This is a genomic window from Rubricella aquisinus (assembly GCF_014199445.1).
Taxonomy (GTDB): Bacteria; Pseudomonadota; Alphaproteobacteria; order Rhodobacterales; family Rhodobacteraceae; genus Rubricella; species Rubricella aquisinus.
Window position 1 is genome coordinate 1 of the sequence record NZ_JACIJS010000003.1, and the last position, 226,329, is coordinate 226,329.

The 226,329-nt window shown below is 62.7% G+C and carries 224 protein-coding genes, 1 tRNA gene and 3 pseudogenes (1 of these 228 only partly in view); 145 read left to right on the forward strand and 83 right to left on the reverse strand.

All coding sequences use genetic code 11. The features are described from left to right. Window positions 1–270: 270 nt before the first annotated feature. Window positions 271–1,308 carry a DUF2235 domain-containing protein gene (locus tag FHS89_RS04905; protein WP_184009151.1) on the forward strand — a complete coding sequence of 346 codons (1,038 nt, stop codon included), beginning with the start codon at window positions 271–273 and terminating at the stop codon, window positions 1,306–1,308. 75 nt (window positions 1,309–1,383) lie between these two features. Here the strand turns inward: FHS89_RS04905 and FHS89_RS04910 are convergent, their stop codons facing one another. Continuing rightward, complete coding sequence (locus FHS89_RS04910; RefSeq protein WP_184009153.1) at window positions 1,384–1,971, reverse strand: cobalamin biosynthesis protein CobQ; 588 nt, start codon at window positions 1,969–1,971, stop codon at window positions 1,384–1,386. A 3-nt stretch (window positions 1,972–1,974) separates the two neighbouring features. Beyond that, window positions 1,975–2,571 (reverse strand): cob(I)yrinic acid a,c-diamide adenosyltransferase, encoded by a 597-nt coding sequence (gene cobO, locus FHS89_RS04915; protein WP_184009155.1) that lies wholly within the window; start codon window positions 2,569–2,571, stop codon window positions 1,975–1,977. Window positions 2,572–2,642: 71 nt separating this feature from the next. Between cobO and FHS89_RS04920 the strand changes: the two genes are divergently transcribed. Together FHS89_RS04920 and FHS89_RS04925 are read left to right on the forward strand one after the other, a co-directional pair. Further along, window positions 2,643–4,085 (forward strand): cobyric acid synthase, encoded by a 1,443-nt coding sequence (locus FHS89_RS04920; protein ID WP_184009157.1) that lies wholly within the window; start codon window positions 2,643–2,645, stop codon window positions 4,083–4,085. A gap of 25 nt (window positions 4,086–4,110) precedes the next feature. Then, entirely contained in the window at window positions 4,111–4,347 is a 237-nt protein-coding gene (locus FHS89_RS04925) for a WGR domain-containing protein (protein WP_184009159.1), read from the forward strand. A gap of 132 nt (window positions 4,348–4,479) precedes the next feature. Here the strand turns inward: FHS89_RS04925 and cbiB are convergent, their stop codons facing one another. After that, window positions 4,480–5,382: an adenosylcobinamide-phosphate synthase CbiB gene (gene cbiB / locus FHS89_RS04930; protein ID WP_184009161.1), complete on the reverse strand. Its 903-nt coding sequence runs from the start codon at window positions 5,380–5,382 to the stop codon at window positions 4,480–4,482. Further along, window positions 5,373–6,350 carry a threonine-phosphate decarboxylase gene (locus tag FHS89_RS04935; RefSeq protein WP_184009163.1) on the reverse strand — a complete coding sequence of 326 codons (978 nt, stop codon included), beginning with the start codon at window positions 6,348–6,350 and terminating at the stop codon, window positions 5,373–5,375. The genes cbiB and FHS89_RS04935 overlap by 10 nt, the downstream gene beginning before the upstream one ends. A 236-nt stretch (window positions 6,351–6,586) precedes the next feature. Here FHS89_RS04935 and FHS89_RS04940 point away from each other — a divergent pair, with 236 nt between their 5' ends. Beyond that, window positions 6,587–6,922, forward strand: coding sequence for a response regulator (locus tag FHS89_RS04940; RefSeq protein ID WP_184009165.1), 336 nt, complete (start codon window positions 6,587–6,589; stop codon window positions 6,920–6,922). Here FHS89_RS04940 and FHS89_RS04945 read toward each other — a convergent pair. Next, window positions 6,913–7,893 carry a glutathione S-transferase family protein gene (locus FHS89_RS04945; protein WP_184009167.1) on the reverse strand — a complete coding sequence of 327 codons (981 nt, stop codon included), beginning with the start codon at window positions 7,891–7,893 and terminating at the stop codon, window positions 6,913–6,915. The genes FHS89_RS04940 and FHS89_RS04945 overlap by 10 nt on opposite strands. Window positions 7,894–8,069: 176 nt before the next feature. On the opposite strand from FHS89_RS04945, the gene FHS89_RS04950 reads away from it, so the two are divergent. Next, on the forward strand, window positions 8,070–8,414 hold the full coding sequence (locus tag FHS89_RS04950) for a hypothetical protein (protein WP_184009169.1): 345 nt from the start codon (window positions 8,070–8,072) through the stop codon (window positions 8,412–8,414). On the opposite strand, the gene FHS89_RS04955 is transcribed toward FHS89_RS04950, so the two are convergent. Continuing rightward, on the reverse strand, window positions 8,411–9,208 hold the full coding sequence (locus FHS89_RS04955; RefSeq protein ID WP_184009171.1) for a DUF2189 domain-containing protein: 798 nt from the start codon (window positions 9,206–9,208) through the stop codon (window positions 8,411–8,413). The two genes, FHS89_RS04950 and FHS89_RS04955, sit on opposite strands and share 4 nt — an antisense overlap. 231 nt (window positions 9,209–9,439) lie before the next feature. Between FHS89_RS04955 and dgcN the strand changes: the two genes are divergently transcribed. From dgcN to FHS89_RS04985, 6 genes are all read left to right on the forward strand, one after another. Next, a complete protein-coding gene (dgcN, locus tag FHS89_RS04960) occupies window positions 9,440–10,441 on the forward strand; it encodes an N-acetyltransferase DgcN (protein ID WP_184009173.1) in 1,002 nt (333 codons plus the stop codon). Beyond that, window positions 10,438–11,418, forward strand: a complete 981-nt coding sequence (gene dgcA / locus FHS89_RS04965) for an N-acetyl-D-Glu racemase DgcA (RefSeq protein ID WP_184009175.1) — start codon at window positions 10,438–10,440, stop codon at window positions 11,416–11,418. Before dgcN ends, dgcA begins: the two co-directional genes overlap by 4 nt. 13 nt (window positions 11,419–11,431) lie before the next feature. Next, on the forward strand, window positions 11,432–12,289 hold the full coding sequence (locus tag FHS89_RS04970) for a D-amino-acid transaminase (protein WP_184009177.1): 858 nt from the start codon (window positions 11,432–11,434) through the stop codon (window positions 12,287–12,289). A gap of 264 nt (window positions 12,290–12,553) precedes the next feature. After that, on the forward strand, window positions 12,554–13,018 hold the full coding sequence (locus tag FHS89_RS04975; protein WP_184009179.1) for an RNA polymerase sigma factor: 465 nt from the start codon (window positions 12,554–12,556) through the stop codon (window positions 13,016–13,018). Then, the gene (locus FHS89_RS04980; RefSeq protein WP_184009181.1) at window positions 13,015–13,755 is read left to right on the forward strand and encodes an anti-sigma factor family protein; all 741 of its coding nucleotides are present in this window, start codon (window positions 13,015–13,017) and stop codon (window positions 13,753–13,755) included. Before FHS89_RS04975 ends, FHS89_RS04980 begins: the two co-directional genes overlap by 4 nt. Before the next feature lie 114 nt (window positions 13,756–13,869). After that, window positions 13,870–14,304: a COG4315 family predicted lipoprotein gene (locus FHS89_RS04985; protein ID WP_184009183.1), complete on the forward strand. Its 435-nt coding sequence runs from the start codon at window positions 13,870–13,872 to the stop codon at window positions 14,302–14,304. A 77-nt stretch (window positions 14,305–14,381) separates the two neighbouring features. On the opposite strand, the gene FHS89_RS04990 is transcribed toward FHS89_RS04985, so the two are convergent. Both FHS89_RS04990 and FHS89_RS04995 read right to left on the reverse strand, forming a co-directional pair. After that, window positions 14,382–14,678, reverse strand: coding sequence for a DUF1244 domain-containing protein (locus tag FHS89_RS04990; protein ID WP_184009185.1), 297 nt, complete (start codon window positions 14,676–14,678; stop codon window positions 14,382–14,384). 11 nt (window positions 14,679–14,689) lie between these two features. After that, window positions 14,690–15,496, reverse strand: a complete 807-nt coding sequence (locus FHS89_RS04995) for an N-formylglutamate amidohydrolase (RefSeq protein ID WP_184009845.1) — start codon at window positions 15,494–15,496, stop codon at window positions 14,690–14,692. A 167-nt stretch (window positions 15,497–15,663) separates the two neighbouring features. Here FHS89_RS04995 and pyk point away from each other — a divergent pair, with 167 nt between their 5' ends. From pyk to FHS89_RS05045, 10 genes are all read left to right on the forward strand, one after another. Next, entirely contained in the window at window positions 15,664–17,109 is a 1,446-nt protein-coding gene (pyk, locus tag FHS89_RS05000) for a pyruvate kinase (RefSeq protein WP_184009187.1), read from the forward strand. A 13-nt stretch (window positions 17,110–17,122) separates the two neighbouring features. After that, entirely contained in the window at window positions 17,123–17,350 is a 228-nt protein-coding gene (locus tag FHS89_RS05005; RefSeq protein ID WP_184009189.1) for a hypothetical protein, read from the forward strand. A 131-nt stretch (window positions 17,351–17,481) separates the two neighbouring features. Beyond that, on the forward strand, window positions 17,482–17,682 hold the full coding sequence (rpmI, locus tag FHS89_RS05010) for a 50S ribosomal protein L35 (RefSeq protein ID WP_184009191.1): 201 nt from the start codon (window positions 17,482–17,484) through the stop codon (window positions 17,680–17,682). Window positions 17,683–17,695: 13 nt separating this feature from the next. Beyond that, window positions 17,696–18,058, forward strand: a complete 363-nt coding sequence (gene rplT, locus FHS89_RS05015) for a 50S ribosomal protein L20 (RefSeq protein ID WP_184009193.1) — start codon at window positions 17,696–17,698, stop codon at window positions 18,056–18,058. Window positions 18,059–18,378: 320 nt separating this feature from the next. Continuing rightward, entirely contained in the window at window positions 18,379–19,455 is a 1,077-nt protein-coding gene (gene pheS, locus FHS89_RS05020) for a phenylalanine--tRNA ligase subunit alpha (protein ID WP_184009847.1), read from the forward strand. Continuing rightward, a complete protein-coding gene (locus FHS89_RS05025; protein ID WP_184009195.1) occupies window positions 19,455–19,736 on the forward strand; it encodes a YrhK family protein in 282 nt (93 codons plus the stop codon). The genes pheS and FHS89_RS05025 overlap by 1 nt, the downstream gene beginning before the upstream one ends. A 224-nt stretch (window positions 19,737–19,960) precedes the next feature. Continuing rightward, complete coding sequence (locus FHS89_RS05030; RefSeq protein ID WP_184009197.1) at window positions 19,961–20,170, forward strand: phenylalanyl-tRNA synthetase subunit beta; 210 nt, start codon at window positions 19,961–19,963, stop codon at window positions 20,168–20,170. A gap of 82 nt (window positions 20,171–20,252) precedes the next feature. Further along, window positions 20,253–22,652: a phenylalanine--tRNA ligase subunit beta gene (gene pheT, locus FHS89_RS05035; RefSeq protein WP_184009199.1), complete on the forward strand. Its 2,400-nt coding sequence runs from the start codon at window positions 20,253–20,255 to the stop codon at window positions 22,650–22,652. Window positions 22,653–22,707: 55 nt separating this feature from the next. Continuing rightward, window positions 22,708–23,163, forward strand: coding sequence for a YtoQ family protein (locus FHS89_RS05040; protein ID WP_184009201.1), 456 nt, complete (start codon window positions 22,708–22,710; stop codon window positions 23,161–23,163). A 66-nt stretch (window positions 23,164–23,229) separates the two neighbouring features. Beyond that, on the forward strand, window positions 23,230–24,834 hold the full coding sequence (locus FHS89_RS05045) for a GMC family oxidoreductase (protein ID WP_184009203.1): 1,605 nt from the start codon (window positions 23,230–23,232) through the stop codon (window positions 24,832–24,834). An 18-nt stretch (window positions 24,835–24,852) separates the two neighbouring features. Here FHS89_RS05045 and FHS89_RS05050 read toward each other — a convergent pair whose 3' ends face one another. Then, entirely contained in the window at window positions 24,853–25,551 is a 699-nt protein-coding gene (locus FHS89_RS05050; RefSeq protein ID WP_184009205.1) for a glutathione S-transferase N-terminal domain-containing protein, read from the reverse strand. Between the two features lie 190 nt (window positions 25,552–25,741). Here FHS89_RS05050 and mscL point away from each other — a divergent pair, with 190 nt between their 5' ends. Beyond that, window positions 25,742–26,173 carry a large conductance mechanosensitive channel protein MscL gene (mscL, locus tag FHS89_RS05055; RefSeq protein ID WP_184009207.1) on the forward strand — a complete coding sequence of 144 codons (432 nt, stop codon included), beginning with the start codon at window positions 25,742–25,744 and terminating at the stop codon, window positions 26,171–26,173. Here the strand turns inward: mscL and FHS89_RS05060 are convergent. Together FHS89_RS05060 and FHS89_RS05065 are read right to left on the reverse strand one after the other, a co-directional pair. Continuing rightward, window positions 26,170–26,493: an AzlD domain-containing protein gene (locus FHS89_RS05060; RefSeq protein ID WP_184009209.1), complete on the reverse strand. Its 324-nt coding sequence runs from the start codon at window positions 26,491–26,493 to the stop codon at window positions 26,170–26,172. The genes mscL and FHS89_RS05060 overlap by 4 nt on opposite strands. Beyond that, window positions 26,490–27,215 carry an AzlC family ABC transporter permease gene (locus FHS89_RS05065; protein WP_221229279.1) on the reverse strand — a complete coding sequence of 242 codons (726 nt, stop codon included), beginning with the start codon at window positions 27,213–27,215 and terminating at the stop codon, window positions 26,490–26,492. Before FHS89_RS05065 ends, FHS89_RS05060 begins: the two co-directional genes overlap by 4 nt. 80 nt (window positions 27,216–27,295) lie before the next feature. On the opposite strand from FHS89_RS05065, the gene FHS89_RS05070 reads away from it, so the two are divergent. From FHS89_RS05070 to FHS89_RS05080, 3 genes are read left to right on the forward strand one after another with little or no spacing between them, the layout of a single operon-like run. Further along, complete coding sequence (locus FHS89_RS05070; protein WP_184009212.1) at window positions 27,296–27,973, forward strand: esterase/lipase family protein; 678 nt, start codon at window positions 27,296–27,298, stop codon at window positions 27,971–27,973. After that, complete coding sequence (gene mobA, locus FHS89_RS05075) at window positions 27,970–28,566, forward strand: molybdenum cofactor guanylyltransferase MobA (RefSeq protein WP_184009213.1); 597 nt, start codon at window positions 27,970–27,972, stop codon at window positions 28,564–28,566. The genes FHS89_RS05070 and mobA overlap by 4 nt, the downstream gene beginning before the upstream one ends. Next, window positions 28,563–29,753, forward strand: a complete 1,191-nt coding sequence (locus FHS89_RS05080) for an MFS transporter (protein WP_184009215.1) — start codon at window positions 28,563–28,565, stop codon at window positions 29,751–29,753. The genes mobA and FHS89_RS05080 overlap by 4 nt, the downstream gene beginning before the upstream one ends. Here the strand turns inward: FHS89_RS05080 and FHS89_RS05085 are convergent. Beyond that, window positions 29,734–30,729 (reverse strand): hypothetical protein, encoded by a 996-nt coding sequence (locus tag FHS89_RS05085; protein WP_184009217.1) that lies wholly within the window; start codon window positions 30,727–30,729, stop codon window positions 29,734–29,736. The genes FHS89_RS05080 and FHS89_RS05085 overlap by 20 nt on opposite strands. A 24-nt stretch (window positions 30,730–30,753) precedes the next feature. Continuing rightward, window positions 30,754–31,224 carry a transcription elongation factor GreA gene (gene greA, locus FHS89_RS05090; RefSeq protein WP_184009219.1) on the reverse strand — a complete coding sequence of 157 codons (471 nt, stop codon included), beginning with the start codon at window positions 31,222–31,224 and terminating at the stop codon, window positions 30,754–30,756. A gap of 485 nt (window positions 31,225–31,709) precedes the next feature. Here greA and FHS89_RS05095 point away from each other — a divergent pair, with 485 nt between their 5' ends. The 15 genes from FHS89_RS05095 to FHS89_RS05165 all read left to right on the forward strand — a co-directional run bounded on the left by FHS89_RS05095 (window position 31,710) and on the right by FHS89_RS05165 (window position 45,618). Then, the gene (locus tag FHS89_RS05095) at window positions 31,710–32,456 is read left to right on the forward strand and encodes a trypsin-like serine peptidase (protein WP_184009221.1); all 747 of its coding nucleotides are present in this window, start codon (window positions 31,710–31,712) and stop codon (window positions 32,454–32,456) included. Between the two features lie 139 nt (window positions 32,457–32,595). Beyond that, window positions 32,596–33,048, forward strand: a complete 453-nt coding sequence (locus FHS89_RS05100) for an Hsp20 family protein (protein WP_184009223.1) — start codon at window positions 32,596–32,598, stop codon at window positions 33,046–33,048. 83 nt (window positions 33,049–33,131) lie between these two features. Further along, entirely contained in the window at window positions 33,132–34,007 is an 876-nt protein-coding gene (locus FHS89_RS05105; RefSeq protein ID WP_184009224.1) for a serine hydrolase domain-containing protein, read from the forward strand. Between the two features lie 199 nt (window positions 34,008–34,206). Further along, on the forward strand, window positions 34,207–36,177 hold the full coding sequence (locus FHS89_RS05110; protein WP_184009226.1) for an AMP-binding protein: 1,971 nt from the start codon (window positions 34,207–34,209) through the stop codon (window positions 36,175–36,177). A 136-nt stretch (window positions 36,178–36,313) separates the two neighbouring features. After that, the gene (locus tag FHS89_RS05115; RefSeq protein ID WP_184009228.1) at window positions 36,314–36,568 is read left to right on the forward strand and encodes a hypothetical protein; all 255 of its coding nucleotides are present in this window, start codon (window positions 36,314–36,316) and stop codon (window positions 36,566–36,568) included. A gap of 34 nt (window positions 36,569–36,602) precedes the next feature. Further along, window positions 36,603–37,424 carry an ABC transporter ATP-binding protein gene (locus tag FHS89_RS05120; protein WP_184009230.1) on the forward strand — a complete coding sequence of 274 codons (822 nt, stop codon included), beginning with the start codon at window positions 36,603–36,605 and terminating at the stop codon, window positions 37,422–37,424. A 152-nt stretch (window positions 37,425–37,576) separates the two neighbouring features. Continuing rightward, entirely contained in the window at window positions 37,577–38,581 is a 1,005-nt protein-coding gene (locus FHS89_RS05125) for a branched-chain amino acid ABC transporter permease (RefSeq protein WP_184009232.1), read from the forward strand. Window positions 38,582–38,584: 3 nt separating this feature from the next. Next, window positions 38,585–39,661 (forward strand): branched-chain amino acid ABC transporter permease, encoded by a 1,077-nt coding sequence (locus tag FHS89_RS05130; protein WP_184009234.1) that lies wholly within the window; start codon window positions 38,585–38,587, stop codon window positions 39,659–39,661. A 75-nt stretch (window positions 39,662–39,736) separates the two neighbouring features. After that, window positions 39,737–41,020, forward strand: coding sequence for an ABC transporter substrate-binding protein (locus FHS89_RS05135; protein WP_184009236.1), 1,284 nt, complete (start codon window positions 39,737–39,739; stop codon window positions 41,018–41,020). Window positions 41,021–41,089: 69 nt separating this feature from the next. Further along, window positions 41,090–41,905: an ABC transporter ATP-binding protein gene (locus FHS89_RS05140; RefSeq protein WP_184009238.1), complete on the forward strand. Its 816-nt coding sequence runs from the start codon at window positions 41,090–41,092 to the stop codon at window positions 41,903–41,905. A gap of 6 nt (window positions 41,906–41,911) precedes the next feature. Beyond that, a complete protein-coding gene (locus tag FHS89_RS05145; protein WP_184009240.1) occupies window positions 41,912–42,208 on the forward strand; it encodes a DUF6958 family protein in 297 nt (98 codons plus the stop codon). Next, complete coding sequence (locus FHS89_RS05150) at window positions 42,205–43,422, forward strand: phenylacetate--CoA ligase family protein (RefSeq protein ID WP_184009242.1); 1,218 nt, start codon at window positions 42,205–42,207, stop codon at window positions 43,420–43,422. The genes FHS89_RS05145 and FHS89_RS05150 overlap by 4 nt, the downstream gene beginning before the upstream one ends. Next, window positions 43,415–43,876, forward strand: coding sequence for a pyridoxamine 5'-phosphate oxidase family protein (locus FHS89_RS05155; protein WP_184009244.1), 462 nt, complete (start codon window positions 43,415–43,417; stop codon window positions 43,874–43,876). The genes FHS89_RS05150 and FHS89_RS05155 overlap by 8 nt, the downstream gene beginning before the upstream one ends. Then, window positions 43,857–44,387, forward strand: coding sequence for a GNAT family N-acetyltransferase (locus FHS89_RS05160; protein WP_184009246.1), 531 nt, complete (start codon window positions 43,857–43,859; stop codon window positions 44,385–44,387). Before FHS89_RS05155 ends, FHS89_RS05160 begins: the two co-directional genes overlap by 20 nt. Before the next feature lie 37 nt (window positions 44,388–44,424). Beyond that, entirely contained in the window at window positions 44,425–45,618 is a 1,194-nt protein-coding gene (locus tag FHS89_RS05165; RefSeq protein ID WP_184009247.1) for a multidrug effflux MFS transporter, read from the forward strand. Here FHS89_RS05165 and FHS89_RS05170 read toward each other — a convergent pair. The 3 genes from FHS89_RS05170 to FHS89_RS05180 form a co-directional block, all read right to left on the reverse strand. Further along, complete coding sequence (locus tag FHS89_RS05170) at window positions 45,615–45,956, reverse strand: cupin domain-containing protein (RefSeq protein ID WP_343051342.1); 342 nt, start codon at window positions 45,954–45,956, stop codon at window positions 45,615–45,617. The two genes, FHS89_RS05165 and FHS89_RS05170, sit on opposite strands and share 4 nt — an antisense overlap. Then, window positions 45,953–46,471 carry an SRPBCC family protein gene (locus tag FHS89_RS05175; protein WP_184009249.1) on the reverse strand — a complete coding sequence of 173 codons (519 nt, stop codon included), beginning with the start codon at window positions 46,469–46,471 and terminating at the stop codon, window positions 45,953–45,955. Before FHS89_RS05175 ends, FHS89_RS05170 begins: the two co-directional genes overlap by 4 nt. A gap of 231 nt (window positions 46,472–46,702) precedes the next feature. Continuing rightward, window positions 46,703–48,103 (reverse strand): helix-turn-helix domain-containing protein, encoded by a 1,401-nt coding sequence (locus tag FHS89_RS05180; RefSeq protein ID WP_184009251.1) that lies wholly within the window; start codon window positions 48,101–48,103, stop codon window positions 46,703–46,705. A gap of 128 nt (window positions 48,104–48,231) precedes the next feature. On the opposite strand from FHS89_RS05180, the gene FHS89_RS05185 reads away from it, so the two are divergent. The 7 genes from FHS89_RS05185 (at window position 48,232) to FHS89_RS05215 (ending at window position 54,118) form a co-directional block, all read left to right on the forward strand. Beyond that, a complete protein-coding gene (locus tag FHS89_RS05185; RefSeq protein WP_184009253.1) occupies window positions 48,232–49,764 on the forward strand; it encodes an acyl-CoA carboxylase subunit beta in 1,533 nt (510 codons plus the stop codon). A gap of 4 nt (window positions 49,765–49,768) precedes the next feature. Further along, window positions 49,769–50,134 carry a hypothetical protein gene (locus FHS89_RS05190; protein ID WP_184009254.1) on the forward strand — a complete coding sequence of 122 codons (366 nt, stop codon included), beginning with the start codon at window positions 49,769–49,771 and terminating at the stop codon, window positions 50,132–50,134. Between the two features lie 80 nt (window positions 50,135–50,214). Beyond that, window positions 50,215–50,436 carry a hypothetical protein gene (locus FHS89_RS05195; RefSeq protein ID WP_184009256.1) on the forward strand — a complete coding sequence of 74 codons (222 nt, stop codon included), beginning with the start codon at window positions 50,215–50,217 and terminating at the stop codon, window positions 50,434–50,436. 25 nt (window positions 50,437–50,461) lie between these two features. Further along, window positions 50,462–50,812 (forward strand): hypothetical protein, encoded by a 351-nt coding sequence (locus FHS89_RS05200; protein ID WP_184009258.1) that lies wholly within the window; start codon window positions 50,462–50,464, stop codon window positions 50,810–50,812. Window positions 50,813–50,905: 93 nt separating this feature from the next. After that, a complete protein-coding gene (locus tag FHS89_RS05205) occupies window positions 50,906–51,115 on the forward strand; it encodes a hypothetical protein (RefSeq protein WP_184009260.1) in 210 nt (69 codons plus the stop codon). Between the two features lie 90 nt (window positions 51,116–51,205). Beyond that, window positions 51,206–53,200 (forward strand): acetyl-CoA carboxylase biotin carboxylase subunit, encoded by a 1,995-nt coding sequence (locus FHS89_RS05210; protein ID WP_184009262.1) that lies wholly within the window; start codon window positions 51,206–51,208, stop codon window positions 53,198–53,200. A gap of 39 nt (window positions 53,201–53,239) precedes the next feature. After that, complete coding sequence (locus FHS89_RS05215) at window positions 53,240–54,118, forward strand: aldo/keto reductase (RefSeq protein WP_184009264.1); 879 nt, start codon at window positions 53,240–53,242, stop codon at window positions 54,116–54,118. 1 nt (window position 54,119) lies between these two features. Here the strand turns inward: FHS89_RS05215 and FHS89_RS05220 are convergent, their stop codons facing one another. Then, window positions 54,120–54,503: a DUF4174 domain-containing protein gene (locus tag FHS89_RS05220; RefSeq protein ID WP_184009267.1), complete on the reverse strand. Its 384-nt coding sequence runs from the start codon at window positions 54,501–54,503 to the stop codon at window positions 54,120–54,122. Window positions 54,504–54,611: 108 nt separating this feature from the next. Between FHS89_RS05220 and scpA the strand changes: the two genes are divergently transcribed. The 3 genes from scpA (at window position 54,612) to FHS89_RS05235 (ending at window position 61,581) form a co-directional block, all read left to right on the forward strand. Next, window positions 54,612–56,744 carry a methylmalonyl-CoA mutase gene (gene scpA / locus FHS89_RS05225; RefSeq protein ID WP_184009269.1) on the forward strand — a complete coding sequence of 711 codons (2,133 nt, stop codon included), beginning with the start codon at window positions 54,612–54,614 and terminating at the stop codon, window positions 56,742–56,744. 302 nt (window positions 56,745–57,046) lie between these two features. Further along, the gene (locus FHS89_RS05230; RefSeq protein WP_184009271.1) at window positions 57,047–59,335 is read left to right on the forward strand and encodes an NADP-dependent malic enzyme; all 2,289 of its coding nucleotides are present in this window, start codon (window positions 57,047–57,049) and stop codon (window positions 59,333–59,335) included. A gap of 353 nt (window positions 59,336–59,688) precedes the next feature. Beyond that, the gene (locus FHS89_RS05235; RefSeq protein WP_184009273.1) at window positions 59,689–61,581 is read left to right on the forward strand and encodes a propionyl-CoA synthetase; all 1,893 of its coding nucleotides are present in this window, start codon (window positions 59,689–59,691) and stop codon (window positions 61,579–61,581) included. Window positions 61,582–61,643: 62 nt separating this feature from the next. On the opposite strand, the gene FHS89_RS05240 is transcribed toward FHS89_RS05235, so the two are convergent. Then, window positions 61,644–62,000: a VOC family protein gene (locus FHS89_RS05240; protein WP_184009276.1), complete on the reverse strand. Its 357-nt coding sequence runs from the start codon at window positions 61,998–62,000 to the stop codon at window positions 61,644–61,646. Between the two features lie 112 nt (window positions 62,001–62,112). On the opposite strand from FHS89_RS05240, the gene FHS89_RS05245 reads away from it, so the two are divergent. From FHS89_RS05245 to FHS89_RS05260, 4 genes are all read left to right on the forward strand, one after another. Continuing rightward, complete coding sequence (locus tag FHS89_RS05245; protein WP_184009278.1) at window positions 62,113–62,853, forward strand: helix-turn-helix transcriptional regulator; 741 nt, start codon at window positions 62,113–62,115, stop codon at window positions 62,851–62,853. 87 nt (window positions 62,854–62,940) lie between these two features. After that, the gene (locus tag FHS89_RS05250) at window positions 62,941–63,735 is read left to right on the forward strand and encodes a response regulator (RefSeq protein ID WP_184009280.1); all 795 of its coding nucleotides are present in this window, start codon (window positions 62,941–62,943) and stop codon (window positions 63,733–63,735) included. Beyond that, entirely contained in the window at window positions 63,732–65,129 is a 1,398-nt protein-coding gene (locus tag FHS89_RS05255) for a sigma-54-dependent transcriptional regulator (RefSeq protein WP_184009282.1), read from the forward strand. Before FHS89_RS05250 ends, FHS89_RS05255 begins: the two co-directional genes overlap by 4 nt. 194 nt (window positions 65,130–65,323) lie before the next feature. After that, window positions 65,324–66,316 carry a BMP family lipoprotein gene (locus FHS89_RS05260; protein ID WP_184009284.1) on the forward strand — a complete coding sequence of 331 codons (993 nt, stop codon included), beginning with the start codon at window positions 65,324–65,326 and terminating at the stop codon, window positions 66,314–66,316. 57 nt (window positions 66,317–66,373) lie between these two features. Here the strand turns inward: FHS89_RS05260 and FHS89_RS05265 are convergent, their stop codons facing one another. After that, window positions 66,374–66,916, reverse strand: coding sequence for a TetR/AcrR family transcriptional regulator (locus FHS89_RS05265; RefSeq protein ID WP_184009286.1), 543 nt, complete (start codon window positions 66,914–66,916; stop codon window positions 66,374–66,376). A gap of 114 nt (window positions 66,917–67,030) precedes the next feature. On the opposite strand from FHS89_RS05265, the gene FHS89_RS05270 reads away from it, so the two are divergent. From FHS89_RS05270 to FHS89_RS05335, 14 genes are all read left to right on the forward strand, one after another. Continuing rightward, entirely contained in the window at window positions 67,031–67,804 is a 774-nt protein-coding gene (locus tag FHS89_RS05270; protein ID WP_184009288.1) for an SDR family NAD(P)-dependent oxidoreductase, read from the forward strand. A 106-nt stretch (window positions 67,805–67,910) separates the two neighbouring features. After that, entirely contained in the window at window positions 67,911–68,903 is a 993-nt protein-coding gene (locus FHS89_RS05275) for a BMP family lipoprotein (protein ID WP_184009289.1), read from the forward strand. Window positions 68,904–68,954: 51 nt separating this feature from the next. After that, window positions 68,955–69,377 carry a VOC family protein gene (locus FHS89_RS05280; RefSeq protein ID WP_184009291.1) on the forward strand — a complete coding sequence of 141 codons (423 nt, stop codon included), beginning with the start codon at window positions 68,955–68,957 and terminating at the stop codon, window positions 69,375–69,377. Beyond that, window positions 69,374–70,888 (forward strand): ABC transporter ATP-binding protein, encoded by a 1,515-nt coding sequence (locus FHS89_RS05285; protein WP_184009293.1) that lies wholly within the window; start codon window positions 69,374–69,376, stop codon window positions 70,886–70,888. The genes FHS89_RS05280 and FHS89_RS05285 overlap by 4 nt, the downstream gene beginning before the upstream one ends. After that, window positions 70,885–71,973 carry an ABC transporter permease gene (locus FHS89_RS05290; protein ID WP_184009295.1) on the forward strand — a complete coding sequence of 363 codons (1,089 nt, stop codon included), beginning with the start codon at window positions 70,885–70,887 and terminating at the stop codon, window positions 71,971–71,973. Before FHS89_RS05285 ends, FHS89_RS05290 begins: the two co-directional genes overlap by 4 nt. Continuing rightward, a complete protein-coding gene (locus tag FHS89_RS05295; protein WP_184009297.1) occupies window positions 71,973–72,938 on the forward strand; it encodes an ABC transporter permease in 966 nt (321 codons plus the stop codon). The genes FHS89_RS05290 and FHS89_RS05295 overlap by 1 nt, the downstream gene beginning before the upstream one ends. Continuing rightward, complete coding sequence (locus FHS89_RS05300; RefSeq protein WP_184009299.1) at window positions 72,938–73,324, forward strand: cytidine deaminase; 387 nt, start codon at window positions 72,938–72,940, stop codon at window positions 73,322–73,324. Before FHS89_RS05295 ends, FHS89_RS05300 begins: the two co-directional genes overlap by 1 nt. Beyond that, entirely contained in the window at window positions 73,321–74,112 is a 792-nt protein-coding gene (locus FHS89_RS05305; protein ID WP_184009301.1) for a purine-nucleoside phosphorylase, read from the forward strand. Before FHS89_RS05300 ends, FHS89_RS05305 begins: the two co-directional genes overlap by 4 nt. Then, complete coding sequence (gene deoC, locus FHS89_RS05310; RefSeq protein ID WP_184009304.1) at window positions 74,113–74,871, forward strand: deoxyribose-phosphate aldolase; 759 nt, start codon at window positions 74,113–74,115, stop codon at window positions 74,869–74,871. Beyond that, window positions 74,871–76,178 carry a thymidine phosphorylase gene (gene deoA / locus FHS89_RS05315; protein ID WP_184009306.1) on the forward strand — a complete coding sequence of 436 codons (1,308 nt, stop codon included), beginning with the start codon at window positions 74,871–74,873 and terminating at the stop codon, window positions 76,176–76,178. The genes deoC and deoA overlap by 1 nt, the downstream gene beginning before the upstream one ends. Then, on the forward strand, window positions 76,178–77,368 hold the full coding sequence (locus tag FHS89_RS05320; RefSeq protein ID WP_184009308.1) for a phosphopentomutase: 1,191 nt from the start codon (window positions 76,178–76,180) through the stop codon (window positions 77,366–77,368). The genes deoA and FHS89_RS05320 overlap by 1 nt, the downstream gene beginning before the upstream one ends. Further along, window positions 77,365–78,348 (forward strand): adenosine deaminase, encoded by a 984-nt coding sequence (gene add / locus FHS89_RS05325; protein WP_184009310.1) that lies wholly within the window; start codon window positions 77,365–77,367, stop codon window positions 78,346–78,348. Before FHS89_RS05320 ends, add begins: the two co-directional genes overlap by 4 nt. Further along, a complete protein-coding gene (upp, locus tag FHS89_RS05330) occupies window positions 78,345–78,980 on the forward strand; it encodes a uracil phosphoribosyltransferase (protein ID WP_184009312.1) in 636 nt (211 codons plus the stop codon). The genes add and upp overlap by 4 nt, the downstream gene beginning before the upstream one ends. Window positions 78,981–79,074: 94 nt before the next feature. Then, entirely contained in the window at window positions 79,075–80,406 is a 1,332-nt protein-coding gene (locus FHS89_RS05335) for an 8-oxoguanine deaminase (RefSeq protein ID WP_184009314.1), read from the forward strand. Between the two features lie 641 nt (window positions 80,407–81,047). On the opposite strand, the gene guaD is transcribed toward FHS89_RS05335, so the two are convergent. Further along, window positions 81,048–82,346 (reverse strand): guanine deaminase, encoded by a 1,299-nt coding sequence (guaD, locus tag FHS89_RS05340; RefSeq protein WP_425502778.1) that lies wholly within the window; start codon window positions 82,344–82,346, stop codon window positions 81,048–81,050. Window positions 82,347–82,398: 52 nt separating this feature from the next. Between guaD and FHS89_RS05345 the strand changes: the two genes are divergently transcribed. Next, the gene (locus tag FHS89_RS05345) at window positions 82,399–83,625 is read left to right on the forward strand and encodes a TCR/Tet family MFS transporter (protein WP_184009317.1); all 1,227 of its coding nucleotides are present in this window, start codon (window positions 82,399–82,401) and stop codon (window positions 83,623–83,625) included. Here FHS89_RS05345 and FHS89_RS05350 read toward each other — a convergent pair. From FHS89_RS05350 to FHS89_RS05400, 11 genes are all read right to left on the reverse strand, one after another. Continuing rightward, window positions 83,595–84,035, reverse strand: coding sequence for an NUDIX domain-containing protein (locus FHS89_RS05350; RefSeq protein ID WP_184009319.1), 441 nt, complete (start codon window positions 84,033–84,035; stop codon window positions 83,595–83,597). The two genes, FHS89_RS05345 and FHS89_RS05350, sit on opposite strands and share 31 nt — an antisense overlap. 117 nt (window positions 84,036–84,152) lie before the next feature. Further along, complete coding sequence (locus tag FHS89_RS05355; RefSeq protein ID WP_184009321.1) at window positions 84,153–85,235, reverse strand: BMP family ABC transporter substrate-binding protein; 1,083 nt, start codon at window positions 85,233–85,235, stop codon at window positions 84,153–84,155. A 61-nt stretch (window positions 85,236–85,296) separates the two neighbouring features. Next, entirely contained in the window at window positions 85,297–86,229 is a 933-nt protein-coding gene (locus FHS89_RS05360; RefSeq protein ID WP_184009324.1) for an ABC transporter permease, read from the reverse strand. Beyond that, entirely contained in the window at window positions 86,220–86,501 is a 282-nt protein-coding gene (locus FHS89_RS05365; protein ID WP_184009326.1) for a hypothetical protein, read from the reverse strand. The genes FHS89_RS05360 and FHS89_RS05365 overlap by 10 nt, the downstream gene beginning before the upstream one ends. Then, the gene (locus FHS89_RS05370) at window positions 86,498–87,565 is read right to left on the reverse strand and encodes an ABC transporter permease (RefSeq protein ID WP_184009328.1); all 1,068 of its coding nucleotides are present in this window, start codon (window positions 87,563–87,565) and stop codon (window positions 86,498–86,500) included. The genes FHS89_RS05365 and FHS89_RS05370 overlap by 4 nt, the downstream gene beginning before the upstream one ends. Continuing rightward, on the reverse strand, window positions 87,552–89,072 hold the full coding sequence (locus FHS89_RS05375) for an ABC transporter ATP-binding protein (protein WP_184009330.1): 1,521 nt from the start codon (window positions 89,070–89,072) through the stop codon (window positions 87,552–87,554). The genes FHS89_RS05370 and FHS89_RS05375 overlap by 14 nt, the downstream gene beginning before the upstream one ends. Further along, a complete protein-coding gene (xdhC, locus tag FHS89_RS05380; RefSeq protein WP_184009333.1) occupies window positions 89,069–90,061 on the reverse strand; it encodes a xanthine dehydrogenase accessory protein XdhC in 993 nt (330 codons plus the stop codon). The genes FHS89_RS05375 and xdhC overlap by 4 nt, the downstream gene beginning before the upstream one ends. Continuing rightward, window positions 90,058–92,349 (reverse strand): xanthine dehydrogenase molybdopterin binding subunit, encoded by a 2,292-nt coding sequence (xdhB, locus tag FHS89_RS05385; protein WP_184009335.1) that lies wholly within the window; start codon window positions 92,347–92,349, stop codon window positions 90,058–90,060. Before xdhB ends, xdhC begins: the two co-directional genes overlap by 4 nt. Next, window positions 92,346–93,752, reverse strand: coding sequence for a xanthine dehydrogenase small subunit (gene xdhA, locus FHS89_RS05390; protein WP_184009337.1), 1,407 nt, complete (start codon window positions 93,750–93,752; stop codon window positions 92,346–92,348). The genes xdhB and xdhA overlap by 4 nt, the downstream gene beginning before the upstream one ends. After that, window positions 93,752–94,114: a hydroxyisourate hydrolase gene (gene uraH, locus FHS89_RS05395; protein ID WP_184009339.1), complete on the reverse strand. Its 363-nt coding sequence runs from the start codon at window positions 94,112–94,114 to the stop codon at window positions 93,752–93,754. The genes xdhA and uraH overlap by 1 nt, the downstream gene beginning before the upstream one ends. 120 nt (window positions 94,115–94,234) lie before the next feature. Next, on the reverse strand, window positions 94,235–95,014 hold the full coding sequence (locus FHS89_RS05400) for a hypothetical protein (protein WP_184009341.1): 780 nt from the start codon (window positions 95,012–95,014) through the stop codon (window positions 94,235–94,237). 195 nt (window positions 95,015–95,209) lie between these two features. On the opposite strand from FHS89_RS05400, the gene dnaE reads away from it, so the two are divergent. Continuing rightward, window positions 95,210–98,650: a DNA polymerase III subunit alpha gene (dnaE, locus tag FHS89_RS05405; protein ID WP_184009343.1), complete on the forward strand. Its 3,441-nt coding sequence runs from the start codon at window positions 95,210–95,212 to the stop codon at window positions 98,648–98,650. A 72-nt stretch (window positions 98,651–98,722) separates the two neighbouring features. Here dnaE and FHS89_RS05410 read toward each other — a convergent pair whose 3' ends face one another. The 4 genes and pseudogenes from FHS89_RS05410 to FHS89_RS05425 all read right to left on the reverse strand — a co-directional run. Further along, window positions 98,723–99,274, reverse strand: a complete 552-nt coding sequence (locus tag FHS89_RS05410; protein WP_184009345.1) for a pyridoxamine 5'-phosphate oxidase family protein — start codon at window positions 99,272–99,274, stop codon at window positions 98,723–98,725. Next, the gene (locus FHS89_RS05415; RefSeq protein WP_184009347.1) at window positions 99,267–100,310 is read right to left on the reverse strand and encodes a lipocalin-like domain-containing protein; all 1,044 of its coding nucleotides are present in this window, start codon (window positions 100,308–100,310) and stop codon (window positions 99,267–99,269) included. Before FHS89_RS05415 ends, FHS89_RS05410 begins: the two co-directional genes overlap by 8 nt. Further along, a complete protein-coding gene (locus FHS89_RS05420) occupies window positions 100,300–102,711 on the reverse strand; it encodes an ABC transporter permease (RefSeq protein WP_221229295.1) in 2,412 nt (803 codons plus the stop codon). The genes FHS89_RS05415 and FHS89_RS05420 overlap by 11 nt, the downstream gene beginning before the upstream one ends. Then, window positions 102,711–103,277, reverse strand: a pseudogene (locus FHS89_RS05425) (ABC transporter ATP-binding protein); the annotation flags it as partial. The gene FHS89_RS05420 and the pseudogene FHS89_RS05425, both read right to left, overlap by 1 nt. A 222-nt stretch (window positions 103,278–103,499) precedes the next feature. On the opposite strand from FHS89_RS05425, the gene FHS89_RS05430 reads away from it, so the two are divergent. Beyond that, complete coding sequence (locus FHS89_RS05430) at window positions 103,500–104,594, forward strand: Gfo/Idh/MocA family protein (RefSeq protein WP_184009353.1); 1,095 nt, start codon at window positions 103,500–103,502, stop codon at window positions 104,592–104,594. A gap of 96 nt (window positions 104,595–104,690) precedes the next feature. Continuing rightward, window positions 104,691–106,421 carry an alpha/beta fold hydrolase gene (locus tag FHS89_RS05435; protein ID WP_184009355.1) on the forward strand — a complete coding sequence of 577 codons (1,731 nt, stop codon included), beginning with the start codon at window positions 104,691–104,693 and terminating at the stop codon, window positions 106,419–106,421. Window positions 106,422–106,580: 159 nt separating this feature from the next. Here FHS89_RS05435 and FHS89_RS05440 read toward each other — a convergent pair whose 3' ends face one another. Genes FHS89_RS05440 through FHS89_RS05450 form a run of 3 tightly spaced genes read right to left on the reverse strand, consistent with a single transcriptional unit; the run spans window position 106,581 to window position 109,306 of the window. Beyond that, window positions 106,581–107,231, reverse strand: a complete 651-nt coding sequence (locus FHS89_RS05440) for a GntR family transcriptional regulator (RefSeq protein ID WP_184009357.1) — start codon at window positions 107,229–107,231, stop codon at window positions 106,581–106,583. Continuing rightward, complete coding sequence (locus FHS89_RS05445; RefSeq protein ID WP_184009359.1) at window positions 107,232–108,239, reverse strand: Gfo/Idh/MocA family oxidoreductase; 1,008 nt, start codon at window positions 108,237–108,239, stop codon at window positions 107,232–107,234. It lies immediately after the preceding gene. Next, a complete protein-coding gene (locus FHS89_RS05450; RefSeq protein WP_184009361.1) occupies window positions 108,236–109,306 on the reverse strand; it encodes an isocitrate/isopropylmalate dehydrogenase family protein in 1,071 nt (356 codons plus the stop codon). Before FHS89_RS05450 ends, FHS89_RS05445 begins: the two co-directional genes overlap by 4 nt. Window positions 109,307–109,381: 75 nt before the next feature. On the opposite strand from FHS89_RS05450, the gene FHS89_RS05455 reads away from it, so the two are divergent. After that, window positions 109,382–109,681 (forward strand): putative quinol monooxygenase, encoded by a 300-nt coding sequence (locus FHS89_RS05455; RefSeq protein WP_184009363.1) that lies wholly within the window; start codon window positions 109,382–109,384, stop codon window positions 109,679–109,681. After that, entirely contained in the window at window positions 109,674–110,459 is a 786-nt protein-coding gene (locus tag FHS89_RS05460) for an N-acyl homoserine lactonase family protein (RefSeq protein ID WP_184009365.1), read from the forward strand. The genes FHS89_RS05455 and FHS89_RS05460 overlap by 8 nt, the downstream gene beginning before the upstream one ends. On the opposite strand, the gene FHS89_RS05465 is transcribed toward FHS89_RS05460, so the two are convergent. From FHS89_RS05465 to FHS89_RS05505, 9 genes are all read right to left on the reverse strand, one after another. Then, window positions 110,456–111,289 carry a hypothetical protein gene (locus FHS89_RS05465; protein ID WP_184009367.1) on the reverse strand — a complete coding sequence of 278 codons (834 nt, stop codon included), beginning with the start codon at window positions 111,287–111,289 and terminating at the stop codon, window positions 110,456–110,458. The genes FHS89_RS05460 and FHS89_RS05465 overlap by 4 nt on opposite strands. Next, on the reverse strand, window positions 111,286–112,833 hold the full coding sequence (locus FHS89_RS05470; RefSeq protein ID WP_184009369.1) for an ankyrin repeat domain-containing protein: 1,548 nt from the start codon (window positions 112,831–112,833) through the stop codon (window positions 111,286–111,288). The genes FHS89_RS05465 and FHS89_RS05470 overlap by 4 nt, the downstream gene beginning before the upstream one ends. Then, window positions 112,830–113,981 (reverse strand): hypothetical protein, encoded by a 1,152-nt coding sequence (locus FHS89_RS05475; RefSeq protein WP_184009371.1) that lies wholly within the window; start codon window positions 113,979–113,981, stop codon window positions 112,830–112,832. The genes FHS89_RS05470 and FHS89_RS05475 overlap by 4 nt, the downstream gene beginning before the upstream one ends. Window positions 113,982–113,991: 10 nt before the next feature. Continuing rightward, window positions 113,992–114,519 (reverse strand): hypothetical protein, encoded by a 528-nt coding sequence (locus FHS89_RS05480; protein WP_184009373.1) that lies wholly within the window; start codon window positions 114,517–114,519, stop codon window positions 113,992–113,994. Between the two features lie 678 nt (window positions 114,520–115,197). After that, a complete protein-coding gene (locus FHS89_RS05485; protein ID WP_184009375.1) occupies window positions 115,198–116,466 on the reverse strand; it encodes a hypothetical protein in 1,269 nt (422 codons plus the stop codon). Between the two features lie 164 nt (window positions 116,467–116,630). Beyond that, a complete protein-coding gene (locus tag FHS89_RS05490) occupies window positions 116,631–118,079 on the reverse strand; it encodes a TRAP transporter large permease (protein ID WP_184009377.1) in 1,449 nt (482 codons plus the stop codon). 3 nt (window positions 118,080–118,082) lie between these two features. Then, window positions 118,083–118,892, reverse strand: a complete 810-nt coding sequence (locus tag FHS89_RS05495) for a TRAP transporter small permease subunit (protein ID WP_184009379.1) — start codon at window positions 118,890–118,892, stop codon at window positions 118,083–118,085. Window positions 118,893–118,995: 103 nt separating this feature from the next. After that, a complete protein-coding gene (locus FHS89_RS05500; protein ID WP_184009854.1) occupies window positions 118,996–120,036 on the reverse strand; it encodes a TRAP transporter substrate-binding protein in 1,041 nt (346 codons plus the stop codon). Window positions 120,037–120,330: 294 nt separating this feature from the next. Further along, complete coding sequence (locus tag FHS89_RS05505; RefSeq protein WP_184009381.1) at window positions 120,331–120,777, reverse strand: Lrp/AsnC family transcriptional regulator; 447 nt, start codon at window positions 120,775–120,777, stop codon at window positions 120,331–120,333. 129 nt (window positions 120,778–120,906) lie between these two features. Here FHS89_RS05505 and putA point away from each other — a divergent pair, with 129 nt between their 5' ends. Beyond that, the gene (gene putA, locus FHS89_RS05510; protein WP_184009383.1) at window positions 120,907–124,335 is read left to right on the forward strand and encodes a bifunctional proline dehydrogenase/L-glutamate gamma-semialdehyde dehydrogenase PutA; all 3,429 of its coding nucleotides are present in this window, start codon (window positions 120,907–120,909) and stop codon (window positions 124,333–124,335) included. Between the two features lie 87 nt (window positions 124,336–124,422). Here the strand turns inward: putA and FHS89_RS05515 are convergent, their stop codons facing one another. Further along, on the reverse strand, window positions 124,423–125,004 hold the full coding sequence (locus FHS89_RS05515; protein WP_184009385.1) for a DUF1285 domain-containing protein: 582 nt from the start codon (window positions 125,002–125,004) through the stop codon (window positions 124,423–124,425). An 82-nt stretch (window positions 125,005–125,086) separates the two neighbouring features. On the opposite strand from FHS89_RS05515, the gene FHS89_RS05520 reads away from it, so the two are divergent. Genes FHS89_RS05520 through FHS89_RS05535 form a run of 4 tightly spaced genes read left to right on the forward strand, consistent with a single transcriptional unit; the run spans window position 125,087 to window position 131,863 of the window. Further along, complete coding sequence (locus FHS89_RS05520) at window positions 125,087–126,094, forward strand: AAA family ATPase (RefSeq protein WP_184009387.1); 1,008 nt, start codon at window positions 125,087–125,089, stop codon at window positions 126,092–126,094. Further along, entirely contained in the window at window positions 126,094–127,005 is a 912-nt protein-coding gene (locus FHS89_RS05525) for a DUF58 domain-containing protein (RefSeq protein WP_246413610.1), read from the forward strand. The genes FHS89_RS05520 and FHS89_RS05525 overlap by 1 nt, the downstream gene beginning before the upstream one ends. Continuing rightward, window positions 127,005–129,776 (forward strand): DUF4159 domain-containing protein, encoded by a 2,772-nt coding sequence (locus FHS89_RS05530; protein ID WP_184009389.1) that lies wholly within the window; start codon window positions 127,005–127,007, stop codon window positions 129,774–129,776. The genes FHS89_RS05525 and FHS89_RS05530 overlap by 1 nt, the downstream gene beginning before the upstream one ends. Then, entirely contained in the window at window positions 129,773–131,863 is a 2,091-nt protein-coding gene (locus FHS89_RS05535; RefSeq protein WP_184009392.1) for a hypothetical protein, read from the forward strand. Before FHS89_RS05530 ends, FHS89_RS05535 begins: the two co-directional genes overlap by 4 nt. 354 nt (window positions 131,864–132,217) lie before the next feature. On the opposite strand, the gene aroC is transcribed toward FHS89_RS05535, so the two are convergent. Continuing rightward, the gene (aroC, locus tag FHS89_RS05540; RefSeq protein ID WP_184009394.1) at window positions 132,218–133,315 is read right to left on the reverse strand and encodes a chorismate synthase; all 1,098 of its coding nucleotides are present in this window, start codon (window positions 133,313–133,315) and stop codon (window positions 132,218–132,220) included. 135 nt (window positions 133,316–133,450) lie between these two features. Here aroC and FHS89_RS05545 point away from each other — a divergent pair, with 135 nt between their 5' ends. From FHS89_RS05545 to hisG, 4 genes are all read left to right on the forward strand, one after another. Next, window positions 133,451–133,924 carry a flavin reductase family protein gene (locus FHS89_RS05545; protein ID WP_184009399.1) on the forward strand — a complete coding sequence of 158 codons (474 nt, stop codon included), beginning with the start codon at window positions 133,451–133,453 and terminating at the stop codon, window positions 133,922–133,924. Window positions 133,925–134,079: 155 nt separating this feature from the next. Beyond that, window positions 134,080–135,582, forward strand: a complete 1,503-nt coding sequence (gene hisS, locus FHS89_RS05550) for a histidine--tRNA ligase (protein WP_184009400.1) — start codon at window positions 134,080–134,082, stop codon at window positions 135,580–135,582. Beyond that, entirely contained in the window at window positions 135,579–136,721 is a 1,143-nt protein-coding gene (locus FHS89_RS05555; RefSeq protein ID WP_425502775.1) for an ATP phosphoribosyltransferase regulatory subunit, read from the forward strand. Before hisS ends, FHS89_RS05555 begins: the two co-directional genes overlap by 4 nt. Further along, entirely contained in the window at window positions 136,718–137,431 is a 714-nt protein-coding gene (gene hisG, locus FHS89_RS05560) for an ATP phosphoribosyltransferase (protein WP_184009402.1), read from the forward strand. Before FHS89_RS05555 ends, hisG begins: the two co-directional genes overlap by 4 nt. Here hisG and FHS89_RS05565 read toward each other — a convergent pair. Both FHS89_RS05565 and FHS89_RS05570 read right to left on the reverse strand, forming a co-directional pair. Next, the gene (locus FHS89_RS05565) at window positions 137,428–138,045 is read right to left on the reverse strand and encodes a hypothetical protein (RefSeq protein WP_184009404.1); all 618 of its coding nucleotides are present in this window, start codon (window positions 138,043–138,045) and stop codon (window positions 137,428–137,430) included. The genes hisG and FHS89_RS05565 overlap by 4 nt on opposite strands. An 11-nt stretch (window positions 138,046–138,056) precedes the next feature. Beyond that, window positions 138,057–138,503, reverse strand: coding sequence for a DUF1489 family protein (locus tag FHS89_RS05570; protein ID WP_184009406.1), 447 nt, complete (start codon window positions 138,501–138,503; stop codon window positions 138,057–138,059). A 254-nt stretch (window positions 138,504–138,757) separates the two neighbouring features. Here FHS89_RS05570 and FHS89_RS05575 point away from each other — a divergent pair, with 254 nt between their 5' ends. Together FHS89_RS05575 and FHS89_RS05580 are read left to right on the forward strand one after the other, a co-directional pair. After that, the gene (locus FHS89_RS05575) at window positions 138,758–141,016 is read left to right on the forward strand and encodes an adenosylcobalamin-dependent ribonucleoside-diphosphate reductase (RefSeq protein ID WP_184009408.1); all 2,259 of its coding nucleotides are present in this window, start codon (window positions 138,758–138,760) and stop codon (window positions 141,014–141,016) included. A gap of 101 nt (window positions 141,017–141,117) precedes the next feature. Next, window positions 141,118–142,488 (forward strand): DUF3179 domain-containing (seleno)protein, encoded by a 1,371-nt coding sequence (locus tag FHS89_RS05580; protein WP_184009410.1) that lies wholly within the window; start codon window positions 141,118–141,120, stop codon window positions 142,486–142,488. Between the two features lie 9 nt (window positions 142,489–142,497). Here the strand turns inward: FHS89_RS05580 and FHS89_RS05585 are convergent, their stop codons facing one another. Continuing rightward, window positions 142,498–143,730, reverse strand: coding sequence for a urate hydroxylase PuuD (locus FHS89_RS05585; protein WP_184009412.1), 1,233 nt, complete (start codon window positions 143,728–143,730; stop codon window positions 142,498–142,500). A 164-nt stretch (window positions 143,731–143,894) separates the two neighbouring features. On the opposite strand from FHS89_RS05585, the gene puuE reads away from it, so the two are divergent. Beyond that, window positions 143,895–145,307, forward strand: coding sequence for an allantoinase PuuE (gene puuE / locus FHS89_RS05590; RefSeq protein ID WP_343051344.1), 1,413 nt, complete (start codon window positions 143,895–143,897; stop codon window positions 145,305–145,307). Then, window positions 145,304–145,789, forward strand: a complete 486-nt coding sequence (locus FHS89_RS05595; protein WP_184009414.1) for an ureidoglycolate lyase — start codon at window positions 145,304–145,306, stop codon at window positions 145,787–145,789. Before puuE ends, FHS89_RS05595 begins: the two co-directional genes overlap by 4 nt. Before the next feature lie 42 nt (window positions 145,790–145,831). Here FHS89_RS05595 and FHS89_RS05600 read toward each other — a convergent pair whose 3' ends face one another. Both FHS89_RS05600 and ygfZ read right to left on the reverse strand, forming a co-directional pair. Next, a complete protein-coding gene (locus tag FHS89_RS05600; protein ID WP_184009416.1) occupies window positions 145,832–146,650 on the reverse strand; it encodes a bifunctional allantoicase/(S)-ureidoglycine aminohydrolase in 819 nt (272 codons plus the stop codon). A 63-nt stretch (window positions 146,651–146,713) separates the two neighbouring features. Then, on the reverse strand, window positions 146,714–147,478 hold the full coding sequence (gene ygfZ, locus FHS89_RS05605) for a CAF17-like 4Fe-4S cluster assembly/insertion protein YgfZ (RefSeq protein WP_184009418.1): 765 nt from the start codon (window positions 147,476–147,478) through the stop codon (window positions 146,714–146,716). Window positions 147,479–147,561: 83 nt separating this feature from the next. Between ygfZ and FHS89_RS05610 the strand changes: the two genes are divergently transcribed. The 3 genes and pseudogenes from FHS89_RS05610 to FHS89_RS05620 all read left to right on the forward strand — a co-directional run. After that, complete coding sequence (locus tag FHS89_RS05610) at window positions 147,562–148,029, forward strand: hypothetical protein (RefSeq protein WP_184009420.1); 468 nt, start codon at window positions 147,562–147,564, stop codon at window positions 148,027–148,029. 93 nt (window positions 148,030–148,122) lie between these two features. Beyond that, a complete protein-coding gene (locus FHS89_RS05615; RefSeq protein ID WP_184009422.1) occupies window positions 148,123–149,070 on the forward strand; it encodes an NADPH:quinone oxidoreductase family protein in 948 nt (315 codons plus the stop codon). A 372-nt stretch (window positions 149,071–149,442) separates the two neighbouring features. Continuing rightward, window positions 149,443–149,724: pseudogene (locus FHS89_RS05620) on the forward strand (transposase); the annotation flags it as partial. 412 nt (window positions 149,725–150,136) lie between these two features. Here FHS89_RS05620 and FHS89_RS05630 read toward each other — a convergent pair. The 4 genes from FHS89_RS05630 to FHS89_RS05645 all read right to left on the reverse strand — a co-directional run bounded on the left by FHS89_RS05630 (window position 150,137) and on the right by FHS89_RS05645 (window position 154,161). Further along, window positions 150,137–152,392 carry a xanthine dehydrogenase family protein molybdopterin-binding subunit gene (locus FHS89_RS05630; RefSeq protein WP_184009427.1) on the reverse strand — a complete coding sequence of 752 codons (2,256 nt, stop codon included), beginning with the start codon at window positions 152,390–152,392 and terminating at the stop codon, window positions 150,137–150,139. A 2-nt stretch (window positions 152,393–152,394) separates the two neighbouring features. Further along, the gene (locus FHS89_RS05635; protein WP_184009429.1) at window positions 152,395–152,859 is read right to left on the reverse strand and encodes a (2Fe-2S)-binding protein; all 465 of its coding nucleotides are present in this window, start codon (window positions 152,857–152,859) and stop codon (window positions 152,395–152,397) included. A gap of 90 nt (window positions 152,860–152,949) precedes the next feature. Further along, the gene (locus FHS89_RS05640; RefSeq protein WP_246413611.1) at window positions 152,950–153,291 is read right to left on the reverse strand and encodes an anthrone oxygenase family protein; all 342 of its coding nucleotides are present in this window, start codon (window positions 153,289–153,291) and stop codon (window positions 152,950–152,952) included. A 156-nt stretch (window positions 153,292–153,447) separates the two neighbouring features. Then, window positions 153,448–154,161, reverse strand: coding sequence for an NAD(P)-dependent oxidoreductase (locus tag FHS89_RS05645; RefSeq protein ID WP_246413612.1), 714 nt, complete (start codon window positions 154,159–154,161; stop codon window positions 153,448–153,450). A gap of 1 nt (window position 154,162) precedes the next feature. Here FHS89_RS05645 and FHS89_RS05650 point away from each other — a divergent pair, with 1 nt between their 5' ends. Next, a complete protein-coding gene (locus tag FHS89_RS05650; RefSeq protein WP_184009431.1) occupies window positions 154,163–154,762 on the forward strand; it encodes a TetR/AcrR family transcriptional regulator in 600 nt (199 codons plus the stop codon). Here FHS89_RS05650 and FHS89_RS05655 read toward each other — a convergent pair. Both FHS89_RS05655 and FHS89_RS05660 read right to left on the reverse strand, forming a co-directional pair. After that, on the reverse strand, window positions 154,759–155,475 hold the full coding sequence (locus FHS89_RS05655; protein WP_425502776.1) for a response regulator: 717 nt from the start codon (window positions 155,473–155,475) through the stop codon (window positions 154,759–154,761). The two genes, FHS89_RS05650 and FHS89_RS05655, sit on opposite strands and share 4 nt — an antisense overlap. Beyond that, a complete protein-coding gene (locus FHS89_RS05660; protein ID WP_184009433.1) occupies window positions 155,465–155,989 on the reverse strand; it encodes a MarR family winged helix-turn-helix transcriptional regulator in 525 nt (174 codons plus the stop codon). The genes FHS89_RS05655 and FHS89_RS05660 overlap by 11 nt, the downstream gene beginning before the upstream one ends. Before the next feature lie 187 nt (window positions 155,990–156,176). Between FHS89_RS05660 and FHS89_RS05665 the strand changes: the two genes are divergently transcribed. The 8 genes from FHS89_RS05665 to FHS89_RS05700 all read left to right on the forward strand — a co-directional run bounded on the left by FHS89_RS05665 (window position 156,177) and on the right by FHS89_RS05700 (window position 162,288). Further along, the gene (locus FHS89_RS05665; protein WP_184009436.1) at window positions 156,177–157,043 is read left to right on the forward strand and encodes a branched-chain amino acid aminotransferase; all 867 of its coding nucleotides are present in this window, start codon (window positions 156,177–156,179) and stop codon (window positions 157,041–157,043) included. 70 nt (window positions 157,044–157,113) lie between these two features. Then, on the forward strand, window positions 157,114–157,797 hold the full coding sequence (locus FHS89_RS05670; RefSeq protein WP_184009438.1) for a GNAT family N-acetyltransferase: 684 nt from the start codon (window positions 157,114–157,116) through the stop codon (window positions 157,795–157,797). A 118-nt stretch (window positions 157,798–157,915) separates the two neighbouring features. Beyond that, entirely contained in the window at window positions 157,916–158,314 is a 399-nt protein-coding gene (rsfS, locus tag FHS89_RS05675) for a ribosome silencing factor (RefSeq protein ID WP_184009440.1), read from the forward strand. 3 nt (window positions 158,315–158,317) lie between these two features. Next, on the forward strand, window positions 158,318–158,785 hold the full coding sequence (rlmH, locus tag FHS89_RS05680) for a 23S rRNA (pseudouridine(1915)-N(3))-methyltransferase RlmH (RefSeq protein WP_184009443.1): 468 nt from the start codon (window positions 158,318–158,320) through the stop codon (window positions 158,783–158,785). Between the two features lie 45 nt (window positions 158,786–158,830). After that, a complete protein-coding gene (locus FHS89_RS05685) occupies window positions 158,831–159,754 on the forward strand; it encodes a fatty acid desaturase (RefSeq protein WP_184009445.1) in 924 nt (307 codons plus the stop codon). After that, on the forward strand, window positions 159,751–160,533 hold the full coding sequence (locus FHS89_RS05690) for a PhnD/SsuA/transferrin family substrate-binding protein (protein ID WP_184009447.1): 783 nt from the start codon (window positions 159,751–159,753) through the stop codon (window positions 160,531–160,533). The genes FHS89_RS05685 and FHS89_RS05690 overlap by 4 nt, the downstream gene beginning before the upstream one ends. Before the next feature lie 79 nt (window positions 160,534–160,612). Further along, window positions 160,613–161,530 carry a sulfite exporter TauE/SafE family protein gene (locus FHS89_RS05695; RefSeq protein WP_184009449.1) on the forward strand — a complete coding sequence of 306 codons (918 nt, stop codon included), beginning with the start codon at window positions 160,613–160,615 and terminating at the stop codon, window positions 161,528–161,530. Then, window positions 161,530–162,288 (forward strand): TIGR02186 family protein, encoded by a 759-nt coding sequence (locus tag FHS89_RS05700; protein WP_184009451.1) that lies wholly within the window; start codon window positions 161,530–161,532, stop codon window positions 162,286–162,288. The genes FHS89_RS05695 and FHS89_RS05700 overlap by 1 nt, the downstream gene beginning before the upstream one ends. Here FHS89_RS05700 and FHS89_RS05705 read toward each other — a convergent pair. Next, window positions 162,285–163,064, reverse strand: a complete 780-nt coding sequence (locus FHS89_RS05705; RefSeq protein ID WP_184009453.1) for an ion transporter — start codon at window positions 163,062–163,064, stop codon at window positions 162,285–162,287. The two genes, FHS89_RS05700 and FHS89_RS05705, sit on opposite strands and share 4 nt — an antisense overlap. 149 nt (window positions 163,065–163,213) lie before the next feature. Here FHS89_RS05705 and FHS89_RS05710 point away from each other — a divergent pair, with 149 nt between their 5' ends. The 6 genes from FHS89_RS05710 (at window position 163,214) to FHS89_RS05735 (ending at window position 170,329) form a co-directional block, all read left to right on the forward strand. After that, window positions 163,214–164,023: a hydroxypyruvate isomerase family protein gene (locus FHS89_RS05710; protein WP_184009455.1), complete on the forward strand. Its 810-nt coding sequence runs from the start codon at window positions 163,214–163,216 to the stop codon at window positions 164,021–164,023. A gap of 96 nt (window positions 164,024–164,119) precedes the next feature. After that, a complete protein-coding gene (locus tag FHS89_RS05715) occupies window positions 164,120–165,370 on the forward strand; it encodes a sarcosine oxidase subunit beta family protein (protein ID WP_184009457.1) in 1,251 nt (416 codons plus the stop codon). 10 nt (window positions 165,371–165,380) lie between these two features. Further along, on the forward strand, window positions 165,381–165,635 hold the full coding sequence (locus tag FHS89_RS05720; RefSeq protein WP_184009459.1) for a sarcosine oxidase subunit delta: 255 nt from the start codon (window positions 165,381–165,383) through the stop codon (window positions 165,633–165,635). After that, window positions 165,632–168,553 (forward strand): sarcosine oxidase subunit alpha family protein, encoded by a 2,922-nt coding sequence (locus FHS89_RS05725; RefSeq protein WP_184009461.1) that lies wholly within the window; start codon window positions 165,632–165,634, stop codon window positions 168,551–168,553. Before FHS89_RS05720 ends, FHS89_RS05725 begins: the two co-directional genes overlap by 4 nt. Beyond that, on the forward strand, window positions 168,546–169,094 hold the full coding sequence (locus FHS89_RS05730; protein ID WP_184009463.1) for a sarcosine oxidase subunit gamma: 549 nt from the start codon (window positions 168,546–168,548) through the stop codon (window positions 169,092–169,094). Before FHS89_RS05725 ends, FHS89_RS05730 begins: the two co-directional genes overlap by 8 nt. Further along, window positions 169,091–170,329, forward strand: coding sequence for a glycerate kinase type-2 family protein (locus FHS89_RS05735; RefSeq protein WP_184009465.1), 1,239 nt, complete (start codon window positions 169,091–169,093; stop codon window positions 170,327–170,329). The genes FHS89_RS05730 and FHS89_RS05735 overlap by 4 nt, the downstream gene beginning before the upstream one ends. 8 nt (window positions 170,330–170,337) lie before the next feature. Here FHS89_RS05735 and FHS89_RS05740 read toward each other — a convergent pair. Continuing rightward, window positions 170,338–170,414: transfer RNA gene (locus FHS89_RS05740), tRNA-His, on the reverse strand. 110 nt (window positions 170,415–170,524) lie between these two features. Here FHS89_RS05740 and FHS89_RS16185 point away from each other — a divergent pair. Continuing rightward, complete coding sequence (locus FHS89_RS16185) at window positions 170,525–170,758, forward strand: DUF6324 family protein (protein ID WP_221229299.1); 234 nt, start codon at window positions 170,525–170,527, stop codon at window positions 170,756–170,758. A gap of 102 nt (window positions 170,759–170,860) precedes the next feature. On the opposite strand, the pseudogene FHS89_RS05745 reads toward FHS89_RS16185, so the two are convergent. Then, window positions 170,861–171,262, reverse strand: a pseudogene (locus FHS89_RS05745) (MmcB family DNA repair protein); the annotation flags it as partial. Continuing rightward, window positions 171,235–173,499: a glycosyltransferase gene (locus FHS89_RS05750; RefSeq protein WP_184009467.1), complete on the reverse strand. Its 2,265-nt coding sequence runs from the start codon at window positions 173,497–173,499 to the stop codon at window positions 171,235–171,237. The gene FHS89_RS05750 and the pseudogene FHS89_RS05745, both read right to left, overlap by 28 nt. Window positions 173,500–173,868: 369 nt before the next feature. Between FHS89_RS05750 and FHS89_RS05755 the strand changes: the two genes are divergently transcribed. Then, on the forward strand, window positions 173,869–174,360 hold the full coding sequence (locus tag FHS89_RS05755; protein ID WP_184009469.1) for a P-loop nucleotide/nucleoside kinase family protein: 492 nt from the start codon (window positions 173,869–173,871) through the stop codon (window positions 174,358–174,360). 89 nt (window positions 174,361–174,449) lie between these two features. Beyond that, window positions 174,450–175,529 (forward strand): serine hydrolase domain-containing protein, encoded by a 1,080-nt coding sequence (locus tag FHS89_RS05760; RefSeq protein WP_184009471.1) that lies wholly within the window; start codon window positions 174,450–174,452, stop codon window positions 175,527–175,529. Here the strand turns inward: FHS89_RS05760 and FHS89_RS05765 are convergent. Both FHS89_RS05765 and FHS89_RS05770 read right to left on the reverse strand, forming a co-directional pair. Next, complete coding sequence (locus FHS89_RS05765) at window positions 175,526–175,744, reverse strand: helix-turn-helix domain-containing protein (protein ID WP_184009473.1); 219 nt, start codon at window positions 175,742–175,744, stop codon at window positions 175,526–175,528. The genes FHS89_RS05760 and FHS89_RS05765 overlap by 4 nt on opposite strands. 1 nt (window position 175,745) lies before the next feature. Continuing rightward, window positions 175,746–176,282, reverse strand: a complete 537-nt coding sequence (locus FHS89_RS05770; RefSeq protein ID WP_184009475.1) for a hypothetical protein — start codon at window positions 176,280–176,282, stop codon at window positions 175,746–175,748. A gap of 72 nt (window positions 176,283–176,354) precedes the next feature. Between FHS89_RS05770 and FHS89_RS05775 the strand changes: the two genes are divergently transcribed. The 11 genes from FHS89_RS05775 (at window position 176,355) to FHS89_RS05825 (ending at window position 186,037) form a co-directional block, all read left to right on the forward strand. Continuing rightward, window positions 176,355–176,939 (forward strand): hypothetical protein, encoded by a 585-nt coding sequence (locus FHS89_RS05775; protein WP_184009477.1) that lies wholly within the window; start codon window positions 176,355–176,357, stop codon window positions 176,937–176,939. A 124-nt stretch (window positions 176,940–177,063) separates the two neighbouring features. Further along, window positions 177,064–177,585 (forward strand): SRPBCC family protein, encoded by a 522-nt coding sequence (locus FHS89_RS05780; protein WP_184009480.1) that lies wholly within the window; start codon window positions 177,064–177,066, stop codon window positions 177,583–177,585. A gap of 17 nt (window positions 177,586–177,602) precedes the next feature. Beyond that, window positions 177,603–177,956, forward strand: coding sequence for a YciI family protein (locus FHS89_RS05785; protein ID WP_184009482.1), 354 nt, complete (start codon window positions 177,603–177,605; stop codon window positions 177,954–177,956). Window positions 177,957–177,959: 3 nt separating this feature from the next. Beyond that, window positions 177,960–179,189, forward strand: coding sequence for a DUF6596 domain-containing protein (locus FHS89_RS05790; protein WP_221229283.1), 1,230 nt, complete (start codon window positions 177,960–177,962; stop codon window positions 179,187–179,189). Between the two features lie 28 nt (window positions 179,190–179,217). Further along, window positions 179,218–179,613: a DUF6326 family protein gene (locus FHS89_RS05795; RefSeq protein WP_184009484.1), complete on the forward strand. Its 396-nt coding sequence runs from the start codon at window positions 179,218–179,220 to the stop codon at window positions 179,611–179,613. A gap of 81 nt (window positions 179,614–179,694) precedes the next feature. After that, window positions 179,695–180,996, forward strand: coding sequence for a serine hydroxymethyltransferase (locus FHS89_RS05800; protein ID WP_184009486.1), 1,302 nt, complete (start codon window positions 179,695–179,697; stop codon window positions 180,994–180,996). Between the two features lie 11 nt (window positions 180,997–181,007). Then, entirely contained in the window at window positions 181,008–181,562 is a 555-nt protein-coding gene (locus FHS89_RS05805) for a 5-formyltetrahydrofolate cyclo-ligase (protein ID WP_184009488.1), read from the forward strand. Window positions 181,563–181,593: 31 nt separating this feature from the next. Beyond that, complete coding sequence (locus FHS89_RS05810) at window positions 181,594–182,403, forward strand: TIGR00282 family metallophosphoesterase (protein WP_184009490.1); 810 nt, start codon at window positions 181,594–181,596, stop codon at window positions 182,401–182,403. Beyond that, window positions 182,400–183,305 (forward strand): DMT family transporter, encoded by a 906-nt coding sequence (locus FHS89_RS05815; RefSeq protein WP_184009492.1) that lies wholly within the window; start codon window positions 182,400–182,402, stop codon window positions 183,303–183,305. The genes FHS89_RS05810 and FHS89_RS05815 overlap by 4 nt, the downstream gene beginning before the upstream one ends. A 93-nt stretch (window positions 183,306–183,398) precedes the next feature. Beyond that, window positions 183,399–185,138 (forward strand): SLC13 family permease, encoded by a 1,740-nt coding sequence (locus tag FHS89_RS05820; RefSeq protein WP_246413615.1) that lies wholly within the window; start codon window positions 183,399–183,401, stop codon window positions 185,136–185,138. 158 nt (window positions 185,139–185,296) lie between these two features. After that, entirely contained in the window at window positions 185,297–186,037 is a 741-nt protein-coding gene (locus FHS89_RS05825) for a YebC/PmpR family DNA-binding transcriptional regulator (protein WP_184009494.1), read from the forward strand. Here FHS89_RS05825 and FHS89_RS05830 read toward each other — a convergent pair. Continuing rightward, window positions 186,034–187,416 carry an MATE family efflux transporter gene (locus tag FHS89_RS05830; RefSeq protein ID WP_184009496.1) on the reverse strand — a complete coding sequence of 461 codons (1,383 nt, stop codon included), beginning with the start codon at window positions 187,414–187,416 and terminating at the stop codon, window positions 186,034–186,036. The two genes, FHS89_RS05825 and FHS89_RS05830, sit on opposite strands and share 4 nt — an antisense overlap. 208 nt (window positions 187,417–187,624) lie before the next feature. Continuing rightward, window positions 187,625–188,584 (reverse strand): polyprenyl synthetase family protein, encoded by a 960-nt coding sequence (locus FHS89_RS05835; RefSeq protein WP_246413639.1) that lies wholly within the window; start codon window positions 188,582–188,584, stop codon window positions 187,625–187,627. 73 nt (window positions 188,585–188,657) lie between these two features. Between FHS89_RS05835 and FHS89_RS05840 the strand changes: the two genes are divergently transcribed. From FHS89_RS05840 to FHS89_RS05850, 3 genes are all read left to right on the forward strand, one after another. Next, on the forward strand, window positions 188,658–188,876 hold the full coding sequence (locus FHS89_RS05840) for a putative signal transducing protein (protein WP_184009500.1): 219 nt from the start codon (window positions 188,658–188,660) through the stop codon (window positions 188,874–188,876). After that, window positions 188,873–189,637 (forward strand): tRNA1(Val) (adenine(37)-N6)-methyltransferase, encoded by a 765-nt coding sequence (locus tag FHS89_RS05845; protein ID WP_184009502.1) that lies wholly within the window; start codon window positions 188,873–188,875, stop codon window positions 189,635–189,637. The genes FHS89_RS05840 and FHS89_RS05845 overlap by 4 nt, the downstream gene beginning before the upstream one ends. A 103-nt stretch (window positions 189,638–189,740) precedes the next feature. Then, window positions 189,741–189,917, forward strand: coding sequence for a YdcH family protein (locus tag FHS89_RS05850; RefSeq protein WP_184009504.1), 177 nt, complete (start codon window positions 189,741–189,743; stop codon window positions 189,915–189,917). Here FHS89_RS05850 and yddG read toward each other — a convergent pair. Genes yddG through FHS89_RS05865 form a run of 3 tightly spaced genes read right to left on the reverse strand, consistent with a single transcriptional unit; the run spans window position 189,914 to window position 192,481 of the window. Beyond that, window positions 189,914–190,765, reverse strand: a complete 852-nt coding sequence (yddG, locus tag FHS89_RS05855; protein WP_184009506.1) for an aromatic amino acid exporter YddG — start codon at window positions 190,763–190,765, stop codon at window positions 189,914–189,916. The genes FHS89_RS05850 and yddG overlap by 4 nt on opposite strands. Then, window positions 190,762–191,490, reverse strand: coding sequence for a type 1 glutamine amidotransferase (locus FHS89_RS05860; protein WP_184009508.1), 729 nt, complete (start codon window positions 191,488–191,490; stop codon window positions 190,762–190,764). The genes yddG and FHS89_RS05860 overlap by 4 nt, the downstream gene beginning before the upstream one ends. 55 nt (window positions 191,491–191,545) lie before the next feature. Next, entirely contained in the window at window positions 191,546–192,481 is a 936-nt protein-coding gene (locus FHS89_RS05865; protein WP_184009510.1) for a transcriptional regulator GcvA, read from the reverse strand. Between the two features lie 121 nt (window positions 192,482–192,602). Between FHS89_RS05865 and FHS89_RS05870 the strand changes: the two genes are divergently transcribed. Together FHS89_RS05870 and FHS89_RS16345 are read left to right on the forward strand one after the other, a co-directional pair. Further along, window positions 192,603–192,755, forward strand: a complete 153-nt coding sequence (locus FHS89_RS05870; RefSeq protein ID WP_184009512.1) for a hypothetical protein — start codon at window positions 192,603–192,605, stop codon at window positions 192,753–192,755. A gap of 57 nt (window positions 192,756–192,812) precedes the next feature. Then, complete coding sequence (locus FHS89_RS16345) at window positions 192,813–192,941, forward strand: hypothetical protein (protein ID WP_281376658.1); 129 nt, start codon at window positions 192,813–192,815, stop codon at window positions 192,939–192,941. Between the two features lie 110 nt (window positions 192,942–193,051). Here FHS89_RS16345 and phbB read toward each other — a convergent pair whose 3' ends face one another. The 5 genes from phbB to FHS89_RS05895 form a co-directional block, all read right to left on the reverse strand. Then, the gene (phbB, locus tag FHS89_RS05875; RefSeq protein ID WP_184009514.1) at window positions 193,052–193,774 is read right to left on the reverse strand and encodes an acetoacetyl-CoA reductase; all 723 of its coding nucleotides are present in this window, start codon (window positions 193,772–193,774) and stop codon (window positions 193,052–193,054) included. 20 nt (window positions 193,775–193,794) lie between these two features. Next, window positions 193,795–194,190 (reverse strand): hypothetical protein, encoded by a 396-nt coding sequence (locus FHS89_RS05880; protein WP_184009516.1) that lies wholly within the window; start codon window positions 194,188–194,190, stop codon window positions 193,795–193,797. Beyond that, complete coding sequence (locus tag FHS89_RS05885) at window positions 194,190–195,365, reverse strand: acetyl-CoA C-acetyltransferase (protein WP_184009518.1); 1,176 nt, start codon at window positions 195,363–195,365, stop codon at window positions 194,190–194,192. The genes FHS89_RS05880 and FHS89_RS05885 overlap by 1 nt, the downstream gene beginning before the upstream one ends. A gap of 117 nt (window positions 195,366–195,482) precedes the next feature. Further along, window positions 195,483–196,724 (reverse strand): alpha/beta fold hydrolase, encoded by a 1,242-nt coding sequence (locus FHS89_RS05890; protein WP_184009520.1) that lies wholly within the window; start codon window positions 196,722–196,724, stop codon window positions 195,483–195,485. Next, entirely contained in the window at window positions 196,717–196,863 is a 147-nt protein-coding gene (locus FHS89_RS05895; protein ID WP_184009522.1) for a hypothetical protein, read from the reverse strand. The genes FHS89_RS05890 and FHS89_RS05895 overlap by 8 nt, the downstream gene beginning before the upstream one ends. A 110-nt stretch (window positions 196,864–196,973) precedes the next feature. Here FHS89_RS05895 and phaR point away from each other — a divergent pair, with 110 nt between their 5' ends. After that, window positions 196,974–197,576, forward strand: a complete 603-nt coding sequence (gene phaR, locus FHS89_RS05900; protein ID WP_184009524.1) for a polyhydroxyalkanoate synthesis repressor PhaR — start codon at window positions 196,974–196,976, stop codon at window positions 197,574–197,576. Here phaR and FHS89_RS05905 read toward each other — a convergent pair whose 3' ends face one another. After that, window positions 197,577–198,341 (reverse strand): EAL domain-containing protein, encoded by a 765-nt coding sequence (locus FHS89_RS05905; protein ID WP_184009526.1) that lies wholly within the window; start codon window positions 198,339–198,341, stop codon window positions 197,577–197,579. 104 nt (window positions 198,342–198,445) lie between these two features. On the opposite strand from FHS89_RS05905, the gene FHS89_RS05910 reads away from it, so the two are divergent. The 3 genes from FHS89_RS05910 to FHS89_RS05920 are packed head-to-tail and all read left to right on the forward strand — an operon-like array spanning window position 198,446 to window position 201,275. Next, window positions 198,446–199,018, forward strand: a complete 573-nt coding sequence (locus FHS89_RS05910; protein WP_184009528.1) for a DNA-3-methyladenine glycosylase I — start codon at window positions 198,446–198,448, stop codon at window positions 199,016–199,018. Window positions 199,019–199,058: 40 nt separating this feature from the next. After that, window positions 199,059–199,703 (forward strand): DUF3047 domain-containing protein, encoded by a 645-nt coding sequence (locus FHS89_RS05915; RefSeq protein ID WP_184009530.1) that lies wholly within the window; start codon window positions 199,059–199,061, stop codon window positions 199,701–199,703. Window positions 199,704–199,745: 42 nt separating this feature from the next. Next, a complete protein-coding gene (locus FHS89_RS05920; protein ID WP_184009532.1) occupies window positions 199,746–201,275 on the forward strand; it encodes an AAA family ATPase in 1,530 nt (509 codons plus the stop codon). A 73-nt stretch (window positions 201,276–201,348) separates the two neighbouring features. On the opposite strand, the gene FHS89_RS05925 is transcribed toward FHS89_RS05920, so the two are convergent. Further along, window positions 201,349–202,050 (reverse strand): DUF599 domain-containing protein, encoded by a 702-nt coding sequence (locus FHS89_RS05925; RefSeq protein ID WP_246413617.1) that lies wholly within the window; start codon window positions 202,048–202,050, stop codon window positions 201,349–201,351. 83 nt (window positions 202,051–202,133) lie between these two features. On the opposite strand from FHS89_RS05925, the gene FHS89_RS05930 reads away from it, so the two are divergent. The 5 genes from FHS89_RS05930 to FHS89_RS05950 all read left to right on the forward strand — a co-directional run bounded on the left by FHS89_RS05930 (window position 202,134) and on the right by FHS89_RS05950 (window position 208,827). After that, window positions 202,134–203,579, forward strand: coding sequence for an FAD-linked oxidase C-terminal domain-containing protein (locus tag FHS89_RS05930; protein ID WP_184009534.1), 1,446 nt, complete (start codon window positions 202,134–202,136; stop codon window positions 203,577–203,579). A 31-nt stretch (window positions 203,580–203,610) separates the two neighbouring features. After that, entirely contained in the window at window positions 203,611–204,753 is a 1,143-nt protein-coding gene (gene glcE / locus FHS89_RS05935) for a glycolate oxidase subunit GlcE (protein ID WP_184009873.1), read from the forward strand. A gap of 11 nt (window positions 204,754–204,764) precedes the next feature. After that, a complete protein-coding gene (gene glcF / locus FHS89_RS05940; RefSeq protein WP_184009536.1) occupies window positions 204,765–206,069 on the forward strand; it encodes a glycolate oxidase subunit GlcF in 1,305 nt (434 codons plus the stop codon). Window positions 206,070–206,223: 154 nt separating this feature from the next. Further along, entirely contained in the window at window positions 206,224–207,933 is a 1,710-nt protein-coding gene (locus FHS89_RS05945) for an AMP-binding protein (protein WP_184009538.1), read from the forward strand. Between the two features lie 12 nt (window positions 207,934–207,945). Then, a complete protein-coding gene (locus tag FHS89_RS05950; RefSeq protein ID WP_184009540.1) occupies window positions 207,946–208,827 on the forward strand; it encodes a bile acid:sodium symporter family protein in 882 nt (293 codons plus the stop codon). Between the two features lie 182 nt (window positions 208,828–209,009). On the opposite strand, the gene FHS89_RS05955 is transcribed toward FHS89_RS05950, so the two are convergent. After that, entirely contained in the window at window positions 209,010–210,323 is a 1,314-nt protein-coding gene (locus tag FHS89_RS05955) for a glutamine synthetase family protein (RefSeq protein WP_221229300.1), read from the reverse strand. Window positions 210,324–210,528: 205 nt separating this feature from the next. Between FHS89_RS05955 and FHS89_RS05960 the strand changes: the two genes are divergently transcribed. The 9 genes from FHS89_RS05960 (at window position 210,529) to FHS89_RS06000 (ending at window position 218,697) form a co-directional block, all read left to right on the forward strand. Next, window positions 210,529–211,602: a polyamine ABC transporter substrate-binding protein gene (locus FHS89_RS05960; RefSeq protein ID WP_246413619.1), complete on the forward strand. Its 1,074-nt coding sequence runs from the start codon at window positions 210,529–210,531 to the stop codon at window positions 211,600–211,602. A gap of 3 nt (window positions 211,603–211,605) precedes the next feature. After that, entirely contained in the window at window positions 211,606–212,694 is a 1,089-nt protein-coding gene (locus FHS89_RS05965) for a polyamine ABC transporter ATP-binding protein (RefSeq protein WP_184009544.1), read from the forward strand. A 322-nt stretch (window positions 212,695–213,016) separates the two neighbouring features. Then, window positions 213,017–213,910 (forward strand): ABC transporter permease subunit, encoded by an 894-nt coding sequence (locus FHS89_RS05970; protein WP_246413621.1) that lies wholly within the window; start codon window positions 213,017–213,019, stop codon window positions 213,908–213,910. Beyond that, entirely contained in the window at window positions 213,910–214,737 is an 828-nt protein-coding gene (locus FHS89_RS05975) for an ABC transporter permease subunit (protein ID WP_184009545.1), read from the forward strand. The genes FHS89_RS05970 and FHS89_RS05975 overlap by 1 nt, the downstream gene beginning before the upstream one ends. Continuing rightward, window positions 214,734–215,138 carry a GNAT family N-acetyltransferase gene (locus tag FHS89_RS05980; RefSeq protein WP_184009546.1) on the forward strand — a complete coding sequence of 135 codons (405 nt, stop codon included), beginning with the start codon at window positions 214,734–214,736 and terminating at the stop codon, window positions 215,136–215,138. Before FHS89_RS05975 ends, FHS89_RS05980 begins: the two co-directional genes overlap by 4 nt. An 88-nt stretch (window positions 215,139–215,226) precedes the next feature. Continuing rightward, a complete protein-coding gene (gene sseA, locus FHS89_RS05985) occupies window positions 215,227–216,078 on the forward strand; it encodes a 3-mercaptopyruvate sulfurtransferase (RefSeq protein ID WP_184009547.1) in 852 nt (283 codons plus the stop codon). After that, window positions 216,075–216,578 carry a GNAT family N-acetyltransferase gene (locus FHS89_RS05990; RefSeq protein ID WP_184009548.1) on the forward strand — a complete coding sequence of 168 codons (504 nt, stop codon included), beginning with the start codon at window positions 216,075–216,077 and terminating at the stop codon, window positions 216,576–216,578. Before sseA ends, FHS89_RS05990 begins: the two co-directional genes overlap by 4 nt. 14 nt (window positions 216,579–216,592) lie before the next feature. After that, on the forward strand, window positions 216,593–217,780 hold the full coding sequence (locus FHS89_RS05995) for an amino acid aminotransferase (RefSeq protein WP_184009550.1): 1,188 nt from the start codon (window positions 216,593–216,595) through the stop codon (window positions 217,778–217,780). Beyond that, window positions 217,777–218,697 carry an ornithine cyclodeaminase family protein gene (locus tag FHS89_RS06000; RefSeq protein WP_184009552.1) on the forward strand — a complete coding sequence of 307 codons (921 nt, stop codon included), beginning with the start codon at window positions 217,777–217,779 and terminating at the stop codon, window positions 218,695–218,697. Before FHS89_RS05995 ends, FHS89_RS06000 begins: the two co-directional genes overlap by 4 nt. Here FHS89_RS06000 and FHS89_RS06005 read toward each other — a convergent pair. The 4 genes from FHS89_RS06005 to FHS89_RS06020 all read right to left on the reverse strand — a co-directional run bounded on the left by FHS89_RS06005 (window position 218,630) and on the right by FHS89_RS06020 (window position 223,445). Then, complete coding sequence (locus FHS89_RS06005) at window positions 218,630–221,347, reverse strand: ATP-binding protein (protein ID WP_184009554.1); 2,718 nt, start codon at window positions 221,345–221,347, stop codon at window positions 218,630–218,632. The genes FHS89_RS06000 and FHS89_RS06005 overlap by 68 nt on opposite strands. Continuing rightward, the gene (locus FHS89_RS06010; protein ID WP_184009887.1) at window positions 221,347–221,631 is read right to left on the reverse strand and encodes a hypothetical protein; all 285 of its coding nucleotides are present in this window, start codon (window positions 221,629–221,631) and stop codon (window positions 221,347–221,349) included. Before FHS89_RS06010 ends, FHS89_RS06005 begins: the two co-directional genes overlap by 1 nt. Further along, window positions 221,621–221,995, reverse strand: coding sequence for a response regulator transcription factor (locus FHS89_RS06015; RefSeq protein ID WP_343051353.1), 375 nt, complete (start codon window positions 221,993–221,995; stop codon window positions 221,621–221,623). Before FHS89_RS06015 ends, FHS89_RS06010 begins: the two co-directional genes overlap by 11 nt. Before the next feature lie 118 nt (window positions 221,996–222,113). Then, window positions 222,114–223,445: an XRE family transcriptional regulator gene (locus FHS89_RS06020; protein ID WP_184009558.1), complete on the reverse strand. Its 1,332-nt coding sequence runs from the start codon at window positions 223,443–223,445 to the stop codon at window positions 222,114–222,116. Window positions 223,446–223,669: 224 nt separating this feature from the next. Here FHS89_RS06020 and FHS89_RS06025 point away from each other — a divergent pair, with 224 nt between their 5' ends. The 3 genes from FHS89_RS06025 to FHS89_RS06035 all read left to right on the forward strand — a co-directional run. Then, entirely contained in the window at window positions 223,670–225,025 is a 1,356-nt protein-coding gene (locus tag FHS89_RS06025) for a substrate-binding protein (RefSeq protein ID WP_184009560.1), read from the forward strand. Between the two features lie 113 nt (window positions 225,026–225,138). After that, on the forward strand, window positions 225,139–226,173 hold the full coding sequence (locus FHS89_RS06030; protein ID WP_184009561.1) for a branched-chain amino acid ABC transporter permease: 1,035 nt from the start codon (window positions 225,139–225,141) through the stop codon (window positions 226,171–226,173). A gap of 5 nt (window positions 226,174–226,178) precedes the next feature. Further along, on the forward strand, window positions 226,179–226,329 hold the beginning of the coding sequence (locus tag FHS89_RS06035; protein WP_184009562.1) for a branched-chain amino acid ABC transporter permease. 1,031 nt of this gene lie beyond the right edge of the window; only the first 151 of its 1,182 coding nucleotides appear in the window; it begins with the start codon at window positions 226,179–226,181; its stop codon lies off the right edge, out of view.

Consider the following 226,329-nt stretch of genomic DNA (forward strand, 5'->3'; position numbering starts at 1 on the left):
GGGAATGTCACGAATGACCTGGTACTTCAGTACCTCGCGACGCACAGCCCAGATGCTACCGACGTAAGTCGGTAGTGGTTCACTTTCTTCAAATATGCCCCGCCGGAGGCATAATTCTCTTTCCGGTGCGTCAGCACCGGCTCGGCCCAACGGGAGGCGACATATCTTTGATATGGCGGCGACGGGCGGGAGCGCGCTTTGTTCACGGGAGTGTCGCTTGCACCTTGCACGGCACTTGCGCATCTTGTGACCACCTGTCCCGGAGCCCCAATGCCTGATCGCCCCTCTCGCACCCATATCTTCCTGATCGACGGCACGTTCAGCCGTCTGGACGAAGGGCGGGAGACCAATGTTGGCCTCACCTATCGGCTGTTGGAGGAAGTCGGGCCCGTGATGGAGCAGACCGTGGGGTATCATCCCGGTGTACAGGGGCGGGGTTTGCGCAAATGGATTGATGCGGCAGCGGGGATTGGCATCAATGACGCGATGATCGCGGCCTATGCCACGCTTGCCTCGCGCTACAGGCCGGGGGACCGTATCGTGCTCATGGGGTTCAGCCGGGGGGCTTATGCCGTGCGTTCGGTCGGTGGCTGGATCGGGCGGCTCGGTCTGCTAAAGGCGCAACATGCGACGGAGCGCCGCGTCCGGCGCGCCTTTCGGCATTATGAGGGCGTCAGGCTCAGTGCTGCGGGCCGCGCCTTTGCCGATAAGTTCTGTCATCAGGATGTCTGCATCGAGATGATCGGCGTTTGGGATACTGTCGCAGCACTTGGGCTGCCGTACCCCGTGATCAACCGTCTCGCGCCCATGGCCACGGAGTTTCACGACCACATGATCGGGCGCAATGTGCGGCATGCGTTTCAGGCACTCGCGATTGATGAGACACGAGTGGCCTATGAGCCGGTATGTTGGGATCCGTCCGCCGATTGGCCGGGGGTGATGGAACAGGTCTGGTTTCCCGGGGCCCATGCCGATGTCGGCGGCCATGATACGCGCGGTGCCCGCGGCCTGAGCAACATCCCCCTTGTCTGGATGCTAGAGCGTCTATCGGCCTGCGGTGTGACCCTGCCCGACGATTGGCGCAGCCGGTTTCCCGAGGATGCCACGGCCCCGGCTGTTGGCAACATAAGGGGGCATGGCTGGGTGTTTTTCTTTCGCACGCCGCGCCTCGTGCGCCAGACCGCGCGGGAGCATATCCACGACGCCGTGTTCACCCGCATGCGGTTTCTGCGGCGCTACCGCCCCAAGGCGGAGGTCAGCGGCGAAGGGCGCGGGTCGCATTTGCGGCCAGAGCGCCCCGCCCCGTAAGGTATCCTTCTGGCAATTGGGTCAACGCCTCCGGCGGGAGGTATTTATGGAAAAAAGAAACGGGGCGGGGCCACCCTAGAACATGAACGCCCAGACAAGGCCCGGCAGGACCTGCGTGGCAAGGCCGAGTGTGATCAGTATCTTGGCCAACACCCCTGAAAAGCGCCGCCACAGGAGCGCGAGCAAGGCAACACAGATCGCGATCTCCGCAAGGGCTGCGATGCCACCATAGTGATCGGGATCCCAATAACTGACTGGGGAGATAAACACCCAGTCACTCACCGGCCAGAAATGCATCCGCGCGTCATCATTGTGCAGCGTGAAGTCAAACAGCAGATGCAACAGGCCCGATCCCGCAAAGGCGATCAGCGGCAGGTGCCGCACGGTGAGCGCCACGCCCAACAAAAAGCTCCAGACGACGAAGGAATTGTCGACAGCAAAGACCGCCTGCATCGGTGGCCAGAAATAGACCTCGCCAAAGAAAAACGCCGGTGTCAGGCCAAGGACGCCAACGCCCCACAGAAAGGCGAAATAGAGGGAAAAGTCAGGCAGTAAGCCGCCCAGCAACGCCGCGCCGTTGACCGCGCGCGCGCCATCCCCCGGCTCCTTTTCCGCCCGCGCGAAGGCGGCCGCCGCAAAAATGAGGTGCGCGGGCGTGTTCACGTCCTAGAAATCCACGCCGCGGCGGGCTTTGATCCCGGCCTGAAAGGGGTGTTTGATCTCCCCCATCTCAGAGACCAGATCGGCAGCATCCATCACCATTTGCGGCGCATCCCGGCCCGTGAGGATCACGGAGGTGCGCGGATGGCGCGCCAGACAGCCCTCAGTCACCGCTTCGGGGGTGAGGTATTCATAGCGCAGCGCGATGTTGATCTCATCGAGCACGATCAGGTCATACTCCCCGCTCTCCATCATCGCGCAGCCTTTGGCAAAGGCCGCTTCGGCGGCGGCAATGTCACGCTCGCGGTCCTGCGTGTCCCAGGTGAAGCCCTCTCCCATCGTGTGCCACGTCACCTCATCGGGGAAGCGGTTGAAGAATTGCCGCTCACCCGTGATCCATTTGCCCTTGATGAACTGAACCACGCCGACCCGCTGTTTCCAGCCAAGCGCGCGGGCGATCACGCCGAACGCGCTGGAGGATTTGCCCTTACCATTGCCAGTATGGACGAGCATCAGCCCCCGTTCGGCATCGGTTTTTTCGGCCATCTTGGCGCGGTGCTCTGCCTGCACCTGTTTCATCTTCTCGTTGTGTTCGGTGCTCATGCGCGCGTCCTCTTGTGTCTGCCTGCCAGATCGGGCCAGTGTCGCGGCTGACCATGACGGGAGGCGCGCCAATGGGCAAGGCGATCATGTTGCAGGGGACCGGCTCGAATGTGGGCAAGTCGCTTTTGGTGGCGGGGTTGTGCCGTGCGGCGGCGCGGCGCGGGCTGGTGGTGCGCCCGTTCAAGCCGCAAAACATGTCCAACAATGCCGCTGTGACACCAGAGGGCGGCGAAATAGGCCGGGCGCAAGCCACGCAGGCGCTGGCCTGCGGCGTCCCCCCGCATACCGATATGAACCCGGTTCTGCTGAAGCCTGAAACGGAGACAGGCGCGCAGGTCATCGTGCAGGGCCAGCGCCTGACGCGGGCGGAGGCTGCCGATTATGCAGGCTTGAAGCCGCGCCTGATGGGGGCCGTGCTGGAAAGTTTCGCGCAGCTCAAATCCACCTCGGATCTGGTGATCGTGGAGGGCGCGGGCAGCCCGGCGGAGACGAACCTGCGCCCGCGCGATATCGCCAATATGGGCTTTGCCACGGCAGCAGACGTGCCAGTGGTGCTGGCCGGGGATATCGACCGGGGCGGGGTGATCGCGCAGCTTGTGGGCACCCATGCGGTGCTGGATGACAGGGATCGCGCGATGATCGTGGCCACTGTGATCAACCGATTTCGGGGGGATGTGCGGCTGTTTGACGATGGGGTGCGCGATATCGTGGCGCGCACCGGCTGGCCCTGCCTTGGCGTGGTGCCATGGTTCGCGGATGCGTGGAAACTGCCCGCCGAGGACGCGGTGGAGGTCACCGGGGCCGGCACTGGCCCCTGCAAGATTGCCGTGCCCGTTCTGAGCCGGATCGCCAATTTCGACGATCTTGATCCCTTGAAACTCGAACCGGGAGTGGAGGTGGTGATGATCCCGCCCGGTCAGCCCCTGCCGGGGGATGCCGATCTGGTGATCCTTGCTGGGACGAAATCGACGATTGGGGAGTTAGGGTTCGTGCGCGCGCAAGGCTGGCATATTGATCTGGCCGCCCATATCCGGCGCGGCGGGCATGTGCTGGGGATTTGCGGGGGGTATCAGATGCTCGGGCAGCGCGTGGCTGATCCGGGGGGTGTCGATGGTGCCATCGCGCAAGTTGCGGGATTGGGCGCGCTCGATGTTGAGACGGTCATGGCACCGCAAAAACGGCTGGGCCTGACGGCGGCGCGCGATGTGCTGACCGGGACCGATGTGACGGGCTATGAAATCCATATGGGGGAGACAGATGGCCCGGATCGCGCGCGGCCCTTCCTGTCACTCGACGGGCGGGGCGAGGGCGCGGTGTCGGCCACGGGCCGTGTGATGGGCACCTATCTGCACGGGGTCTTTGGGTCGGATGCGTTTCGCGCGGCGTTCCTTGCGCGCATTGGTGCGACGGGCGGGGCGTCCTATGGGCCAGTGATTGACCAGACGCTTATTGAACTGGCTGAGCATTTGGAGGCGCATCTGGATGTGGAGGGGCTGCTCGCGCTTGCCCGTTGATTCGGGCCTTGGTAGTATTCCGGCCATGACGCAATGCCTTCTCACCCGCCATTCGCGCAATCGCCGCCTGCGCCCGAGTTTTTATCGGGTGGAGATCGCGCATAACCTGTTTGGCGAATATTCCGTGATCCGCGAATGGGGGCGGATCGGGGGGCGCAGTCTAGAAAAAGTCGATCTGTTCGAAGGGCTGGTGGAGGCGAGCCGCTGGGCCGACCGCGTGCGCCGCAAAAGACTGCGCGCAGGGTACGCCCGGATCGAATAGGCGCTCCCGCACGTCACCCTCTCATTGACATGAGAGGTCTCCCTTTGGGCCGGACGCCGCGCGTGCCGCGCGGCGATGCCTCCGGCGGGAGGTATTTTCGGAAAAAAGAAATTGATCAGGGTTTGCTGCACCCTAGGTCACGACCACCAGGGCGAAGGCGGCAATCAAGAAGAGCGCCCAAGCGCGCCATAAGATATCACATGCCTTGGAGATGTCGTTTGTCTCGGCCATGCGGCCGTCCGGGTTGAGCCAAGGATCCGCACTGGGCCCATCGGCATAAAGGCGCGGGCCAGACAGGGCGATGCCAAGTGCGCTTGCCATCGCCGCCTCCGGCCAGCCTGCATTGGGGGAGCGATGTTTGCCCGCGTCGCGCCACATGATCCGCCAACTGCGCGCCTGGCCCGAGGCAGCAGCGATCATGAGCCCCGTCAGCCGCGCCGGGATCAGGTTAAGCACATCATCAAGCCGCGCGGCTGCCCAGCCAAACGCGCCAAACCGCTCCCCCCGGTGGCCGATCATGCTGTCAGCCGTGTTCACCAGCTTGTAGATCAGGATGCCCGGCAGACCGGCCACCGCAAACCAGAACGCAGGGGCGATCACCCCGTCGGAGAGGTTTTCGGCCCCGCTTTCAATCGCGGCGCGCGCGATTCCCGGCTCGTCCAGCACGCTGGTATCGCGCCCCACGATCATGGACACGGCGACGCGTCCGTCCTCCACCGACCGGGCCAATCCATCCGCCACCGCGCGCACATGGGCGACCAGTGCGTTTTGGGCGATCAGGATCGCCGCGATCAGCGTTGACCAGATCGCCCCGCCCGGCAGTGCCGCGATCAGAAGGCCAAGCACCGCCATCGCACCCACAAGCACACCGATCAGCACAGCCCCTTTTGCCCGGCGCCGATGGCCGCTGTTAAGCCGCCGCTCCCCCCCGCCAATCAGGCGCCCCATCAGGACCGCAGGATGCGGCAATCGGGACCAGAGCCATTTCGGCTCCCCAAACATCGCATCAAGAAGGAGCGCCGCGATCAGGGACATGCTGCGAGTGCCGTCTCAAGCTGTTGCCACCGTGCATCCCCGTCCGGCAGCCCCAGTCGGAGCCAGCCGGGGGCATAGCTGAACACACGGGACCAGACGTGATGCCGGGCAAGCTGCGCCTGCCAGGCCGCGGCCTCCTCCACCTCATAGAGCCGAAAGAGCGTCGTCCCCCCGACCAGCCGCGCGCCCCGCGACAGAACAAGCCCATCAAGCCGCTCCGCATCGCGGGCAAGGCGCAGCCGCGTTTGCGCGGCCCAGTCGGTATCGCGGAGCGCAAGGCTGCCAAGCTCCGCCGCCATGCCGCTCACCGGCCATGGCCCCAGCCGGTCCGCGAGCGCGGGCGCGCCCGTGTCGGACAGGACCGCAAAACCGAGCCGCACCCCCGCAAGCCCATAAAACTTGCCAAAGCTGCGCAGCACGATCATGCCCGGCTCTGATGCGAGGGGCATGAGGCTCGACGGGACCACATCCGCAAAACTCTCATCAATGATGGTCAAATGCCGCCCGCGCGGTGGATCGGCCCAAAGATGCCCATCGGGATTGTTGGGATGGACAATGACGGTCACGTCGGCCTGATCGGGGGCATCCACCTGTCGCCAGCCATGGGCGGCGAAAGCGGCGGCGTGTTCGTTATAGGTCGGGCCGGGGATGTAAACGGTGCCGGGCGGCAACAGGCTCGGGATCACACCGATCAGCGCTGAGACGCCCCCTGCGGGCAGCACGGTTGCCCCTTTGGGCGCATGATAGGTGGCGGCTGCGGCGGCGCACAGATCGCGCATCGCCTGAGCGGGGGGAAGCACTGTCCACGCCGCAGGAGAGAGCGGGCCGACCGGATAGGGGCGCGGATTGATCCCGGTGGAAAGATCAAGCCAGTCCGACGCCGCGCCGCCATATTTCAGCCGGGCTTGCGCGTAATCCCCGCCATGTTCGCGGGGCGTGGTGGCTGGGGATGTGGGCAGTGACGGCATGGATTTTCACCCGATGGAAAAAGACATAAATATCTGAAAAGCATAAATTTTTCCGAATTTATGCAGCTCTTACTGCCCCTGTTTGCGACGAATTTGCGCCATTTCCAAGCGCGTTGTTAATCTTTCTTAAATACTTTTGGTGTGTCCTGCCGGGTAAGGAACAGGATGAGATGATGACGGTACTCCTCGTAACGGGGGATTCTATGCCCCACTTGGCATGGAAATCTGCCCTTAACATGGCTGGAATTGAGTGCACCGTCGTCACGGATGGGCATGATGCCAGCCGGTTTTGCCTGACCCATGCATTGGATGCCGTGGTGATCGACCTTGATCTGCCGGGCGGCGGGGTGCTGGCGCTCATTGACCTGATCGTGTTGCGCAATCCCGATATCCCGATCATCCCCATCAACAATGGGGAGGTGTTTTCGGATGGCTGTCTGTTTGAGGTGATTGCCAATGCGCGGTTCATGATAACGCCGGACACGTCCGGTACGGATCTTGCGCATTGTTTGCTGCATTGCATGGCGCGCCCCACCGCCGGGCAGGACGCACCGCGCCTGAATTACGCCTGATCGCGGCCGTGCGGGGCGGTCCAGTCCAGCACGGGATTGATCGGGATGATCCGGTGCGGGTTAATCGACTCGTGGCTTTTGTGATAGTGCCGCACGAAATGATCGAACACGACCGTGTCCGCCACGCCGGGCCATTGGTACAATTCCCGCGTATAGGCCCAAAGGTTGGGATAATCGACGATCCGCTTGCGATTGCATTTGAAATGCAGGTGATACACCAGATCGAACCGGAACAGGGTCGGGACAAGCCGCCAATCGGCCTCCGTCACGCGATCCCCGGTGAGGTAACGGCGGGTCGATAACCGCTTCTCCAGCCAGTCGAGCGTGTCGAACACATCCGCAACGGCCTCGTCATAGGCGGCTTGCGTCGTGGCAAAGCCGGAGCGGTACACACCATTGTTGAGCCCCGGATAGATGCGGTCATTGACCGCTTCAATCTCGTCACGCAACTCCTCGGGCCAGAAATCCTGCGTGTCGCCCGTGATCCCGTCAAAGGCGGAGTTGAACATGCGAATAATCTCGGAGCTTTCGTTGCTCACGATGGTGTGGCGTTTCTTGTCCCACAGGATCGGCACGGTCACGCGGCCCGACATATCGGGCATCGCCTCAAGGTAGATGTCCCGCGCGAAGGCCTTGCCCATCAACGTGTCGCCGGTCGCCCCCGGAAAGCTGTCATCGAACGTCCAGCCATCATCGAACATGTCGGGATGCACGACAGAGATGCTGATATGCTCCTCCAGCCCCTTGAGGGCGCGAAAAATCAGCGTGCGATGCGCCCACGGGCAGGCATAGGACACATAAAGGTGGTAACGCCCACTTTCCGCCGCAAAGCCACCCTCACCCGACGGGCCGGGGCTGCCATCCGCCGTGATCCAGTTGCGAAACGCCGCCGCGCTGCGCTCAAACTTTCCTCCGGATTTTTTGGTGTCTATCCATCCGGTATGCCATTTCCCGTCGATCAACTGACCCATCGTTTCCGCCTCCTGAACTGCTCAGGCTCATGTAGACCTGTGATGGATCACGGCCAACCGCGCAAAAACACCCAATTTGTTCGCGAAGTGGAAACGATTTGATAAGGCCCCCGTGCGAAATTGATGGAAATGTCACACAGGCGGCATAGGTTTGGTCAAAACAGCGGGGAAACATTATGGATTCGCATCTTCCGGATGAGGTGCTTTTGGGCATGGCGCGCGCGGCGCGGCGTGGCGGCTCGGGTCAGCGGCTTTCAGTGCATATGGGCGATGTGGTGGTGCGGATCATCAGCCTTGATGAACACGGGTTCACGGTGCCGGAGGGCAGCCCTAACCTGCGCGGCGCGGTCAGCCTCTATGACGGGCCACGGCACATGGCCGATTGCCTCGTGATGCGGATCAAGGGGGAGGGCGATCTGCCCCATTACGAATATAAACGCCGGACAGAGGCGACCGCCGACGCCCCCACCGATTATGTGCGCAGCGCCGATGCGCCTGCCGGGCTGCTCACCCAGTCCTAATCCAGCACGACGCGGCGATAGAGGTGCCAGCTTGCATGGCCCAACAGCGGTAAGGCCACGATCAGCCCGGCAAAGGCCGGCAGGGACGCGGCCGCAAGGATCACGCCAATGAGCGCGCCCCATGTCAGCATCACAACCGGGCTTTTCAAGACAGCCTGAAAGGACGTGACGATTGCGGTGATGAAATCCGCGTCCCGGTCCAAGAGAAACGGAAACGCCAGCACCGAAATCGCGAACGCGACAAAGGCGAAAAACGCGCCGAACCCGTGCCCAACCAGCAGAAAACTCCAGCCCGTTGTGGTGAACAGCTTGGTCGTCATGACCTCCCAGAACGGCGCAGGGTTAAAGCCGAAATGGGCGTAATAGATCACCAATCCCACGCGGCTCCAGACCGCGAGCCAGAACATCAGGATAAACCCGTGATAGATGATCTGCCGCCGCGCGGTGCCTGACACCATCGCCGGGATATCCGCCCAGCCAAAGCCCTCTCCCCGCTCCATCCGGCGGGAGATTTCGTAAAGGATCGTGGCGACAAAAGGTCCGATCAGCGCGAATCCCGCGACCAGCGGAAAGGTCAGCCCGCGATATTCCCGCAAATCAATCACCCACATCAGCAGCCAACCGCCCAGCATGTAGAGCGCGCCGATGCTCATCCCGATCGCCGGCGCGCGGCGGAAATCGGCCCAGCCATCGCGCAGCGCGCCGCGCAGATCGCCAAAGCGCGCCGCGCGCAATTCTGGCACCCCATCCGCCGGGCGCCATGGCCCTGAATGATCCGAATGTGTCTGCTCCATCCCCGATCCTTTCACCGATGTTTGCCGTGCAAATCACTCTAGCGGGTTTGGCCTGCAACGCTAGGGTTTTGCGCAGAGGTTTCGTTGCGTCGAAAGGTATTCCGGCATGCGGTCCAAAAGGCGCATTTTCTTGCGGAATATTGAAAGCTCCTCCGAAAGAATCGGAAGATTTTTCAGGAAGAATCGCGCAATCTTCCCGAAATATCCCGTCCAAGGAATGGAGCGTCGAAAATGATTTCTGCCCCCTATCTGCTGTTTTTGGGTGATGCACCCGATGGTCTTGCCGCGAAGGTCGCGCAAGGTATCCGTGACTGGAACCCGGACGTGGCGCTGGGGCAGTTCCGCATGGAGGGATGCAAGGCGGATATGCGCCTGCCCGATATGACGCTGGATGAGGCCATCGCCGCCGGGTGCAAAACGCTGGTGATTGGCGTCGCGAACCGGGGCGGCATGATCTCCCCTGCGTGGATTGCGGTGTTGAAAGAGGCGCTGGCCAAGGGGCTCGATATCGCGTCGGGCCTGCACAACCTGTTGCGGGACGAGCCGGAACTGGTCGCAGCGGCAAAGGAGCATGGCCGCACGTTGCATGACGTGCGCATCCCATCGGTGAAATACCCCATCGCCTCCGGTGTGCGCCGGACGGGCAAGCGTTGCCTTGCCGTTGGCACCGATTGTTCGGTGGGCAAGATGTATACGTCCCTCGCCATGGAGCGTGAGATGGTGAAGCGTGGGATGAAAGCGACCTTCCGCGCCACCGGGCAGACCGGCATCCTGATCACCGGAAACGGCGTGCCGCTTGATGCGGTGATTGCGGATTTCATGGCCGGATCGGTCGAATGGCTGACGCCCGACAATGACGCGGATCACTGGGATCTGATCGAAGGGCAGGGCAGCCTGTTTCATGCCAGCTATTCCGGCGTGACCATGGCGCTTGTGCATGGCGGACAGCCCGATGCGCTGATCCTGTCCCATGAGCCGACCCGCAGCCATATGCGCGGCCTGCCCGATTATAAACTGCCCCGGTTGGAAGACTTGCGCGATGTGGCGCTGACGCTGGCGCGTGTCGTCAATCCGGCCTGTGAGGTCGTCGGCATTTCCATCAACACGGCAAACCTGCATGAGGAAGCCGCGCTGGAATACCTTGAAGCAACGGAAAAGCGAATGGGCCTGCCCACGGTCGATCCGTTCCGGCAGGGCGCGGGTCGTTTGGTGGACGCGCTGGACGCGCTATGAGCCTGACCGCAACGGCAGAGGCGTTCCGCCTGGCGGAGGTGTTCACCATCTCCCGCGGCAGCCGGACGGAGGCAAAGGTGCTGACCGTCACGCTCACCCGTGACGGGATCACCGGGCGCGGCGAATGCGTGCCCTATGCCCGCTACGGCGAAAGCATGGACAGCGTAGCGGATCAGGTCACAAGCGTCGCAGACGCGGTGATGGGCGGCGCGTCCCGGCACGACCTTTTGACCCTGTTGCCCGCCGGGGCCGCGCGCAATGCCGTTGACGCCGCGATGTGGGATTGGGAGGCGAAGGACGCCGCAAAGCCGGTATGGGAGCTTGCGGGCCTGCCCGCCCCCGCGCCCGTCACGTCGGCCTTTACCCTGTCGCTTGGGACGCCCGAAAGCATGGAGGCCGCCGCGACCCGCGCTGCCGCCCGCCCGCTTTTGAAGATCAAACTCGGCGGCGGGCCCGAGGATATCGCCCGGATCGAGGCCGTGCGCCGGGGCGCGCCAAACGCGGAGATTATCGTGGATGCGAATGAGGGGTGGAGCGTTGAGGAATACACCGCCCTTGCCCCCATCTTCCTCAACCTTGGGGTCACGATGGTCGAGCAACCCTTTCCGGCGGGGGATGACGCGGCATTGGCCGGGCTGGACCGCCCCTTGCCCGTTTGCGCCGATGAAAGCTGCCATGACCGCGCGAGCCTTCCGGGCCTTAAGGGCAAATACGATATGGTCAATATCAAGCTCGACAAAACCGGTGGTCTGACGGAGGCACTCGCGCTGCGCGATGCCGCGCGGGCCGAAGGGTTCACCGTCATGGTCGGCTGCATGGTTGGCACGAGCCTTGCCATGGCGCCGGCGGTGCTGGTCGCGCAAGGCGCGGAACTCGTCGATCTGGATGGCCCGCTTCTGCTGGCGGAGGATCGCACGCCACCACTGGAATTCAATGGATCCGTGCTGACACCGCCCGTGCCAGCACTTTGGGGATAAGAGGGAGAAGGCGATGAGCCGCATTGTCTATGTGAATGGTGAGTATGTGCCGGAGGAAGAGGCGAAAATCTCCGTCTTTGACCGAGGGTTTCTGTTTGCCGATGGCGTCTATGAAGTCACCAGCGTGCTTGAGGGCCGGTTGGTCGATTTCGCGGGCCATATCACGCGCCTGCGCCGCTCCCTGTCTGAGCTTGAGATGGCCTCCCCCTGCACCGATGAGGCGCTTGAGGCGATCCATCGCGAATTGATCGCGCGCAACAACCTGACCGAAGGGGTGATCTACCTTCAGGTCACGCGCGGGGCGGCGGATCGCGATTTCGCCTATCCGGCTGAGGGCACACAGCCAAGCCTTGTGCTGTTTACGCAAGACAAGACCCTGATCGACACCAAAGCCGCGCGGGACGGGATCAAGGTTGCCTCCGTGCCGGATATCCGCTGGGGACGGCGGGACATCAAGACGGTGCAGCTTCTGGCCCCGTCCATGTGCAAGATGGCGGCAAAGGCGCAGGGCGCGGATGACGCGTGGATGGTCGAAGACGGCTTCGTGACTGAAGGCACGTCGAACAACGCCTATATCGTGACCGGCGACGGCACGCTGGTGACGCGCAACCTGTCAAACGCGATCCTGCACGGGATCACGCGGGCGGCCGTGCTGCGCATGGCGCGTGAGGCCCAGATCAAGGTCGAAGAACGCCCCTTCACGATTGACGAGGCGAAAGCGGCGCGGGAGGCGTTCGTGACCGCCGCGTCCAGCTTCGTCAATCCGGTGGTGGAGATTGATGGCGTGTCCTTGGGCGACGGAACGCCCGGCCCCATCGCGCGCCGTTTGCGCGAAATCTATATCGAGGAAAGCCTTAAGACCGCGACCTGATGCGGGGGCGCTCCCGCACGTCGCCTGCGGCTCCCTTTGGGCCGGGCCGCCGCGCGTGCCGCGCGGCGGTACGCTCCGCGCGGGAGGTTTCTGCGGAAAAACGCAGCCAATCGGCGCATGTCGGCACAATGGAATGCTTGATCTGAGCAGGAATGAACGGCAGGGTTGCAGAACGCAACGTAGGGGCGACCAACTGCAGATTTGGGGACAGGCGATTTGAGCAAGCGCGCGGAAGATGAGGTCAGACGAGGCTTGCCCCCGCTGATGCCGCGCGTGTGGCGCTATGCGCTTGTCCTGACGCGGCGGCGCGACACGGCGGATGATCTGTCGCAGAATACCGCGCTCAGGGCCTTGGACCGGGCGGCGCAATATACGCCCGGAACGCGGCTTGACGCGTGGGTGTTTACCATCGCGGGCTCTATCTGGCGCAATGACCTGCGTGCGGCGGCTGTGCGGCGCGGGCAGGGGGTCGTTCCGGTCGAGGATGTGGACCTTGCCGATGGCCGCCCGGATGCGGAGACGAATATTCTGGCGCGCGAAGTGTTATCCTTGGTAACTGAGTTGCCCGATGCACAACGTGATGCCGTTTTTCTGGTTTATGTCGAAGGGTATTCCTATCTGGAAGCTGCAAGCATCCTAGATATCCCCGTGGGGACAGTGATGAGCAGACTTGCGGCGGGCCGCCGTAAGATCAACGAAGCAGTAAAAGGAAAGGAGGCCGAAGGATGACGACGTTTACCGACGAACAGCTGACGGCCTTCCTTGATGGGGAATTGCCCGCCGATGTCGCGGCAGAGATCGCCGAGGCGTTGGAGCGCGATGAGGTGCTTGCCGCGCGTCTGGCGGATCTGGAGGTTGACTTTGCGCCGATCCGGGCCGCGTTTGATGCGCTGACGCCCGCGTCGGTGCCGATGCCAGCCCCGCAGGCCGCCAATGATCCCGCGCCGCCGCGTCGTTGGCTCGGTATGACGGTGGCCGCTGGTCTGGCGCTGATGGTCGGTTTCGGCGCGGGCTTTACCGTGCCGCGTGCGCCCGAGCCCGTGGCCCCGCCGGGCTGGCTCGCGATTGTGGCAAGCTATCAGGCGCTTTATTCGGCCGAAACGATTGCCGCGGTTCAGCCCGATGCCGCGACGCAAGCCGCAGAGGTGGCCCGTGTCGCACAAACGCTTGGTGCCCCTCTGACGTCGGAGAATGTGACGTCGGATCTGTTGCGCTATGCCCGTGGGCAAGTGCTGGACCTCAATGGTCAGCCGCTGGCGCAACTGATGTATCAGGCTGCCGATGGCACGCCCGTGGCGCTGTGCGTGATTGCGACCGCGGCAGAGGATGCGCCCGTGTCCTCCCGCCAGATCGGAGGGCTGAACGCAGCCGTGTGGCGCGAGGGCGGCTTTGCTTACCTGGTGATCGGGGACACCGACGCGGGAACCATCGCGACCGCCGCAGAAGGCTTCGCCGCCGCGATTTGAGGCAAAAATCGCCTCTTTTTGCTGTGAGAGTGAATAATATCCGACATGGCGTGTTCTTGGGACTGAGCGGGGCAGAGAGCGCCCCAGCCAGAAACCCGAGAAAGGATACGACCCATGAAAGCCCTGACCCTGACCGCCGCTGCCGCCGTGATTGCCCTGACCGCTTGCTCCGGCGCCTATGCCGCGTCCGAGTGGAAAAAGATGGACACCGCTGCGGGCGAAGTGTTTGCCGATGACAATGGCATGACCCTCTACACCTTCCGCAATGACACGCCGGGCGTGTCCAACTGCTACGATTCCTGCGCCGATGCGTGGCCGCCGTTCATCGCGGATGCAGGTGCCACCGATAAGGGCGCATGGACGCTCGTCACCCGCACCGATGGCAGCCAGCAATGGGCGCTGGGTGGGATGCCGCTCTACTTCTGGGCCGGTGATGCAGCACCCGGCGATGTGACCGGCGATGGCGTTGGCGGTGTCTGGGATGCGGCGCGCCCGGCGGATAAGGCCAAGGCCCCCGCCACGACCGCAGGGACCGGCTACACCTACTGAGTTTGCGCTCTTAATCCCCACCCCCCTCGCAAGGGCGCAGGCGGGCCGAAGGATCATCCTTCGGCCCGTGTTTTATGTCAGTGGTCGGGTTTGGACGTGTCGAACGCGGCTTTTTGCGCGGCGCTTGCCTCTGTCTGATAGGTATCGCGCCATTCCGCGTAGGGCATGCCGTAGACGATTTCGCGCGCGTCCTCTTTGCCCATGTCGATGCCACGCGCGGCGGCGGCTTCCTGATACCAGCGGCTCAGGCAATTGCGGCAGAACCCGGTTAGGTTCATCATGTCGATATTCTGCACATCCGTGCGGGCGCGCAGATGATCCCGCAGGGCGCGGAACGCGGCGGCTTCTAACTCCAGTTGGGTTTGATCGTCCATCGGGCAGTCTCCTATTTATGCGCTTCGATCTCATCGGTGAACAGACGCGCGGTTTCCGGGTGGCACAGGATGTCGCTCAGATGCAGGGCGAGCCGGTCGGCCCATGCTTTTTGCCCGGCCGCGTCCTCAATCAGGTCGTTGCGGATTTCCACGAGTGTGTTGGGCAAGCCACGGCTCAGCGCGTGGGTGTCGAGCGTGTCGCCCCCGAACACGCCCGCATAGGGTTCGTTTTCACCGACCGAAAGATCGCCCTCCGCGCGCAGGCGGTGCATCAGCGGTTGCGCGATCCGGCCATCGACCTCGTCCCACAGGATGCCGATATGCCATGGGCGCGGCGGGCGGTCCTTGAATTGTGGTGTGAAGGAATGGACCGACACGATCACCGGCACCTGACCTGTGGCCGTGACGGCGGCAATCTCATCCTCGATCGCCTGATGATAGGGTGCGTAGTATGCCGCCTTGCGCCGAGCGACCTCTTCGGCACGGGCATGGCGATTGGCCGGAATGATCGACCCATCATAGATGCGCCGCACCAGCGTTGGATCATCCGCCGCACGGTTGGGATCAATCACCAGCCGCGACCAGCGCGCGGCAATCAGCGTCGCACCCAACCGGGCGGCCAACACCCGTGCGACCCCAAGCGCGCCCACGTCATAGGCGATGTGCCGCGCCATATCCTCAGGTGGAAGGCCAAGATCGCCACCGCCGATTTCCGGCGGCACCGCGTTGCTGGCGTGATCGCAAATGACGATGACACGGCTTCCGGCAGCACCGGGCGTGTATAAAACGGCGGGGTGGGATGTGCTTAGGTCTTTCACACCGCAGGATGTACGCTCTTGCACGCGCGCGGACAACTCCCCGCAAGCGGACCTTGTTCAAAAAGACAAAAAATGTCCCGCTTTTCGCGCGACAACCGCAAGGGACGCGGTTACAACGCCCCCATCCAAACCGGTTTCAATCTAGAATTAACGAATGGGAAGCCTGCATGAAACGTGATCGCAGGGTCAAAATCGTCGCGACGCTGGGGCCAGCCTCCAACGACCGCGCAATGATCAAAGCACTTTTTGAAGCGGGCGCCGATGTGTTCCGCCTCAACATGAGCCATGGAAGCCACGAGGAAATCGCGGAGCGTCACCGCATGATCCGCGATGTGGAGCATGAGATGCAGCGCCCTGCTGCCATCCTCGCCGATCTTCAGGGCCCGAAAATCCGCTGCGGCGTGTTTGCCGATGGTCCGGTGATGCTGGAGGACGGGCAGGAGTTCCGCTTCGATCTTGATGACGTGCCGGGTGATGCGACCCGCGTGCAACTCCCCCATCCGGAGATTTTCAAGGCATTGGAGCCGGGCGCGACCCTGCTGGTCAATGACGGGAAAATCCGCGCCAAGGTCATCACCAATGATGACAGCCACGCGATGTGCGAAATCGTCGTGGGTGGTGAAATTTCCAATCGCAAGGGCGTCAATGTGCCTGATGTGGTGCTGCCCGTCGCAGCGCTCAGCGAGAAGGACAAGAAAGACCTCGAATTCGTGTGTGAATTGGGTGTCGACTGGTTGGCGCTGTCCTTCGTGCAGCGCGCCTCCGATGTGGAGGAAGCGCGCGCGCTCGCCAAAGGGCGCGCGGCGTTGGTGGCCAAGATTGAAAAGCCCGCTGCGGTCGATGCCTTTTCCGAAATTCTGGAAGCCGCTGACGGCATCATGGTCGCCCGCGGCGATCTGGGCGTTGAATTGCCCGTGCAGGCCGTGCCGCCCATCCAAAAGCGCCTCATCCGGGGCTGCCGCGCGGTGGGCAAGCCGGTGATCGTCGCGACACAGATGCTCGAGTCGATGATCACAGCGCCGGTGCCGACCCGCGCGGAAGTGTCCGACGTGGCGCAGGCCATCTATGAAGGGGCCGATGCGGTGATGCTGTCAGCGGAGTCAGCCGCAGGCGACTACCCGGTCGAGGCCGTGACGACGATGAATGACATCGCGATCGAGATCGAGCAGGACAAACATTACCGCCAGATCATCGAAGCCTCCCGCACGCAGGCCGGAAATGGCATCAGCGACGCGATCACGGTTGCCGCGCGCGAAGTGGCCGAAACGATTGACGTGCAGGCCATCTGTACCTTCACCCAAAGCGGTACCACCGCGATGCTGGCCGCGCGCGAACGCCCGCGCGTGCCGATCATCGCGCTCACGCCCATCACCAACACCGCGCGGCGGCTGATGCTCGTCTGGGGTTTGCATTGTGTGGTGATCCCGTCTGTGGACCGGTTCAAATTTGCCGTGGTCAGTGCCGCGCGCGCGGCCAAGGCCGAAGGCTTCGCCACGGATGAAGACCGGATCATCGTGACCGCCGGTGTGCCGTTCAACCAACCCGGCTCGACCAACATCTTGCGGGTTGCCCCCTGCCGGGAGAAGGATATCTTCGAGGGCGAACGGGCATAAAGGCCACCCATCCATGTCGGACGGCACATTTTCATTGCTGGGCGTGTTCGGGATACTCTGTATCCTGAGCATCCTGCGCGTGGGCATGGCTGTCATCGCGGACAGGCATCTGCTGCGGGCAAGTGGATGGATGTGGGTCACTTTCAGCGTCGGGCTTTATGCCGAGCTTACCTCGCCCATCGGTGCCGATTTTCAGGCGGTGATGCGCGGTCTCATTCATTTCGCCGCGATGATCCTTTAGCGGGGTGCAAACCCCCCTTGCATTTCCGGGCGCTCCGCTGTAGCTGAGCGTCTCTATTCGCCGGGGCGGCCGGTCGGTAAGGGCTACCGAGTCGCTTCGTTTGTTCACGTCTCTTTAGAGAGGAGCACGAAATGCCCAAGATGAAGACAAAATCGAGCGCGAAAAAGCGCTTCAAGGTGACCGCCACCGGTAAGGTGATGGCAGGTCAGGCCGGTAAGCGGCACGGGATGATCAAGCGGACGAAGAAATTCATCCGCGATGCACGGGGCACGACCACGCTGTCCGCACCCGATGCAAAGATCGTCAAATCCTACATGCCCTACGATCGTTAAGGAGGTCTGAACCATGTCTCGAGTAAAAGGCGGCGCCTCCAGCCACGCGCGTCATCGTAAGGTCATCAAGGCGGCCAAAGGGTATTACGGCGCACGGAAGTCCAACTTCCGCACCGCGACCCAGGCCGTTGACAAGGCACAGCAGTATGCAACCCGTGACCGGAAGGCGCGCAAGCGGTCCTTCCGCGCGCTCTGGATCCAGCGGATCAACGCGGGCGTGCGGGCATATGATGCCGACATGACCTATTCCCGTCTGATCAACGGCCTGACCGTTGCGGGCATCGAAGTGGACCGTAAGGTGCTCTCCGACCTCGCGATCCACGAGCCGGAGGCGTTCAACGCCATCGTCGATCAGGCGAAAGCCGCGCTGGCCTGAGCCACCCGCAGCAAACGTTTCAGAAAGGCCCGGAGCGATGCTCCGGGCCTTTTTCTTTTGTCGGACGTAGCCTGTCCAGCGGACGCCCGAGGTGGCCGCCAGACCCTTTGTGCTTTTCGGTTTATGGTACAGGATACTCCGACGATCCGGCAGAGCGCCACCGTTGAGAAGCGGCCGCCTGAGGGGCGGGCGTCCGCTGGACAGGCGCCTTCGGCTTGATTCCTGTCCAATACGAGTGGTCGCCCCCACCAACCCTTGCAAATCGCCCCCCGTATAGTATCCCTCCCTCCCAAACGGATGATGAGGGCAAGACCATGGATCTGAGCGATCTGCGCGCAAGCTGGCTGGAGCGTATCGGCGGGGCATCGGATGAGGCCACGCTGGAGGAGGTGCGCGTCGCGGCCCTCGGCAAAAAGGGCGAAGTCAGCCTGAAAATGCGCGAGTTGGGCAAGATGACCCCGGAGGAGCGGCAAACGGCTGGCCCCGCGCTTAACGCGCTGAAGGACGAGTTGAACGCGGCGCTTGGCGCGCGCAAGGCGTCACTGGCTGATGCCGCCCTTGAGGAACGGCTGAAATCCGAATGGCTCGACATGAGCCTCAGCCCCCGGCCCGTGCGCGCAGGCACCATCCACCCGATCAGCCAAGTGACGGAGGAGGTCACCGCGATCTTCGCCGATATGGGCTTTGCCGTCGCAGAAGGGCCGCAGATCGAGACGGATTGGTACAATTTCGACGCGCTCAACATCCCCGGCCACCACCCCGCGCGGGCAGAGATGGACACGTTCTATATGTCCCGCAAGGAGGGCGACAATCGCCCGCCCCATGTGCTGCGCACCCACACCAGTCCCGTGCAGATCCGCTCCCTTGAGGCCAGCGGCGCGCCGACGCGCATCATCTGCCCCGGTCGTGTGTACCGCGCAGATTACGACCAGACCCACACCCCGATGTTCCATCAGATCGAAGGGCTGGCGATTGACAGCGATATCTCCATGGCGAACCTCAAATGGGTGCTGGAGGAATTCTTCACCGCCTATTTCGGGACCAAGGTGAACACCCGCTTCCGCGCCTCCCACTTCCCGTTCACCGAACCTTCGGCTGAGGTCGATATTCAGTGCTCATGGGTCGATGGTCAGGTTCGTGTGGGCGAGGGCGATGGCTGGCTCGAAGTGCTCGGCTCCGGCATGGTGCACCCGAATGTGCTGCGCGCGGCGGGCGTGGACCCGGATGAATGGCAAGGTTTTGCCTTCGGTATGGGGATCGACCGCATTGCGATGCTGAAATACGGCATCCCCGATCTGCGCGCGTTCTTTGATTCTGACCTACGCTGGCTGCGCAATTACGGGTTTGCCAGCCTCGATATGCCGACGGTGCATGGCGGGATGAGCGGCGCGGCCTGATGCGCCTTTTCCGGCGCGACCATCACGCCTTGGGGCCGGAGGCTGTCCGGCTGCATGCGGCGTTTGAGATCGCGCTGACCGTCTGCGATTTTCTGGCGGCGGTGCTGTTCGTGATCGGATCGGTGATGTTCCTCTCTGGTGATTGGGAGCGGGCAGGGACGTATCTTTTCATCATCGGATCGCTCCTGTTTGCCGTCAGTCCCGCGTTGAAAGTCTGGCGGGAGGTCAAACTGGCGCGGATGGGCGATCTGGAAACACTGGCAAAGCGGGACGAGCGGTAACAGGACCGGACTCAAGCCGAAGGCGCCGGTCCAGCGACCGCCCGAGGGGGCCGCGCCGACGCCGCCGCGATACACTTTATCCCACCATCACCCGAGACCGTTTCACACCTGACGCGCGTTGCAAAAGCGGCCGCCTGTGCGGCGGGCGGCCGCTGGACCGGCGCCTTCGGCTTGAGTCCGGTCCATTTCCGCTAAGTCTAAAGGACACAACCGGGAACCCGACGATGCCCCTCAAAGGACGCAAACAAACCCTATTCTGGACCTGCCTTGCCGCATTGGTGATCGGGGCGCATATCGCCATGCTCAACTCCGATACGATGCCGCGTGATGTGGCGTGGCGCCTGCTGACCGTGAACGCCTCCATCTGGGCGGTGATCCTGATCCCGGCGCTGTTTTTGTCATGGCGGGTGCGCAGGACGCGGGGCGATAAGTAGTCGGGTACGGATCGCCCTTCCGCCCCGCGCCTTCCTCCTGTATGCAAGCGCGCAAATGCTGCTGAATGACGGATGCTGACCGATGAAATTCTCCCTTTCCTGGCTCAAGGATCATCTTGAGACCGATGCGACGCTTGATGAGATTTTGTATGCGCTCACCGACCTCGGGCTTGAGGTAGAGGGCGTGGAGGATCCGGCGGATCGGCTTGGCACTTTCCGTATCGGCTATGTCCAATCAGCCGAACAGCACCCGGATGCGGATCGGTTGCGCGTGTGCATGGTGGAGACAGCCACGGGCGTGCAGCAGATCATCTGCGGTGCGCCGAACGCGCGCGCGGGCATCAAGGTCGTCGTCGCCCAGCCCGGTGATTATATCCCCGGCCTCGATATCACGATCAGCGTGGGCAAAATCCGGGGGGTGGAGAGCCACGGCATGATGGCCTCCGAGAAGGAGCTGGAAATCTCCGACGAGCATAATGGCATCATCGAATTGCCCGAAGATGCGCAGGTCGGCCAGCGCTATATCGACTATGCGGGCCTCAATGACCCGGTGATTGAGATTGGCATCACGCCGAACCGCCCCGATGCGTTGGGTGTCGCAGGGATCGCACGAGATTTGGCCGCGCGCGGGCTTGGCACGGTCAAGACCCCGGCGACAGAGCCGGTGGCGGGCACCTTCCCCAGCCCGATTGGCGTGACGCTGGCCGATGAGGTCGCTGATAAAGCCTGCCCGCTTTTCGTGGGTCGCTACATTCGCGGTGTCAAAAACGGCCCGTCCCCGAAATGGATGCAGGACCGGCTGCGCGCGATTGGCCTGCGGCCCATCTCCGCGCTGGTGGACATCACCAACTACGTCACCTTCGACCGCGCGCGCCCCTTGCATGTGTTCGACGCCGATAAGGTGACGGGCAACATCCATGTGCGGTTCGCCAAAGACGGGGAAAGCATCCTCGCGCTCGATGGCAAGGACTACGCGCTGAAAGACGGCATGACCGTGGTCGCGGATGACGCCGGGCCAGAGGGCATTGGCGGCATCATGGGTGGCGAGGTGTCCGGCTGTACCGAGGAGACGGTCAACGTGTTCGTTGAGGCCGCGTATTTCGATCCGGTCCGCACCGCCTATACGGGCCGCGCGCTCAAGATCAATTCGGATGCGCGCTACCGGTTCGATCGGGGCGTCGATCCGGCCTTCACGCCTGAGGGCATGGAAATCGCGACGCGCCTGATCATGGACCTGTGCGGCGGGGAGCCGTCTGAGGTTGTGATCGCGGGAGCCGTGCCGGACACGACGCGCAGCTACACGCTTGATCCTGCGCGGGTCATTTCGCTCGTAGGAATGGACATTCCCGAGGCGGAGCAGCGCCGTAGCCTTGAGGCGCTCGGCTTCCGGCTGGAGGGGAATGAGGCGTTCGTGCCCCCGTGGCGCCCCGATGTGCAAGGCCCCGCCGATCTGGTCGAAGAGGTGGCGCGCATCGCCTCCCTCACCAAGCTGGAAGGCAAGCCGCTGCCCCGCGTGCCGGGTGTGGCAAAACCGATCCTGACCCCGATGCAGAAACGCACCCGCACCCTGCGCCGCACGATTGCGGCCCTGGGGATGAATGAATGCGTGACCTATTCCTTCATCGACGGACCGCAGGCCGCGCTGTTTGGGGGCGGTGAGGATGCAATGGCGCTGGAAAATCCGATCAGCAGCGATATGAGCCATATGCGCCCTGACCTTTTGCCGGGCCTGTTGGCGGCGGCGGCGCGCAATCAGGCGCGCGGCTTTGCCGATCTGGGCCTTTTTGAGGTGGGTCCGGTATTCGCCGGGGCCGAACCGGGGGAGGAAGTGATCCACGCCACTGGCTTGCGCACGGGTGCCACCGCGCCGCGCAACACCCACGGCACGCGCCGCCCAGTCGATGCCTATGACGCGAAGGCTGACGCGGAAGCGGCCCTTGCGGCCATTGGCGCGCCGGTCGAGCGGCTGATGGTGATGCGCACAGCACCCGGCTGGTTCCATCCGGGGCGGTCAGGCGTGTTATCGCTCGGGCCGAAAAACCCGCTTGCCGCCTTTGGCGAGTTGCACCCCAAAGTGTTGGCTCAGATAGATGTGAAAGGCCCGGCTGTCGGCTTTACCCTGTTTGTCGAGAACGTGCCCTTCCCGAAATCGAAAGGGGCCGCGCGCCCGGCGCTTGATACCTCTGATCTGCAGGCGGTGGAGCGCGATTTCGCCTTTGTCGTCGATGCGAACCTTGAGGTGGATAAGCTCGTCAAAGCGGCCAAAGGCGCGGAAAAGAAGCTGATCGAGGATGTCAGCGTCTTTGACGTGTTCGGCGGGGCCAAGGCCGAGGCGCAGATGGGGGCGGGCAAAAAATCCGTCGCGATCGCCGTCCGCTTGCAGCCGCGCGATGCCACGCTAACTGATAAGGAGATCGAAGCGGTCAGCGCCAAGGTGATCGCCTCGGTCGAGAAAGCAACTGGCGGAGCCTTGCGCGGATAATGCGGAAGCCTCCGGCGGGAGGTATTTTGGGAAAAAAGAAACGGGAGGGATCGCGATGACTTGGAGCGTATATCTGGCAGGTGAGATTCACACAGATTGGCGCGAGGATATCGCGACCGGGGCCAAGGCCGCGAACCTGCCTGTGACCTTTACCGGCCCAGTGACCGACCATGACGCCTCCGACGATTGCGGTGTGGCGATCATGGGCGCGGAGGATCAGAAATTCTGGCACGACCATAAGGGCGCAAAGCTCAACGCGATCCGCACGCGCAAGATGCTTGAGGACGCGGATATCGTCGTCGTGCGGTTTGGCGAGAAATACAAGCAATGGAACGCGGCATTTGACGCGGGTCAGGCCTATGCGCTCGGTAAATCGCTCATTGTGATGCATCAGGATGAGCATCAGCACCCGTTGAAAGAGGTCGATGCCGCAGCACTTGCCGTGGTCAAGACGCCGCAACAGGTGGTCGAGATTCTGACCTATGTGATCAACGGCACGCTGCCCGACTGACGCGACGTTTCCCCTCGACAGGCGCGCGCGCCCGCGTAACCTTTTCCCAAAACGGGGGAGGGTGCGATGGAATTTGACTATGTGATTGTAGGGGGCGGCTCCGCCGGGTCGGTGATGGCAGCCCGCTTGAGCGAAGATCCGAACACCACCGTATGTTTGCTGGAGGCCGGCGGGCAGGGCGACAGCCTGTTGGTGCGCTCGCCCATGGCGCTTCTGGCGATGCTGCCCGGTTGGGGCAAGATCAACAATTGGGCCTTTCACACGGTTCCGCAAAAGGAGCTGAAGAACCGGCGGCTCTATCATCCGCGCGGGCGCGCCTTGGGCGGATCATCCGCGATCAACGCGATGCTCTATGTCCGGGGGCATCCGTCCGATTATGACGATTGGGCGGCACAAGGGGCGACCGGCTGGGGCTGGGACGATGTGCTGCCCTATTTCCTGAAATCTGAGCGAAACCGGGTGCATGAAGGTGATCTCCATGGGCAGGACGGCCCGTTGCATGTGTCAGATCAGCAGGATCCGCGCCCGATTGCCGAGGCGTTTATCGCGGCGGCAGAAGAATGCCAGATCCCGCGCAACCCCGATTTCAACGGCCCCCGGCAAGAGGGTGCGGGCTATTACCAAGTCACGCAATTCAGCGGTGACGGGCGCAACGGGGAGCGGTGTTCGGCGGCAGCGGCCTATCTGCACCCGAACCTGACCCGCCCCAATCTGGAGGTGCTGACACAGGCGCGCGGATTGCGCGTGATCCAGTCGGAGGGCCGGGCCACGGGTGTGCTGGCGCGGCTGCCCGGCGGCAATCGCATCATCACCGCGCGGCGGGAGGTGATCCTGTGCGGCGGAGCGTTCCATTCCCCGCAACTATTGATGCTATCGGGCATTGGGCCGGGGGCCGCGTTGCAAGCGCAGGGTATCACCGTGCAGCATGATCTGCCGGACGTGGGGCAGAACCTTCAGGATCATCTGGATTTCATCCTCGCCTATCATGCCAACACGACAGACCTGTTGGGTATCGGCTTTCAGGGGGCGAAAGACCTGATCCGCCACGCGCTGGAATGGCGCAAAACCGGGCGTGGGATGGTGGCCACGCCGGGGGCGGAGGCGGGCGCGTTTCTGACTGTCGGGCAGGGCGACCGGCCCGATGTGCAGCTCCATTTCGTGCCTGCAATCGTGGAGAACCACGCGCGGCGGCTGCATCTTGGCTATGGTTATTCCTGTCACGCTTGTGTGCTGCGCCCCAAATCCCGGGGGGAGGTGACGCTCAACAGCGCCGATCCGATGGACGCGCCCCGCATTGATCCGCGCTATCTCAGCCACCCGGATGACGCGCAGGATTTACTGGATGCGGCCATCGCGATGCGCCAGATCATGCGCGCGCCCGCGATGGTCAAATACCAAACACGGGAGATTTTCACCGATGGGGTGCCGGATGAGGAATTGTTGTCCCATATCCGGGAGCGCGCGGGCACGATCTATCACCCCGTGGGCACCTGCCGGATGGGCACGGATGAGGGAGCGGTGACCGATCCGAAAGGTCGGGTCCGGGGCGTGGCCGGGTTGCGCGTGGTGGACGCGTCGCTGATGCCAACGCTGATCGGCGGCAACACAAATGCGCCCGTCATCATGATGGCGGAGAAGATCGCCGCCGGAATGCGGTCCGCCCCGAACTGATCCGGGGCGGAGGCCGAGTTACCCGTTGCGGTCGGGAATGTTCAGCGCCGCCTGAGACGCCGGACGCGCGAGATGGGTTTCGAGATAGCGGGTCACGTTCTTGTAGTCCGCCATGCCGAGCACCTCTTCGCCGCCATAGAAATCCACAACCTTGAGCCACGGCCAGATCGCCATATCCGCGATGGTGTATTCGCCCGCCGCGACAAAATCCTTGCCCTCAAGATGCTTGTCCAGCACGCCCAAAAAGCGCTTTGCCTCATCGGTGTAGCGGTTAACGGCATAGGGGTCCTTCACCTTGTCCGCCGCGAATTTGTAGAAATGCCCGAATTGACCGAGCATCGGGCCAAGCCCGCCCATTTGCCACATCAGCCAGTTGAGCGTTTCGGCCCGCGCGGTGCCGGAGGCAGGCAGAAATTTGCCATATTTCTCAGCCAGATAGATCAAGATCGACGCGCTTTCAAACAGCTCGACCGAGCTGTCACCGGTCGGATCGATCAGCGCGGGGATCTTGTTGTTGGGGTTGATGGCAAGAAAACCGGGATTGAACTGGTCATCGCGCATGATGGAGATCGTGTGCGCCTCATAGTCCACGCCCAATTCCTCAAGCAGCGCAGACACCTTGATCCCATTGGGGGTCGGGAAGGAATAAAGCTGGAGGATTTCAGGATTCTTTGCGGGGCGGAAATCGTTGATCGGGTGTGTGGCGACGCTGGCCATGGCGCATACTCCTTTGTTGCTGGACGGGTACATATGGGGCAATTGCGCGAACGCTAGTCCTCAAACGGGAAACAGTGCGTAATACATCGCGCGCCAGTGGAATATGGGTTTCAGATACAGATTTTTGTTTGTCGATCCGGCAAACCATGGCAAAGCAACGTCACTTACAGAAATTCATGGGGGAGCAACCATGTTGGAAGAATTCAAGAAGTTTGCGCTGAAGGGCAATGTCATGGACATGGCCGTCGGCATCATCATCGGGGCGGCGTTCACAACGATCGTCAAAAGCCTCGTGACGGACATCATCACACCAATCATCGGCTATATCAGCGGCGGGGTGGATTTCACCAACGTCTTTACTGTGCTGGGTGAGGGCGATTTTGCGACCCTCGCTGCCGCACAAGAGGCCGGAGCCGCGACGATCAACTGGGGGATTTTCCTTAACGCGGTGTTTGCGTTCCTGATCGTTGCATGGGTTCTGTTCCTTGTCGTGCGCACCATGAACAAGGCGAAAGAAGCGATGGAAAAGAAAGAGGAGCCCGCGCCGGAGGCCCCGAAAGGCCCGACGCAGGAGGAGCTTTTGTCCGATATCCGTGACCTTCTGAAAGCCCAGCAGGGTTAAGTCAGCCACAAAAGGATATAAAGTGCTGCCATCCCCCCAAGGATGGAGCCAAGCATATTGCGTGTCGCCGCCCCGATCAGAAGGGTGGCGGCCGCAGCCCCCAGCCGGGCAATGTCCGGCTCACCACCCGTCGCACTTGGCCAAAGCACCAAGGGGGCGACCAAGCCGGGCATCACCGCCACGGGCACATAGCGTAACAGGCGCAGCACCCATTCGGGGAATGTCTGTCCTCCCGCCAATCCAAGAAACGAAAACCGGATCAGGAACGTGCCGATCCCCATCAGGATGATGACGGTCCAGATCGTCTCATAGGTGCTCATGCTGCGGCTCCTTTCCGGCGGTCCATCCACAGTTCAGTCATCGCGCCCGCGCCCATCGCAAACACCGCCGCGATCAGCAGACCCATGGAATAGGGCACCCAAATCAGCGCGAGCGTCCCCGCCACGCTGACGAACGCCGCCACCAGATGCGGCAGGGAGCGCAGCATGGGCGCGACCATCGACAGGAACGTGATCGGCACCGCGAAATCGAGCGCAAATTCGGGCGGGATCGCCTCCCCCACCACAGCCCCCACATAGGTGCCCGCATACCAAAGCGGGGCCACCGGGATCATCAGCCCCGCGAAATAGGCCAGCTTACGCGCCAGCGGCTCTTGCGGCTGTTTGTCAAAGCGGATTTGCGACATGGCATAGCTTTGATCGACCAGAAAATACGCGACGACCGCGCGCTGCCACAGCTTTGCCTTGCCCAGATGGGGGGCGATGGACGCGGAATAGAGCACCATCCGCAGGTTCACCGCGAGGGCCGTAAACACCACGATCAGCGTCGGAGCCTGCTCTTCCATCAGGGCGAGCGCGGTGAACTGCGCCGCCCCCGCAATGACCAAAACTGTCATCGACATCGTCTCAACGAGGGACAGACCGGCCTCCGTCGCGGCCACACCAAAAAGAAGCGCGAAGGGCACCACGATCAGGATAAAAGGCAGGGCATCAACCATCCCCTCGACAAGCGCCGAACGCTCCTTTTTCACTGGTGTGGACATCGCCCTCTCCTTCGGTCAGTAATCAGAAGGGAGAGGCTATACCCCCGACCTGCGGGGATGCCAATGATGGATCGTTGTTCATGTCATCACCGGAAATCATACCTGCTGAAGTGCTGCCCGTTGGGCTTGTCCATGGACTTGGCCGCGGGACAGGTTCCATGACCTTGCTGTCGATGCGCCTGCAACGCGCTGGTTTTGCGGTGTTTTTGGCTGAATACCCGTCGCGGTCCGCCACATTGGATGAAGCGCGGGAGGTCGTGGCGCGGCAAGTGGACCGTGCCGTCGGCACCAGGGGGCGCTGCGCGCTGATCGGGCATTCGCTGGGCGGCGTGATCGCGGCGCAGTTGAAGGCGGGCAGTCATCAGGGCCGCATCGGGCGGTTGGTGCAGATGGGCTCCCCGAACCTTGGCTCGCCGCTGGCGGATGTGGCGCGGCAGGTGCCGGGCGTAGCGGATGTGTTTGGCCCTGTCCTCCACACCATCGCGGAGGCCGATATCGACCGTTTGCCCCTGTCCGAACAGGACCGGCTGGAAATCGGCTGCATTGCGGGCACTGGTGGCTGGCGTGCGGTGACGCAGGCTTACGGGCTGGAGGGGGAGAATGACGGTAAGGTCAGCGTCGAATCCGCGCTGGGCGTGCCCCATGGCGATGATATCCTCGTGGATGCCAGCCATTCGACCCTGACCCTCAGCGCCGAAGTGGCCGAACAGGCCATCCATTTCCTGCGCCATGGCATATTCGACAAGAGCGCTGAATGACCCTACCCGCCGTGATCCTCGCCGGTGGCCGTGGCACCCGGATGGGCGGCGTGGACAAGGCGCTGTTGCCGCTGGGGGACGGGGTGGTGCTGGATCATCTGATGACCCGATTGCGCCCGCAGGTCGGGCGGATCGCGATCAACGCAAACGGGGATGCCGCGCGGTTTGACAGGTTTGACCTGCCGGTGCTGCCGGATGATCTGGAGGATGCTGGTCCCCTTGCCGGGGTCTGTGCCGCGATGCGCTGGGCCGCCGGGGCGGGGGCCGATTACGTCGTGACGGTGGCGGGCGACACGCCGTTTATCCCCACGCATATGGTCACCGCCCTGCGGCTGGGCCGGGAAAGCACGGATGCACCCATCGCGATTTGTGAGGCGTTCAGCAGCACGGGGCGGCGCCTCCATCCCACATGCGCGCTCTGGTCCACGGCACTTGCGGATCAACTGGCGGACGCATTGGCGCAAGGCACCCGGAAACTGGGCCTCTGGGCGGAGGAGGCGGGCGCGCTGCGCGTGGCCTTTCACCTTGATCCCGACCCGTTTTTTAACATCAACACCGAAGCGGACCTTTTGCGCGCGCGGGCCTTCCTGTGACGCGGCCCGCCGTCCTGTCCTCCGAAGGATTGCGCACCGGCGCGATGTACGCGCTGATTTTCGCAGCACTTGGCGCGCATCTGCCGTTCTGGCCCCTATGGCTTGAGGATTGGGGCCTGACCGCGACGGAGATCGGCTCGTTCACCGCCGCAGGCGTGGTGGTGCGCATTCTGGCGGGCATCGCTATTCCCGCGCTCGCGGACAGGCTGGATGCCCGGCGGATGGTGATGGCGGGCGTCGCGGCACTGGGCGCTGTCGTCTTTACGGCGCATCTGTGGATCGACGACAAGGCGATCCTGTTTCTGGCGACACTGGCGACTGGGCTGGTGTATCCCGGCATGATCCCGCTGAGCGACGCGCTTGGCTCTGCTGCCGCGCGGGAGTACCGCTTTGCCTATGCGCAGGCGCGCGCCTTTGGCTCTTTGGCGTTTCTGATCGCGAATATCGCGGTGGGCTGGCTGATCGGGCAATATGGTGTCGGCGTCGCCCTGTGGTGGATCGTGATCTGCCTTGCCCTGTCGGTATGGATGTCGATGATCCATCCCGGCGGCGGGCAGGGGGCGGAGCTGTCCCGCCCGCGCCTCACGGATATCGGAAAGCTTGCCACGGCCCCGGTGTTTGTCCTGTTTCTTTGTGCCATCGGTTTTGCCCAAGGCTCCCATGCGGTGTTTTATGCGTTCGGATCGGTGCATTGGGCGGGGCTTGGCCTCAATGAGGGGGAGATCGGGGCGCTTTGGGCCTTCTCCGTCGCGGTGGAAGTGGTGTTGATGTTCACCGTGGGCGCGGCCATCGTCGCACGGATCGGCGCGGTGCCTGCGATTGCGTTTTCGGGCGCGGTGGGTGTGCTGCGCTGGACATGGATGATGTTTGATCCCACGGGGGCGGAATTGTGGTTCCTGCAATTCCTGCATTCCGGCACCTTTGCCATTGGGCATCTCGGTGCGATTGCCTTTGTCGCGGCTGCGGTGGAGGAGCGGCTTTCCGCCTCTGCCCAAGGGCTGTTTGGCGCGGCGTTTGGTGGATTGCTGTCGGCGGTGGCCATGGGGCTGGCGTCAGTGTTCTACGCATCCCATGGCGGGGCGACATATGGGATTGCGGCGGTGATGTCCGGGCTTGGGCTGATCTTCGCGCTGATGCTGCATCACCGCTGGCAGGGCGGTTTGATCGCTACTCGAAAGAGCCGGTAACCGATCCCAACAGCATGAAACAGCGCCCGGTGCGCGAGTCTGCGAGCCGGTCAAGCATCGCATCCACACCCTCCGCCGCGACCAGTTTCAGCACGGTGTCAAAGCGGCGCATGAAATGCAACGCAGCGTCCCGCATCACCGGATCAGAGCGCATCCGCGCCTTGGTCAGCGTGATCGCGGATGTGTCGTCAATCCCCGCAAGCCCGGCCAGCGTCGCGCCGCGCTCCCCTTCCGCGAAACGGCGCCAAAGGGCGGCGTCGGTCCTGAGCGGGTCAAGGTCATCCACATAAATGCCGTCTTGCGACAGGAGGTTCAGCACGTCCTCTGAGGCGCGCAGCAACTCCGCGATCTGATGGTCCCGGCCTGCCCGGCGCAGCGCACGGAACCCGGCCTGATCGCGCTCATCATTCGGGAAATTCAGCGCTGTAAGCAGAATATCCCAGTCGCGCGGCTCCTCCGGGGCGGTTGGCGCGGCCCCGACCAGCGGCAGATTGCGTTGCGCGCTATCCTCCGACAGGACCGGCGTCGCGGGCCGCATCCGGGGGCGTTCGGGTCGCGTGCTGGCGACCTTTTCGGTGGTCTCCGCCACGCGGGACAGGATGGTGCGATCTTCTTGCCGCCCTTCGAGCAGTTTGTAGAGCGCGCGATCGGTTATCTTTTGCCGCTCGCTCAGGGTCCGCAGGGTTTCTGCGAGTTCTGCGGTCCCGCCCTGCTGGACCGGGGCTGCGCGCAGCCGGTCAGAGAGTTCCTTGAGGGCGGCGGCATTGCCGCGCATTTCCTCTACAAAAAACACCGCCATGAAAATCATGAACAATGGCAGCACAAGCGCCAGCGTCAGCACCGTCAGTTCCAATGGCCCCGCAGGCCCGATGGCGATCATCGCGGCGCCCAGAATACCGATAAGCACCGACCACACCACTGCCGCGACGGTGGCGATCCGGCGGATCGGGCGCTCTTGTCGCTGGCTGTCGGGCATGGGCGTGCCTATCGGTGAGGGTGGTCAGACGTATTTGATTGTCAGCACTTCATAGCTGCGCACGCCACCGGGGGTGTTGACCTCAACACTGTCGCCCTCTTCCTTGCCAATCAGGGCGCGGGCGATGGGCGATTTCATGTTGAGCTTGCCTGCCTCGATATCGGCTTCATGCTCGCCAACGATCTGGTAGGTTTTCTCCTCATCGGTGTCTTCGTCCACGATCGTTACCGTCGCCCCGAATTTGATCGAGCCGGACAGGTTCGCCACCTTGATGACTTCCGCGCGGCCAATCACCGATTCCAGTTCGTTGATCCGGCCTTCGATAAAGGACTGCTTTTCGCGCGCGGCGTGGTATTCGGCATTCTCCGACAGGTCGCCATGCTCGCGCGCCTCCGCGATTGCGGTGATCACGGCGGGCCGTTCGACCATTTTGAGATTGCGCAGCTCGGCATCGAGCTTGTTGAAGCCTGCTTCCGTCATCGGCATCTTTTCCATGTCGCGCCTTTCTGTCGTCTCTTTGCGCCACGTGGGGCGGTGGTCCTATAATATGATAAGCCGCGCTGGACCGCGCGGCTTGTTGTGAGTGAAGGTATGAGCCTGCGCGCGTGTGTGCAAGGGGGCTTGAGCGGCTCAACGCGTCTGCGGTGGGCCTAGGCGGTCGGTTTTTGGGAACCATGAAAATAATGAGCGGGAGTTTGTCAAAGCCCCGGGGAATGGGACTGTGCCGCGCGGCGCGATTCGACCCAAGCAAGCAGGCGTCAGGTACCCGCATTCCGTTGCCGGATTGTCCCTGTCCACCGCCAGAAACGGAGGTTCGAGGCGTGAAACACCCGGTCGCGGCAATAACAGCAACGTCAGTTGCGCCCTGCAGGTCAGCAAGGCATTGTTCTGGCAAGCGACACTTTGGGAATCTTATGCTGCGTTTGGTCCTCATCCTTATGATGTTTGCTCTGCCTGCCACAGCACAGGACGGGCGACGTATGCTCACGACCGAGGAGGCCGAGCGTTGGACCGGGGTGGGCCGGATCAATATCGAAGGCTCCGGCTTTTGCACCGGGGCGCTGATTGCCGAAGATCTGGTGCTGACAGCGGCGCATTGCGTGTTCCACCCCCGCTCCCGCCGGATGGTGGACCCGGATCGCATCCATTTCCTTGCCGGGTGGCGGCTGGGGGAGGTCGCGGCCCACCGAAAGGTGCGCTCCATCATGGTGCATCGCGACTATGATTTCGACAGCGGAGAGGCGTTTGACCGCGTGCAGCGCGACATCGCCGTGCTGGAATTGGAAGAGCCGATCCCGGTCAATATCGCGCGCCCCTTCGCCCGCGAGGGTCGACCCAAGATCGGGCAGCCCCTTGCGGTGGTGTCTTACGCCCGCGACCGGTCGGAGGCCCCGTCGATCGAGGCTCCCTGCGCGACGCTCACGGTGCGCGACAATGCGGTCATCATGTCCTGCGAGGCGGAGTTTGGCGCGTCAGGCTCCCCGGTATTCACCTATAACCGGGGCGAGCCCAAGATCGTTTCGGTCGTCTCGGCAAAGGCCGTGCAGAACGGGCAGCGGATCAGCCTTGGCATGACGCTTGATGACGGGCAATTGCAGCAGGTGATCACGGATATCACGCGCGGCAACGCGTTCTTTGAAATCCGCGCACCGGGGGCTGGCACGATCAATGAGCAGCTTGGCCGTGGCACGGGCGGCTCTGGTCTGTTCCGCTCTGTCGGGAACTGAGCGCGACGGACCCCTTGAAGGCGAAAAATCCGGTTCCTACATCATGCGCATCGGGTGCCGATGATCGGGCTCGATATCAATCGCGACCCGTCCACGGATGGAGGGTTGCAGCAACCAGTATCGCTCAATGGAGGATGCAATGCGCACCTATGACTTTTCGCCCCTGTACCGTTCCACCGTCGGTTTCGACCGTCTCGTTCAGCTGATGGATAGTGTCAGCAATGGTGATGCCGGGCAGTCGGGCTATCCCCCGTATAATATCGAGAAAACGGATGAGGATGCCTACCGCATCACCATCGCCGTGGCCGGATTTGCGGAGGATGAACTGAGTATTGAGGCCCGCGATGGCCAGCTTGTGATCTCTGCCCGCAAGGCGCAGGACGAAGGCGAGCGCACCTATCTGCATCGTGGCATCGCGACCCGCGCGTTTGAAAAGCGGTTCCAGCTTGCCGATCATGTCCGCGCAACCGGGGCCATGACGGAAAATGGCCTGTTGCATGTGGATCTCGTCCGCGAGGTGCCGGAGGCACTGAAACCCCGGCAGATCGCGATCACCTCATCCAAATCAGAGCCGAAAACCATCGAAGCCTGATCTACCCGTCCCTCATGACGCCACGCCCCGGAGCATCGCTCCGGGGCGTTTTCGTTTTCGGGCTGCCGGGGTAGGCTGCGCATATGAGCAATCCACTCCCCGCCCTTTCCCGCAATGGCACGCTGATGACCCCTGAAGGCGGCCCGCCCGGCGCGTGGTGGTCGCTGACAAAGCCGGTTCTGGCTGTGGCGATGCTCAAATTGGCGGAGCAGGGGCGCATTGACCTTGATGCCTCCTATGAGGCGCATCCGTTCACGTTCCTCCAGCTACTCGCCAATACCAGCGGCGTGCCAAACTATACCGATTTGCCCGCCTACCGCGCCGATGTCGCCGCTGGCGTTGCGCCATGGACGGATGCGGACCTGCTGACTGAGACGGGACTGACCCCGCGCTTTCCCCCCGGCACTGCGTGGGCCTATTCCAACACGGGCTTCATGCTGATCCGCCAGACGATAGAGCGCATCATGGATCGGCGGATTGATGAGGCGATTGCTTCGCTGCTCTTTGCTCCGATGGGGATCGCTGACACACGGATTGCCCATGCGCCGGAGGACATGGCCGCCTGCGCTTGGGCCGGGGATCGCGCTTATCATCCCGGCTGGGTCTATCACCGGATGGCGGTCGGTCCGGCCTCCGATGCGGTTCGGTTTCTCGATTCGGTGTTTCAGGGCGGGTTTCTCAGCGCCGCGGGGCGTGCGCGCCTCACGCAAAGGACCGAATTAGGGCCGGGGCCAAAGGGGCGGCCATGGCGGACAGCGGCCTATGGGCTTGGCCTGATGGCAGGGGAGATGCAAGCGGGGCGGGCCTTTGGACATTCGGGGGTTGGCCCATATTCCGTATCTGCCGCATATCATTTTCCAGATAGACCGGATCGCCCAACGGCCTGCGCCTTTGGCCCCGGTGCGGATGAAACGGAGGTCGAGTGGCAGGTGGTGCGCGCGGCGTATTCACCAGATTAGTTGCGTAAATTCAGTAAGCTAGGGTAGGGCGCGCCGGGATCCCCTTCCCTTACGTCAGAATAAACTGAACGTAGGTTCATTTTCCCTTTGACGAGACTCACTCTATGTGCCTAACTTCATGTCGTGACGGGGCGCCTGCGTGACACAAAACATCGCCGACAATGAGCGATGGGCATCAGGCACCGCTAGGGAGAGAATAATGACCGATGTAGATGTACCCGCCGGGCGGGACAGCTTTCCGCGACTCATGGCCTATAATGCCGACCGGATCGGCGATCAGCCCGCGTTCCGCGTCAAGGAATACGGCATCTGGCAAAGCTGGACATGGGCCGAAGCCCATAAGGAGATGCGCCACCTCGCCCTTGGCATGATGGACCTTGGCCTTCAGCCCGGTGAACATGTGGCGATCATCGGCAACAACCGGCCCGAGCTTTATATCGCGATGTATGCGGTGTCCGCCGCCGGTGGCGTGCCGGTGCCGATCTATCAGGACAGCGTCGCCGAAGAGATGGCCTATGTGCTTGATCACTGCTCCGCGCGCTTTGCGATCTGTCAGGATCAGGAACAGGTCGATAAGGTACTCGACGTCAAGGAGCGCCTGCCGAACCTGACCGAGATTTTCTATGGCGACCCGCGCGGCCTGCGCAAATACGACCATACGCACCTTCATGACCTCAAGATCGTGATCGAACGGGGGGAGGAAATGGAGGGCGGCAATGGGGCCGATCTGGATGCACGGATCGCCGCGCGCGGCCTCGATGAGACTTGCGTGATGCTCTACACCTCCGGCACGACGGGGCGGCCCAAGGGTGTGGTGCTGTCCAACCGCAACATCATCTCCACCGCGAAAAACTCCAGCGAATTCGACAGCTTGCGCGAGTCGGACAACGTTCTGGCCTATCTTCCGATGGCATGGGTGGGCGATTTCATCTTTTCCATGGGGCAGGCGGCATGGAGCGGATTTTGCGTCAACTGCCCCGAAAGCCCCGACACGATGCAGATGAACCTGCGCGAAATCGGGCCGACCTATTTCTTCGCCCCGCCCCGGTTTTTCGAAGGTTTGCTCACCAATGTGATGATCCGAATGGAGGATGCGGGCAAATTCAAGCAATGGCTGTTCCATCACTTCATGGCACATGCAAAGCGGGTTGGCCCTGCGATGCTGGATGGGGAGAGTGTGTCCGGTGGGGATAAGCTGAAATACGCGCTGGGCAATCTTCTGGTGTACGGCCCGCTGAAAAACACGCTCGGCATGAGCCGGGTGCGCGTGGGCTATACCGCAGGGGAGGCAATCGGGCCGGAGATTTTTGATTTCTACCGCTCGCTCGGGATCAACCTCAAACAGCTTTACGGGCAGACCGAAGCGTCGGTGTTCATCACCCAGCAGCCCGATGGGCAGGTCCGCGCCGATACGGTGGGCGTCGCGTCCCCCGGTGTTGAGTTGAAAATCGCGGAGAGCGGGGAGGTCTATTACCGCTCCTCCGGCACATTCGTGGAATACTACAAAAACCCCGAAAGCACCGCCGACACGAAAGACCCCGAAGGCTGGGTCGCCACGGGCGATGCAGGCTTTATCGAGCCGGACACGGGCCATTTGCGCATCATCGACCGTGCCAAGGACGTGGGCAAAATGGCCGATGGCAGCCTGTTTGCCCCGAAATATGTCGAGAACAAGCTCAAATTCTTCCCCAATATTCTGGAGGCCGTCGTGTTCGGCAATGGCCGGGATCGCTGCACGGCGTTCCTGAACATCGACCTCACCGCCGTAGGCAACTGGGCAGAGCGGAACAACATCGCCTATGCCTCCTATCAGGAATTGGCGCAGCACCCGCAGGTGCAATCCACGCTTCAGGCGCATGTGGAGGAAGTGAACAAATCCGTGGCCGAGGATCCGATGCTCGCCGGGTGCCAGATCCACCGTTTCCTCATCCTGCACAAGCAGCTGGACGCGGATGACGGCGAACTTACCCGCACGCAAAAGGTCCGCCGCCGGATCATCGAGGAGCGGTATGGCGATCTGATCATCGCCCTCTATGACGGGTCAGAGAGCGTGTTCGCCAAGACCGAAGTGACCTATGAGGATGGCCGCAAAGGCTTTGTCTCCGCCACGCTCGAAATCCGCGACGCGGCGGTCGTGCCGGTGCAAACGCAGCAGGTGGCGGCGGAATGATGTCTTGTTGGGACATCTTCGCACTTGAGGTCGGGCCCGTGGCCCGGCCAGCGCCCGACCTCCCCCCGAAGGCCGCTTTCGCCCCCTCCAGGCCGGGCACTGTCCTGTGTTCCGCGCGGATGCGGGGGGCACGGCTATGACCCAAATGACCCGCCCCATGCAGATCTTCCTTGGCGTTGGCCTCTTGGCTGCTGGCCCGATGTGGGGGAGTGCGGCGCATTTCCTGTCCGGCTCCACGCTGCCTTATGTGATCACGGCGGCGATGATGGGGGCCGGGCTGGCGCTGCTCCTCTTTGGCCGGCGCCGCGCCCGTATCTGGGGGCTGGCCGCCGCCTGCGCGCTCGCGGCCTTTCTTGCACACATGATGATCGGATCGGGGCACACCGCATGACCCAATCCCAAACTTTCAGCCCAAAGGTGATGGCATGAACGACATGAGCCCAGACGGCTACACCACCCCAGATGGCCGCCAGATCGGTGGCGTGATGATGGAGGTGAAGAACATCACCCTCCGCTTCGGCGGGGTGGTCGCGATCAAGGATATCTCCTTCGACATCCGAGAGGGGGAGATCCGCGCGATCATCGGCCCGAACGGAGCGGGGAAATCGTCGATGCTCAACGTCATCAACGGCTTTTATCACCCGCAGGAGGGGGAGGTTTGGTTCAACGGCGCGAAGCGCAAGGCGATGAAGCCCCACGCGATCGCCAAGCAGGGCATCGCCCGCACCTTCCAGAACATCGCGCTGTTCAAGGGCATGTCCACGCTCGACAACATCATGACCGGCCGGTTTACCAAGATGAACGCGGGCTTTTGGTCCCAATGTCTGTGGAAGGGCAAGGCCGAGCAGGAAGAGATCGAAAACCGCGAATATGTCGAGAAGATCATCGACTTTCTGGAAATTCAGGCGATCCGCAAAACGCCCGTGGGCCGTTTGCCCTATGGCTTGCAAAAGCGGGTCGAGCTTGGCCGGGCCTTGGCGGCGGAGCCGAAACTCCTGCTGCTGGATGAACCGATGGCCGGCATGAACGTGGAGGAGAAGGAGGACATGTCCCGCTTCATCCTCGATGTGAATGACGAGTTCGGCACCACGATTGCGCTGATCGAGCATGATATGGGCGTTGTGATGGATATCTCCGACCGGGTCGTGGTGATGGATTATGGCCGCAAGATCGGCGACGGCACACCGGATGTCGTGCGCGCTGACCCTGCGGTGATCGACGCGTATCTGGGGGTGGCCCATGACTGATCGCCTTAAGCAATCTGCCGTCCGGTCGCGCATGCGACCGGATCGCACCCGACCCGCCCCCAAGGGCGGGTGCGATGCACCCACCCCCGGGCCGGGTGCGATCCTTCAGGCAATTCGTAACACCGATGCATCAACGCCGATGGAGGCCCAAAATGTCAGCTGATTTCCTCAATCTGCTTGAAGTCGCGATCAACGGGCTGATGGCCGGGGTTCTGTATTCCCTCGTTGCCCTTGGCTTCGTTCTGATTTTCAAGGCGTCGGGCGTGTTCAACTATGCCCAAGGCGTGATGGCGCTGTTTGCGGCGCAAACGCTGGTGGGTATCCAGACAGGCCAAGTGCCCTTTGCCCATCTCATCAACGCGATTTTCGGGACCGAAGTGCATTATTTCGGGTGGAACGTGCCCGCCTTGCTGGCGATCCTGTTTACCGTGCTGGTCATGATCCTGTTTGCGTGGATCGTGGTGAAGGTGATCCTCGTGCGCCTTGTCGGGCAGGAGCCGATTATCCTCTTTATGGCGACGATTGGCCTTGCCTATTTCATGGAAGGCTTCGGCGACATGATGTGGAACTCCGAGGTGAAGCGCCTTGATGTTGGCATCCCCTCGGGTGGGTCGTTCTGGATCGAGGATGTGACCGTGCAATGGGCGGCAGAGGGTGAGCGCTATTTCGGCATGTATGTCGATGTGCTCGATATCTGGGCGACCGTCATCGCGGTGGCGCTGGTGGCGAGCCTTGCCGCGTTTGCGCAATACACCAAACCGGGCCGCGCGATGCGGGCGGTGGCGGATGATCCGACGGCGGCGCTGTCGGTCGGCATTTCCCTCAACAAGATCTGGATCATGGTCTGGTCGCTCGCGGGCTTTGTCGCCATCGTCGCGGGCATCATGTGGGGCGCGAAATCGGGCGTGCAATTCTCGCTCTCGCTGATTGCACTCAAGGCGCTGCCGGTGCTGATGCTGGGGGGCTTTACCTCCATCAGCGGGGCAATCGTGGGCGGTTTGATCATCGGGGTGGGCGAAAAGCTGTTCGAGTATCTGATCGGCGTACCCTTCCTTGGCGGAGCCACGGAAAACTGGTTCGCCTATGTGCTGGCGCTCATCTTCCTCGTGTTCCGGCCGCAGGGCCTGTTCGGCGAAAAAATCATCGAGAGGGTCTAAATCATGTTCTATCGTGAAGCAGGCGATTTCAAAACGACCTATGCCGCCGATCAGCAGACCTTTCCGATCCTGTTCGACCGGCGCACCTACTACATCGTGTTGGCGATTGCGCTGGGGGTGATGCCCTTTGTCGTGACCGACTACATCACCAACGCGATCCTGCTGCCGTTCCTGATCTACGCCATCGCGGCGATCGGACTGAATATCCTGACGGGCTATTGCGGGCAGGTGTCACTTGGCACAGGTGGGTTCATGGCGGTAGGCGCTTACGCGACCTACAAGCTGATGACCGGATTTCCCGACCTCAATATCGCGATCATCGTGGTCCTGTCGGGCTTTATCACCGCCGGTGTCGGGGTGCTGTTTGGCCTGCCGTCCCTGCGGATCAAGGGCTTTTATCTCGCGGTGGCGACGCTGGCTGCGCAGTTCTTCCTTGTGTGGATGTTCAACAAGGTGAGCTGGTTCTACAACTATTCCGCCTCGGGTCAGATCAACGCGCCTGAGCGCACGATGCTCGGTCAGCCGGTCACGGGTGCGGAGACGGAGCCGTGGGTGGCCTATCTTTTCTGCCTTGCCTTCCTGATCGTGCTGGCCGTGATCGCGCGCAACCTGACGCGCGGGCGCATTGGCCGCTCTTGGATGGCGATCCGCGATATGGACATCGCGGCAGAGATCATCGGCGTGAACCCGCTTTGGTCCAAGCTCAGCGCCTTTGCCGTATCGTCCTTCTTTGTCGGTGTGTCCGGTAGCCTGTTCTTCGCCGTCTATCTTGGCGCGGTTGAAGTGGGGGAGGCGTTCGGCATCCAGAAATCGTTCCTCGTGCTGTTCATGATCATCATTGGCGGGCTTGGCTCCATCTTTGGCAGCCTTGCGGGCGCGGCCTTTATGGTGCTGTTGCCGGTGGTCCTGAAACTGGTGATGGTGGACAGCCTTGGCTGGCCCACGGACCTTGCGGCGCATTTCAACTTCATCGTGGTGGGCGCGCTGATCGTCGCGTTCCTGATCTTTGAGCCGCATGGCCTTGCCCAGTTGTGGCGCATCGCGAAAGAAAAACTGAGACTCTGGCCCTTCCCCCATTAAGGTGGGGCCATTGACAATAACCGGGGCAAACCCCGGATTTCACCGCTTCGAACAAACCTTAAGGGAGGTATACCAATGAAGCTCAAGAAACTGGCCACCGTCTCCGTGGCAGCAATCATGGCGGCAAGCCCGGTCATGGCGGACCTCGTGTTCCCCAGCCTGTCTTACCGCACCGGCGCTTATGCGGCGGGTGGCATTCCGTTCGCGGACGGCTATGCGGATTACTTCACGCTCCTGAACCAGCGCGATGGCGGTATCGGTGGCGTGCCGACCCGCGTGATCGAGTGTGAGACGGCCTATAACACCGAAAAAGGCGTTGAGTGCTACGAGTCGACCAAGGGCGAAGGCGCCTTGGTGTATCAGCCGCTCTCCACGGGCATCACCTATCAGTTGATCCCGAAAGCAACCGCAGACGGTATCCCGATCCACTCCATGGGTTATGGCCGGACCTCGGCTGCGAATGGCGACGTGTTCTCCAACGTGTTCAACTATCCGGGCAACTACTGGCATGCAGCATCCGGCATCATCAATTACCTGCTGGATGAGAACAATGGCGACCTGAACGGCAAGAACATCGCGCTTGTCTATCACAACTCCGCCTACGGCAAGGAGCCGATCCGTACGCTTGAGGAACTGTCCGCCAAGCACGGCTTCAACCTGACGCTGCTCGCCGTGGATCACCCCGGTCAGGAGCAGAAATCCCAGTGGCTGCAAATCCGGCGCGAGCGCCCGGACAATGTGATCATGTGGGGCTGGGGCGTGATGAACCCGACCGCAATCAACGAGGCGATCAACATCCGCTATCCGATGGAAGATTTCATCGGCGTGTGGTGGTCCGGCTCTGAGAATGACGTGGTGGCCGCAGGCGCGGGGGCCGATGGCTATAAGGCGATCACCTTCCACAATGTGGGCAGCGATTTCCCGGTCTTTGATGACATCCAACAGTATGTTGTCGAAGCAGGTCTCGCCGCGGGTGCGGGCGACCAGATCGGCACCGTGCTCTACAACCGTGGTCTTTATGCCGCGATGTTGGCCGCAGAAGCAGCCAAGACCGCGCAGGAAATCCACGGTGTGGCGGACATTACCGCAGCGATGATGCGCGACGGTATGGAAGCGCTGGAAATCTCCGAAGAGAAGATGGCGGCCCTTGGCATGCCGAACTTTGGTCCGGCCTTCACCGTCACTTGTGAAAACCACGGTGGTCCGGGCCTCGGCGCGATCCAGCAGTGGGATGCGGAGAGCCAGACATGGTCCCTCATCACCGACTTCATGGAGCCGGATATGGACGTGATCCAGCCGCTGATTGATGCCGATTCCGCAGCTTTCGCGGCGGAAAACAACATCGAGCCGCAGTGCTGATCTGATCAAACCGACCCCGGCGCCCATCCGCGCCGGGGTCACCCCCACAGAATTTCACGGAGCCACCCCATGCTTGACGCCGGAAAGACCGAGACGCTTCTTGAGGTCAACAATATCGAGGTGATCTACAATCACGTCATCCTTGTGCTCAAGGGCGTGAGCCTGACAGTGCCGAAAGGGGGCATTACGGCCCTTCTGGGCGGCAATGGCGCGGGCAAGACGACCACGCTCAAGGCAATCTCGAACCTGTTGCAGGCCGAGCGTGGCGAGGTCACCAAAGGCTCCATCATCTATCGCGGCGATCATGTCGCCGATCTCAACCCGGCGGATCTGGTGCGGCGCGGGGTTATTCAGGTCATGGAAGGCCGCCATTGTTTTGAGCACCTGACGGTCGAGGAAAACCTCCTGACGGGCGCCTACACCCGCTCCAAGGCCGAAACGAAAGAGGGGCTGGAGATGGTTTACACCTATTTCCCGCGTCTCAAGGAGCGGCGCACCTCTCAGGCGGGCTACACCTCCGGCGGGGAGCAGCAGATGTGCGCCATTGGCCGCGCGCTGATGGCACGGCCCGAAACGATCCTTCTGGACGAGCCGTCCATGGGCCTTGCCCCGCAGTTGGTTGAGGAGATTTTCACCATCGTGAAAAACCTCAATGAGCAGGAAGGCGTGTCCTTCCTCATCGCGGAGCAGAACACCAATGTCGCCCTGCGCTTTGCCCATCAGGGGTATATCCTTGAATCGGGTCGCGTGGTGATGGAAGGCCCTGCTGCCGAATTGCGCGAAAACCCGGATGTGAAGGAATTCTACCTCGGCATGGGGGATGAGGGCCGCAAATCCTTCCGCGACACGCGCAGCTATCGCCGCCGCAAACGCTGGCTGAGCTGATCTGCCATGGCAGAGGACCGCGTCGCCTGTCGCACACCCGCCGAAGGGCGGGAGGGTGTGACGTCTATTCCGACATGGAAGTTTGACCTTCTGCGCGCCGCGATCCTCGATGCACTGAGCGGCGGTCCGATGAAGAACGCGGATCTTAAGGATGCGGTGGGCAGCCGTCTGTCGCCGGATGACCTTTCCCGGCTGGGAAAGCTCGGCTGGCATGTCATCACCGTCAAGCTCGAACTCGAAGTCCGGGGGGAGATCGAACGCATCCCCGGCCAGAAACCCCTTACGATACGGTTGGCCCAATGACCCATTATGACGCGCTTGAAACCCGTACCGCTGACGCCCGCGCAGCGTCGCTCGCGGCAGCCTTGCCAACGCAGATCGCGAATGCAATGGCCGCACCCGGCCTGGCTGCGCATCTGGCCGGAGTGGACCCGGCTGCGATCACGTCGCGAGAGGCGTTGGCGAGCCTGCCCGTGTTCCGCAAATCCGCGCTTGGGGCCGCGCAAAAGGACCATCCGCCCTTTGGCGGGACCACGACCAAAGCGCCCTCCGCCTTTGCCCATGTGTTCCAATCCCCCGGCCCGATCTATGAGCCGGGCGGGCGCGGTGGCGATTGGTGGCGCTTGGGCCGCTTTGCCCATGCCGCCGGGATCGGGCAGGGCGATATCGTGCACAATTGCTTCAGCTACCACATGACGCCCGCTGGCATGATGTTCGAGAACGCGGCACAGGCCGTGGGTGCCGCCGTGTTCCCCGCAGGCACCGGCCAGACCGAATTGCAGGCCGAAGCCGCCGCGCATCTGGGCTGCACCGCCTATGCGGGCACGCCCGATTACCTCAAGATGATCCTTGAGAAAGCGGATGAGATGGGCCTGACGCTGGCCATCACCAAGGCGGCAGTATCGGGCGGCGCGCTCTTCCCGTCGCTGCGCCAATACTACACCGACCGGGGCATCGCCTGTCTGCAAACCTACGCCACCGCCGATCTGGGCAATGTCGCCTACGAATCCTCCGCGATGGAGGGGCTGATCGTCGATGAGGGCGTCATCGTGGAGATCGTCCGCCCCGGCACGGGCGACCCGGTGCCAGAGGGCGAAGTGGGGGAGGTCATCGTGACCACCCTCAACCCCGATTACCCCCTGATCCGCTTTGCCACGGGCGATATGTCCGCCGTGATGAGCGGGGAAAGCCCCTGTGGCCGCACCAATATGCGGATCAAAGGATGGATGGGCCGCGCCGATCAAACGACCAAGATCAAGGGCATGTTCGTGCGCCCCGAACAGGTCGCAGCCCTTGTCGCCCGCCTACCGGAAGTATCGCGCGCCCGCGTCATCGCCACCCGCGCAGGAGAGGCCGATGTGATGACCGTGCAGGTCGAGGCGGAAGGCGTGTCGGAGGACACCCTGCAAACCGCGATCACCGCCACGCTCAAGATGAAGGGCCAGATCGAAATCGTCGCGCCCGGCAGCCTGCCCAATGATGGCAAGGTGATCGACGATCAGCGCAGCTATGACTGACCTCACGGCAGAGGTGCGCGCCAGTATCGAGGCAAGCGTTCTGTGCTGGCTGGCCACCATGGGGGAGGACGGTTTTCCGAATGTCTCCCCCAAGGAGATGTTTTTGGCGCAGGGGAACAGCATCCTGATCGGCAATATCGCATCCCCCCGGACCCGCGCGAATATCCTCGCCACGCCGCAGGTCTGCGTCAGTTTTGTCGATGTGTTCGCGCAAAAGGGGTTTAAGGTCAAAGGCGTGGCGACCCTGCATGTCGGCGGCAGTGATGGGTTTGCCCGCCTCTCCCCGTCGCTGATTGACATGGCAGGCCCAAATTTTCCGCTGCGCGATGTGATCGAGGTCGTGCCGACCCACATCGCCCCGATCATCGCCCCGTCCTACACGCTCGTCCCGGACCGACCGGATGATGAGCGGCGCGCGATGACCTATGCCGCCTATGGGGTCCGCCCTGCCTGAGCCTCAGATCCGCCCTGCAATACCGGACGACTCGGCAAGCCTTGCCGCGCTGTCGATGGAGGTGTGGCTGGGCACCTACATCCGCCATGGGGTCAGCGCCTTTTTCGCCGATTATGCGCTGGACACGTTCACCAAACTCATGTTCGAGGCGCATTTGGCTGACCCGCAGGAGCGGTTCTTCGTCTCCCAAAACCGCGATGGGATCGACGGGTTCATCCGCTTGACCAAGGACAAGCCCGCGCCGGGCCGCCCTGACCTGACCGTTGAGCTAACTACGCTCTACATCCAGCCCCGGCATCAGGGCAGGGGGCTGGGTGCGGCCCTGATGGCGCATGGATTGGCGAGGATGCAGGCCGAGGGGGCGGAGGCGGTCTGGCTGGCCGTAAACTCCGAGAACACCGCGGCCATCGCCTTCTATCACAGGCACGGTTACTCCCATGCGGGCCAAACCCATTTTCGCATCGCGGATCAGGCCTATCTGAACGAGATACTCACCCGCCCGCTTGGCTGATCTGGACAAGCCTCCGGCGCGGGCGTATCGCGGTGGTATGATCGGCCCGGCACACTCTCCTCCGCACCTGTTCACGCTCGTTTTGTTGACGGGTGTGTCGATCCTGTCGCTCAACATGTTCCTACCGTCGTTGCCGCAAATGGCGGCGGAGTTTGAGGTGAGCTATGCGCTCATGGCTGTGTCTGTCGGCGGGTATCTGGGGCTGACGGCGGTTTTGCAGATCATCATGGGGCCAATGTCTGACCGGTTTGGCCGCCGCCCGCTTTTGCTGACGGGGTTGGGCGTGTTCACGCTTGCCTCCATCGGCTGTGTGCTGGCGCAGGACATCTGGACCTTCCTTTTGTGCCGGATGATGCAAGGCACCGTGATCGCCTGTGCCTCCGTGACCCGCGCGGTGGTGCGCGACACCCACACCACGCGGGAGGCGGCGAGCAAGATCGGCTATATCTCCATGGCGATGGCCGCAGCCCCGATGCTGGGGCCGAGTGTTGGCGGCGTGATGGATGAGTTTTTCGGCTGGCGCTCCGTCTTTGTGCTGTTCAGCCTGTTGGGGCTGGCCTGTTTCCTGCTGACCTATTTCGATCTGGGTGAGACGAACAAAAACCCGTCGCCCACGATCCGCCAGCAATTCCGCGCCTATCCTGAATTGATCCGGTCAGAGGCGTTCTGGGCCTACGCGATCTGCATGAGCTTTTCGGTGGGGGCGTTTTATGTGTTCCAAAGCGGCGCGCCACTGGTGGCCGCCGCGGTGTTTGACCTGTCGCCGTCCCTCCTTGGCGTTGCCATTGGCAGCATCACGCTGGGGTTTTTCTTTGGCACCTTCCTGTCGGGGCGGATCGCGTCAAAGGTGCGGCTGTCCACGATGATGATCGCGGGTCGTATCTCTGCCACCTCTGGCATGGTGATCGCGCTTGCGCTGCTTGGTCTGGGGTTTGAGAGTGTCTGGACCTATTTCACGCCGGTCCTGCTGGTCGGGTTCGGCAATGGCCTGACCTTGCCAAGTGCGGGGGCGGGGGCGCTGTCGGTCCGACCTGATCTCGCCGGGGGTGCCTCGGGCCTGTCGGGCGCGATGATGGTTGCCATCGGGGGGGTGCTGACAAGCCTTGCCGCCGCCGCGCTGACGCCGGAGCAAGCGGCCCCGATGCTGCTGTGGATCATGCTCGCCGTGATCCTGATCGCGTTTGCCGCCGCGTGGCGCGCGCGCAAATATGACGACCTGATCGACCGCTAGGTGAGATCGTCGCGGTCGCCCCGCGTCGAGGGGGCGGAGATCACCAGAAATTCCAGCGGCTCGTCCCCGTCATTGCGCGCCTGATGGGGCAGGCCAGGGGCAATCTCAAGCGCTTGATCCGGCCCGACATGGTGCAACACGCCATCGCATTCCATGCTCAGAACGCCAGAGAGGACGTGAAACACCTGCCGCGCATGGGCATGGCGGTGGCGGGTCTCGGTCGTGTGGGGAGGCATCGCCTCCCGGATCACGGACAGGTCTGGCCGGTCGCACCAGCGCCAGCCATCGCAGCCCGCGCCCCAAGTGTAATGGGGCGCCGTCGTCTTGGAAAGGATCACTTGCCCTTGAGACGCGCGAACCAGCCCTTCTTTTCCGCCTCGGGCGCGTCCTCGTCCTCCTCGCCCTCCGGGGCGGGTTCGAGCGCATCCTTGAAATTGGTGAAAAACTGGTCAGCCATCTTTTTGGCGAAGCCGTCGATGATGCGGGAGCCAAGCTGCGCGAGCTTTCCACCGACCTTGGCATCCACCGTATAGGTCAGCTCCGTGCCGCCATCCTCGGTATCCGCGAGCGACACATCCGCCGCCCCCTTGGCAAAGCCCGCAGCGCCGCCCTTGCCCTCCCCGACGAGGCGGTAGCTCGTGCCCTCGACCACATCCTCCAGCGCCACAGCGCCCTTGAACGTGGCCTTCACCGGGCCGACCTTTTGCACGACGGTTGCCTCAAACCCCTCCTCGGGGGAGCCGGTCAAGTCCTGTGTGCCGGGGATGCAGGCTTTGAGCACCTCCGGGTCGTTCAGTGCGGCCCAGACGGTGGCGCGGTCGGCGGCGATGGTGCGGGAGCCGGTGAGTTCCATGTCTTTCCTCCAAATCAGTTGGCGCGATGCTAACCACTGCCACCGCGCAAGCGCAATCATCCTTGGCCCGGAATCAAGCCGAAGGCGCCGGGCCAGCGGCCGTCCGTCCGCAGGGCGGCCGCTTCTGCGCTGGGTCCGCTGAGCCGATCTGGCGGAGGATGTTTCACCATAAAGCGCACAACGGTGCCGTCATGCGACCACCCCCGGACAGCCGCTGGCCCGGCTTGCGCTTCACACGATCCGGTAGGGCAGCAACCCCCGCTCATTCGGATCAACCCGCAAGGGGCGTTCCAACGGCGGGACGGAGCGTTGGTGGCAGCCCACGCGCTCGCATATCCGGCAGGACACGCCAATCGGCTCAAACGGACCTGCTTCGGCGTCCAGCCCGTCGGCATAGGTCAATTGCCCGGCATGGCTGACCTCACAGCCAAGGCCGATCGCATAGCGCCGCACGGGCGCGTCGAAACTGCCGCCCGGTTTCGACACGTCGCGGGCGAGGCACAGATACCGCACGCCATCCGGCGTCTCCGCCAATTGGCGCAGGAACCGGCCCGGTGTCTCAAAAGCCTGATGCACGTTCCACAACGGGCACGCGCCGCCAAAGCGGGCAAATTGCAGCCGCGTGGCCGAATGCCGCTTGGTGATCGTGCCTGCCTGATCCACCCGTACGAAGAAAAACGGCACGCCCTTGGCCCCGCTGCGCTGCAAGGTCGACAGCCGATGGGCCACCTGCTCCAGCGACGCGCCGAACCGGTGCGACAGCAACTCCAGATCGTGCCGCACCTCCTGTGCTGCGCGCAGGAAGCTGCCATAGGGCAGCAGCGCTGCGCCTGCGAAATAATTGGCCAGCCCGATGCGCGCGATCTGGCGCGCCTCATCGCTGCGGAAACGCGCCAGATCAAGCGTCGCGTCCAGAAGGTCCGCATGGGCGAGAATGGCAATCTGATGCGCGATCTGAAACCGCTGGGTCGCGGGATCGGACATCGTGTTGAGCGCCAAGGTCCGGGTTTGCGGATCATATCGCCGGACCGGATGCGCCGCACTTAGCGTGATGCTGACGCCCAGGGCATCGTCCAGCCAATCGCGCATGGCGGCAAGGCTGGTGCCGGGTGCGGTATGCTCGGCAAAGCGTTCGGCGGCACGGTCCAGCGGGTCGATATAATTGTCGCAATAGTGGAAAAAGTCGCGCACCTCTTCCCATGGCAGGGGGGCAAGGCCGGTCCCGCCCCGCTCTGTCGAAAGCTGTTCGTCCAATGTCCCAAGCCGATCCTGCGTTTCGCGGTGTTGCCGGTGGAGCGCAAGGAAGGCACGGGCCAGCGCGGGGGCGTTGCTGGCGGTCAGCGACAGGTCCGCAAGCGGCACAGTCACCTCCCCGAACATCGGATCGGCGAGTGCCTCACGCATATCCGCGACCATCCGGTCGGCCTCCCCCACATCCAACGTGCCGATGTCGAACTGAAACTCCGACGCCAGCGCGAGGATCACGGCGGCAGAGACGGGCCGGTGATTGTTCTCCATCTGATTGAGATAGGAGAGCGACACACCAAGCCGTGCGGCGAATTCCTTTTGGGTCAGGGCCTTGTTCATCCGCAATTCCCGCAGCGCCACACCGGCATAGACTTTGCGCATCATCCCTCACTTCGCAAATTTGCAATTCACAACATCATAGATTTACAGAATTTGCAATTCTGCCATTCTCCGTTTGGTGCAGTGCACACCAGCGCGTAAGCTGGCGCAAAGATCCCAAGGGAGGCCGTGCCATGATTTCCATCCTCGAACAGCTTGAAGAGCGTCGCGCACAGGCGCGCCTTGGCGGCGGGCAGCGTCGTATTGATGCGCAACACGCGAAGGGAAAGCTGACCGCGCGGGAGCGGATCGAGGTGCTGCTCGATGATGGCAGTTTTGAAGAATACGACATGTTCAAAACCCACCGCTGCACCGATTTCGGCATGGATGAGCAGCATATTCCGGGCGATGGCGTTGTCACGGGCTGGGGCACGATCAACGGGCGGCAGGTCTATGTGTTCAGTCAGGACTTCACCGTGTTCGGCGGCTCCCTGTCCGAAACCCATGCGGAGAAAATCTGCAAAATTCAGGACATGGCGCTGAAGGTTGGCGCGCCGGTCATTGGCCTCAACGATTCTGGTGGCGCGCGGATTCAGGAAGGGGTCGCATCACTTGCCGGATACGCGGATGTGTTCCAGCGCAATATCGAAGCCTCTGGCGTGATCCCGCAGATCAGCGTGATCATGGGGCCCTGTGCGGGCGGCGCGGTCTACTCCCCCGCGATGACCGATTTCATCTTCATGGTGAAGGACACCTCCTACATGTTCGTCACCGGCCCCGATGTGGTAAAAACCGTGACGAACGAGACCGTGACGGCAGAGGAGCTTGGCGGGGCCAAAACCCACACCTCCAAATCCTCCGTCGCGGATGGGGCGTTTGAAAACGATATGGAAGCGCTTGCGGAAGTGCGCCGCCTGATTGATTTCCTGCCGCTCAACAACCGCGAGAAAGCGCCGATCCGCCCCAGCTTTGACGATGCGAACCGGATTGACGACAGCCTTGATACGCTCGTGCCCGCGAATGCGAACACGCCCTACGATATGAAGGAGTTGATCCTGAAAATCGCGGATGAGCATGATTTTTATGAGATTCAGGCGGATTACGCCAAAAACATGCTGACCGGATTCATTCGGATCGAAGGGCAGACCGTGGGCGTCTATGCCAATCAGCCGATGGTGCTGGCCGGGTGTCTGGATATCGACTCGAGCCGGAAGGCCGCGCGGTTTGTCCGCTTTTGCGACTGCTTTGAGATTCCGATCCTTTGTCTTGTCGATGTGCCCGGCTTCCTGCCCGGCACGGCGCAGGAATATAACGGCATCATCAAGCACGGCGCGAAACTGCTTTACGCAGTTGGTGAGGCGACGGTGCCGAAAGTCACCGTGATCACGCGCAAAGCCTATGGCGGTGCCTATGACGTGATGCAATCCAAGCATATGAAAGCGGATGTGAATTACGCATGGCCCACGGCGGAAATTGCCGTGATGGGGGCCAAGGGCGCGACGGAGATCCTTTATCGCTCCGAACTGGGCGACCCGGACAAGATCGCGGCGCGCACTGCGGCCTATGAGGAGCGTTTTGCAAACCCGTTCGTTGCCGCCGAAAAAGGATTCATCGACGAAGTGATCATGCCCCATTCCACCCGCCGCCGCGTCGCGCGCGCCTTTGCCGCGCTCAAGAACAAGCGGGAAGAGCGGCCGTGGAAAAAGCACGACAATATTCCGCTGTGATCTGATGGTGCGGCGGGGCTGGCATATTGAGCGGGACACGCGGACGTTGACCCTGTCCCGCGCGGGGCGGGCGGGGTTTGATGTCTCCGCCAGCACACGGCTGCCCTTTGGCCCGGTCAGCCGCGCGCGGCTCGCCCATCAGATCAGACAAGATATGTGGCGCAGCCTGCGCCACATCACGGGCTTCTCTCCCGTCGTGAGGATCGAGCGTGACGGCCCCATGCTCACCCTCACGGCGGGAGGGGAGATTTCCCGAAAGCCGTTTCCGCATGCCCAGATCGAAGCGCGCATCGCGTCCCTTCTGACCGATCCGGCGCATCTTCGCCGATGGCGCGCCTGTGCGCGGGTCCGTGAGGTGGAAAATGCGTGACGGTTTCAAAATCGGCACTGGTCCGGGGTGCCGAGCGCCCTATTTCACGCCTATCCTTGTGCAATATGGGAGGGCGCGCCATGCCGAAACTGGTGAAATTCATGATTTATCACGCGGCCAATGGCATGGCGATCGGGTGCGCGCTGCTGCTTGCGGCGATCTGGTTCAACCTGCTTGGCCTGGGCGATCTGCTGGCCACGGATCAGACGGGTCTTGCCACCGCGATCCTGTTCTTTCAGACAGCATTGACCACGGGGGCCGTGAATATGGGCATCGCCGTGATGGGGCTGGGCGAGGAGTGACCGCAGCCCCGCAAGAGGGGCTGTCATGCTGAAACACCGTGGATTTCCGGGCCGCCTACGCGGCACCGATTTTCAATTCGTCATTCGTCGCGCGAACAAGGCGGGTGCCACGCCGCTCAAGGCGCGAGAGCGTCACGCGGACCGGCGCGGCCCGGATCGGGATGCCGATCAGGGCTTCATGAAAGCGTTGTGGGACCATTTCGGGGAGGAGCCGTTCGAGCGCGGCAACCTTGATGCGGGCCGCTTGAGTTGGCTGTTCGGGCGCGAAGTCATCCCCGCGGAGGAGCCATTCGATCCCGCGTCCTATGACGCGCTGTTGCGGATCGACGTTGAGGCGATGAACCGCTCATTTCCCGACCTTGAGTTCTTTGAGTGATCGGATGCGCCGCGGTGTCGCCCATATCCCCTTGCCAATCCCGGCGCTGTCCCGCTCCATCATGGGGCGTGAGACAAGCTTTGGGGGTATGTCATGCGAACGACACTTGCTGCACTTTTGCTCATTGGCCTTGCGGCCTGTGGTACATCCACGGGTGACCGGGCCGCGTCAGGCGGGCTTATCGGGACCGCGGGCGCGGTTGCGGTGGGCGGGGCGCTGTTCCCGGCGGTCGCGATTGGCGCGGGCGTTGGTGCGCTTACCGATTCAGACGAACTCAACCTTGGGCGGCCGATCTGGGAATAATTCCCGGCCCGTGACCGCCCTGATCCCGCTCAATCGGCGTGGCCCGTCTGGCCGCGCCCCTTGTCATGCCTTCATCACGGACGGTGCCACATGATCCAGAAAATCCTTATCGCAAACCGGGGCGAGATCGCCTGCCGCGTCATCAAATCCGCGCGCAAGATGGGGATCAAGACGGTCGCCGTGTATTCCGATGCGGATGCACATGCGCTGCATGTGCGGATGGCGGATGAGGCCATTCATATCGGCCCCGCACCCGCCAACCAGTCCTATATCGTGATCGACAAGATCATGGAGGCCGTGCGCCAATCGGGCGCGGACGCGGTGCATCCCGGCTATGGCTTCCTGTCGGAGCGGGCCGAATTTGCCCAAGCGCTCGCGAAAGAGGGTGTCGCCTTCATCGGTCCGCCCACAGGCGCGATTGAGGCGATGGGAGACAAGATCACCTCCAAAAAGCTCGCCGCAGAAGCAGGCGTCAGCACCGTGCCCGGCTATATGGGGCTGATTGATGACGCGGAACACGCGGTCAAGATTGCGAATGAAATCGGCTATCCCGTGATGATCAAGGCCAGCGCCGGCGGTGGTGGCAAGGGGATGCGGATCGCATGGACTGACGACGAGGCGCGCGAAGGCTTCGCCCTGTCGAAATCGGAAGCCGCCAACAGCTTTGGCGATGACCGGATTTTCATCGAGAAATTCGTGACCCAGCCGCGCCATATCGAAATTCAGGTTCTGGGCGATCAACACGGCAACTGCATCTACCTCAACGAGCGGGAATGCTCCATCCAGCGGCGCAACCAGAAGGTTATCGAAGAGGCGCCATCGCCCTTCCTTGACGAAGCGACACGCAAGGCAATGGGGGAGCAATCCGTGGCGCTTGCCAAGGCGGTCGATTACTGCTCCGCCGGGACCGTGGAATTCATCGTGGATGGCGACCGAAACTTCTATTTCCTTGAGATGAACACCCGTTTGCAGGTGGAGCATCCAGTGACCGAACTCATCACCGGTGTCGATCTGGTGGAGCAGATGATCCGCGTCGCGGCAGGGGAGGAATTGTCCCTCAAGCAGGAGGATATCGGCATCAATGGCTGGGCGATTGAAAGCCGCCTTTATGCCGAGGATCCGTTCCGCAATTTCCTGCCCTCCATCGGGCGGCTGACCCGCTACCGCCCCCCGGCGGAAGTGGATCAGAAGGTGCGCAACGACACCGGCGTCTTTGAGGGCGGCGAGATCAGCATGTATTACGACCCGATGATCGCCAAGCTTTGCACATGGGGTCCGGATCGGGGCCAAGCGATTGAGGAAATGCGCCTCGCGCTCGATATGTTCGAGGTGGAGGGGATCGGCCACAACCTGCCCTTCCTCAGTGCGGTGATGGATCATCCGCGCTTTGTATCAGGGGAGATCACGACCGCGTTCATCGCGGAGGAATATCCCGACGGCTTCGAGGGGGCGCCGCTCTCCGTCGCGCAGGAAACCCGGCTCGCCGCCGTGGCCGCCGCCGCCAATCTCGTGGAGGCGCGCCGCGCCGCACAGATCAGCGGTGCCATGGCAGGGCGCGGCAATGTCGTGGGGGGCGATTGGGTCGTCACGATGGGTGACAGCCGGTTTGAGGCTGTGGTCGCGGATCGCGGCGATTGGCTGTTCGCCGTGACCATCGGGGAGGAGACCTTTACCATTGATCTGGAAAGCTGGTGCCCCGGGGATCTTCTGATCCATGCGGGCGTCGATGGCACCCCGATGCCGATCAAGGTGGCTCCCGCGACCGACGGCTACACCATGCGCTATCGCGGTGCGTCGCGGCGCGTGTTCGTGCGCACCCCACGCCATGCCGAATTGGCCGAACTGATGCCAGAGAAGGTGCCAGCCGACACCTCCAAAATGCTGCTTTGCCCGATGCCCGGTCTGGTGGTGAATATCGCCGTCGCGGAAGGCGAAGAGGTGCAGGAGGGTCAGGCGCTCTGTACCGTCGAGGCGATGAAGATGGAAAACGTCCTGCGCGCCGAAAAGAAGGGCGTGGTGAGCAAGATCAACGCCGAAGCGGGCACATCGCTTGCCGTGGACGATGTGATCATGGAGTTCGAATAAGATGATCCTTGCGCGCCATAGGGCTCGGGGGGCGGACACATGCTGACCCCCACCTGCCATATTGGCGCTCTGGAGGTGAACCGCCTTGGCTATGGCTGCTGGCGCTTTGCCGGATCGTCGTTGCGGGACGCAGCGGCGAAGGTCGGGGCGGCGCTTGATGCGGGGATGACCCTCTTTGACACCGCGCCGATCTATGGCTTCGGGGCCGAAGGCTTCGGCGATGCGGAGGCGCGGCTTGGTGATGTGTTCGCCGCCGATCCCGCGTTGCGGGGGCAGGTGACGCTGGTGACGAAGGCCGGGATCACGCCGCCGATGCCCTATGATAGCCGGGCCGCACATCTGTTGGACAGTTGTGAAGCGTCCCTGCGGCGGCTGCGCACCGATGTGATTGACCTCTTTCTGATCCACCGCCCCGATTTTCTCACCCATCCGGCTCAGGTGGCGGACGGGCTGACGCGGTTGCGCGCTGCGGGCAAGGTGCGGGAGGTGGGCGTGTCAAACTACACACCCGCGCAAGCCCGCGCGCTTCAGGCGCATCTCGACTTTCCGCTTGCTGCGACCCAACCGGAATTTTCAGCAGCCCACACCGTGCCGCTTTATGACGGAACACTCGATCACGCGATGGAGGCGGGGATGGCCGTCATGGCATGGTCCCCCTTGGCGGGTGGGGCGCTTGCAACAGGGCAGGGCGATCCAGCGCTCACCGCTAAGCTTGCGGAGGTGGCACAGGCGCATGAGAGCCGCCCGGACCTGGTCGCCCTTGCGTGGGTGCTGATGCATCCAAGCCTGCCCATCGCGCTCATCGGCAGCCAAAACCCTGCGCGCATCACGGCCAGCGCCGATGTCTGGTCCCTCAATCTGAGCCGTGCGGAATGGTACGCTATCCTTGAGGCCAGCCTTGGGGAGCGGATGCCGTGAGTCAGTCGCGCCCAATCTCCTGCTGGCGTAGCGGCATCCGGTCGATGAGCCGGATGATCTCGCGCACGCTGACAGGATCGGGTTTGCGGTATTTCACCTCGCCATCTTTGCCAATCAGCACGAACTGGAAATCGCGGGGTCGCAGCGCGCGGCGCAATGCGCTGTCCGCTTCGGTGTCGACGATGACGATCACGTCACGCTCGTCCAACTCCGCCTGCCGTGCCTCAAGCGCCTGCACCTGTTGCGCGACGCGCGGATCAAGCGGGCTGTCGGCAAACACCACGATGGGCCGCGCGACCCACCGGTATTCATCCAGCGGGGCCACTTGTGCCCATGCGCCCAGCGGCATCAAAGCCGCGATCAAAACGAAAACAAGTCTATTCATTACAGGCATCTCCCTTGGGCTAGGACATAGGCATAAAATGCCCGTCCGGCGAGGGGTGTGCATCACTTTTGCGCAAGCCAACCGGTTTGCCATGACGGAGGCCCTGATATGACCCAATCCCGTGACGACTGGAAGAAACTGGCCGAGAAGGAATTGCGCGGCCGTCCCCTCGATGATCTGACATGGAAAACGCTCGAAGGGATCGACGTGCAGCCGGTCTATACGGTCGAGGATCTGGAGGGTGTGGATCATCTGGGCAGTCTGCCCGGCTTTGCCCCCTTCACCCGTGGGCCAAAGGCCACGATGTATGCAGGCCGCCCCTGGACGATCCGGCAATATGCGGGGTTTTCGACGGCAGAGGAATCCAATGCGTTCTACCGCAAGGCATTGGCCGCCGGGCAGCAGGGCGTGTCCGTCGCCTTCGATCTGGCGACCCATCGCGGCTATGACAGTGACCATCCCCGGGTTGAGGGCGATGTGGGCAAGGCGGGCGTTGCCATCGACAGTGTCGAGGACATGAAAATCCTCTTTGACGGCATTCCGCTCGAAAAAGTCTCTGTCTCCATGACGATGAACGGCGCGGTGATCCCGATCCTCGCCAATTTCATCGTGACCGGAGAGGAACAGGGCGTGGACCGCGCCAAGCTGTCAGGCACGATCCAGAACGACATCCTCAAGGAGTTCATGGTCCGCAACACCTATATCTATCCGCCGGAGCCTTCGATGCGGATCATCGCGGACATCATCGAATACACCTCCAATGAGATGCCGAAATTCAACTCCATCTCGATCAGCGGCTATCACATGCAGGAGGCAGGTGCGAACCTCGTGCAGGAGCTTGCGTTCACGCTTGCCGATGGGCGCGAATATGTGCGCGCCGCGATTGACAGGGGCATGGATGTGGACCGCTTCGCCGGGCGGCTCTCGTTCTTTTTTGCCATTGGCATGAATTTCTTCATGGAAGCGGCCAAGCTGCGCGCCGCCCGCCTTTTGTGGCATCGGATCATGTCGGAGTTTGAGCCGAAAGACCCGAAATCTTCGATGCTGCGCACCCATTGCCAGACCAGCGGCGTGAGCCTGCAAGAGCAGGATCCCTATAACAACGTCGTGCGCACTGCCTATGAGGCGATGGCGGCGGTGTTGGGCGGCACACAATCCCTGCACACCAATGCGCTCGATGAGGCGATTGCGCTGCCAACGGACTTTTCAGCCCGGATTGCGCGCAACACCCAGTTGATCCTTCAAGAGGAAACCGGGGTCACGAATGTGGTCGATCCGCTGGCAGGCTCGTATTACGTCGAAAAACTCACCGCCGATCTGGCCGATGCCGCGTGGAAGCTGATCGAAGAGGTCGAGGAGATGGGCGGCATGACCAAGGCTGTCGCCTCTGGCATGCCCAAATTGCGGATCGAGGAGACAGCGGCCCGCCGTCAGGCCGATATCGACCTCGGGACGGAAGTGATCGTGGGGGTCAATAAATATCGGCTGGAGAAAGAGGATGAGATCGACATCCTCGATATCGACAATGCCGCCGTGCGTGACGCCCAGATCGCCCGGATCACGCGCACGCGTGCATCCCGCGATCAGGCGGCCTGCGATGGTGCGCTTGCCGCACTTGAGCAGGCCGCCAGCACCGGAGAGGGCAATCTGCTCGAACTGGCCGTGGAGGCCGCCCGCGCCCGCGCAACCGTAGGAGAGATCAGCATGGCCATGGAAAAAGCATTCGGTCGCCACCGGGCGGAGGTCAAAACCCTCGCCGGCGTCTATGGCGCGGCCTATGAGGGCGATGAGGGCTTTGCCCAGATCCAGAAAGACGTCGATACCTTTGCCGAAGAGGAGGGCCGCCGCCCCCGGATGCTCGTGGTCAAGATGGGACAGGACGGTCACGACCGGGGGGCCAAGGTCATCGCGACCGCCTTTGCCGATATCGGCTTTGATGTGGATGTTGGTCCCTTGTTCCAGACGCCCGATGAGGCTGCGCAGGACGCGGTGGACAATGACGTGCATGTCATCGGGATCAGTTCACAGGCAGCAGGGCACAAAACGCTGGCCCCGAAACTGGTGGAGGCTTTGAAGGCCAAGGGCGCGGGGGATATCCTCGTGGTCTGTGGCGGGGTCATCCCACATCAGGACTATGAGTTCCTCTATGGCGCGGGGGTCAAGGCGATCTTCGGCCCCGGCACGAACATCCCCGATGCCGCGCGCAACATCCTCGACCTGATCCGAGAGGCGCGCGGTTAGGCGCCCTTGATGGCCCGGATGCGCGCACATCTTGCACCGGGCCGCGCCCGATCAAGGGGCGGGGCCGTCTGGCCAGTTTGATAGATCATCTGCGATGAGGCGATGAGGTTGCCGCGCCCTGAGGGAGGGCGCGGCCCTATGTGGGAAGGGGCGCAACAAATGGGCGCGGTTGTGTCGAACCCGACCCATCACCCTTCCATCCTGCAAAATACGTTTCCAAAAATGAAAATGTGGACTTGCGCGGATCGCCCTGACATGACCAATCACATCAAACCAAAATCCACGCGTGGGGAGACGCCAGTATGAGCAATGATCGCAGCCCAGCAGATGATGCGAACCGTCAAGCAGCCCTCGATTATCACGAATTCCCCCGCCCCGGTAAGCTTGAGATCCGCGCGACCAAACCGCTCGCCAATCAGCGCGATCTGGCGCGCGCCTATTCACCGGGCGTGGCGGAGGCCTGCCTTGAGATCAAGGCCGACCCGGCGACGGCCCCCCGCTATACCTCTCGTGGCAATCTGGTGGCGGTGGTCACCAATGGCTCCGCCGTGTTGGGCTTGGGCAATATCGGGGCGCTGGCGTCGAAACCGGTGATGGAGGGCAAGGCCGTCCTGTTCAAGAAATTTGCCAATATCGACTGTTTCGATATCGAATTGAACGAGCCGGACCCGCATAAACTCGCAGATATCGTCACCGCGATGGAGCCGACCTTTGGCGCGATCAACCTTGAGGATATCAAGGCGCCCGATTGCTTTATCGTCGAAAAACTGTGTCGGGAGCGGATGAATATCCCCGTATTTCACGACGATCAGCACGGCACCGCGATTGTCGTGGGGGCTGCGGCAACCAACGCGCTGCGCCTGACAAACCGGAAATGGGAGGACATTAAGGTCGTCTCAACGGGCGGCGGGGCGGCGGGGATTGCCTGCCTCAACATGCTGCTGACGCTGGGCGTGCGGCGCGAAAATGTGTTCCTGTGCGATCTGCACGGCCTTGTGCATGAGGGCCGGACGGAGGACATGACGGAGCAGAAGGCCGCCTATGCGCAGCCGGGTGGACCGCGCACACTGGACGACGTGATCGACGGGGCGGACCTGTTCCTTGGCCTGTCAGGCCCCAATGTGTTGAAGCCCGATATGGTCGCCAAGATGGCGGATGCGCCCATTATCCTCGCGCTGGCCAACCCCAACCCTGAGATTGACCCCGCCGCCGCGCGCGCGGTGAAGCCCGATGCGATCATCGCCACCGGCCGCTCGGATTACCCGAACCAAGTGAACAACGTGCTGTGTTTCCCGTTCATCTTTCGCGGGGCGCTCGACGTCGGTGCGACGGACATCAATGACGCGATGAAAATCGGCTGTGTCGAAGGGATTGCGGAATTGGCGCGCGCGTCCTCCTCGGCGGAGGCCGCAGCGGCCTATCAGGGCGAAAAGCTGACTTTTGGCCCCGAATACCTCATCCCAAAACCGTTCGATCCGCGCCTGTTGGCCGTGGTCGCAGGTGCGGTGGCGAAAGCTGCGATGGAATCTGGCGTGGCGACGCGCCCCTTGGACGATCTTGAGGCCTATAAGGCGAAACTCGACGGTTCAGTCTATAAATCCGCGCTGATCATGAAACCGGTGTTTGAGGCCGCGCGCAACGATAGCCGCCGCATCATCTTCGCCGAAGGGGAGGATGAGCGGGTGCTGCGCGCCGCCTTCGCCATGACGGAGGAAACGGTGGACAAGCCGATCCTGATCGGTCGTCCCGACGTGATCGAAATGCGCTGCGAGCGGGCGGGTATCCCATCCGTCAGCGCCTCGGAAATTCAGGTGATCAACCCCGAGAATGACCCGCGCTATCGTGACTATTGGAACACCTATCACACCATCATGGCGCGGCGTGGCGTGGCCCCCGACCTTGCCCGCGCGATCATGCGCACCAACACCACCGCGATTGGCGCGGTCGCGGTGCAGCAGGGCGATGCGGACAGCCTGATCTGCGGCACGTTCGGGCAGTATCTATGGCACCTCAACTATATCGAGCAGATCCTCGGCACGGGCGGGCTGCACCCGGTGGGGGCGCTGTCCTTGATGATCCTTGAGACCGGTTCGCTGTTCATCGCGGACACCCATGTGAACCCGGAGCCGACCGCGCAGGAGATCGCGGATATCACGGTGGGGGCTGCGCGCCATGTCCGGCGTTTCGGGTTGGAGCCGAAAATCGCGCTTTGCTCGCACAGCCAGTTCGGCAACCTCAACACCGAAAGCGGCCAACGGATGCGGGAGGCGCTTGCCATTCTGGACGCCAAGGGCTGCGATTTCGTCTATGAGGGAGAGATGCATTCCGACAGCGCGCTCGACCCCGAATTGCGCGCGCGCTATCTGCCCTGTTCCCGGCTGGAAGGGGCGGCGAATGTGCTGATCTTTGCCAATGCGGATGCGGCATCCGGGGTGCGCAACGTGCTCAAGATGAAAGCGGGCGGGCTGGAAGTGGGACCTATCCTGATGGGCATGGGCAACCGCGCCCATATCGTGACCCCCTCGATTACCGCACGGGGGCTGCTGAACATCGCCGCGCTGGCGGGAACGCCGGTGCATCAGTACGGATAACCAAGCCGACTGGCGCTGCCTTTCTTCGACAGCGAAACAGGAGCAGGGCGGTCGGCGGGCCGGGGGGCGACGATCCAACCCATGAGCAGAGACATTTATGGATGCCCTGTCTGCAAACGGATCAGCGGAGTGCTCTGAGCGCAAAATCGTCGGACCGAGGGGCCGGTCCGACGAGCGCCCGGCGCCTGCGGCTTGATTCCGGGCGCGCTGGTATGCGTTCTGACGATGCCAAAGGGGTGCTTCCATTCACCACGGTTTGCGGGCAGAGTTTCCCAGTAGAATAACAGGCAGCGCGCGTGGATTAGGGCCGGTTCCCGCGATGCATCCTTAACAAATATCGTGAGGAAACGATCATGGGATATAAAGAGGTCTATGGCGCGTGGCGCGCCGATCCTGAGGCGTTCTGGCTTGATGCTGCAAAGGCCATCGACTGGGACACCCCCCCGACCAAGGCTCTGAATGACGCGAATGCCCCGCTTTATGAGTGGTTTGGCGATGCGGTCGGCAACACCTGCTATAACGCTGTAGACCGGCATGTGGAGGCCGGGCATGGCGACCGGACCGCGATCATCTATGACAGCCCGGTGACGGACACGATCCGCCACATCTCCTATGCTGAGTTGCAGGACGAGGTCGCGCGGCTCGCAGGTGCGCTCACCGCGCGCGGCGTGGTCAAGGGCGACCGGGTCATCATCTATATGCCAATGGTTCCGCAGGCCGTGATGGCAATGCTCGCTTGCGCACGGATCGGGGCCATCCACTCGGTCGTGTTTGGCGGCTTTGCGGCGCATGAACTGGCCGTGCGGATTGATGACGCGGCCCCCAAGGCGATCATCGCGGGCTCTTGCGGGATCGAGCCGGGGCGGGTCGTGCATTACAAACCGCTCCTTGACGATGCGATCGCGCAATCTGCGCACAAACCTGAATTCTGCATCATCCATCAGCGCGAACAGGAGCCAGCGGCGCTGACGCCGGGCCGGGATTTCGATTGGGCCGATGAGGTCGCCGCGGCCACACCCGCGCCCTGCGTGCCGGTGGGCGGCGCCGATCCTGTCTATATCCTCTATACCTCCGGCACGACCGGCGCGCCGAAAGGCGTCGTGCGGCCAAGCGGCGGGCACATGGTGGCGCTGCATTGGACTATGAAGAACATCTACGATGTCGAGGCGGGCGATGTGTTCTGGGCCGCGTCCGATGTCGGCTGGGTCGTGGGGCACAGCTATATCTGCTACGCGCCGCTTCTGGCGGGCTGCACCACGGTGGTGTTTGAGGGCAAGCCGGTGGGCACGCCCGATGCGGGCACTTTCTGGCGGGTTATCTCGGAGCACAAGGTCAAGAGCTTCTTCACCGCGCCGACCGCATTCCGCGCGATCAAGCGGGTCGATAGTGCGGGCGAGTTCGTCAAGAAATACGACCTCTCCTGCCTCAAGACGATGTATTTCGCAGGCGAACGCTGCGATCCCGACACCTTGCACTGGACCGAGGATCAGCTTGGCGTCCCGGTGATTGACCATTGGTGGCAGACCGAGACGGGCTTTGCCATTGCCGCCAACCCGATGGGGCTGGAGCCGCTGCCGGTCAAGGCCGGATCGCCCTCTGTTCCGATGCCGGGCTATGATGTGCAAATCCTTGATGAGGGCGGGCATCCGATGAAGCCGGGCGAATTGGGCGCGGTCTGCGTAAAGCTGCCGCTGCCACCGGGCACGCTGCCAACGCTGTGGAATGCTGAAGAGCGGTTCCGCAAATCCTACCTCACCACCTTCCCCGGCTATTATGAGACGGGTGATGCGGGGATGATGGACGATGACGGCTACCTCTACATCATGGCGCGCACCGATGACGTCATCAACGTGGCGGGCCACCGTCTGAGCACGGGCGCGATGGAGGAGGTGCTCGCAGCCCATCCCGATGTTGCGGAATGCGCCGTGATTGGTGTGGCGGATGAGCTGAAGGGGCAATTGCCCATGGGCTTTCTGTGTCTCAATTCGTCCTCATCCGAGCGTGGCGCGGAGGACGTGGTCAAGGAATGCGTCAAACTTGTGCGCGACCAGATCGGCCCGGTCGCGGCGTTCAAACTCGCCGTGGTGGTGGACCGCCTGCCCAAAACCCGCTCGGGCAAGATCCTGCGTGGGATCATGGCCAAGATCGCAGATGGTGAACCCTACAAGATGCCCGCCACGATTGATGATCCGGCTATTCTGGACGAAATCCGCGCGGCGGTGCAGGGCTTGGGCTACGCCAAGTAGGCACCTGACAAAAACGCGGCCCTCCCCTGTTAATTGCGCAGGGGAGGGCATTCGACCAAGGGTCAGTCTGACAGGCAGATCTTGTTGCCATCAAGGTCCCGCAGATAGGCCGAATATTTCGGCCCTCGCTGGCCCGGATCGCCCTCGTTCGTGCCACCCAGTGTGAGCGCCAAGGCGTGCAGTCGGTTCACCTCCTCGGGTATGCCGACATTGAACCCGACCATCGTCCCATTGCCACGCGTTGAGGGCTGCCCGTCGAAGGGTTTTGCCACTGCGAAGGCAAAATCGACCCCGATCCAATAGGTCATCCGGTCAGTCGGGAACATCGTGGCAAGCTCGGCCTGCGCAAAAAGCGCGGAATAAAAGGAGGTTGCGGCCTCCATGTCGTTGGTGCCCACGACGCAATAATTCATTTTCATGCTGTTTTCTCCAGTCGGTAAATCAGTGATTTGCGGCCCGCCTGACCCCAGGGGCGCTGGCCGCTGCTCGTGTGATATTGCCGAATAGGTCATTTTATGGCTTATTTGTCTGATGGCGCGCGCGAATGCATATGATCGGCTCAAACGGCTTGAGAGCCTCGCCGTGCAACTCAAGCAGGACACTCATTGCACGGCCAAAGACCTTGCGGCGCTGCATGGGGTCAGTTTGCGCACCATCACGCGCGATTTGGCGTTGATGCGGGAGCAGGGGATGCAGATTGACGCGGATCGCGGCCGCGGCGGGGGCGTGCGGCTTGATCGCAATTGGGGCGTGGGGCGCTTGAACCTGTCCTATGCCGAGGCCGTGGACCTGTTAATCAGTATCGCGGTGGCGGAGCGGATGAACTCCCCGATGTTTCTTGCCAATCTGGGGGCGGTGCAGCGGCAATTGGTGGCGTCCTTCTCGCCTGAGAAACGCGCGCGGGTGAACCGCCTGAAATCGCGCATCCTGATCGGGGTAACTGCCTCTCCCTTTGTGCAAGCAAGTGCTGAGACACTGCCGAAACGAGTGGTACAAACCCTGCATCAGGCATTTGTTGAGCGGGAGCGGTTGGACATACGGTATCGAAGGGAAGATGGCGCGGTCTCGACACGGGTGATCGAGCCACATTATCTGCTGCTGAAATATCCCATCTGGTACATCGTCGCGATGGATCGACTGCGGGCAGGACCACGCACGTTCCGGTGTGATCGGGTTCTGCGGGCCACGCGGGAAGGAACACAGTTTCAGGTTCTGCCGAAAGACCATTTCGCGCCCTCCCTGACGGAGGATGACCTGTCGCCGGTGGCCTGAAGGCGGCGCGAGGATTCGCATCTTGCAACACAGCCGCAAACCACCGACATTACCCAGCACGCTTGCCATGACAGGAACGAGGCCCCAATGACCCAGCCCGCGCTGCACGGATTGCATGTGCTTCTGGTCGAGGACAATACCGTGAACCAGATGGTCGCGCGGGAGATGCTCGTGTCTTTGGGCGCGCGCGTCATGGTCGCCAATGACGGGGAGGAGGGATTGCATTGTATCGACGCGATGCAATCGGCGCAGGACGCGTTCGACCTTGTCCTCTTGGATATCGAGATGCCGCGCATGTCAGGGCTGGAGATGGTGCGCGCGATCCGGTCGCGCGGGGATGGGGCGCGTCACCTTCCGCTGATCGCGGTGTCCGCGTTCAGTGCCGCAGAATACCGCGCCCCGATCATCGACGCGGGTGCGGATGGCTTTATCCCCAAACCCATCGGCGCGCGCGACGCCTTTGGCGACCGTATTCTCACCTTGATGGAGCAGCGCCGGATGCGGGAGGCCCGCACGGCGTTGAACCCGGAGGTCTATGCCGGGCTGGTCGGTGCCATCGGGCGCACCTCCATGGCGATCCTGCTGAGCAAGGTGCGTGATGACATTCTGGGTGTGCGCGCGAAACTCGATGTGCCCGCGTCAGAGCTGAGCCAGACCACGATCCGCGCGCAAACCCATATCCTGATGAGTGTTTCAGGCGCGGTCGGTGCCACGGGCATTCAGGAGCGCGCGAGCCTTTTGAACAAGGCCGCCCATGGCGAGGATGCCGCCGATTGCGCGCTCCAAACCGCAGAGATGATGGTGGAGATCGCAGCCCTTCTCGAATTCGTGGAGCGGGAGCTTGCGATGCTTGCCCGGTTGCAGGCCGGAGGCAGCGCATGACCCTGCCTGTCCTGCTGGTGGAGGATACGGCCTCCATGTCGATGCTCTATGAGACATTGCTCACACGGGCCGGGTTTGGCGTCGATGCGGTCGCCACGGCAGAGGGGGCGCGCATCCGCTTTGCCGAAGGGCATCATCCGATTGTGGTGCTCGACATGATGTTACCCGATGGGGACGGGCTGGAGATATTGCGCGACATCCACGCGGCCTCCCCCACGACGCGGGTGATCGTTGTCACGGGCAACACCTCCGTTGATCGGGCCGTGGCCGCGATGCAGGCAGGCGCGATGGATTTCCTCGTCAAACCATTTGAGGCGGATCGACTCCTGTCGGCGGTGACGACCGCGCAGGCCGCGTTGGAGGCGGGGGCGACACCGCCTTTGGCTGCTGAGGCCCCGCAAAGCGGTGCGCTCACCGGCTTTATCGGCGCGTCGAAAGAGATGAAGGACGTGTTCGAGCGGCTGACGCTGATCGGGCGGTCCACCGCGAGCGTGTTCATCACGGGCGAAAGCGGCACGGGTAAGGAGGTCGCGGCACAAGCGATCCATGATGTCTCCCCCCGCGCGAGCGGGCCGTTCGTGCCGCTCAATTGCGGTGCGATCCCGAGCGATCTGCTGGAATCGGAGGTGTTCGGACACCTGAAAGGCTCGTTCACCGGTGCTGTGTCCGACAAGGTTGGTGCGGCCATGGCCGCAGATGGCGGGACACTGTTCCTTGACGAGATTTGCGAGATGGATTTGTCGCTCCAGACAAAACTCCTGCGGTTCTTGCAGACCTCCACCGTGCAGCCCGTCGGTGCCGTGCGCCCGCGCAAGGTGGATGTGCGCATCGTCTGTGCAACGAATCGCGACCCGGCGGCAGAGGTGCGGGCTGGGCGGTTCCGCGAGGATCTCTACTACCGGCTTTATGTCGTGCCCGTGCATATGCCGCCTTTGCGGATGCGCGGTGATGATGCCAACCTGATCGCGACGGAAATGCTGCACCGGTTCGCGGCGGAGGAGGGCAAAAGCTTCACCCGGCTGTCGCCTGATGTGCGCACCCTGTTCCGCACCCATCCGTGGCCGGGCAATGTGCGCCAGCTTTTGAACGTGATGCGCAACGTGGTGGTGCTGCATGAAGGAGGGGAGGTCACCTTCGACATGCTGCCGCTCGAAATCCGGCAAACCCTGCCGGGCCGGGTCACAGCGCAGGTCGATGCTGCCCCGGCGGCTTCGGTCACGACCGACCCGGTAGAGGCGCTGGTTGGCCAATCGCTCGCGGATGTGGAGCGCAAATTTGTCGAGGCCACGATCACCGCCTGTGACGGCTCGATCCCCCGCGCGGCGGCGATGCTGGGCGTGTCGCCCTCCACGATTTACCGCAAGCGAGAGGCTTGGGGCTCCTCCCCCGAATAAACGCGCAAAACTGCACAATTGGCGGTCACAATTGGTAATTGCCGTAAGGGTCTGCCCAAAACCGGGCAGATTTGCCCTTGAAAGGCCCGAATGAATCGGGTGCAGTATCGCGCATGCCGCTAACATGCGGCAGTCAGACCCTTGGCGCGTCCGAATCTTCGTGATGCGCCAACCGACAACAGAGAGGATACACTATGTTCAAGACCCTGGTTGCCGCGGCGGCCGCGTCTATGGTTGCACTCGCAGCGTATGCGCAGGATATCAACCCGGCGGTCGTCTATGACCTTGGCGGACGCAATGACCAATCCTTCAACCAGGCCGCGTTCACGGGCGCAGAGCGGTTCAAGGATGAGACGGGAATCGAATATCGCGATTTCGAGATCCAGAATGACGCGCAGCGTGAGCAGGCGCTCCGCCGCTTTGCTCGCAACGGCCATAACCCGATCATCGCGATCGGCTTCTCGCATGGCTCCGCCGTGGATAAGGTCGCCGCAGAATTCCCGGACACCAATTTCGCGATTGTGGACATGGTCGTTGACCAGCCGAATGTCCGCTCCATCGTGTTCAAGGAGCATGAAGGCTCCTTCCTTGTGGGGATGATGGCAGCCATGGCATCCGAGACCGGCACCGTTGGTTTCGTGGGCGGCATGGACATTCCGCTGATCCAGCGGTTCCAGTGCGGCTATGCACAGGGTGTGAAAGCGGCAAACCCGGATGCGACGGTTCTGGCGAACATGACCGGCACCGACGGGTCCGCATGGAACAACCCGACCCGTGGCTCCGAACTGACCCGCGCGCAGATCGATGCAGGCGCTGACGTGGTGTATCACGCCGCAGGCGGCACCGGTGTAGGCGTGCTTCAGGCGGCAGCGGATGCAGGCAAGCTCGGCATTGGTGTGGATTCGAACCAGAACGGTATGCACCCCGGCTCCGTCCTGACCTCCATGCTCAAGCGTGTGGACAACGCGGTCTACAATACCTTCATGGACGCGATGAACGGCGAGTTTGAGCCGGGCTTCAACGTCAATGGCCTTGCCCAGCGGGGCGTCGGCTTCGCCGTGGATGAGAACAACGCGGAGCTTCTGGACGATGCGATGCTCGCGGCTGTCTATCAGGCGGCCTACGACATCTCCACCGGCGCGATCGTCGTGCATGACGTGATGAGCGACGGCCCGTGCCCGTTCTGATTTGAACGATCCCAACTGAATGCGAAGGCCCGCCCATCGGGCGGGCCTTTTGCGTCTCTAGCGACGCGGGGCGGCCGCCGCGCTGAGCAGATGCCGCAACAGAGCGCGATATTCCGGCGTGTCGTGACGCGGATAGCCCTGCACCAGAAGCGTCTTTTCGGTGATGCTGATCCCAAACACGGCGGCACTCAACAGGGCGGCGGATTGCGCGTCCCCGGTGATCCGTTCCAGCTCTGCCTGCCATTCCGCCTGAAAACACTGCCGCACCGTGGCCCCCACCGTCGCATCCCCGGCATTCAGGAGGATCATCTGGATGCTGGACGGGCAGGCATCATCGCGGGGCGTGGTGGCAAACACATCCACCAGAAGGTCAATCAACGCCTCCGTGCTTGAAACCTGCGCCAGATCGAACCCGATCAGGTCGTCCATCGTGGCCTCAAACAGCTTTTGCTTTGACCCGAAATAGCGGGAGATCAGCGCCACATCGACCTGCGCGGCCTGCGCCACCTGTCGGACGGAGACATTGGAAAAGCCCTGCGACCAGAACAGGCGGCGGCCATGCTCCAACAGGGATTGTTTGGTGTGTTCGGCGTCTTTCATGCGGTGAATTTACGGATCGCGGGTGTGATGTCAACGGCTGTTGACTTTGCATCAGAGCACGCCTATCTATGCTGTCAACAAGTGTTGACTTGGCGAAATGGAAAAGGAAACAGCATGGCAAATACAGCATTGATCACCGGGGCGTCCGTTGGCATCGGCGCGGAATTCGCGCGCTATCACGCGTCCAAAGGGGGGGATCTGATCCTCACCGCCCGGCGGGAGGAGGCGCTCAACGCGCTCAAATCAGAGCTTGAGGCGGCCCATGGCATCACGGCGCATGTCATCGCGCTCGACCTTGGGGCCGAGGGCGGTGCCGACGCGCTTTACGACGCGGTCAAGGCGCTGGGCGTGGAGGTGAACATCCTGATCAACAACGCAGGTTTCGGCGGGCGCGGCCTGCATACGGAGCGTGCATTGGCGGACGAGCAGGCGATGATCGACCTCAACGTCAAGGCACTGGTGACGCTTACCCATCGCGTCGGCCGCGATATGGTCGCACAAGGTGGCGGCAAAATCCTCAATGTCGGCTCTACCGCGGGCTTCATGCCGGGGCCTAATCAGGCGGTCTATTTCGCGACCAAGGCTTTCGTGAATTCGTTCAGCCAAGCGGTCGATCAGGAATTGCGCGGCAAGGGCGTGACCTGCACGGCCCTCGCCCCCGGCTATGTCGAGACGGAATTCGCGAAGGTCGCCGATCTGGAAGGCACGCCGCTCACCAAATCCGGGGCCACGGCGAAGGATGTCGCGCGGTTCGGCTATGACGCGATGATGGCGGGCAAGCTCGTGGTGATCAACGATCCCAAGCTGCGCTTCCTCCTGAACTGGATCATGCCCTTCCTGCCGCGCCGCATGATGCTCAAACAGACCGCCAATATGCAGGAACGCTGACGCCTGACGCGACGTCGCTGCCCGGGATCATGGAACTGTCATTGCATTGCGATATCGCTTGCGGCATCTGCCCGCACTTGTCAGTCGCAATACTTTGGAAAATCCCATGATCCTCCGCCTTTTGATCGCCGTCGCGATCCTGTTCCCCGCCGCAGTGCATGCCAATGGGCCTGCTGTTGTCTATGACGGGGAAAGCAAATTCGATGCCTCCTTCAACGAAAGCGCCTTTAACGGCGCGGAACTGTTCCGGGACATCACTGGTCAATCCTATGCGGAGGCGACCCTGCCTGAAGGCGCCGACCGGGTCGCGGTGATCCGTGAGCTTGCGCGCGCGGGCCATGGCCCCATCGTTGCGGTCGGCTTCAACTATGGCGAGGCGGTCAACATCGTCGCGGGTGAGTTTCCCAACACCTCCTTTGCCATCATCGACATGGTCGTGGACCGCCCCAATGTCCGCTCCGTCGTGTTTCGGGAACATGAGGGCAGCTATCTGGTGGGCATGGCCGCAGCCCTGTCGAGCGAGAGCGGCACGGTCGGGTTTGTCGGCGGCATGGATATCCCGATCATCCGCCGCTTTGCCTGCGGGTTTGCCGGGGGTGTGCGGGCGGTTGATCCCGACACGCGCATCCTTGTGGACATGACGGGCACCACGCCCGCTGCGTTCAACGATCCTGAAAAGGGTGAGGCGCTGGCCAAGGCGCAGATCGCGGATGGAGCGGATGTCATCTATCACGCGTCGGGCGGCACCGGAGTGGGCGTGTTGCAGGCCGTGGCCGATGCAGGCGTCCTTGGCATCGGGGTCGATATGAACCAGAACCACATGCAGCCGGGCCGGGTGCTGACCTCCATGCTCAAGCAGGTGGATTACGCCGTGTTCTTCGCGTTTCAGGATGCGCTGGACGGCGCGTTTACCGGTGGTATCCAGTCGCTGGGGTTGGAAGATCGCGGCGTCGGCTTTGCCGTCGATCAGCACAATAGCGGCCTGATGAGCGGCGGCATGGTCGCACAGATCGAAAATGCCGGGTTCGAGATCATCAACGGGCAGCGCGCCGTGCATGATTTCACCACCGATGGCACCTGCCCCTATCTGGGCGGGTAGGAGGCGTTAACTCCTTGTTGCATTTTTTGACCGCTTGGTAAAATGTGCATCATGACTGAGAAACGCCCCCCTTTCACCATTGGCGGCCTTGGTGAGGTTGCCATTCGGTGCCATGACATGGCTGCGATGACCGCGTTTTACCGCGATGTGATCGGGCTGACCCCCTATGCCACCCGGAATAACGGAAAGATCCAGTTCTTCCGGGTCGCGCAGGGGGGAGTTGCCGGGCATACGACCGTGCTTGCCCTGTTTGCCGATGATCTGCCCGCCACCGGAAAGGGATCGTCGCTGCATCATCTGGCGCTTAGCCTGCCTTATGCCGAACAGGAGGCCGCGATTGCGTGGTATAATGAGATCGGGCAGGCTTACCGGATTGAACATTTTGACTGGACAGGCTGGCGCGGGGTCTTCACCTCAGACCCGGAGGGCAATACGGTCGAACTTGTTGCAGCGACAGGAGCACACCATCCATGACCGCACCCGCCATTGAGCTGAAAGGCATCTCCAAGAGCTTCGGCCCGGTTCATGCGAACAAGGACATTGACCTTAGGGTCGAGAAGGGGACGATCCACGGGATCATCGGGGAGAATGGCGCGGGCAAATCCACGCTGATGTCGATCCTCTATGGCTTCTATGAGGCGGATGCGGGCACGATTGCCGTCGATGGCACCGTGGTCAAAATCAAGAACTCCGATCAGGCCATCGCGCTCGGTATCGGGATGGTGCACCAGCATTTCATGCTCGTGGAGCCGTTCACGGTGCTGGAGAATATCATGCTCGGCGCTGAGGGCGGTGCGTTCCTCAACAAAGGGCGCGCGGCAGCCCGCAAGGAGCTTGAACGGCTGGAGCGGGAATTCGAGCTGCATGTCGATCTGGATGCCGTCGTGGATGACCTGCCCGTGGGCCTGCAACAGCGGGTGGAAATCCTCAAGGCGCTCTATCGGGGGGCCGAAATCCTGATCCTTGACGAACCCACGGGCGTGCTGACCCCTGACGAGGCCGACCACCTGTTCCGCATCCTTGGACAGCTAAAGGCGCAGGGAAAGACGGTGATGATGATCACCCACAAATTGCGGGAGATCATGGCGATCACCGATGACGTGTCCGTCATGCGACAGGGCGAAATGGTCGCCACCCGCCAGACGGCGCATACCAGCGTGGATGAATTGGCCGAATTGATGGTGGGCCGTCATGTCCTGTTGCGCGTCGATAAGGGGCCAGCCAATCCCGGCGCGGTGAAACTCAGCGTATCGGGCCTGACGGTGGTGGATGAATTGGGTGTGACCCGGCTCAAGAACGTCAGTTTCGATGTGCGGCAGGGGGAGATTGTGGGCATCGCGGGCGTGTCCGGCAACGGCCAGTCCGAATTGCTGGAGGCCATCGCCGGGATCGGCCCGATTGCCAGCGGTGAGGTGCATCTGGATTGCGATGCGGAGGACACTCCGTGGCGCCCGCGCCCCGGCCTTGGCCATGTGCCGGAAGATCGGCACAAGATGGGCCTCGTGACCAAATTTCAGGCCCGCGAAAACACCATCCTCGGGTATCAGCGGGAGGCGAAATTCGGGCAGGGCATGTTCCTTGACCGCGCCGCGATCCTTGAGACAACCAAGGCAGAGATGGAACGCTATGACGTGCGCCCGCCTGACCCGTACCTCAAAGCCGCCAATTTCTCCGGCGGGAACCAGCAGAAAATCGTCATCGCGCGCGAGATTGAGCAAGACCCCGATGTGCTGATCGTCGGCCAGCCCACGCGCGGCGTGGATGTGGGCGCGATCGAGGCGATCCATCGGCGGCTGATCGAGTTGCGCGATAGCGGCAAGGCGATCCTGCTTGTGTCGGTCGAACTGGATGAGATCCGCGCCCTGAGCGACCGTATCCTCGTGATGTTCGCGGGCGAGATCATGGGCGAACTGCCCCCCACCGCGACAGAGCGTGAAGTGGGCCTGTTGATGAGCGGCGTACGCGCAGAGGAGGCAGCGGAATGAACAAGCAACTTCCCGGTTGGGTCGATTTCGGCCTGTTGCCGATCCTCAACCTGCTCACCGCGTTTCTGATCGCGGGGCTTGTGGTCGTGGCCATCGGGGAAAACCCGCTGGAGGCCGTGGGGCATATCCTCTTTGGCGCCTTCGGCTATGGGGAGGGGATCGGCTACACGATCTTCTACACCACGAATTTCGTCTTTACGGGGCTGGCCGTGGCCGTGGCGTTCCATGCCTCCCAGTTCAATATTGGTGGCGAGGGGCAGGCCTATATCGGCGGGCTTGGCGTCGGGCTGGCCTGTCTGGCGCTTGATAGCACACTGCCATGGTGGGGGATTTTGCCCTTTGCCATGCTGGGCGGGGCGCTGTTTGGCGGCATTTGGGGGGCGATCCCGGGATACCTCTATGCCAAACGCGGCGCGCATGTCGTGATCACCACGATCATGTTCAACTTCATCAGCTTTTCGCTGATGGTGTATGTGATCGTGAATTTCCTCAAGACACCGTCGAACATGGCCGTGCAATCGCGCACGTTCGAGCAATCGGCATGGCTGCCCAAGCTCACTTGGCTCGATGGTCTGGTGCCGGGGATCGCGGGCAGCCCGGCGAATGTGTCGGTGCTGGTGGCGCTGGCGGCCTGTGTGTTCGTCTATATCCTCATCTGGCGCACCAAGTTCGGGTATGAGGTGCGGACCTTTGGCGCGAACCCGGAGGCCGCGCGCTATGCCGGGATATCCACCACCCGCGTCGTGGTGATCGTGATGGCAATCTCCGGGGCGCTCGCGGGCCTGATGGCGCTCAATCCCGTGATGGGGGAGCAGAACCGCGTGTTCCTCGACATTCCGCAACAGGCCGGGTTTGTCGGCATCGCGGTGGCGCTGATGGGCCGCTCGCACCCCTTGTGGATCATCTTTGCAGCCCTTCTGTTCGGGATGCTCTATCAGGGTGGGGCCGAGCTTGCGTTTGAGATGCCAAGCATCAACCGCGACATGATCGTGGTCATTCAGGGCCTCGTGATCCTGTTTGCGGGGGCGATGGAGTTCATGTTCCGACCCATGGTCGCCAAATTCTTTGCAGGGGAGGCCGCGTGATGGATTTCGGGTTCTGGATATCCTTTTTCGACTCCACCCTGCGCAGTGCCACGCCCTTGCTCTTGGCCTGTCTTGCGGGCCTTTATTCTGAGCGGTCGGGCGTGTTCGATATCGGGCTTGAGGGCAAAATCCTCGCGTCTGCTTTTGCCGGGGCGGCGGCGGGCGTGCTGATTGGGGATGCGTATATCGCGCTCTTTATCGCGGTGATGGTGTCGGTGTTTTTCGCGCTGATCCACGGGGTCGCCTGCATCACCTTCCGGGGCAATCAGATCGTGTCTGGCGTGGCGATCAATTTCCTTGCCGCAGGCCTGACCGCCGTAATCGGCAACGCGCTGTTCAGCATGGGCGGGCGCACGCCGCAAATCCCGGAGGACGGGCGGTTCCGTGAATTCCCGCTGTTCTTTGCCGATAGGCTGGAGGGCGTGCCAGTGATCGGGCCGCTCGCGGATGTGCTGCTGAACCAGCCGAGCTTTGTCTATATGGCGTTTCTGGCGGTGCCGTTCACATGGTATGTGTTGTTTCGCACCCGGTTTGGCCTGCGCCTGCGCGCGGTGGGTGAAAATCCGGCAGCGGTGGATACGGCGGGCATTTCCGTGATCCGGCTGCGCTATCAGGCGGTGATCTGTTGCGGCATCCTGTGCGGGCTTGCCGGGGCGACGCTGTCGATGGCGCTCAATGCGGGCTTTGTAAACAATATGAGCGCCGGGCGCGGGTTTATCGCGCTCGCAGCCCTCATTTTCGCGAAATGGCGGCCCGTGCAGGCAATGTTTGCGTGCCTGCTGTTCGGCTTTCTTGACGCGTCCGAGGCGCGGCTTCAGGGCCGCGAATTGTGGCTGGTGGGTGAGGTGCCAGTGCAGTTCATTCAGGCGCTGCCCTATGTGCTTGTGGTCGTGCTGCTCGCGGGCTTCATCGGCAAGGCCCGCGCGCCCAAGGCGGGCGGTGTGGCTTACGTAAAGGAACGATAATGGATGATCTGATCCAAGCGGCAAAGGCGGCGCAGGCCAATGCCTATGCCAAGTATTCCGATTTTCAGGTCGGGGCCGCGATCCGCACGGATGCGGGCGTATTCGCTGGCTGTAACGTGGAAAACGTGGCCTACCCGGAGGGCACCTGTGCCGAGGCAGGTGCGATTGCTGCGATGGCCGCAGCGGGCGGGCGCCAGATCACCGAAGTCGTCGTGATCGCCTCCTCCGAGATGCCCGTGACCCCCTGTGGCGGCTGCCGTCAAAAGATTGCGGAATTCGCAGGGCCGGGCGCGCGTGTCACGATGATGGGCAGTACGGGAAAATCCCAACAGACCACCGTCGCCGAATTGCTGCCCGGTGCGTTCAGTCAGGAGCACATGGAATGAGTGCGCTAGAAGAGATCCGCAATCGCGCGGGCGACGCCCCGATTGAGATGGGTATGATCCTTGGCTCCGGCCTTGGCAGCCTTGCCGACACGCTGGAGGACGCGGTGAGCATCCCCTTTGGCGCGTTGGACGGAATGCCGGTGTCCGGCGTGTCGGGCCACGCAGGCGCGGTTGTCGTTGGCACCATGGAAGGGCGGCGCATCGCGATCCTGTCGGGCCGGGTACATTACTATGAGCAAGGCAACGCGAAGGTGATGCAACCTGCCATCCAGTTGCTGAAAGGTATGGGGGCAGAGAGCCTCTTGCTCACCAACGCCGCTGGCTCCACCCGGATGGACCTGCCGCCGCAATCGCTGATGCTGATCACCGATCACATCAACTATTCGGGCATGAACCCTTTGATCGGTGACCCGGAGGATGCGCGTTTCGTCAATATGGTCGATGCCTATGACCCTGACCTGCGCGCGCGGTTGCGCCGCGCGGCGGGGGCGTCGGGTGTGGACCTGAAAGAGGGCGTTTATGCGTGGTTCTCCGGCCCGTCATTCGAGACCCCGGCGGAGGTGAAGATGATTGGGATGCTCGGGGCCGATGCGGTTGGCATGTCCACCGTGCCCGAGACGATCCTTGCCCGCCGTATCGGGCTCAAGGTCGCGGCGGTCAGCCTCATCACCAATCTGGGCGCGGGCCTGTCCGGCGAGGCGCTCAGCCATGACGAGACGAAAACCGAATCCGCGAAAGCGAAAGAGACCTTTAGCGCCCTGATCCGGGCCTATGTGAAAGGCGAATGAATGGAATTGCGTGACGCGGCGGCGATGGGCCTTGCCTGTCTGGACCTGACGAACCTCAATGATGACTGCACGGAGGAGGACGTGTTCGCGCTGTGTGAACGCGCGCTGACCCCACATGGCAACACGGCGGCGGTGTGTATCTGGCCGCGGTTCGTGAAGGCCGCACGCTCCAAGTTGCGCACGACAGGCGTGCGGGTTGCCACGGTCGTGAATTTCCCTAGCGGGATGGAAGCGATCGAGGGCGTGATCGACATGACGCGGCAGGCGGTCGCCGATGGCGCGGATGAAATCGACCTTGTCGTGCCGTACCCTTTGTTGATGGAGGGACAGACCCACCAGATCACCGCCGCGACCGCCCGCGTGAAAGAGGCCGCAGGGCAAGCGCGCGTCAAAACGATCTTAGAGACGGGCGTTCTGGGTGAAGCGGAGTTGATCCGCGCGGCGGCAGAAGAAGCCCTGGAGGGCGGGGCCGATTTCCTCAAGACCTCAACCGGGAAAGTGTCGGTCAACGCGACCTTGCAGGCCGCGCGCATTCTGTTGGAGGCGATCCGCGACAGCGGTGATCCGGTGGGTCTGAAACCCGCAGGTGGCATCCGCACGACGGAGGACGCGGCGGCCTATCTCGACCTATGTGCGGAGATCATGGGAGAGGATTGGGTCAGCCCGACGACCTTCCGCATCGGGGCAAGCGGGGTTTTGAGCGCGTTTCTGGCCACGCTTGACGGCAACGCGGCCCCGACCGTCGGGAGCGGCTACTGATGCTGCCGCAGGAGGTCATCGTCAAGAAACGCGATGGGGAGCGGCTGACACCCGATGAGGTGCGCTTCTTCATTCAGGGCCTGACGGATGAGAGCATCACGGAGGGGCAGGTCGGTGCCATGGCCATGGCGATCCTTCTCAACGGGATGCTGATGGATGAACGCGTCGCGATGACAGAGGCGATGCGCGACAGCGGCACCGTGCTGAAATGGGATCTCGACGGCCCGGTGATCGACAAGCATTCGACAGGCGGCGTGGGCGATAACGTGTCCCTGATGCTGGCGCCAGCGCTTGCGGCCTGTGGGGCCTATGTGCCGATGATCTCTGGCCGGGGGTTGGGGCATACGGGCGGGACGCTCGATAAATTCGACAGCATTCCGGGATACCGCACCCAGCCCGATCTGGACCTGCTCTATAAAGTCACGAAAGAGGTCGGTTGCGCGATCATTGGTCAAACCCCCGATATCGCGCCCGCCGACAAACGGTTCTACGGCATCCGCGATGTGACCGGGACGGTGGAAAGCATCGACCTGATCACCGCGTCTATTCTGTCCAAAAAGCTGGCGGCGGGGCTGGATGCGCTGGTGCTGGATGTGAAGGTCGGCACGGGGGCGTTCATGGCAACGCCCGAGGATGCGGACGGGCTTGCGCGCTCCTTGGTGGAGGTCGCGAATGGCGCGGGCTGCAACACCTCCGCGCTGATCACCGATATGAACGAGCCATTGGCAACGGCAGCAGGCAATGCGCTTGAGGTGGCGAATGCCGCGTCCTTCCTGCTGATGGAGGACATAGACCCGCGCCTATGGGACGTGACGGTCGCGCTGGGCGGGGAGGCGCTCTACCTCTCCGGCATCGAAGCCTCGGCGCAGGAGGGCCGCGCGAAGATGGAAGCCGCCTTCCGCTCCGGCGCGGCGGCGGAACGGTTCGACAAGATGGTGGCGGCCCTTGGCGGCCCGGTCGGGTTCCTTGATGATTTCGAGCGGCACCTCGCTGTTGCCCCGGTCAAGCGGGATATTCATGCCGAAAGGCCCGGTTACGTCACCCGGATTGACACGCGCGGCGTGGGGCTCACGGTGGTGGAGCTTGGCGGTGGGCGCGTGCGCGCCGCTGATCCGATTGATTATTCGGTGGGTCTCGACATGCTGGCCGGGCGCGGGGCGCTCGTCGATGAGGAAGCCCCCATCGCGCGCATCCATGCCAAATCCGAAGCCGACGCTGACCGCGCGGAGGCGCGCCTGCGCCAAGCCTACCGAATCGAGGATCAGCCGAAGCCCGATTATCCGACCCTCAAGGGGAGGATCGGCTGATGGCGCGCGCCTTCCTGCTCGTGATGGATTCGGTTGGCTGCGGTGGTGCACCGGATGCCGCGCAATTCGGTGATGAGGGGGCTAATACGCTTGGCCACATTGCTGCTGCGTGTTCGGCTGGGCAGGCGGAGGAGGGCCGATCCGGCCCCTTGATGACCCCAAATCTTGATGCGCTGGGCTTGCGGCACGCGATGGCCTTGGCCATTGACGGGGTATGCCCCAGCGCCCCAACGCAGGGCCGCTGGACCGCCGCGACGGAGGTCAGCCAAGGCAAGGACACGCCGTCAGGCCATTGGGAACTCGCGGGCGTGCCTGTGCCATGGGACTGGCACTATTTCCCAACCACGATCCCGGCATTCCCGGAGGATTTGACCGCACAAATCTTGGAACGCACGGGCCTGCCGGGGATCCTCGCGAACAAGCATTCCTCGGGCGTGCCAGTGATGAATGAGTATGGGGAGGAGCATCTGCGGACCGGGATGCCGATCTGCTATACCTCCGTGGACAGCGTGTTCCAGATTGCGGCTCATGAGGAGGCATTCGGGCTGGAGCGGCTCTACGATGTGTGCCGAACGGTGGCCGAACTGGTGCATCCGATGCGCGTGGGCCGGGTGATCGCACGCCCGTTCGTGGGTACGCCGGGGGATTTCAGACGCACCCCGAACCGCCGCGATTTCGCGATCAACCCGCCTGAGCCGACCCTGTGCGACCGGGTGGTCGCGGCTGGCGGGCGCACGCTCGCCGTGGGCAAGATCGGGGATATTTTCGCGCATCAGGGCATCACGGAGGTGTTCAAGGCCAAGGATGACATGGGCCTTGTCGATCAGGCCGTGCGCCTGATGGAGGAGGCGCGCGATGGTGATTTCGTGTTCGCCAATTATGTCGAGTTTGACAGCCTATATGGGCATCAGCGCGACGTGTCGGGCTATGCCCGCGCGCTGGAGACATTTGACGCGCGCCTGCCGGAGATCACGGGCCGGATGCGTGAGGGCGATATGCTCATCATCACGGCCGATCACGGCAATGACCCCACATGGCGCGGCACCGATCACACGCGGGAACGGGTGCCGGTGCTGATCGCGGGGCAGGGCGCGGGTGGGCTGCCACTTTGCGGGTTTGCCGATGTGGGGGAAACACTGGCCGCGCATCTGGGCCTTGCCCCCGGTGCCCATGGAAAGAGCATCCTATGAACTGGCAAACCCTGCCCAAAACCGAGCTGCACCTGCATCTGGAGGGCGCGGCCCCGCCCGCTTTCATTCAGGAACTGGCGGTAGAGCAGGGGGTGGAGTTGAACGGCGTGTTCGATGCGTTTGGCAAATACCAATGGACGGATTTCGCCGAGTTTCTGGACTGCTACACCCGCGCCTGCACGGTCTTGAACTCCCCCGATGCGTTCCGCCGATTGGCGGAGGCGGTGTTGCGGCAGAGTGCTGAACACGGTGTCATCTACACGGAGATTTTCATTTCGCCTGACTTTTGCGGTGGCGGCGATCCGGTGGCATGGCAAGAGTACCTTGCGGCACTGGATGAGGGGGCCGATGCGGTCCCCGAGGTGGAGTGCCGCTGGATTGCGACCGCTATTCGTCATCTGGGGCCAGCGAAAGCGATCCGCGACGCGCGGATCACGGCTGACAGTGTGGGCGGTCGCCTGACCGGGTTCGGCATGGGCGGGGAGGAGCGATACCTTACAGCCGCCGATTTCGCACCAGCCTTCGCGATTGCGGGTGAGGCAGGGCTTGGCCTGACCTCCCATGCGGGGGAGGTCGTGGGGCCGGAGAGCGTGCGCGACACGCTGGATCATCTGGGCGTGACCCGGATCGGCCACGGCGTGCGCAGCATCGAGGACACGGATCTGGTGTCGCGGCTGGTGGCCGAAGGGATCACGCTGGAGGTGAACCCCGGCTCCAATATCGCTCTGTCCGTCTATGATGATTGGGCCGATCATTCGGTCGCGCGATTGCGCGATGCAGGGGTGAAAGTGACCCTCTCGACCGATGATCCGCCCTATTTCCACACCACGATGACCCATGAATACGAGATGATGAACCGGGTGTTCGGCTGGACCCGCGCGGATTTCGATGCCGCCAACAGGCTGGCCATGGAGGCCGCCTTTTGCGACGATGCGACACGCACCCGCCTGATGACCCAATTTACGGAGACCGCCCCATGACCACCCCACATCTGACCGTTGTCGATCACCCGCTGGTGCAGCACAAACTCACCCTGATGCGGGAGCGCGACACGCCCACGGCAGTGTTTCGCCAGCTGTTGCGGGAGATATCGCACCTCTTGGCCTATGAGGTGACGCGCGATCTGCCGCTGACGACCAAGGTGATCGACACGCCTCTGCAGGAGATGGAAGCCCCGACGCTGAAGGGCAAGAAGCTCGCGCTGATCTCGATCCTGCGGGCGGGCAACGGGCTGCTTGATGGGGTGATGGAACTGATCCCATCGGCACGGGTCGGGTTTGTCGGGCTTTACCGGGATGAGGAAACGCTCCAGCCAGTGCAATACTACTACAAGGTGCCGGGAGAGATGGGGGACCGGCGCGTGATCGCGGTGGACCCGATGCTGGCCACGGGCAATTCCTCTGCCGCGGCGATTGATCTGTTGAAGAAATCGGGGGCCAAAGACATCCGTTTCATGTGCCTTCTGGCCGCCCCGGAAGGGATCGCGCGGATGAAAGAGGCCCATCCTGATGTGCCCATCGTGACGGCAGCGGTGGATGAGCGGCTCAACGACGTTGGCTATATCATCCCCGGTCTCGGCGATGCGGGCGACCGGATGTTCGGCACGAAATAGCGCTCCCGCACGTCGCTGCGCTCCCTTTGGGCCGGTGCTGGCGCACCGGAAAGAGGTCTTATACCTCCGGCGGGGCATATTTGGAGAAAGTGAAATGATCCTGATCCGCAATGCCGATGTCATCGTGACGATGGATGGAACGCGGCGGGAGATTTTTGGCGGCTCCGTGCTGATTGCGGATGGGGTCATCAAAGCCATTGGCGAAGTCGACGCGCCGGGTGCCGAGGTGATCGACGCTACAGGCTGTGTCGTCACGCCGGGTTTGGTCAATACGCATCACCACCTCTATCAATCGCTGACCCGGGCCGTGCCGGGTGGGCAGGATGCATTGCTGTTTGGCTGGCTCAAGACGCTCTATCCGATCTGGGCGCGGTTCGGGCCGGAGGAGATGTTCGTCTCCACCCAGTTGGGCCTGAGTGAATTGGCGTTGACCGGATGCACGTTAACCTCGGATCACCTCTATCTCTACCCCAACGGGTCGCGGCTGGATGACACAATCGCGGCGGCGGCGGAGGTGGGCTTGCGCTTTCATCCGACGCGGGGTGCCATGAGCATCGGGGAGAGTGCAGGCGGGCTGCCGCCCGATGCGCTGGTCGAGGATGAACGCGCCATTCTGGAGGATTGCATCCGGGTGGTGGATGCCCATCACGATGCGCGCGAGGGGGCGATGGTGCGCGTCGGGATCGCGCCCTGCTCACCCTTCAGCGTCAGTCGCGACCTGATGCGGGATGCGGCGGTCCTGGCGCGGGACAAGGGCGTGATGCTCCATACACATCTGGCGGAAAACGACGAGGACGTGGCCTATTCGCAAGCGCAATTCGGCTGCCGACCAGGGCAATATGCGGAAAGTCTGGGTTGGACCGGGGAGGACGTGTGGCACGCGCATTGCGTGAAGCTGAACGGGGCGGAGATTGACCTCTTTGCCCGCACTCGGACGAGTGTCGCGCATTGCCCTTGTTCCAATTGCCGGTTGGGCAGCGGGATTGCGCCAGTGCGGGCGATGCGGGATGCGGGTGTGTCGGTTGGCCTTGGCGTGGATGGATCAGCGTCGAACGATGCAGCCTCCGTCATTGGGGAGGCGCGGCAAGCGATGCTGTTGCAGCGCGTCGCCAATGGCGCGGACTCAATGGCCGCGCGGGAGGCACTGGAGATCGCCACCCTCGGCGGCGCGCAGGTGCTGGGGCGGCGCGATGTGGGGGCGATTGCGCCGGGGATGCGCGCAGATATCGCCATTTGGGATATGTCAGGTGTGGAAGCCGCGGGCGCATGGGATCCGGTGGCAGCGCTGATCCTGTGCGGCCCTTCTCGCGTGCGGCACCTGCTGGTTGAAGGTCGACAGATCGTGCGCGACGGGCGGATGGTGACGGTCGATCAGGAGGCTGTCGCGGAGCGGGCGCGGGAACTGGCGTTGGGGTTGGTGGACTAAGGCGCCTGTGTCTTAGAGATCACTGAACAATTTGGTTCCCTATCGCGCCAGTGAAAAGCGACCTCACTCGAAACTCATCGTTCCGCCTCAATTTGCCTTAACATCCCGGACCAAAACGGATCAGCATTATTCGTCTGATATTCAACTCCAAGGACGACGTTGTGGTAATACTTAATAGTATGGATGGGAAGCGGATAGGCAGAGCCATGCCTTGCCGCAAACCGGCGCTCTGCCCATGAAGTGGGATCCCTAAAAACGGTAATTAAATATTCCATGTGTTGATTTTGACGGTCGAATTGAAATTTCGCCTTCGCGAAATACTGTATGCATTTATCTCGTCTCGGAGAAGGGATATCTCTTTACGCCTACCATAAAAAAATATTAATCGAACTAATTTTATCTTACCAGAAAGAGCTGATCGCGTTTAGCAGCGGATTGACTTTCTGTACAGCCAGGCAGCCAAATAAATGCGAGATAGGCGATTGTCAGAAGCATAATCTTTTTTAGAGATATCGGCATGGTGTTTCCCAAACAGTTCTAGCTGCACGTATTGCTCATCATTTTTCAAATAAATCGATATAACACATTTTTGTATGGCCACTTCCGAAAGTCTGTCCGCGATACTCTTCAAGGGTTTATAATCAAACTCTTCGGGACACCGATTTGCCGCCAACCCATACCCCCGCAACAGCCCGATCGTCGCCCATCATGATGGTGGGAAAGAGAGCTTCCCAGATGTCGTCCGCTCGTGCCGCACGACCCGCGATGATGGGGGTGGAGGATAGGTTGAGTGCGATGATATCGGCCTCATAACCGGGGGCGAGGGTCCCGATTTTGTCCCCCATCCGCATCACGCCTGCGCTGCCCGCCGTCGCCAGCCACAAAAGCTGTGCCGGGTGCAGGGCCGTGCCGCGCAATTGGCCCACCTCATAGGCGGCGGCCATGCTGTGCAGCATCGAGAAGCTCGATCCGCCGCCCACATCCGTCGCAAGCCCTACCGGGATGCCTTCGGCAATCAGGCCTGCCACATCACACAGGCCCGATCCGATGAACATATTGGAGGTCGGGCAATGCACCACCCCCGTGCCCGTGTCCCGCATCACCGCGATTTCGCGGGGTTCCAGATGGATCGCATGACCCATCATCGCGCCGGGGCCAATAAGCCCGCGTGTCTCATAGGTGCTGAGGTAATCCTGCGCCTCGGGGAACAGTTCGTGCATTCGCGCGATCTCCGGCACCTGCTCGGACAGGTGGGTTTGCATCAGCGTGCCGGGATGGGCGGCCCAAAGCGCGCCTGCCATCTCCAACTGCTCCCGCGTTGAGGTCAGCGAAAACCGTGGCGTCACGGCATAGGTCAGCCGCCCCCGCCCATGCCATTTCGCGATCAGTGCTGCACTCTCATCATGGGCCGATTGCACGCTGTCCTGTAGCGCGGGGTAGAGGTCATTGCGGTCCATCATCACCCGCCCGGCGGCGATGCGCATCCCGCGCGCCTCTGCCTCCGTGAACAGGGCATCGACGCTTTCGGGATGGATCGTGCAGAAACTGGCGGCAGAGGTGATCCCATGCGCAAGGCAAGCATCAAGATATGCGCGCGCCACCTCCCGTGCATAAGCGGGATCATGAAACCGGGCCTCCTCGGGGAAGGTATAGGTTTGCAGCCAATCCAATAGCTGCTTGCCCCAGCTTGCGATGATCCGGGTTTGCGGGAAATGCGCATGGGCATCGACAAAGCCGGGCAGGAGGAGTGCGGTGCCCATATCCGTCACCTCTGCCTTTGGGTGTGCCGCGCGCATCTGGCTGGCATCCCCGACCTCCACGATCCGCCCGTCATGTATGCCGACCGCCCCATGCCGCAGGTGACGTGTGACGGCCTCCACTGGTTCGGCAAAGGGGGAACCGGTGAATTGCAGAGTTTGTCCAAGCAGGATATGTGAAATCATCGTGGCCGCGCCTATCTGTGGTCTCTCCCAAGTCTAAGGCATCCCCTGAATGAAGTCCCGCCTGCCCTTCGTCTTTATTATCTTCACCGTGATGCTGGATGCGATGGGTATTGGCCTGTTGATGCCTGTGCTGCCGGACCTGATCAGCGCGCTTGATGGTGGCAGCTTGGCGGATGCGGCCCGGTGGGGTGGGCTGCTTGCCTTTACCTATGCTGGGATGCAGTTCCTGTTCGGCCCTTTGGTGGGGGCGCTGTCGGACCGGTTCGGGCGACGGCCTATCCTGCTGATCTCTCTGGTGGGGATGGGGCTGGCTTATGTGATCACGGCCTTCGCGCCTTATCTGTGGCTGCTGTTCGTCGCCCGCGTCGTCAGCGGGATCACGGGGGCGACCTATTCCACCGCGAATGCCTATGTCGCCGATATCTCCCCCCGCGATAAACGGGCGGCGAATTTCGGGCTGGTCGGTCTTGGATTTGGCATTGGCTTCATCCTTGGGCCTGCGATGGGCGGCTATCTGGGGCAGTTCGGCTATCAGGCACCGGTGATTGCGGCCGCCGCCTTGAGTTTCGCCAACGCGATCTTCGGCTTTTTCGTGATGCCGGAGACGCTGAAATCACCGCGCCCGATTGTCTGGAAGGAGGCCGATCCGATCCGCGCAGTGATGAAGGTGCGCAGCCTGCCGGGGCTTGGGCCGCTTTTGCTCATCCTGTTCCTCTATACGATCGCGCATAATATCTATCCCGCGATCTGGGCGTTCTTCACCATTGAACGCTTCGCTTGGGACGTGAACATGGTCGGCATTTCGCTCGCCGCGTTCGGTATCTGCATGGCGATTGTGCAGGGCGGGCTGATGCGGATCATTCTGGCAAAGATCGGAGATTACGGCACGGCGGTGTTCGGCCTGACCATTGATATGCTGGTCTTTGGGATCATCATGTTTGTCACGCAGACATGGCAGATTTTTATGCTGATGCCGGTGATGGCACTTGGCGTGGTCGTGGGCCCGGCCCTCAACGGGATCATGGCAAATGCAACGCCTGATGACCGGCAGGGCGCGCTGCAAGGCGTGTTGGCGAGCCTTCAGGGCATTGCCGCGATCCTGTCGCCATTGTTGATGACGAACCTCTTTTCCGCGTTCTCGGGCGAGGATGCGCCGATCTATCTGCCCGCAGCCCCGTTTCTGGCGGCGGGGGTGTTGACCGCGATCTGCCTTGGCCTGTTGGTGCGGGCACGGGGCGCGCGGGTTCAGGATACGATCACTTCCAAGGGATCATAGGGCACTGCGCCACCGCCAAAGGCCATGCGCGACAGGCTATCGGGCTTGTGCCGACGCTGTAAGAGTTCAGCCTCCGTCACCCAGGACCAACGATTGACGACGCCTTCGGGATCCTCCCAGCCGGGCCGCACGTCACCCTCCGCCGTTGCATGGAAAAACAGATCGACCTGATGAAAACTGCCATCGGGGGCGTGAAACTCGTTCACACCGGCAAGCCCGCCCACGGTGATCTCCATCCCGGTTTCCTCCCGCACCTCCCGCCTGAGGTTATCGGGCAGGGAGGCATGGGCCTCCACCCCGCCGCCCGGCGCACACCACAGATCGGATTGCTGACCGGGATAGGCGTTCACGATCAACAGCCGCCCCTCCCGGACGATCAACGCCCGCACGCTCAACCGTGGGAATTTCATGCGTGCCTTCATATTTCTTTTTTCCATAAATACCTCCCGCCGGAGGCTCCCCACAGGAGCCACAAACAAAAAGGCCCGCCAAACTGGGGCGGGCCTTTCCGTATGTCATGAACCATATCAGTTCGGGATCGAGCCTTCGATGCCTTCGACATAGAAGTTCATGCCCAACAGCGTGCCGTCATCCGCCGTCTCGCCTTCGGCGAGCCACGGTGTGCCGTCCTGCTTGTTGATCGGGCCGGTGAACGGGTGCAGGTTGCCTGCCGCGATCTGGATCGCCGCGTCCATTGCCTGTTTACGCACCGCGGCCGGGATCACCGGGTTGAACGACCCGATGGAGGTCATGCCCTCATCAATGCCGTGCCAGGTATCCTGGCTCTCCCAAGTACCGTCCATCACCGCCTGCACGCGGGAAATGTAGTAGGGTGCCCAATCGTCGATGATGGAGGAGAGGCGCGAATTCGGGCCGAACTCCAGCATGTCGGACGCCTGACCAAAGCCATAGATGCCACGCTCTTCCGCGATGGTCAGCGGGGCGGTGGAATCGGTGTGCTGCAGGATCACGTCCGCGCCCTGTTCGATCAGTGCGTTGGCCGCATCCGCTTCCTTGCCCGGATCAAACCATGTGGAGACCCAGATGATCTTGAATTCCACATCCGGGTTCACGGATTTCGCCGCGAGGTAGGATGCGTTGATGCCCCGGATCACTTCGGGGATCGGGAAGGACGCGATATAGCCGATGGTGTTCGTCTCGGTCATGTGGCCCGCGATGATGCCCTGCACCGTGCGGCCCTCGTAGAAACGGCCCGAATAGGTGGACACGTTCGGCGTGTTGCGCTGATAGCCCGTTGCATGCTCGAACTTCACATCCGGGAACTGCGCCGCCACACGGTTCGTCGGCGTCATATAGCCAAAGGAGGTGGTGAAGATGATGTCATGCCCGGATTGGGCAAGCTGGCGGATCGCGCGCTCACTGTCGCCTTCGGGCACGCTCTCGATAAAGGTCGTTTCGACCTTGTCACCGAAATGCTCTTCAACCGCGATGCGGCCCTGATCGTGCTGGTAGGACCAGCCATAATCGCCCACCGGGCCAACATAGATGAAGCCAACCTTGGTCGGTTCGCCATGGCTTTCAGCCGATGCCATGCCGGTGGCAAGCCCAAGGGCCAGCGCCGCCGTGGCGAGGGTTTTGAGGATCGTCATAATTGTCACTCTCCGTGTTGCAAAAAGGGTTAGGGGCATCCCCGGGCTTTTGTTGTTGGCCTCAGGATGAGGCATGGAACACCCGGCCAAGACTTGCCGGCGCATTCAGCGCGGCGCGTCTGCGGTCGGATGACATGATGACGAGCACGATAATCGTCATCAGATAGGGTGTCATCGACAAATATTCGGCGCGGATCGGAACATTGAGCGCCTGCATGTTCAACTGAAGGATTGTAACGCCCCCAAACAGCCACGCACCAAGGATCACACGCCCCGGCTTCCAACTGGCGAAAACGACGATGGCCAGCGCGATCCAACCGATGCCCGCGGTCATGCCTTCGCTCCATTGTGGCACGCGCACAAGGCTGAGATACGCACCGCCCAGCCCCGCACAGGCGCCGCCGAACGCGATGGCGCCAAGCCTGATCAGGATCACCTTATAACCAAGCGCATGGGCCGCATCATGGCTTTCGCCCACCGCGCGCAGGACCAACCCGCCGCGCGTTTTGTTGAGGAAGAACCACACCGCCAGCACCAGAAAAAGGGAAAAATAAACGATCCAGTCATAGGAAAACACCACCGGCCCAATCACCGGCAGGTCGCTCAGCACGGGAATATCCGCGCGCTCCGTCTGGGGCGGGCGCATCCCGGTATAGCTTTGTCCCAAAAGGGCCGACAGGCCGAGGCCAAACAGGGTAAGCGCCAGCCCGGTCGCGACCTGATTGGACAAAAACACCTGCGTCAACACCCCAAAAACACAGGCCAAAAGCGCGCCCGCGATGGCAGCGAACAGAAACCCAAGGAACGGCGTCCCGGTCTCCACCGCCGCGATGAAGCCCGCGATGGCCCCCATCACCATCATCCCCTCAACGCCAAGGTTCAGGACGCCGGATTTCTCCACAAGCAATTCGCCCGTTGCCGCCAGCACCAATGGCGTGGCCGCAATCACCAGCGAGACGATCAATGCAATCGGGTCAAGCGAGCTTAGATCCAATGGGAGCCTCCAATCATCAGGCAATAGGCGCAAATCGCGGCAACGCCCACGGCCATCCCACCGCCCATGCGGATAAGATGCGCCCGGTTGAGATGCGCGCGGGCCATCCGGCGCAGGCGCGGGCTGACCAGCGCGAGGCTCGCGATGATCAGGGCTGCTGCCACATGCGCCAGCACAAACATCGCTCCGCCGCCATCATGGATCATGAAGGGCAGCATCAGCCCCATCCCGGGCCCCATCGCAAGCGGCATCCAAGAATGAGCATGTGTCATGCGACCCCCTTTCGCGCCCAGCGCACGCGATATTTCACGAACAGATCGAACCCAAGGAGGAAGAACAAAAGCATTCCCTGAAAAGTCGAGATTGCAGCCGCCGGCAATTGCAGCCGGAACTGCGCCGTCTCCCCCCCGATATAGGTGAGCGCCATCACAAGCCCTGCCAGAAGGATGCCAAACGGGTTCAACCGACCAAGGAAGGCAACGATGATCGCGGTAAAGCCGTAGCCCTGCGGCAGTGTCGGGACAAGCTGGCCAAACGGGCCTGCCGCCTCGATCATGCCCGCAAGACCTGCAAGCCCGCCCGATATCGCAAGGCACAGCACCGTCAGCCGCTTTTGCTTGACGCCCGCAAAGCCCGCCGCACGCGGGGCCGCGCCCAGCAGCTTGACGTTATAGCCGATCACATGCCGCTCCATCACGAACCACGCGACAATCACCGCCACGAGAGCGGCCAACACGCCAACATGCACCCGCGTCCCGTCAAACAGGATCGGCAGCACCGCGCTGTCATGAAACAGGCGGCTTTCGGGGAAGTTGAACCCCTGCGGATTGCGCAATGGGCCGGACACGATCGCGCGCAGAAATTGATCCGCGACATAGACCAGCATCAACGACACAAGGATTTCATTGGCGTTGAACCGGACCTTGAGGATTGCGGGCACCATGGCATAGGCCGCCCCGCCCAACATCCCGGCAAGCGCCATCAATGGCAGCAGCCACAGCCCCGCCGTGCCGTAGAACGCAAGCCCCACGGCAGAGCCCGCAATGGCCCCCATGATGAACTGCCCCTCCGCCCCGATATTCCAGATGCCCGCGCGAAAGCCAAAGGACAGGCCTATCGCGATCAGCACCAAAGGCGCGCCTTTCACCAGCAATTCCGAGCGGCTGAACGGATCGAAAAACGGGTCGATAAAGATGATGCGGATCGCCTCCACCGGGTCTTTGCCCAAGAGGACGAACAAGATCGCGCCGCCGATCATCGTGGCGATCACCGCAAGCACCGGTGTGGCCAGCATCATCGCGCGGCTTTGCTGGGGGCGGGCTTCAAGCCGGAACATGGGCGGGCTCCTCTGCGGTTTGACCACCCATGCGCTGCCCGATCTCTTCGATCGTGAGGCTGCCAGTGGGGCGCGGGGCGGATAGGCGACCGCCCGCGAGGATCGACAGGGTGTCAGACATTTCCATCAATTCATCAAGGTCTTGGCTGATGACGATCACCGCCGCCCCTTCGGCGGCAAGCTGGCGCAGCGCCTCCCGGATCGACGCGGCGGCAGCCGCGTCCACGCCCCATGTGGGCTGGTTCACCACCAGAACGCGGGGATTTTGCATCACCTCCCGCCCGATCACGAATTTCTGCAAATTGCCGCCCGAGAGGGATTTCGCCGCCGATCCGTTGCCCGGTGTGCGCACATCGAACGCCTTGATCACCGCATCGGCAAAGGCGCGCGTGGCGGTCCATTTCAGCACGCCGCTTGTGTCGAGTTTCTGGCGGATGCGCGCGGACAGCATGGTGTTTTCCGTCAGGCTCATATCCGGGGCCGCGGCATGGCCCAAACGCTCCTCCGGGGCGGCGAGAAGGCCCGCCGCGCGGCGCCTATTCGGCCCCATATGGCCCAATGCCACACCGTCAAGCGTGATCATCTCAGGCTGCACGCGCGCCTCCCCCGACAGGGCGGCGAGCAGTTCCTCCTGCCCGTTGCCCGCGACGCCCGCGATGCCCAGCACCTCCCCCTCCCGCAGGGCGAGGGTAATCTCGCGCAAGGACGTGCCGAAGGGGCTTGCCGAGGACAGCGACAATTCCCTGAGTTCAAGAATATCCGCGCCGGGCCGAAAATCCCGCGCGCCCGGGCTGCGCAACGTGGTGCCGATCATCATCTCCGCCAAGGATCGCGCGGTTTCGTCCCGTGGGGTGCAGGTCGCCACGACCTTTCCGCCGCGCAGGATGGTCGCCCGATCACACAGCGCGCGGATTTCTTCCAGCTTGTGCGAGATATAGAGGATCGCGACCCCTTCGGCGCTGAGTTTGCGCAAGGTGGCAAAGAGGATTTCCACCTCCTGCGGGGTCAGAACAGAGGTCGGCTCGTCCATGATCAGGAGTTTCGGGTTCTGCAACAGGCAGCGCACGATCTCCACCCGTTGCCGCTCCCCGACGCTCAGATCACCGATCAGCCGCGAGGGATCGAGCGGCAGGCCATAGGTGCGGCTGACTTCAGTGATGCGCGGACTGAGCACGCTGGGTGAGATTTTCTCATCCAGCCCCAGCGCGATATTCTCCGCCACCGTCAGCGCCTCAAAAAGCGAGAAATGCTGGAACACCATCGACACGCCAAGCGCGCGCGCGTCGCCGGGGCGGGTCGGCGCATAGGGCGCCCCATTGAGGACCATGCGCCCCTCATCGGGTTTCACTAGGCCATAGATCATCTTCACGAGCGTGGATTTGCCAGCACCGTTCTCCCCCAAGAGCGCATGAACCTCCCCCGGTGCGATGTCGAAACTCACATCATCATTGGCGATCACGCCGGGATAGGCTTTGCGCAGGCCAGTGAGGTCAAGAAGCGTGCTCATGCGGTGGCCTCCAGTGATGCGGTTTGGGCGCGCGCAAGGCGCAGTAATTCGGCAGCAACCCCAAGTGCGATGGCCGCTGGTTCCTTGCCAAGGCTGCGGTCGCCAATGGGGCAGGCAAGGCGCGCGATCTGCGCGGGCGTGTGACCCAATTCCGCCAACCGTTTGCGAAACCGCGCGGATTTCGTGGCAGAACCGATCAGGCCGAGATGGGCAAAGGGCTGTTGCAGCACGCGGTGGCAAATCTCCAGATCAAGCGCATGGGAATAGGTCAGCACCAAATGCACCGCCCGCGCCGGGGCCAATGGCACAGCCTCTGCCGGGTTGGCGGCCATCAGCGGGCTGACATAGGCCGGAACCGGATCGGGGAAGCGCGCGGGCGCGTCATCCACCAGCGTCACGTCAAACGGCAGACCATGGAGTGCGTGGGCAATCGCGCGGCCCACATGCCCGGCGCCATAGATGAACACCGGGATATTGGCCGGGCGCAGCGCCTCGACGATCCAGCCATCGGCGCACGTCAGGGGCTGACCGCGCCCGTCCCGAATGGCCTGTGCCGCGCGGCGCGCACCAAGGGGCAGGGGGGCAAGCTCGCGGGTGGGCGCATCGCCGGATGTGACCGGGCGCGCGACAAAGCCGGCGGGGGCGCTGCCCGGTGCGCCCTGCTGCGGCTCGCCCATCGCCGCGTCGTGATAGAGTTCAGACAGCAGCGTCACCGATCCGCCGCAGCATTGGCCAAGCGCGGGGCCAAGCGGGTAGGTCTGCATCCGCCGGCTCTGCTCAGCCGCGCCCAGCAATCTGCGCGCGGCCTCTGCCGCCTGCCATTCCAGCGCGCCACCGCCGATCGTGCCCGATTGACCGTCAGACCATACAAGCATCGCGGCACCTGTTTCTCGCGGACTGGACCCCGCGAAATCGGTGATCACCACGCGCACCACAGGCCCATGCGCCGCGATGGCGGCGGCAAGGGCGCTCTGGTCAAACCCGCTCACCAGCCGCGCCCATGGCCGCGCTCTACGGCATTCAACAGACGCTCCGGCGTCGCGGGCAGATCAAACAGCGGATCGCCCCCCGCCTGCGCCACCGCATGTTGCAGCGCCGACACGACGGAGATGGGCAGCATCAGGGGCGGCTCCCCCACGGCTTTTGAGCGGTAAACGGTCTGCGCTGGGTTCTCCCCATCGAAAAGGTCAACGTTGAACACTTTGGGCCGATCCGAACAGGCCGGGATCTTGTAGGTGCTCGGCGCATGGGTCCAGAGCGCGCCGGAAGGATGCCAGACCAGCTCCTCCGTCGTCAGCCAGCCCGCGCCCTGCACATACCCGCCCTCAATCTGCCCGATATCAATCGCGGGGTTCAGCGAATTGCCCACATCATGCAGGATGTCAGCGCGCAGGATGCGGTTCTCCCCGGTCAGGGTGTCCAGCGCCACCTCTGATACCGCCGCGCCATAGGCGAAATAGTAGAACGGCGTGCCCCGTCCCGCGTCGCGGTTCCACGCAATCTCAGGCGTGGCATAGAAGCCGGTGGCCGACAGGCTGATCCGGGCCATATAGGCCTCTTTCACCAGATCGGCGAAGGGAAACTCCGCGCCCGCGATATCCACGATTCCATCGCGGAACACCACTTCCTTGGGGTCGCACACGAAAAAGTCGGAGGCGAAATGCACGAGCCGGTCGCGGATCGTCATGCACGCATTATAGGTCGCCATCCCGTTAAGGTCCGATCCGCTGGACGCGGCAGTGGCGGAGGTGTTCGGGACCTTCGCCGTATCGGTCGCCGTGATCCTGACCGCATCAATCGGCTGGCCAAACACGCTCGCGGCGACGGCGGCCACCTTGGTGAACAGGCCCTGACCCATTTCCGTCCCGCCATGGTTCAGCCGGATGGAGCCATCGGTGTAGATATGCACCAACGCGCCTGCCTGATTGAGGTGGGTGAGCGTGAAGCTGATGCCGAATTTCACCGGCGTCAGGCCGATGCCCCGCTTGATGACGGGGGAGGTGCGGTTCCACGCCTCAATCTCTGCCCGCCGTGCGGCATAGTCGGAGGAGGCCAGCAGTGCTTCAGTGATCTCGTGGATGATATTGTCGGTGACGGGCTGATGATAGGGTGTGGTCTGCCCGCCTGCGCCGGGCTTGTAGTAGTTCACCTGCCGTATTTCGAGCGGATCACGGCCAAGCGTTTGGGCGATATGCTCCATCACCCGCTCAATCCCCACCATGCCCTGCGGCCCGCCAAACCCGCGAAACGCGGTATGCGAACAGGTGTTGGTTTTTAGCCGGTGCGAGGTGATGCGCACATCCGAAAGGTGATAGGCATTGTCGGTGTGCAGCATCGCGCGGTCCGCCACGGGCAGCGACAGATCCTGCGACCAGCCGCAATCGACGTAATGGGTCATATCAAGCGCCAAAAGCCGCCCATCCTCGTCAAACCCGGCCTTGTATTGCAGCCGGAACGGATGCCGTTTGCCGGTGATCGCCATGTCGTCGTCGCGGTCATAGCGCATCTTGCACGCTTGGCCCGTGACGCGGCTCGCTAACGCGCAGGCGATGGCCAGATGATTGCCCTGACTTTCCTTGCCGCCAAACCCGCCGCCCATGCGGCGGGTGATGGTGGTCACGGCATGAAACGGGATATCGAGCGCTTCGGCCACTTTGTGCTGAATTTCGGTCGGGTGCTGGGTGGAGGAAAGGATCGTGACCTCCGCCCCCTCGCCGGGGATGCACAGCGCTGCCTGTCCTTCGAGGTAGAAGTGTTCTTGCCCCCCCAGATCGAAGCTGCCCTTGATCACATGGCGGGCTTTGTCGAACGCGATCTCCGGTTTGCCCTTGGTATAGACCCGCTCTTTCCCGCCCGCGTCGAACCGGGTCGGGTTTGCGATGGCATCATCCAGCGACAGGATCGCGGGCAGCGGGGCATATTCGATCCGCGCGGCCCGCGCTGCGCGACGGGCGGCAAGATGGCTGGTGGCCACAACGATGAAAATCGGCTGGCCATGATACTCCACCAGATCGGAGGTCAAGAGCGGCTCCGGCGTGGGGGAGGGCGACACGTCATTGCGCCCCGGAATATCCCGATCCGTCAGCACCGCCACGACACCGGGTGCGGCGCGCACCGGGTCAAGGTCCATCTGCGTGATATGGCCATGCGGGCAAGTGGACGTGCCGAAAGCCAGATGCAACGTGCCCTCGGGTGTCGGAATATCATCCACATAATGGGCCTGCCCGGTGACATGCAGGGGCGCGCTGTCATGCTTGTTTGACTGATGCACGCTCATGCCGCCCCCCGCCCGACAAGCCGCGTTGCCCCCATATCGCCGCTTGCTTCCGCGTAATAGCGGATTAGCAGGTTTTGCGCGGTGCGCAGCCGGTACTCCGCTGAGGCGCGCATATCGGAAAGGGGCGTGAAGTCATCCCCCATCCGGGCCGCGGCCTTTGCGATGGTCTCAGGCGTGAAGGGTTGGCCGATCAGCGCGTTCTCCACTTTAGTGGCGCGTTTCGGTGTGCCGGCCATGCCGCCAAAGGCGATGCGCGCCTCGCTCACCACGCCCTCCGCCTGCCGGATCACGAAACAGCCGCACAGGGCGGAGATGTCCTGATCGAACCGTTTGGAGATTTTGTAGCAGCGCAGCGCGTCCTCCTGATCAGGGATAAAGAGGCTTTCGACAAATTCGCCGGGCGCGCGATCCTGCTTGCCATAGTCGATAAAGAATTCTTCCAGCGGCAGCGTGCGCCGTTCGCGATCCTTGCGCAGCGTGACCGTGGCGCCAAGGGCGATCAGCGCGGGTGAGCCGTCCCCAATGGGAGAGCCATTGGCGATATTCCCGCCAATGGTCGCGGCATTGCGCACCTGAACCGAGCCATAGCGCCGGATCAATTCCGCAAAATCGGGGTGGCGCGCGGCCATGTGCGGCAAAAGCGCTTCAAGCGTGACGCCCGCGCCGACATTTAGCCCATCCTCCGTCTGCTCAATCTGTTTGAGCGCTGCGACGCGGTGCAGAAAGATCATCGGCTCGACCGCGCGGAACTGTTTTGTGACCCAAAGACCCACATCGGTGGCCCCGGCCACAATCGTCGCTTCCGGCTCATAGGCATAGGCGCGCGCCAACGCATCAAGGCTTGCGGGCAGCATCGCGCCCGAGAGGTCCATATCCTCGCCCGCCAATTGGGTCAGGGCTGCGGTTTCGTCCCATTCCCAATCGGGCTGGGCCTCCTGTGCGGCGGCCGCGGCCGCGCGCAAGATCGGCGCATAGCCGGTGCACCGGCACAGGTTCCCGGCCAACACATCGTCATGATCCTCACGCCCCGTCCGGTGCGCGGCATAGAGCGACATCACGATACCGGGCGTGCAGAACCCGCATTGGGAGCCGTGATGCGCCACCATGGCGGTTTGCACCGGATGGAGCCGCCCATCAGGGGCCGCGATCCCCTCCACCGTGCGCACTGCTTTCCCGGCCAGTTGGGGCAGGAACAGGATGCAGGCATTGACCGCGCGGTGCAAAAGCTGTTCGCCCTCCAACTCGGTCACCATCACGGTGCAGGCCCCGCAATCGCCCTCATTGCAGCCTTCCTTGGTGCCGGTGAGGCGCGCGCGTTCCCGCAGCCAATCAAGCAGGGTCGTGGTGGGCGGCACCCCGTCCACATCCACGCGCTGACCGTTGAGGATAAAGGAAATCGCCATCAGCTTCCCCGATATGTCGAAAAGGAATAGGGGGAGATCAGCAAAGGCACATGGTAGTGATCATCCTCGGCCATGCCAAAACGGATCGGCACTTCATCAAGAAACAGGGTCGCGGGCAGGCTCGCATCCTGCGTGCGCAAATAGGCCCCGGCCTGAAACACCAACTCATAGTTGCCGGTCTCAAACGCGTCTTGCGGCAGGATCGGCCCGTCGGTGCGCCCATCCGCATTTGTCACCTTTTGGCACAGATGCGTGCGCGCGGAGCCATCAAGCCGGTAGAGGTCAATGACCATCCCCGCCGCCGGGCAGCCGCGTGCGGTGTCCAGCACATGGGTTGTCAGAAATCCGCGATTGTCACTCATGCTTTGCCCTGTCTGCTTGGCGCAGGACATGTGCCCGTCCCACGGCGGACAATGACGCCCTATATTGCGCTGCAATGCAAGGGGGGTATCTGGGGAAAGCGTGACCGGGGGGCCGCGCGCCTACATCACTTCGCGATAGCCCAGCGTGCGCAGCGTGTCGGCATCGACTTTGCGGTAGATATATTCCAGATCGCGTTTGCGAAAATCCTGCTTGATCCGCGCATAGCGGTATTTGCGGGCGAAATCCTCATACCGCTGATCCCCGCCCCGCGTTGCGCGCCGCACATGGGCGAACGCGTCGGTGACGGCTGGGATATGCTCTCCCAAAAAACCGAGGGTTTCCTGAAAATCGCTCAGGAGGTCTTCATACCGGATATGGACCACGTTTTCAGACAGATCGCGCAAGGCGAGACAGCCGCGCATTTTCTGGTTCCAAAGTTCCATTGGTGTTTCCAGTTCGTCCATGTCCAGCCCGTCGCGTTGCATCAGCGGCCATGGGCTTTGCAGGAATTGCTCGAATGTCTGGCTTTCCACCTTGGCCAGCGGGTTGTCTGGCCGCTCGTGCAGGGAGCGCAGGAAATGCACGGGATGTTTGGTGATAACGACAAACAGCGTATGCGCCGAATGCGGAGCGGAGCGCACGATATCGAGCGGCGGCGCGGCGTGGGTCCAGCCGAAATCGGAATAAAGCAGCCGCTCGTGGTTCTGATCCTGAAGCTGGATGTTGAGCGCCTGCCGATCCCGTGGCCGGGCAGTTTGCAGCACCCGGCGCAGCACACGCCGATCAAGGTCGAACCCCCCGCGCAGAAGGTCCGTTGCAAAATTCTTCTCTATGAGCTTGGCAAGATAAGTGGCACCGCAATTCCGCTCGCCAAATATCTTTGTATACATGACCGTCATAGATCGCTTCCCTCGGCCCCCGCTCGCGGAATGTATTGGGCATGGGGCAAAGCCGCAACCGATCACTTGGTGATTTGAGCCGCGCTGGCCCATGGTGGTGGAGTAATCTGCAAACCGGTCGGTCAATCGGCGATGATCGGGATAAAGCCAACAATCCTCATTTTGTTTCCCGCGCGCGGAGGCTACGGTTTGCCCATGACTGATCCCCGATTCATCCATTTGCGCGTGCACACCGCCTACTCCCTTCTGGAAGGGGCGATGGCCGTGAAAAAGCTGCCCGATTTCGCGAAAAAGGCGGGTATGCCCGCTGTCGCCGTGACCGATTCCAACAACAATTTCTGTGCGCTGGAATTTTCCGTGACCGCCTCTGGCGCGGGGTTGCAGCCCATTATCGGGGCGGAGTTCGATCTGGCCTATGCCCCGCCGGAGCGCCCCGGGGATCGCGCGCCGCTGCCATTGCCGCTCGTGTTTCTGGCGCAGACGGAGCAGGGCTATCAGAACCTCATGCGGCTCAACACGCGCTTTTATCTGGAGAGTGGCGATCAGGTGCCGCATCTGACGGTGGAGGAGATCGCAGCCCATGCCGAGGGCCTGATCTGCCTCACCGGCGGGGCGGAGGGGCCGCTTGGCAAGCTCATTCAGGACGGGCAACGGGCGAAGGCGGATGCGCTCTTGGACCGGCTGGCCGCGATTTTCGGCGACAGGCTCTATATCGAAGTGCAGCGCCACCCCACTGGCACCACCCGGCGCACGGCAGAAGAAGCCGCGACCGAGCCTGCCTTTATCGACATGGCCTATGCGCGTGATCTGCCGCTTGTCGCTACCAACAACGTGCATTTCCCGACCCGCGATATGTATGAGGCGCATGACGCGCTGATCTGCATCGCGGATGGCACCTATGTGGACCAATCCGCCCCGCGTCGCCGCCTGACGGAGGAGCATTACTTCAAATCCGCCGATGAGATGGCAGCGCTGTTCGCGGACCTGCCCGAAGCGCTGGAAAACACGGTGGAGATCGCCCGCCGCTGCGCGTTCAAGGTGGAAACCCGCAAGGAGATTTTGCCGAAATTCGCCGATGACGAAGTGGAGGAATTGCGCCGTCAAGCGAAAGCGGGCCTGAAAGAGCGCCTTGCCGTCATCCCCCACGCGGCCCCGGAGGAGGAATACTGGAAACGGCTCGATTTCGAGCTTGGCGTGATCGAGGGCATGGGCTTTCCGGGCTATTTCCTGATCGTTGCCGATTTCATCAAATGGGCCAAGGATCACGACATTCCGGTCGGGCCGGGGCGGGGATCGGGCGCGGGCAGCCTCGTGGCCTATGCGCTGACGATCACCAACCTTGATCCGTTGCGGTTCAGCCTGCTGTTCGAGCGGTTCCTCAATCCTGAACGTGTGTCCATGCCCGATTTCGACATTGATTTCTGCATGGACCGCCGGGAGGAGGTCATCCGCTATGTGCAGGAGAAATACGGGCGGGACAAAGTGGGCCAGATCATCACCTTTGGTGCCTTGTTGTCGAAGGCGGCCGTGCGCGACGTGGGCCGGGTTTTGCAGATGCCCTATGGTCAGGTGGACCGCCTGTCGAAGCTGATCCCGGTGGAGGGCGTCAAACCCGTCAGCATCGAAAAGGCGCTCGCGGATGAGCCACGCCTGCGCGAGGAAGCAAAGCGGGAGGAGGTCGTGCAGCGGCTCCTTGATATCGGGGCGAAGCTAGAGGGGCTGTTGCGCAATGCCTCCACCCATGCTGCTGGTGTGGTGATCGGAGACCGCCCGCTTGATCAGCTTGTGCCGCTTTATAAAGACCCGCGCTCCGACATGCCCGCAACCCAGTTCAACATGAAATGGGTGGAGCAGGCGGGGCTCGTAAAATTCGACTTTCTGGGCCTGAAAACCCTGACGGTGATCCAGAACGCGATTGATCTGTTGCGGTTGCGCGGTGTCGAGGTCGATATCGACGCGATCCCGTTGGATGATGAGGCGACCTATCAGCTTTACGCCTCCGCGCAGACGGTCGCGGTGTTTCAGGTGGAAAGCTCTGGCATGCGCGACGCGCTGCGCCAGATGAAGCCGACCTGTCTGGAGGACATTATCGCGCTTGTGGCGCTCTACCGGCCCGGCCCGATGGAGAATATCCCGAAATTCTGCAACGTGAAGAACGGGAAAGAGGAGCGCGACGGCCTGCATCCATCCATCGACCATCTGCTCGATGAAACGCAGGGCATCATCGTCTACCAAGAACAGGTGATGCAGATCGCGCAGGAAATGGCGGGCTATTCACTCGGCGGGGCGGACCTGTTGCGCCGCGCGATGGGCAAGAAGATTCAGGAGGCGATGGACGCCGAACGCCCGAAATTCCTCAAAGGCGCGGGGGAGAATGGCGTCGACGAGAAAAAGGCGCTGGAGGTGTGGAACCTCCTCGATAAATTCGCCAATTACGGTTTCAACAAATCCCACGCGGCGGCCTATGCGCTGGTCAGTTATCAAACCGGCTGGCTGAAGGCGAATTACCCGGTCGAGTTCATGGCCGCGGTGATGAATTGCGATATCCACCTCACCGACAAGCTGAACGTCTATAAGCAGGAAGTGGACCGGCTGGAGATTGAGGTCGTGCCGCCTTGCGTCAACCGCTCTGACGCGCTGTTCACGGTAAAGGACGGGGCGCTGGTCTATGCGCTGGGCGCGCTCAAGAATGTGGGCGTGGAGGCGATGAAACTGATTGTCGCGGCGCGCGAGGACGGCCAGTTCAAGGATCTTTTTGATTTCGCACGGCGGGTCGATCTGCGCAAAGTGGGCAAACGCCCGCTGGAGATGCTGGCGCGCGCGGGCGCGTTTGATCAGCTTTCAAGCAACCGGCATCAGGTGTTTCAGTCCTTGGATGCGCTGGTGGCCTATTCCGCCGCGACCCATGACGATAAGGCCAGCGCGCAGGCGGGCCTGTTTGGGGACGCGGGCGAAGCGCTGCCCGCCCCGCGCCTGCAAAATCCCGATGACTGGCTCCCAACAGAGCGGCTGGCGGCGGAGCATCTGGCGATCGGCTTCTACCTCTCTGGGCATCCGCTGGATGATTTCATGCCAGCGCTTCGGCGCAAACGGGTTGAGACGCTTGAAGAACTCACGAAAAAGGCACGGCGCGGCACAATCGCGGGCCGTCTTGCCGGGACCGTCAGCGCCAAACAGGTGCGCAAATCCGCGCGCGGCAATCGGTTTGCCTTCGTGGCCTGCTCCGATCCCACGGGGCTCTACGAAGTTACGGTGTTTTCCGACACGCTGGAGGCGGCGGGCGATCTGCTGGAGACGGGCCGCAACATCGTCATGACCGTAGAGGCGGAACCGGACGGGGAGGGGATCAAGCTTTTGTGCCGGAGTGTTCTGGCCGTGGAGGACGTGACCAAGGATGCGGGTGCGACGGGGCTGCGGATCTTCCTCAACGACGCAGGCGCGCTGCCATCGGTTGCGAAACGATTGGGGGAGGTCAGCGGCGCACGCCGTGCGGGCGGGCCAGTGAACCTTGTCCTGATGAGCCCCGACCTGCCGGGGGATGTGGTGATCGACCTGCCAGACCGCTACGCCCTGACCCCAGTGGTGCAAGGGGCGATCAAGGCCATTGGTGGGGTCGTGCATCTAGAGGAATTCTGACCGGGCGAGGGGTCTAGCGTTCCAAAGCCTCCGGCGGGAGGTATTTGGGGAAAAAAGAGGCACGGGGTGCGGTCATGGGGCGATGGCCGTCCCGGACCAGTCGGGGGCCGAAAACGCAAAGCGGCGGTGATGGTCGCGGCCAAGGTGCAAACTGTCGAGCGATGTAAGCGTGACCCGCAGCACGGCAAAGGCCGCCTGATCCTGCCCTTCGGGCTGCGTGTCCGCTGCCAACGGCGTGCCGGGGGCCGGGGTCGCACCATAAGCACCGCGGGACGGATCGGGGACACGGTCCCAAAACTGCGCGACATCCGCGCCAGTCAGGACGGAGGCCATGCCCTTGAGCCGGATTTGCAGATGCGCGCGCGCGTCCCAGATGTGGAGCGAGACGCGGGGATCATCAGTGATCTGGCTGACCTTTGGCGTTCGGAGATCGGTATGCAGATCAACTGTGCCAAGGGCACGGTCCACGCCACGCAGCACAAGCGTGCGTTGCTCCGGCCCGTCCGGCCCGCAGGTGGCCAAGGTCGGGTGGCGGGTGGCGGCGTGCCGGTCTTTCGTGCCGCGCGCCAGCAGGGTCCAGACCTGATCAAGCGTGCCATCTGGCGTGGTGTACCAATCACTCATAGCCCGTCATCTCCAGATAACCGCGCCCCTGATGCGTGCCGCTGAACCGGATCGGCCCTTCCCAATAGGGAAAGAGCGTGTCCATCCAGCTTTGTGTGTTGAGGGGCGTGGTGTCGACTTCCAGCCCTTTGGACGGGATGCTCACCCGCCACGCGGTCGGGATCTCCCGGCCCGCCACGTCCGAGAGTGCCAAGGGCGTGAAGGCAATCGCACCATCGGGCAGGGGTGTCGGGCTGCCATCCTCCGTGATCCAGGTGCCGGAGGTGTAGCTGCGTCCGTCCGTCTGGCGCAGCTGAAACGCCATGACGCGGCTGCCATCCTCCAGCGAGAGGGAAAACCAATCCCAGCCAAGCTGATCATCCGCCAAAGGCTGCGAAGACCATTCGCGGTCGAGCCATGCCTGCCCGGTGACCACCATCGGGCCATCGGGCAGGCTCAGTGTGCCTGTCACCTCATAGAAGGGTTGCGAATAGTAATAGGACGCCTGCCCGGCGGCGGATTTCACCGAATAGCCCTCATCGCCGTGCGGCACGATGGGATGGTCAGCGGTCAGCGACAGGTCATAGGCGAAATCGGCCCCGGTTGCGCTGACCTGCACCCTACGCGCCAAATCCGGGCCCTGCATCGCCCAATCGTCGATCCAGGCATGGAAGGGGCTCGCGGTCACGCCCGCTTGTCCGACACCGCCGCGCGCCAGACGCTCTGCCACGAAATGCTGCTCCGGGGTGGTCAGTCCGGCATGGCCGAGCCAGATTTGCGGGGAGGACCAGCCTGCGCGTTCTTCGGGGGCGAGGGCAGATCGGAACAGCGTCCATTGCACGCCATAATCGCGGCCATCTGCGCCGGTGAGCGTGGCCGTCAGATACCACCATTCGATGCGGTAGGTGGGGTGGGGGCCGTGATCGGCGGGAAAGTCGAACGCCAAGCCGCGCGCTGGCACGGCAAAGCCATCAGCCTCCGTCCCCAATCCGGCGAAGCCCTGCGCCCAAGCCGGCCCGGCCAGAAACAGGCAGATGATCAGTGCCTTAACGTTCATGTGCAAACACCCTCACCAAATCCGCTGGATTGATCGTCGCGAGCCTGCGCACGGGGAGGGCCGCGGCAATGCCCGCCGCCAGCAGGGCCAGCCCACCGAGCCGCAGCCAATCCGCCGGGAACAGGTCCATCGGCAGGCGCCAGCCGAACGCCTCGACATTCACCACCGCCAGCAGCACCCACGCCAGCGCCAATCCCACCGGCAGCGCCGCGATCATCGTCATGAGCGCCAGAAGAAGCGTCCGGGCAAGGTCCAGAACCGCAAGCCGCCGCCGGGTCAGCCCCATCGCCCAGAGCGGTGCCAGTTGCGGCAATCGCATGGAGGACAGGGTCAGAAGGCTCGTGAGCATGGCAATCGCCGCCACGCCCAGTGTCAGCACATTTAGTGCCGCCGTGACGGCAAAGGTCCGCTCGAACACCGACACGGAGAACGCCTTGAGCGCGGCTTGATCAATCATGTTGCGCTCCGTCAGGCCGCGCGATTGAAGCTCTGCCATCAAGGGTGCGACGCCTTCGGGTGCCATGCGCACGGCATAGCGCAGCCGCTCCACATCCGGGAAGCGGGCCGTGAGTTGCGGCAGGTTGATCAGGATCTGCCCGGTCGGATTGCCATAATCGGAATAGACACCGACGATCTGAAACGTCCAGCCGGGCAGGAGGGTAATCTCCTCTCCCACCGTGAAGCCCTGCCGCCGGGCAAGCTGTTCGTTGATCATCGCGCCGGTGCCAAGGGCCACTTGATCCCATGGATCGGCGGCTTGGGACAAAAGCGGCCAGTTGTCGCGATAGGTCGCGTCATCCGCGATACCATAAAGGGTCACGGGCGCGCCTCTCACGGTGATCTCCGTGTTCCAGATGGGGAGGATTCTGTCAGACCGGTTCGCGATCAGGGGGCTGATGTCCTGCCACTGCGCCTCACTCTCTGCGGTGATATAAAGTTCAGCGGCAAGGCGCTGATCCAGCCATCCGGTGAAGGTGGTGCGGAAGCTCGACACCATAGTGCCCACCCCGATATTGGCGGCAAGCGCCAGCAACAGCGCCATCAGCGCCAGCGACAGGCCCGGCAACTGTTGGCGCGTGTCGGCCCAAAACCATTGCCAGAGTGCCGCGCGCGCCAGCCGCTCCCCCGCGATCAGCAGAAGCGACAGGATCGGCGGCAGCATCAGTGCCGCACCTAGGAGCAAACCGCCCATCAGCGCAAATCCGGCGATCAGGCCAGAGCCAAGCCATGCGGCCAAGCCGCCGCCCGCCCATAGGAGCAGAGCCGCGACCGCCTGCATGGTCATCCGCCGTTCCGACACGCGCGCCCATGCGCGTGGCTGCGCGGGGGCCAAGAGCGGCATCCGGGCTGCGCGCCACAGGCTGCTTGCTGCCGCCACGCCCGCCCCGACAATCGCGATCGCAAGCCCGCTGAGCCACCATGCCGGGTTCAATGTCAGCACGCCCGACACTTGCGCCCCATAAAGCCCACGGAGGGAGGCCGCCACATCCGGCAGCAAAACGCTCGCCACCAGATAGCCAAGTGCGACGCCGATAACGCCAGCAAGGCCCGCGAGGATCAGCAATTCCGCCGCTAGAAGCGCGATCAGCGTGCCCACCGGTACGCCAAGCGCGCGCAAGGTCCGAAACATCGCGCGGCGCTGCTCAAAGGCAAGGCCAATCGCGGCATGAACGATGAAGAGGCCCACCGCGAAGGACAACAGCCCGAACGCGGTCAGGTTGAGGTGAAAGCTGTCGGTGAGCCGCGCAAGGTCATTCTCGGCCTGCGGGCTGCGCTGTTGCAGATCGGGGGCGATGTCTGTCAGGGATGCGCGGCCAAGCGGCTGGTCGGGGTGCAGCAGCAATCGGCTCACCCGCCCATCCATCCCCAGCAGGCGCTGGGCAATGCCGATATCCATCACGACAACACCGGGGGCAAGGTCGTCCTGCACGCGCAAAGGCGGCAGGGCGGTCGTGGCGTCGGCAATCTGGCGCGCCGTCTCCGCCGAGGTGAAGGCAAGGCCCGGCGGCGTGATAAAGGGATAGAGCCCGTCGCCGCCCTCAAATGCCCCAAGGGCCGCTTGCGGCGGCGTCGTCACCGGATCAATCCCGAGGATCCGCAGGCGCAGATCGCCCACGCGGATGCTGCCCTCCACCACCGGGGACACCTGCCAACCCGCGCGCCGCAGCGCGATATAGCTGTCTTGCGACAGATCGTTGCCCGCGCGGGGCACAAGACTGTCGAGCCGATCCTGTCCCAGCACCGCGGCGGCGCGATCATAGCTCGCCCGTGCCTCCGCATTGATCGCCTGCACGCCGGACCACAGCGCCGTGGCCACTGCCAGCCCAATCAGGAGCGTCGCAAGTTGCACCGGACGGTAGCGCCAATGTGACAAAAGCGCAGAAAGGGCCGTGCGCCACATCATTCCGCGATCCGGCCCGCTGACAGATGCACCCGGCGCGCCATCCGGTCCGCAAGCCGGTTGGAATGGGTCACCATCAGGAACCCCGCGCCGGTCTGCGTCACCAGATCGCGCATCAACGCGATCACCGCATCGCCCGTTGCCTCATCAAGATTGCCGGTCGGCTCATCCGCGAGCACCAGTTTCGGCCGTGCCGCGAGCGTGCGCCCGATGGCGACCCGCTGCTGTTGCCCGCCCGAGAGATGCTCAGGATAGCGGTGCAGCAGCCCGGACAGGCCCAGACGCGCGACCAATTCCTCGGTCCAGCCCGGATCCTCCCGCCCCGCAAGCCGCGCCTGAAAGGACAGGTTCGCGCCGATGCTCAGCGACGGGATCAGGTTGAATTGTTGAAAGACCAGCCCGACGCTGCCGCGTCGCAGCTCAGCACGCGCGGCATCGGGCAGGGTCGTGATGTCCGTCCCGTCGATCACAATGGCCCCGGCATCCGGCGCATCCAGTCCCGCGATCAGATGCAGGAGCGTGGATTTGCCACTGCCGCTCTCCCCGGTGAGGGCCAGCGTCTCCCCCGTATCGAGCGTCAGGCTCACGCCACCCAGAACGGGCACCTCCGCGCCCGCGCTTTGAAAGGATTTTCGGATGTCTTTCAGTGCCAAGAGCATATCGGCGGGGCCTTTCCGGTCGCATTCCCCCGTTACCTAGCATCCTGAGCGGCCGGGAAAAGGGATCGACGCTTGCCATAGGGTCGCGGGGCGGTGCAGCCTGACCGCAAAGAGGCCGGGGAGGACGCGATGAAACGGATCAGACTGGGCATGATCGGCGGTGGGCCGGGCGCGATGATCGGGCAGGTGCACCGCTTGGCCGCGCGTATGGACGGGCGTTTTGATCTGGTGGGCGGCGTGTTCTCATCGGACCCTGACAAAGGTGCTACCTTCGCGCAGGAGATCGGCAGCACCGCGTTCGCGTCCGAAGCGGAGATGCTCCATTCCGGGCAGATCGACGCGGTGGCCATCGTCACACCGAACCATCTGCATGTGCCATCGGCGCGTGCGGCGCTGCGTGCGGGTATCCATGTGATCTGTGACAAACCGATGGGCATTTCGGTGGCCGAATGCCGCGCGCTCGAAGCCGACGTCGCGGCCTCTGGCCGGGTATTCGTTCTGACCCATAACTATACGGGCTATCCGATGGTGCGGCAGGCGCGGCACATGGTGCGATCTGGCCAGATCGGCACGGTGCAGCAGGTGCAGGTGGAATATCCGCAGGACTGGCTTGCGCGCGATGCGGCGGGCCCGCGCGCGCGGCAGGCGGCATGGCGGCTTGATCCTGCGCGATCCGGTCCCGGCGGGGCGCTCAGCGATATTGGCACCCATGGCCATCATCTGATGCGCTTTATCACCGGGCTGGAGATTACGCAGCTTTTGGCGATCACGGCGCGGGATGTGGCCCAAGGCGGCCTTGATGACAGCGCGCAGGTCACGCTGCGCCTTGATAATAGGGCGATGGGTGCTCTTTGGTGCAGTCAGACGGCGGCGGGCGCGGAAAACGGCCTGCGCATCCGCATCTTTGGCAGTGACGGCGCGCTTGATTGGCGGCAGGAAGACCCCGACAGGCTGCTCTGGAGCGATCTGTCCGGGCCACGGCGCGAACTCACCCGCGGCAGCCCGGACCTCTGCGATGCGGCGACCAGCGCCACGATGCTGGGCCGGGGCCATCCCGAAGGCTTCTTTGCGGCATTTGCGACGATTTACCGGGATGCGGCGGATGAGATGCTGGGCCTTGGGCCAACTCTGGCACCGGGCGTGTCCGATGGCACATGGGGGCTTCGGTTTGTCGAGGCCTGCGCCCGGTCTGCCCAAAAGGGCGGCACTTGGGTCGATATCTGAAAAAATCCCCTGATTTGAGGGGGTAAACGCTCGCCCCATGGGGTGGATCGTACTACGCTTCTTGTTGGGTAGAGTTTCATTCTGGGCGTGACCACGATGCAAGCAGACCAAAGCCAATTCATTGGCCTGCTCGATCATATCTATGAGGCGGCGGAGGATCCGCGCGCTTTCGATGCGCTGTTGGAGGCGGCGGAGGCGCTGTTCCTTGGCGAGGACGCGCCTTCCCCGGTGGACGCGCCGCCCGTGTTTGACGCAGCACTCTTGCGGCATTCGGATCGGGTCCAGCGGATCATCGACGCGCGGTTTGCGCAGGTCGCGGACCCGGCGCCGGACCCGATGACGCCTTTGATCTCAGCGATGCGCGAAAGTGCGTTTGGCCGCTTTGTGTTGGCGCGGGGCGGGGTGATCCTTGCGGGGAACAACGCGGCGGCAGCGGCCCTGTGCCTAGAGGCGTTTCCCGCGACCTTGGCTGAGGCGCAGCTTGATCACGCGGGCCAGCGCGCGCTGGAGGAGGCGCTGCGCGCAGCGTCCGACGGGGCCACAAAGGTGATCGCGCTGGGCGTGGGACCGGAGGAAAAGCGGTGCCTTGCCATGATCCGCCCTGTCACGCTTGCCACCGCACAAGGGGCCGCAGTGTTGGAGGTGGCGCTGTCGCATATCGTCTGGGGGCAGGCGCAATTGTCCGCCGTGGCAGACGCGCTCGACCTTTCGCCACGGGAGGGAGAGGTGCTCTCGGCCCTGTTGCAGGGCCAATCGCAGGCAGAGATTGCCGCCGCGCAAAACCGATCCGCCGAAACGATCAAGGCGCAGGCAAAGGCCATTCTGCGCAAAAGCGGCTGCGCGCAGGTGTCAGAAGTGGTGCTCTTGGCGACCTCCATCGCCTATCTCGCGCGCGCGGAGGAACAGCCTGCGCGGATCGCTCAGACCATTGCGCCGACCCCGCCCGCGTTCTTTGAGGAACACCGCCTGACCGGGCCGGATGGGCGCCAGATCGGGTATCTGACTTGCGGGGTGCCGCAGGGATTTCCGGTGTTCTTCACCCATGCGCAGTTGCAAGGCCCATATATCACCCGCGCCATGGCGGAGGGGCTGGCGGCGGCGGGATTTACCTTTTTCGCCGTGTCACGCCCCGGTTATGGCCAGACCGATCCCGCGCCCGCAGGCACCTCGCCAGAAGAGGCGCAAAGCCGCGATGCGGAGGCCGTCGCGAACCATCACGCCGTCACGCGGCTGTTGCTGATGACCCAGCATGGCGGCACGCTCGCGGCCTGCCATCTGGCGAACCGGTTTGAGGCGCGCGCGCGCGGGCTGTTGCTGGTCAATGGGATGCTGCCCACCTCGCAGGTGCGCAGGTTTTCCCATCGTCAGTCGCAATTGTTCCGCGCCGCCGTGGCCCGCGCCCCGGCGATTGGGGAGATGTTGTTGCGGGTGCATCTCTCCACCTATCGGCGGGAGGGTGGAATTGCCGCCTATTGGCGCAAATTCTTTGCCGACCAGCCCCGCGATCTGGCGGCGCTGGATGATCCGGATATCCTCGATGTGTTTTTGCGGAGCGGCGATCATGTCTTTTCCGGCGAGCCGCGCGAGATGATCCGTGATGCGGCGCAGGTCATCGGGGATTGGCGCGCGATCCTGCAAGGCATCCCGTGCCGCATCTCCATCCTCTATGGCAGCGAAACGCCAGAGATCAGCCAGATGGCGCAGGAGGAATGGGGCAAATCCTTTGCCAATTATCCGGTGACTCAGGTTGAGGGCGCGGGATCACTGCTGCTGCACACCGATTGGGAAACGGTGATCCGACATCTCATTGAAATGCGTGACTGGTAGGCGTTTTCACCCCCAAGGGTGAAGCGATGCGCGGCCCTGTTCGGCAGTGTCTGTCCCATCGGGTGGTTGGCGATCTCCTACACCCGTATCCGGGGGAGGGGTGGGCACCGACTGTCACGCCCAGATGCCTGCTTCTCCCCCATCCGTGCGCGCTGGTGGCTAAAGCCGTGGCAGGTGGTGGCGGCGGATCACATCCTGCAACATCTCAGAGGCGCGCTGGCGATGTGCGCTGTGCACGGCATGGGCGCGCTCAGGATCATTGCTGCGGATCGCGGTCAAAAGTTCGGCATGGTCGCGCACCGAATGCACCGGCTCCGGGCGCAGATGAAGGGTCAGCATCCGCGCGCGGTGCACCTGATCGGTATAGCGGGCGGCGGCCTCGGCCATGCGGGTATTGCCTGCCTGCTCCATCAGGCTGCGGTGAAAGGCGGCGTCGGCTTCGGCCCATGCGTCGCGATCGCCCATGGACAAGGCGTGCTCCATCGCGGCAAGTGCTGCTTCAAGCGGGGCAAGGTCGCGCGGGTCTAGGGCGGCAAGGCGCGCGGCGGCGGCTGACTCGAGGGCTGTCAGCACCTCATAAATCTCCGCCATATCCTCTGCTGAAAGGGCGCTGACGGTCATCCCGCGCCGTGGCGTGACAGAGGCAAGCCCCGCCGCCGCGACCGCCTGCATCGCTTCGCGCACCGGCGTGCGCGACATGCCCAGAAGGGTCGCAAGCTCCGTCTCGGTATAGCGCGCGCCGGGTGGGAATGTGCCGGTAAGAATGCCCTGTCGCAAGGTGGCCAGCGCCTGATCGGTTTGTCCCGCCATCTAGAGCCTCACCACCTGTTCGGTTGCGTCGGCGCGGTAGAGCGCCTCTTCAATCTCCAGATTGCGCAGATAGGCCGACGCGTGAGTCTCTATGGTCGCGCCCTCGGTCAGCCCAGCGATGACATGGGCCTGAAACGCTGCCACGCAATCCCCGGCAAATCCGCGCGGCGGAGTGGGGGGCAGGAGGGTTTCTTCTGCCGCCTCTCCCACCCGTCGCAACAACAGCGCCCCATCCGCCGCCAGCCGGATCGCGCCCCCAGTGCCCTCTGCCAGAAGGGTGCCGAAGGTCAGGCGCGGATCGTCGCTCGGGAAATCAAGGCAGCGATTGCCGTCAAACACGGCGCGCAGACCGTTCGCATAGCGAAAGGTGAAGCGGCCCGCATCCTCCCCCGCGATGGCGGGGTTCATGCGGCGCAGATCGGCATCCACCGCCTCCGGCTCCCCCAGAAGATAGCGGAACGTATCGACCCAATGGATGCCCGTCTCCCGGATCAAAAAGCGCGGCATCGTTTGGAAATAGGGTTGGCGGGCCAGATACGCCTGTGGCCCTTGGCCATCGCCGGGCCGAAAGGTGAAGGTGATCTGGTGCAGATCACCAATACTGCCGTCGGTCAGGCGCGGCTTTAACGCGCGATACCACGGCTGGAACCGGAAATTTTCGTGGATGAGGAGGGGGATGCCCGCATCCATCGCCAATCGGGTGACGCGGGAAGCCTGCGCCAGTGTCTCACAGAACGGTTTTTGACAGATGATCGCGCGGGGGCGGTGGGTCAGGGCCAGTTCTATCAGCGCCTCATGGGTTGTGGGCGGGGTCGCGATGTCGATGATGTCCGGCCTCAGGGTGGCAAGCATCTCTGCTGCATCCGCGAAAGACGGCCCAAGAGATGCGGCCTTATGGGCGTCAAGATCGGCAACGCCGATGAGCGCGGCACCGGGCAGGCGCGCCCATGCCTCCGCCTGAAACCGCGCGAAATAGCCCGCGCCGATCTGGGCGACCCGCAGGGTCACAGGGCCGATTTCACGGCGTTTGCCGCATCCTGCGTCGTTGCGGTCCCACCGATGTCGCGCGTGAGGGCGGTGCCCGTTGACACGACCTGCCAGACGGCGGCGTCAAGCCGCGCACCCGCCGCCGCCAAGGCGGGCATCTCGTGGCGCTCCGCCAGCCAATCCAGCATCATCGCGCCCGACAGGATCATCGCGAGCGGGTTGGCGATCCCTTGGCCCGCGATATCGGGGGCGCTGCCATGGCAGGGCTGAAACACCGCGTTGTCGTCTCCGATATCGGCAGACGGGGCAAGGCCAAGACCACCCATGATCCCAGCCCCCAGATCGGACAGGATGTCGCCAAACATATTCTCCGTCACCATCACGTCCCATGCCTGCGGGCGCGTGACCATAAAGAGGGCCATCGCATCGACATAGGCATGGTCGGTGGCGATATCGGGGTGGCCCAGTGCCGCCTCATCAAACAGCCGCCGCATATAAGCGAAGGCGCGGAACACGTTTGCCTTGTCCACCAGCGTGACCCGGCCCGGCCCCTTGCCCAGCGCTTTACGCCGTGCGGCCATGCGGAAGGCAAAGGCAAACAGCTTATGGGATGTGGCGCGGGTGATGCGCAGCGTTTCCTCGGCGTAGTCCTCGGTCACCAGCCCCTTGCCCAGCGTGTGAAACAGCCCTTCCGTGCTTTCCCGGATCAGCACGAAATCGACCGGTTCCGTGATCTTGAGCGGGCTGGGCTGCCCCGGCACGATCCGAACGGGGCGCACGCCCGCATAGAGGTCGAGTGCGATGCGCAGGTCGATCTGGGGCGTGATCTCCGTCCCGTCCTCATAGCGCACGCTCGGAAGGCCCATGGCAGAGAGCAGGATCGCATCGCTGGCGCGGGCCGCATCAAGGGAGCTTTGCGGCAGCGCGTCACCATGATCGCGATAGTGGCCCGCCCCCGCGGGCAGATGCGTGAAATCGAGCGTCGCGATCCCCTGTGTCACCTGCTCCAGCAGGGCAAGGGTGGGGGTCATGATCTCTGGCCCGATGCCATCCCCATCGAAAACGGCAATCTTGAGATGTGGGGACATGGGCGCAGCTCCTGCTTGATGTATGCATTAATGTATGCATTGATGGAGGCTGAATAGCAAGCAAGGAGCGCACCCATGCATATCGTTTGCGTCACTCTGCGAGTGGACCCCGCGCAATGGGACGCGTTTTTGCCGCTCATGCGGGAGAATGCGGACGCGTCCCTCGCCAATGAGCCGGGCTGCCATGTGTTTGAGATCAGCGTGGATGAGGGGCTGTGCGAAGTGTTCCTCTATGAAGTCTATGCGGATGCGGCAGCCTTTGCCGCGCATCTTGAGACTGCGCATTTCATCGCCTTTGACCGGGCTGCGGGACCGATGATCCTGACCAAGGATGTGCACCAATATTCGGGGCTGAAGGAGGCGGCGCATGGATGACATCTGGGAGGTCCGGGCGCTGAAATATGCCGACCGGAACAGCCGCACACGCGCCGATAGCTTTGTCTTTGATGACAATCACGACGCGCCGCATCCGATGGACTACTTTATCTGGGTGCTGACCAACGGCGCGCGGCAAATCGTCGTGGACACCGGCTATGACGCGGATGAGGCCGCGCGGCGGGACCGCCCGATCCTGCGCGATCCGGCGAAAGCGTTGGAGGATATGGGCCTGCGGGCGGATGCGGTGGAGGAGGTGATCCTCACGCATCTGCATTATGACCATGCCGGGTCGCTCCACCGGTTTCCCAATGCGACATTCCATCTGCAAGAGGCCGAGATGGCCTTTGCCACTGGCCCGTGCATGTGTCACCCAACCCTGCAAATGCCCTTCACCGCCGATCATGTCTGCGAGATGGTGCGCAAGGTTTATTCCGGGCGGGTGGTGTTTCACCAAGGGGCGGGTCAGGTCGCCCCGGGGGTGGAGGTGCATTGCATCGGCGGGCATTCGCGCGGGCTACAGGCGGTGCGGGTCAAAACGGTGTCAGGCTGGCTGTGCCTTGCGTCGGATGCATCACATTTCTACGAAAATTTCGAAGCTGAAAAGCCGTTTCCCATCGTGGTGGACGTTGAGGATATGCTGGCCGGGTTTCGCACGATCCGGCGGCTCGCGAGCCATGACGGGTTGGTCATCCCCGGCCATGACCCCCTCGTGACGGAGCGCTTCGCGATCGCCGAAGCGCCCCATATCTGGCGATTGGATCGCGGCCCGCGCTAGCCGCGCCCACCGCCAAAGCCGGTGCCGGTGGAGAACACCCCGCCGGGGCAATCATTCGGATCAGGGGCCATGCCCTGCGCACGGCGTTCTTCCGCGCGTCTCAGCCGCTCACTGGGATGGCAGCGGAATGTTTCGGGGAAATAATCAATCAATTCGCCATAGATTGAATTGATGATGTTAAACCCCGGATCCTCGGGAGGCGTACACATCATGTCGATCACAGTATCGATCCCGTTGTCGATGCGCGCAAACCCGCTGTACCCGTCTGCCTGATATCGGAATCCCACTAGTCCCTTGTCACTCTCCACGCGTTCCAGCGTTACCTTTCGTGATCCGTCAGCCGTACAATTCACATAAACGCCCGAATCTTGCGGGCCGCTTTCAATCGGGGTCGGACCAAACTGAACTGGCGTGGGAACGCCCGGCTTGCCGTGACATACCACCGAGGTGCCGGAGGTCCGCTGCTCCCCCAGCCCAAGCGCGCCGAAGCCGTGGAATGTCACAGTCTCACGACTGCCATCCCCGCAGATCACCTCCCCCCGGTGATAGCCGGTCACGAAATCCGCGCCGCTGTCATTGGTGAGGGAAAGTTGCGCGGTGGGCAGGCCATTGCGCATCGTGATCTCGATCCGCCCGGACACGCCCGGTGGAATGTCGGTGATCGGCACATTGTCCATGCAGGTGGCATAGACGCTCTGACATTCCATCGGGCGGCCTGTGGCCTGCACACAAGGGATAAAGCGTGCCTTGCAGAACGCCTCATCCCCGTCTTGTGCGATGGCAGGCAGCGGGATCAGCAGCAGCCCTGCGATGGCCAGCGCGCGGATCACTGGAAAATCTCGCTCGCGCAGGTGCTGTAGTATGCGTCCTGCGCTTGCATCATTTCGTCGATCAGGTTGCAGCTTGCCGTATAGGCAAAGGTGCGCATCGCCGTTTGGCATTGAGCGGAGGCCGTCGCCGGGATCGGGATCGTGTGCGGGCCGGACCCCATCGGGCAGGAGAAGGTGTAATTTGTCATGCCCGCTTGTGCCGCGGCCTGCTCTGCGGCACCGGCCCCGCCTGATCCAGGGCGAACAGGCGTGTCAAATCCCGGACCCGCCCCATAGACCGGGCTGTCCCCGACCCGGCGAGAATAGTCGATATTGGGGTCGGTGTTCATGTTGCGCCCGTCGATACGCTGGATGCACTGGCCGGTGGATGGATCAATCATCCCGCCTGCCGCCACACATGTATTATTGCCACTTTGCGGTGCGCTGGACCCGCTGCTCCCCAGCGTGGCATTCGCTGCCCCCGTGGCCAGCATGGTGCCGAAATCGGTGACGCTGGGTGCGCTGGCCCCGCCGCCGCCAAGTATGTTGGCAAAATTACCGACACTGCCGCCGCCGATCGCCGCCGCCGTGGTCTGACCCATCTGCGCCGATTGCCCGGTGCCGCTGAACAACTCCCCGAACAGGCCAACGGCAGAAGCCGTGCCCGCATCCATCAGGCCCGAGGATTGCCCCATCCCGAGCATCGTCCCGGTCATCACATCCGCCCCACTATCGGCAGTCGCCACGTTGCCCATGATGTTGGAGAAGGTGGACCCCATCAGATCACCATCGGACCCGCCGACGATCCCACCCAGAAGGGAGCCGCCTAGCTGCCCCATCAGGCCGATCATCGCCCGATCGCCAGCATCGGGGCCGCTTGATTGCTGGCTCTGGACCACCCCAGGCCCGCCGGCCATCGCGGTGGTCGTTGGCTGGCGCTGCGGTTGGGGATCGGCAGCGGCAAGCCCGGACCGCATGGATTGTTCTGCCAGGGCGATCCGTTCGGAATTGGCTGGATTGGCGACGTAGTTCTCCAAAAGACCGATCACTTCGCTGTCGCGCGCAAGGCTGCTTCGCTGTTGGTACTGCAACGCGCCGCGCGGTCCGATACACGGGCCGCTTCCGCAATTGGGCATATAAAAGGTCAGATCGCCGGTCATCAGGGCCGTGCGCACGAATTGCGGATAGCCCTGTGTCGCACCCCATTGCAGGGTGAAGGAATTGTTCGGATCGACCTGCGCGGTGTTCACCAGCCAACGTGCGATGTCATATTGTTCAACCGCGGCGGCCGTATAGAGGAGCGTGTCTTGTCCGGTCGACACTGGCGGATCAAGGTCAACGCCCTGCGCGTGCAACATCCGCAGGGTTTGCAAGTCGCCCTCCCAGACGAGGGCTTTGATCTGTCCCCATTCGGTATCGGCAAAGGCCTGATAATCCCCGCCGTAATTCGTGGCGACATGCTGCTGAAGCGACGAGGCGTCCATCGCGTTCGGGATCGGTGTTCCCATACAGGCGGTCAGGGCAACAAGGGCCGTGGCGGTGAACAGGGTTCTGATCCGGGTCATTGGTAAATCTCCGCTGCGCATTGGCTGTAATAGGCATCCTGAGCAGGCCCCATCTCATCGACGAGGTTGCAGGTCGCGGCAAAGGCGAATGTCCGCATGGCGCTGATGCATTGGGGGTTGCTCGAGGCGGGAATGGGGATGTTATGCGGCCCGGACCCCATCGGACAGGTGAAGGAATAGTTGGATGGTGTGCCTGCCGTTTGTATGGGCGTTGCAACTTCCCGCTGAACAGCACCCGGCCGCTGGATTGCTCCCGATTGCGTGGCGGCAGCGCCGCCGCCAAAAAGGCTCCCAGCCACGCCGATCATCCCTGCGGTGCTGCTGTCCATCAGGCCGGACCCTTGACCGATGGCACTCATCGTGCCGGTCAAGGCATTGCCACTATTGGCTCCGTCCACAATGCCAGTGAGGGTCGAGGCGAAAATATCGCCCTCCGATCCGCCAATGGCAGAGCCAAGCGCTGAGCCCGCGAGGGAGCCAAAAATGCCCATCACGGCGCTGCCACCACCGCCGCCGCCGCTGTTTTGCTCCTGCGCCAAAACAGGGCCAGTGTCATAGCCCGCACGGGCAAGCGCGGTGAGAAAGGCAGGGTGATCGAACTGCACCGCGATGCGCGCGGTGCGCGCAAGAGCATCCTGCCCGCTGTAATAGCGGCCACTGTCATCGGTGTAGAAAATCGCATTGTACCGCAGGGCAAGGTCGACCATCTCGGGACTGTCACGGAGAACAGCAGTCTCCAGCGGCCCTTCGCAATGGGTTCGCGCCCCTGTGGCACACATTTGCATCGCGCGTTTGACCGTGTAGCCGGACCGGATCAGGGCATCCGCAATTGCGGGTTGGTTTTCGTGCAACGCCTGAAGGACGGAGGGCGTCAGCCAGTCATAAAGGTCGTCATCGTCGGGGTTCCAGCCGCGCCGCAACATCTCCTCAATAAGGTCCACGCGTCCCGCCACGATATAGTCAAACGACGGTCGCGCCAAACTCGCCCCCTCAAAGGCCATGACGTCACCACCAAATTCGGTATCAATGATTGCGCCCAGCTCTTGTGCGCTCGACGGTGGGTTTAGCACATAAGAGGGCGCGCATCCGGCAAGAGCGAGCGGGAGCGTGATGGCGGTGACCCGCAGGAGGTTTTGCAAGAGTCTCATGTGTTGGCCTTCAGTTATAAATCTCCGCAGCGCATTGGCTGTAATACGCGTCCTGCGCGGGGCCCATTTCGTCAATGAGGTTACAGGTGGCCGTATAGGCGAAGGTCCGCATCGCGGTGATGCATTGCGGGTTGTTTGACGCAGGCACTGGGATGGTGTGCGGGCCGGACCCCATAGGGCAGGAGAACGTATAGTTCGACGGCTGACCCAACGGCGCGCTTTGCTGGGGGACGGCGATCTGTTGCTGCGTCGCCTGCGGGCGCTGGATCGCGCCGGAGGACGTGGTTTGCGCAGCACTGCTGCCGCCGCCACCGAACAGGCTGCCTGCCATGCCGAGCATGCTGGCCGTACCGCTGTCCATCAGACCGGAGGATTGGCCAAGTGCTGTCATCGTCCCGGTCATGACTTCGGCCCCACTGTCAGCCGTCAGCGCGTTGTTCATCACCCCGCTAAACGCCTGCTCGAACAGTGCACCATCAGACCCGCCGATCACGTCCCCGACAGCCGATCCCATGGCGGACCCGAACAGACCCATCATAGCACCCCCTGCGCCACCACCGCTGCCCGAACGGCGCTCGGCTTGAACTTCAGCCAGAGCGGCACTGGTATCATATCCCGCCTGACCGAGTGCGGTGAGGAACCTTGTGCTTTCCCTTTGGACCGCCCAACTTGCCGCCATTTCGAGGGCATCTTGCCCACTGCGCATACGTCCACGATTGTCTTCGATTACGAGAGCATTATAGCGGAACGCAACATCCACAAGCTCCGGTATGTCATGCAAAGCTCCACGGCTGAGCGGCGTGGAACTACAGTACCGAACCGCGCAGTCTTGGACCGCATCCTGCACAGTATAGCCAGACGCAATAAGAATGTCCGCGACATCTGTATAATTTCGAGCCAGCGCCTCAAGGGTATGCGGCTCCCAGTCGTCATATTGTTCCGGCTGTGCTTCCGGATCCCATCCGCGCCGCAGCATTTCCGCAATTAGATCGGCGCGCCCTAGTCTGACATAAACCGACGACGGAAATGACAAAGAATCGCTGTTCTCAAACGCCCAAACATCGCCACCGAATTGCTGGTCAATTATTGCGCCCAATTCTTGAGCGGATGAAGGCGGGGTATCGATATAAGAAGAGGTACATCCACCAATGAGTACAGCAGCTGTGACTGCCGTGGCACGCATCACGTTCTGGAAAACCGGCATAGTTGCGATCCCTTAGTTATAAATCTCCGCAGCGCATTGGCTGTAATACGCGTCCTGCGCGGGGCCCATTTCGTCAATGAGGTTACAGGTGGCCGTATAGGCGAAGGTCCGCATCGCGGTGATGCATTGCGGGTTGTTTGATGCAGGCACTGGGATGGTGTGCGGGCCGGACCCCATAGGGCAGGAGAACGTATAGTTCGACGGCTGCCCCAAGGGCGCGCTTTGCTGGGGGACGGCGATCTGTTGCTGCGTCGCCTGCGGGCGCTGGATCGCGCCGGAGGACGTGGTTTGCGGCGCACTGCTGCCGCCGCCACCGAACAGGCTGCCTGCCATGCCGAGCATGCTGGCCGTACCGCTGTCCATCAAGCCGGAGGATTGGCCAAGTGCTGTCATCGTCCCGGTCATGACTTCGGCCCCACTGTCAGCCGTCAGCGCGTTGTTCATCACCCCGCTAAACGCCTGCTCGAACAGTGCACCGTCCGAGCCACCGATCACGTCCCCCACGGCAGAGCCCATGACGGACCCGAACAGCCCCATGAGTGCGCCACCGCCGCCACCGCCGCTGGAGGAGCTGCTGCTGGCGCTTGCCGTGCGTTGCGGGGCAGGGGCGGCCTGTCCGGTGCCGTAATAGGCCGGTCCTTCAAGGCCAAGCGCCATGAGGGTTTCGAATTTGGGGTTCTGCTGCTCCCATTGCGCCACGCGCTCCGCATTGGCGGGATCGGACAGGAATTGGCTCAAGACCCGGGTGATCATCGCAGAGTCGCCATGCCGCTCCTGTGCGGCGATCAATGCGCCGCGCGGGCCCCAAAGGCTAGGATGACAGGGAAGCGCCTCATCACAGGTAAAGAAATAATCGCCACGCTGTAGGGAATATCGCGCCAAGGCCCCTTTCAACTCATCACTCAGCGGACCATTCCAAGCATCGCCCTTCACCGCCCCATACAGAACCCGACCCGGACGGGGATCGAGGTTGAGCTGCATCATCTGCGGCACAATGGGCGGCGCGATATAGGTCGCATAGCGCAACAGGTTCTGATCGCCGCGCTTATCGGGCGGATCAAGGTCAGCGCCATTGGCATGCAAATGCTGAATGGCGGCGATATCTTCGTTGAACACGAGATCGCGCACATAATCCCAGTTTGCCGCGGTATAGGCAGAGTAGTTCCCGCCATAGCGGAGCGAGACGGTGTTGTTGATCTGACCTAGATCAGCGACCGGGTAACCGCAGGCCGCGACGGAAACCATCAGGGCAGCGAGCAAACCTTTTGTGCGGGTGAACATGGGGCAATCTCCTTCAAAACTCGGGAAAGTTTAGGAGACCGACAGAAAGTGAGTCAAACCTGATTGTCGTGTTGTCCAACTACATATCGGAAACGATAGGTCCAAAATGGAAAGGGCACCCGAGGGTGCCCAATCCGTCGCCAGTTTGACCGCACGCCGCCGGGCTAGCCGCCATAGGCGATGCTCGGCAGCCATGTCACCAGTTCAGGGAACATGAACACGATCCCAAGCCCGGTGAGCTGCAACAGAACGAAGGGAATCACGCCCTTATAGATATGGCCCAGCGTCACACCCGGCGGGCATACGCCCTTAAGGTAGAAGAGCGCAAATCCCACGGGTGGTGTCAGGAACGAGGTTTGCAATGTCACCGCCACAAGGATGGCGAACCATACGACCTCCGGATCCTGCACCTGATCGAAGCCGTTAATCTCCAATCCGAGGCCAAGGATGATCGGCAGCATCAGTGGCATGATGATGATGGTGATCTCGATCCAATCCAGAAGGAAGCCCAGCAGGAACACGATGAACAGGATGAACAGGATGATCAGGTACGGATCCTCAAACACCGCCAGAACCATCGCCTGCACGATCTCATCCCCGCCATAGCGGCGCAGCACGAAGGCAAAGAAGTTCGCGGCAAGGAAAATCCCCACGATATACCCCGCCGTGTTCAGGGTGGATCGGGACACTTCCTTGAGCACCTTGAAGTTCAATTTGCCGTAGAAAGCCGCCAGCGCCGTCGCCCCGAATGCGCCAAGGCCGGACGCCTCGGTCGGGGTTGCGATGCCCGCAAAGATAGAGCCAAGCACCAAGAGGATCAGGAACATCGGCGGGACAACGGATTTGACCACTTCCAGCACCACGTCCATCCCGACTTCATCGGTCTTTTCCGGGGCGGGCATGGATTTGGGGCTGAGCAATCCGAAGATCACGATGAACGTGATGTAGAGCACACCAAGGAGCAATCCCGGGAACAGCGCGCCCATGAACAGATCGCCGAGCGAGATCGCCAACTGATCCGACATGATCACCAGCATGATCGAGGGCGGGATCAGGATGCCGAGCGTCCCGGCAGAGGCGATCGTGCCCGTCGCGATCGGTTTGGAATAGTTCTGCTTCATCATCGCAGGCAGCGCCATCACGCCAAGCAGCGTGACGGAGGCACCAATCACCCCAGTGGAGGCCGCAAGGATGATCCCGATCAACAGCACGGTGAGGGCCAAGCCGCCGCGCAGCGCGCCAAACAGCTTTTGCATGGAATGCATCATCCGCTGGGCCACGCCGGACTGATCCAGCATCAGACCCATGAAGATGAACATCGGCAGCGCCACCAGCACCGGGTTTTGCACGATATTCCCGAACAATCGGGAGGGCAGGGCGGCCAGACGCCGATAATCAATGCCGGTGCGGTCAAATTCGATGATATCGCGGAACGACGACCGGAACGGATCAAGGAACACCTCGGCCACCAGCGCAAAGATCAGCGAAACGCCAACCAGCGCGAAAGCCACGGGAATGCCCCGGAACAAAAGATAGATGAACACGAGGAACATGCCCAAAACGGCAATCTCGTTCAGGGTCATGATCTGACCGATGAGTTCAAGGATAAACATGGATTAACGCTCCCCGGTCGAGGACGCGCCCCGGTCTAGCAGTCGCGTGATCAGCAACAATGCAAAGGTCACAACGAGGGTGATCAGGATGGTGAATTTGATCTCATAGGCCAGGAATTCGACCGTGTCGAAAATATCCATCCGCATGATGTCCCGGTTGGTCGTCTCGCTGCCTGCGGTCAGGCGGATGGCCCAGAAGATGACGTAGAACACCACCAGATTGACGATGAACATCGTGGACGGAAACGCGATCAGCAGGGTTTTCCACAGCTTCGGCTCGGTCAGCTTGGCCAGTTCCCGACGGTAGGCCGACCATGCGGCAAACGCGATCAGGATGAAGGTCAGGTTCATGAATATCTTGAGCAGGTAGAGCCCGTGCAGGCCATTCGGGCTGCTCGATCCTTCGCCCGCCTCGACCGACGCCACAGCGTAGTGGAACGTCAGATCCCAGCACATGATGATGAAGGGCAGGAACAGCCATGTGAGGCCAAAGATGCTGATCTTTGCCTTCTTTTCCTCGCTGAACCCGTCATAGAAAATATCGACCCGCACATGGCTGTCGGTGGTCACGGCATAGGCGATGCCAACCATCACGGCAGAGCCATAGAGCCACCACTGAAGATCATCGAGCCATGCCTGATTGTGGCCAAGCTGGCGGATGATGACCTGCGACACGATCGCGATCATCAGGATCGGGAAGAGCCACGCAAACACGTTGGAGATTTGCACAACGATGCGATCCCCTTTGTTATGTGCCTTGCGGTTCACTTCGCCGGGGTCGGAGAGGGCGACGAATTTCTCGATCTGATCCATGGTGTTTCCTCGGGGATTGACGCGGCGGCTTTATGCCTGTCGCGGGTCCGGGGCGGCATGAAAGCCGCCCCGGACGGGTCATTGTCGCTCTGTCGGCGCGCGATTAGCGCGGACGTGGCAGGTAGATGGTGTTGCCCCAGGTTGCGTAGCCTTCACGGTACTCCTGAAGGTCGGCCCAGACTTCGGCGAAATACTCGTCCTCAGCGGCCAGTTCCAACGCGACCTCGTTCCAAGTGCTCTCAAACGTGTCGAGCATTTCCTGGGGCCAGGTCTTGATCGTCACGCCGTTGTTTTCGACGTTATCGACCATCGCGGCGAAGTTGGTTGCTTCCCCTTCGGCGTAGTTGTCGGTGATGTTGGCCATGCACGCGACTTCGATCTGACGCTGGGAGCGCTCATCAAGGTCTTCCCACCGGTCCTTGTTCACCAGAAGCTCAAACATGGTCGCGGGCTGGTGCCAGCCCGGGAAGTAGTTGAACTTCGCGATGTTGTGGAAGCCAAGGCGCGCGTCGATCCGCGGCATGGAGAATTCGGTCGCGTCGATCGCGCCACGCTCCAGCGCTGGGAAGATGTCACCACCTGCAAGCAGGGAGGTGGACACGCCCAGACGCTGCATCACTTCCGCGCCAAGGCCGAAGAAACGCATGTTCAAGCCTTCAAGGTCTTCCACGGAGTTGATCTCGTTCTTGAACCAGCCGGAGGTTTCCGGCGCGATGATGCCGCAGGGCACGACGTGAACGTTATAGCCGTTCATGTCATACATGCGCTGATACAGCTCCATGCCGTCATCATACAAAAGCCAGCCGAGGAATTCGCCAGCTTCCGGGCCGAACGGGACAGCCGCGAACAGCGATGCCGCGGTGATCTTGCCCTGCCAGTAGCCTGCGGTTGCGTAGGACGCATCGACCGAACCGTTGGAAACCGCATCAAGTGCTTCGAGGGTCGGAACCAGCTCGCCGGGGTTGAAATGCTCAAACTCGACGCTTTCGGAGATGCCGTTGATCTTCTCAACGAAGTTCACCGCCGCGGTGCCTAGGATCGGCAGGTTCTCGGAGAAGGACGAGGTCATCTCCAGCGTTTCTTGCGCCTGTGCGCTGGTGGCCGCAGCGACGATGATCGCCGCAGAGCCGAGAAGGGCTCGCATATGTGTCATGGTGTATCCTCCCTAAGGATTGCAAATGAAGCACTAAGCTTTTTGTGTGTGCCGCCCTCATGGGTAACGACGTGACGTCACAGGTCAAGCAGTGTGGTCAGTTTCCTTTACCAAAACGGGCAAAATACCGGGTAGTGGGTAGGAAAATTAATGCGCAAACAAGACCTTTAACCTCATAAAATTTCAAGAGAGGTCAAAAAAGCCTCATGTGAAACTCGAAATTGAGGTGAGTCGGGGTGATTCTCTGTGCAACTCGCCAAATTGGTCAGCAAATCTTCCGGGCGATTAACGGTCTTTCACCGCCTCCATCACCGGGAAGGTGGAGGTATGCGCGACATGCGGCAGGGCGGAAAGCGTCTCGCCAAGGATCTTGCGGTAATGCGCCATGTCGCGTGTCCGTATCTTGAGCAGATAGTCGAAATGGCTCGCGATCATGTGGCATTCCGTGATCTCGGGCACCTCCATCACGGCAGCGTTAAAGGCATCAAGCGCTTCGGCGCGGGTGTCATGCAATTTGACCTGAACGAAGGACACATGCCCCGCACCAAGCCGCACATGGTCAATGATCGCGGCATAACCCCGGATCACCCCCTCCGCTTCAAGCCGTTTGAGGCGCGCGATCACCGGGGATTTCGTCAACCCAACGGCCTGTGCGAGCGCCTCCATCGTTGTGCGCCCATGACCGAGCATATGGCGGATGATCTTGCGGTCTATATTGTCGATCTGGCTCATGGGTTTGGTCCGAAATAGGGAAAATGGCCGAAAACTCAGTTCAAGAGTTGGCATAATCGGCATCTTCGGTCCAACATTATCTGTGGGTCGCGATACTCTTTCCCCAAAGACAAGAGAGGGAATTCAGCCATGCGAGTGGATGCCATGCGCGCGACAATTGATGACAATCGGTTCCTTGGCGAGGATGCCGCGTTGCAGGCCCTTGTCACACAGGCCGCCCTTTCCCCTCAGGAGCGCGCCGCGATCTGCGCGGAAGCGGCCAAGCTGATCGCGGATATTCGCGCCCATTCGGATCCCAGCTTGATGGAGCAGTTTCTGGGCGAATACGGCCTGACCACACAGGAAGGTATCGCGCTCATGTCGCTGGCGGAGGCGCTGTTGCGTGTGCCTGACGCCTACACGATTGATGCGCTCATTGAGGATAAGATCGCGCCTGCCAATTGGCGCGCGCATATCGGTGCTGCGAGTTCCGGGCTGGTGAACGCGTCCACATGGGCGCTGATGTTCACGGGCAAAGTTCTGACGCGGGAGGAACAGCGCGGCCTGCCCCCGGTGATGCACGGGCTCGTCCGGCGGCTGGGGGAGCCGGTGATCCGCACGGCGGTCGCCCGCGCGATGCGGGAAATGGGACGGCAATTCGTGCTGGGCACCACGATCGCGGATGCATTCCGGCGCGGCAAACCGTTTGCCGCGAAGGGGTACCGCTTTTCCTTCGATATGTTGGGAGAGCAGGCGATGACCGACGCGGATGCGCAGCGCTATACCCGCGCCTATGCCGATGCGATCACCGCCATCGCGAAGGAGGCCACGGGCGGGCCACGGGCAGCGCCCGGTATCTCCGTCAAACTGTCGGCGTTGCATCCGCGCTATGAGACGACAAAACGCCCGCAGATGTTCGGCACGCTGGTCGCCCGGCTGAAAGGACTGGTCGCACAGGCCGCTGCCGCTGATATCGGCTTTAACATTGATGCGGAGGAAGCAGACCGGCTGGACCTGTCGCTTGATGTGATTGAGGCGGTGTTGAGCGATCCCGATCTGGCTGGCTGGGACGGGTTCGGCGTCGTGGTGCAGGCCTATAGCCGCCGCGCGCCGTTTGTGCTGGATTGGCTCCATGCGCTGGCGACCCGGCTGGACCGGCGGATCATGGTGCGCCTCGTCAAAGGGGCCTACTGGGATACGGAGATCAAGCGCGCGCAGGTCAATGGCGTTGAGGATTTCCCGGTCTTTACCCGCAAATCCCATAGTGACGTCAGCTATATCGCCTGTGCGCGTAAGCTGATGGAGATGCGCGACCGCATCTATCCGCAATTCGCGACCCATAATGCCCATACGCTCGCTGCCGTGATGCATCTGGGCGGCACGGAGGGCGGCTATGAGGTGCAGCGCCTGCATGGCATGGGGGAGGGCGCGCACGATATTCTGGTGCAAAAGCATGGCGTCCCGAGCCGGATTTACGCGCCCGTCGGCACGCATAAGGATTTGCTCGCCTATTTGGTGCGCAGGCTTTTGGAGAACGGGGCGAATTCGTCTTTCGTCAACCAGATTGCCGATCTGTCCCTGAAACCGGAGGAGATCGCCACCGATCCTTTCGCGGATATTGCAGGGCCGAATGCCAAGATCGCGCGGCCCGCTGGCCTTTATGCACCGGAGCGGCGGAACTCCCGTGGATGGGACGTGAATGAGCCAGTGGACCTTGCCGCGCTGGAGGCGATGCGTGCGCCCTTTGCCGATCATGTCTGGCATTTCGGCTCAGCGCAGGCGGTGGCGAACCCGGCGCGCGCGGGTGATGTTGTGGGCCATTATGATCCCGCGCGGGTGGAGGATGTGCGCGCAGCGGCGGCTGCCGCGCGCAACGCCGCTCCCGATTGGGCCGCGCGCCCTGCCAAGGACCGGGGTGCGATCCTGACCCGGGCGGCGGAGCTATATGAAGCCCATGGCGGGGAGTTGATGGCGATCCTCGCGCGGGAGGCGGGCAAGACCATCGGTGATTGCGTCTCCGAATTGCGGGAGGCGGTGGACTTCCTGCGCTATTACGCTCTGGAGGCAGAGCGGCTCGCGGCCCCGCCGCGCGGGGTGTTTGCCTGTATCTCCCCTTGGAATTTCCCCTTGGCGATTTTTACCGGGCAGATCGCGGCGGCCCTTAGTGCGGGCAATGCGGTGCTCGCAAAACCAGCCGGGCAGACGCCATTGATCGCGCTGCGCGCGGTGGCGCTGCTGAAGGAGGCGGGGGTGCCCGCAGATGTGCTCCACCTGTTGCCCGGCGGCGGAGAGATCGGCGCGGCGGTCATCGCGGAGGGCGGCGCGGATGGCGTGTGCTTCACCGGCTCCACCGCCACGGCGCAGGCGATCCACCGCAGCATGGCCGATCACCTTGCCCCCGACGCGCCCCTGATTGCGGAGACGGGCGGGCTCAATGCCATGATCGTGGACAGCACGGCCCTGCCCGAACAGGCGGTGCGCGATGCGGTCATGTCAGCCTTTGGCAGCGCCGGGCAGCGCTGTTCCGCCGCGCGTGTCCTGTATGTGCAGGAAGATATCGCGGCCCCCTTCATGGAGATGCTCAAGGGGGCAACGGCAGAACTGACCCAAGGCGATCCATGGCAGGCCGATACCGACCTTGGCCCGGTGATCGACCAGATGGCCTATGACACCATCGCGGAGCATGTGACATCCCGTGCCGACGCGTGGCAACCTTATCCCGCACGCGGGCTGATGCACCCACCGACGATCATTCCTGTGACCGGGATCGAGGCGCTGGAGCGGGAAGTGTTCGGCCCCGTCCTGCACGTCGCTACTTTCAAGGCTGGGCAATTGGACCGGGTCATCGCGCAGATCAACGGGCGCGGGTATGGGCTGACCTTTGGGCTGCACACCCGGTTGGGCGCGCGGATCGCGAAACTGTCCGATGCGGTTGCGGCGGGCAATCTTTATGTGAACCGGAACCAGATCGGCGCCGTGGTCGGCTCCCAACCCTTTGGTGGGGAGGGTCTGTCCGGTACTGGACCAAAGGCAGGCGGGCCGCATTACATGGCGCGGTTCACGCAAGGGGCGCAGGGTGCCGTCGAGGGCACGGATAAAGGGCCAGCCGTGACGGTCGAGGCGGTGGAGGCCGCACTTGCCGCCGTCAAACCCCAAAAGGTGACGACCGAGCAGGTGATGCCCGGGCCAACGGGGGAGGATAACCGCCTGCGGATCGTGCCGAAGGGGCGGGTGCTGTGCCTTGGCCCTGATGTGCGCGCGCATGTCATCGCAGCCCTTGCCGCCGGATGCGGCGTGGTGGCGGTGACGGGGGACGACCTCAACGATCTGGCCGACGCAAAGCTGCGGGTCATTAATGGCCACGTCCCGGCGGAGATGCTGGCGGACCTGTCTGGTTTCGACGTGCTGGCAGCCCCGCCGACCCGCGCGATCCGGCAGGCGCTCGCCCGGCGCGACGGTCCGATCCTTCAGCCGGTCACGGACCCAACCGCCCCCACCGCATTCGCCCATGAGCGGCATGTCTGCATCGACACCACGTCGAGCGGCGGGAATGTGGCGCTGCTGTCGCAAGCAGGGTAGCGCGCCACGGCCTCCCTTCCGCGAGGGGTGGAGAGATGCGTGCTCGCCGCACGGGCGAGGTATTTGGGGAAAAAAGAAACTGGGCGGTCAGTCGCACAGCACATCTGTTGCCGGGGCGATGGGGAAGAACGTGCCAGCCGAGCGGATGCCGAACCAGTCGCCTTCGACCTCCCCCAGATCGACGAGGCGGTAGAAGCTCTTGCGGTCAATGAGGGCCTCAAGCCCGCGCCGGACATGGACATAGGGCGACGGCTCCCCCGTCTCGGGATCATAGGTGACGCGGATCGGGTTGTCGGCATTTGCAGTGGTCAGATCGCCCACATGGGTCTCGAATGTCAGGGTTTGGGGCGCGTCGGTTACCGTGAAGTCAATGGCGACAAACGGCGCGTCCTCCACCGTGATGCCAACCTTCTCCACGGGCGTGACGAGGAAGTATTTGCCATCCTCCATCTTGAGGATCGAGGAGAAGAGCTTGACCAGTCGTTTGCGCCCGATGGGCGAGCCGAGGTAATACCATGTCCCATCGCGCGCGATCCGCATATCAAGGTCGCCGCAAAAGGGTGGGTTCCATTTCTCCACCGGGGGCAGTCCTTTGCCGCCCGCCTTGGCGGCGGCCTGCGCAATCTGATCGGCACTTGGTGTCGCGGATGTGTGATTTGCGCCTGCCATGGCAATGTGGCTCCCTTCGCTCTGTACCTTGAGCGATAACGATATAGATTGACCATACGAATGGCCAACAGGGGAATGATCCATGACCGATGAGACAGCGCTTTTGCAGCAGATCGAAGCGACGGGAGAGGTTCTGGCGCGGGCGCGGAGTGAGGTCGCGCGGCGGATCATCGGGCAGGAGCGGGTCGTTGACCTGACGCTCAATGCGATCCTGTCGGGCGGGCATGGCCTGTTGGTCGGTGCGCCGGGTCTGGCCAAGACCCGCTTGGTGGAGACATTGGGCACGGTCCTTGGCCTTGATGCCAATCGGGTGCAGTTCACGCCCGATCTGATGCCCGCCGATATTCTGGGGGCCGAAGTGCTTGAAGGAGATGCGGGCGGCAGCCGCGCGTTTCGGTTTATCGAGGGGCCGATTTTCTGCCAGCTTCTGATGGCCGACGAGATAAACCGCGCCGGGCCACGCACCCAATCCGCGCTGTTGCAGGCCATGCAGGAGCGGCATGTTAATGTCGCGGGCGCGCGGCGCGATCTGCCCGCGCCGTTCCATGTGCTCGCCACTCAGAACCCGATTGAGCAGGAAGGCACCTATCCGCTGCCAGAGGCGCAACTCGACCGGTTCCTGTTGCAGATTGACGTGGATTACCCCGATCGGGACGCCGAGCGCGCCATCATGCTGGCCACCACCGGATCGGAGGACGCCGCAGCCGCGCCGGTGCTGGATGCCGCTGGTCTGATCGCGGCGCAATCGGTCGTGCGGCGGATGCCCGTGGGGGAGCAGGTGCTGGAGGCGATCCTTGATCTGGTGCGCGCCGCGCGGCCCGGCACGGAAGATGCGGGTGCGGCGGTCAACACCGCTGTCAGTTGGGGTCCGGGGCCGCGTGCGGCGCAGGCGCTGATGCTGGCGGTCCGGTCTGCCGCGCTGCTAGACGGGCGGCTTGCCCCGTCGGTTGAGGATGTGGCGCGGCTGGCCCCTGCGGTGCTCAAGCATCGCATGGCGCTTGGCTTTGCCGCCCGTGCCGAGGGGCAGACCATCGAAGGGGTCATCGCAGCCCTGGTCGCGGAAAAGCTCGGGATGGAGGCCGCCGCCTAATGACGACCCGTGCGGGCATGGACACGGCCACGGGCCGCGCCGTCTGGCTGCGCCGCGATGCGGAGCGGATCGGCGGCACGCTGCCACCGCTTCTGGCGGAGGCAGAACGGCTTGCCGCGACAATTGCCGCCGGGGTGCATGGGCGCAGGCGCGCCGGTCCGGGAGAGGAATTCTGGCAATACCGGCAGGCTCTGCCGGGGGACGTGGCGAGCGCGATTGACTGGCGCCGCTCTGCCCGGTCGGACCATGCGTATATCCGCGAAATGGAATGGGACGCGGCGCAGACCGTGACGATCTGGGCCGATACCGCGCGCGCGATGGACTATCAGGGGCCAACCGCCCCCCGCAGCAAGGGAGAGCGCGCGCGCCTGCTCGCGCTGGCGCTCGCGGTTCTGTTGGTGCGGGGTGGGGAGCGTGTGGCTTTTCACGGGACGGAGGCGACCGAGCCAAAAACCGGGGAGCAGCATCTGCGCCGCCTTGCACTCGCGCTGTCAGGAGAGGAGGACGGGCGCCCGGATTACGGCGCGCCGCTCGCATGGCCCGGTCGCCGCACCGGGCGCGCGGTGTTGCTGTCCGATTTCCTTGGCCCATTGGACGCGGTGGAGGACATGGTCCGATCCGCTGCTGCCGGGGGCGTTGCGGGCGTGCTCGTGCAGATCAACGATCCGGCGGAGGAGCAGTTTCCCTTTGATGGGCGCACCCGGTTCCGGTCCATGGCCGGAGTGCTGGATTTCGAGACGGAGCGCGCACGCGCCCTGAAAGACAATTACGTTCTGCGACTGGCCGAGCGGCGGGATACGCTGGCACGGATCGCGCGCGCGGCAGGCTGGCAGGTGATCCAACATCACACGGATGTCAGCCCGCGCGTGGCGCTGTTGTCGCTCTATACTCTGTTGCGGGGGGCGCGCTGATGCTGACGCTTGGTCCTCTTGCCTTTGCCGCACCGTGGCTCTTGCTGGCGCTGGGCGCGCTGCCGATCCTGTGGTGGCTGCTGCGCGCGATCCCGCCCGCGCCCAAGGTGGAGCGGTTCGCGGGCGTCAGCCTGCTGATGGGGCTGGATGATCCAGAGCGGATGCCGGAGCGGACGCCATGGTGGCTGTTGCTGTTGCGCCTTCTTGCCGTGGCGCTGGCAATCCTTGCCCTCGCAGGCCCGGTGTTGAACCCGCGCAACACGGTGGGTGCGCAGGACGGGCCTCTCCTCATATTGATGGATGGCGGCTGGGCCAGTGCCGCCGATTGGGCCGCAAGGCAGGCCCGCGCTGGCGAAGCCCTTGAGGAAGCCGCGCGCGCCGGGCGGCCCGTGATTTTCGCAAGCCTCGCCGCCCCGCTGACCGAAGGCAGCCTGACGCCCCGCACCGCGCAGGATTGGCGCGGCACGCTGGAGGCTCTTGCCCCCGCGCCATGGGCCCCGGACCGGGCCGGTTTCGCGCAGCGCCTTGGGCAGAGTGATCTTGCCGGGGTGGAAACGCTGTGGCTTCAGGATGGTGTGGGGGAGGATGCGGGGCTGACGGACGCGCTGCTCTCGCTTGGCCCGGTGACGGTGATCCGGCCCGTGCGCACGGCCCGCGCCCTCACCCCGCCGCAATTTGCCGATGGTCAGATCACGGCTGAGGTGCTGCGGACCGAACCGGGGGCCGAGCGGCGCATCGTCAACGCCATTGGCCCCGATCCCAGCGGGATTGAGCGGATCCTTGGCACCGGGGAGGCCGTGTTCACCGGGGAAGAGGCGCGCGCGACCGTCACCTTTGATCTGCCGCTTGAGCTGCAAAACCGGGTGAGCCGCCTTGTCCTCGATGGCCCGCCGAGTGCTGGGGGCGTGTCGATGGCCGATGACGCGCTGCGCCGCCGCAGTGTCGGGTTGGTTGCGGGCGACGCGTCGGAAGAAGGCATCCGGCTTCTTGATCCGCTGCATTATTTGCGCACAGCGATGGAGCCAACGGCGGAACTCTACGAATTGCCATTGGCCGATTTGCTGTTGGCGCGGCCTGATGTGATCGTGCTGGCCGATATCGCGGCTTTCGCGCGGACCGAGCGAGACGCGCTGGAGGCTTGGGTGAGTGAGGGCGGGCTCCTGATCCGGTTTGCCGGGCCACGGCTTGCCGCGAGTGGATTGAGCCAGTTTGAGCGCGACACGCTCTTGCCCGTGCGCCTGCGTGCGGGCGGGCGCAGCGTTGGCGGTGCGATGAGCTGGGGTGCGCCCAAACGCCTGCGCCCGTTTGACGACCAGAGCCCCTTTGCCGGGCTTGCCACACCGGGGGACGTGCAGATTTCGTCGCAAGTTGTGGCACAGCCCGACCCCGATCTGTCGGATGTGACCTATGCGACGCTGGAGGACGGCACGCCGCTCGTCACCGGGCGGCGCTTGGGGGAGGGGCGCGTGGTTCTGTTCCATGTGACCGCGAATGCCGATTGGTCAAACCTGCCGCTTTCGGGTCTGTTCGTGCAGATGCTTGACCGTCTGACGCAATCCACCCGGCCCATCGGCGGGCAGGAGGACAGCGTCGCTGGTCAGGTCTGGACGGCGGAGCGGGTGCTGGACGGCTATGGCAGCCTCACGCCGGCAGAGGATCAGCCGGGGATCGACGGCGCGCGTCTGGCGGAGGGGCAGGTCGGCCCCGACCTGCCGCCCGGCCTTTACGTTGCGGGTGATCGCAGCGTGGCGATGAATGTGTTCGGCCCGGGAGCGAGCCTTGCGCTCTTACCGATAGGAGAAGGCGTCACCGTGGCCGACATCGCGCCCGCGCCAGAGCAGAGCCTGATGCCCCCGCTGTTGTCTGCGGCGTTCCTCCTTTTGCTGGTGGATATTCTTGCGACCCTCGCGCTTGGCGGGCGGTTACTGCCTGCGCGCCGGGTGGCGGGCATGGCGCTGGCGGTGCTGGGACTGTCCCTCCTGATGGCGCCTGACGCGGCGGTGGCGCAGGGGGATACACCCGATGATATCGCCATTTTCGCGACATCCGAGACGGTTCTGGGCCATATCCTGACGGGCGACCCCCGGCTGGATGACGCCGCGCGGGCGGGCATGAATGGCCTTGCCCTGACGCTGACCCAGCGCACGGCGGTGGAGCCGCGTGTCGCCTCCGTCAATCTGGAAACGGACGAGTTGGCTTTCTATCCGCTCCTTTACTGGCCGGTGTCGGAGAGCCAGACGCTGCCGTCCGATGCGGCCTATGCGAAGCTCAATACTTTCCTGCGCAATGGCGGGTTGATCCTGTTTGACACAGCGGATGCGCATCTGGGCGGGTTTGGCACCGATACGCCCACGGGCCGCGCGCTGCGCCGCTTGGCCGATGGGCTGGACCTGCCGCCGCTGGAGCGGGTGCCGCAGGACCATGTGCTGACCCGCACCTTTTACCTGCTACAGGGCTTTCCGGGGCGGCATATCAACGGGGAGGTCTGGATCGAAGCCGCCGCAAATGCGCGGGAGGAAGAAGGCCAACCGTTCCGCACCCTGAACGATGGCGTGACCCCCGTAGTGATCGGCTCCAATGACTGGGCGGCAGCCTGGGCGGTGGATGATCAAGGCCGCCCGCTCTATCCCGTGGGACGGGGGGCGAGTGGCGACCGGCAGCGCGAAATCGCGCGCCGCTTTGGCGTGAATCTGGTGATGTATGTGCTGACGGGCAACTATAAATCCGATCAAGTCCATGTGCCGGCGCTTTTGGAAAGGTTGGATCAATGACCGCTGAGGTGATTTTCGATCCGGCCCTGCCATGGTCGGTGCTGGCGGTGGCTGCTGTGTGTCTGCTCGCATTGGCGGGCTATGCCGGGCGGCGCGGGCTGGTGGGATGGCTGATGCGCGCCGGAGCCGGGCTGGTGATCCTTGCGGCCCTCGCCAACCCGTCCCTGCGCGAAGAAGAGCGCACGCCACTGCCTGATATCGCGCTTCTGGTGATTGATGAGACGGCGAGCCAATCCATCGCACCCCGCCCCGCACAATTGGCCGAAGCGGAGGCCGCATTGCGGTCCGCGCTGGACGCAGCCGCCCTTGATCCTGATGCTCCGCTTGAATGGCGGGAGGTCCGCGTGGCGGATCGGCGCGGCGATGAGGAACCGGGAAGCTACCTCATGACAGCGCTTGAGGCCGCAGCGCGTGAATTGCCGAGCGACCGGATCGCAGGCGCCATTCTGCTCACCGATGGGCAGGTGCATGACGCGGATTTGCTCACCAGCTTTCCCGCGCCCGTGCATGTGCTGCTGACCGGGACGGAGCGTGAGTGGGATCGCCGCCTGATCGTCGAAACCGCGCCCGCGTTTGGGATCGTTGGCGAAAGCGTGCCGCTCAGCCTGCGCATTGAGGAAACTGGTCTGGTGCCCGATGGCGAGGATCGCGTGCTACTGACCGTCGCCCTTGATGGGGATGTGGTGCTGCGCGCGCCTGTGCCGAAAGGCGAAACGCTTGATTTCGAGGTGCCGATTTCACGGGGCGGGCAGAATGTGCTGGAACTCTCGGTGCCCGAAGGACCGCAAGAGCTGACCCCGCGCAACAACACGGCCCTTGTGACCATCAATGGCGTGCGCGACAGGCTCCGTGTGCTGCTTGTATCGGGGGAGCCGCATCCGGGCGGGCGGACTTGGCGCAACCTCCTGAAATCCGATCCGGCGGTCGATCTGGTGCATTTCACCATTCTGCGTCCCCCGTCGAAACAGGATGGCGTGCCAGTGTTTGAGATGAGCCTGATCGCCTTTCCAACACGCGAATTGTTCATGGAAAAGATCGACGAGTTTGACCTCATCATCTTTGACCGCTACCGCCGCCGTGGCGTTTTGCCGACACCCTATCTGAGCAATATCGTGCGTTATGTCGAGGAGGGTGGGGCCGTTTTGGTCGCCTCTGGCCCGGCATTCGCGGGGGTTGAGAGCCTTTATCGCACTCCGTTGCGCACGATCCTGCCCGCAGCACCGACAGCCCGCGTGATCGAGGAGGGGTTCTTGCCCCGGATCAGCGCGCTTGGCGACCGGCATCCTGTCACCAGCGACCTGACGGCGGAGGCACCGCGTCCGGTGAGTGCGGATGGCACGCCGGGCTGGGGCCGCTGGTTCCGGATGATTGATCTGGAGAATGTGTCGGGCGACACGCTGATGCAGGGCCCGGAGGGGCGACCGCTTCTTGTGCTGGACCGACCGGGCGAGGGGCGCATCGCGATGCTTGCCTCTGATCACGCATGGTTGTGGTCCCGTGGCTATGAAGGGGGTGGGCCGCAGCAGGAATTGCTGCGCCGCTTGGCGCATTGGCTGATGAAGGAGCCGGAACTGGAGGAGGACGTGCTGACGGCGGAGCCGGATGCCGATGGGCTGATGATCGAACGTCGCTCGCTCGCGCAGGTAACGTCGGCTGTGACGATCACCCGACCCGATGGATCGACGGAGGAGGTGGTGCTGAGCGAGGCCAGCCCGGGCCGCTGGATCGGCCGCGCCGCCGCCCCGGAAGATGGGCTTTATCGCCTGAGCGATGGCGATCTTGACCGGGTGGTGGCGATTGGACCTGCCGCGCCGCGCGAGTTTGAGACGCCCTTGTCCACTGGCGCGCTGCTGTCCCCGATTGCGGAGGCGACACGCGGCGGGGTGAAGCGCCTGAGTGACGGTATTCCAGATATCCGCCGCATCCGCGAGGGTCGCAGTGCGGATGGTCGCGGCTGGATCGGCCTTGTGGAGCGGGGCGGCTACCGTGTTGAGGATATCTCCCTCACGGGCCTCGCACCGGGCTGGCTGATGCTGCTGCTTACGTCCCTGTTGATCGTCGGCGCTTGGCGAAAAGAGGGCCGCTAGGCGCTCCCGCACGTCGGCTTCGCCTCCCTTTGGGGTGAGGGCGAGAGACAAACGCTGCGGGGCAGCGTTTGCGCCCGAACGCGCTGAATGGAATGAAGCGCCGGGAAAGGCCGGCGCTGCGCGCCGGTTCAAGATTGCGCTGAGGTGTTTGAGGAACAGGTCTGTTCCTCAAATCACCCGTTCAATTGTGCGGTTACAATTCGCCCGCGCGTCAAGGCCGCTCGTTCCTCGGACCTTGACCCACGGCCGAATCGCAGGGGCTGCTCTAACAACGCCAAGTCCAATTCACTTTCTTCAAATATACCCCGCCGGAGGCACTGCCGCGCCGTCAGGCGCGGCACCCTGCTCTGCGCCTCATCCGCCAATCGCGCCGCGCACACCTGCTGTTTGCGCCCGGTCCAGCAGGAGGTGATCGAGGATCACACAAGCCATCATCGCCTCCCCCACCGGAACCGCGCGGATCCCCACGCAGGGATCGTGCCGCCCCTTGGTGATGATCTCCGTCTCCGTCCCGTCCACGCGGATCGTCTTGCGCGGGGTCAGGATGGAGGACGTTGGCTTGACCGCAAACCGCACCACCAGCTCTTGGCCCGTGGAGATGCCCCCCAATATCCCACCGGCATGGTTTGAGCCATAGACCGGCCCGTCTGGCCCCATGCGGATTTCGTCGGCATTCTCGGAGCCGCGCAGGGTCGCGGCGGCCATGCCTTCCCCGATTTCGACCCCTTTGACGGCGTTGATCGACATCATCGCGGCAGCAAGGTCGGTATCAAGTTTCGCATAAACCGGCGCGCCGAGGCCCGCGGGCACGCCCGCAGCGTTTATCTCAATCACCGCACCGACGCTGTCATGCTCCTTGCGCAGCGCATCGAGTGCGGCTTCCCAATCTGCCACAGCATCGGGATCGGGGCACCAAAGCGGGTTGTCGCGCACCGTGTCCCAGTCGCGCCGGTCGGTCCGCAGCGTGCCCATCTGGACCATCGCCCCGCGAATGCGCAAACCCGGCACCAGATCGGCGAGCACGGCACGCGCCACACCGCCCGCTGCCACCCGCGCAGCTGTTTCCCGCGCGGAGGACCGCCCACCGCCGCGATAATCGCGCAAGCCATATTTCTGGTGATAGGTGATGTCGGCATGGCCGGGGCGGAAGCTTTGCGCGATCTCCCCATAGTCCTTGGAGCGCTGGTCGGTATTCTCGATCATCAATTGGATGGAGGTGCCGGTAGTGCGTCCCTCAAACACGCCGGAGAGGATGCGCACCGCGTCGGCTTCGCGCCGCTGGGTCACGTATTTCGATCCGCCCGGTTTGCGCTGATCCATCCAGTGCTGGAGCATCTCTTCATTAATCGCCACGCCGGGCGGGCAGCCATCCACCGTGCAGCCAAGCGCGGGGCCGTGGCTTTCGCCCCAGGTCGTCACCCGGAACATATGGCCAAACGTGTTGTAGGACATGGCGTGTGCTCCCTCAAATCCGGTCTCGGTTGGGTCTAACGTGGCGGTCGCTGGCCTGCAACGGGCTGATATGCGATTGCATATCCCGACAACCGGGTTATGTGCTGCCACACCAGAGCCAAGGAGCCACCCGATATGACCGCATTCGAGCCACGCGACTACCGTGACGCCTTGGGCACCTTCCCCACGGGCGTGACGGTCGTGACCACGATGACCGAGGGCGGGCCGGTGGGGATCACGGCCAACAGTTTTGCCTCCCTGTCGCTTGATCCGCCCTTGGTGATGTGGGCACCGGCGCGGGCGTCCCGCCGCTTTTCCGCTTTCGTGGAGGCGGAACAGTTCGTGATCCATATCCTGCGCGCGGATCAATCGGCGCTCGCGAATGCCTTTGCCCGAACGGGATTTGAGGCCTTTGCCCAATGTGATTGGGCACCCGGGGCGGCAGGGCCGGAATTCCCGGTCGCTGCCGCAATGTTCCGATGCAGCCGGGAGGCGACCCATCCGGGGGGCGATCATGCCATCGTGGTGGGCCGGGTGCAGTCCTATGTCCATGACGCTGACGCCACACCGCTTTTGTATCATCGCGGTGACTATCCCACGATGCGCTGAGCCCAGCCCGTTTCTTTTTTCCCAAAATACTCACGCGCGCAGCGCCACCGCCGCGCCTGGGCGGCGGTTTTCCCGCGTGCGCCGTGCTTGCCCCCTTATCCCCCTTGCGCTAGACCGCAGCACAACCTGACTGCCCGACCGATAGGACGATCCCCATGGCCAAGACCAAGGTGAAAAAGCCCCGCCGCCCGCAGGCGCTCCCGCCGCGCGGTTTTCGCGACTATTTCGGGGAGGAGGTGCGCGCGCGGGGCGCCATGCTCGCCAAGATCACGGAGCAGTATCAGCGCTATGGCTTTGACCCACTGGAAAGCTCCGCTGTGGAAACGGTGGAGGCGCTGGGCAAATTCCTGCCCGATGTGGATCGCCCGAATGAAGGCGTGTTCGCGTGGCAGGACGAGGACGAGACGTGGATGGCGCTGCGCTATGACCTGACAGCGCCCTTGGCGCGGGTGTATGCTCAGTACCGCAACACGCTGCCATCGCCCTATCGCCGTTATGCCGTGGGGCCTGTCTGGCGCAATGAAAAGCCGGGCCCGGGGCGGTTTCGTCAGTTTTATCAGTGCGATGCGGATACGGTCGGCACGGCTTCTGTCGCGGCGGATGCGGAGATTTGCGCGATGCTCGCCGACACGCTGGAGGCCGTGGGGATCGCGCGCGGCGACTACATCGTGCGGATCAACAACCGCAAGGTTCTCAATGGGGTGATGGAAGTCACGGGCCTGCTTGATCCGTCCGATCCGGAGGCCAAAAGCGCCGAGCGGGGCATCGTCCTGCGCGCAATCGACAAGCTTGACCGGTTGGGAGAGGACGGCGTGCGCGCGCTCCTTGGTGCGGGGCGCAAGGACGCGTCGGGCGATTTCACCGATGGCGCGGGGCTGAGCGATGCGCAGGCCGATATTGTCATGGGATTTGTCAGCGCGCGGCGGGACACGGGGTCTGCCACTTGTGCGCGGCTCGCGGAACTGGTCGCAGGGTCTGAGACGGGGCTTGCGGGCGTGCGGGAATTGGAAACCATCGCGGAATTGCTGGAGGTGCAGGGATATGGCGCGGACCGGGCCGTGATCGACCCAAGCGTCGTGCGCGGGCTTGGCTACTATACCGGCCCGGTCTATGAGGCTGAGCTTACCTTTGAAATCATGGATGAAAAGGGCCGCCCGCGCCAGTTTGGCTCCGTCGCCGGGGGCGGGCGCTATGACGATCTCGTGAAGCGGTTCACGGGTCAGGAAGTGCCCGCAACCGGTGTCTCCATCGGCGTGGACCGCCTGCTTGCCGCCCTAGAGGCCAAGGGACGGATCACCGATGAGGCGCGCGGGCCCGTGGTCGTTACTGTGATGGATCGCGACCGGATGGCCGAGTATCAGGCGATGGTGGCCGATCTGCGGAATGCGGGCATTCGGGCCGAAGTCTATCTTGGCAATCCGAAAAACATGGGCAACCAACTCAAATACGCCGATCAGCGCAAAAGCCCGGTTGCGGTCATCCAAGGCTCGGATGAGCGGGAGCGGGGCGTGGTGCAACTTAAAGACCTCGACCTTGGCGCGCGGCTCGCCGCTGACATCACCTCCAACGAGGAATGGAAGGCGCAACCTGCACAGCGCGAGGTGCCGCTCAGCGATCTGGTGGCGGAGGTGCGCGCGATCCTTGGGCGGGACGGATGAGAGCAGCGGGCTATCTGCCGGAGGCGCTGATGGGCCATGACCTGACGCGCCTGTCGGCCCTGACGGACGACCTGCTGGCGGGATTTCAGGCGGCAGGCGCCGTCCGGGTGGAGCCGCCTGCGCTGTTGGATGCGGAAACGCTGCTGGACCTTTATGGCGAAGATATCCGCACCCGCGCCTATACCACCCATGACCCGGCGGAGGGGGAGCGGATGCTGCGCCCCGATTTCACCGTACCCGTGGTGGAGATGCACACCGCGATGGGGCAGGAGCCCGCGCGCTATTGCTATGCTGGCCCCGTGTGGCGGCGGCAGGAGCCGGGATCGGACCGCCCGACGGAATACCGTCAGGTGGGCTACGAATTGTTCGACCGGGGCGATGAGGCGGCGGCGGATGCGGAAGTGTTCGCGCTGATCGCGGCGGCTTTGCACGGGCGCGGGCTGACCGTTGCCACGGGCGATATGGGCGTGCTGCGGGCGGCGGTCTCTGCCCTTGATATATCCGAGCGGCGGCGCGCGGCGCTGATGCGCCACATCTGGCGCCCGGCACGGTTTCGCAAACTGGTTGAACGTTTCGCTGCACCGATGGCCATGACGGAGGCGCGCGCGCGCCTTCTCGATGCCGCGCGGGAGGGGGAGGGCGCTGTCGCAGCCCTCATCAAACAGGCCGCGCCGGTGCAGGGCGTCCGGGCGCGGGCAGAGATCATCGCGCGCGCCATGGCGCTGAAAGAGGCGAGCGAGGAGCCACCCCTGACAGCAGCGGATCGCGCGCTTTTGGATCAGGTGACCGGGCTTGCCGGGACCGTGGCCTCGGCAGCGGGTGCGGTGCGCGCGATGGCGCGCGCCCATGCGGGGATGGACGCCGCGGCCGACCGGCTGACCCGGCGGGCGGCGGCGCTGGCCGCGCGCGGGCTGGACCCGGCGACGTTGCCTTTTGCCGCGCAATTCGGGCGCACGACTTTGGAATATTATGACGGGTTCGTGTTCGGCTTTGTCGATGAGGCGCGACCCGATTTGCCGCCCATCGCCTCCGGCGGGCGCTATGACGCGCTGACGGCGGCCCTGTCGGGCGGGGCGGGCATTCCAGCGGTAGGCGGGATCATCCGGCCCGAAGTGCTGCTGGCGCGGGAGGGATCGTGATGCTGAAACTTGGCCTGCCCTCCAAGGGGCGCTTGCAGGAGGACGCGATCCGCTGGTTCGAGCGGGGCAACATCACCATCCGGCGCACCGGGTCTGGCCGCGAATATGCAGGCCGGGTTGAGGGCATCGACGGGGTGGAACTGGTGCTGCTGAGTGCCGGGGAAATCCCGCGCGAACTAAATGCCGGGCGCATCCATATGGGTGTGACAGGGCAGGATCTGGTCCATGAAAAGCTGCCGCATTGGCGGCGCGATCTGGTGGAGCTGGCGGAGATGGGATTTGGCCATGCCGATCTGATCGTGGCGGTCCCGTCCTCATGGGTGGATGTGGAGACGATGGACGATCTCGATCAGGTCGCCGCTGCCTTTCGCGCGACCCACGGGCACCGTTTGCGCGTGGCCACCAAATACCATGCGCTGGTGCGCACGTTCTTCCGCCGTGAAGGGGTGGCCGATTACCGGATCGTGGACAGTCAGGGTGCCACGGAAGGCACGATCAAAAATGCCACCGCAGAGGCGATCGCAGACATTACCTCCAGCGGGGAGACATTGCGCGCCAATCACCTCAAGATTTTGAGGGACGGCCTTATCCTCGCGTCACAGGCAACACTGTTCCTGAGCCAAACCGCGCAATGGGGTGCGGCAGAGCGGGCGGCGCTGGTGCAGCTTTGCGCGCAATTGGGGCTGACCGCCCCTGCGCCGCGCGATTAGAGACTTTCGACCCGTTCGCGGTCATCCTCTGCGCCGAACAATTCGATATTGGCCGCCTGACATTGCTCAAGCGCGTCGAAAAGGTCGGTCAGGCAATCGACGGAGGCGGTGCCAAGATCGAGGTTGAACACCCAGGTCGCACCAACTTTCTCCGGCCCGGTCAGGCGGTGGATGACGCCGTGAAATTCGGGCGTGTCCTCATCAAACCGGACCTGAAACGCCTCCAGATACCAGCGGCGGATCGGCTGCCAATTTGGGGTCACGCCACGGCGCAATTCCACCGCGACATGCAGATCATTCCACTGGAAGGGAGAGATGCGGACATTCGCGCCATTCCCCAGTTGCAAGGAGAACGGATCAAACCGAACGACAAGGCTATCGGTCACGTCAAAGGTCGCGGTGTCGCCGCGCACTTCGGTGGCCAGATCGTAGCGTTCCGGCAGATTGAGCGATCCGGCACGTTCGACACTGCCGCTCGGGATACGGCGCAGCACATCGGTCTCACACTCGAACCCCTTGTCGAGCGCGCTGGCCATTTCCTCCAGCAGCCGCGACAGGAAAATGTCGCGAACCGGTGTCAGAACATCAAGAAGCACACCCTGCGTGCGCGTCATCCCGGTATTCCTTATTTCAGGCCGATATCGGCCAAGGCCAATTCAAGTGTCGTGGGTAGCGCGTCGTCGTCTTCCGCGCCTGTGGGAAGATCCTCAGGCGCGTCTTTGGCAACCAGATACCGCCAGCCCTGAAATGGGCGGCGCGGCGCTGGCTTTGTTCTTATCACACTATTGTCTAAGACAATAGCACATCGTTTGGTTCCATCCGCATCTGTGACCTGATCCAATCTTGTGATCTTTTGTCGTGCTAAAATGAAACCTTTAAACACCCAGTATAGGGAACCGCCGTTCAGCAGTTCTGCTTCGCGCCGGGGCCACATCCGCGTGACATGGACATGCTCCGGTGCTTCGCCCCGCGCCTGTTTCATCGCGCGTTGCCGGGCCTGCCAATCCAAAAGATCGGCCACGCCCTCTGCCCCGACGCAGAGTTTCAACAGGTTCAGATCATCAGCTCCCATAGATAACGGGTGCCGAAGGATGGGGTGCGGGTCAAGCGGATTCGACGCTAAGTCTGCACAAGAACCAGGCAAATTCTGTCAGATGAGAGACATGGGTGAGGAATTGGCCGTTTCTACAGCGGATGCTTGTGAAACGCCCGTATTTATTGGCCCAAATCGCGCCGCCCGCGGGCGGCCATTGCGGTTGACAGGGGGGGTAGGGCGCGCATACTCAAGCCTTCCCGACAGAACAAGCCGTGAACAGGATCCGTGCCATGACCGCCTTCCATGCCCCCATTGCCGAGCAGATCTGGGATATGAAATATCGGTTCAAGCAGGCCGATGGCACACCGGTCGATGTCACGGTCGAGGACACATGGCGTCGCATCGCACATGCGCTCGCGGCGGTGGAGGACGACCCGGGCGCATGGCAGGGGCGGTTTTATGATGCGCTGGCAGGCTTCAAGTATTTGCCCGCAGGCCGGATCATTTCCGGCGCAGGGACAGAGCGGACGGTGACGCTTTTTAACTGCTTTGTGATGGGCACGGTGCAGGATTCGATGTCCGGCATTTTCGACGGGCTGAAAGAGGCCGCCCTGACGATGCAGCAGGGTGGCGGCATCGGCTATGATTTCTCCACCATCCGGCCCAAGGGCGCGCTGGTCAAAGGTGTGGGGGCCGATGCCTCCGGTCCGCTGTCGTTCATGGATGTGTGGGACGCGATGTGCCGCACGATCATGAGCGCAGGCGCGCGGCGTGGTGCGATGATGGCGACGCTGCGCTGCGATCACCCCGATATCGAGGATTTCATTACCGCAAAACGGGACGCGGTGCGACTTCGCAATTTCAACCTGTCGGTTCTGGTCACCGATCCGTTCATGGACGCGGTGGCGGCCGATGGCGACTGGGATCTGGTGTTCGAGGGCACGACCTATCGCACCATCAAGGCCCGCGCGCTGTGGGATCTGATCATGCAATCAACCTATGATTACGCCGAGCCGGGCGTGATTTTCATCGACCGGATCAACCAAAAGAACAATCTCAGCTATGTGGAGAGCATCGCCGCGACGAACCCGTGCGGGGAGCAGCCCTTGCCGCCCTATGGCGCGTGCCTGCTTGGCTCGATCAACCTTGCGGCTTTGGTGACGAATGCGTTTGAGGACGGGGCAGAGATTCCCGATGCAGCGCTAGACGATCTGGTCGCGACCGCCGTGCGGATGATGGACAATGTGGTGGATGCGTCCCGCTTCCCGCTCGATGCGCAACGAGCGGAAGCGCAGGCGAAACGCCGGATCGGGCTGGGGGTTACGGGGCTCGCAGATGCCTTGTTGATGCTTGGGCTGCGCTATGGCTCTGAAGAGGCGGCGCGTCAGGCCGGGCGCTGGTTGGAACGGATCGCGCGCGCCGCGTATCTGGCCTCAGCGCAATTGGCGAAGGAGAAGGGCGCCTTTCCGCTCTACGACCGCGACGCGTTCTTGCAGGCCGATATCATGCAGCGATTGGGGGAGGATGTGCGCGCGGCGGTCGCGGAGCATGGCATCCGCAACGCGCTGCTGACCTCCATCGCACCCACGGGCACGATCAGCCTTCTGGCCGGGAATGTGTCGAGTGGGATCGAGCCGGTGTTCGCCTATGCCTATACCCGCAAAGTGACCCAGCGCGACGGCTCCAAAACCGAGGAGGAGGTGGTGGATTACGCCGTCCAGACCTTCCGCGCGAAATTCGGGGAGGACACGCCGCTGCCCGACTATTTCGTCAGCGCCCAGACGATCAGCCCGCTTGATCATGTGCGGATGCAGGCGGCGGTGCAGCCATGGGTGGATAGCAGCATCTCCAAAACCATCAATGTGCCCGAAGATATTGATTTTGCCTCCTTCAAGGATGTGTATCTGGAGGCGTGGAACAGCGGCTGTAAGGGCTGCACGACCTACCGCCCCAATGCGGTGACGGGCAGCGTGTTGAGCGTGGCGGAGGAAAAGCCCGCCGAGGCCAAGTCCGGCGATGTGGTCTATATCGCGGAGCCGCTCGACCGCCCGGCAAAGCTCGAAGGGCAGACCTACAAGATCAAATGGCCGAACTCTGAGCACGCGATTTATATCACCATCAACGATGTGATGGAGGGCACCCGCCGCCGCCCGTTTGAGGTGTTCATCAACTCCAAGAACATGGAGCATTTCGCGTGGACCGTCGCGCTTACACGGATGGTGTCGGCGGTGTTCCGGCGCGGGGGCGATGTCTCTTTCGTGGTGGAGGAGTTGAAGGCCGTGTTCGACCCGCGCGGTGGGGCGTGGATGGGCGGCAAATATGTACCCTCGATCCTTGCCGCCATCGGCGGGGTGATCGAACAGCACATGGTCGAGATTGGCTTTATCGAAGGTGAAGGCATGGGGCTAAAGGCTGATCCCCATGCGGAGGCCGTGCGCGTGGGGGAGGCCCCGATGGGGGCTGCCTGCGACAATTGCGGGCAATTCGCCGCGCGGATGGTCGAGGGCTGCATGACCTGCGGCGCCTGCGGGCATTCCAAATGCGGCTAGGCTGCGCCTGAACGCGGGCAACACAAACGTGATTGGCAGTTGATTGCCGGGTTTGGCCTAATCCACCCCGCCAAGCCTGCCGCGTTGTGAAAGGATGCCCGATGTTTGCCAGCCGATTGCCCCGACCCCTCTTTGCGCCGATCCTTGCGCTGATGCTGAGCCTGCCCGTGGCCGCGCAGACCGTTCCCGATGTGCCCGATTATGTGATCGCGGAATATGGCGCGCCGCCCGCTGTTACCACCGGACCCCTCCCCGACACGGTGCGCGAGGCGGTCGAGACCGCCTTTATCGACGGGTTGCGGCAATCGGCATGGGGGCGGGACCAGTCGCTTGCCTTGCAGGAGGTGGTGGCCTCTGGCGATGCGCGGCTGGTGTGGATCATCAGCGATCTGATGCGCTTTGTCCCAAGCCGGGAGTTGAACGGCGTGCTGGCCTCCGCCGCAGAGACGCTGTTGCAAAAAGACCTCGGGGGGCAGGCCCATTGGGGCGGTGTCACCGATCACCTGATGGCATGGGACATCCCCGCGCCCCCTGATTACCTGCGGGCCAAGCGCGCGATTTTCACCACCGTGGTGCCGGGCTGGGATCATATCTTTGTCGAGGGGGATATCGACTGGCGGCATGTGTCCTGGGGCGGCGTTTTGATCGACGATCGGCCCTATGACACCACCGATGATCCGTGCAACTGCATTCCGGCGGCGGACAATCCCGAGGTGATCCCCGCAGCAGAGGCGACATGGCCCGCGGACGACGCCATCGTGTTCGGGATCGAGGTGAATGGCGAATACCGCGCCTATCCAAGGCAGATCATGGAAGTGCGGGAAATGGTGAATGACACGCTCGGTGGGCGCGATCTGGGCATTCCCTATTGCACCTTATGCGGTGCGGCACAGGCCTATTTCACCGATGAATTGCCCGAAGGGGTGGAGCGCCCTGTGCTGCGCACCTCTGGCCTGCTGATCCGGTCGAACAAGGTGATGTATGATATCACCAGCGGATCGGTATTTGACACGTTCCGGGGCAACGCGGTGACCGGGCCATTGCTGGAGAAAGGCATCACGCTGGAGCAGGCCACGGTTGTGACCACCGATTGGGGCACATGGAAAGCGACCTATCCTCAGACCACCGTTCTGGTAGAGGCGCTGGCGCTGGGTCGCAATTTCGATTTCCGCAACGGGCGGGATGCGGATGGGCCGATCTTTCCCATCGGTGATGTGGACCCGCGCCTGCCGGTGCAGGAGGACGTGATCGGCGTCGTGGCCGGGTCCGGCACGCCAGTGGCCTTTGCCCGTGGGGCGGCTCTGCTGGCGTTGCGCGCGGGGCGGGAGGTGACGTTCGAGGATGTCCGATTGGAACTGTCCGCCGGGGGGATCAAGGCCGTGGGTGCCAATGGGGCCGACCTTGGCAGTCATCAGGCGTTTTGGTTTGCGTGGTCGCAATTCTATCCCGACACGGCCCTTTGGCAGGGATAGAGGGCGGCTCTAGTCCCGCGTTGCGGCACGATACCATGCGGTGATGTCGGCGCGGGCGGCGGGGTCCATCTGGATCGCATTGGGCGGCGGCATCGCGTGGCTGACGCCCGCTTGCAGGTATATCTGCTGGGCATAGCGGGCGACGTCGCTTTCTGTTTCGAGCACGACCCCCTTGGGCGCGCGGTGGATGCCGTCCCAAACCGGCTCTCGCGCGTGGCACATGGAGCAGTTGCCGATCACGCTGTCATAGGCGGCGGCAAACTCGATCTGCTCCACAAAAGCGCGCTCTGCTGGGGTCAGCGCCCGTGCTGCGGCCTCCTCATAGCTGTCTTGCCCGCCTGCCGTGGACAGCCACGCAATCGCCAAAAACAGCATCGCGGTGGCAGCCCATGTCCAATGCGGCCCGGCTCCCGTGGCGTGCATCGTGTTGAAATAATGTCGGATCGTGACCCCCATCAGGAACACGAGGCTCGCGATGATCCACGCGTATTCCGTGCCAAAGGCCAGCGGATAATGATTGCTCAGCATCAGAAAGATCACTGGCAAGGTCAGGTAATTGTTGTGGGTCGAGCGCAGCTTGGCGATCTTGCCATATTTTGCATCGGGCGTGCGCCCCGCCTTGAGATCGGCAACCACGATGCGCTGGTTGGGCATGATGATGAAAAACACGTTCGCGGTCATGATCGTGGCGGTGAACGCGCCAAGGTGCAGCAGCGCCGCGCGCCCGGTGAACACCTGATTGAGGCCCCAGCTCATCGCGACGATGATCCCAAACAGCACCAGCATCATGGCGGTCGGATGATCGCCCAGCTTTGACTTGCATAACTGGTCATAGAGCACCCAGCCAATGCCAATCGACGCGGCAGACAGGGCGATGCCCTGCGCGAGGTTGATATCGGATTTCGTGGGATCAAGCAGGAACAACTCCCCCCCGACCCAATACACGATCATCAAAAGGGCCGCACCCGACAGCCATGTCGAATAGCTTTCCCATTTGAACCAAGTCAGGTGATCGGGCATCGCGGCGGGGGCGACCATGTATTTCTGCACATGGTAAAACCCACCCCCATGCACCTGCCATTCCTCGCCCGACGCGCCGGGCGGCAAATGTGGTCCTTTGCGCAGGCCAAGATCGAGCGCGATGAAATAAAACGAGGAGCCGATCCACGCGATGGCAGTGATCACATGCAGCCAACGCACGGCAAAGGAAATCCAATCCCACAGGATAGCCAGATCATACATGGGAAAGCCTCCTCACCGCCGAAACTGGGACCGTGCGCCGTGGCGCGGGGGCAGTATTCGGCGCGGGGCGGCAAACTGCAAGCGATCAGGCCGATCCCGGCCTTGTGCTCTCGCAAAAACCTACGGATGATGCGCAGGAGCCCATCCAATGAAGGACACCGCCCGTGCATCGCTACCCCCGTGACATGACCGGCTATGGAGCCACGCCGCCAGATCCACAATGGCCCGGCGGGGCCAAGATCGCGGTGCAGATCGTCCTGAATTATGAAGAAGGCGGGGAGAATAACATCCTGCACGGCGATGCCGCCTCAGAGGCATTTTTGTCAGAGATCACTGGCGCGGCCCCATGGCCCGGCCAGCGGCACTGGAACATGGAAACGCTCTATGAATATGGCGCGCGGGCCGGGTTCTGGCGGGTGCATGGCTTGCTCAAGGATCTGCCGATCACGGTTTATGGCGTGACCACCGCGCTGGCGCGCGCACCCGAACAGGTCGCCGCGATGAAAGCCGCCCAGTGGGAGATCGCCAGCCACGGCCTGAAATGGATCGAACACAAGGACATGACAGAAGCCGAGGAACGCGCCCATATGGCCGAAGCGATCCGGCTCCATACCGAAGTGACCGGCACGCCGCCGCGCGGCTGGTACACCGGGCGTTGTTCGATGAACACCGTGCGCCTTGCCGCCGAGACGGGGCAATTTGCCTATGTCGCGGACAGCTATGCCGATGATCTGCCTTACTGGATGCGCTTTGGCCGCCGGTCGCAATTGATCGTGCCCTATACGATGGATTGCAACGATATGCGCTTTGCCATTCAGGCCGGATTTACGGATGGCACGCAGTTCGAGGGGTATCTGCGCGACAGTTTCGACATGCTGTATGCCGAGGGGCTCGCAGGTGCGCCCAAGATGCTGTCCATCGGGCTGCATTGCCGTATTGCGGGCCGTCCGGGGCGGGCGGCGGCGCTCAAGCGGGCGCTGGCCCATATGGCCTCCCATGAGGGTGTGTGGTTCGCCACGCGCGAACAGATCGCGGATCATTGGGCCGCGCTCCATCCCGCACCAGAGAGCCTCCGCCCGTCCATGATGGCGAAAGAGCAGTTTGTAGAGGCGTTTGGCGGGGTATTCGAGCATAGCCCATGGATCGCGGAGCAGGCATGGGATTTGGAGCTTGGCCCGGCCCATGACAGCGCCACAGGTGTGCATTCCGCCCTTGCGCGGGTGTTTCGCACCGCATCCGAGGACGCGCGACTTGGCGTGTTGCGCGCGCATCCCGACTTGGCCGGAAAGCTCGCTGCTGCCAAACGCCTGACCGCAGAGTCGACGGCAGAGCAGGCCTCCGCTGGGCTCGATGCGCTGACGGATGAGGAGCGCGCGGGCTTTACCGCGCTCAATGACCGCTACACCACGACATTCGGGTTTCCCTTCATCATCGCCGTGCGCGACAACACCAAGGCCAGCATCATGGACGCGTTCCGCCGCCGGGTGGAGCAGGACCGCGACACCGAATTCGCGGAAGCCTGCCGTCAGGTGGAGCGGATCGCGGAATTGCGCCTCAAGGAAAAGCTGGACCGATGAGCGAGACGATCCGGATCGCGCCCTTGACGGCGGATGCTTTCGCGCCCTTTGGCGATGTGCTCGACGTGTCCGGCGCACCGGACAAGATCATCAATCAGGGTCTTTGCGGGCGTTATCACGACCGTGCGGTGCTTGATTTCGGCACCGGGCGGGCCGGGATCAGCCTGTTTGACGCAGAACCGCGCCGATTGCCCCTAACGCTGGAGATGGTGGAGCGGCACCCCGATGGCAGTCAGGCGTTTTTGCCGATGAGCCATGAGCCGTTTCTCGTGGTCGTGGCACCAGACGTGAACGGCCAGCCCGGCCCGCCGCGCGCCTTTCTGACGACGGCAGGGCAGGGCGTGAATTATCATCGCGGCACATGGCACGGTGTGCTGACCCCGCTTCATGCGCCGGGCCTGTTCGCGGTAGTCGACCGGATCGGGGCGGGGGACAATCTTGAAGAATTCTGGTTTGACCGCCCGTATCTGATCGACGTCTAGCTGTGAGAGCCGGTCATCCGCTGGTGGCACTTAGCCTTGGCCCTACCCCAGCGGCATATGCCGGTTCACGTCCTTGTAGAGCAGATAGCGGAACCGCCCCTGCCCGCCCGCATAACAGGCCTGCGGGCAGAACGCGCGCAGCCACATGAAATCGCCCGCCTCAACCTCGACCCAATCGGTGTTGAGCCGGTAAACCGCCTTGCCCTCCAGCACGAATAGACCGTGTTCCATCACATGGGTTTCCAGAAAGGGGATCACGGCACCCGGCTCGAACGTCACGATATTGACATGCATGTCGTGGCGCAGATCGGCAGGATCGACAAAGCGGGTGGTGGCCCATCGCCCCTCGGTCCCCGGCATGGGCGTGGGGGTGACGGCCTGATCGCTGGTGACAAAGGGCTCAGGTGCGGCAATGCCCTCTACCGCGACATAGGCCTTGCGGACCCAGTGAAAGCGCAAAGCCTCCGTTCCCGGATTGCGCAGCGACCATGCGGTGCCTGCCGGGATATAGGCATAGCCGCCTTCCTCCATCCGGTGTGAGGTGCCTGCAATCGTGACCTCTGCCACGCCATCGGTGACGAACAGCACCGCCTGCGCGCGCGGGTCCGTATCGGGCCGGTCGGAGCCACCGCCGGGGGCGACCTCCATGATGTATTGCGAAAACGTCTCGGCAAAGCCGCTCAAGGGCCGGGCCAGCACCCAAGCGCGCGTCTGCTCCCAAAACGGCAGGGCGCTCGTGACGATGTCGCGCATCGTGCCTTTGGGGATCACGGCATAGGCTTCGGCAAACACGGCCCGGTCGGTCAGAAGCTGGCTCTGACCGGGAAGCCCGGCGGGCGGGGAGGCGTATTTATCTGACATGGGCAGCCCTTTTGATTGCGCGCCCCCTTGATACTGCGCGGGCGCGACGGAGGGAAGCGCGCGTCAAAGCCGCGTGATCGTCGCCTCTCCCGCGCGCATCGGCCCTGCTGCCCGGTCAAAGCGCAGATAGGCCAGCCCCTCGCCCCCCGCGACCGTGTGAAGCGTGCCCGCCGGGCGGCCATCCTCCGTCTCAATCGGGGTGCCGGGAGCGGCGGTGCCCTCGACCCGTACCCGCGCGAGGCCCTTGCGCAATTCCGTCTTGTGCTTCATCCGGGCGGTGACTTCCTGCCCGACATAGCAGCCCTTGCGGAAATCGACGCCATGGAGCCGCTCGAAATCCATCTCTAGGATAAAACTGTCATTGGGCTGCAATTCCGCCCCGGCCTCCGGCACACCAAGGGCGACGCGCAGCGCGGCCCAATCGGCGGCTGTGGCGTCCGTCGCGCCTGCGGGCGCGGGGCCAAGATGCCGCGTGCCGAGACCCGCATCGCGCGGATCGGCAAACCCAGGCAGATCATCGCCCCCCCAGCAGAGCGTGACAGGCGTATCCTCTGCCGTGAGCGCCACCTTCGAGCGCAGTTTATACATCGTCAGCCGCTGAAGCAGGCCGGGCGCCTGATCCCTGCGCACATCCATCAGCACATCCGCGCCATCGGGATAGAGCAGGAAATCGGCCAAATACTTGCCCTGCGGGGTCAGGATCGCGGCATAAACCGCCCCCTGATCGAGCTGTTTGACATCGTTCGTGATCAACCCTTGCAGGAAATCGCGGGTATCCTCGCCGGAAATGCGGATGATGTGGCGGGATGGATCGGTCCAGGCGTACATGTATGGCTCCCGTTACGGTTCGTCCTGTCATATAAGAGCGGATGACGGGAGGTACAGGGCCACCCGGACAGAAGAGAGCCGCCATGCCCGCCCCATTGAGCATCATTATCGGTCTGCCCGGCCCGTTCTCCGCCCCGGAGGAGGCGCTTGGCCCCAGCCTTGGTGCTCTATCAGAGGCGGTGCTGTCGGGGATGATCGCGGATGTGACCTTTCTGTGGTCGCAGGGCGCGCCGCCGGACTGGCTGCGGGCTGTGGCGGAGGAGACAGGTGCGGACTGCGCGCAAGGCACGCTTGCCGACGCGCGCCTCCATGGCAACGGGGTGGCGCGGCTTGTGATTCCCGTGGGCGTTGTGTTGCCCCATGGCTGGGTAGGGATGGTTCAGGCGCATCTTGATGCAGGCGGCGGGGCCGCGCTGGTCGCACGGCCGCGCGGGTGGCTTGACCCGCTGCGCGCATGGGCCGGGCGGCCCGCGCCAGATCAGGCGCGCCTTTTGCCTGCGCGCGGTGCGACGGGGCGCTTTGTGGTGCTGCGCAGCCCTGCGCGCAGGTAGCAGAGCCGCACCCGGCCCCGTGCGGCGAAACCTGCCGTTCCCAATCGCCCCAAGGACCAGTAGCATCCCGCTCAAACAGACCGGAGGCAGATGATGAAAACGATGCAGGTGCAGGAACAGGGCGGACCGCTCGTTGCCGTGGAGGAAGCCCGCCCCGTGCCCGGACGGGGCGAGGTGTTGTTGCGGATCAAGGCATGCGGCGTGAATTTCGCGGATACGCTGATGGTGAAAGGCACGTATCAGGAGACGCCCCCCTATCCCTTTGCCCCCGGTATGGAAGTGTGCGGCATTGTCGAGGAGGGGGCGGGCCTGCCAGTTGGAACGCGAGTTGCCGCGATGATCGGGCATGGCGGGTTTGCCGAATTCGCCACGGCTCCCGCCGCAGCCTGTGTGCCGGTGCCGGACGGCATGAGCGACGCCCATGCCGCGGCGTTTCTGGTGGCCTATGGCACCGCGCATGTGGGGCTGACCCATCGGGCGCGCTTGCAGGCGGGTGAGACGCTCTTGGTGCTGGGGGCGGCGGGTGGCGTGGGCCTAACGGCGATTGAGGTAGGCAAACTCCTTGGCGCGAAGGTGATCGCCTGTGCGCGGGGTGCCGCGAAATGCGCCATCGCGAAAGAGGCGGGCGCGGATCACGTCATCGACACGGACAGCGGCGATATCCGAACGGAGGTCAAGGCGCTGGGCGGCGCGGATGTGGTCTGGGATCCGGTCGGCGGCGCGCAGTTCAAAGCAGCACTACGCGCCTGCAAGCCCGAGGCGCGGCTCCTGCCATTGGGCTTTGCCTCCGGCGAGGTTCCGCAAATCCCGGCCAACATCCTCTTGGTGAAAAACCTTGATGTGCTGGGCTTTTACTGGGGCGCTTATATGACTTTCGCACCGGAGGTGATCGTGCGGTCGCTCCAGACGCTGTTTGCCTGGTATGGAGAGGGAAAACTGCGCCCGCATGTCAGCCACGAAGTGCCACTTGCCGAGGCCGCCGACGCGCTCGATTTGTTGATCAGCCGCAAGGCTACGGGCAAGGTGGTGGTCACACCGTAACGAAGCGCTCCCGCACGTCGGCTTCGCCTCCCTTTGGGGTGAGGGCGAAAGACAAACGCTGCGGGGCAGCGTTTGCGCCCGAACGCGCTGAATGGAATGAAGCGCCGGGAAAGGCCCGCGTTGCGCGCCGGTTTAAGATTGCGCCGAGGTGTTTGAGGAACAGATGTGTTCCTCAAATCACCCGCTCAATTGTGGGGTTACGATTCGCCCGCGCGTCAAGGCCGCTCGTTCCTCGGACCTTGACCCACGATCGAATCGCGGGGGCTGCTCTTGCTCCGCTCGTCCCAATTCACTGTCCCTCATTTGGTTAAAGCCTTCGTCTTCAGACGAAAAAGCCGCGCTTCAGCGCGACTCTTTTTCCTCAAGATACCAATGACCGCTTATGATTTCGAGGCTCACGGCGTGTACCACCATCGCTATCACGTGGTGTGGTCAACCAAGTATCGCTACAAGGTGCTGGAGGGTGCCATTCGGGTCCGCGCGCGGGATGTGATGCGCCGGATCAAGAGGCGGTCGTCGCGGCGGTTGCAGCAAGAGTTCCCGGCGCTCAAGAAGCGCTACAGGGGCAAGCATTTTTGGGCCCGCGGGTATTTCGGCACGACCAGCGGGAATGTCACGAATGACCTAGTACTTCAGTACCTTGCGGCGTACAGCCCCGATGCTACCGACGTGTCGTTTGTTTGCATCGCTCCAACGCGTGCAGTTGATAGAACCGCTCGCACAAGACGGCGACCGGTGGGCGCGCAACGGCGCTGCGCGATCGCCTCCACCGGGTTCGCGCCTGTTCGACTGTGATCGTGCTATGCTGCCCGATGGGCGCTTGCCGCGTCCGGTCACCTTTGCGGTCTTGCACTTCATAGGTCCGCGTACCGGAAGTCATGATCCGCACGCCAAATCGCCTCACCGCGCTATCCCACTCGAAATAACCATCTGTCCGAACGGGAAAACGCTCAACGCTCCGCTTGGTTCGTTTTGGCATCCGCCTGCACCTCCGATTAGGGGCGATTTGCGCAAGTTCGATAGAGGATCGCGACCTACTCATATGCGCCGGGTCGAGGACAAACCGCTACAAGAAGGCGATCTCATTGCGCAGCGGTAACGTGCGAATGCGCTGGCCCGTCGCCGCGAAAATCGCATTGGCAAGCGCAGGCGCGGCAGGGGGGACCGGAGGCTCGCCCACGCCACGGATGCGCTGTCCGTCCTCCAGAATACGGATTTCGATCTGCGGCACCTGATACATCCGCATTCCGGCATAGCTGTCGAAATTCGTTTGTTGGGGCGCATGGTTTTCGTAGGTCAACGCGCAATTCATCGCGTGGCCAAGGCCCCAGATCACGCCACCCATCCCTTGCGCGCGGTAATTGGTCGGGTCGAGCACGCGGCCAGAATCGATCGCGGTAAACACCTTGTCGATGCGGATGCCGCGATCTGTCTGCGTGACCTCCACCACATGCGCGCAAGGCACGCCGAAAGACTGGGTAAAGCCCACGCCCCGGCCGCGTTGTGGGCCAAGGTCGGGGCCGGTCCAGCCCGCCAATTCCCCGACGGTTTCAAGAACCCGCCGCGAGGTCGGATCAGAGCAGAGCCGGATTCGCTCCGCCAATGGATCGGCCCCTGCGGCATGGATCAACTCATCCAGAAAGCAGTCATGAAAAAATCCGTTGCTGGTCGCACCCACCGCGCGCCAGGATGAAATTGGCACCATCTCCTGCGCGCGATAGCCCGTCACCCGGTAATGCGGAATGGCAAAGGGCTGATCCCACGCGCCCGCCGTCAATGTTGGATCATATCCCGGAACGGGCAGGCCCATCAGGCGGCCAAACCAACTGCTCAACATGCCCGATTGTGCCACCGAAAGGTCAAGGCACTCGACCCGCCCCTCCGTCACGGTGCCGCGCGCATGAGCGACCGCCGCGGGGCGCGGGTAGTCATGGGTCATGTCCTCTTCGCGGGACCATGTCATCTTTATCGGGGTGTCGGGCAGGGCGCGCGCGATCTCAACCGCCTGCTCCACATGGGTCATTTCCAAGCGGTGCCCGAAACTGCCGCCCATCGGATAGACATGGACATGCACATCACCCTTGTCGATCCCTGCGATCCGTGCCGCGCGATCCCGGATGAACAGCGGGATTTGCGTGCCTGTCCAGATGTCGAGCCGGGCCGGGCTGGCGTGCACGACCGCATTCATCGGCTCCAATGGCGCATGGGCGAGGTAGGGCACGCGATACCGCGCCTCGATCACGCGCGGCGCGTTCTCCAGTACCTGCGCGGCATCGCCATCATTGCGCAAACGCGGCTCCCGCCCACGGCGCGCCGAGAGGGTTTGTTCAAGCGTGTCGAACATGGCCTCGGACGTGGCGGGATAATCCGGCGCGCCCCATGTGATCTCCAACGCGTCGGCGGCGCGGAACGCGCGCCAAGTGTTGTCTGCCACGACCGCGATCCCGTGGGAGATCGGAATGATCCGCTCCACCCCGCGCATGGTTTCGGCAGCCGATGCATCATAGCGGATCACCTCCCCGCCAAGGCCGGGATTGGCCCGCACGGTGGCAAATTTCATCCCCGGAAAGGTGATGTCGATGCCGAACCTTTCCTCACCGGTCACCTTTGCCCGCATGTCAGTGCGCATCAGTCCTTCACGCCCGAGATAGCGCCACTCGGACGGATCGCGCAGGGTCACGTCGGTCACTGGCGCGATCTCGGCTGCGTGGCGGGCGAGTGCGGTATAGGCAATGCGCGTGCCATCGGGAAGGATGACATGGCCGTCCTCTGTCCTGAGCGTGGCGCGGGCATGGCCGGTCTGACGTGCCGCGGCGTCCTTCAGCGTTTCACGCGCCGTTGCACCAGCCATCCGCAGCCTCGTGTAGCTGTCCGGCACGGTGGAGGAGCCGCCCGTCATCTGGAACGCGAGGAATTTCGCGGGCACGGCCATGGCATTGCGCAGCCCCTCTGCCATTGCGCTGCGGTTATGCGCGGCAAAGGGCACGACCTCCCCCAAAACGGCGCGGTTGAAATAGGCCGGGCCGGGCTGACCGGGGGTGAGCGTCGCGGTGGTGGGATCAATATCCAACTCCTCCGCGATCAGATAGGCTTGGACCGAATAGCTCCCTTGCCCCATATCCGCGCGCGGCGTGATGAGCGTGATCCCGGACGCGTCGATCTTGACGTAAGGGGTGATCGCGGCCTCTCCCTCACCCAGCGTTTCCAAAAGCGGGTTGGGGATGGGACGTTTTGCGACAAACACGCCAAAGGCGACACCGCCCACAATCGCGGCGGAGCCGATGAGGAAGCTGCGGCGGGCAATCGTGCGGGCGCGACCCATGCTCAGGTGCCTTGCAGGGTTTGTGCGGCTGTTCGGATCGCGGCCCGGATACGCGGATAGGTGCCACAGCGGCACAGATTGCCGGACATATAATCGTCAATATCCTGATCGGTCGGATCGGGAATGTCGGCCAGGAGGGTCACGGCCTGCATGATCTGTCCGGCCTGACAATATCCGCATTGCGCGACCTGATGCGAGATCCACGCCTCTTGCACGGCATGGAGCGTCCCCCCCGCGCTCAGCCCTTCGATTGTGGTGATCTGTGCGCCGTCAAGGTCACCAATCGCCAGTTGGCAAGACCGCACCGCGTAGCCATCGAGATGCACCGTACAAGCGCCGCATTGGCCAATACCGCAGCCATATTTCGGCCCGGTGATGTTCAACTCATCGCGCAGCACCCACAAAAGCGGCATGTCCGCTTCCACGTCCACGTTGTGTTGGGTGCCGTTCACACTCAGTCGCGTCATTGTCTCGTCTCCCCCCCTAGAAATATAGAGCGGGATTTTCCGGCAGTCCAAGGGGCGAAGGCTGCAAACAGCCAGCCCTTCGCCGTTTCCTTACGTCATCGCGGCCATCATGTAGCACAGGGCAGTTATCCCGGCGCTGACGGTGCGCAGATGGTTGAGCCGGGTCCAGCGGATGCGGTATTCCGCCCAATAGGCTTGGCCAGACGGCGTGTGCGCCGACAGCGCATCAAGCCGCTTGTTCATCGGCACATTGCCGATCATGGTCACGAGCATCACGCCAAGCAGATAGCTGGCCGCCCCCGCGATGATCCAGCCACGCGCCGCCGCCGGGCCGATAAACGCGGTCCCCAGCAACGCGAGGGCAACCGGTACGGAGCCAAGCAGCAACACCATAAAGACAGAGCGATAAACCGTGCGGTTGATCTGCTGCATCGCCTCGGCCCCGGCCGCAGCGGGGGCTGCCCCAGCCCGCGCATCACGAAATCCGAGAAGGCCAGAAAAACCCCGCTGACAAGGGCCGCGGCAAACGCCGCAAGCCCCAAGAAAGTGGACAACATGCACATAATTGGCCTCCAATACCCGCGATACTCAGTTCGAGATGGCAACGGCATGCCGCAAATAGCGGGTATCGCTGATCTGCCGAGCGAGGAACGCAGCCACATCCTTGCGCGAGATTTTGAAGTTCAGGTTCCGCTCGCTGGGGGGGAAGTTTTCCTTGTAGCCGCCCGTGGCCGGCGCGTCGGTAAATCCGCTGGGACGCACAATCGTCCAATCCAGACCACTTGCCTGAACAAGGTTTTCCTGAAGCTCATGGTCCAGGAAAACGGGCCGCAGCAGCGCGCCGAACATGATCCGCTTCCAGAAGAAATTAAGATTATCCCAGCTTTCATGCGCCCCGAGCGTGGATTGGCAGATCAATCGGCGCACGTTGTGGGCCTGCATCCCCTTGATCACGTTCAACGTGCCTTGCGACCGGATGATGCTCTTGCGGGCCATGCCAGATCCCAATGCGACCACGACAGCATCCTTTCCACGAATGCCATCCGCGACCTGCGTGGGGTTCAACGCGTCGCCCGCAACGCGCTCAAGACTGGTATGGGTGAGAGACAGCGCGTCAGGCCTGCGGGCAAAGGCCGTAACGCGATGCCCGTCCTCAAGCAGGGCTTCGACGGCAAGTTTTCCGACAGTTCCTGTTGCGCCAAAGACTATGATTTCCATAAGAATTCTCCTGTGTGTTTGGTGCTGGCTTGTGCTTGACACCGTGTAAACTTGACACTGTGTAAATAGGAAATAGCTTGTCATTATGTCAAGTGTGCAAAGAGATACAAAAACCCGGATCCTTGAGACCACGCTTAAGCTTCTGGAATCGGGTGATAAAAAAGTACGGATGTCGGATATCGCGAAGGCTGTCGGCATCAGTCGACAGGCGCTTTACCTGCATTATCCGAATCGTGCGGACCTGCTGATTGCCGCGACGCGCTATCTGGATCGGGTGAAGGATGCGGATGCGCGGCTGGCGGAATCGCGTGCGGCCACGTCAGGGCTGGCGCGGCTTCACGCCTATATCGACGCATGGGGCGGCTATATCCCCGAAATCCATGGCATCCTGTCCGCGCTGCGGGCCATGCGGGACACCGATGCGGAAGCGGCCGCGGCCTGTGATGACCGGATGGACGCAATGCGGCAGGGATGTGCGGCGGCAGTGCGCGCACTCAACGCGGATGGGATGCTGCGCCCCGATCTGACGGAGGACACGGCGACGGATCTTCTTTGGTCGATCCTTTCGGCCGAGATGTGGGAGCATCTGGTTAAGCGGTGTGGCTGGACGCAGGATGCCTACCGGGCGGAAGTTACGCGGCTTGCCGATGGCGCGCTTATCGCCACGCCGCAGAGCACCCCTTAATCAGGTGCCAGCATATAACCCGCGCCGCGCACCGTTTGCAGATAACGGGGGGCCTTTGGGTCGGCTTCGATCTTGCGCCGCAGGCGGGTGATCTGCACGTCAATCGCACGCTCCTGCGATTGCTCCCCGGAGCGGCCCAACTCTTCGATCAGGCGCAGGCGGGTCACCGGCTCATGCGGGCTGGCAGCAAAAATGCGCATCAACGCTGCTTCGGTCGAGGTGAGACGGATCATATCCTTGTCCTGCCACATCTCCCCCCGCGTGATGTCATAGCGGATTTGGCCAAGATGCAGCGTCTTGGGCGGCGGTTCGGATTTCGGGGCAGGGGCCGTCACCCGGCGCAGGATCGCGTTGCACCGCAACAGCAACTCTCGCGGATCGAATGGCTTGGCCAGATAGTCGTCCGCCCCGGCCTCCAAACCGGTGATGCGGTCGTCCGACTCGGCCCGGGCCGTCAGCAGCAGGATTGGTGTGGAGATGTCCTGCCGCAGCGATTTCGTCAGGTCAAACCCGTTCTCCCCCGGCATCATCACGTCAATCACCAGAAGGTCGAATTCCAGCCCGTCCATCAGCCGCCGCGCATGGGCCGCATCGCGCGCGACGGACACGAAAAAACCCTGCCTGCTCAGAAACTTCCGCAAGAGGGACCGCAGCCGTTCGTCATCATCCACGACAAGGATATGGGCCGCGCCCTCCGCCAGATCAGCGGCCATTTTCACGCTCCATCAGGGACAGAACACGGTGGCGCAATTCCGGGTCGATCATCTTTTCCAACACGGTGCGAAAGCCATGCACGGCCTCTGGCCCCGCGTCCATATAGGCTTTGCGCATCCTGGCGCGCTGCTGTTCACTGAGCGACGCCTCAAGGGTCGCGCCGGCTTCCGTCAGATAGAGGTTGCGCTGGCGGCGATCTTCCTGCCCGACGCGGCTTTCGATCATGTCGTCATTGACCAGTTGGCGCAGCACGCGGTTGAGCGACTGTTTGGTCACGCCCAGAATATCCAACAGGTCATTGACCGTCAGGCCCGGATGACGGTTCACGAAATGCAAGCATCGGTGATGCGCCCGCCCATATCCGTAATCCTCCAGAATACGGTCGGGATCCGCGGTGAACCCACGATAGGCGAAGAACATCAATTCGATTCCCTGCCGAAGCTGTTCATCGGTCAAAAACAGAAGCTGCTCCCCGCGATAGGAGGGGGCGGCTGCGATATTGCGGTTCTGCATCGGTCTTCCTTCGCCTGATTGCTCACATTTTATGTCAGCCTTGTTGACTATCCAAGCACTGAATGCTAGCCAATCCGTGATTTTGCGTAACTTCCTATCTCAGAATGACTGGAAAACGCAAGAATCGCAAAAACAAATTGGTCATCAGGGTTGACCTGACAGGCCCGCGGCAAGAATAGGAAACGACATGGCCGGATATGACGATCGCGACGGAACGATCTGGATGAATGGCACGCTGGTGCCTTGGCGGGAGGCGAATGTGCACCTCCTCACCCATGCGATGCATTATGCCTCCAGCGTATTTGAGGGCGAGCGGGCCTATAACGGCAAGATTTTCGAAAGCCGCAAGCATTCGGAGCGTCTCATCTTCTCCGCCGGGGAGATTGACCTTGATCTGCAATATACCGTCGATGAGATCGAAGCGGCCAAGGTTGAAACCCTTGCGGCCTCCGGCCTCAGTGATGCCTATGTGCGCCCGATCGCGTGGCGCGGTGCGGGCGAAGATATGGGGGTCTCCTCCTCCCGCAACCCGACGCATCTGGCAATCGCGGTCTGGGGCTGGGGCAATTATTATGGCGACGCAAAGACGAAGGGCGCGAAGCTCGACATTTCCAAATGGAAGCGCCCATCGCCCGAAACCATCCCCTGTTTCGCCAAGGCGGCAGGCCTTTACATGATCTGCACAATGTCCAAGCACGCAGCAGAGGCAAAAGGCTGCTCTGATGCGCTGATGATGGATCATCGCGGCTATGTGGCTGAGGCGACGGGCGCCAACGTGTTCTTCGTCAAGGATGGCAAGGTGCACACCCCGAAGCCCGATTGCTTCCTCAACGGGATCACCCGCCAGACCGTGCTGCGCCTGTTGGAACAGCGCGGGATCGAAGTGATCGAACGGCATATCGAGCCACAGGAAATGGCTGATTTCGAGCAGTGCTGGCTGACCGGCACCGCAGCCGAGGTTACGCCCGTGGGCCAAATCGGTGAGTTCACCTTTGAAGTCGGCGCATTGGCGCGCGGTATTTCCGAGGAATACGAAAAACTCGTCCGCATTTAACATCGCGGGACGGAATTGATGCGCATCGCCGCCCCTGACCGGGCGGCGATTTTGTATAGAAAGGTAAGGCATGGACGACACCGATCTGGGGCGGCTCTTGCCCGATGCGAAAGATTGGCCGATGCCGGAGCGCAGGCCCTTCGTCGGTCGCTATGTCCGGTTGGAGCCATTGTCGCTGGACCATCTTGATGCGCTTTGGGATGCGGTGCGCGGGGCGGATGATAGCTTTACCTTCCTAAAATACGGCCCGTTCGCGGAGCGCGCGGAGCTCGGGGCGCTGCTAGGCGATCTGTCCACCCGCGCGGATCAGCCTTTCTGGGCTGTGATCCCGGAAGGGCAGGGGCCATGCGGCTGGGCCTCCATTTGCGATATTTATCAACGGGATGCGGCGATTGAGATTGGCAGCATCTGGTTTGCGCCTGCCTTGCAGGGCACCCGTGCTGCGCGCGAGGCGCTGTTCCTTTTGATGTGTCACGCGATGGATGATCTGGGCTATGAGCGGCTCGTCTGGCGCTGTCAGGCGCAGAACGCCAAATCGTTTCGAGCGGCGGAAACGCTGGGGTTTACCCATGAGGGTACATGGCGGCGTGCAGCGATTGTCGATGGGTGGCAACGGGATGTGGCGTGGTTCTCGATCCTGCGGGAGGAATGGCCCGCGCGGCGTGCCGCACTGGCCGCGTGGCTCGCGCCGGAGAATTTCGACGCGACCGGACGGCAGCATCGCAGCCTGCGGGAGCTGCGCCCCGCCTCGTGACACCACGTCCACAATCGTTGAGCCACCTTGCGCTCTGTGCTAGCCTGACCTAGTTGGAAGACAACTTAACGCTCAAACATTGGAGGTCGCTCTGACCGACGCAACTGAGGTTACCGGGATGACCGCCGCGAACCGCGCGGAACGCCCTGTGTCCACGACCGAACCGACCCCGGCGGAACTGCTGGATCTGGTTCTCAATTCACTCGAAGATGACAAGGCTGAGGATGTTGTTTCGGTGCCTCTGAAGGGCAAGACCGAAATGGCGGATCACATGGTTGTCGCCTCTGGCCGCTCCTCGCGGCAGGTTGCTGCCATGGCCGAGCATCTGATTGACAAGCTCAAGGGCATCTCCCGCCATCAGACCAAAGTCGAAGGTCTGGAGACGGGGGACTGGGTGCTTCTGGATGCGGGCGACGTGATTGTCCACATTTTCCGCCCCGAAGTGCGCGACTATTACCAGATCGAAAAGATGTGGATGTCGCCCGAGGATGTGCTGGCCCGCCGCACCGACGCGTAATCCATGCGCGTCACCATCGCAGCCATCGGGCGGCTGAAACGCGGCCCGGAACGGGCGCTGATTGACGATTATCTCGACCGGTTCACGAAATCCGGTCGGCAGCTTGGCCTTGGCCCTGCCTCTGTCGTGGATATGGACGCGCGCAAGGGCGGGATGGCGGCAGAGGCAGAGCTTCTCCTCGCAAAAATTCCCGATGGTGCGGTTGTCGTGGCGCTTGATGAGCGGGGTAAGCTGCTCACCTCCCCCCAATTCGCAGAGACCCTCGGCGGCTGGCGTGATGCCGGGCGGCGCGATTGCGTGTGCCTGATCGGGGGGGCAGATGGGCTGGACCCGGCGCTGCGGGATCGCGCCGATCTGGTGATCTCATTCGGTAAGATGGTGTGGCCGCATATGCTCGCGCGGGTCATGCTGGCCGAACAGCTCTACCGCGCGGCCTCGATCCTCGCCGGATCGCCCTATCATCGTGAATGATCAGCACTCTTGACGGAAACGTGAACTTGGGTCAGTGCTACGCATATGAGGACATTTGTATTTCAGAATGCCCTCTCCCTGAAACGTATCGAAGGACCAACCCTTGCCGCCTTGGCAGGATGTTACCTCGTTTGGGGCCTTGCGACCGCGTTTCATCAGGAGCTGGGGTTTTGGTGGTGGCTGCCCGCCGCCGTCGCGGCAACGTTTCATGCCTCCTTGCAACATGAGGTGCTGCATGGGCACCCGACGCGCAACGCGCTGGTAAACGAAGCCTTGGTGTTTCCGCCGCTCTCGGTGCTCTATCCTTATCGCCGGTTCAAGGCGATGCACCTGAGGCACCACAACAACCCGTTGCTGACCGATCCCTATGACGACCCGGAAAGCTGGTATATCGCCAAGGGCGATTATGAGGTGCTGCACCCGGTGATGCGCGCGCTGTTGCGGTTTAATGGCACCTTTGCCGGGCGACTGGTGATCGGCCCATGGCTTGGTTTTGTCGGGCTGGTGCGGGCCGATCTTGCGCGCGTCCGCGCGGGCGACGGGCAGGTGCGCGCGCATTGGCTGCTGCATTTGCCCGCCTTGGCGGTTTTGCTGGTGTGGCTTTGGGCCGTTGGCGTTCCGGTCTGGATCTATCTGCTTGCTGTGGTGTGGCCCGCCCATGCGCTGCTCGCGATCCGCACCTATATCGAGCATCGGGCCGAGGCCGCGCCGGAGCACCGCTCCGCCATTGTCGAGGCGGAATGGCCCTTCCGCCTGCTGTTTCTCAACAATTCGCTCCATGCCGTGCATCATGAGCGCCCGAGCGTGCCGTGGTACGACCTGCCCAGACTCTACCGTCAGGAGCGGGACGCGGTGCTGATGCGCAATGGTGGCTATCTGGTGCGCGGCTATCGCAGTCTGATCGGGCGCTATCTGTTCCGGCGGCGCGAGCCGATTGTTCATCCCTTCCGGCGGCGCACGGACCAGTGATCGCAGCCCTTCCGATGTATGACTGGCCCGAAGTGCAGGGTGTGACGGACCAGTTCTGGTCGCTGCTGCGCGACCGGCTGTCTGCCCATGGTATTGCGGCCCCCATGCATCTGACGCGCGGTGCTGATCCGTTGCGCTCCCTCTGGAGCGCGCCGGATCTGCGCGTGTCGCAATGCTGTGGCTGGCATGTGGTCAGCGGCCATATCGGTGCGGCGCAGGTGTTTGCCCGCCCTGTTTGGGACATTGCGGACCTGACGCCGGGCAGTTATGCGTCCGTCATCATCGTGCGCGCAGAGGACCGGGATACACCGCTGGACCGGTTGCTTTCAGCGGCCGTGATCAATAGCGAGGATAGCTGGTCGGGCTGCCATGTGTTTCGGCATTGGTTGGGCGGGCAGGGCCGCGTGCTTGAACGTGCGCTCGTGTCCGGGGCGCATCGCGCCTCCATCGCGGCGGTGCGGGAGGGGCGCGGGGATATCGCGGCGATCGACATCGCCTCCTTCACGCTTGCCGTGCGCCTTGGTGAAACGGAAGGCGTGCATGTTCTGGCACGCACGGCGGAATTTCCATCTGTCCCGTTTATCCATGGCGCGGGTATTGCGTCACCATTGGCGCTTGCCGCGTTGAAAGAGGCGATGGCGCAGGATGCGGCGGCACCCTTTCGTGAGGCGCTTTCACTACAGAGCATAATGCCCGCAACCCCAGCGCTTTATGACAAGATGGCAACGGTGGCGGCAAAACAGCCACTTATCTGCGACATTCCGGAACAGGACCGTTGAGACGGCTTGTGCGGCGCGGCAAACTGGTCCATTCATAAGAGGACTCATATATAAGACTCAGCCCGGTTCAGGTGCGCCCATGAATATTTACCTTCCCATCGCAGAGGTCGCGGTTAACGCGTATCTCCTGCTGGGATTGGGGGGTGCTGTCGGGTTGCTCTCTGGCATGTTCGGCGTGGGCGGCGGGTTTCTGATGACGCCGCTTCTGATCTTTATCGGTATCCCACCTGCTGTCGCCGTGGCGACCGAGGCGAACCAGATCGTCGCCTCCTCCTTTTCCGGTGTTTTGGCGCATCTGCGGCGTAAGACCGTCGATTTCAAGATGGGGCTTGTGCTGCTGGCCGGAGGACTTGTCGGGTCGTTCTTTGGTGTCGAATTGTTCCAGTTCCTGCGCGAATTGGGGCAGGTCGAATTGCTGGTGTCACTCTGCTATGTGATCTTCCTCGGCGTTGTGGGCGGCCTGATGTTTATCGAGAGCCTCAACGCCATCCGCAAATCCCGGTCAGGCAAGAAAATCGCGACCCGGCGGCGGCACACTTGGGTGCATGGTCTGCCTCTGAAGATGCGGTTTCGCGCGTCAAACCTTTATATCTCCGCCATTCCGCCTTTTCTGGTGGGGCTGCTGGTTGGTGTTCTGGCCGCGATCATGGGTGTGGGCGGCGGCTTTATCATGGTTCCGGCGATGATCTATCTGTTGGGTATGCCGACCAATGTGGTGGTTGGCACCTCGCTGTTTCAGATCATGTTCGTCACGGGCTTTACCACCCTGCTGCACGCCACACAGAACTTCACCGTTGATGCGGTTCTGGCGCTTTTGCTGCTGATCGGCGGCGTGATCGGCGCACAGATCGGCGCGCGGATCGGGGTCAAGCTCAAGGCAGAGCAATTGCGCATCCTGCTTGCGGGCATGGTGCTGCTGGTTTGTGCGAAACTGCTGTTTGACCTCGTGGTTACCCCGGCTGAGCTTTACACCCTCGGCGCGGCGGGGGGCCACTGATGCGCTGGCTCCTGACCGCGTTGATGCTGCTGGCAAGCCCCGCGATGGCCGAACAGGTCGTGGCCGACCTCAGCCAGAACCGCGTGTCGATCACCACCTCCTTTGAAGGGTCAGATATTTTCGTGTTCGGCGCGGTGTCACGGGATGCCCCCGCGCCGACCGATCAGGGCGATCTGGAAGTGATCGTCAAAGTGATTGGCCCCTCAGCCCCGGTAATGGTGCGCCGCAAGGACCGCAGATTTGGCATCTGGGTCAATAATGACGCGGTGGAAGTGGACCGCGCACCGCATTTCGTGGCGCTCGCCTCAACTGGGGAGTTGGATGATATCGTCAGCTTCACCGACCGGATGCGGTATGAAATCGGCTATGACCATGTTGTCCGCCTGATCGACGCGCCCGCCGATGTGGAAAACGTGCAATCCTTTCGGGAGGCGGTGATCCGCATTCGGGAGGATGAGGGGCTCTACAAACAGCTCCCCGACGCTGTGAAGCTCACCTCCGACACGTTGTTCTCAACCCGCATCGCCTTGCCCGCCAATTTGGTCGAAGGCGATTATCTGGCCCGTGTCTACCTGATGCGGGACAAGAACGTGCTCGACGCATTTGAGACGACAATCGCGGTGCGTAAAGCGGGGTTGGAGCGGTGGATTTACAACCTCGCCCATGAACAGCCGCTGATTTATGGCATCCTGTCCATTCTGGTCGCCCTTGGCGCGGGATGGGGGGCGGCGGCGGTGTTCCGCGCCTTCCAGCGTTAATCCTCTTTCGCGGGCGGCAGCCGCTTTTCGATCTGTTCGAGCCGACGCAGAACGTCCTCCCGGTATTGATCGGTCGCCGCATTGCTTTCTTCGGCGTGGGCGTCCTGCATGGAGTTCACGATCAGACCGACCAACAGGTTCACCACTGCAAAGGTCGTCACCATGATGAACGGAATGAAAAACGCCCACGCCCATGGATAGACCTCCATCACCGGGCGCACGATCCCCATGGACCAGGATTCGAGCGTCATGATTTGAAACAACGAATACCCCGACGCCCCGATGGAGCCGAACCATTCAGGAAAGGCGCTGGAAAACAGCTTCGTCGCCATCACCGCGCCGATGTAGAAGATCAGGCCCATCAACAGGAACACCGACCCCATACCCGGCAGGGCGGAGACAAAGCCCTCCACCACCCGGCGCAATTGCGGCGCGATGGAGATGATGCGCAACACCCGCAGGATGCGCAGCGCGCGCAACACTGACAGCGCGCCGCTGTCTGGCAAGAGCGCAATCCCCACCACAACGAAATCAAACAGGTTCCAGCCGCGTTTGAAAAACGCGATCCGTTGCGAAAACAGCTTGAGCGCGATCTCCACCACAAAGATTGTCAGAAAAATCTTGTCCAGTGTCAGCAACAGCCCGCCTACCGTCGCCATCACCGCAGGGGAGGTTTCGAGGCCAAGCGTGATCGCGTTGGCGACAATGACCACAAGTATGAAATTGGCAAAGCCGGGGCGCTCAACCAATGCGGTTGCGCGATCTCGCAAGGTCATGGGGTCACTCCGTGGCAGAACACCTTTTCGTGAAATGTGGTTCGGTTTGATCGGGATCAAGTGCAAGGCGCAGGATTGAGCCCATGGTTGACTGGAAATTGGTGCGCCATGCGCATCTCGGGCCACAAAACAACGGGAGGCATCACGGTATGCCGTCAAGATTCGCTGCCAACATCGCGACGCTGTTCGCGGATATCCCGCTTTTGGACCGATTTCAGGCGGCACGGTCCGCTGGGTTTGCGCAGGTTGAGTTTCCCCAGCCCTATGATTGGCCGATTGATCTGCTCTCCCGCAGGTTAGCGGCGGCGGAGGTGTCGCTGTCCCTCATTGATCTGCCTGTTGCCGATGGCGCGGGGCAGGAAGGGCTGGCCTGTCTGCCCGGTGAGGAGGAGGCGTTTCGCGTGACCGTCGAAACCGCGCTGCGCTATGCCAAGGCGCTGAAAGTGCCGGTGATCCATTGCCCCGCCGGGCTGGTGCCAGAGGGGGCAAAGCGCGGGGCGCTGCGCACGCTCTATCTCGACAATGTGGCCTATGCCGCGCGGCGCTGCGCGGAGGACGGGGTGACGGTGGTCGTGCAACCGCGCAACCCTGATGACTGCCCGGCTTATTTCCTCGACAGCTACGCTGGTGCGGCCCATGCCCTGAACGCGGTGCGGGATCGTGGCGGTGATGCGGGGCTCTTGTTCTCCATCATGGATTGCGCGCGCATCCATGGCGATGTGCAGCCGTGGCTCGCCGCCTTGGCGCATGAGGTCAGCTATTACCGGATCGCCGGGGTGCCGGGGGGGCATGAGCCGGATTGCGGGGTGCTGCCCTTTGCCGATCTGTTGCGGGATGTGGCCCTTTTGTCCCCGGATGTGACTGTGGGGCTGGATTACACACCGGTTGCTGGCACGCTGCACGGGCTGAAATGGCTGGAGGAGGTCATCCCCACCCTAGAGCCGCACGCCGCGCGTTGACCCCACCGCCGAAAAACGACGCCCCATCGTCGGTTTCATCCTTGCAGCCGGATCGGTCACGGGCTTTCCTGTGCCAAGGACGGACGGGGATGCGGTATGCAGTTTTCAGCTTGGGAAATCATCAAACAGGGCCTGACTGGCAACAAGGGATGGAAACCCCATTGGCGCGATCCTGAGCCGAAATCCGCATATGACGTGATCATCATTGGCGGCGGTGGTCATGGGCTGGCCACGGCATTCTATCTGGCTAAGGAGCACGGGATCACCAATGTCGCTGTGCTCGAAAAGGGCTATATCGGCGGCGGCAATGTAGGGCGCAACACAACGATCGTGCGCGCCAATTACGGGCTTCCGGGCAATTCCGAATTCTACTCCCATTCCCTGAAACTGTGGGAGGGGATGGAGCAGGAGTTGAACTACAACACCATGATGTCCCAGCGGCATGTGCTGAACCTGTGCCATTCCGATGGCCAGCGCGATGCCTTTACCCGGCGGGCGAACACCATGCTGATCCAGGGCGATGATGCGGAGGTGTTGAGCCGCCGTCAGGTGCGCGATTACGCGCCCTTCCTCAATTTCGACAATGAACGTTTCCCCATCCGGGGCGGTTTGTTGCACCGGCGGGGTGGCACCGCGCGGCACGATGCGGTCGCGTGGGGCTATGCGCGTGGGGCGGACATGCGCGGGGTGGACATCATCCAGAATTGCGAGGTGACGGGCTTCAGGATCGAACAGGGCCGCATTAAAGGGGTGGAGACGACACGCGGTTTCATCGGCGCAGGCAAAGTCGGCATGGCTGTGGCGGGCCGCACAACGCAGGTCGGGCAGATGGCCGGACTGCGCCTGCCGATTGAAAGCCATGTCCTGCAAGCCTTCGTCACCGAGGGGCTGAAACCGATCATCCCCGGTGTCGTGACCTTCGGCATGGGGCATTTCTATCTCAGCCAGTCGGATAAGGGCGGGTTAGTGTTTGGCGGCGACCTTGATTTCTACAATTCCTATGCCGCTCGCGGGAACCTACCTGCGGTGGAGCATGTGATGCAGGCGGGCATGAGCATGGTCCCGATGATCGGGAAGGCGCGCGTACTGCGCTCATGGGGTGGGATCATGGATATGACGATGGACGGCTCCCCGATCATCGACCGCACGCCGGTGGAGGGGCTCTTTCTGAATGGCGGCTGGTGCTATGGCGGGTTCAAGGCGGTGCCGGGATCGGGCCATGTATTTGCCCATCTGATCGCGACGGGCAACCACCACAAAGCCTCGACCAAGCATCTCCTGAACCGGTTCGAGACAGGCCATGTCATCGACGAAGAAACCACCGGCGCGCAGCCGAATTTGCATTGAGGGAGAGAGAATGCGTTTAACCTGCCCCCTATGCGGCCCGCGCGATGTGCGCGAATTCTCCTATCGCGGCGATGCGGTGCTGACGGATCGCCCAACCACGCCCGAGGGCTTTCATGACTATGTCCATATCCGCGAAAACCCCGCTGGCCCCCATGACGAGTTGTGGCACCACGGCGCGGGCTGTGGCGGCTGGCTCAAGGTCCGCCGCGATACCGTGACCCATGAGGTTCTGAGCGTGGCCCTCGCGCGGGAGGCACGGTCATGAGGCTACAGGGGTTCGGGCAGATCGACCGCAGCAGCCCCGTGCGGTTCGAATTTGACGGGCGGTCCTATGGCGGGTTCGCGGGGGATACGCTTGCCTCTGCCCTCTTGGCCAATGACATCCGACTGATCGGGCGCAGTTTCAAATACCACCGTCCGCGCGGGATCGTCACCGCCGGGTCGGAGGAGCCGAACGCGCTCATGACCATCGGGCAGGGGGCCGCCGCCAATCCCAACACCCGCGCCACCACGCAGGAGCTTTATGACGGGTTGGTTGCGCGCAGCCAGAACGCGTGGCCATCGCTCGGCCTTGATGTGATGGAGGTCAATGACCTGCTCGCGCCCTTCCTCGGGGCGGGCTTTTACTACAAGACGTTCATGTGGCCCAAAGCGATCTGGGAAAAGCTCTATGAGCCGGTGATCCGCCATGCGGCAGGGCTTGGCGCGCTGTCGGGGCAGGATGATGGGCAGTCTTATGACACCGGGTTCTTGCATTGCGATCTGTTGGTGATCGGCTCTGGCCCGGCGGGGCTGATGGCTGCACTCACGGGCGCGCGGGCGGGCAAGCGGGTGATCCTCGCGGAGGAAGATTTCGCGTTCGGCGGGCGGCTCAATGCAGAGGCGGAGGAGGTCGCGGGCCAGCCCGGCCCGGCTTGGGTGGCCAGCGTGATCGCGGAGCTGGCCGCCGCACCCAATGTGCGCCTGATGCGCCGCACGACCGTGACCGGCGCCTATGATGGCGGCACGTTCGGCGCGCTGGAACAGGTGGCCGAACACTTGCCCTCCCTGCCGCAGGGTGCGCCGCGCGCGACCTTTTGGCGGATCGCGGCGGGGCGGACGGTGCTTGCTGGTGGGGCGCATGAGCGGATGATCGCGTTTCGCGACAATGACCGCCCCGGCGTGATGCAGGCAAGTGCCGTGCGCAGCTATCTGCACCGCTACGGCGTGGCACCGGGCCGCAAAGTGGCGGTGTTCACCAATAATGACGACGGGTGGCGCACGGCGGCGGATCTGATCGCGGCGGGTGTGACCGTGACGGCGGTGATCGACCCGCGCGCGCATACCCAGCACGATCTGCCCTGCCGGATGATCCATGGCGGTGTCGTCACTCGCGCCCATGGGCGGCTCGGGCTCGACAATATCACCGTGCGCAAACCCGATGGGGCGGAGATCAAGGTGGATGCCGATTGCCTTGCCGTATCGGGCGGGTGGAACCCGTCGGTGCATCTGACCTGCCACATGAATGGCCGCCCGGATTGGAGCGAGGATATCGCGGCTTTCGTCCCGCGCCCTGGTGCTGTGCCGGGCCTTATTGCGGCCGGGGCGGCCAATGGTATGTTCTCCACCCATGGCGCGTTGCGCAGTGGCGCACAGGCTGCGGCAGAGGCGCTGGATATCAAACCGATCAAGGTGCCGCAGGCTGAGGACGCCACCTTTGAAATCACCCCGTTCTGGCATGTGGAGGGGCCGGGTCGTGCGTTCCTTGATCCGCAAAACGATGTGTCGGTAAAGGATGTGAAGGCCGCGCATCAGGAAAACTTCCGCTCGGTCGAGCATATGAAACGCTACACGACACTCGGCATGGCGACCGATCAGGGCAAGCTGTCGAATGTCGGGGCCTTGGCCATTATGGCGCGCCTGACGGGCCGCGACATCCCGGAGGTCGGCACAACGACCTTCCGCCCGCCCTACACGCCCGTGCCGATCGCGGCCTTTGCAGGGCGCGCGGCGCGCGATACGTTTCGCCCGCACCGTCTGACCCCATCTGATGCGTTGAGCCGAGAGCGCGGCGCGGAGTTCATCGAGGCGGGCCTTTGGCATCGCGCGGCGTGGTTCCCGCAGCCGGGGGAGGATTGGCTCGCTGCCTGCAACCGCGAAACCACCATGGTGCGCGAAACCGTTGGCGTCGCGGATGTGACCACATTGGGCAAGATCGACATTCAGGGGCCGGATGCCGCCGTGTTCCTTGATCGGGTCTATACCAACATGTTCTCAACGCTGAAAGTGGGCCGGGTGCGCTATGGCCTGATGCTGCGCGAAGACGGCTTCGTGATGGATGACGGCACCTGTGCGCGGCTGGGTGATCAGCATTATGTCATGACCACCACGACCGCCGCAGCGGGGCAGGTGATGGTGCATCTGCAATTCTGCCAGCAGGTTCTGTGGCCCGAATTGGACGTGCGTTTCATCTCTGTAACTGATCAATGGGCGCAGTTTGCGGTCGCTGGGCCAAAGGCGCGCGATCTTATCCGGGATGTGGTGGCGGAGGACGTGTCGGATGAGAGCTTCCCCTATATGGGGTGCGGTGCGGTGACGGTGCTCGGCGTGCCGGGGCGGCTGTTCCGCATCTCCTTTAGCGGTGAACATGCCTATGAGGTTGCCGTGCCTGCCCGCTATGGCGATGCATTGGCGCGCGCGCTGACCGAGCGGGCAGAGGCGCTGGGCGGTGGCCTTTACGGGATGGAGGCGCTCAATGTGCTGCGCATCGAGAAGGGCTACATCACCCACGCTGAAATCGACGGGCGCGTGACGGCCGATGATATCGGCATGGGCCGCATGGTGTCGGCAAAGAAGGACTGCGTGGGCAAGGTGATGAGCGAACGCCCGGGCCTGCACGGACCTGAGCGCTGCCAGCTTGTCGGGCTAAGACCACTCAATCCCGATGCGGCAGCCCTTCATGCGGGCGCGCATCTTTTTGCCCTGAAGGCGGAGATCACCCCTGATACCGATCAGGGCTGGCTCAGTTCCGCCTGCTACTCCCCCACATTCGGGCACCGGATTGCCTATGCGTTCCTCAAAAACGGGCGCGCGCGGCATGGCGAAACGGTGCGCGTGGTGGACCGCACCAAGGGGACGGAAACGCTGTGCGACGTGACCGCGCCGATGTTTTATGACCAAGAGGGAGGCAAGCTTCGTGGCTGATATCTTGCGCGCACAAAGCCCGTTTTCCGGGCGGCTTCCCGTGACGGCAGGCCCGTTCAAAGCGGTCGAAGTGATCCCGGGTTCCGTTATGTCCGTGGCACCCTATCGTGGCCAGCAGGCGGCGGTGTCAAAGGCCCTCTCGCACCACGGGCTGCGGTTTCCCGATGCGGGTGAGGCGGTGGAGGCTGCACATGCCGCCGCGCTCTGGACCGGTCTGGACGAATGTTTCGTGATTTCAGACGCGCCCCTCCCGCTTAATCTTGACGGGATCGCTGCTGTCACTGACCAGACCGATGGATGGGGCTGGCTGCGGCTCACGGGTGCGGGCTGGCAGGAGGTGATGGCACGGCTTTGCCCGGTTGATCCTGCGCTGATGGTGCCGGGCCGCGCGCTCCGCTCTGAGGTCGGGCATATGATGGCGATCGTTTATGGCGTGACGGATGGAGTGATTGTCTGCGTCATGCGCTCCTTTGCCGGAACGATGGCGCATGATATCTCTGTCGCGCTGACATCCGTCGCCGCGCAGAAAGAGATGGAATGACCGATCCGGAAACGCTCCTCCGCTCCATGTTTCAGGCCGCTGTCGATGCGGCGCTCCCGGACAAGGTGATTTCTGATTTCCTGCCGGCGCGGCCCGAAGGGCGGCTTGTGGTGGTCGGGGCCGGGAAAGCGTCCGCCGCGATGGCGCGCGCATTCGAGCAGGCATGGGATGGCCCGCTGAGCGGGCTGGTTGTCACGCGATACGATCATGCCGTGCCTTGTGAGAGTATCGAGATCGTCGAAGCCGCCCACCCCGTCCCGGACGCGGCGGGCGCGGATGCCGCGCGCCGGATGCTCGAAATCGCGGATAGCCTTGGCGACGGTGACGTGATGGTCGCGCTCATTTCCGGCGGGGGATCGTCGCTGTTGACGGCGCCCTGCGCGGGCGTTTCCTTGGCCGACAAGCAGGCGCTCAATCGCGCGCTTTTGGCCTCGGGTGCCTCGATTGATGAGATGAATTGCGTGCGCAAACATGTCAGCGCGGTGAAGGGCGGGCGGCTGGCGGCGGCGGCTTTTCCGGCGGCTTGCCACACGCTGGTGATTTCTGATGTGCCGGGGGATGATCCGGCTGATATCGCCTCTGGCCCGACGGTCGGGGATGAAACGACGCTGGCGCAGGCGCGGGAGATTGTTGCGCGTTATGCGATGGTGCTGCCTCAAAGCGTGATCGCAGCGCTCAATGACCCGGCCAACGAATCGCCCGCGCCGGATGATCCGCGCCTGTCCCGGGCCAGCACACAGATCATTGCGGCACCGCAGGCGTCGTTATTGGCGGCAGCGCGGGTGGCGGAGGCGGCTGGGATCGCGCTCCTTATTCTGGGCGATGCGCTGGAGGGGGAGGCGCGGGTCGTTGGCAAAGTGATGGCCGGGATCGCGGCATCCTGCACCCAGCATGGTCAGCCCATCAGGCCGCCCTGCGTGCTCATTTCTGGCGGAGAGACGACTGTGACGCTCCCGAAAGGGGCTGCGGGTCGTGGTGGGCGCAATGTCGAGTTTCTGATGGGGTTTGCCGCCGCCAATCCGGGCGTCTGGGCGATTGCCTGTGATACGGATGGCGTGGATGGCGCGGCGGAGGTGGCGGGGGCGATCCTGCGCCCCGACACGCCGCTGGATACGCTTGCTGCCGCGATGGCGGATTATGACGGCCATGGGTTTTTCGAGGCCGTGGGCGGTCAGGTGGTGACCGGGCCGACGCTGACCAATGTCAACGACTTCCGCGCCATTCTGATCCTGTAAGGGAGGAATGGTACCGACGCCCCGGCTCGAACGGGGGACCCCCAGATCCACAATCTGGTGCTCTAACCTACTGAGCTACGTCGGCACTGGAGGGCGGGATACCGCCCGTTTCGCGCGATTGCAAGAGGCTTTCGGGCTCTTGCATCGCGGAGTTTTGCGGCCTAGGTCACGTTTGTGAAACGCAGGGAGGCTCCGATGGGGATCAACTCGGAAAGTGACATCGCCGCAAATTTGCAGATCGGGCCAACGACGCTGGGTCAGGTGCGAATCTATATTGAGGGCGACGGCATTGACCTGCCGTTCGATTTCGATCCCGATGAGGCTGACGAAATCGCCGAGGAACTGCGCGCCGCCGCCGAACGCGCCCGCAGCATTGGCGCGCAGGGGTCGGGTAAGGGCAAAAACAAGCCCGGCAAGAAAAAACGCTAAAGCGGGGTTCTCGTTGGCGGATCGACAAAATGGTGCAGCCTGCGGGATGCGGTCTGCGCGATTTTGAGCGTGAGCGCCTTGCGCCTTGCGCCGGGCGGCGGGCAATGGCGTGAGCGGGGCGTCCCGAATGATTGCCGCATCGTGGCGATCCGCGCGGATCAGCCCGGTTTCATCGGGCAGGATGTGATCGGGAAAATCCGAATCGACTGCCCAAAAGAAACGATCACACCATTCCAGATACCCTGACCATTTCTGATCGGTGCGATAATCGGCCAGTCCGGATTTGCACTCGATAATCCAGATTTCCCCCTTTGGGCTGAGCGCGATCAGATCGACGCGCAGCCCGCGTTTGGGCGTGAATTCCGGGATGGCCGTCATCCCCAGCGTGTCAAGCTGGCGCCAGACGCCACGGGCAAGCGCAAATCCGGGGGCGAGAGTTTCCATAAGTAAAATGGAAACATAACAGGAACACAGCGTCAATATGGGGTGGCAGCCAATGACCATTCCGTGCCGGTTTGGGCGGGCGACATGATCCCCAATTCCATGAGCCGCGCCTGATAACGCGCCGACAGGCGGCTTGGCCCGTAATCGCGCGCGATAAGGCTGGCGGCGGCCGTTACCTTATGCCGTGCAAGGGCAGGATCGGCGCGGAGCGCGGCCAAAGTCTGGGCCAATGCAGCCTCGTCCACCTCTGCCCAAAGCGCGCCATCGCAGGGGTAAAGCATCGCCTCGCGCGGCACGGGTGTTTGCGTGACCGGGATGGGGAAGCCGGTATCGGCTGACAGAAAATCCCGCGTACCCGAATAATCCGACGCGATCACGGGGGTTTGCAGCGCCATGGCGAAGGCGGGCAAATAGCCGAACCCTTCCGCGCGATGGGGGGAGAGCAGCACATCCGCCGCCGCAATCTCCCGCATGAGTTTGGCGAAAGGCCAATTGGCATGGATCACGTCGATCCGCGGATCAGCGGCGGCGCGATGGTGGATCTCAGACATCTGCCCTTCAGGGTCGCCCCAATGTCCCGCCCCGATCGGGGTCGTTTTGATGAGCAACCGGCAGTCATCCGTTCGGTCGGGAAACGCCGCCTGAAACGCGTTGACCGCCGCCAGCGGGTTTTTCCGGGCGACGGAGGACGCCGCATCAAACGCCATGATCGCAGTGAAGCGGGACGATGGAGGGGTGGGGGTGATGGCGGCCAATTCGATGGCTTTGCCCATCACGACCACCGGTTTGTCGGTATGGGCGCGATAGATATCGGCAACAAAATGTGTCGGCACCCAGATTTCGTCCAGCAGGTCCAAGGCAAGGCGATGCGCCTTGGGCATCTGGTCAAACTCCCACAGAAGATAGCCAATCCGGTAACTGCCCGGCGGGCCGGGATCGGTGAAGATGCGTTGTGGGATCTGATCGGCATTGACGTGATAGAGCATGACGGGCCGCGTCAAGCGACAGGCGGGCATCGGGCCATCCAGCCCCAATCGCGCAATCGCATCGCGGCTCATCCGCCCGTTGCGGGCAAGCCCGGTTTCCCCATCGTCATGGATGACGGTGATCGTCGCGGGGGCAGGGGGCAGAGCGGGCATGAAATCCGCCAAGGCAGGAAAGCGCGGCACGATCCTATGCGCGAACCATTCCGGTATCTCCGCCTTTGCACCGCAGAACCCGAAATGAACGGCGCTGAGCGCCATTGCGCGGGTGATCCCATGATCCTTTCCGCAACTGCCCCGCAGGAAACGCGCCTCAGCCCCATCTGCACCCGTTTGCCCGTCAAGAAGTGCGGCGAACGCGTTTGCCAATCGTTCGGCGGGTCGTGTCGGGGGCGGTGTCACCTTCGGGCGAAAGGCCCCGGCCAACGCGTCCTGCAACCCCTGTGGGATTGGCACGGCAGCATTCGGCAGTCTTCCAACCGCGCCGTCCAGATACCATGAGAGCAGCTTGCGCCCGCGTCGTCGGTCTGGCGTCGCGCGGTGGCGATGAAACACATGGGCCAGATGATCCATGTAAGCCGTGACCGGCGTGCCGTCCTCTGCCCATGTCACACGGTGCGCGACGGCGCGGCCCTGTTGATCCTGCGCCCTGCGCGCCAGCAGCGTAGGGCTGTCCAGAACAGCGCCCAAGAACCGGTGGAGGACATCTGTCAGCCCCAGATCAGCCAGCGTCATCGGTGCATTCGCGGCACGGTCTGCGGGAAGAAGCGGATGGAGCGGCAGTGCCTCTCGCGCGGGTACAGGGCGGGTCAGGCCAAAGCGTGACACCAGAAGCGGCCTGATCCCACGCGACGGGCGCCAGATGCCGATACGCGCGCCACAGACCCAGAGCCGAGCCAGGAAGATCACCATCGCCGCCGCCTTCAGCAGGGTCGCTTCGCGGATTGGCGGCAGCACCATCTCCACCCGCCGCCCCCGCGCCATATGGTGCAGCAGGACGAGCCGGCGATACCGTTCGGGCCATGGGGTGGAATTGCGCAGGATCGGGCCAAGAAAGCAAATGACGTGATCAGGCGCTGGTCCTTCAGCCAGTTTGGCGCGGGTCTGAGCCGCCCGCGTGCGCGTCTGTGCTGCGAGCCGTAAGGGGGCAAGCAGATCACCGGGCAGGCCCCAGCGTGTGACCATGCAGCCCGCATCCGACAACACGGCCGCGGCCTGCCCGGCCATGAGGGCTGCGCGCGACCGATCCGGCGGCCAACGCCCGATAATGGCGACGTGATTGGGCAGCAGCGATTTGGTCTCGGGCTTTGACATCGGCGGGTCCGCTGAGTGGTGATGCGTCCGCTTTAGGGCAGGGGGAGTTAATTCCCGGTTATCAGCCCCTGTTCTTTTGCCCTCTCCATGCCTATGTTGCGGATCAGGCGGGTGCTGTCCTTCTCGTGTGGGAAAGCATCCCGGAGGCCCTAACGAAACTCGAAGGGAGCTGGCTCTGCGACTGGCCCTGGCCTATCGTATCTGGCGCCCACCTGGTATACCAGGCCTCGAGGATCAAACGCCCCACGGTCGCGATGGACCCGCCGCTTTTGCTTTCATCACTGGGGTGTCGCGCGCGAAACTGTGACTTGCCTTTTGGGTGCGGTTTGCGGTTCATCCACCGCTCTAGCACCAGTTGAGACACGGCCCATGACACAGACCAAACCGACGCTGCATTTCCTGTGCGGAAAGGCGGCCGCAGGCAAATCCACCCTCGCGAAATCCCTTTCCGCTGCCCCGCAAACGGTGCTGATTGAGGAGGATATCTGGCTCAAGGCGCTCTATGCCGATGAGTTGTCCACGGTCCAAGATTACCTGCGCTGCACCCGTAAGCTGCGCAGCGCCATGACACCGCATATCGTCTCCCTTTTGGAGGCTGGATTGTCGGTCGTGCTGGATTTCTCGGCCAACACGGTCAAGGCACGGGACTGGCCGCGCCGCATTCTCGGTCAGGTCGATGCCGATCATGTGCTGCATGTGCTCAACCTGCCCGATGATTTGTGTCTTGAGCGGTTGCGCGCGCGCAATGCCAAAGGCGAGCATCCCTTCGCCGCGACGGAGGAGCAGTTCCACGCGCTAAACAAAATGATCGAATTCCCGACGGCGGCGGAAGGATTTGTCATGCGGGAATATCCCGGGTGAGCGCAGCAAAGTTTATCGTAAAACAATAAAATTCTGCTTTCTTGAATTGATCCTGCACGCTACCCTCTCGCGATCAACGGTGGGGGCTGATGGCTATCTTTCGCGATATCAAACACGCAGCCAGTGCCGCAATCCTGTTGCTGGCCGCCTGTTCCACGCCCTATCCGGCATCGCCACCTTTTGCCGATGCGTTGGGCCTGTCTGCCCTGTCCGCCGATATCAACGCGAGCGTCTATGGTCAGATCGCGGCGGTTGTCGTGTCCCAACACGGCAATGTGGTGTTTGAGGATTATTTTCGGGGTGGGGCGGTCGATACCTTTGTCGATATGCGCTCGGTCGGGAAATCGCTGACTGCCATGGCTGTCGGGGCCGCGATGCTGGATGGCGCGATCACGCGCCTCGACATGCCGGTCATTCCTGCCTTTCCCGATCACCAGCCGCTTGCCCATATGACAGAGGACAAGCGCGCCATGACTTTGCGTGACCTTATGGCCATGCAATCGCCGCTTGCGTGTTCGGATTGGCGGGACAGCCCCGGCAATGAGGAACGGATGTACCGGACCCGAGACTGGACGGCCTTTGCGCTGAACCTGCCGCTTGACCCCGGTTTTCGGCGGGATGCGTCGGGTGCCGGGCGGTTCAGCTATTGCACCGCTGGTGTATTTCTAGTCGGGCAAATGGTGGAGCGCGCAACCGGACAGCCGTTTGACGCCTATGTCACCGCGCGGCTTTTGTCGCCGCTCGGGGTAGGGCCTGTCGTGTGGCGACGGTCGCCAAGCGGGGAGGTGCAATCGGCTGGTCAAATCCGACTGCGCGCGCGCGACTCGGAGCGGCTGGGTCGGCTGGTGCTACAGGATGGCGTCTGGCAGGGGGAGCGGCTGCTGCCATCCGGCTGGGTCGAGAGGATGTTGACGCCCCGGTCGGAGGTGATGGGCGACCTGCGCTATGGTCTGCTATGGTGGGATGCCGAGTTCGGGATGCCGGGAGGTGCCCAAACGCAGGTGTCCTTCATGCTCGGCAATGGTGGAAACATCGTGGCCGTCCTGCCGGACCATGACGCCGTGATCGTGGTGCAGGCGACCAATTACAACCAGCCGGGCGATTTCGATCTGTCGCGCCTGTTGATCGAGGATCACATTCTGCCCGCGCTTACCCGTGGCGGTGGTTAGCCGTCTGCCGTGTCAGGGGCAAATTCGAACAGGTCTCCGGGCTGGCATTCCAGTTCGCGGCAAATGGCTTCGAGCGTGTTGAACCGCACGCCCCGGACCTTTCCCGATTTTAGGAGGGACAGGTTCTGCTCTGAAATACCGATCCGCCCGGCCAACTCGCGCGAGGTCATTTTCCGCGTCGCCAGCATCACGTCGAGGCGGACAATGATCGCCATGCTACACCACCTCCTGATGATCCTGCCAAAGGTCCGCCCCCAAGGCGAAGGCGCGCGCCATGAAACTCGCAATCAGCGCGGAGAACGCGACGGAAAGCTGCGGTGTCCCAAGCGCGATGCTAATCGCGCGTTGTCCCGCCGGAAAGCCCCATGTGGCCACCGCCGATACAATCACCTGAGAGATCAGCCCCCAAACCAGCATGAACCACAACCAATAGGCCAGCTTGCGGGCAATCCCACTGGCCCCGGCCGGGTTTCCCATGGCCAATTGCCCGAATAAGGCCCGTGCAAGCGTTAGCAACACGCCCCAGACAAGCAGATGGATAAGGATCACCGCCATCAGGCCCCAGTTTTGCCACGCCGCCATCTCACCTGCGGGGAAGTGCGCGAGCCTTGCCAATGTCTGTCCGGCCCGGTCCGGGTCACTGATCCCCAGAATGGCAAGCGCGAGTGCGGAACCGGTCAGCAGCATCAGACTTGCCGACATGATGGTCTGAAGCCGCCGGGCAGAGGCGAGGATCGGCTGAGGGTCGAGCATGGGTGGTTTCCTTCTCAATATTTCATGTTAAACATTAAAACTTAGATACGAATCATGCAAGGAGTCTTGAACATGGCGCGCTGTCTTTCTCGTTTTTCGGCCTCGGCGGTGGGTGCGATGTTGGCTTTGGTGTCCTGCGTTGGGGTGGGCGCGCATGGGCTTGATCCGGTCAACGCGCCGCTGGATCAGATATCCGTCGCGATTGGGGTGCCGGATACTGTGCGGCTTGCAGATGGCGATGCGACCTTGACCCTTGCGCTGGGCTCTAAGGATCGGAACGCCGCGCCCCTCGTGCAGGAAACCGTGCCCCTCTCCTTGCGCCGGGCAAGCATCGGTGGCCCGCGCCCGACGGCGGATGACGAGATTGTCTATATCGCCCGTATTCCGGCGACGGAGGCTGCCCGATTTACCGCGGCACAGGCCGCCATTCGCGATCTGCGGGCAGACGCGCGTGGCGGCGCGGGGGTCGTCCGGGTGGTGTTGGAGGGGGGATGTCTGATCGGGGAGCCGCCCGCTGGCTTCCCGGTCAGCACATGGATGCAGACTGGCGATGGGTCTGAGTTTGTTCTGCTGACCCGGCGCGAGGATGCCTATTCCGCCTTGGGCCGGGCCGGGGCAACTGCCTTGCGGGCGCGCCTTCGTCCATGCCCCGAATAAACCTGCCTCGGACCAACATCGTGACACCAAAAAAAATTTACCGCACCTGTCCGTTTCGTCCCCGCCCATCCGTCATGTGGGTGAAAGCAGTGTCGCTTTCGCCCCTGAAACGGAGAGACTGACCATGACCATAACCCAATTCCTGTTGGCAGCAGCGGGCTGCCTTGCCACCCTTTCGGTCGGCGCGCTGGTGCTTTTGCCCCGTGACGTGACCGTGACCCGCACGGCCTCTGTCACGGCGCCGCCGCATCAGATCGTTGCTCTTGCGGCCTCGAATGCTGGTTATCAGCGCTTCAACCCCTATCGCAGCACCGACCCGGAGCTGAAAATCGCCCTGTTCGGGCCGGAGGCGGGCGTCGGCTCTGGCTTTCGGTTCGAAGGAAAGGAGGGCAAGGGCCAGCAGGTCGTGTCTGCCGTGACCGCCGATCAGGTGCGCTACGCGATCGACCTTGGCCCGATGGGCAAGCCCGTGCAATCCATTCGGGCCGTGCCTGCGGGCGATCATTCGGACGTGACATGGACGCTTGAGGCCGATCTTGGCTTTAATCCGATTGCGCGCGTGATGGGCCTTTTCATGGATGGCATGGTTGGCCCAACATTCGAGCGCGGATTGCGCAACCTCGACACCGCCCTCGCGGCAAGCTGACACAAAGGATCATTCCCATGAACTACACGTTCCTATTGTATTCCGACCCCACCAAATTCGCGGACATGACGGCGGAGGATTGGGCCCGCGAGAAAGAGGTTTACGGAGCCTATATCGGGGCCTTGCAGGCAGCGGGCGTCTTTGTCGGCACCGATTGGTTGCAACCCACATCGACGGCCACGACCGTCAGCATGGAGAACGGCACGGCACGCATTCAGGGTGGCCCCTTTGCCGAAACGGTCGAAACGCTTGGTGGGTATTTCATCATTGATGTGCCGGACCTTGATGCGGCGATAGCCTGGGCAGAGAAATGCCCAGCGGCGCAATATGGCAAGGTCGAAATCCGCGCCAGCGCAATGGGCGGTGCCTGATCCGTGCAGGGCGGGGGCCTGACATCTGCCCTGACGACGGAGGCGCGCGTGGCGCAGGTCGCGCGCGCAAGTTATGGGCGGCTGATCGGTATTCTAGCCGCGCGCGGCAGCGACATCGCTACCGCCGAGGACGCGCTGTCCGACGCCCTGCATCAGGCGCTCACCACATGGCCCGAGGCTGGCATCCCAGATAGGCCGGAGGCTTGGCTGATCCGGGTCGCGCGCAACCGCATGACCGACGCGCACCGCCGCGCGCTCAAAACCCATCCGATCCCGATTGAGGAGCATGATCTGGCCATGGAGCCGTCCTCCCCGTCCCTTCCCGCCGATCCCCGGCTAGCGCTGATGTTTGTCTGTGCGCATCCTGCCATCGGGCACAGCGCGCGCACGCCCTTGATGTTGCAGGCGGTTTTGGGCTTCACGGCAGCAGATATCGCGCGCGCCTATGTCGCCTCCCCCGCCGCACTTTCAAAAACGCTCACGCGCGCCAAGGCGCGGATCAAGGCGAACAACATCGCCTTTGCCCTGCCTGAGCCGCAGGATCGCCCCGCCCGCCTTGGCGAGGTGATCGAGGCGATTTATGGCTGTTACGCGCTGGTCTGGACTCAAGGGCCGGAGGCCGACAGCATCCAGCGGGAGGCCGTGTTCCTTGCCGATCTTCTGGCGACGGAAATGCCCGATGATCCGGAGGTTCTGGGCCTTTCGGCGCTGTTGGCATTCTTGCATTCCCGGCGTGATGCGCGGCAGGTTGCGGGCCATTATGTACCACTCTCGGAACAGGACACTGCACGTTGGGATCATGGTTTGATCCATGCCGCCGATGCGCGGTTGAAACAGGCGTTCGCGCTTGGCGCGCCGGGCCGGTTTCAGATTGAGGCGGCGATACAAGCGGTCCACGCGGCGCGCGCCCAGACCGGACAGACCGATTGGCAGGCCCTCTTGGCGCTTTATACCGGTTTGGTTCACCTCGCGCCCACATTGGGGGCAGAGGTCGGGCGGGCGATGGTCGCGGGGCAGGTCCATGGCGCGCAAGCGGGCCTTGCCGCTCTTGACGCGCTCAGCCCTGCGCACGTTGCCCGCTTCCAACCCTATTGGGCCACCCGCGCCCATTTGTTGAGCGAGGCCGGGCAACCTGCCGCTGCCGAAGAAGCCTATCGCAGTGCGATTTCGCTCACCCATGAAGCCCCGGCGCGCGCCTTTCTGATGGCTGCGCGGGCGCGGCTGCAAAACTGATCCCCTTCGGATGAAAAGGAACCGTCTTATGCCCGATACGCCCTCTTTGCGCACGAAAATCTCTCTTCTGTGGGTGTTTGTGTCCCTCAACATCGTATTTGCGGATGTCCTGTCGCTTTATACGCCCGGTGTGGTGCCGCAACTGATGACCGGCGTGATCGAGGGCGTGACCCTGTCTGAGGAGTTGATGCTGATGGCCGCGATCTTCATCCAGATCCCCGTCGGGATGATCGTGCTGACGCAGGTTTTGCCGGCGCGCCGCAACCGGATCGCGAATATCGTGGCGGCAGGGGTGACGATCCTGTTCGTGGTCGGCGGCGGATCGTTGAAGCTGCATTACATCTTCTTTGCCAGTTGCGAGGTGATCGCCTTGCTGGTCATCATCTATCTGAGCAGGCATCTGCGGCACGAACAGGCGGCCTGAGGCGCGGGGGCGTCACTTCCGGTTTGCACCCGGCGCGAAGGGGCGGCACGGTGGCGGCATGATTTGACAGGGAGACCCGCCATGACCCAGCTTGCCCCCCGCCCATGGGTGCCCGACGCGTGCGAGGCGCGCGTGCAAGAGATCGCCGCCACCATTCCAAGCGATCCCATCGCCCGGATCGAGGCGCTCAGCCGTCGCAATCGCGAAATTCATGAGCGGGAGTGCTTCAACCTCAACCCTGCCGCCAATGTGATGAACCCACGGGCCGAGGCGCTGTTGTCCACCACACTCGGCTCCCGCCCGTCGCTGGGCTATCCGGGGGACAAATACGAGATGGGGCTGGAAGCGGTGGAGGAGATCGAGGTCATCACTGCCGAACTGGCCGCGCGGGTGTTTGACGCGCGCTATGCCGAGGTGCGGGTGGCATCTGGTGCCGCCGCGAACCTTTATGCGTTCATGGCGACTTGCGCACCGGGGGACGTGATCATCGCGCCGCCGGGCAGCATTGGTGGCCATGTGACCCATCATGGCGCGGGCTGCGCGGGGCTATTCGGGCTGAAAATCCATGAGGCCCCGGTCGATGCCGATGGCTACACCATCGACGTGGTCGCATTGCGCGACATGGTGCGGAGTTTGAGGCCAAAGCTCATTACCGTCGGCGGCAGTCTCAACCTGCATCCGCATCCGGTGGCAGATATCCGCAGCATCGCGGATGAGGTCGGCGCGAAGGTTCTGTTTGATGCTGCCCATCAATGCGGCATGATCGCGGGCCGCGTCTGGGCCAATCCGCTGGCGGAGGGCGCACATCTGATGACGATGAGCACCTATAAAAGCCTCGGTGGTCCGGCGGGCGGGCTGATCGTGACGAATGAGCCTGACCTGGCCGAGCGGCTGGATGCGATTGCCTTTCCCGGCATGACCGCGAATTTCGACGCAGGCCGGGTCGCCGCACTGGGTGTCGCGATGCAGGATTGGCTGGTCTGTGGGTCGGAATATGCGCAAGCGATGGTCCGCGTCGCCGCTGAAATGGCCGAAGGGCTGATCGCGGCGGGCATCCCTGTGTTCGCCCCGCGCCGGGGTGTGAGTGCCTCCCATCAATTCGCTATCGAGGCCGCGGCCTATGGCGGCGGTCAGGTGGCGGCGAAACATCTGCGCCGCGCAGGTCTACTCGCCTCTGGCATCGGGCTGCCCGTGGCGGGCGTGCCGGGGGATATGAACGGCCTGCGCCTTGGCACGCCGGAGGTGGTGCGCTGGGGCGTCGATGAGGGCGCGACACTGGCCGCATTTGTCGCCCGCGCACTCGAAAGCGACGCGCCGGAGGAGGTCGCGCCGGAGGTCGCGGCCTATCGTCGGGGCTTCGACACGATCCATTACACCGCCTGAAGGACAAGCCCATGACCGACATGACCGATCAGAAGGCCGCCGCGCGCAAGGCGGCCTTCGCGGCGCGCAAAGCGGCCCATGGCACGGTCGATCCGGCCCCGGCGCTCGCCCTGCTGGGCGCTGAGGCTACGGGGCGGATCGTGTCGGGCTATATGCCGATCCGAACCGAGCTTGACCCCCGCCCTGCGATGATCGCGCTCCATGCGCAGGGTGCGCGGCTCTGCGTGCCCGTGATCGCGGGGGAGGGGCAGCCGCTGTTGTTTCGGGAATGGACGCCTGATTGCACGATGGTAGACGGCCCGTTTGGCGCGCAGGTGCCAGAAACGGGCGCGTGGTTCGAGCCAGATACGCTGATCGTGCCGCTTCTTGCCTTTGACAGGGCGGGCTACAGGCTCGGCTATGGCGGTGGGTTTTATGACCGCACGCTGGAGCGGCTGCGCGCGCTGCGACCGACGCGCGCCATCGGGCTTGCCTATGGCGCGCAGGAGGTGCCGCGCGTGCCGACCGAGCCGACGGATCAGCCGCTTGATGCGATTGTCACCGAAGGGGGCGTCATCCGCCCTTGAGTGCCGCGCCATTCACCGATAGGCCAGAGGCATGAAAATACTCTTTCTTGGTGATGTGATGGGCCGCGCGGGCCGCACCGCAATCGCGGAGCGGTTGCCGGGCTTGCGTGAAACGATGAAGCTCGATTTCGTCGTGGTGAACGGGGAGAACGCCACGGCGGGGATGGGCCTGTCGGCGGCCCATGCCGATGGGTTGTTCAAAGCGGGCGCGGATTGCGTCACCCTTGGCGATCACGCCTTCGATCAGCGCGAAATGCTCAGCCATATCGGGCGGGACAACCGGATCATCCGCCCCCTGAACTACGCCAAATCCGCGCCGGGCATGGGGGCCAAGGTATTTGACGCGCCGGGCGGGCGCAAAATCCTCGTCGCACAAGTGCTTGGTCAGGTGTTCATGAAACGCCCGTTCGATGATCCCTTCTCCGCCATCGACACGGAGTTGAAACGCGCGCCTTTGGGCGGGCTGGTTCAGGCCGTTTTGGTCGATATGCACGCCGAAGCCACGTCAGAGGCGATGGCGATGGGCCATTGGTGCGATGGCCGCGCCTCTGTCGTGGTGGGCACCCATACCCATGTGCCCACGGGCGATGCGCAGATCCTGCCCAAGGGTACGGCCTATATGACTGATGCGGGCATGTGCGGCGATTATGACAGTGTGATCGGCATGGAAAAGGGCGAGCCGATGCGCCGGTTCGTGACGCAAATGCCAAAGGATCGTTTCACGCCCGCAGGGGGAGAGGCGACGCTCTGCGGCTTATACATCGAGACGGATGACCGCACGGGCCTTGCCAAACAGACCCGCGCGATCCGCATCGGCGGGCGGCTGGATCAGGCGGAATGAGCGCCTTTGCCGCTCTGCTCCTGATCGGCGCGCTTTGGGGCATGACCATTCCGTTGACCCGCATCGCGGTCTCCACCGGGCATGATCCAGTTGGGCTGATCTTTTGGCAGCTTCTGATCGGGACCATCGCGCTGGGCGGTTTGACCTTTGCGCGGGGCAGGCGGCTTCCCTTGGGGCGTGCCTATTGGGGCCTGTTTATTGTCGTGGCCCTGATCGGCACGCTGATCCCCAACAGCTTTTCTTATCGCGCGGCGGTGCACCTGCCTGCGGGCATCATGGCGCTCGTGATCGCGATGGTGCCGATGTTCGCGATGCCCATCGCGCTTGGCCTGCGGCTGGAGCGGCCCCGGCTGGGGCGTTTTGTCGGAGTGGGCTTGGGCGCCATAGCGGTCGCGATGATCGTGGGGCCGGAGACGTCGCTGCCCGCCGGTGTCGCGGCGGTCTGGGTCGCGATTTCACTGATCGCGCCGCTCTGCTACGGGCTGGAGGGCAATTACCTCGCGTGGAAAGGGACACGCGGGCTTGATCCGGTGGAAGTGCTTTTTGGCGCGTCGCTCTTTGGCCTGATCCTTGTCACGCCCTTTGCGGTGACCGGTGGGAGGTTCGTCTCCCTCACGGATGGGCTGGGCGCGGCGGAGCTTGCGGTGCTGTCCAGCGGGGTTTTGCACGCGGCGGCTTATGCAGGCTATGTCTATCTTGTTGGGCGGGCTGGGTCGGTGTTTGCCAGTCAGGTGGCCTATCTCGTCACGGCCTTTGGTGTGATCTGGTCGATGCTCTTGCTTGGGGAGCGGTATGCGCTTTGGGTTTGGCTCGCGTTCGGGTTGATGCTGGCGGGGATGGCGCTTGTGCAGCCGCGCCCGGCGGATCAGCAGAAGCCGGACAGCCCCGCGCAATCCGCTTGAGCCTGCCGCATCGCTTCGTCATGCTGAGCGGTGACGCATAGGGTCAGACCAATCGGGATGTGGGCGATGGACGCAACTCTTCTACCTCCACTCATGGCGCTTGGGATCGTGGCGATCATGTTCGCGCTGTTCCTGCGCGAAACCTATCCAACCGAAGTCACCGCCATGGCGGGCGCTGCGGCGATCGTGCTGAGCGGCGTTTTGCCTATGGGGGAGGTGGTGGAGGTGTTCGCCAACCCCGCCCCATGGACCATCGCGGCCATGTTCGTGCTCACCGGCGGGCTGGTGCGCACCGGTGCGCTCGATTTTCTGACCGGGCGCATCACGAGCGGCGTGGCCACCCACCCGAAACGTACCATCGCCACGCTGGCCCTGTTCGTGATCGCCATGTCTGCCTTCATGAACAACACGCCTGTGGTGGTGATGCTGATCCCGGTGATGGTGGCGCTGGCACGGCAGATGCACATGGCCCCGTCGAAATTCCTGATCCCATTGAGTTACGCGGCCATTCTGGGGGGCACCTGTACGCTGATCGGCACCTCCACGAACCTGTTGGTGGACGGTGTGGCGCGGGAGGCGGGGCTTGCGCCCTTCACGCTGTTTGAGGTGACACCGCTTGGCCTGTGCCTTGCGGCGTTTGGTATGCTCTATCTGCGGCTGATCGGCGTGCGGCTCCTGCCCGAGCGCGAGTCGATGGCCGGGTTCCTGACGGAGAGGAAGGGCCTGAAATTCTTCACCGAAGTCGCGGTGCCCGAAGGCTCCCCCATCATCGGGGAGCCTGTGATGGAGGTCGATCTGTTTTCCCGCGACGGGATGCGGGTGATCGACGTGCTGCGCGGAGACGAATCGCTGCGCCGTGCCTTCCCGGATGTGGCATTGGCGGCTGGGGACAGGGTGGTGCTGCGCACGGGCGTCGATGAGCTGTTGGGGCTGAAGGAAAGCCGCGCGCTCGCCATGGTCGACAAACTGTCGGAGCGTAAGACGGTGACGGTGGAGGCGCTGATCTCCCCCGGCTGTCGTTTGATCGGGCGGACCTTGGGCGGGTTGCGGCTGCGCCGCCGCTATGGCGTGTACCCGCTGGCGGTGCATCGGCGGAACCAGAACCTCGGGCGGCAATTGGATGATGTGATCGTGCGCGTTGGCGATACCCTTTTGCTGGAGGGCAACCCGGAGGATATTCAGCGCCTTGCCCGCGATGTGGACCTCGTGAACTTGGCCGAACCCCAAGGCCGCCCTTATCGCCGGACCCATGCGCCGATTGTGATCGGGGTCTTGGCCAGTGTGGTGATCGCCGCCGCATTCGGGCTGGCCCCGATCCATATTGCGGCGCTGTTGGGGGTGACGGTGGTGCTGTTGACCCGCTGCATCGACGCGGAGGAAGCGTTCGGCTTCGTTGATGCGCGCCTCTTGGCGCTGATCTTTTCGATGCTGGTGGTGGGCGCGGGATTGCAGGCCTCTGGCGCGGTGGCGCTGATTGCCGAAGGGGCAGGGCCGTTCCTGTCGCAACTGCCGCCTCCCTTGTTGGTTTGGGCGGTGTATCTGATGACGTCGCTGATGACGGAACTGGTGTCGAACAACGCGGTTGCGGTGGTGGTGACGCCGGTCGCTATCGCATTGGGCGTTGAGATCGGTGTCGATCCGCGCCCGCTGGTGGTGGCGGTCATGGTCGCGGCGAGCGCGAGTTTCGCAACACCCATCGGGTATCAGACCAACACGCTGGTTTATGGGCCGGGCGGCTACCGGTTTGCCGATTTTCTGCGCGTGGGCATCCCGCTTAACCTGAGCATCGGTATCCTGTCGGCGCTCCTTATCCCGTTGCTTTGGCCCTTGTGAGGGAGGAGCGATTGCCGGGGGCATCGAGCCCCCGGCAACCGCCGCCGCGCAGGCGGGCTCGATGCCTGCATGCGCGGCCACTCCCAGCCCTTGAAGCCCGCCCGGCGGCTCGGCTATAAGCGCGCGATCCTACCACACCAGACCGATGGAGCACCGCCATGGCCGGCCACTCAAAATGGGCGAATATTCAGCACCGCAAGGGACGGCAGGATGCCGTGCGCGCCAAGCTGTTCTCCAAACTCTCCAAGGAAATCACCGTCGCCGCCAAAATGGGCGACCCGGACCCGGAAAAGAACCCGCGCCTGCGCCTTGCTGTGAAGGAAGCCAAGTCGAATTCCGTCCCCAAGGACGTGATCGAGCGCGCGATCAACAAGGCCGTGGGCGGGGATGACGAGAATTACGATGAGATCCGCTATGAGGGCTACGGCCCCAGTGGCGTCGCCATCATCGTCGAGGCGATGACCGACAACCGCAACCGCACCGCCTCCAATGTGCGCAGCTATTTCTCCAAAAACGGCGGCAACCTCGCTGAGACCGGCGCCGTGAGCTTCATGTTCGACCGCAAGGGCATGATCGTCTATCCCGCGAGCGTCGGCGACGAGGATGATGTGATGATGGCCGCGATCGAGGCTGGCGCTGAGGACGTCGAAAGCTCCGAGGAGGAGCACACGATCTACACCGCCGACACCGACCTCAACGAAGTGTCCACCGCCCTTGAGGCCACGCTCGGAGAGGCCGAAACCACGAAACTCGTGTGGAAGCCCCAAACCACCACCGAACTTGACCTTGAGAACGCCCAAAAGCTGATGAAGCTGATCGGTATTCTTGAAGATGACGACGACGTGCAGAACGTCACCGCCAACTTCGAAGTATCCGATGAGGTGATGGAGCAGCTTTAGGCGGCTGTGGGCAGGGTGCGTGCGAGGCTGCGGAACCGCAGCATCAACACGCTCAGGCTGACGATGCTCGCCACGAAGATCCCCTGATAGATCCCGCTCACCCCCTGCTCTAAGGTGAACGCGAACAGGTATCCGGCGGGCACCATCACGCACCAATAGCTGCCGAAATGCAGAAGCGTCGGCACCCATGTATCCCCACGCCCCCGGCAGGAATGGCTCATCACCGTCTGGCTGCCGTCAAACACGATCGCCAATCCGACCCAGAGCATCACAGGCGCGGCCGCCGCGATGATGGCCGGGTCATTTGTGAACAGGCTCAAAACGACCTCCGGGATCAGGAAGCATATGAGCGCGCCAATGCTGCAAAACACGGCGGCGATGCCCAGCCCGGTCCAGCCTGCCATGGCCATCCCATGCGCATCCTGCCGCCCCCATGCGTTGCCCACGCGCACCTGTGTCGCCGCCGCAAGCCCAAAGGCCACCATGAACAGCGTGGCAAGGGTCTGAAACGCCAGCCCATGGGCGGCGAGCGCCAATGTGCCAAGCCAGCCGACAAACAGCGACATGGTGACGAACGCACCCGCCTCCAGCAGATAAGACATGCCAGCAAACGCCCCGATCTTGAGCTGTTCAGGCAGTTTCGGGGCGTGATCCGGGCTTTGGCTCGGGCGGATGCCATAGCGCGCGCGGCTTGGCAGCACGAACCAAGTATAGGCCAGCAACCCCGCTGCGAGCAGCGCAGAGTTGATGACCGTAGCCAGCGCACAGCCCATCGCGCCCATCGGCTCAAACGGGCCAAGGCCGAACACCAGCACGATATTGAGCGCGAGGTTCGACAGATTCGCCAGCGCCACCGCGATCATCGCAACCCATGGCCGGTGCAATGCCTCCAGAAAACTGGCCGCCGCCCAGTAAAGCGCGATAAACGGCAGCGCCCAGCCCACCGTTGCCGTCACGATCCCGGCAGAGGCCGCCCGGGCCTCCGTCTGACCAGAGAGCAGAAACGCAGGCTCCGCCAATTGCAGGAGCAAGGCTGCCAACAGCCCGATCAGACATCCATAGATCAGCCCGCGCCGCAGGATCAGCCCCGCCGCTGCGTCCCGCCCCGCCCCGGTTTCGCGGGCGGTCAGCACCCCAACCCCCATCAAAAGCCCGCCAAGCATCGCCAGCAGGCTGTCATTGAGCGACAGGCCCAGCACATAATCCGCGAGAGGCTCTGGTCCGGCACGGCCCAGAACGATCACATCCACGGTCCCGAACCCCACCACACCGACCCGAGATAACATCACCGGCCACGCAAGTTTCAGCGTGCGACTGATATGTTCGCTCAGGGATTGCGCGGCGGGCCGCTCGGGAAGGGGAGGTGTCAGAGTCGTCATGACCCCAGCTATGTCATTGTTTCATATCGGCGGAAACAGGGAATCCGAGGTGGCAGCCATGACACGCATTGGGCTGCTTGATCCCCCCACGCATTCATCTTTCCAAAAATACCTCCCGCGCGGAGCGCACCCGCCGCGCGGCACGCGCGGTGGCCCGGCCCAAAGGGAGCGGCCCGTCAGGGCCAGCGACGTGCGGGAGCGCTTCGGGTCAGGAAATCCGGGCGACGACGTAATCGGCGAGGTCGGACAGGGTGTCGGTCAATGGCCCTTGCGGCAGCAGATCGAGCGCTTCCTTGGCGGCAGCGGACCATTCCAGCGCGCGGTCGCGGGTGGTGTCGAGCGCGCCTGTGCGGTGCAGGATTTCCGTGGCGCGGGCGACGTCACCTTCCTCCACCTTGCCTTTGCCGATGACCCGTTCCCAAAATGCCATATCGTCGCCTTCGGCCCGCGCAATGGCGAGGATCACGGGCATGGTCATCTTGCCTTCGCGCAGATCGTCGCCGGTGTTTTTGCCGGTATCTGCCGCGTCGCCATAGTCGATCAGGTCGTCGACCATCTGAAACGAAATGCCAAGCGCGTCGCCGTAGGCCCATAGTGCTTCGATCTCATCCTCGGTCGCCTCTGCGATCACGCCGCCCACTTGCGTGGCGGCGGCAAACAATGCGGCGGTTTTGCCCCGCACGACCTTGATATAGGTCTCCTCCGTCACGCCCAGATTGCGCGCGACCGACAGTTGCAGCACTTCGCCTTCCGCGATCACGGCGGCGGCATTGGCGAGGATATCGAGCACGCGCAGGCTGCCCGTCTCCACCATCAACTGAAAGGAGCGCGCGAACAGGTAATCGCCGACGAGCACGCTCGATTGATTGTCCCACAGCAGATTGGCCGTGGGCCGCCCGCGCCGCTGGTCGCTTTCATCGACCACATCGTCATGCAGCAGCGTCGCGGTGTGGATAAACTCGACCGTCGCGGCGAGCCGGACGTCATGGTCCCCCTGATAGCCGCAGATATCGGCAGCGGCGAGGGTCAGCAGCGGCCGGATGCGCTTTCCGCCAGCCTCCACCAGATGGGCCGTGACCTCGGGAATGCGCGGGGCATGCTCGCTTGCCATGCGGGTGCGGATCAGGGTGTTTACGGCGTCCATCTTTTCGGCAAGATGGGACTGCATTTGCTCAACCGGATGTGCCACGCTCACTCCACCTTCCCGCGTCTGGCGACGCCACATAAGAGTATTGATCCCTATGGAAGAACTCCTGCGCACCAACGACCCGACCGAGATCGCCTTTGCACAAGCGCTTCTTCGTGGCGAAGAGATAGACTGCTTCGTCATGGACGTCCATATGAGTGCGCTGGAAGGCTCCATCGGCATATTGCCGCGCCGCGTGCTGGTGGCCCGTCAGGATCGGTTCCGCGCGGCGGCAATCCTGCGCGACAACGGGATCGAGCCATCGGGCCGATGACAGACCTGACGGATGATGCGTTCCTGTCTGGCGCTGTGCGGCTCTGGCAACCTGCGCAGGGCTATCGTGCTGCGACCGACCCGGTGTTTCTGGCGGCGGCCTGTGCCGCGCGCGCCGAGCAGGAGGTGCTGGACCTTGGCTGCGGAGTGGGGGCCGCGGCGCTCTGTCTTGGGCGGCGGGTGCCGGGGCTGCGCCTCACGGGGCTGGAGGTCCAGCCCGCCTATGCCGAGCTTGCGACCCGCAATGCCGGGCGTAACGACATCGCACTGGAGGTGGTTGTCGGGGATGCCGCGCGGATGCCCGAGCCATTGCGCGCCCGCAGCTTTGATCACGTGCTCACCAACCCCCCGTTTTTCGAGGCAGCGGCGGGGCTGAGGGCCGATGATCCGGGGCGCGACCGCGCCTTTCGCGAATCAATGACGCTGGAGCATTGGATTGACGCGGGCCTGCGCCGGCTGCGCCCCGGTGGCGAGATTACGCTCATTCACCGGGCGGAGCGGCTGACCGAAATTCTTGGCGCCCTTGCCCCCCGCTGCGGCGCGATCCGCATTTTGCCTCTTGCCGCGCGTCAGGGGCGCGCTGCCAAACGTGTGATTGTTATCGCAAAAAAAGGCTCCCGCGCGCCGTTGCAACTGCTGGCACCGTTCATCCTGCATGATGGCGCACGGCATGAAGAGGACGCGCCGGATTTCACGCAAGCGGCTGTGTCTGTGCTGTCGAAGGGGGCGGCGCTGGCGGCGGTTCACCCCGTTCCAGCGTGAAGCGGAATATATGTCTAAAATTCGAAATTTTCCAGACATGACTTTTTGCCAATCTCATGCTTGGCTGTTGGGGTTGAGTGATAAAAAGTATTGGAGGGAATGAATGAGCGTTTCAGCGCACTTGAACGAACTTCGTCGCAAGCACGAAAACCTGTCCCGCACCATTGAAGTCGAACAACGGAGCCCCGGTTCCGACGATCTTCATGTCCGCGAATTGAAGCGGCAGAAGCTTCGCCTCAAGGAAGAGATTTCGCGCCTGTCCGTCGCGGCAGACGCCTAACCGCGTGAAAACGCGCCGGCGGCGATCCCTGCGCCGCCGGTTATCAGAACCGCAGCAACAGCAACATTCAGTGTGAAAGGCGCTGCTCCTGTCCCGATCAAAAGGAGCGTGGACAGGAGCGGTGCTGCATAGCTTGCCACACCCAAAAGCTGAATGTTGCCGCGTTTCATTCCGATATCCCACCAGTAAAACGCGATCCCGACTGGCCCAAGGCCAAGCCCGATCACGCTGGCCCATGCCAGCGTCGTGGTGGGCCACACGGTCGTCTCCAGCAGGAGATGCGCGCCCGCCGACAGACCTGCTGTGGCGAGGCAAAACAGCGCCACGGCCTCCGTCGGGATTTGTCCGACCCGACGGCTGAGAACCGAATAGCTGGACCATAAAAACGCGCACAGAATTGCGGCGCCATAACCGAAAGCATATTCGCCTGAAAAACTGAGATCGGCTTGTGACAGGATCGCAAACGCCCCGCCAAAGGCCACGACCGCGCCGATAATATGCCGCTGCAAAAGCCGTTCACCGGGCAATAGCCCTGAAAAAAGCACGATCAGCAACGGCCAAAGATAGGCGATCAACCCAGCCTCTGCCGGGGGCGCGTTGCCAAGGGCCACGAAATAGAAAAAGTGATAGCCAAACAGCCCACCAACACCCAGCAGCCATGGCTGCCACCCGATCCGCCCGCCAAAGCCGCGCCCGGTGACCGCAGACCAGATCAGCCCCAACACGCCACCAATGGCAAAGCACATCGCGGTCAGTTGAAAGGGCGGCACAGCAACAGCGCCCACCGTCATCAGCGCCAGCGTCGCCCACAAGAGGATCGCGCCAAATCCGATGGCCGTCGGGTTCATGCCGCGTTGGCGCGCGCGATGTCGAGGAATTTGCGCATCCAGCGGCCCCAATCAGTATTGTTTACCGGCTGATCCAGTGAGGCGAGCGCGGATTGCGCCACATCCATCGGGATGCCATCGCCCGCCCGGACCTCAACAATGCCGCGCACAAAATCGGCGCTGAATTCCGGGTGGGGCTGGACGGAAATCGCATAGGGCGCCTCCGGGTCACCATAGGCAAGCGCGGCATAAGGGCAGAAGGCGGAGGAGGCGATGACATGCGCGTCGCTTGGCAGGTCGATCACCTGATCCTGATGCACCGCGCGCGCGGCAAAACCGTGCTCCATCCCATCCATCCAGCTTGGCACGGTTTCGGGTGTGTAGGTGTGCACGCCCACGCCCCAGCCTTTTTCCGATTTGATGACTTTGCCACCCAATGCCTCCGCAAGGATTTGATGGCCGAAGCACACGCCGATCACCGGCACCCGCGCCTCCACCGCGCCGCGCAGAAACTGCTTGAGCGGCTCGATCCATGGGTGATCCTCATAAACCCCATGGCGAGAGCCAGTGATGACCCAGCCATCGGCATCGGTCACGCTATCGGGCATCTCCCCACGCACGACACTGACGGTGAAGAAGGTGGTATCCTCGCCCACGAGCAGGGCTTCGAACATCGGGGAATAGGGGCCGAATTGATCGAGCAGGGCCGCGTTGACCTCACCTGTTTCCAAGATACCGATGCGCATGGGAGCCTCCGAAATTGCGTTGGCTCAGATAAGCGAAACCGCGCGGGGCGCGCAATCACTCAATCATGCGGATATCGCGGCCTTCCGCGAAATGGTCGATCTCTGCCATCTCGCCATAGATCCAGTCATGAAAGCGTTTGACGGCGGGCCGTGTTTCGGTGCCCGCGGGACAGACAAACCGGTAATGGGCTGGCGTCGTCAGCGACAGGGCAAATGGGGCGACCAGCCGCCCATTGCCCAGATACCGCTCCGTCACCGACAACCGGCCAAGCACCACGCCCGCGCCCTCTAGCGCTGCATCAACCGCGTGATCGGCCTGACTGAACCGCAACCCGTGGGAGGTGTCCACATCCGGCAATCCAGCGGCTGCGAACCATTCGCCCCAGTTCGGCACCCGTTTGAGAAAGGTCATGCTGTCATCATGGATCAAGGGCAGCTTGGCCAGATCCTCCGCCGTTTTGACCCCTTCGGCGAGCGTCGGCGTCATCATCGGGGTGAGCCAGCCGCGCAACAGCGGCTCGGAATAATATCCCTCATCCCCGCCCAGCCCGAACCGGATTGCCACGTCCACATCGTCGCGCGTGAAATCCATCACCTTGAGCGTCGCGGCAAAGCGCATCTCGATATCCGGGTTCGCCTGCGCAAACCGGAACATGCGCGGTGCGAGCCATTTCGCGGTAAAGGCAGGCCCGGCGGTGATGGTCAGTTTCGTGTCATCGGTCAGCCGCTGGGTCGCACGCCATGCGGCACGCAACTGCTCAAACCCGTCTGATGTGCCGGGCAGCAGCGTCTTGCCCGCCTCGGTCAACGCGACGGCGCGGTTGAGCCGCGTGAACAGGGGCGCACCCAAATGCGCCTCAAGGTTTTTGATCTGATAGCTGAGGGCGGCGGGTGTCACCGCCAACTCATCAGCAGCGTTTTGAAACGAAAGGTGTCGCGCGGCGGCCTCAAAGGCGCGCAGAGCGGTCAGGGGAGGGAGGCGATCAGACATGGTCGCTTAAATATACCTTAAGTGAACCGATAGAAAGACTCGTTTGTAAGACAGCCCCTAAATCTCCATCTTCAACTCAACGAAACACACCGGGCCACGCGCCACACCAAGGAGACATGAGATGGAAAACGCAACCCCAACCACCCTGCACGAAGCCATTGCCCGCGGCCGCGCCGCACGGTCCGAAGCGGCCTATGACGGCATCGCTGCGATCCGCGATTTTATTCGTGAGTTGGTTTCTGGCCGCGACACGGCCTTTGGCCGCCACGCCTGAGCCTCAGACCCTGAAAGACAAAGGAACATGACCATGGATTACGCAACACCAACCACAATGACCGACGCACTCGCCCGCGGCCGCGCCGCGCGCTCAGAGGCCGCATTTGGTGGGCTCGCGGTGATCCGGTCCGTGCTTCGCACTTGGCTGGCTGAGGTCACAGCGGCCCCGCTGCGCCACGCCTGAATACCCAGGGGGAGCCGCAGGCCTAGACGGCCCGACGGTCACAACGCCCCTGAACGGAAAAGCCCGACGCAACCGCGCCGGGCTTTTTTGTGTCGTGCTGTCTGAGCGGATCAGACGAAGAATTGCGCACCATTCGCGGAGATGGTGGAGCCGTTGATGAAGCCCGCGTCATCGGACGCGAGGAAGGCCACGCAGCGTGCGATTTCTTCCGGCTCGCCCAGACGGCCCGCCGGGATGCCCGCGACGATGCTGTCGCGCACCTTCTCAGGGATCGCCATGACCATCTCGGTCGCGATGTAGCCCGGGCAGATCGCGTTTGCGGTGATGCCAGCGCGCGCGCCTTCCTGAGCGAGGGATTTCACGATGCCCAGATCGCCCGCCTTGGTCGCGGCGTAGTTCACTTGCGCGAACTGCCCCTTTTGACCGTTGATGGAGGAGATCACGATCACGCGACCAAACTTGCGCTCGCGCATACCGGGCCAGCAGGGGTGCACGGTGTTGAACACGCCGGTGAGGTTGGTGTCGATCACCTCTTTCCACTGCTGCGGGGTCATCTTGTGGAACGGTGCGTCGCGGGTGATGCCCGCGTTTGCGACAACCACGTCGATGGGGCCAAGATCGGCTTCGACCTGTGCGATGCCTGCGGCGGATGCGTCATAATCTGCCACGTTCCACTTGTAGGTCTTGATACCGGTCGCTTCGGTGAAGGCCGCTGCGGCCTCATCATTGCCGGCATAGGTCGCGGCGACCTCATAGCCTTCGGATTTCAGCTTTTTCGAGATCGCTTCACCGATCCCACGGGAGCCGCCCGTGACGAGTGCAACGCGTGCCATGTTGTTTCCTTCCGTTTCTCTCAGTTTGTCAGAGGCAGTACACCTCGGTCCTTGCCAAGTGCACCGCAATAATCAATCCAGTCTTTGTTCTCGGTCAAAAGCAGGACGGATGCGAACCGCCCCGTCCATTTTTGGGCCATGACTGGAATCGTGTCGTCGATATGAGCCTGCACGTCGCGGATCCCTTCGCGGCGGGCTTCGGTGACGGCGAAGGCGCGGAACCGCTCTGCGGTGTCCTCCGCCAGCCACACGTCCGCCAGATCGCGCCCGCGCCTGTGGGCCACTTGTGCCAGCTCATCAAAAATCGCGCCGCATTCCACGAGGCTGACGGAAATGGCTTGCCGGGCGTGCCCCGGTGTTGCCATCGCCATCAGCATCACACCAGCCAAAGCCAGCGGAATGCGGCGCGGGGTCATCAGTCGCGCTCAACGCAGAGCGCCACGCCCATGCCACCGCCGATGCAGAGCGTGGCGAGGCCCTTCTTCGCGTCGCGGCGCTGCATCTCGAACAGGAGCGTATTCAGAACGCGGCAGCCAGAGGCCCCGATCGGGTGGCCGATTGCGATCGCGCCGCCGTTCACGTTCACAATAGCCGGATCCCAGCCCATGTCCTTGTTCACGGCGCAGGCTTGGGCCGCGAAGGCTTCATTGGCCTCCACCAGATCAAGGTCATCGACGGACCAGCCCGCCTTTTCCAGCGCCTTGCGGGACGCGTAGATTGGGCCAACACCCATGATCGACGGATCAAGGCCAGCGGTCGCGTAGGACGCGATCCGGGCGAGCGGCTGGATGCCGCGCTTCTCCGCATTCTCGGCAGACATCAGAAGGGTTGCCGCCGCACCATCATTGAGGCCGGATGCGTTTGCCGCCGTGACCGACCCATCCTTGGAGAAAGCCGGGCGCAGTTTCTGCATCGCTTCCATCGTGGCGCCGTGGCGGATGTATTCGTCCTGATCCACGATGATATCGCCCTTGCGGGTTTTGACCGTGAAGGCCGCGATTTCATCCGCGAATTTGCCAGCCTTTTGCGCGGCTTCGGCTTTGTTCTGGGAGCCAACGGCGAATTCGTCCTGCATGTCGCGGGTGATCTGCCACTGGGCGGCGACGTTTTCCGCCGTGGTGCCCATGTGATAGCCGTTGAACGCGTCCCACAACCCGTCCTTGATCATTGAGTCGATGAACTTCATGTCGCCCATCTTCTGGCCCTTGCGCAGGTTCGCGACATGGGGGGAGAGGGACATGCTTTCCTGACCGCCTGCGATCACGATATCCGCATCGCCAAGCTGGATATGCTGCGCACCAAGCGCCACAGCCCGCAGGCCCGACCCGCAGACCTGATTGATGCCCCATGCGGAGGCTTCTTTCGGGAGGCCCGCATTGATATGCGCCTGACGGGCCGGGTTCTGGCCCTGACCGGCGGTCAACACCTGACCGAGGATGGTTTCAGAAATCTCACCCTTTTCGACGCCCGCCCGCTCGATCACCGCTTCGATCACGGCAGCGCCCAGATCATGGGCCGGGGTATTGGCGAATGCGCCGTTGAAGCTGCCCACGGCAGTCCGTGCGGCGGAGGCGATGACAACATTGGTCATAAGCATTTCCTCTATTCATTGGCCGCCAGAATCGACATGGGCGGCGTTCATGTTGCGGCGCAGCATAAATAAGACAACACCGCATACCTATGCGCGAATGGTCGCATCTTGGCAGGTTTAGGTTAGTCCCTCAAGGAAACTGAATAGGGGCGCGTAGAGTTCCGTTGCGGCCCGGCGGCCAGTCACCATTCCCACATGACCGGAGGAGGGGCGCAGGATGTCCGCGCCCCTTATGCCGCGTGGCAGGGCCTCCGCAGAGGCCGGAGGGGCGATCCTATCGCTCGGCGCGCAAAAACTCAGCACCGGCATATCAACCCGCGCCAGATCAACCGCGCGGCCCAACAGGCTCCAATCCCCGGTCATTGTCTGGTTCAACAGGTGCCAATCGACCAGCACGGTTTGCGCAACGCCAAGCGGCACATGCACCGGATCGTTGAGCCAATCCTCGACGGCGACGAAATGCCTTGCCTCCGCGCTATCAGGCTCCAGCGCGGCAAAGCGGCGGAATTTGCGCTGGGCCAGCCCGGTGTCAAGCAGGGTGAACAGGTATTGAAACAACAGATCGGGGATCGCGCCATATGTCTGCGCCATCACCGTCAAGAGGTGGCGCGCCGTCATACCGCGATCCGCGCGCAGGGGGGTTGCCATGGTGTTTGCCGTCCAGATCATTTGGGAGAAATCCCATGGCGCGCCGATAGTGACCAAGGCGCGGATGTCGCCGGGCGTGTTCGCGGCCAGCGCCGCCCCGATCGTGCCGCCCATACAATAGCCCACCACGGGAACAGGTCGCCCGGCCAAAACGCGCGCAATGGCGAGCGCGGGGCGTAGCCGCCCGCTCACATAGTCCTCAAGCGTGAAGCCCGCCTCCGCCTCCCCGGGCACGCCCCAATCCATCAGCAGGGGCCGATAGCCTTGCGCGGCAAGGCTGCGCAGGAGGGAGCAATCGGCATGCAGATCGAGGATATAGGCCCGGTTGATCAGCGACGGGATCACCAGAACGGGTGGGCCAGCGGGGCTGGTGGCCTCCGCGCATTGGCCATAATCCAAAAGCCGCGACGCCCCATCCGACCAGATCACGGGCGGCTCGGCATCGGGCCTGCGCCAAGGGTGACGTTGCCATGTCTCGATCCCGTCGAGCATCTGGCTCAGGCGATGCGCGCCTGCCACCGCGATCTCTGACGGGTGCGGCAGATCGAGCGCGGCACCCAAGGCCGCAACACTGTCATGCCACGGAAAGCGCGGGTCATGCGCCAAGGGTGCCAGATGCACCGCGTTTTGCAGGCTCCCCGCCGCCTGACCCAGATGCAGCATCAACGGCGTCGGTTTGCCGTGGCGGTGCGGGGCGACGGGATCAGTCATCGCGGGGCGGCTGCTTTGGCCCGTCACGCTGCATCAGCGAAACGCTCTTTTCCCACAGATCGAGATACGCCTCCGCCGGGGCGGGTTTGTCGCGCTGCGGCATGGCATCGGGCGTGGCGGTGGCGTCCTTTTTCGTCATGGGCGCAGTGTAACGGGAATGACCTCAGCGTCACGCGCATTTTTTGCATTGCGGCACTGCGTCAAGCGGTTAGGATGCTGCGCAACAAAAATCATAATGGAGGACGCCAGATGAGCGCGAAAGAGACCGATCAGAAGGCCCCCATCGTCATCAAGAAATACGCGAACCGGCGGCTCTACAACACCAAGAAGTCCACCTATGTGACGCTGGAAAACCTTGCCGAGATGGTGCGCGAGGGCGATGATTTCGTGGTCAATGATGCAAAGACAGGGGAGGATATCACCCGCTCTGTCCTTGCCCAGATCATCTTTGAAGAAGAGGCCAAGGGGCGCAACATGCTGCCCACGAATTTCCTGCGCCAGTTGATCCGGCTTTACGGGGATACGCTACAGGGGTTCGTGCCGGGGTATCTTGACGCGTCGATGGACACGTTCACCAAGAACCAGGAAAAGATGCGCGAGCAGGTACGCACCGCTTTTGATGCCAATCCCGCCATTGCGAATTTTGAGGTGATGGCGCGCTCGAACATGGAATGGTTCGAGAATACGGTGCGCATGTTCTCCCCCTTTGTGGGCGCAAGCGCGGATAAGGCTACCGAAGCGCCCAAAGCGGCTGAGGAAAAATCCAAGACCAAAGAAGTCGAGTTGGACGAGTTGAAAAACCAGCTTGCCGCGATGCAGGAGCAACTTTCCGACCTCGTGAAAAAGGGCTGATCACGCGATCCGCCGCAGGAACGGCTCCGCAAGCAACAACTTGCCGGGTCGGTCCGTCGGGCGGCCAAACAGGAAGCCCTGCAACGCATCCGCGCCCGCATCAATCAGCCAATCGGCGTCCGCTTTCGTCTCCACCCCTTCGGCCACGACCATCAGGTCAAAATGCTGCGCGATAGAGATCAGCGCGCGGCAGATCGCTTGCCTGTCATGGTCATCCGCGACCCCGTGGATCAGTTGCCAATCCAGTTTCACGCCGTCAAACGCGCCAGTCAGGAAATGCCGGACAGAGGAATACCCCGCCCCGAAATCGTCGATCAGCACGGTCAATCCTGTGGCGCGGAAACTGCGCAGCGCGATCAGCATCGCGTCGGTGATCTGACTGGCTTCGGTCACTTCAAGGATCATGCGATCCGCGATGCGGGACGGCAGCGCGGCGATCCGTGCCTGAATGATCGGGTTGGTCAGATTTTCGGGATCCATATTCACCGACAGGCGCAGCGTTTCCGACCGGTCAAGGATGCGCACGGCAAGGTCCAGCGCCAGCGCATCCACCTCCGCAATGATGCCAGCGCGGCGGGCCACCGGGATAAACACATCCGGCGGCAGGATCGCGCCCGTCTCATCGCGCAGCCGCAAAAGTGCCTCGTGAAACGCAATGGTCGGGCCGCCTTGGGTGCGCAGCACAGGCTGGTAATGCAACTCGCCCCGCCCATCCAACAGGGCATTCACGGATCGCATGTCCTGCGTACTCAATGCAGTGTTCATGAATTGGGTCTCTTGCATAGCGCACTCTCCAGATGGGGGAATCGGTCGTGACTTTGATTAAATGTTCCCTTATTGTTCTAACGATGGGTTAACGGAGTTTGAAAATGTGTGAGCGCTGCCCGTGGTGCGGGACCGATCCGATCTATGTCGAGTATCACGACACCGAATGGGGCGTGCCGGAATATGACAGCCGCGCGCTGTTTGAAAAACTCGTTCTCGATGGATTTCAGGCCGGGCTAAGCTGGATCACCATCTTGAAGAAGCGAGACAATTTCCGTACGGCCTTTGACGGGTTCGATCCCCACATAATCGCTGAATGGGGGGAGGAGGAGGTCGCGCGCTGCCTTGCCGATCCCGGCATCGTCCGCCACCGGGGAAAGATTGAGGCGACCATTGGCAATGCCCGCGCGTGGCAGCAGATCGAGGGGCGCGAGGGCTTCTCGGCCTTCCTGTGGTCCTATGTCGATGGCGCGCCCCTACAAAACAGCTTCGCCACCATGGCGGAAGTGCCGCCAGAAACGCCAGTGTCCAAGCAGCTCTCGAAAGACCTCAAGAAAACCGGGTTCCGGTTTTGCGGCCCGACCATCGTTTATGCATTTATGGAGGCCGTGGGCATGGCCAATGACCATCTGACGACCTGTCCCCGGCATGAGGCGGTCAAGGCGCTGGCGCGATAGCGGATTGCCGAACGGATGCGGCGGCCCATATCGTTAAATCATGATGAAGGTTCTCGCCACCCTGCTGATCCTGTTGCCCGCCAGCGCCATGGCGCGCGGCGCCGTCCCATTTGACGGCACATGGGAGCGGATCACCTTTCCGTTTCAGACAGCGACCCGCTTTACGGAGCAGGGCGAAGACATGATGATCGAAGGCGATGGCAGCGTCTCGATCGCATGGCGGCAGCTTGATCCGGTGTTCTGGCAGGCGGATCGCGCATCCTGGACGGTCGATATCCTGCAATCGGTCCCCGCGACGGACCTGTCGCTCAAAGGCGGCGATGATCGCAACCTGTCGCTCTATTTCGTGTTCGCGGGCGACGATACGGCTGCGCGTGCGCAGCGCGGCGCGTCCTTGGCACGGGTTCTGCGGCAGGATGATGTGCGGGTGCTGCTTTACGTCTTTGGCGGGACGGCGGCGCGGGGTGCGCAGTTCGACAGCCCCTATATGGATGGGAAAGGCCGCGTGATCATCAAAGCGCCGGCAGAGGCGGGCACGTTTTCGGAGGATGTCGACTTAGCCGCCGATTTCGCGCAGGCGTTTTCCGGGCCGCGGGGCAATCTGATCGGCGTGGCCCTCTCCACGGACAGCGATGACACCGATACTCAGGTGCGCGCCATGGTCAGTGACCTCACCTTGCGCTAACCGCACTGGCGCCGGGCGGCGAAGCGTCTTAGGGTCCGCGCCATGACGACTGCACTCACTTTATCCTCCGATCAGGCCGATGCGTTTGACGCGATTTCCGACCTTTTGGCGAAATCGGGCGTCGATCTGGTGAACGGACTGCTGCAACCGCCCAAGGACGGGGGCGCTGGTCAAGTGTTCGCCATTCTGGGCAAGGCGGGATCGGGCAAGACGGCCCTTCTGGCGGAGCTGGTGCGCGCGCTCAACGATGCCGGGGTGGACACGATCAGCGGCGATTGGGAGGGACGTAAACGCAAGGATAAGCGCACCCTTGCGATCCTTGCCCCGACCAACAAGGCGGCCTCGGTGCTGCGCAATCGCGGCGTGGCCGCAACGACGATCCACCGCATCCTCTACACCCCCATCTATGACCCGGAATATGAGAAAATCGCCGAGTGGCTCGCGGGGGAGCGGGATCGCCCCACGGTCGAAGGGCTGACGGATGAGGCGCTCGACCGCGCCCATGCGTTCTATCAGACCGTGCCGTCTATTCCCGGTGCGCTCGCGACCGCAGGTCTGCGCGGCTCAGATTTTATCACTGGCTGGAAACGCCGCGATGACCCGCTTGATATCGGTTTCGTGGACGAAGGGTCGATGCTCGATGAAAAGCAGTTCGAGGATCTGAGCGAGATTTTCAGCACACTTGTCCTGTTCGGGGATCCCGCACAGCTTGCCCCCGTGGGGCAATCGGGCAGCATGGTGTTTGACGCGATGCCAGAGCCGCGCAAGCGGGAATTGGGCCGTATCCACCGGCAGGCGGCGGATAACCCGATCCTTGACCTTGCCCATGCGCTCGCGGACCCGGAGGTCGATTTCCAGCGCTTCGAGCGGATGGTGGAGGAGGCCGCGTCCCGCGACGCGCGCGTCGTCGTCTCCCCCCGTGCCGATGCGGCCCTGATGGCCCGCTCTCCGATGCTGGTGTGGCGCAACGCGACGCGCATTCGCCTGATCCATGCGTTCCGCGCGGCTTATGGTGCGCCTGAAACCGCGCTTTTGCCAGGTGAGCCGCTGATTTGCGACGGGATCGAACTGCCGCTCAAACACCGCAAGAAACGGATCGACCTTGAGGCGCGCGGCCTCATTAAAGGCGCGCAAACCATCTATCTTGGCGAAGGGCGCAAGCCCGGCTTCTCCCGCCTCCATGTCGCCGGTGCGGAGGAGCCGCAGGTGAACGCGGCCACCATCATCAAAATCGAAAAACCGGGGGAGGAGGAGCCGTTTATCCCCTCTGCCGCACGCATGGGGGCCGCTTTCATCCATGGCGCGGCCTGCACGATCCACAAGGCGCAAGGCTCGCAATGGCGCGATGTGCAGGTGTTCGCGCCTGACCTCTACACCGCCGCGCGCATGGGCCGGATGGAGGCAGGGCTGCCCCTGTGGAAACGGCTTGCCTATGTTGCCATCACGCGGGCGGAGGAGCGGCTGTTGTGGGTCACGCAGTACCGGCTTGCCCGCCCCACGACCCCGCTTGGCACCGACGATCTGAAAGCGGACGCCACACCTGCGCCGCTCACACTGACGTCTGAGACGTAGAGAGCCACCCGGTTTCTTTTTTCCCTAAATACCTCACGCGCAAAGCGCACCGACGCGCCAGCGGCGGTTTCTGTCAGTCTTCCAAAAGCGCATTGCGGGACATGGAATGAAACTCCCGCCGCCAGATCACGGCAACCGTGACAAAAGTGCTCACGATCAGCGGCACCGGGCCAAGCAGCCATGCCAGTGAGGCCAGCGCGAAATAGATCGCGCGCAGGCCCCGGTTAAAGCTGCGTGCGGCATAATTTGCGACCTTGGCCGCGCGTTTGGCCATCTTTTGTGCGGCGTCTGGCTCGTCATGCGCGGGCACCGCTGCCATCACCGTCGCGGCATAGCCAAACAACCGGTTGGCCCAGACAAACCGCATGAAGGCGACCGTCAGCGCAAGCACCAAAACCAGCAGCTTCGCTTCCACCAACACCCTAGGCTGCGCCAGTTCAGGGGAGATATCGCCCGCCAGCATATTGAGCGTCTCCGCCTGCGCCAGCAGCGCCGCACCACCGCCGATTGCCAGCATGGTGGTCGAGCCGAAAAATGCCGTCGCTTGCCGCAATCCGTTGATGATCTGCGCGTCAAAGATGCGCACATCGCGCCGCGCCATCTCCATCATCCAGTGTTCGCGGTATTCATCCATCAATTGATGGGTGGATTTGCGGGCGCTGGACGGATGCTCCACACGCAGGCCAATTGCCGCCCAGCCGATGCAAAATATGCAGATTGCGAGGATATCCAGCATCGAAAAGACGGTCAGGGACATGCCTGTGAGTTCATTCATGGTGGGGCGCTCCCGAATCCTATCGACAAACCGCGAAATTGGTCATATAAACAAACCAATTCAGCCAGTAGGAGGCCCAGACCATGGAAATGCCCGCCCCCGATGCCCGCATCCTGTCGCGCAAGGCGCAGGTCGTCCAGCGCTTGCTGACGGTTTTGCCGAAAGATGCGGTTATTCATGAGGAGGCGGAAACCCGCGCCTATGAATGCGACGCGCTGACGGCCTATCGATGCCCGCCCATGGTGGCCGTTTTGCCTTCAAACACGCAGGAAGTATCGGACGTGCTGCGCATATGCCATCAGGAGGGTGTGCCGGTCGTGCCGCGCGGCTCTGGCACGTCGCTCGCGGGCGGGGCACTGCCGACGGCGGACTGTGTGATCCTTGGCGTCGCGCGGCTCAATGACGTGCTGGAAACGGATTACGACAACCGCATCATCAAGGTGCAGTCGGGCCGCACGAACCTCAGCGTTACGGGTGCCGTGGAGGAGGAGGATTTCTTTTATGCCCCCGATCCATCCAGCCAGCTTGCCTGTGCCATCGCGGGCAATATCGCGATGAATTCGGGCGGCGCGCATTGCCTGAAATATGGCGTGACCACCAATAACCTTCTGGGTGTCACCATGGTGATGATGGACGGTACGGTTGTGGAAGTGGGCGGCGCGCATCTGGATGCGCCGGGGCTTGATCTTTTGGGCATCATCTGCGGCTCCGAAGGGCAGCTTGGCGTCGTGACCGAAGCGACGCTGCGCATCCTTCATAAGCCCGAGGGCGCGCGCCCGGTCCTGATGGGGTTTGATGATAACGAGGTTGCGGGCGCTTGCGTCGCAGACATCATCAAAGCGGGCGTTCTGCCCGTCGCCATCGAATTCATGGATCGGCCCTGCATCGAGGCGACGGAGAAATTCGCGAAAGCGGGTTATCCCGATTGCGAGGCCCTGTTGATCGTGGAGGTCGAAGGCTCCGACGCAGAGATCGACGAGCAGCTATCCGTCATCATGGACATTGCGCGCAGCCACAACCCGGTGGAACTGCGCGAATCCAAATCGCCCATGGAATCCGCTGCGATCTGGAAAGGGCGCAAATCCGCCTTTGGTGCGATGGGTCAGATCAACGATTATATGTGCCTTGATGGCACGATCCCGGTGAGCCAGCTTCCCTTTGTCCTGCGCCGCATCGGGGAGATGTCGAAGGAGTATGGCTTGAAGGTCGGCAATGTGTTCCACGCAGGCGACGGGAACATGCATCCCTTGATCCTGTTTGACGCGAACAAACCCGGCGATCTGGAACTGTGCGAAGCGTTCGGCGCGGACATCCTCAAGCTCTGCGTTGAGGTCGGAGGCTGCCTGACCGGGGAGCATGGCGTGGGGATCGAAAAGCGTGATCTGATGTTCGATCAGTTCAACCCCGAGGACATGGAAGCACAGCTAAAGATCAAGGATGTGTTCGATCCGCAATGGCTGTTGAACCCGGCTAAGGTGTTCCCGCTTTCCGTCACCGAAACCCGCCGTACGCCGATCGCGGCTGAGTAAGCCCTCCTGTTTGAAAGTGTGAATGATGACGCTGCAACCGCGCTCTGAATCTGATTTGTCGGAGGCCGTGGCCTCTGCTTATGCCGCGAAAACCCCGCTTGAGATTGTGGGCGGTGGCACGCGCCGCACCCTTGGCGGGCCAGTGCAGGCGGCTGACACGCTCAGCACGGCGGGCCTGTCGGGCATCACGCTCTATGAGCCGGGGGCGCTGACCATCGTGGCGCAGGCCGGCACACCGCTGGCGGAGGTTGAGGCCGCGCTCAAGGCGGAAAACCAGCGCCTGCCCTTTGAGCCGATGGATCACCGCGCGCTACTTGGCACCGAAGGGGAGCCGACGATTGGCGGTGTTGTGGCCGCGAATGTCTCCGGTCCGCGCCGGTTTCAGGTGGGCGCCTGCCGCGACAGCCTGATCGGCGTGCGCTATGTGGACGGGCAGGGGACCGCGATCAAAAACGGTGGCCGCGTGATGAAGAACGTCACCGGCTATGACATCGTGAAACTGATGGCGGGCAGTTACGGCACACTCGGTGTGCTCAGCGAAGTGTCGTTCAAGGTGCTTCCCGATACGGCCCATTCGTCCGTCCTGCTGTTTGAGGGTCTGTCTGATGTGGATGCGGTTGCCTGCATGTGCGCCGCGATGGCCACACCCTATGAGGTGAGTGGGGCGGCCCATTTGCCCGTGGGCATGGACGGCGCGCCGGTGACGATGCTGCGCCTTGAAGGGTTCGAGAAATCGGTGGCCTACCGCGCGGGCGAACTGGCCAAGGCGCTGGCGCATTTCGGCACCCCGAAGGTGGAGAGTGACCCGGACAAAACCGCCGCGGGCTGGCGCTATATCCGGGATGTCGAGGCGTTTGCCGGGCAGCCGGGCGATGTGTGGCGCGTCTCCGTCAAACCGACGGATGGGCCAAAGGTGGCTGCGGCTGTCGGCGCGCAGGGCGTGGTTTATGACTGGTCCGGCGGGCTGGTCTGGCTGCTGGTGGGGGAGGGGACGGATATTCGCCCAGCTCTTGCCGGGATAGCGGGGCATGCGACGCTCATTCGCGCGTCTGCCAGCACCCGCGCGGCGATCCCGGCCTTTCACCCTGAAGCGGCACCATTGGCGAAAGTGACCGCCGGGCTGCGCGCGCAATTTGACCCTGCGGGGATTTTGAACCCGGGCCGGATGGGCTGAGGAGTAAGACAATGCAAACCATGTTCACCCCCGACCAATTGACCGACCCGGATTTCAAACGCTCCAATGAGGTGCTGCGCACCTGCGTGCATTGCGGCTTTTGCACGGCGACCTGCCCGACCTATCAGGTGCTTGGGGACGAATTGGACAGCCCGCGTGGCCGCATCTACCTGATCAAGGATATGCTTGAGAATGAGCGGGTGCCGGATGCGAAAACAGTCAAGCATATCGACCGCTGCCTGAGCTGCCTTGCCTGTATGTCCACCTGCCCATCGGGTGTGCATTACATGCATCTGGTGGACCATGCGCGCGCGTATATCGAGGAAAACTACAAACGGCCTTGGGACGAGCGGGCGCTGCGCTGGATCCTTGCACTGATCCTGCCTTATCCGATGCGGTTCCGCGTGGCGCTCCTGTTTGCAAAGATGGGCCGCCCGTTCAAATCGCTGGTGCCCGATGCACGATTGCGCGCGATGTTGGAAATGGCCCCGAAGGACGTGCCGCCCCCGTCACTCAATGATGATCCACAGGTGTTCCCGGCCTATGGCGAGCGGAAAAAGCGGGTGGCCCTGATGACCGGCTGTGCGCAAAAGGCGCTGAACACCGACATCAACGATGCGACTATCCGCCTGTTGCGCCGCCATGGCTGTGAGGTCGTGATCGCTGAAGGCATGGGCTGCTGCGGGGCGCTGACGCATCACATGGGCAAGGTGAAGGAAAGCCACGGCACCGCCGCGAAAAACATCCGTGCTTGGGCGCGGGAAATGGATGGCGAGGGGCTGGATTACATCGTCATCAACACGTCCGGGTGCGGCACCACGGTCAAGGATTATGGCCATATGTTCCGTGAGGATGCGCTTGCGGAGGACGCCGCGCGCGTGTCGGAAAAGGCGCGCGATATCTCCGAAGTGATGATCGAACTGGGCCTCACGAACCCCGAGCCGCCCCAGCCGTTGCGGGTCGCGTATCACGCGGCCTGCTCGCTTCAGCACGGCCAGCAGATCAAGGATTTCCCGAAACAGCTTTTGCGCAACGCGGGCTTCAAGGTGGTCGAGCCGAAAGACAGCCATCTGTGCTGCGGCTCTGCGGGCACCTACAACCTGATGCAGCCGGAAATTTCGGGCCAGTTGAAGGAGCGGAAGGTCAACACGCTTGAGGCCACAAACCCGGACATTATCGCGGCGGGCAATATTGGCTGCATGATGCAGATCGGCTCTGCCATCGGGGTGCCGGTGGTGCACACGGCGGAGCTTCTGGACTGGGCCACCGGCGGGCCGAAACCCCGCGCGATGGTCGAGGCGGAAGAGCGCGGCTGACCCAGGCCTGCCATATTCAACATTAAAGCCCTGTAAATCTGCTGATTTGCGGGGCTTTTTTGCACGAAAGCCGCAATTTACCTTGCGGCACAGGACTTACAAAAATTTCCACCCTGTTTAATGTCGGAAAAAAAATGACAACTGGGAGGAAACGATGCTTGAGAGCCCCCGTCCGTGGACGGCGTTTTATAGTGCGTCTGTCCGCAAGGATATCGACGTGCTGCCGTTCCGCAATATCGGCGATTTCGTCACCGCGATTGCATCGCAATATGAAAAGCAACCGGCCTTCACGACCTGCCTTGCAAACGGCATGAACGGCACGCTCACCTTTGAGCAGGTCGATGAGATGTCCGACGCGCTGGCCGTGTATCTGCGGGAGGTCGCGGGGCTCGATACCGGGGATCGTGTCGCGGTGCAGATGCCCAATTGCTTGTCTTATCCCATCGCCGCTCTTGGCGTGTTCAAGGCAGGATGCGTTCTGGTCAATGTCAATCCGCTCTACACGTCCGAGGAGATGGCCAAGCAGTTCGAGGATGCAACGCCATCCGCCGTCATCGTCGTGGACCTTTTTGCCGATAAGCTGACGGACGCGATGCATGGGCATCCGATCCCGAATGTGATCGTGACCCGTGTCGCGGAGTTTTTCCCGCGCGCGCCGCAATGGATTGTCGGGTTGGTCCAGAAATACTGGGACAAATCGGTCAAGCCCATTGATCTGCCCCATATCCGCCTGCCCGATGCGTTGAAAGCGGGCCGGGCCAAGCATGACAGCGCCCATAACACGATCGAGCGGTATCGCAGCACGGTAGAGCCGGATGACGTCGCCTGCCTGCAATACACGGGTGGGACAACAGGTGTGTCCAAGGGGGCGATGCTGTCGCACCGGAACATCCTGATGAATATGGAGCAGACGATGGAACTGCTCCCCACCATTGAGAAGGGCAAAGAGATCGCGCTGACCGCGCTGCCGCTCTATCATATCTTTGCGTTTACGGTGAATTTCCTTGGGTTTTATTCCATCGGGGCGCGCAACATCCTGATCCCCAATCCGCGCCCGCTCACGAATGTAAAGCGCGCGATGGAGAATTATAAAATCACCTGGATGAGCGGCGTGAACACGCTCTTTAACGGGTTGAGCAACGAGCAATGGTTCCTTGACACGCCGCCCAAGCATCTGAAATTCGCATCCTCGGGCGGGATGGCATTGCAGACCTCCGTCGCGCAGCGGTGGGAGGAGATTACGGGCAAGCCGGTGATCGAAGGTTACGGCCTGACGGAAAGCTCCCCCGTGCTGACCTTCAACCCGCTAGGCAAATCCCGCGAAGGCTCCATCGGGGTGCCGGTCCCGTCGACATATGTGAAATGCGTCGATGAAGCGGGCAATGAAGTGCCGCAGGGCGAACCGGGTGAGGTCGCGGCCTATGGCCCTCAGATCATGCTTGGGTATTGGAACAAGCCGGAGGAAACGGCCAAGACGATGCGCGATGGCTGGCTGTTGACCGGCGATATCGGCACGATGGATGCGGATGGCTATTTCCGCATCGTGGACCGCAAGAAGGACATGATCCTCGTCTCCGGCTTCAACGTCTATCCCAACGAGATTGAGGACATCATCGCAGCCCATCCGGGCGTGAATGAGGTCGCCGTGATCGGCGTGCCGGATGGGGCAGCGGGAGAGGCCGTGAAAGCCTTTATCGTCAAGCAGGATGATGGCTTGAGCGTCGATGACGTGCGCGCCTACTGCAAGAAACATCTGACGAATTACAAGGTGCCCAAGCAGGTGGAGTTCCGTGAGGAGCTGCCGAAATCGAATGTCGGTAAGATCTTGCGCAAGGATCTGCGCGCCGAAGAACTCGCGAAATAAGGAGCTGAGGACATGGTTGGACAGTTTGAACAGTTGATCCTCGCCCTGATGATTTTCGTCATCATGCTGGGAATGGGGGCGTCGCTGACGCCGCGCGATTTCTTCCTTGCTCTGAAGCGGCCCTATGGGCTTGCCATCGGGGTCGCGTCACAATTTGGCTTCATGCCGCTAATCGGCTTCTTGCTGGCGATCACATTGCCGGTGTCGGACCCCATCAAGGTCGGCATTCTCATCATGTCCTGTATGCCGGGCGGAACCACGTCGAACATCTTTGCCTATTTCTCCAAGGGCAATCTGGCGCTGTCGGTCTTGATGACGGTGACATCGACGGTGTTTGGCGTGGTGATGATCCCGCTGGTGCTGGTGATTTATGCCGGGGCGCTGGACCTTGATATCCCGCGCGAAAACATCATTGCGACGCTGGTGCTGCTGCTGGTGCCTGTGGCGATTGGCATGGTGCTGCGCAAGATCAACGCGAATATCGGGGCGGTGACCGAGTTTTTCGGCTCCATGCTCGCGCTGTTCTTCATCGCGTTCCTGATGATCTCATGGGTGCCGCGCAACTGGCAGTTCCTGATGGACACAAGCTGGGCCACATATTTCGGGGCGATCACGCTGGGCCTGTTCGGCTTTGCGCTGGGCTATGGATTTTCGGTGTTGCTGCGGCTTCATCCGCGCAATGCGCGCACCATTGCGCTAGAGACAGGCATTCAGAACGGCCCATTGGCGATCGCGGTGATCGCGTTCACCTTCCCGATGGATGAGCAGCAGGCGATCATGGCGGTGCCTGCCCTCTATTCGCTGTTCATCGTGATGACATCCGCGATGGTGACACTGTGGTTCCGGCGGATGAATACGGCGAATGAGGCACCGTTGCCGAACGGGTTGCTATAAATACACCCTAAGCCGGATCAGCGGCCGCCCGGGGTGGCCGCTGGAACACTGAAGCAGTGCGCTTTATCGTGCCAGGTTGGAAAAACGTGGTGATGACTGCAAGCGTTGCAAAGCGGCCGCCTGAGGGGCGGGCGGCCGCTGAACCGGCGCCTTCGGCTTGATTCCGGTTCATTTTCTTTTCTTCACACGTTCAGCAACAGATGCTCCCGCTCCCACGGGCTGATCACGCGCATGAATTCCTGATGCTCGGCCTGTTTCACCGCGCAGAACGTATCCACGAATGTGTCCGTCAGCACCCCGCGCAGGTCTGTGCTTTCCGACAGGGCCGTCACAGCGTCAAGCAGGGAGCCCGGCAGATCGGGCGCGCGGTTATAGCTGTTCCCGGTCACAGCAGGGCGCGGGGCGATCTGCTGCTTGAGGCCGAGATACCCGCAGGCCAGCGTCGCGGCCAGCGCGAGATAGGGGTTTGCATCCGCGCCCGCGACCCGGTTCTCCACCCGCCGCCCGGCAGGCTCTGAACGCGGAATGCGCAGGCCCGTGGTGCGGTTGTCCATCCCCCAATCGAGGTTGTTGGGGGCCGACAATTCCCCGGCTAAGCGCCGGTAGCTGTTCACATAGGGTGCCACCAGCGCGGTTGCCGCATAGAAATGTGTCTGTTGCCCGCCGATGAAATAGCCATGCTCCGGCGTCGCCTCCCCCGTGGTGGGATCGGAGAAGATGTTTTGCCCCTCCGCATCCGTCACGCTCATATGGATATGCATCGCAGAGCCCGCGTGATCGCCATAAGGCTTGGCCATGAAGGTCGCATGGGTGCCGGAGCGCAGCGCGGCCTCCCGTATCAGCCGCTTGAAGAAAAACACCTCATCGGCCAGCGCAATCGGCGCGCCATGCTCAAGATTGATCTCAAGCTGGGCAGGGCCCGCCTCCTGAATGATCGTGTCGATCTGGAACCCCTGCGCATCGGCATAATCATAGATCAGCTCGATAATAGTGTCGTATTCATCGACGGAACTGAGCGAATAGCCTTGCGACCCACGCGACTGGCGGCCAGACCGGCCAATGGGTGGCTCCAGCGGGTAATCGGGGTCGGTATTGGGCTTGCAGAGGTAGAATTCGATCTCCGGCGCGACCACGGGATACCATCCCTCAGCCTCATATAGCTCCACCACGCGACGCAACACATTGCGGGGGGCAACACTGTGCACTTTTCCGTCTGCGGTGAACGCATCATGGATCACTTGCAAGGACGGATCGTTCGCCCATGGCACGGCGCGGGTCGTCTCCAGATCGGGAACCAGCACCAGATCAGGATCGGTATAGAGCGCTTGCCCCACATCCTCTGCCCAATCGCCGTTGATGGTGGTGAAAAACGTGGAGGTCGGCAGGTTCACCCCTGCTTCCTTGAGGAATTTGCCCGCTGGCATCACCTTGCCCCGTGCGATCCCGGCCAGATCGGCAATGGCGCATTCGACCTCTTCAATCCCATGGGCGCGCATCCAGTCCCGCAGATGATCCAATTGGTCATCGGGCGCCACATCGGCAAAGTTGGGGGAGGTGTCGAGGCTTACTCGGGTTTGGGCTGACATTTTGTTGCCTTCCGCGCATATCGTTTGAAGTTTCGCGGCCTTTCGCTACCATCATAGGAAGTGTGATGAATCGACGCCAGCAGGGAGTGTCACAAACATGAAAACCACAGTCACAATGACCGCAGCCATCCTCGTTGCCGCGACCGGTGTCGCGTCCGCGCAGGAGCGTGTGCTTAACGTCTATAACTGGTCCGACTATATCGCGGAGGACACGATCGCGAAATTCGAGGAGCAGTTCGGCGTCAAGGTCAACTATGACGTTTATGACAGCAACGAAGTGCTTGAGGCGCGTCTATTCGCGGGCAATACCGGCTTTGACGTGGTGGTGCCGACCTCCGACTTCCTACGCCGTCAGATCGGGGCCGGGATCTACCAGCCGCTCGATAAATCCAAGCTGCCCAACCTTGCCAATATGGATGCGGGCCTGATGGCCAATGCCGCTGCCTATGACGCGGACAACACCCATGCCGTGGTCTATATGTGGGGCACGACGGGCATCGGCTATAACGCTGGGAAAATTGCGGAAATCCTTGGTCAGGATGCGCCGACGGATAGCTGGTCTCTGGTGTTTGATCCTGAGATTGTATCCCAGCTTGCCGAATGTGGCGTCTCCCTACTGGATGCCCCGACAGAGATGTTGCCCGCGGCGATGAACTATCTCGGGCTTGACCCGCGCTCCACCGACCGGGCCGATTTCGAGGCGGGTGCCGAGTTGTTGGAAAGCGTGCGGCCCCATATCCGCTATTTCCATTCCTCCCAATACATCACCGATCTGGCGAATGGCGACACCTGTGTCGCGGTGGGATGGTCCGGCGACGTGTTTCAGGCACAGGCCCGCGCGGCAGAGGCAGAGAATGGGGTCGAGATCGCCTATGTGATCCCGAAAGAGGGCGCTTTGCAGTGGTTTGACATGATGGCGATCCCGGTCGATGCGCCGAACCCTGACCTTGCCCATGAATTCATCAACTTCGTGATGGACGCGCAGATCACCGCCGATATCACCAATTATGTTTGGTACGCGAACGCAAACGCGGCCTCCATGCCGTTGGTCGATCCAGAAATCACGAGCGATCCGGGCATTTTCCCGACTGAGGAAGCCAAGGCCCGCCTTTGGGGGGCTGAGGTCTACGACTCGCGGACGGACCGGATCGTGAACCGGCTCTGGACCCAAGTTAAGACAGGTCAATAAGGCGTGACCGCGCCGATCATTCGCCTGCGGAATGTCGTCAAAACGTTTGGCGACTTTACCGCAGTCGATGACCTGAGCCTCGATATCGACGCCGGGGAGCTGTTTTGCCTCCTCGGCGGTTCTGGGTCTGGCAAATCCACATTGCTGCGCATGCTGGCGGGGTTTGAAAGCCCCGACAGCGGCACGATTGAGATCGACGGCAAGGACATGCGCGGCGTCGATCCCGCAGACCGCCCGGTCAACATGATGTTTCAGTCCTACGCGCTGTTTCCCCATATGACCGTGGCAGAGAATGTGGGCTATGGCTTGCGCCGGATGGGGCTGGCAAAGGCAGAGGTCGCCACCCAAGTGGCGGAGATGCTGAGGCTGGTGAAGCTGGAGGCGCTGGCGCAACGCAAACCGCACCAATTGTCCGGCGGCCAGCGGCAACGCGTGGCGCTGGCGCGCGCATTGGCGCGCAAGCCAAAGGTGCTCTTGCTCGATGAGCCGCTTTCGGCGCTGGACAAGAAACTGCGGGAGGACACGCAGTTCGAATTGATGAACATCTTTGACGCGACCGGCACGACCTTCATCGTGGTGACCCATGATCAGGAAGAGGCGATGGTGCTCGCCACCCGGATCGCGGTGATGGATGCGGGGAAATTCGTGCAGGTGGACACACCGCGGCAACTCTACGAGTTTCCTAAAACCCGCTTTGTCGCGGATTTTATTGGCAACATTAACCTTTTGGAGGCAACGGTGACAGGCCCGGGCCGGTCGGAGGGGCTTGCTGCCTTGCATTGCGAGGCTTTGGGCGCGGTGGAGGCTGCCTGCGATGGGGAGGTGCCGCCTGCTGGGGCGCATGTCTGGCTCGCCGTGCGCCCGGAAAAGATCGCGCTGTCCACGGACACCGCCGCCCCCGGCTATGACGCGGTCGTGGATGATCTGGGCTACAGGGGCGGCGATACGCAATATCGCTTGCGCACGGCAAGTGGCGCGGCGTTGAAGGTCACGAAACCCAATACCGAACGGCAGGGCCAACGGCCCGTGGACTGGGACACGCCGGTGCGGATCGCCTTCGCGCCCGAGGCTGCACTGGTGTTGCGCCAATGACGGGTGGCGCTCCCGCACGTCGCTGGCCCTTACGGGCCGCTCCCTTTGGGTCGGGCGGCGCTGCGCGCCGTTTTCCTGCACTGAGGTGCCTGAGGAACAGGCTGTTCCTCAGGTCACCTCGTCAAGGATGGGACACGATTCGCCCGCGCCTCAAGGGTGAAGCGCCTGTCGGCGCCGGCTCCGCCGCCCTTGACCCGCAGCCGAATCGCGCACGCCCCGTTTCTTTTTTCCCTAAATACCTCCCGCCGGAGGCACCCGCCGCGTGGCACACGCGGCGGCCCGGCCCAAAGGGAGCGTCAGCGACGTGCGGGAGCACCCCTCGATGACCATGCGCGACCGGATCAGTGGCGCGCTGGGCCGAAGGCTTGTCATAGGAACCCCTTTCCTGTGGCTCCTTATTTTCTTTCTGGTGCCGTTCGGGATCGTGTTCCTTGTCTCCCTTGGTGCGCCAGAGTTTGGCGTTCCACCCTATTCGCCTGCCTTTGAGTGGGATGGGGGGGTGCCGCGCTTTGTTGGCTCTTTCGACAACTACATCTTCCTGACCGAAGATGACCTTTATTGGATCGCCTATCTCGGCTCGGTTAAGATCGCGCTGGGGGCCACACTCCTGTGCCTTCTTGTCGCCTATCCCATGGCCTATATGATCGCGCGGGCCGAGCCAGGGATGCGCAATATCCTCCTGATGCTGGTCATCCTGCCGTTCTGGACCTCCTCGCTCCTGCGCATCTATGCGTTGATGGGCATGTTGCGGCAGGGTGGGTTCATCAACTCGGCCCTGATGGGACTAGGCATCACCGATGCGCCGATCCAGATGATGCAGACCGACTTCGCGGTCTATCTGACCATCGTGTTCACCTATCTGCCGCTGATGGTGCTGCCGCTTTATTCCACGCTGGAGAAACTCGATGGCAGCCTCTTGGAGGCCGCCGCGGACCTTGGCGCCAATTCGTTCCAGACCTTCTGGACCGTCACGCTGCCATTGTCTTTGCCCGGTATCCTTGCAGGGTGTCTTTTGGTGTTTATCCCGGCGGTGGGGGAATTCGTGATCCCTGATCTGATGGGTGCACAGGACAGCCCGATGATCGGCAACGTCCTGTGGGGCGAGTTCACCCGCAACCGCGATTGGCCCGTGGCCTCTGCCGTGGCGATTGCGATGCTGGCCCTGCTGGTGATCCCGTTCATGCTGTTGCGGAACACCTCCGCGTTGAGGGACTGATGCGCTGGGTGATGCTTATATTGGCGCTGGCGGGGTTTGCGCTCCTTTATGTGCCGCTGTTGATCCTCGTGATCTATTCGTTCAACGCCAGCCAGTTGGTCAGCGTCTGGGGCGGCTGGTCAACCCGCTGGTATGTCGAGCTTTGGTCGAATGAAGCAATTCTAGATGCGGCCTTCGTATCACTTCAGGTGGCGGTGCTGTCGGCCACGATCGGCACGGCCTTCGGCACATTGATCGGATATGTCCTGAGCCGGTTCGGCGGCTTTCGCTTGCGCACCGTATTCACGGCCATGGCAACGGCCCCCATCGTGATGCCAGAGGTGGTGACAGGTCTGTCGCTCCTGCTGCTGTTCATCTCGATGGAGCAACTGATCGGCTGGCCTGCCGGGCGGTCCGTCACGACCATCGTGATCGCGCATGCGACCTTTGGCATGGCCTTTGTCGCGGTGGTGATCCAGACGCGTCTTGCCGGGTTTGACCGCTCGATTGAGGAGGCCGCGCGGGATCTGGGTGCCCGCCAGCCGCAGATTTTCCTTGGGATCACGCTGCCGGTGATCGCGCCTGCACTCATTTCCGGTTGGCTGTTGGCGTTCACGCTGTCGCTCGACGATCTGGTGATCGCGAGCTTTGTCAGCGGGCAGGGGTCGAGCACGCTGCCGATGGTGATCTATTCCAAGGTGCGATTGGGTGTCAGCCCCGATGTGAACGCGCTGGGAACCATCGTCATCGCGGCCGTGGCGCTTGGCCTCTTCCTTGCCGCGTGGATCATGCGCCGTGGCGATGCGAAGCGTAAGCGGGAAGAGGCCCGCGCGATGGCAGGTCAATGATCCTGAGTGACAGGCGGCCAAGTGCCGCTGAGGCCGCGTCCTTGCGCTCCGTGACCGGTTGGGGCGCTGTCGATGAGGCGGCCCTTGCCCGCTCCCTCGCGGCGTCACCCCATTGCCTGTCCGCATGGGACGGCGCGCGGCTGATCGGGATGGTTCGCACGGTCGGGGACGGGGTGATGTATCTTTATGTGCAAGACTTGATCGTCGATCCCGCCCATCGCGGACAGGGGATTGCCGAGGCGTTGATGGAGCGCCTGATGCGCACGATCCGTGCGGAGGCCCCCGCTGGCCTGACCGTCGGCCTGATGGCGGTCGCGGGGCTTGAGCCATTTTATGCGCGACATGGCTTTGCCGCCCGGCCCGAAGGGCGCTATGGCGCGGGGATGACCCTGTTTTTGTGACCGAATGGCCGATGGGCCGCGCCTGCGCCTTGATCGGACGGGCGGGCGACGCTATGCCAATTGAGACCGATAGGCAGGAGAGACCCCAATGGCTGCAACGTCCGCTTCCCCCCTTGTGAGCACCGATTGGCTGGAACGGCACCTTGGCGCGCCGGATGTGCGTGTGCTGGACGCAAGCTGGTATTTGCCTGCCGAAGGGCGGGATGGGCGCGCGGAATATGGCCAGCGGCACATCCCCGGCGCACGCTACTTTGACATTGACGAGATTTCGGACAGCAGTTCCGACCTGCCCCATATGGCCCCGCCGGTGGAAAAGTTCATCTCCCGGATGCGGGCGATGGGCATTGGCGATGGGCACCGGGTGATCGTCTATGATGGGGCGGGCATGTTTTCTGCCCCGCGGGTGTGGTGGCTGTTCCGACATTTCGGGAAAGAGGATGTCGCGGTGCTGGATGGTGGCCTGCCCAAATGGATCGCGGAAGGACGGCAGACCGAAGATTTGCCGCCCCTGATGCGGGACCGTCACTTCACTGCCCGGCGCAACGCGTCGCTGGTGCGGGATGTGACGCAAGTGGCGCGCTCCGTGAAACTCAAGGACGAGCAGATCGTCGATGCGCGCTCCCCCGCCCGGTATCGCGGGGAGGAGCCAGAGCCGCGCCCGGGCCTGCGCGCGGGCCATATTCCTGGCTCTCTCAATGTCTATTACCGTGACCTTCTGACCGAACAGGGCACGCTGAAATCGCGCGATCAGTTGCGCGACGTGTTCGAGCGGGCGGGCGTCGATCTGGCGCGCCCGATCACCACGACCTGTGGCTCAGGCGTGACCGCTTCTATCCTTGCGCTGGCGCTGGATGTGTTGGGCCACAAGCAGACCGCCGTTTATGATGGTTCTTGGTCGGAATGGGGCATGTATCCCGACCTCAAGGTCGAGACGGGATGACGCGAGAGGTCGAATACGTCGTCACCGATCTGGAGATGCGCACCCGCCCGGCGGAGCGTCTTGCCTTGCCCGATGACACACGCATCGGGGAAGTGGGCGCGGATCAGTTTCTGCGCCTCTACCGCACCGTCGGGGGCCCCTATGAATGGACCGATTGGCTTGCCCGCCCGGCGGCGGAGGCTGAGGCGCATTATGCCCATCCCGACCGCCCGATTTACGTTTTGATGCGCGACGGGCGGGAATTGGGCTTTTGCGTGCTCGATTTTGTTTATGATGATGGCGCGGACCTTGCCTATTTCGGGATGATGCCGGACGCGGTGGGGCAGGGGCTTGGCAAGCCGTTCCTCAACTGGGCGATCCATCAACTGTGGGATCGAGCGACCGCCCCGCTTGTGACCGTGAACACCTGCACGCTTGATCATCCCAGCGCGCTGCCGCTTTACCAGAAGATGGGATTTGTCCCGGTCGGCACCGACACCCGCCGACGCATGATTGCCTGAAAAGGAGACCGCCCATGTTTGAGGCGCTGAAGCCCCAACCCGCTGACAAGATTATCGCCCTGATCGCCGCCTATGCCGCCGATCCGCGGGAAGGAAAGATCGACCTTGGTGTCGGTGTCTATCGCGATGACAGTGGCACGACGCCGATCATGCGTGCGGTGCGCGCCGCGGAGACGGCCAATCTTCAGGCCGAAACGACCAAGACCTACAATCGCCTGATTGGCGACGCGGCGTATCTCGCGGCGGTCAAGCCGCTGGCGGTGGGAGACACGGTTGACCTTGCGCGCGTCACGGCCTCTCAGGCGCCCGGTGGGACAGGCGCGCTGCATTGCCTGTTTGAGTTGTGCAAACTGGCGCGGCCCGGCGCGCGATACTGGATTTCCGATCCAAGCTGGCCGAACCATGAGGCGATCTTGCGCCATATGGGCCTGCCGATTGCGAAATACCCCTATTATGACGAGGCCACGGGTGCTGTGGATTTCGACGCGATGATGGCCGCGCTCGATGATGTGCAGGAAGGCGATATCGTGATCCTGCACGGCTGTTGTCACAACCCCACGGGAGCCAATCTGGACCTTACCCAATGGGCGGCGTTGACGACCCATGCGGCCCTGCGCGGCTGGGTGCCGCTGATTGATCTGGCCTATCTGGGCCTGGGCGATGGGTTGGAGGAGGACGCTGCGGGCTACCGCTCCATGGTGTCGCGCCTGCCTGAATCGATGATTGGTCTGAGCTTTTCCAAGAATTTCGGGCTCTACCGGGATCGGGCCGGGGCCGCGATTGTCGTGGCAGAAACGCCGGAGGACGCGGGAATGGCCGAAGGTGCCTTGGCCGCGATCAACCGGCTGAACTATTCCTTTGCCCCGCACCATTCCGCCGCGATCGTGGCGACCGTGCTGGGTGACGCGGATCTGACGGCGGATTGGCAGGCAGAGCTTAAGGACATGCGCGAGCGTGTCACTGGCCTGCGCGTTGCCCTTGCGGAAGCGTTGAAGCGGGAAACAAACTCGGACCGGTTCAATTTCATCGCAGAACATCGCGGCATGTTCTCTCGCCTTGGGCTGACCCCGGCGGAGGTGGAAACCCTGCGCGCGGAGCATGGGATCTACATGGTGGGCGACAGCCGGATGAACATCGCGGGCTTCCATCCTGACGATATCGACCGCTTTGCCAAAGCGGTGGCAAAGACGATCCGCCCATGACCAGCATCCCCGTCATCGGGCCGGATGACGTTGCGGGCCGCATGGATTGGGTGCGGCTTTGCGATGCGATGGAGGCTGGGCACAAGGGCACGAAAGCTCAGATCGGGGATCAGTTCCTGACCCGCGGCGACGACATACTGTTGTCCCGCGCGGCATGGATCGACGGGCTTGGCGTTGGCGTGAAATCGGTCACGGTGTTTCCGCAGAATGTCGCGGCGAGCCTGCCGAGCGTGCAAGGCGGGATGCTGGTCTTTGACGACACGACCGGCGCGCCGGTCGCCCTGATCGACAATGCGCTCATCACCTATTGGAAAACTGCCGCTGACAGTGTTCTGGGCGCGCGGTTTCTGGCGCGGAAGAATGCGCAGCATCTATTGATCGTTGGCGCGGGCCGGGTCGCGCAATCGCTGATCGAAGCCTATCCGGCGGTTCTGCCCGGTATTCAAAAGATCACCGTCTGGAACCGGACGCGATCCCGTGCGGAGGCGCTGCGCACGCTGCATCCGCATATCGAGATCGCGGATGACCTCTCGGAGGCGATGGCAGAGGCTGATATCATCTCCACCTGCACGTTGACAAAAACGCCCATCATCGCAGGGGCCGATTTGCGCCCCGGTCAGCACCTTGACCTGATCGGCGCGTTCACTGCCGACATGCGAGAGGCGGATGACGCGGCCCTGCAACGGGGCCGTATCTTTGTGGACAGCTTTGACACCACGCTTGACCATATCGGGGAGTTGAAAATCCCGATTGCCGCGGGCGTCATCTCACGCTCCGATGTGTTGGGTGACTTTCGCGATCTGGCAGCGGGAAAAGTCGGGCGGCAGTCAGACGGCGACATCACCGTGTTCAAGAATGGAGGGGGTGCGCATCTTGATCTGATGACAGCGCGGGTGATCCTCGACGCGGCAGGCTGATCCGGAAGGTGGCACCCGGCCCTTTGCCGGTCACGCTCAATTCTCCGCCCAGATTGCGCATGATCTCCCGGCTGATCGGCAGGCCTAGCCCCGCGCCCCCCGCAAGGGTCGTCTCCCCCAGACGCGCGAATTTCTCAAACACCCGCTCCCGATCCACCGGGGAAATACCGGGGCCGTTGTCGGAGATATCAATCTCCAGCACATGACGGCTGCCGCCAGTGCTGATATCAATCCGCGCAGGATCGCCCCGGCCATATTTGACCGCGTTCGAGATGACGTTGATGAACACCTGCGCCAGCCGGTCAAAATCAGCCTCCACCACATCGGGGGCTTGTTTGGGCCGGGTCAGGGTCACGTTATGCGCGGTCAAAAGAGGCTCTGTCGCGGCGATGGCATGGGTCAGGACCGCATCAAGGGTTACATCCTCCCGCCGCAGGGTGATCTGCCCGCCCTCCAGCACGCTGATATCAAGGATTTCATCCAACAGCCGGGTCAGCCGCTGGCTCTCATCATGGATGATGGAGATAAAGCGTTTCGACTTTTCAGGCGGTATATCCGCGCCTTCGCGCAGGATTTCCGCAAAGGAACGGATGGAGGTCATCGGCGTGCGCAACTCATGGCTGACCTGACTGAGGAACGCATCCTTTTGCACGCCAATCGCCTTGAGCTGCACATTGGCGCGGCGCAACTGTTCTGCGGTTTCCTCAAGCTCGTTGGACTTTTCCTCCAGCCGGTGGGTGTATTCCATGATCTGCGCGGTCTCATCGGCCATCCGCATCAGCGTGCCGACGGTCACAGCGCCATAACCTGAGATTTGCGTGACCATCGCGTGGGCCGCTGCCGCCCCGATCACCCCGGCGAGTTCCCGCTCCAGCCGCTGTGTCAGGGTGGGGTCGGCATCGGGCAGGCCGTAGGGTTTGCCCTGCGCGCGCGCCGCCTCGGTAAACATCTCATGCGCTTCCTCCCGTCCCAGAATGCGCTGCGCCAATTCAAACAGATCCTCGGATTTCGCGGTGCGTTGCAGCGCCATGCCGGGCCGATCTGCGGTGCGCTTGAACACATCGGTGAACACGCCAGCCTGTAGGGTCTCCAGCGCACGGGGGCGGGAAAACAACGATCCGGCGATGAGCGCGCCGATATTCACGGTCATGCTCCAGAACAGCGCATGGACCAGCGGATCGGAGAAATCCTCGCCAAACAGCGCCTGCGGTCGCAAGGCTTCGATCCCGAAGGGCCCGGCCTCGATCAGTGCGGCATTGAGCAGGAACGCACCCTCGAAGCTGGGCAAAAACAGCGTATAGGCCCAGACCGCAAACCCCGATGAGACGGCAAGGATCGCCCCTGTCCGCGTCGCCCCCTGCCAGTAAATCCCCGCGATTACGGATGGCAAAAGCTGCGCCGCGCCGCAAAAGGCGATCAGGCCGATACTGGCCAATGAGCCGGTGCCGCCGGTGAGCCGGTAGTAAATATAGCCAAGCGCCAGAATGACCGCGATGCTCATCCGGCGCGCGAGCAGCAGAACCCGGCGAATGTCCCCGCTGGAGCGTGTGTCATGCCGCGCAATGGCCAGCCAAATCGGAATGACGATATGGTTCGACACCATCGTCGACAGCGCGATGGTTGACACAACCACCATCGACGTTGCCGCCGAAAACCCGCCCAGAAACGCGAGCAGCGTCAATCCGTTCTGCCCTTGCGTCAGAGGGACGGTCAGTACGAAGAGATCGGGGTTGGAGCCTTCGGGCAGCAGGGTCATGCCCGCAATCGCGATGGGCAGCACAAAAAGGGAGATGACAAAAACATAGAGCGGAAATGCCCATCCGGCGGTGGCCAGATGGCTCTCATCCACATTCTCCACCACGGTGACCTGAAACATCCGCGGCAGGCAGATCACAGCAGTGGCGGACAAAAACACCAGCGTCGCCCAGCGTGCGCCGAAGATATCTTCGCTCAGGAGGGCGGGTTGCGCGAGATTGGAGAACACATCCCCCGGCCCGTCCGATAGCCAGAACACGACGTAAAGCCCAACGCTGGTCAGTGCCACCAGCTTGATCACGGCTTCAAGCGCGATAGCGGTGACGACCCCGTAATGCCGCTCGTTCACATCCACATTGCGGGTGCCAAACAGGATCGCAAACACCGCAAGTCCCGCTGCGATCCAGAATGCGGTCACATCACCGAATTCAAGTGCGGCTTCTTCAGGTGGCAGGAACACCTTGAAGCTGACGGTCAGGGATTGCAGTTGCAGCGCGATATAGGGCGTCGTTGCGATCACGAGCATCACGGTCACGATCACCCCGATCCGGGTGCTTTTGCCATAGCGGGAGGACAAAAGATCCGCGATGGAGGTCGTGCGCTGCTCACGCGCGATACGCACCAGCTTGCGCAGGATGAACCACCAGCCAATGAACACGAGCGTCGGTCCGACATAGATCGCGGCAAACTCGAGCCCATTGCGCGCTGCTGACCCGACCGCGCCGTAATACGTCCATGCCGTACAATAGACGGAGATCGACAACGTATAGACCAGCGGGGAGCGTAACCAGCCGAACTGCCCCCGCCGCGCCCGTTCCTCCGCCCAATAGGCAACGCCGAACAGCACGATCACATAGCCGACGCAAACAGCAATGATGAGGTCTAGGGTCAGCATCAGCGGGAGGACGGCGGCGGGGGCGTGGCCATGAGCTTTCGCGACAGCAGCCGTGCAAACAGGATCAACAAAGCCCACGCGCCAAATAGATAGAGCACGGAAGAGGGAATGCCGAACAGCCCCTGCCCCCCGGTAAACAGATTGGCAAAGGGTGGCATCATCGCCACCGCGCCAATGAGCGGCAGCAAAAGCGCTGCATCATAACGTCGCCTGCGCCCGCGTGGCGCGAGGGATCGCGGATCGGTCGCGCTGTCCACAGGAGGGGAGGAAGGCTCAGCCGCCATCGGCCTTCTCCTGCCCGACCATCTGACGCACATGCGCCACGATCTCCGCGTTAGAGAACGGCTTGGTCACAAAGACTGTGGCGCCCAGTTCCATCGCGCGGTCGCGGTCCTTGCTTTGGCCCTTTGCGGTCAGCATCATCACGGGCATGTCTGCATGAGCATCCGAGCCGCGCAATTGGTTGAGAATGTCAAAGCCCGATAGGCTTGGCAGCATCACGTCAAGCAGCACCACATCCGGGTTAAAGGCCGCTATCCGGTCAAGTGCGGCGGCACCATCGGCGACCGTTGCCACCTCAAACCCGTCCCGCTCCAGCAGGAAGATCAGCGATTCAACAATGTTCGCTTCGTCTTCGACGATCAGCACACGCTTCAATGCGTTTCCCTCCCCGGGATGGGGGGCCGGCCCGCCCCTTGTTTTGTTGCAGGTTAACGGCGGGCGGGGCGGTGTTTCAATCTCTTTTCCCGTAGCGGCGCGGGCGGGCCTAGATTTGCGCGGTCATGATTGCGGGTTCTGCGCGCGATGCGCAGGCGGGACGCGGACAAATCCGGCAGCCTGTGCCGGCAGCCACGGCGGGGGTGTTTTCGGCCAGACCGGTGGTGAGCGCGGTGCCAGCCGCGTCGCCTGCGTCCACGATCAGCATGGTGGAGGTCAGTGGGCCGGGCAGGCCGACCGTGCCGCTATCGGCATAATTGGCATGGGTCAGCGTGATAAATCGCCCCCCCGTCGCCAGATCGACGATATGGCGCTCCGTCCGCCCGGGCTGGGCGAGCGATTGGTAGACTGGCCAAAGCGCGCAGGCCGCTCCATGCCGGGGGATGGGAAAGCCGGGCAGGGCGATCCGTTCGGCCAGATGGCCTGCCGCATTGATCGACACCAGACCGAACAACGGCCCCGCCCCGCCGCGCCGCTGCAACCGGCTCAGACGGCGCAAGATCATCGGGATCGGCTGGCCAAATTGCCGGGCAAGGGCCGCAACATCGTAACCCGTTTTGCGCGCGGCGGCCTGAAATGGCTCAAGGGGGAGGGCGCGGGCTTCCTCCAGATAGGCGGACAGGCGGGTCTGCGCGCGCCGCCGCGCCTCCTCTCCTCTGAGTTCGGAGGCTTGCAGCAATTCGGTGATGGTGCTGGTGTCGGCGGCCTCGGCCTCCAGTTCCGGCACCCGGTTTTGCCGCTGGGCAAAGAACCGCTCGACCTCCTCATCGGGAAGGGTCGTGGGCTGATCCTGCTCCACCGCATCGTCGAAATACTGGGTCAACTCGCGGGCGACATTGGCGAGCCGCGCACTTTCGTCATTCACGTTGCGCAGGAACCGGGCGCGCTGGTCGTCCGGGATATCCGGCACGGTGGCGAGGATTTCGACGGTGGAATGCACCGCCGTGATGCGCGTCAAAACCTCATGCAATGTGGTCTGCAAAAACGGATCATGGGTCAGCCGGTCGGACAGCGCGTCAATCGCGGTGCGCTGGGCGCGGACCTGACCGTGCAGGGTGTTCACGAGCCGCGCCCAACCGGGATAGCGGCTGACGAATTCCTCTGTCACGTCCGCTTCGGCCTGATCGACGGGCATGTCAGCGGCGGCCTGCCGCAGATCCCCGATAAGCGAAAGCTCCGCCTCCTTGGAGAGGGCGGATGGCGGCAGATCAAGCTCCCGGGCGAGGGACAAAAGCACCTTACCCGCGATTCCGCGCTTGTTGTGCTCGATCAGGTTTAAGTAGCTTGGTGAAATCCCGGCCCGCTCGGCAAGGGCGGTTTGGGAGAGGCCCAAGGCGCGCCTGCGTTCGCGGATGCGAAGGCCAGCAAATGATCCGCGCATGATTTCTCCTTACTTCCCAATGGCTTTGCGCAGTGCAATGTAAAATCTATGACTATGTTGCACCGCAACCTTCACAAGTTATGACAAAATAAACCAATATAAGCAATGGTTTATTGCGTTTTTCACACCGACACCTCACGATGCCGTTAGGTCACTCTATCGCAGAGGCCCCGTGCAAATCCAAAAATAGACGCACGGATAACGACATTGACGGGAGGAAACGCATGTCGGATCAAACAACACGTCGTGGTGTACTTAAGGGCGGTGCCGCACTCGGTGCGACGGCTCTGGCGACACCCACTTTCTTCAGCGGTGCTCATGCTGGCGGCCATTCCGGCTTCACCAACGCCCCCGGACCGGAGAGCGTGACGCTTGGCTTTAACGTGCCGCAATCCGGCCCCTATGCGGATGAGGGTGCTGACGAATTGCGCGCTTACGAGCTGGCGGTCGAGCATCTGAACGGCGGCGGTGATGGCGGCATGCTGCCGACCTTCTCCTCGCAGGCGCTGGACGGCACCGGCATTCTGGGCCGTAAGGTCGAGTATGTGACCGGCGACACCCAGACCAAATCCGACGCCGCACGGGCATCTGCACGCGCGATGATCGAAAAAGATGGCGCGATCATGATCACCGGCGGCTCGTCCTCTGGTGTGGCTGTGGCCGTGCAGGCGCTGTGTCAGGATGCGGGCGTCATCTTCATGGCGGGTCTGACCCACTCCAACGACACCACCGGTAAGGATAAGCGGGCCAATGGCTTCCGCCACTTCTTCAACTCCTACATGTCCGGTGCGGCGCTCGCGCCCGTGCTTGAGGCAAACTACGGCAAGGACCGGAACGCGTATCACCTGACCGCGGATTACAACTGGGGTTACACCACGGAAGAAGCCGTGCGGACTTCGACCGAAGCGATGGGCTGGAACACCGTGAACACGGTTCTCACCCCGCTGGCAGAGACCGACTTCTCCGCCTATATCGCGCCGGTTCTGAACTCCGACGCCGATGTTCTGGTTCTGAACCACTACGGCGGGAACATGGTGAACTCGCTCACCAACGCGGTGCAGTTCGGTCTGCGTGACCGGATCGTGAACGGCAAGAACTTCGAGATCGTTGTTCCGCTCTACTCCCGCCTGATGGCGAAGGGCGCAGGCGCCAACGTGAAGGGCATCTTCGGCTCCACCAACTGGCACTGGTCCTTGCAGGATGAAGGCTCCAAGGCGTTCGTCCGGTCCTTCGGCACCAAATACGGCTTCCCGCCGTCTCAGGCGGCGCATACCTGCTATGTGCAGACGCTCCTCTATGCGGATGCGGTTCAGCGGGCTGGCTCGTTCAACCCCTGCGCGGTTGTCGAGGCGCTCGAAGGGTTCGAGTTCGACGGGCTGGGCAATGGTCCAACGCTCTATCGCGCCGAAGATCACCAGTGCTTCAAGGACGTGCTTGTCGTGAAGGGTAAAGAGAACCCGACCTCCGAGTTCGACCTTCTCGAAATCGTCGAGATCACCCCGGTCAGCCAGGTCACCTATGCACCGGATCACCCGCAATTCGCGGGCGGCGCATTGGGCACCTGCAACCCGGGCGCATAATCACACCTTACCGCAAGGTATGACCGGATCGGCCTCCAAGCGGGGCCGATCCTCAGGCACATAACGGGGCGTGCGGCCCCATTTTGCTGACAGTTTTCGAAAGGATGCGCGCGATGGAAGCCGTATTGCTCCAATTCATGAATGGCCTCGACAAGGGCAGCGCCTATGCGCTGATCGCCCTTGGCCTGACCCTGATTTTCGGCACGCTGGGGGTGGTGAATTTCGCCCATGGCGCGCTTTTCATGATCGGCGCGTTCTGCGCGATCGTGCTCAACCGCATCTTTTCCTTCTCCTTTGAGACGATCGATCCCACCCGGACCGATTTTCTGGGCAACCCGATGAAGGTCAGCACCCCCTATGTCGAAAAGTGGTTCGGCACATTCGGGACATCGCTGATCGAATATTCGGTCCTGTGGTCGATCATCTTTGCCATTCCGGTGATGATCGCGGTCGGCATCGCGATGGAGCGCGGGCTGATCAAGTATTTCTATAAGCGCCCCCATGCCGATCAGATTCTCGTGACCTTCGGCCTTGCCATCGTGTTGCAGGAAATCATCAAGCAGATTTTCGGTGCGAACCCGATCCCGAACCCGGCACCCAGCTCTTTTGTCGGGTCTGTCGATGTGGGCGTGTGGCTTGGCATGGCGGAGTTTACGGTTGTTTATCCGATGTGGCGGCTCGTCTATTTCGTCTTTGCGCTGATCGTAGTTGGCGGTGTGTTCGCCTTCTTGCGCTACACGACCTTCGGCATGGTGGTGCGGGCGGGCATGGCGGATCGGGAGACCGTGGGCCTGCTCGGTATCGACATCGATAAGCGGTTCACGGCGATGTTCGGCCTTGCGGCAGTGATCACTGGGGTTGCGGGTGTGATGTATACGCCGATCCTGTCGCCGAACTATCACATGGGCATGGATTTCCTCGTGCTCTGCTTTGTGGTGGTGGTTGTGGGCGGCATGGGATCGCTCGCCGGAGCGGTCGCTGCGGGCTTCCTGCTCGGTATCATGCAAAGTTTTGCCGCGATGAGTGAGGTCAAGGACTTCCTCCTCGGCTTCTCGATTGACCAGGTGATCATCTACCTCGTCGCAGTTGTCATCCTGCTTACCCGTCCGCGTGGCCTCATGGGTCGCAAGGGCATGATGGAGGAGTAAGCCCCATGCTGAACAATATCCGCAACAACGACACCGTTCTGATGTCCCTGATCGTGGTGATGGTGCTGGCGGCACCCTTGCTTCTGGCCCCCTTGGGCGCGGGATACCCGGACCTGATGCAGCGCTTTGCCATCTTTGGCATCTTCGCTGTGGGCT

Coding starts and splice junctions, on each gene's coding strand:
- FHS89_RS04905 (WP_184009151.1), top strand. CDS start 271: ATGCCTGATCGCCCCTCTCGCACCCATATCTTCCTGATCGACGGCACG.
- cobO (WP_184009155.1), bottom strand. CDS start 2,571: ATGAGCACCGAACACAACGAGAAGATGAAACAGGTGCAGGCAGAGCAC.
- FHS89_RS04920 (WP_184009157.1), top strand. CDS start 2,643: ATGGGCAAGGCGATCATGTTGCAGGGGACCGGCTCGAATGTGGGCAAG.
- FHS89_RS04925 (WP_184009159.1), top strand. CDS start 4,111: ATGACGCAATGCCTTCTCACCCGCCATTCGCGCAATCGCCGCCTGCGC.
- cbiB (WP_184009161.1), bottom strand. CDS start 5,382: ATGTCCCTGATCGCGGCGCTCCTTCTTGATGCGATGTTTGGGGAGCCG.
- FHS89_RS04935 (WP_184009163.1), bottom strand. CDS start 6,350: ATGCCGTCACTGCCCACATCCCCAGCCACCACGCCCCGCGAACATGGC.
- FHS89_RS04940 (WP_184009165.1), top strand. CDS start 6,587: ATGGCTGGAATTGAGTGCACCGTCGTCACGGATGGGCATGATGCCAGC.
- FHS89_RS04945 (WP_184009167.1), bottom strand. CDS start 7,893: ATGGGTCAGTTGATCGACGGGAAATGGCATACCGGATGGATAGACACC.
- FHS89_RS04950 (WP_184009169.1), top strand. CDS start 8,070: ATGGATTCGCATCTTCCGGATGAGGTGCTTTTGGGCATGGCGCGCGCG.
- FHS89_RS04955 (WP_184009171.1), bottom strand. CDS start 9,208: ATGGAGCAGACACATTCGGATCATTCAGGGCCATGGCGCCCGGCGGAT.
- dgcN (WP_184009173.1), top strand. CDS start 9,440: ATGATTTCTGCCCCCTATCTGCTGTTTTTGGGTGATGCACCCGATGGT.
- dgcA (WP_184009175.1), top strand. CDS start 10,438: ATGAGCCTGACCGCAACGGCAGAGGCGTTCCGCCTGGCGGAGGTGTTC.
- FHS89_RS04970 (WP_184009177.1), top strand. CDS start 11,432: ATGAGCCGCATTGTCTATGTGAATGGTGAGTATGTGCCGGAGGAAGAG.
- FHS89_RS04975 (WP_184009179.1), top strand. CDS start 12,554: ATGCCGCGCGTGTGGCGCTATGCGCTTGTCCTGACGCGGCGGCGCGAC.
- FHS89_RS04980 (WP_184009181.1), top strand. CDS start 13,015: ATGACGACGTTTACCGACGAACAGCTGACGGCCTTCCTTGATGGGGAA.
- FHS89_RS04985 (WP_184009183.1), top strand. CDS start 13,870: ATGAAAGCCCTGACCCTGACCGCCGCTGCCGCCGTGATTGCCCTGACC.
- FHS89_RS04990 (WP_184009185.1), bottom strand. CDS start 14,678: ATGGACGATCAAACCCAACTGGAGTTAGAAGCCGCCGCGTTCCGCGCC.
- pyk (WP_184009187.1), top strand. CDS start 15,664: ATGAAACGTGATCGCAGGGTCAAAATCGTCGCGACGCTGGGGCCAGCC.
- FHS89_RS05005 (WP_184009189.1), top strand. CDS start 17,123: ATGTCGGACGGCACATTTTCATTGCTGGGCGTGTTCGGGATACTCTGT.
- rpmI (WP_184009191.1), top strand. CDS start 17,482: ATGCCCAAGATGAAGACAAAATCGAGCGCGAAAAAGCGCTTCAAGGTG.
- rplT (WP_184009193.1), top strand. CDS start 17,696: ATGTCTCGAGTAAAAGGCGGCGCCTCCAGCCACGCGCGTCATCGTAAG.
- FHS89_RS05025 (WP_184009195.1), top strand. CDS start 19,455: ATGCGCCTTTTCCGGCGCGACCATCACGCCTTGGGGCCGGAGGCTGTC.
- FHS89_RS05030 (WP_184009197.1), top strand. CDS start 19,961: ATGCCCCTCAAAGGACGCAAACAAACCCTATTCTGGACCTGCCTTGCC.
- pheT (WP_184009199.1), top strand. CDS start 20,253: ATGAAATTCTCCCTTTCCTGGCTCAAGGATCATCTTGAGACCGATGCG.
- FHS89_RS05040 (WP_184009201.1), top strand. CDS start 22,708: ATGACTTGGAGCGTATATCTGGCAGGTGAGATTCACACAGATTGGCGC.
- FHS89_RS05045 (WP_184009203.1), top strand. CDS start 23,230: ATGGAATTTGACTATGTGATTGTAGGGGGCGGCTCCGCCGGGTCGGTG.
- FHS89_RS05050 (WP_184009205.1), bottom strand. CDS start 25,551: ATGGCCAGCGTCGCCACACACCCGATCAACGATTTCCGCCCCGCAAAG.
- mscL (WP_184009207.1), top strand. CDS start 25,742: ATGTTGGAAGAATTCAAGAAGTTTGCGCTGAAGGGCAATGTCATGGAC.
- FHS89_RS05060 (WP_184009209.1), bottom strand. CDS start 26,493: ATGAGCACCTATGAGACGATCTGGACCGTCATCATCCTGATGGGGATC.
- FHS89_RS05065 (WP_221229279.1), bottom strand. CDS start 27,215: ATGTCCACACCAGTGAAAAAGGAGCGTTCGGCGCTTGTCGAGGGGATG.
- FHS89_RS05070 (WP_184009212.1), top strand. CDS start 27,296: ATGTCATCACCGGAAATCATACCTGCTGAAGTGCTGCCCGTTGGGCTT.
- mobA (WP_184009213.1), top strand. CDS start 27,970: ATGACCCTACCCGCCGTGATCCTCGCCGGTGGCCGTGGCACCCGGATG.
- FHS89_RS05085 (WP_184009217.1), bottom strand. CDS start 30,729: ATGCCCGACAGCCAGCGACAAGAGCGCCCGATCCGCCGGATCGCCACC.
- greA (WP_184009219.1), bottom strand. CDS start 31,224: ATGGAAAAGATGCCGATGACGGAAGCAGGCTTCAACAAGCTCGATGCC.
- FHS89_RS05095 (WP_184009221.1), top strand. CDS start 31,710: ATGCTCACGACCGAGGAGGCCGAGCGTTGGACCGGGGTGGGCCGGATC.
- FHS89_RS05100 (WP_184009223.1), top strand. CDS start 32,596: ATGCGCACCTATGACTTTTCGCCCCTGTACCGTTCCACCGTCGGTTTC.
- FHS89_RS05105 (WP_184009224.1), top strand. CDS start 33,132: ATGAGCAATCCACTCCCCGCCCTTTCCCGCAATGGCACGCTGATGACC.
- FHS89_RS05110 (WP_184009226.1), top strand. CDS start 34,207: ATGACCGATGTAGATGTACCCGCCGGGCGGGACAGCTTTCCGCGACTC.
- FHS89_RS05115 (WP_184009228.1), top strand. CDS start 36,314: ATGACCCAAATGACCCGCCCCATGCAGATCTTCCTTGGCGTTGGCCTC.
- FHS89_RS05120 (WP_184009230.1), top strand. CDS start 36,603: ATGAACGACATGAGCCCAGACGGCTACACCACCCCAGATGGCCGCCAG.
- FHS89_RS05125 (WP_184009232.1), top strand. CDS start 37,577: ATGTCAGCTGATTTCCTCAATCTGCTTGAAGTCGCGATCAACGGGCTG.
- FHS89_RS05130 (WP_184009234.1), top strand. CDS start 38,585: ATGTTCTATCGTGAAGCAGGCGATTTCAAAACGACCTATGCCGCCGAT.
- FHS89_RS05135 (WP_184009236.1), top strand. CDS start 39,737: ATGAAGCTCAAGAAACTGGCCACCGTCTCCGTGGCAGCAATCATGGCG.
- FHS89_RS05140 (WP_184009238.1), top strand. CDS start 41,090: ATGCTTGACGCCGGAAAGACCGAGACGCTTCTTGAGGTCAACAATATC.
- FHS89_RS05145 (WP_184009240.1), top strand. CDS start 41,912: ATGGCAGAGGACCGCGTCGCCTGTCGCACACCCGCCGAAGGGCGGGAG.
- FHS89_RS05150 (WP_184009242.1), top strand. CDS start 42,205: ATGACCCATTATGACGCGCTTGAAACCCGTACCGCTGACGCCCGCGCA.
- FHS89_RS05155 (WP_184009244.1), top strand. CDS start 43,415: ATGACTGACCTCACGGCAGAGGTGCGCGCCAGTATCGAGGCAAGCGTT.
- FHS89_RS05160 (WP_184009246.1), top strand. CDS start 43,857: ATGGGGTCCGCCCTGCCTGAGCCTCAGATCCGCCCTGCAATACCGGAC.
- FHS89_RS05165 (WP_184009247.1), top strand. CDS start 44,425: ATGATCGGCCCGGCACACTCTCCTCCGCACCTGTTCACGCTCGTTTTG.
- FHS89_RS05175 (WP_184009249.1), bottom strand. CDS start 46,471: ATGGAACTCACCGGCTCCCGCACCATCGCCGCCGACCGCGCCACCGTC.
- FHS89_RS05180 (WP_184009251.1), bottom strand. CDS start 48,103: ATGATGCGCAAAGTCTATGCCGGTGTGGCGCTGCGGGAATTGCGGATG.
- FHS89_RS05185 (WP_184009253.1), top strand. CDS start 48,232: ATGATTTCCATCCTCGAACAGCTTGAAGAGCGTCGCGCACAGGCGCGC.
- FHS89_RS05190 (WP_184009254.1), top strand. CDS start 49,769: ATGGTGCGGCGGGGCTGGCATATTGAGCGGGACACGCGGACGTTGACC.
- FHS89_RS05195 (WP_184009256.1), top strand. CDS start 50,215: ATGCCGAAACTGGTGAAATTCATGATTTATCACGCGGCCAATGGCATG.
- FHS89_RS05200 (WP_184009258.1), top strand. CDS start 50,462: ATGCTGAAACACCGTGGATTTCCGGGCCGCCTACGCGGCACCGATTTT.
- FHS89_RS05205 (WP_184009260.1), top strand. CDS start 50,906: ATGCGAACGACACTTGCTGCACTTTTGCTCATTGGCCTTGCGGCCTGT.
- FHS89_RS05210 (WP_184009262.1), top strand. CDS start 51,206: ATGATCCAGAAAATCCTTATCGCAAACCGGGGCGAGATCGCCTGCCGC.
- FHS89_RS05215 (WP_184009264.1), top strand. CDS start 53,240: ATGCTGACCCCCACCTGCCATATTGGCGCTCTGGAGGTGAACCGCCTT.
- FHS89_RS05220 (WP_184009267.1), bottom strand. CDS start 54,503: ATGAATAGACTTGTTTTCGTTTTGATCGCGGCTTTGATGCCGCTGGGC.
- scpA (WP_184009269.1), top strand. CDS start 54,612: ATGACCCAATCCCGTGACGACTGGAAGAAACTGGCCGAGAAGGAATTG.
- FHS89_RS05230 (WP_184009271.1), top strand. CDS start 57,047: ATGAGCAATGATCGCAGCCCAGCAGATGATGCGAACCGTCAAGCAGCC.
- FHS89_RS05235 (WP_184009273.1), top strand. CDS start 59,689: ATGGGATATAAAGAGGTCTATGGCGCGTGGCGCGCCGATCCTGAGGCG.
- FHS89_RS05240 (WP_184009276.1), bottom strand. CDS start 62,000: ATGAAAATGAATTATTGCGTCGTGGGCACCAACGACATGGAGGCCGCA.
- FHS89_RS05245 (WP_184009278.1), top strand. CDS start 62,113: ATGGCGCGCGCGAATGCATATGATCGGCTCAAACGGCTTGAGAGCCTC.
- FHS89_RS05250 (WP_184009280.1), top strand. CDS start 62,941: ATGACCCAGCCCGCGCTGCACGGATTGCATGTGCTTCTGGTCGAGGAC.
- FHS89_RS05255 (WP_184009282.1), top strand. CDS start 63,732: ATGACCCTGCCTGTCCTGCTGGTGGAGGATACGGCCTCCATGTCGATG.
- FHS89_RS05260 (WP_184009284.1), top strand. CDS start 65,324: ATGTTCAAGACCCTGGTTGCCGCGGCGGCCGCGTCTATGGTTGCACTC.
- FHS89_RS05265 (WP_184009286.1), bottom strand. CDS start 66,916: ATGAAAGACGCCGAACACACCAAACAATCCCTGTTGGAGCATGGCCGC.
- FHS89_RS05270 (WP_184009288.1), top strand. CDS start 67,031: ATGGCAAATACAGCATTGATCACCGGGGCGTCCGTTGGCATCGGCGCG.
- FHS89_RS05275 (WP_184009289.1), top strand. CDS start 67,911: ATGATCCTCCGCCTTTTGATCGCCGTCGCGATCCTGTTCCCCGCCGCA.
- FHS89_RS05280 (WP_184009291.1), top strand. CDS start 68,955: ATGACTGAGAAACGCCCCCCTTTCACCATTGGCGGCCTTGGTGAGGTT.
- FHS89_RS05285 (WP_184009293.1), top strand. CDS start 69,374: ATGACCGCACCCGCCATTGAGCTGAAAGGCATCTCCAAGAGCTTCGGC.
- FHS89_RS05290 (WP_184009295.1), top strand. CDS start 70,885: ATGAACAAGCAACTTCCCGGTTGGGTCGATTTCGGCCTGTTGCCGATC.
- FHS89_RS05295 (WP_184009297.1), top strand. CDS start 71,973: ATGGATTTCGGGTTCTGGATATCCTTTTTCGACTCCACCCTGCGCAGT.
- FHS89_RS05300 (WP_184009299.1), top strand. CDS start 72,938: ATGGATGATCTGATCCAAGCGGCAAAGGCGGCGCAGGCCAATGCCTAT.
- FHS89_RS05305 (WP_184009301.1), top strand. CDS start 73,321: ATGAGTGCGCTAGAAGAGATCCGCAATCGCGCGGGCGACGCCCCGATT.
- deoC (WP_184009304.1), top strand. CDS start 74,113: ATGGAATTGCGTGACGCGGCGGCGATGGGCCTTGCCTGTCTGGACCTG.
- deoA (WP_184009306.1), top strand. CDS start 74,871: ATGCTGCCGCAGGAGGTCATCGTCAAGAAACGCGATGGGGAGCGGCTG.
- FHS89_RS05320 (WP_184009308.1), top strand. CDS start 76,178: ATGGCGCGCGCCTTCCTGCTCGTGATGGATTCGGTTGGCTGCGGTGGT.
- add (WP_184009310.1), top strand. CDS start 77,365: ATGAACTGGCAAACCCTGCCCAAAACCGAGCTGCACCTGCATCTGGAG.
- upp (WP_184009312.1), top strand. CDS start 78,345: ATGACCACCCCACATCTGACCGTTGTCGATCACCCGCTGGTGCAGCAC.
- FHS89_RS05335 (WP_184009314.1), top strand. CDS start 79,075: ATGATCCTGATCCGCAATGCCGATGTCATCGTGACGATGGATGGAACG.
- FHS89_RS05345 (WP_184009317.1), top strand. CDS start 82,399: ATGAAGTCCCGCCTGCCCTTCGTCTTTATTATCTTCACCGTGATGCTG.
- FHS89_RS05350 (WP_184009319.1), bottom strand. CDS start 84,035: ATGAAATTCCCACGGTTGAGCGTGCGGGCGTTGATCGTCCGGGAGGGG.
- FHS89_RS05355 (WP_184009321.1), bottom strand. CDS start 85,235: ATGACGATCCTCAAAACCCTCGCCACGGCGGCGCTGGCCCTTGGGCTT.
- FHS89_RS05365 (WP_184009326.1), bottom strand. CDS start 86,501: ATGACACATGCTCATTCTTGGATGCCGCTTGCGATGGGGCCCGGGATG.
- FHS89_RS05370 (WP_184009328.1), bottom strand. CDS start 87,565: ATGTTCCGGCTTGAAGCCCGCCCCCAGCAAAGCCGCGCGATGATGCTG.
- FHS89_RS05375 (WP_184009330.1), bottom strand. CDS start 89,072: ATGAGCACGCTTCTTGACCTCACTGGCCTGCGCAAAGCCTATCCCGGC.
- xdhB (WP_184009335.1), bottom strand. CDS start 92,349: ATGAGCGTGCATCAGTCAAACAAGCATGACAGCGCGCCCCTGCATGTC.
- xdhA (WP_184009337.1), bottom strand. CDS start 93,752: ATGGCGATTTCCTTTATCCTCAACGGTCAGCGCGTGGATGTGGACGGG.
- uraH (WP_184009339.1), bottom strand. CDS start 94,114: ATGAGTGACAATCGCGGATTTCTGACAACCCATGTGCTGGACACCGCA.
- FHS89_RS05400 (WP_184009341.1), bottom strand. CDS start 95,014: ATGACGGTCATGTATACAAAGATATTTGGCGAGCGGAATTGCGGTGCC.
- dnaE (WP_184009343.1), top strand. CDS start 95,210: ATGACTGATCCCCGATTCATCCATTTGCGCGTGCACACCGCCTACTCC.
- FHS89_RS05410 (WP_184009345.1), bottom strand. CDS start 99,274: ATGAGTGATTGGTACACCACGCCAGATGGCACGCTTGATCAGGTCTGG.
- FHS89_RS05415 (WP_184009347.1), bottom strand. CDS start 100,310: ATGAACGTTAAGGCACTGATCATCTGCCTGTTTCTGGCCGGGCCGGCT.
- FHS89_RS05420 (WP_221229295.1), bottom strand. CDS start 102,711: ATGTGGCGCACGGCCCTTTCTGCGCTTTTGTCACATTGGCGCTACCGT.
- FHS89_RS05430 (WP_184009353.1), top strand. CDS start 103,500: ATGAAACGGATCAGACTGGGCATGATCGGCGGTGGGCCGGGCGCGATG.
- FHS89_RS05435 (WP_184009355.1), top strand. CDS start 104,691: ATGCAAGCAGACCAAAGCCAATTCATTGGCCTGCTCGATCATATCTAT.
- FHS89_RS05440 (WP_184009357.1), bottom strand. CDS start 107,231: ATGGCGGGACAAACCGATCAGGCGCTGGCCACCTTGCGACAGGGCATT.
- FHS89_RS05450 (WP_184009361.1), bottom strand. CDS start 109,306: ATGTCCCCACATCTCAAGATTGCCGTTTTCGATGGGGATGGCATCGGG.
- FHS89_RS05455 (WP_184009363.1), top strand. CDS start 109,382: ATGCATATCGTTTGCGTCACTCTGCGAGTGGACCCCGCGCAATGGGAC.
- FHS89_RS05460 (WP_184009365.1), top strand. CDS start 109,674: ATGGATGACATCTGGGAGGTCCGGGCGCTGAAATATGCCGACCGGAAC.
- FHS89_RS05470 (WP_184009369.1), bottom strand. CDS start 112,833: ATGACCCGGATCAGAACCCTGTTCACCGCCACGGCCCTTGTTGCCCTG.
- FHS89_RS05475 (WP_184009371.1), bottom strand. CDS start 113,981: ATGAGACTCTTGCAAAACCTCCTGCGGGTCACCGCCATCACGCTCCCG.
- FHS89_RS05480 (WP_184009373.1), bottom strand. CDS start 114,519: ATGATGGGTCTGTTCGGGTCCGCCATGGGATCGGCTGTCGGGGACGTG.
- FHS89_RS05485 (WP_184009375.1), bottom strand. CDS start 116,466: ATGTTCACCCGCACAAAAGGTTTGCTCGCTGCCCTGATGGTTTCCGTC.
- FHS89_RS05490 (WP_184009377.1), bottom strand. CDS start 118,079: ATGTTTATCCTTGAACTCATCGGTCAGATCATGACCCTGAACGAGATT.
- FHS89_RS05495 (WP_184009379.1), bottom strand. CDS start 118,892: ATGGATCAGATCGAGAAATTCGTCGCCCTCTCCGACCCCGGCGAAGTG.
- FHS89_RS05500 (WP_184009854.1), bottom strand. CDS start 120,036: ATGCGAGCCCTTCTCGGCTCTGCGGCGATCATCGTCGCTGCGGCCACC.
- FHS89_RS05505 (WP_184009381.1), bottom strand. CDS start 120,777: ATGAGCCAGATCGACAATATAGACCGCAAGATCATCCGCCATATGCTC.
- putA (WP_184009383.1), top strand. CDS start 120,907: ATGCGAGTGGATGCCATGCGCGCGACAATTGATGACAATCGGTTCCTT.
- FHS89_RS05515 (WP_184009385.1), bottom strand. CDS start 125,004: ATGGCAGGCGCAAATCACACATCCGCGACACCAAGTGCCGATCAGATT.
- FHS89_RS05520 (WP_184009387.1), top strand. CDS start 125,087: ATGACCGATGAGACAGCGCTTTTGCAGCAGATCGAAGCGACGGGAGAG.
- FHS89_RS05525 (WP_246413610.1), top strand. CDS start 126,094: ATGACGACCCGTGCGGGCATGGACACGGCCACGGGCCGCGCCGTCTGG.
- FHS89_RS05530 (WP_184009389.1), top strand. CDS start 127,005: ATGCTGACGCTTGGTCCTCTTGCCTTTGCCGCACCGTGGCTCTTGCTG.
- FHS89_RS05535 (WP_184009392.1), top strand. CDS start 129,773: ATGACCGCTGAGGTGATTTTCGATCCGGCCCTGCCATGGTCGGTGCTG.
- aroC (WP_184009394.1), bottom strand. CDS start 133,315: ATGTCCTACAACACGTTTGGCCATATGTTCCGGGTGACGACCTGGGGC.
- FHS89_RS05545 (WP_184009399.1), top strand. CDS start 133,451: ATGACCGCATTCGAGCCACGCGACTACCGTGACGCCTTGGGCACCTTC.
- hisS (WP_184009400.1), top strand. CDS start 134,080: ATGGCCAAGACCAAGGTGAAAAAGCCCCGCCGCCCGCAGGCGCTCCCG.
- FHS89_RS05555 (WP_425502775.1), top strand. CDS start 135,579: ATGAGAGCAGCGGGCTATCTGCCGGAGGCGCTGATGGGCCATGACCTG.
- FHS89_RS05565 (WP_184009404.1), bottom strand. CDS start 138,045: ATGACGCGCACGCAGGGTGTGCTTCTTGATGTTCTGACACCGGTTCGC.
- FHS89_RS05570 (WP_184009406.1), bottom strand. CDS start 138,503: ATGGGAGCTGATGATCTGAACCTGTTGAAACTCTGCGTCGGGGCAGAG.
- FHS89_RS05575 (WP_184009408.1), top strand. CDS start 138,758: ATGACCGCCTTCCATGCCCCCATTGCCGAGCAGATCTGGGATATGAAA.
- FHS89_RS05580 (WP_184009410.1), top strand. CDS start 141,118: ATGTTTGCCAGCCGATTGCCCCGACCCCTCTTTGCGCCGATCCTTGCG.
- FHS89_RS05585 (WP_184009412.1), bottom strand. CDS start 143,730: ATGTATGATCTGGCTATCCTGTGGGATTGGATTTCCTTTGCCGTGCGT.
- FHS89_RS05595 (WP_184009414.1), top strand. CDS start 145,304: ATGAGCGAGACGATCCGGATCGCGCCCTTGACGGCGGATGCTTTCGCG.
- FHS89_RS05600 (WP_184009416.1), bottom strand. CDS start 146,650: ATGTCAGATAAATACGCCTCCCCGCCCGCCGGGCTTCCCGGTCAGAGC.
- ygfZ (WP_184009418.1), bottom strand. CDS start 147,478: ATGTACGCCTGGACCGATCCATCCCGCCACATCATCCGCATTTCCGGC.
- FHS89_RS05610 (WP_184009420.1), top strand. CDS start 147,562: ATGCCCGCCCCATTGAGCATCATTATCGGTCTGCCCGGCCCGTTCTCC.
- FHS89_RS05615 (WP_184009422.1), top strand. CDS start 148,123: ATGAAAACGATGCAGGTGCAGGAACAGGGCGGACCGCTCGTTGCCGTG.
- FHS89_RS05630 (WP_184009427.1), bottom strand. CDS start 152,392: ATGGGTCGCGCCCGCACGATTGCCCGCCGCAGCTTCCTCATCGGCTCC.
- FHS89_RS05635 (WP_184009429.1), bottom strand. CDS start 152,859: ATGACGCGACTGAGTGTGAACGGCACCCAACACAACGTGGACGTGGAA.
- FHS89_RS05640 (WP_246413611.1), bottom strand. CDS start 153,291: ATGCAGCAGATCAACCGCACGGTTTATCGCTCTGTCTTTATGGTGTTG.
- FHS89_RS05645 (WP_246413612.1), bottom strand. CDS start 154,161: ATGACAAGCTATTTCCTATTTACACAGTGTCAAGTTTACACGGTGTCA.
- FHS89_RS05650 (WP_184009431.1), top strand. CDS start 154,163: ATGTCAAGTGTGCAAAGAGATACAAAAACCCGGATCCTTGAGACCACG.
- FHS89_RS05655 (WP_425502776.1), bottom strand. CDS start 155,475: ATGGCCGCTGATCTGGCGGAGGGCGCGGCCCATATCCTTGTCGTGGAT.
- FHS89_RS05660 (WP_184009433.1), bottom strand. CDS start 155,989: ATGCAGAACCGCAATATCGCAGCCGCCCCCTCCTATCGCGGGGAGCAG.
- FHS89_RS05665 (WP_184009436.1), top strand. CDS start 156,177: ATGGCCGGATATGACGATCGCGACGGAACGATCTGGATGAATGGCACG.
- FHS89_RS05670 (WP_184009438.1), top strand. CDS start 157,114: ATGGACGACACCGATCTGGGGCGGCTCTTGCCCGATGCGAAAGATTGG.
- rsfS (WP_184009440.1), top strand. CDS start 157,916: ATGACCGCCGCGAACCGCGCGGAACGCCCTGTGTCCACGACCGAACCG.
- rlmH (WP_184009443.1), top strand. CDS start 158,318: ATGCGCGTCACCATCGCAGCCATCGGGCGGCTGAAACGCGGCCCGGAA.
- FHS89_RS05685 (WP_184009445.1), top strand. CDS start 158,831: ATGAGGACATTTGTATTTCAGAATGCCCTCTCCCTGAAACGTATCGAA.
- FHS89_RS05695 (WP_184009449.1), top strand. CDS start 160,613: ATGAATATTTACCTTCCCATCGCAGAGGTCGCGGTTAACGCGTATCTC.
- FHS89_RS05700 (WP_184009451.1), top strand. CDS start 161,530: ATGCGCTGGCTCCTGACCGCGTTGATGCTGCTGGCAAGCCCCGCGATG.
- FHS89_RS05705 (WP_184009453.1), bottom strand. CDS start 163,064: ATGACCTTGCGAGATCGCGCAACCGCATTGGTTGAGCGCCCCGGCTTT.
- FHS89_RS05710 (WP_184009455.1), top strand. CDS start 163,214: ATGCCGTCAAGATTCGCTGCCAACATCGCGACGCTGTTCGCGGATATC.
- FHS89_RS05715 (WP_184009457.1), top strand. CDS start 164,120: ATGCAGTTTTCAGCTTGGGAAATCATCAAACAGGGCCTGACTGGCAAC.
- FHS89_RS05720 (WP_184009459.1), top strand. CDS start 165,381: ATGCGTTTAACCTGCCCCCTATGCGGCCCGCGCGATGTGCGCGAATTC.
- FHS89_RS05725 (WP_184009461.1), top strand. CDS start 165,632: ATGAGGCTACAGGGGTTCGGGCAGATCGACCGCAGCAGCCCCGTGCGG.
- FHS89_RS05735 (WP_184009465.1), top strand. CDS start 169,091: ATGACCGATCCGGAAACGCTCCTCCGCTCCATGTTTCAGGCCGCTGTC.
- FHS89_RS16185 (WP_221229299.1), top strand. CDS start 170,525: ATGGGGATCAACTCGGAAAGTGACATCGCCGCAAATTTGCAGATCGGG.
- FHS89_RS05750 (WP_184009467.1), bottom strand. CDS start 173,499: ATGTCAAAGCCCGAGACCAAATCGCTGCTGCCCAATCACGTCGCCATT.
- FHS89_RS05755 (WP_184009469.1), top strand. CDS start 173,869: ATGACACAGACCAAACCGACGCTGCATTTCCTGTGCGGAAAGGCGGCC.
- FHS89_RS05760 (WP_184009471.1), top strand. CDS start 174,450: ATGGCTATCTTTCGCGATATCAAACACGCAGCCAGTGCCGCAATCCTG.
- FHS89_RS05765 (WP_184009473.1), bottom strand. CDS start 175,744: ATGGCGATCATTGTCCGCCTCGACGTGATGCTGGCGACGCGGAAAATG.
- FHS89_RS05770 (WP_184009475.1), bottom strand. CDS start 176,282: ATGCTCGACCCTCAGCCGATCCTCGCCTCTGCCCGGCGGCTTCAGACC.
- FHS89_RS05775 (WP_184009477.1), top strand. CDS start 176,355: ATGGCGCGCTGTCTTTCTCGTTTTTCGGCCTCGGCGGTGGGTGCGATG.
- FHS89_RS05780 (WP_184009480.1), top strand. CDS start 177,064: ATGACCATAACCCAATTCCTGTTGGCAGCAGCGGGCTGCCTTGCCACC.
- FHS89_RS05785 (WP_184009482.1), top strand. CDS start 177,603: ATGAACTACACGTTCCTATTGTATTCCGACCCCACCAAATTCGCGGAC.
- FHS89_RS05795 (WP_184009484.1), top strand. CDS start 179,218: ATGCCCGATACGCCCTCTTTGCGCACGAAAATCTCTCTTCTGTGGGTG.
- FHS89_RS05800 (WP_184009486.1), top strand. CDS start 179,695: ATGACCCAGCTTGCCCCCCGCCCATGGGTGCCCGACGCGTGCGAGGCG.
- FHS89_RS05805 (WP_184009488.1), top strand. CDS start 181,008: ATGACCGACATGACCGATCAGAAGGCCGCCGCGCGCAAGGCGGCCTTC.
- FHS89_RS05810 (WP_184009490.1), top strand. CDS start 181,594: ATGAAAATACTCTTTCTTGGTGATGTGATGGGCCGCGCGGGCCGCACC.
- FHS89_RS05815 (WP_184009492.1), top strand. CDS start 182,400: ATGAGCGCCTTTGCCGCTCTGCTCCTGATCGGCGCGCTTTGGGGCATG.
- FHS89_RS05820 (WP_246413615.1), top strand. CDS start 183,399: ATGGCGCTTGGGATCGTGGCGATCATGTTCGCGCTGTTCCTGCGCGAA.
- FHS89_RS05825 (WP_184009494.1), top strand. CDS start 185,297: ATGGCCGGCCACTCAAAATGGGCGAATATTCAGCACCGCAAGGGACGG.
- FHS89_RS05830 (WP_184009496.1), bottom strand. CDS start 187,416: ATGACGACTCTGACACCTCCCCTTCCCGAGCGGCCCGCCGCGCAATCC.
- FHS89_RS05835 (WP_246413639.1), bottom strand. CDS start 188,584: ATGCAGTCCCATCTTGCCGAAAAGATGGACGCCGTAAACACCCTGATC.
- FHS89_RS05840 (WP_184009500.1), top strand. CDS start 188,658: ATGGAAGAACTCCTGCGCACCAACGACCCGACCGAGATCGCCTTTGCA.
- FHS89_RS05845 (WP_184009502.1), top strand. CDS start 188,873: ATGACAGACCTGACGGATGATGCGTTCCTGTCTGGCGCTGTGCGGCTC.
- FHS89_RS05850 (WP_184009504.1), top strand. CDS start 189,741: ATGAGCGTTTCAGCGCACTTGAACGAACTTCGTCGCAAGCACGAAAAC.
- yddG (WP_184009506.1), bottom strand. CDS start 190,765: ATGAACCCGACGGCCATCGGATTTGGCGCGATCCTCTTGTGGGCGACG.
- FHS89_RS05860 (WP_184009508.1), bottom strand. CDS start 191,490: ATGCGCATCGGTATCTTGGAAACAGGTGAGGTCAACGCGGCCCTGCTC.
- FHS89_RS05865 (WP_184009510.1), bottom strand. CDS start 192,481: ATGTCTGATCGCCTCCCTCCCCTGACCGCTCTGCGCGCCTTTGAGGCC.
- FHS89_RS05870 (WP_184009512.1), top strand. CDS start 192,603: ATGGAAAACGCAACCCCAACCACCCTGCACGAAGCCATTGCCCGCGGC.
- FHS89_RS16345 (WP_281376658.1), top strand. CDS start 192,813: ATGACCGACGCACTCGCCCGCGGCCGCGCCGCGCGCTCAGAGGCCGCA.
- phbB (WP_184009514.1), bottom strand. CDS start 193,774: ATGGCACGCGTTGCACTCGTCACGGGCGGCTCCCGTGGGATCGGTGAA.
- FHS89_RS05880 (WP_184009516.1), bottom strand. CDS start 194,190: ATGACCCCGCGCCGCATTCCGCTGGCTTTGGCTGGTGTGATGCTGATG.
- FHS89_RS05885 (WP_184009518.1), bottom strand. CDS start 195,365: ATGACCAATGTTGTCATCGCCTCCGCCGCACGGACTGCCGTGGGCAGC.
- FHS89_RS05890 (WP_184009520.1), bottom strand. CDS start 196,724: ATGACTGATCCCGTCGCCCCGCACCGCCACGGCAAACCGACGCCGTTG.
- FHS89_RS05895 (WP_184009522.1), bottom strand. CDS start 196,863: ATGACGAAAAAGGACGCCACCGCCACGCCCGATGCCATGCCGCAGCGC.
- phaR (WP_184009524.1), top strand. CDS start 196,974: ATGAGCGCGAAAGAGACCGATCAGAAGGCCCCCATCGTCATCAAGAAA.
- FHS89_RS05905 (WP_184009526.1), bottom strand. CDS start 198,341: ATGAACACTGCATTGAGTACGCAGGACATGCGATCCGTGAATGCCCTG.
- FHS89_RS05910 (WP_184009528.1), top strand. CDS start 198,446: ATGTGTGAGCGCTGCCCGTGGTGCGGGACCGATCCGATCTATGTCGAG.
- FHS89_RS05915 (WP_184009530.1), top strand. CDS start 199,059: ATGATGAAGGTTCTCGCCACCCTGCTGATCCTGTTGCCCGCCAGCGCC.
- FHS89_RS05920 (WP_184009532.1), top strand. CDS start 199,746: ATGACGACTGCACTCACTTTATCCTCCGATCAGGCCGATGCGTTTGAC.
- FHS89_RS05925 (WP_246413617.1), bottom strand. CDS start 202,050: ATGAATGAACTCACAGGCATGTCCCTGACCGTCTTTTCGATGCTGGAT.
- FHS89_RS05930 (WP_184009534.1), top strand. CDS start 202,134: ATGGAAATGCCCGCCCCCGATGCCCGCATCCTGTCGCGCAAGGCGCAG.
- glcF (WP_184009536.1), top strand. CDS start 204,765: ATGCAAACCATGTTCACCCCCGACCAATTGACCGACCCGGATTTCAAA.
- FHS89_RS05945 (WP_184009538.1), top strand. CDS start 206,224: ATGCTTGAGAGCCCCCGTCCGTGGACGGCGTTTTATAGTGCGTCTGTC.
- FHS89_RS05950 (WP_184009540.1), top strand. CDS start 207,946: ATGGTTGGACAGTTTGAACAGTTGATCCTCGCCCTGATGATTTTCGTC.
- FHS89_RS05955 (WP_221229300.1), bottom strand. CDS start 210,323: ATGCGCGCCCATGGGATTGAAGAGGTCGAATGCGCCATTGCCGATCTG.
- FHS89_RS05960 (WP_246413619.1), top strand. CDS start 210,529: ATGACCGCAGCCATCCTCGTTGCCGCGACCGGTGTCGCGTCCGCGCAG.
- FHS89_RS05970 (WP_246413621.1), top strand. CDS start 213,017: ATGACCATGCGCGACCGGATCAGTGGCGCGCTGGGCCGAAGGCTTGTC.
- FHS89_RS05975 (WP_184009545.1), top strand. CDS start 213,910: ATGCGCTGGGTGATGCTTATATTGGCGCTGGCGGGGTTTGCGCTCCTT.
- FHS89_RS05980 (WP_184009546.1), top strand. CDS start 214,734: ATGATCCTGAGTGACAGGCGGCCAAGTGCCGCTGAGGCCGCGTCCTTG.
- sseA (WP_184009547.1), top strand. CDS start 215,227: ATGGCTGCAACGTCCGCTTCCCCCCTTGTGAGCACCGATTGGCTGGAA.
- FHS89_RS05990 (WP_184009548.1), top strand. CDS start 216,075: ATGACGCGAGAGGTCGAATACGTCGTCACCGATCTGGAGATGCGCACC.
- FHS89_RS05995 (WP_184009550.1), top strand. CDS start 216,593: ATGTTTGAGGCGCTGAAGCCCCAACCCGCTGACAAGATTATCGCCCTG.
- FHS89_RS06000 (WP_184009552.1), top strand. CDS start 217,777: ATGACCAGCATCCCCGTCATCGGGCCGGATGACGTTGCGGGCCGCATG.
- FHS89_RS06005 (WP_184009554.1), bottom strand. CDS start 221,347: ATGCTGACCCTAGACCTCATCATTGCTGTTTGCGTCGGCTATGTGATC.
- FHS89_RS06010 (WP_184009887.1), bottom strand. CDS start 221,631: ATGGCGGCTGAGCCTTCCTCCCCTCCTGTGGACAGCGCGACCGATCCG.
- FHS89_RS06020 (WP_184009558.1), bottom strand. CDS start 223,445: ATGCGCGGATCATTTGCTGGCCTTCGCATCCGCGAACGCAGGCGCGCC.
- FHS89_RS06025 (WP_184009560.1), top strand. CDS start 223,670: ATGTCGGATCAAACAACACGTCGTGGTGTACTTAAGGGCGGTGCCGCA.
- FHS89_RS06030 (WP_184009561.1), top strand. CDS start 225,139: ATGGAAGCCGTATTGCTCCAATTCATGAATGGCCTCGACAAGGGCAGC.